The following is a 226256-nucleotide window of genomic DNA, read 5'->3' on the forward strand; positions in this document are numbered from 1 at the left end:
ACACCGCCCGCGACGGCAGCCCCAAGCTGGTGCAGGAGTGCACCCTGCCGCTGACCGGCAAGGCCTGCGTCGACCGCGTCATCACCGACCTCGCCGTCATCGACATCACCCCCGCCGGCTTCACCCTCCGCGAGACCGCCCCGGGCGTGACCCCCGACGAGGTCGCCGCCGCGACCGGCGCCCCGCTCACCGTCGCCGACGACGTCCACGAGATGCAGCTCCCGGTCGGGGTGTGACCGGGGGCGCGAGCGACCGTCGCGGCTCCGCGCCGACCGATGCCGGCGAGGGGGTCCGGTGACCTTCTCGGTCGTCGCGCGCGACCCGCGGACCGGCGACCTGGGCATCGCCGTCTCCTCGTGCATCCTCGCCGTCGGCCGGGCGGTGCCCACCGCCCGGCCGGGCGTGGGCGTGGTGGCGGTCCAGGCGCGCAGCCGGCGCGGGCTCGGTCCGGCGCTGCTGCACGGCCTCGAGGACGGCGCGGCCCCGGCCGACCTGGTCAAGCGGGCCGCGCACTCGGCCGAGGACGCCGACCGGCAGATCGCCGTCCTGGACGCCGTCGGGCGGGTCGCCGCCGACACCGGGCGCGGGTCCTTCCCGGTCAGCGGGCACCTGGTGGGCGACGGGATGAGCGTCCAGGGCAACATGCTCGCCTCCCCGGAGGTGCTGCCGGCGATGGCCCAGGCGTTCACCGCGGCCCGCGGTGACCTGCCCGACCGCCTGCTCGCGGCCCTGACGGCCGGGCAGGACGCCGGTGGGGACGTCCGCGGCCGGCAGTCCGCGGCGCTGCTGGTGGTCAGCGGCTCCCCCGCCACCGACGAGGACGACGGCGTGCGGATGGACCTGCGGGTCGACGACTCCGGTGACCCGGTGGCCCAGCTGCGGATGCTGCGCAACCTGCAGCGGGCCTACGACGAGCGGGACTACGAGCACCTGGCGCTGTTCGCCCCCGAGGGCGCCCGGGACCTCTACGCGGCGCTGGCCGCCTCGCAGCGCGGCGACCGGGCCGGCGCCCGTGCCGCACTGGAGGCGATGCGGTCCCGGCCCGGCTGGTCGGCCTGGCTGGCCGCGATGGCGGGCGACTCCCGGCTGTCGGGGGTCTCCCGCCTGCTCGGGTGAGTGCCCTCCCGATGCGCACGCGTCACGGGCGGGTCAGCCAGTCCACCGCCTCCTGCACCACCTCCGGCGGCACGACGTGGCCGCCGGAGAACTCGCGGTAGGTGACGTCGATCCCGGCGTCCCGCAGTCCGGGCACCAGGCGACGGCTGGTCCGCGCGATCGGCAGGACGTCGTCCCGGTCGCCGTGCGAGACGAAGACCTCCGGCCGCCCGTCACGCGGGCCCACGGGGACGAAACCGGGCGAGAACGCGACCACCCGCGCGAGCAGACCGCCGTTGGCCAGGCCCAGGCCCAACGCGTACGAGGCGCCGTCCGAGAACCCCGCGACGGCCACCCGCCGGGGGTCCACCGGCAGCACGGCGAACACCCGCGCCAGGGCCTGGTCGAGCAGCTCGGCGTCGGGGCCGTAGCCGCCGGTGACCGCGTCCCAGGTCGGCCCCCGGGACGCCGGGGCCAGCAGCAGCAGCCCGCGCTCGTCGGCCGGCTGCTGGAGCAGCGCCAGCCCACCCGCGGCGTCGCCACCGGCGCCGTGCAGGGTGACCACGAGGGGCACCGGCCGGTCGAGGGCCACGCCGGGCGGGACGTGCAGCAGCGGCTCGCGATCCACGCCCAGCCCGAGCGGCCCGGTGCCCGCGGCCACGTCCCTCGGCGGCAGCGGGAACCCGCTCCCCGGTCGTGCCGAGAGCACCGCCGCGGCGCCCCGCCCGGCGGACGACGGCCCGGCCGGGAGCGGGACGCCGCAACCGGCCAGCAGGCCCGCCGCGGTGAGCCGGCCGCCGGCCACGAGCACGCGTCGACGGGTCCACACCGCGGCGTCCCGGCGTTGCGCTACTTCAGCAGGCTCCGGGCAATGACCATGCGCTGGATCTGGTTGGTGCCCTCGTAGATCTGGGTGATCTTCGCGTCGCGCATCATCCGCTCGACGGGGAAGTCCTGGGTGTAGCCGGCGCCGCCGAACAGCTGGACGGCGTCGGTGGTCACCCGCATCGCGACGTCGGAGGCGAACGCCTTGGCCGCGGCGCACAGCCGGCCGAGGTCCGGGCCGCCGGTCTCGCCGCGGGCGGCGGCGACGTAGACCAGGTGGCGGGCGGCCTCGATCTGCATGGCCATGTCGGCGAGCATGAATTGCACGCCCTGGAAGTCCGAGACGGCCCGACCGAACTGGCGGCGCTCGCGGGTGTACGCCACCGCCGCGTCCAGCGCGCCCTGGGCGATGCCGACGGCCTGGGCGCCAATGGTCGGGCGGGTGAAGTCCAGCGTCCGCAGCGCGGTCTTGAAGCCGGTGCCGGGCTCGCCGATGACCCGGTCGGCCGGGATGGTGCAGTCGGTGAAGTACAGCTCGCAGGTCGGCGAGCCCTTGATGCCCATCTTCCGTTCCTTGGGCCCGACGGCGAAGCCCGGGTCGTCGGCGTGCACGACGAACGCGGAGATGCCGTTGGCACCCTTGTCCGGGTCGGTGACGGCCATGACCGTGTACCAGCTGGAGACGCCGGAGTTGGTGATCCAGGCCTTGGTGCCGTTGAGCACCCAGGAGTCGCCCTCGCGCCGGGCGCGGGTCTTCATCGCGGCGGCGTCGGAGCCGGCCTCGCGCTCCGACAGCCCGTAGCTGATCATCGCCTCACCGGCGGCGATGGAGGGCAGCACGGCCTGCTTGAGCTCCTCCGACGCCGACAGGATGATCGGCATCGAGCCGAGCTTGTTGACCGCCGGGATCAGCGAGGCCGACGCGTCGACGCGGGCGACCTCCTCGATGACGATGCAGGTCGCGATCGGGTCCGCGCCCTCGCCGCCGTACTCCTCGGGGATGTGCGTGGCGTGGAAGCCCGCTGCGGTCAGCGCCTTCTGCGCCTCGATGGGGTAACGGGACTCGGCGTCCACCTCGGCGGCGAACGGGGCGATCTCCCGCTCGGCGATGTCCCGGACCGCGGCCCGGATCGCGTCGTGCTCCTCGGTCAGCGCGTACAGCCCGCCGGCGTTGTTACCCACGGGTAGATGGTAGGACGGCCGACCTCGGATGACGATGCACACGCCCCCGTCAGGAGGAGGCGAGCCGCTCCTGCAGCGCGGCGTCCCGGGCGACCACCGAATCGGCCAGCTCGACCTGGAAGCGCTCCACGGCGGCCCGCAGCTCCGGGTCGCCGGCGGCCAGGATGCGGACGGCCAGCAGCCCGGCGTTGCGGCCGCCCCCGATCGACACCGTCGCCACCGGCACCCCGGCCGGCATCTGCACGATCGACAGCAGGCTGTCCAGGCCGTCCAGGCGGTCCAGCGGCCGCGGGACGCCGATCACAGGCAGCGGCGTCGCCGCGGCGACCATCCCCGGGAGGTGGGCCGCTCCCCCGGCACCGGCGATGACGACCCGCAGTCCGCGCCCGGCGGCGGACTCGGCGTAGTCCAGCATCCGGCGGGGGGTGCGGTGGGCGGAGACGACGTGCACCTCGTACGGGACGCCGAACTCGGCGAGCGCCTCCGCGGCGGGCTCCATCATCGGCCAGTCGGAGTCGCTGCCCATGACGATGCCGACGATCGGGTCCACGGGTCTCCTAGTGGTCGGTCTCGAACGCGAACGCCGGGTCGATCTCGCCGTCGGCCAGGTAGCGGGCGGCGGCCACCGCGCGGGCCCGCACCTGGTCGAGGTCGTCGCCCAGCGCCGTCACGTGGCCGAGCTTGCGACCGGGGCGCTGCCCCTTGCCGTACCAGTGCAGCTTCACGTCGGGCCAGTGCGCCATGAGGTGGTGCACGCGCTCGTCGATCGCGGGGCCGGACCACCCCTCCGCCGCAGCCCTCCCGCCGAGCACGTTGGCCATCACCACGACCGGCGCGGTCATCGCCGTCGCACCCAGCGGGTAGTCCAGGACGGCGCGCAGGTGCTGCTCGAACTGGCTGGTGCGGGAACCCTCGATCGTCCAGTGCCCGGAGTTGTGCGGCCGCATGGCGAGCTCGTTGACCAGGACGCCGTCGGCGGTCTGGAACAGCTCGACGGCCATCACCCCGACGACGCCCACCCGCTCGGCGACGCGGACGGCGAGCTCCTGGGCGGCGGTCGCGATGGCCTCGTCCAGTCCCGGGGCGGGCGCGAGCACCTCGGTGTTGATGCCGTCGCGCTGCACGGTCTCGACGACCGGCCAGACGGCGACCTGCCCGAACGGGGACCGGGCGACCAGGGCGGCCAGCTCGCGCACCAGCGGCACCCGCTCCTCGGCCAGGAGCACGCCGTGCCGCTCGACCAGGTCGGTGGCCGCGGCGGCGTCGTCCACCACGAAGACGCCCTTGCCGTCGTAACCGCCGCGCGGCGTCTTGAGCACCACGGGCCAGCCGTGCCGGTCGGCGAACGCGGTGACGTCGGCGACGGAGGTGACCTCCGCCCACGCCGGCTGGGGTTCCCCCGCCTCGGCCAGGGCCCGCCGCAGGACCAGCTTGTCCTGGGCGTGGACCAGCGCGCCCGGACCGGGGGCGACCCGGTGGCCGGCCGCCTCGAGGGCGTGCAGGTGCTCGGTGGGGACGTGCTCGTGGTCGAAGGTGACCACGGTGGCGCCCTCGGCGACGGCCATCAGCGCGTCGAGGTCGCGGTGGTCGCCGAGGCGGACGTCGGCCGCGACCAGCGGCGCGGACTCGTCCGGCCCGGTCGAGAGCACCCGCAGCGACTGGCCGAGGGCGATCGCGGCCTGGTGCGTCATGCGGGCCAGCTGCCCGCCACCGATCATCGCCACCACCGGCAGTCCGGTGCGCGGGTCGAGACCCGCAGCGGGCTGCGGGGGTGCGGGGGTGCCGCGGGCGGGGGCGGGGGCCGGGTGCGCGCTCATGCCAGCACGAGGTTAGCGGGGCTGCTGCGGCGGGCTCCCGGCGCCGTCCAGCAGGGCCTTCCGGATGAGCAGGCCGGCCTCGTCGGCCACGCGCTGTGTCGGGTGCACGCCGTCCAGGCTGGCCCCGGGCACATAGGCGCCGTCCTGCCGGGCGTCGGCCCACGGGTCGACGAACTGCCAGCCCTGCTCGTCGGCCAGGACCTGCAGCTGCCGGTTGAGTTCGGTCGCGGACTCCGGGAGGTCGTCGTGCGGCGGAACGGCGGACAGCAGCACCGCGCCGATGCCGACCACGTCGGCGACGGCGAGCAGGTCCTCCCGCGTCCGCTCCCACGGCCGGCCCAGCACGAGATCGTTGGTGCCGCCCATGAGGACCAGGACGTCGGCGTCCATGGGGGTGGCGGCGGCGCGCATGTCAGCCGTCGTGGCGCCGCCGGTCGCCCAGCCGCCGCGGAACTCCAGTTGTGGCCCCACGGCGGCCCGGATCCAGGAGAGCTCGCCGTCGACCTCCGGGCCGCGGATCGGCTCGCCGCCCGCCGTGAGCGAGTCGCCCACCGCCACCATGCTGCGGACGCCGGCCTGCACGACCGCGGGACCGCCCGCAGCCGCCGCCGAGACCCCGGCCCGGGTCGCCTCGTCGCCGGTGATGGCCGGACCTCCGCACCCGGAGAGGACGGTGAGCGCCATCACGAAGACCGGGAGAGAAGCGGTCCGGCGCGAGTGGGGCACCGCCTCAGTCTCCCAGTGCTGCGGGACCCCGGCGACCGGGCCGCACTCGTACACTCGCGCCCGTGCCCGCCGCCGAGCCCCTCCGCGGCCGGTTCGCCAGCAGGTGGCGGTTGCTGCTCCGGGAGCTCAGCGCCTTCGGGGTCGTCGGTGCCGTGTGTTTCCTCATCGACGTGGGCCTGTTCCAGCTGCTCTACAGCGTCGGCGTCGACCCGGTGAGCGCCAAGCTCGGCGCCACCCTGGTGTCCCTCACCGCCGCGTTTCTGGGCCACCGCTTCTGGTCGTTCGGCCACCGAGCGCGGACAGGGCTGGGTCGGGAGTACCTCCGCTTCGGGCTCGTCAACGCCCTCACGCTCGGGCTGGGGCTGGCCGTCATCGCCGTCGTCCGCTACCCGCTCGGCCAGGAGAGCAGTCTGGTCCTGCAGGCGGCCAACATCTGCTCGATCGCGGCGGGCACGGTGATCAGGTTCACGGTCTACCGCCGTTGGGTGTTCCCCGCTGCCGGCCCGGCGACGGCCGTGGCGACCCCCGACGCGACCCGTCCCCTCCCCCAGCCCGCCGCGGACTGAACCGGCCCCTCAGCACACAGCCGGCGCGGGTCCTGGGTGGACCCGGGCCGGCCGGTGCAGAGAACCGCGAGCGAGGCGCTCGCGGCGCGGTCAGACCTCGATGGACCGGGGCAGCATCCGCCGCATGCCCTTGCGCATGGGCTCCTCGACGAAGCGGAACAGCGCCCAGCCGGCCACGACCGACAGCGTGAGCGCCGCTACGAGCAGCCCGCGCCGGCCGAGCGAGGTGACGTCGTCGGCCCAGTCACTCCGCCCGATGACGAAGAGCATCAGGTCCAGGAAGAACCAGTGGACGAGGTAGAAGGCGAAGGAGACCTTGCCGCCCCAGACCAGCACCCGGCTCGACAGCAGCGTCGAGACACCACCGGCACTGAGGGCCAGCGAACCGATCAGCAGCGCGAACAACGGGATCACGACGACGGACTCCGTCGACCCCCAGAGGGAGTGCCCGTTGTGGCCCCACTCCTGCCCGAAGCGCGGCCGCCACACGGGGTCGAACTTCTGCAGCAGGTAGATGACGGCGACGATCGCGACCACGAGGACCGACGGGCGGAGCAGCAGGGGCACCTGCCGACCGCTCCGGGCCACGCGCTGGACGACGAGGGCGACCAGCGCCCCGGCGAAGAACTCCGACAGCACCCGGAGCGCCACGATGCCCGGGATCATCTGGTCGCCGTTCCAGGCGAGGTCCGCGCCGTCCTCCAGGGACAGGCCGACGAGCACCATCGGCAGGAGCGCGGCACCGGCCAGCAGGACCAGCGCGCGGGTGCGCAGCGTCGACTGCGCCTTGGCGAGGAACAGCACCAGGACGCCGAACACGAGGTAGGCCATCCACTCCGCGCTGATCGACCAGTCGATCGGGTTCCAGTCGTGGTGCTCACTGCCCCACGACTGGATGAGGAGCACGTGCATGAGCAGCCGGCGCACGTCGAGGGAGGCGGCGTAGGCACCGTCGCCGGTGACCCAGGTCTGGGCGATCCGGTAGGCGCCGTAGACGAACAGCATGGCCACGGTCACCGGCCACACGCGCGACAGCCGCAGCCAGAGGAAGCCGAGCACCTTGCGCGGCTGCCACCCGGTGGCCATCCGGTCCAGGTGGGTGAAGGTCAGGATGAAGCCGCTGAGGATGAAGAACAGGTCCACGCCCAGGTGGCCGACGTTGAACAGCGGGGTCAGCGGCCAGCTCTGCGGGAAGCTCTCCAGCAGGTACGGGCGGAAGTGGAAGCACGCCACCCACAGCGCCGCGAACGCCCGGATGCCGGTCAGCTGCGGGATCACCCGCGGCAGGCCCCGGGACGGCGACGGCGCCTCGGTCTCGCCCTCGGCGACGTCCTGACGGGGCCGCGCGGAGGGGACCGGCGGGAGGAGGCTGGGGCCGGGCGCGCGGCCGTCGATGAGCACCATGAACGTCACTTCCGTCGAGTGTGAGCTGCCCTGCCGTCCCAGACGGCGGCCCGGGCCCCGGATACTCGGCGGCCCTTGCAGTGCGTGCGGCCAACGCTACAGCGAGATACGGCTGGGTCGACCCGAACGGCGAAGTTCACAGCGCTGGAGCACCACCGGTCACAGCGCCCCCGCAGACCTCGATCACCGGGGGGAGGTGACTCCGGCCGACCGTGGGCGGACGCCGGCCGGTCGGGCCCCGAACCGACGCTGGACAGCCCAGTCGCCGTCGGTTCAGGGACGACGGGGTAGCGGCGGACGCCCGAGCCGGTCAGGCCGCCCCGGACGCCTCCGCCACCCGGGCTCCGCGTGCGGACAGCCGGCGGTCCAGCCAGCGCACGATCGCGACGGCCAGCAGGAAGTTCCCCACCACGTACACCGGCAGGTAGTACATGAAGTAGTAGGCCGGAGCAGAGGCGAACACGATGCCGGCGTGCACGAGGAGGGCCAGCGACAGCAGTCCCCAGGTCCAGCGCCGGCGGAGCAGCCCGGCTACGGTCATCGCCACCAGCCCCACCAGGGTCGGGATGGTCGTCCAGACCCACGGCCGCAGGCCCGTCCCGGTCCCGTCGGGGTGCATGACCAGCAGGGCTCGCATCGTGCTGTGCCGCACCTGGTCGTCCAGCGGCTGTGAACCGATGTTCTCCCGCTCGAAGGTCGTGAGCATCTCGTTGCCGGGGGCGTCGGCGAAGAGCAGACCCGTCGGCACGTAGGGCCGGGCCGGGTCGAGGTCGTTGGTCGCGACGAAGGTCCTCCACCGGGCCTCGAGGAAGTCCTCGGGGTTGTGCAGCACCAGGCTCACCGCGCCGCGGTAGAACTCGTCGAGGTGGTCGGCGTAGTCCGACCGCAGCGCTCCCGGCGCCCAGTAGCCGGGGATGTCCGAGTGGTCGGAGTACTGCCGCAGGTGGTCGACGTCCATGACCGTGTCGATCAGGGCCAAGTCGGCCGCGACGTCCCCACCGGTGAGGTCCTCGTCGGCCACCATCACCGACAGCGGGTTGTACAGCGCGGTGAGCTGGTACTCCGGCCGGGACGTGCTCTGGGTGAGCACGAACCCGCAGGCCACGACAGTCAGACCGGCCAGGGCGGCCACGACGGCCCGGCCGTTCTTCCGCCACACCTCCCGCAGCAGGCCCAGCCGCGCGGCGACGACGGGCAGGAGGGCCAGGTAGAAGATGCCCTCCGTGCGCCAGAACGCCATGAGGGTGACCAGGACGCTGTAGCCGACGAACTCCCGGTAGCGGTCCCCGCGCAGGTCCGGTGCCAGCACCAGGAGCAGGAGCTTCCCCAGGGCGAGCAGCGCGACCAGGCTGTAGGCCGTCATCCGCAGCGGGTGGTAGACCTCGAACAGGACCGGCAGGAACAGGAACGGCACGACGACCAGCCAGGCCAGCCGCCGGTCCGCGAGGAGGGTCCGGACGCCCGAGGCCAGGTAGCCCACGACGGCCGCGGCGAGCAGCCCCTGCACCAGCACGATGCCCACACCGGTCGGCACGAGGTACAGGCACAAGGTGTGGAACACGACCGTGAGGTAGTGCTGCCAGTGGTAGGGCGCATAGGTCTGCGCCGCGTGCAGCACGTGGAACTCGTCGAACGTCCAGTGCCCGGGGTAGACCAGCGCCGCGAGGGCGGCCAGGACGACGAGGTACGCCCCGCCCATCACCAGTCCGGCGCGTGTCCGGTCGTCGCCCTCCCGGAGCCGGGCGAGGAGGTCCACCAGCAGCGCGACGAGGGCGAACAGGGCCACCGCGAAGAGGGCCTTGAGTGCCCAGGACGGGACGGCGGTGGCGTCGTCGACCGCGTCGAGCTCGAAGGCGACGGACTCGGTGAACGGCAGGACCACCAGGCACCAGGCCACGGTGATGCCCGCGCTCACCAGCCACTTGTTCGCGATGACCCTCTGCATGTCTCCCCCTCCAGGCGCGTTCCCCACAGCCCACCGGCCGGCACGCGGGTGCGTGCCGGCCGGTGGGCAGGGTGTCCGGTCGAACGGTCCTGCGCCTGTCAGTTCCTCGTGACGGTGCAGCTGCCGCTGCCGGTGGTCGGACAGGTGATCGTCCCGTGCTGGAACGGGGTCCGGCTGCCCTCGGCCACGGTAGTTGCCTCGCCGGTCGGGAAACCGAGCTCGCCCCGGGGCCCCCCGAGCCCGCGGTAGGCCTCGTCGGCCGCCGAGAGGACGGCGAAGGAGCCGACCGTGCTGATGTAGATGCCGCCCTTCTGGAACGCCTGCGACCAACCGCCGGGGAGGGTGCGCTCGAAGCCCGTCGGGAAACCGAGGGGCCCCGCCGCCCCGCCCGTCTGGCGGTACTTCGCGTCGATGCCGTTGACCGTCGGGTAGGCGCCCTCGGCGCTGAGGAACAGCGAGCCGCTCTGGAACTGCTGGGACCAGCCGCCGGCCACCGCCACCTCCGGGCCCGCCGGGAAGCCGAGGACGCCGGCAGGACCGCCGAGCTCCAGGTAGGCGGCGTGGATCGCGTTGATCGTCGGCCAGGAGCCCGCCGCGCTCACGTAGAGCACGCCGTGCTCGAACTGCTGCGACCAGCCGCCCGCGACGCTGCGCTCCAGGCCGACGGGGAAGCCGAGGGCGCTGCGGGGGCCGCCGAGCTGCTGGTACCGCGCGTTGATCGCGTTGTACGTCGGGAAGGTGCCCGCGGCGCTGAGGAACAGCGAGCCCCGCTCGAAGGCCTGGCCCCAGCCGCCGGGGTAGGACCGCTCGCCGCCGGCCGGGAAACCCAGCGCGCTGGACGGGCCGCCCAACCGCTGGTACTCGGCGTCGATGGCGTTGACCGTGGCGTAGGAGCCGGCCGCGCTGACGTAGACGGAGCCGACGCCGAACTGCTGGGTCCACCCGCCGGTGATGCCCCGCTCGGCTCCCTTCGGGAAGCCGAGCACGTTCGGGCCCCCCAGCCGCTGGTAGACGGCGTTGATCGCGTTGTAGGTGACGAAGGAGCCCTCGGCGGTGACGTACACCGACCCACGCTCGAAGTTCTGCCCCCAGCCGCCGGAGAAGGTCATCTCCGGGCTCGTCGGGTAGCCCAGCGGACCGCCGGAGCCGCCGAGCTGCTGGTACGCGGTGTTGATGCCGTTGACCGTCGCGAACGAGCCGGCCGCGCTGACGTAGACGGTCCCGCGCTCGAAGTTCTGCGCCCAGCCGCCCGCCAGGGCCATCTCCGGACCCACCGGGAAGCCGAGCACGCCGTCCCGGCCACCGAGCTGCTGGTACTTGGCGTTGATGCCGTTGACCGTCGCGAAGGAGCCGGCCGCGCTGACGTAGACGGTCCCGCGCTCGAACTGCTGCGACCAGCCGCCGTTGATCGCCCGCTCCGGGCCGACCGGGAACCCGAGGACGCCGTCGCGCGCGCCGTTCTCCCAGTACTCGGCGTTGATCCCGTTGACCGTCGCGAAGGTGCCGGCCCCGCTGGCCCAGACCGACCCGCGCTGGAAGTGCTGCACCCAGCCGCCGTTGATCGTCAGCTCGTTGCCCACCGGGGCGCCGAGGACGCCGGGCCCGTCGTTGGACCAGTACCAGTCGCGGATCGACCCGGTCACGAGGAACTGGGTGGAGCCGAACCAGTCGCTGAAGTAGCTGAAGAAGTTGCGGTTGCCGTACGAGGAGCAGCTGTTGCCCGTGCCGTAGCCGGCCGCCAGCGCCGCGGCGTTCGGCTGGTACGGCGTGTAGTTGTAGAGGTTCGCCGTCGCCTGGTTCGCGATGTAGACCTGCGCCGAGCCGCAGGCGGCGTTCGGGTGCCAGTACACGGTGTTGTTCATGCCGGCCTTGTAGCCGTAGTTGCGCGGCAGGGTGGCGTAGCGCCGGAACTGCCAGGCGGCCATGTAGACCTGGTTGAAGAACCCGTAGTACTGGGCGTCACAGGGCGCGGTGTCCGGGCAGCCGTAGCCCATCGCGATCCGGTACTTGCTGGCCGTCGGGCTGGTCGCGGTGACCAGGCCCTGCTCCTTCTGCAGGGTGACCAGCAGGACCTGCGGGTTGATGCCGCAGACCTGGGCGACCTTCCAGATGATGTCGGCCGCGCGCTCGTTCTCCGCGCCCGGGTACGTGGCGCAGTTGGTGCCGGACCGCGTGTAGGTCGACGTCCGGTAGTTCTTCATGCACAGGTCCCCGGCCGTGCAGCTGTTGCCCTTCTGGACCAGGAACGCCTGGATCTGCTCCGGGGACATCGTCGAGGAGTTGAAGTACACCGCGTCGGAGATGATGTTGCCGGCCCGGAAGGTGCTGAGGTCGGCGGCCTGGGCCGGGCCGGTGGAGGTCTGCACCACGAGAGTCGAGGCCGTGGCCAGGACGCAGGCCACGGCCCCCAGCAGCCGGGCCGCCCGCTTCCCCCGCATCAGGGCACCACGACCTCGACGTCGCGGGACAGCGTGGTGCCACGAGCCGAGGTGTAGGTCACCTGACCGCTCCAGGAGCCCGGCGTCATCTCCGGCAGCGTGAGCTCACCGCAGCTGGTGGTCCGGGCGTCGGCCACGGCCTCGACCGTGGCGGTCCGCTCGGTCGACCCGTCGGAGAGGCTCAGGCCGCACTCCCCGCCGTTCTCGAGGACGCCGGCGACGTACGCGCCGACCAGCACCGCACCCGTGGGGACGTCGAACCCGCTGTAGGTGACGACCAGGTCGGCCTCCGTGGGGCGCGCGGTGTCGAGGGCCGGCGACTGGGCGGCGGGCGCGTCGGCCGGCTCGTCCTCCTCGTCGGCGGCGCCGGTGGGGGTGGCCGCCCCGGGTGTCGATCCGCCCGTGGGTCCGGCCGCGCCCGCCTCGGCGGGGATGGTCGGCAGGGCGGCCGTCGTCTCGACTCCGCCGTCCTGCCAGCTGCGGGTGAGGACGAAGGCTGCGGCGCCGACGGCCACCAGGACCGCCAGGCCGAGCAGTACGCGGCGGGACCGCTGCTTCATCTGTTGACCTCGACTCGTGGACGGGCTGAGCGCCGACGCGCCGGGATGCGCACCGATGACGTCTGTGGCAGCCGTGCCACAGACGGAGAGGTGACGCTCAGTGAGTGCAGGCTAGCCAAGCGCACTTACTAGACAGTGTCGACACGCGGTGTGACGGGTCCGTCACTTTCGCCGGTCAGCTCGCCAGGCGCGACCCGTGCCGTCCCGCGATGACCTCCAGGCGGGTGGGGATGCGGGTGCGCAACTCCTCGAGGTGGCTGATGACGCCGACCGTCCGGCCGCCGCGGCGCAGCTCGTCGAGCACGTTCATCACCGCGTCCAGCGCCTGCGCGTCGAGCGTGCCGAAGCCCTCGTCGACGAACAGGGTGTCCATCTGCACGCCCCCGGCCTCGGCGGTGACGACGTCGGCCAGCCCGAGCGCCAGCGCGAGGGAGGCCATGAAGCTCTCGCCGCCGGACAGGGTCTTGGTCGGCCGGCGGGTGCCGGTGTACTCGTCGAACACGTCCAGGCCCAGGCCGCCGCGGGCGCCGTGCCGGCCCTGTGCGTCGCTGTGCAGGAACGTGTAGCGGGCACCCGACATGTCCTGCAGCCGCCGGCTGGCCACCTCGGCCACCTGCTCCAGGCGGGCGGCGAGCACGAAGGACTGCAACCGCATGCGCAGCGTGTTCGCGCCGCGGCCGGTGACGAGGTCGGCCAGGCCGGTGACCTGTTCGGCCCATGCCCGCCGCTCGGCGAGCTCGACCTCCGCGGCGACCACCTCGCCGGCCAGTGCGTCGAGGGCATTAGAGCAGCGGCGGGCCTGGTCGAGGGCGGCGACCGCCTCCTCCCGCCGGGCGGTGAGGCTCGCACACCGCTGCTCGAGGGCGGCGAGGTCGGGCCGCGCCGGCAGGTCGGTGAGCTCGGGGTCGGCCAGGGTGGCGACGACGACCGAGCGGGCCTCGTCGTGCTCCCGGATCCGCTGCTCCAGGGCGGCGAGCCGGTCGGTCTCCAACAGGGCGGCCGCGGCGTCGAGGAGGTCGTCGAACCCCGCCGTCGCGGCGCGGTCGGCCGCGGTGCGCCGGGCGGCCGCGGCGGCGGTACGGGCGCGGAGCTCCTCGGCCTCGGCGGCGACGACCGCCTCGCAGCGCTCCGCCGCCGTGGTGAGCCGGCGGACCCGGGCAGGCAGGTCGGCATCCGTGCCCCGGGCGGCGTCCAGCCGCTCGGTCAGCTCCCGCAGGGCGTCCTCGCGGGCCGTCCGCTCCACGGTGCGGCGCTGCAGCTCCTCGCGGTCGGCCGCGAGCGCGGCCGCTGCTGCCTCCCGGCCCGCCTCGGCCTCCACCAGCCCCCGCCGGGCGTCGTCGGCGGCCGCGGCGGACGCGGCGACCGCGTCGAGCTCGGCGCGCGCCTCGGCCGCCCGGGCGGCCAGCTGCGGTACCGGGAGCTCCCCGGCCCGCGCGCGGAGCACCGCCAGCTCGCGGTCCCGTTCGTCGACGACCCGCCGGGCGGCGGCGGCTCGTGCCTCCGCGGCGTCGGCTGCGGCCCGGGCCCGCTCCTCGTCGTCGGCGGAGACGCCCCGGCCGGTCGGCAGAGCCGGCCGCGGGTGCTCGGTGGCGCCGCACACCGGGCAGTCGGCGCCCGGCACGAGCCCGGCCGCCAGCTCCGCCGCCATCCCGTCGAGGCGGGCGGTCCGCAGCTCCACGAGGTCCTCGCGGGCCTCCAGCCAGGAGCTCCGCGCGGCCTCGGCCGCGGCTCGGGCGGTCTCGAGGTCGGCGGCGACGCGCTCGGCGGCGGTCGCGGCGGCCAGCGCCGTCCGGGCGGCCTCCTCCGCCGCGGTCAGCCCGGGCAGCCGGGCGGCCGCCGCTCCCGCCTCGTCCAGCCGCCCCTGGGCGTCGGCGACCCGGCCGGGCCAGGCCTGCGCGGCACGGGCGCCGTCAGCGCAGCGGACGGTGAGCGCCTCGACGTCCCGCGCGAGCCGGGCCAGCTCGCGGACGAGCCCCCGCGCCCGCTCGGCCTCCGGGGCCAGCGCCCGGGCCGCGGCGGCGTCGTCGCGCAGTTCCCGGGCGAGCAGGAGGTCGGCCTCCCGCCCGTCGGCCACCGCCGTCCAGGCGGCCCGCGCCGAGGTCAGCGCCGCGGCGGCGGCCTCGGCCTCCAGCGCGGAGCGGCCGGCCGCCTCCAGGACGTCGCGCAGCGCCTCGGCGCGGCGCCCGGCGCCGGCACGGGCCCGCAGGGGCGTGAGCTGCTCCTCCCGCTCCGTCAGCCGGGCCAGCTCCTCGCGGGCGCGGTCGCGGCGGTCGTGCCGCCCGGCCAGGGCACGGGCCGCGGCGAGCTCGGCGTCCAGCCGGGAGCCGGCGTCGGCGGCCTCCTCGGCCGCGGCCGCGGCCCGGGTCAGGTCGCCGGCGGCGCGGGCGCGGACGGCGGTCACCCAGGAGCCGACCGACGTCCCCGGGTGGGCGCCGACCAGCTCGGGGGCCAGGTCCTCGGGCACCTCGACGTCGGCGATCTGGGCGACCCGGTGCAGCAGCGTGCTGATCCGGTGCCGGTCGGCGCGCAGCGTCTCCTCGGCGCTGCGCCGCTCGGTGGCCAGCCACTCCTCGGCGCGGGCGAACCGGCCGACGTCGAAGAGGGTGCGCAGCAGCCGCGCGCGGTCCTCGGGCTCGGCGCGCAGGAACCGGGCGAAGTCGCCCTGCGGCAGCAGCACCACCTGGCAGAACTGCTCGGCCGACAGCCCCAGCCGCACCCGCAAGTACTCCGAGCCCTCGTCGATCCGGGTGCTGACCGGCTGCCAACCGGCGCCGTCCCACCGCTGGACGAGGAGCCTGGCCTGCTCGGTCGTCTCCCCGGCGCCGCGCTTCTTCGGGCGGGTCTGCTCGGGGCGGCGCAGCACGAGCAGCCGTTCCCCGGCGAGGGTGAGCTCGAGGGAGACCTCGGTGCGGGTGGCGGCGTCGGCGTGGTCGCTGCGCAGCCGTTTCTCCTCGCCGCGGGCACCGGGCACGGTGCCGTAGAGGGCGAAGACCACCGCGTCGAGCAGGGTCGTCTTGCCGGCGCCGGTGGGCCCCCACAACAGGAACAGCCCGTCGCGGGCGACGTCGTCGACGTCGACGGTCTCGGTGCCGGCGAAGGGGCCGAAGGCGGACAGGGTGAGCGAGTGCAGCCTCACCGGGCCGCCTCCTCGCGGGCCTCGGCGCCCAGGGCCCGGGCCAGGAGCTCACGCTCGGCGGCCGTGGCCCCCACGCCGCCGCGGACGTGGGAGACGAACTCACCGGCCACGTCGAGGTCGGGCCGGCCGCGCAGCCGCTCCTGGTAGCTGCGGCCGTCTCCCCCGGTACCGCCGCCGGCCCACTCCAGGTGCACGCAGTGCGGGAAGCGGGTGCGCAGCCGGCGCATCGGGTCGGCCGGGCGGACGGCGTCGGTCAGCCGTGCGGAGAGGAAGTGCTCCTCGACGTCGGCGTGCGCCGGGTCGTCGAGCAGCTCGGCGAGGGTGCCGGTGAGGACGGTCAGCGGGCGCGGCGTGGGCAGGGGCAGCGTCCGCACCCCGGCGAGACCGGTGGCGTCGAGGTCTACCAGCCAGGCCTGCTTCTGCTGGCCGGCCTCACCGAAGGAGTAGGCCAGGGGCGAGCCGCTGTACCGCAGCCGCGGGGTGAGCGTCTGCGGCCGGTGCAGGTGCCCGAGGGCCACGTAGTCGACGCCGTCGAAGACCGCGCCGGGCACCAGGTCGACACCACCGACGCAGATGTCGCGCTCGCTGTCGCTGGCCACCCCGCCCCCGACGAAGGCGTGGGCCAGCACGACCGACCGCGTACCGGGGCGGAGGAAGAGGTCGGCGCGCACGCGGTCCATCGCCTCGGTCAGCACCGCCTCGTGGGTGCGCGCCAGGCTGTTCTCCCGCCCACCCCCGAGCTCGTGCCGCGCGATCTCCGGCTCCAGGTACGGCAGCCCGTAGACGGCGACCTCACCGTGCTCGTCGCGCAGCAGCACCGGCTCGTCGAGCCCGGCGGTCGAGGCGCGCACGTGCAGGCCCGCGACCGACAGCAGCCCGGAGAAGGTGCCCAGCCGGCGTGCGGAGTCGTGGTTGCCCGGGGTCAGGACGACGGTGGCGCCGGCGCGCAGCAGGCGGCCGACGACCCGGTCGAGCACCGCGGTCGCGTCGGCCGAGGGCACCGCGCGGTCGTAGACGTCACCGGCGACGACCACCGCGTGGACCGACTCGGCGACGACGACGTCGGCCAGGCCGGAGAGCACCGTCTCCTGCTCGCGGAGGAGGTCGGCGCCGTGCAGGGAGCGGCCGATGTGCCAGTCGGAGGTGTGCAGCAGCCGCATGGGCGCAGAAAGTAGGTCGCGGTACCGACAGAACCGCCCAGGCGCGCCGTGACGGAACCGTCACACCGCGCCGCGGCCGGTCAGAACCGGGCCGTCGGGTACGGGCTCTCCCAGCCGTTCACGTAGGCCGCCGACTCCTGCACCCGGCGGTCGGCGTCCTCCTCGATCATGTGGTTGAGCAGTTGCTGCACCCCGTCGCTGTCGGGGATCTGCCGCAGCACCGTGGCACCGCCGTCGCCGACCGTCTCGATGGTCAGCGTGCCGGAGCCGATCAGCCGCTCCCACAACGTCTGCCGGTAGGAGACGTCGGCGATGCGGGACAGCCCGATGTCGCGGCCCCGGCGTGCGAGGACACCCTCGCGGAAGAGCAGCCGGTGGGTCGTGATCACGTAGTGGGTGGTCCGCCACCGCAGCAGCGGCACCAGCACGGACCACGTCAGCAGGACCAGCGCGATGCCCGCGACCACCATCCGCACCACGCCCTGCCGGCTCCCCTCGGGGACGAGCGCGGCGCCGAAGGAGGCCGTGCCCACCACGAGCAGGAACGCCACGACCGGCCAGGAGATCGTCAGCCAGTGCGGGTGCAGGTGCCGGACGACCTCTTCGTCGTCGGCCAGCAGCTTGTCCGGGTAGGGCACCCGAGCAGGATGACGCAGCGGAGTCGGAGCGTCACAGTTCTCCGGCGTGTGTCCGCACGTGTCGCACGTCACCGCTGGCCAGCTCCAGTCGCCCACCCGTCGTCCGGACGACGAGCCGGCCGTCCCAGTCCACCGCCTCGGCCACGCCGTCCACGGTGGAGCCGTCGGGCAGGGTGACCACGACCGGCGTCCCGACCGTGGCGCACCACGCCAGGTAGTCGCGGGCCAGGCCCGTGCCGACCGGGTCCCCCAGGGCCTGCACCCAGGACAGGTAGCGGCGCTCGAACCCCCGCAGGAACCGCAGCAGCACCTCCCCCCGGTCGACCGGCGCCCCGGCGGCCAGGGCGAGGGAGGTGCCGCCTTCGGGCAGCTCGTCGGCGCGGGTGGAGACGTTGAGCCCCACCCCGACGACCACCGCGCCGGACGCCACCTCGGCCAGGATGCCGGCGAGCTTGGCGCCGTCGGCGGCGAGCAGGTCGTTGGGCCACTTCAGCGACGCCCGGACGCCGGGCACGTCGGCGACGGCCTCGGCGAGCGCGACGCCGGTCAGCAGCGGCAGCCAGCCCCGCCGCGCGGCGGGGACGTCGGGGCGCAGGAGGAGGGAGACGGTGAGGCCCGCGCGGGGCGGTGAGGCCCAGGTGCGGTCCAGGCGCCCGCGGCCGGTGGCCTGGTACTCGGCGACCAGCACGGTGCCCTCGGGGGCCTCCTGCGCTGCGGCGGCCGCGAGGACGGCGTTGGTGGAGCCCACCTCCTCCACGACCTCCAGCGAGCGCCACAGGGCGCTGCCGGCGGTGAGCGCGGACGCCACCCGGTCCGCGTCGAGGGGCGGCCGGTCCGGGTCGACCGAGCGGGACGGCGTCGGTTCGGGCACTCCCCTACGCTACGGAACTCGTGAGCGAGCATCGCAGCGAGCGACCGAGCCGGCGTCGGAGCGGATCGCGGTGAGCGCGGCCGAACTGGAGAGCGCCGGCGAGCACGTGTCCGGCGACGTCGACATCCACACGACCGCGGGCAAGATCGCGGACTTCGAGCGGCGCGTGCAGGAGGCCACGCACGCGGGCTCGGCGCGCGCGGTGGACAAGCAGCACGCCGCCGGGAAGATGACCGCGCGGGAGCGGATCGAGGCGCTGCTGGACCCGGGCTCGTTCACCGAGCTCGACGAGTTCGCCCGCCACCGGTCCACCAACTTCGGCATGGAGGCCAGGCGGCCCTTCGGCGACGGCGTGGTCACCGGCCACGGCACGGTCGACGGCCGGCCGGTGTGCGTGTTCTCCCAGGACGTCACCGTCTTCGGCGGCAGCCTCGGGGAGGTCTACGGCGAGAAGATCACCAAGGTGCTCGACCTGGCCATGCGCAACGGCTGCCCGGTCATCGGCATCAACGAGGGCGGCGGCGCGCGGATCCAGGAGGGCGTGGTCTCCCTCGGTCTCTACGGCGAGATCTTCCGGCGCAACGTGCACGCCTCGGGCGTCATCCCGCAGATCTCCCTGGTGATGGGCGCCGCGGCCGGCGGGCACGTCTACTCCCCCGCGCTGACCGACTTCATCGTGATGGTCGACGAGACCAGTCAGATGTTCATCACCGGCCCCGACGTGGTGAAGACCGTCACCGGCGAGGACGTCACCCTCGAGGAGCTCGGCGGCGCCCGCACGCACAACACCAAGTCCGGCGTCGCGCACTACCTGGCCGAGGACGAGAACGACGCGCTGGACTACGTCAAGGCGCTGCTGTCCTACCTGCCGAGCAACAACCTCGACCCGCTGCCGGTGGTGGAGCTGCCGCCGGTCGACGTCACCGTCCCCGACGGCGTCACCGACGACGACCTCGAGCTCGACACGTTCGTCCCGGACTCGCCGAACACGCCCTACGACATGCACACCGTCATCGAGCACGTCCTCGACGACGGGGAGTTCCTCGAGGTGCAGGCGCTGTTCGCGCCCAACATCGTCACCGGCTTCGGCCGGGTCGAGGGCCGGCCGGTGGGCGTGGTGGCCAACCAGCCCACCCAGTTCGCCGGCACGCTCGACATCGACGCCAGCGAGAAGGCCGCCCGGTTCGTGCGCACCTGCGACGCGTTCAACATCCCGGTGCTGACCTTCGTCGACGTCCCCGGCTTCCTCCCCGGTACCTCGCAGGAGTGGGAGGGGATCATCCGGCGTGGCGCGAAGCTCATCTACGCCTACGCCGAGGCCACCGTCCCCAAGATCACGGTGATCACCCGCAAGGCCTACGGCGGCGCCTACGACGTCATGGGCTCCAAGCACCTGGGCGCGGACCTCAACCTGGCCTGGCCGACGGCCCAGATCGCCGTCATGGGCGCCCAGGGTGCGGTCGGCATCCTCTACCGCAAGGAGCTGGCCGAGGCCGAGGACCCCGAGACCCGCCGCGCCGAGCTCATCACCGAGTACGAGGACGCGCTGCTGAGCCCGTACATCGCGGCCGACCGTGGGTACGTGGACATGGTGATCCGGCCGTCGCACACCCGCGTGCAGGTCACCCGCGCGCTGCGCCTGCTGGCCAACAAGCGCCAGACCCTCCCGCCCAAGAAGCACGGGAACATCCCGCTGTGACACCGTCGTCCTCCGGCCCCCACTCCTCCGACCGGACTCCGCTCCTGCGGGTGGTGAGGGGCCGGCCCACCGGCGAGGAGCTGGCCGCGCTCACCGTCGTGGTGGCGGCCCTGGCCCAGCCGCGCGACCGGCGCAGGCCGGCACCGGTCGGGGCGTGGGCGGCGGCCGGCGATGCCCACCGCACCGCGCTGCGCCCCGGTCCCGGCGGCTGGCGGGCATCGGGCAGGTTCGCGTGAGCGCGTGTGGGCGGGCCCGCGCCCGGGCAGCAGCGCGGCGGGGGCAGCGGACGAGCCTCACAGAGGAGCACGCATGAGTGTCGACCGTCGGTTGGTGCTGGCATCGGCGTCCCCCGCACGGCTGGCGCTGCTGCGCCAGGCCGGCCTGAGCCCGGAGGTCGTCGTCAGCGACGTCGACGAGACCACCGTGCGGGCGCCGCGGGTGGGCGAGCAGGTGGCCCTGCTGGCCGCGGCCAAGGCCACGGCCGTGGCCAGGCAGGAGAGCGACGCCCTGGTCATCGGGGCCGACTCGCTGCTGGAGTTCCGCGGTCGGCCCATGGGCAAGCCCAGCGACGTCCAGGAGGCCCGCGACCGCTGGCAGCGGATGAGCGGGAAGAGCGGCGTCCTGCACACCGGCCAGGCGCTGTTCGACGTCCAGGACGGTCAGGTGGTCGGCCGCGACGTCGCCGTCGTCTCGACGGTGGTGCACTTCGCCGACCCGACCCCGCAGGAGATCGAGGCCTACCTGGCCACCGGCGAGCCCCTCGCCGTGGCCGGCGCCTTCACCCTCGACGGGCTCGGTGCGCCGTTCGTCCGCCGGGTGGACGGCGACCCCGCCGCCGTCGTCGGGCTCTCGCTGGCCACGCTGCGCACGCAGCTGGCCAAGCGCGGGCTGGCGATCACCGACCTCTGGCGCCGCTGAACCCCGTTCGCGCAGCCAGCCCCACAGAGTCCGAACCCGAGGAGAACAACGGTGCAGAAGGTCCTGATCGCCAACCGCGGTGAGATCGCGGTGCGCGTCGCCCGCGCCTGCAAGGACGCCGGGCTGACCAGCGTCGCCGTCTACGCCGAACCCGACCGCGACGCCCTGCACGTGCGGGTCGCCGACGAGGCGTTCGCCCTCGGGGGGACGACGCCCGGCGACTCCTACCTGGTGATCGACAAGATCCTCGACGCCGCGAAGCAGTCCGGCGCCGACGCGATCCACCCCGGGTACGGCTTCCTGTCGGAGAACGCCGACTTCGCCCAGGCGGTGATCGACGCCGGGCTGACCTGGATCGGCCCCTCCCCCGAGGCGATCGTCGCGCTCGGCGACAAGGTGCAGGCCCGGCACATCGCGATGAAGGCCGGCGCCCCGCTGGTGCCCGGCACCAAGGACCCGGTGGGTGGCGCCGACGAGGTGGTCGCCTTCGCCGAGGAGCACGGGCTGCCGGTCGCGATCAAGGCGGCGTTCGGCGGCGGTGGGCGCGGGCTGAAGGTCGCCCGCACCATCGAGGAGATCCCGCACCTGTTCGACTCCGCCGTGCGCGAGGCGGTGTCGGCCTTCGGCCGCGGTGAGTGCTTCGTGGAGCGGTTCCTGGACAAGCCGCGGCACGTCGAGGCGCAGGTGCTGGCCGACACGCACGGCACCGTCGTCGTGGTCGGCACCCGCGACTGCTCGCTGCAGCGGCGCAACCAGAAGCTGGTGGAGGAGGCGCCCGCGCCGTTCCTCACCGACGAGCAGCGCGAGCGCATCCACTCCTCGGCCAAGGCGATCTGCGCGGAGGCCGGCTACCACGGGGCCGGCACCGTCGAGTACCTGGTCGGCGCCGACGGCTCGATCTCCTTCCTCGAGGTCAACACCCGGCTGCAGGTCGAGCACCCGGTCAGCGAGGAGACCAGCGGCATCGACCTGGTCCGCCAGCAGTTCCGGATCGCCGAGGGGCTGCCGCTGGAGTTCACCGAGGACCCCACCCCGCGCGGTCACAGCATCGAGTTCCGCATCAATGCCGAGGACGCCGGGCGCAACTTCATGCCCGCCCCCGGCCCGGTGCAGCGCCTGGAGATCCCCCAGGGCCCCGGCGTGCGCTGGGACTCGGGGGTCGAGACCGGCGGCGAGGTGGCCGGCGCGTTCGACTCGATGCTGGCCAAGCTGATCGTGACCGGCGCGACCCGCACCGAGGCGCTGCAGCGGGCCCGCCGCGCGCTGGACGAGCTGGTCGTCGAGGGCATGCCGACGGTGATCCCGTTCCACCGCGCCGTCGTCCGCGACCAGGCGTTCACCAGCGAGCCGTTCACGGTGCACACCCGCTGGATCGAGACCGAGTGGGACAACCAGGTCCAGCCGTACTCGGCCGCACCGGCCGGGCAGGAGGAGGCCGAGCCGCGCCAGACCGTCGTCGTCGAGGTCGGCGGGCGGCGGCTGGAGGTGTCCCTGCCCGCGGGCCTGGCCGCCGGCGGCGGTGCGCCCGCCGCGGGCGGGGGCGCCAAGCCCCGCCGCCGCGGGCACGGCCACGGCGGGTCGGCGGCGTCCGGTGACTCACTGACCAGCCCGATGCAGGGCACGATCGTCAAGGTCGCGGTCGAGGAGGGTGCCACCGTGGCCGCCGGCGACCTGGTCGTCGTCCTCGAGGCGATGAAGATGGAGCAGCCGATCGCCGCCCACAAGGCCGGCGTGGTCAAGGACCTCGCGGCCGAGGTGGGCGCCTCGGTGACCAGCGGAGCGGTCATCTGCACCATCGCCGACGCCGAGTAGCGCCGGGGACGACGGAGGGCCTGCCACACGTGCGTGGCAGGCCCTCCGTCCTCCCGGGCTCCGGTCAGGGACTGGTGAGCGTGCCGCCCTGGAAGCCCTGGGAGCACCCGCGCGCCGTGCACCGGGGCTCGGTCATCGGGTAGCCGAGCGGCCCGCGCTCCCAGCCCTGGGTCGCCCAGCGGTCCCGGATGCCGCCGGACACCACGCGGGCACCCGTGGCGCTGCTGTAGAACACCGATCCGCCCTGGAAGTGCTGGAAGCAGCCGCCGGCGGCCAACCCGCAGGTCGTGTCGGTGACCGGGTAGCCCAGCCCGCCCCACTCCCAGCCCTGCGCGGCCCACTTGTCGCCGATGGCGCCGAGCGTCGCGTGCGCGCCGGTGGCCGCCGACCAGTAGACGGAGCCGTACTGGAAGAGCTGCAGGCAGCCGCCGTCCCTGGCACCGCAGGTGGCGTCCGACACCGGGTAGCCGAGGATCCCGCGCTCCCAGCCGACCGCCGCCCACCGGTCCCGGATCACTCCGTTGACGATCCGTACGCCGCCGGTCGGGCTGGCGAACACCGAGCCGCCCTCGAAGTGCTGGAAGCAGCCCCCACCGGCCAGCCCGCACGTGGTGTCGGTGACGGGGTAGCCGAGCCCGCCCCACTCCCAGCCCTGCCGGGCCCACAGTTGCCATATCCCGCCGATGACCGCGTGCGCGCCGGTGCGGGCCGACCAGTACACGACCCCGTACTGGAAGGGCTGGAAGCAGCCGCCGTCCCGGGTGCCGCACGTCTGACCGGCCACCGGGTAGCCGACGAACCCGCGTTCCCAGCCGGTCGCCGCCCACCGGTCGCGGATGGCCCCGTCGATGACGTGGGCGCCGGTCTGCAGCGTGTAGAAGACCGATCCGCCCTGGAAGTGCTGGAAGCAGCCGCCCGAGGCCAGCCCGCAGGTGGTGTCGGTGACCGGGTAGCCCAGCTTCCCCCACTCCCAGCCCTGGCCGGCCCAGAGCTCCCAGATGGCCTTGCGGACGATGTGGGCGCCGGTGGCCGGTGAGTAGTAGATGACGCCGAACTCGTAGGTGCGGAAGCAGCCGCCGTCCCGGGCGCCGCACTTCTCTGGCGCGGTGGGGGCACCGAGCGGGCCACGGCTGCCCCCGGAGGTGGCGTACGCGGTGTTGATCGGGGTCCCGGGGGTGATCCGCACGGTCGCGGAGGCGGGCGAGGCGCTCTCGACGCGGACCACGTGGTTGGCGACGGTCAGGGTCACCGGCCGGCCGACCGGGAGCGCCTCCTGCAGATCGGCCTCCCAGCCCGCGCGGGCCGAGGGGGTCCCGTCGAGGAGGACCGTGCCGTCCACCGCCCGTGCCTCCTGGCGGCGGACCAGGACGCCCTGGTCGAGGGTGGGCCGCCGGGTCGTGGTGCCGAGCCAGGCATCGCGGCCGGCGGCCGATCGGTACTCCAGCCAGTGAACGGCGCCGTCGGGGCCGGTGAGCCGCACGGCACGTGTCCCCGTGGGTGAGGAGATCGGCGCGAGGGTGACCACGACCTCCGGCCCGGGCCACGAGACCGTCGTCTGCTCCTCCGCGGGGACCAGCCCGATCGTCCCGGCCTGCGCCGCGCTCAGTGAGCCGAGCTGCTCCCAGGACACGCCCATGACGTCGTACCAGTCGTAGTAGGGCACCGTCGCGCAGATCCCGACGTCCACTGCGCCGTCGCACTGCAGCAGGTTGGCGTGGCCGAGGCCGAAGTTGTGGCCGAATTCGTGCGCGAGCACGGAGACGTCCCTCGAGCGGACGTACATCATGCCGCCGCTGCTCGGTGACCGGCCGATCTGCGCGAGCCCGTACGCGCAGGTTGGTGAGTCGTTGCCCGTGGGCGGGAGGTAGAGCGCGAGGTGCTTACCGGGGCCGGCCTGGAAGCCGACCTCCCGGGCGACGTCCGCCCAGAGCGCGGTGGGGTCGCCGCACCCGAGGGTCGTCTTCGTCCAGGGGTGGGTCTGGGTGACGCCGATCCGGATGGTGCCGCCGCTCTGCTCCTCCCAGAACGCCGACACCGACTCGTTGACGGCGGTTGCGATCTGCTCCGGCGTCGTCCCGTCCGGCACGGTGCCGGGTACCTGGACCGGCACGACGGTCACCTGGTTGGTGTAGGGCTGCGTGGCCGCTGCGGTCGGCGGCGGGGCCGGCTCCTCGACGACCTCGGCCGCCAGGACCTCCCGCGCGGGCTCCAGCCCCTCGGCGGCCTGGGCGTCCTCGACCTCGTCGCCGACGGTCACCTCGACGGTCGCCCCGAGCGCGACGTCAGCCACCTGCTCGGTGGGCACGCGGACGGTCTCGCCGTCGTCGGTCTCGACCCAGCTGACGACGGCGTCCTCCGCGTGCGCGACGGCGTCCTCGTGGTCCTCGTGCTCGGTCACGGCCTGGACCAGCTCGCCGACGATGCGGTGGCCGGCCGGTTCCTCCGCGGCCGCGGGGACGGCGCTGACGACGACGGGGAGGACGGCGATCGATGCGGCGCCCAGGACGAGCAGGCGCACGGCGGGACGGCGGGAAGGGGGCACGGGGCGCACTCCAAGCAGGTGGGGGCTGCTCCCTCCATCGGCGTACCGACGGCGGAACTGGACGACCGAGGGGATCAGCGGTGGGCGCGGGCCCTCCGGACCCCTGCCCAGGCCCCGGCGGCGGTGGCCGCGAGGCCGAGGCCGGCCAGCAGCGGCGTGGCCCACCCGGGCACCGACGAGGTGTAGGTGGCCGTCTGCAGGGCCGCGACGGTGCGACGGGGACCCTCGTCGGCCGGTGCGTGGGCGGCGTCCGGGCCGGTGGCCGGGGCGGCGGCCGGGACGGCGTCCGGTCCGGCTCCGGGGGCGGTGTCCGGTCCGGCTCCGGGGGCGGTTGCCGGCGCCCGGACCGGCGGTGCCGGTGCGGCGGTGCGGCCGTCGGCGGGCGCGGCGGCGAGCACCGCGGGGGTGTCGGGCGGCGCCGGGGCCGGCGTCGCGGGGACCGCGCGGGCGGTCGTGGTGACCGTGACCGTCGCGGCACCGGCGGTCAGGCCGGTGACGGTGACGGTGACGTCCCCGTCGGAGAGGGACACCGGCACGCCGGCCGGCAGGGCGGCCTGCAGGTCGCCGGTCCACGACCCGGCGGCCGTGGGCGTGCCGTCGAGCAGCAGCGAGGTGTCGGGCATCGCGCCGGTGCGGTGCAGCAGCACCCCGGTCTGCAGCCGGAAGCGGTTCTCCGCGGTCTCGAGCCAGGCGTCCCGGCCCGTGGCCGCCCGGTACTCCAGCCAGTAGGTCGCGCCCTCCGGGTCGGCGATCCGGACGGCCCGGGTGCCGGTGCGGCCGGCGAGCGGGGCGAGGGTGACCGTCGTCGTCGCGCCGTCCGCGGGCAGGGCCACGTGGGCCGAGCCGGGCAGCACGCCGAGGGCCGCCGCCTGTGGGGCGTTGAGGGCACCCAGGCGGCTCCAGGAGGCGCCCATGACGTCGTAGTAGTCGCGGTAGGGGGCCGTTCGGCAGCTGCCGCCCTCGACGGCGCCGTCGCACTGGTGCCCCGAGGAGTGGCCCAGGCCGAAGTTGTGCCCGAGCTCGTGGGCGATGACCGAGGGCAGGAGGTCGCGGACGTAGACCCGGCCCCCGGCTCCCGGACCCGCGCCGACCTCGCCCATCGCGTAGGCGCAGTGGGTGCCGGCCGAGTCGGCCAGGTACAGCAGCAGGTGCCGCCCCGGACCGTCCTGGAAACCGACCGCGGCGGCGACCTGGTTCCACAGCACCGTCGGCGAGGAGCAGTCGACGGTCGCCTGGATCCACCCGGGGGCGGCCGCGGTGACGCCCAGGCGGATGCCGCCGCCGGTCTGCTCGGACCAGAAGGCGGCGACCTCGTCGTCGACGACGTCCACCAGCTGCTCCACCGAGGTGGCGTCCGCGTGCCCGCCGGGCGGCAGCACCCGCACCACGGTGACCTCGTTGGTGAGCGACCCGGTCCGCGCGCCGTCGGCCGCGGGGGTGGGCTGCAGGAGGGCGGCGTCCAGCAGGTCGCGGGCGGGCTCGACGCCGTCCTGCGCGGTGCCGGTCAGCTGCCCGCCGACGGTGACCTCGACGGTCGCGCCCACGGGGAGCCCCTCGGCGGCCTCGGTGGGGATCCGCACGGCCTCGCCGTCGGCCCCCTCGACCCAGGTCAGCGGTGCGTGGTCGGCGTCGTGTCCGGCGGGGGCGTGCTCGGCCGGTCCGGCCTCGGCCCAGGTCTGCACCAGCTCGCCGACGACGGTCTGCGCCGGGCCGGCGGCCGGCTCGTCGGCCCGCGCGGCCGCGGGCGGCAGCGCCAGCGAGACGACGACCGCGGTCGCCACGCCGGCCAGCGCCCGGAGCGGGCGGCGGCGGGGGGCGGGGGGCCTCCGGGCGGGGTGCATCCCCCCAGCCATCGGCGGTCGCTGCCCCTGTCGGCACCGGATCGGGGGAATCCAGTCGAACGCCCCGTCACATCAGGCACGCCCGCCGCGGGTCCCCCTGCGGCCCCACCGGCCCCGTCCCGGTGGCCCCACGGGCCTCCGCCGTCCCGGCCGGTCGGGTGCGTTACGCCAGCGCGTCGGCGCCCATCAGCCGGCGGCCCGCCTCGGTGATCGACCCCGACAGCGACGGGTAGATCGCGAAGGTGTGCGCGAGGTCGGTGACCGTCAGGCCCTTGGTGACGGCGAGGGCGATCGGCAGGATCAGCTCCGAGGCCCCGGGCGCCACCACCACACCGCCGACGACGACGCCGGTGGCCTGGCGGGCGAAGAGCTTGACGAAGCCGTCGCGCAGGTCGGCCATCTTGGCGCGCGCGTTGGTCGCCAGCGGCAGCCGGACGACGTCGATGTCGGCGCCCTCGGGCAGCGTCTTCTCCTGCACCCCGACGGTGGCGATCTCCGGGTGGGTGAAGACGTTGGCCGCGACCGTCTTGAGCCGGATGGGCGTGACCGCCTCGCCGAGGGCGTGCCACATGGCGATCCGGCCCTGCATCGCCGCGACCGAGGCCAGCTGGAACACCCCGGTGACGTCACCTGCGGCGTAGATGCCCGCCACGTTGGTGCGCGAGACGCGGTCGACGACGACGTGCCCGGAGGAGGCCAGCTCCACCCCGCACTCCTCCAGCTTCAGCCCGGCGGTGTTCGGCACGGTGCCCACGGTCATCAGCGCGTGCGAGCCCTCGACGGTGCGCCCGTCGGTCAGCTCGACCGAGACCCCCTTCTCGGTGCGCCGCACGCCGGCGGCCCGGCCACGCTCCAGCCGGCCGCCGCGGGACTGGAAGACCTCCTCGAGCACCTCGGCGGCATCGGAGTCCTCCCCCGGCAGCACCCGGTCGCGGGAGGAGACCAGCGTGACCGGGACGCCGGCCTCCAGGTAGCCGGAGGCGAACTCCGCCCCGGTGACACCGGAGCCGACGACGACCAGGTGCTCGGGCATCTCCTGCAGGTCGTAGACGTCGCGCCAGTCGAGGATCCGCTCGTGGTCGGGCTCGGCACCCGGCAGCACGCGGGGGTCGGCGCCGGTGGCGATCAGGACGACGTCCGCCTCGAGGGTGTCGGTGGCGGTCCCCTCGGCGTCCACGAGCTCGACCCTGTGCTCGGCCAGACCGCGGACCTCGTCGGCCATCCGCGCCTGACCGGCGACGACGCGCACGCCCTCGCCCTCCAGGCGCGCCTTGATGTCGGCCGACTGGGCGACGGCCAGCCCCTTGACCCGCTGGTTCACCGCGGGGAGGTGGATGCCGACGGCGCCGAGTTCGGCGCCCTGCACGCCGAGGGCGAGGGAGTCGCGGACGTTGGTCATCGCGCCGGCGGAGGCGATGAAGGTCTTCGAGGGCACGCAGTCGGTGAGCACGCTGGCCCCGCCGACGCCGTCCCGCTCGATGACGGTGACCTCGGCACCGAGGGATGCGGCGACCAGCGCGGCCTCGTAGCCGGCGGGGCCGCCGCCGATGATCACGATGCGGGTCATGGGGGTCCTTGTCGGTGCGGTGCGGACACGTGCGGAGGCCCATTCTCCCCGCCGCGGGGACAGCGTCGTCCATCCCCGGGGGTCGAGCGCGCCACACCGGCCGTAGGCTCGCGGTCGATGGGCCTCTACGCCGCCTACGGGTCGAACATGGACCCTGCACAGATGCTGCGGCGCTGTCCTTCCTCACCGCACACCGGCACCGGCTGGATCCGTGGGTGGCGGCTGACCTTCGGCGGGGAGGACCTCGGCTGGGAGGGGGCGCTGGCCACCCTCGTCCCCGACGACACCACGCCCGGTGAGTCGCTCTCCCCGGGCGTCTTCGTCGCCCTCTACGACCTCACGGACGCCGACGAGCGGGCGCTGGACGCGTGGGAGGGCGCCGACCTGGGCCTCTACCGCAAGCTGCACCTGCGGGTGAACACGCTGACCGGCGACCAGGTCGCCTACGTCTACGTGCTGGACGCCTTCGAGGGCGGGCTGCCCTCGGCGCGGTACCTCGGCGCCCTGGCCGATGCCGCCGAGGCCGCCGGCGCCCCGGACGACTACCTGTCCGAGCTCCGCTCCCGGGAGTGCCGCTCCACCGGTCTCTAGCCGGCCGCGAGGTCGGTGACGGGGTTGCCGACGCCGGCCTCCCGCCAGTCCTCGCCGGGGCCGTCCTGCGACCAGCCCCGGCCGGGGTGCAGCAGCTCGACCCTCCCGGATCCGTCGTCCAGCCGGTAGGCCGCGCGCCGCTCCCACCGTCGGCCGGGACGGTCCTCCTCACCCGCCACCCGCACGTCGATGCCCGCCGTCATCACCCCGGACGGCGCACCGGCGGACAGCCGCACCGCGTCCCCGCCGAGCGGCGGCGCCGTTCCGGGTGCGGTGACCGTCCAGGACACGTCGTACGTGCGGCCCCGAGCCGAGTCGCGGTCGAGGGTCCGCGACCAGACCGACCGGCCGTCGGACAGGTAGGCGACGACCACCTCGCGGTCGGTCGGGTTCTCCAACCGCAGCCGCACCGTCACCGCCGACCCGGTGCTGACGCGCAGTCGTTCCATGCCCAGGCGACCGCCCGTCGTCCTCCCGGACGGCAGGTCCTCGGAGAGCCGGTACAACGCACGATCGGGATGGCGGTCCACGAGGCCGAACACCTCCGGCCCCCGGTCCTCGGCGTAGAGGACCGGCTGCTGCAGGGAGGGGACGTTCTCGAGGAACGGGGTGGTGCTGAGGAAGCCGAGGTCCCCGCGTCGAGGCAGGAACAGGATCGCGTCTGCGAGGTCGTGGCCGGCCACGAAGCGCTCGACCGCCCGGAAGTCGTCGCGCACCGCGGTGTTGGCCGCCACCTTGTCCGGTACGGCGGTGACGGTCAGGACCACCATGGCCGCGACCACCGACGCCGCGAGCGGACGGGCCCGAGCGGAGGCCCGGCGCCACAGGAGGACCAGCCCGGCGGCGCCGAAGACGCACAGCGGCACGACGACGGGCAGGTGGTAGAAGGGCCCGAAGGCCTCCACCCCGTCCCACAGGCGGCTCATCGCGTAGGGCCCCCAGAACGGCAGGTAGCCCAGGGGGACGGTGAGGGCCAGTGCGGCCACCGCCCACCGCGCCCGCCCCGCGGTGCGCGCGAGCCCCACGACGGCCAGGACGAGGAGGAGGACGCCGCCGGCGGTCCAGCTGGGGAGCCAGCGCACGTTGGTGAGGAGACCGGCCCACGCGTCGCCGGGCGAGAAGGGGATCGTGGACTCCGGGAAGACGCCCCGCGAGCCGAAACCGAACCCGTCCTGGGGCCCGGTCGCGGTGTACGGCAGCCGGAACGGGTGCCCCATCACCGCGACGTTGTAGACGAGGGACCCGACCACCAGCGGGACGGCACCGGCGGCCAGGCGAGCCGCGCAGCCCACCCACGACCAACCGCCGCGGTCACCGGCCCGCCGGGCAGTCCACGCCCCGGCCAGGACGACGAGCACGAAGGGCAGCGAGAACAGCACGGCGTCGAAGGGGCGGGCGAACGCCGCCACCCCGAGGACCGCCCCGGCGGCGACCACCCGGACCGACGACCGGCGGCTGACCCCACGGAGCCACAGAACGGCGAACGCCAGGCCGAGCAGGAGCTGGAAGAGGTACGGCAGGTACGTCCCGCTCAGGACGAGGAAGACCGGCGACGCGGTCAGGAGCGCGCCGGCCACGAGGCCCGCGGCACGGTCCCGCAGGACGTCGCCGGCGAGCACGGCCGTCAGCACCGCCGTGCCGGCGGCGGTCGACCCGAGGCCCGTGCGCGGCGACCCGGTGAGGAGGTCGGCGGCGGCCAGCACCGCGGGCCAGGGCGGGGTGTACTTCAGCACCACCCGGTCGCCGTGCACGGCCGAGGCCCACGGCCGGAGGAGGTCGTGGTCGGCCGGGAGCGTGACGGAGACCCGCTCGAGCAACCGGGCCATGGCCACGTAGACGGAGTCGTCCCGGTTCGCCGAGTACAGCGGGAACAGCCACCAGGACGTCGCCACCGAGGCCCCGAAGGCGGTCACCGCGAGGAGGACCAGCGCGCAGCGCCAGCGCCGGTCGCCCAGGGGTCAGCCCTCCGGAGCGGCCAGGAACGTCTCCAGCAGCTGCCGGGCGGCCAGCGCCGGGGTGACCTCCCCCGCGAGCACCGCCTCCTCCAGCTCCGGCGCGGCCGAGCGGACACCGGGGTGGGCGCGCAGCCGGTGGTCCAGCCCGTCGCGCACCAGCTGCCACGTCCAGCGCACCTGCTGGCTGCGGCGCCGCTCGTCGAACTCCCCCGACGCCCGCATCCGGTCCTGGTGCTCGACCAGCTTCGCCCACACCACGTCCAGGCCCTCGCCGGTGAGCCCGGCGCAGGTCAGCACCGGCACGTCCCAGCCGCCGGGCACGTGGCCGCGCAGCATCCGGATGGCGCCGGCCAGCTCCCGCGCCGCCTTCCGCGCGTCGGCGGCGGCCGGCCCGTCGGCCTTGTTGACGGCGATGACGTCGGCGATCTCGAGGATGCCCCGTTTGATGCCCTGCAGCTGGTCGCCGGTGCGGGCGAGGGTGAGGAACAGGAAGGAGTCGACCATCTCCGCGACCGCGACCTCCGACTGGCCGACGCCCACCGTCTCCACGAGGACGACGTCGTAGCCGGCGGCCTCCACGACCACCATGGACTCCCGCGTCGCCTGGGCGACTCCGCCGAGCGTGCCCGAGGTCGGCGACGGGCGGATGAAGGCGGCCGGGTCGACGGCCAGCCGCGCCATCCGGGTCTTGTCGCCGAGGATCGAGCCCCCCGACCGGGCGGACGACGGGTCGACGGCGAGCACCGCGACCCTGGAGCCGGCCGCGGTGAGGGCCACGCCGAGTGAGTCGATGAAGGTGGACTTGCCGACGCCGGGGACCCCGCTGATCCCGACCCGCCGGGCCGCCCCCGCGTGCGGCAGCAGCTCCACGAGCAGCTCCTGCGCGCGCTCACGGTGGTCGGCCCGCCGGGACTCCACCAGGGTGATCGCGCGCGCCATCACCCGCCGGTCCCCGGCCAGCACGCCCCCGACCAGCGCCGGGACGTCGATCGGGCGGCTCCGGGGGGCGGAGACGGCCGTCCCTGCCCCCCGGGGCCCGCCTGGCTCCTCCATCAGTGCCCGAGTCGGTCCGACAGCGTCCGCAGCAGCTCCTGCGCGGCGTCCGCGATCACCGTGCCGGGCGGGAAGACCGCCGCCGCACCCATCTCGCGCAGCGTGGGCACGTCGTCGGGCGGGATGACGCCGCCCACGACGATCAGCACGTCGTCGGCCCCGAGCTCGGCCAGCGCGTCCCGCAGCGCCGGCACCAGCGTGAGGTGCCCGGCGGCCAGCGAGGACACCCCGACCACGTGCACGTCGGCCTCGACCGCCTGGCGGGCGACCTCCTCCGGCGTCTGGAACAGCGGGCCGACGTCGACGTCGAACCCGAGGTCGGCGAAGGCGGTGGCGATGACCTTCTGCCCGCGGTCGTGGCCGTCCTGGCCCATCTTGGCGACCAGGATGCGGGGACGGCGGCCCTCCGCCTCGGCGAACTGCTCGGCCAGCCGGCGGGTCTCCTCCACGGGACCCGATGCTCCCGCCTCGTCGCGGTACACGCCCGAGATGGTCCGCACCTGGCCCGCGTGCCGCCCGTAGACCTCCTCCAGCGCGTCGGAGATCTCCCCGACGGTGGCCTTGGCCCGCGCCGCGTCGACGGCCAGCTTGAGCAGGTTCGAGTCCAGCTCGCTCCCCCGCCGTCCCTCGGCCGCGGCCCGCGCGGCGTCGGTGAGCCGGCGCAGCGCGTCGGTCACCGCCCCGGCGTCGCGGGAGGCGCGCAGCTCCTCCAGCTTGGCCTTCTGCTGGGCGAGCACGTCGGCGTTGTCGACCCGCAGCACCTCGATCGCCTCGTCGGCCTCGACCCGGTACTTGTTGACGCCGATGACCGGCTGCCGGCCGGAGTCGATGCGCGCCTGGGTGCGGGCGGCGGCCTCCTCGATGCGCAGCTTCGGGATGCCGTCGTCGATCGCCTGCGCCATCCCGCCGTGCTCGGCGACCTCCTGGATGTGCGCCCACGCGCGGCGGGCGAGGTCGTAGGTCAGGCGCTCCACGTACGCCGAGCCGCCCCAGGGGTCGATGACCCGCGTGGTGCCCGACTCCTGCTGCAGCAGCAGCTGGGTGTTGCGGGCGATGCGGGCGGAGAAGTCCGTCGGCAGCGCGAGCGCCTCGTCCAGGGCGTTGGTGTGCAGCGACTGGGTGTGTCCCTGGGTGGCGGCCATGGCCTCCAGGCAGGTGCGGACGACGTTGTTGTAGACGTCCTGCGCGGTCAGCGACCACCCCGAGGTCTGGGAGTGGGTGCGCAGCGACATCGACTTCGCGTTCTGCGCGCCCGCCTCCTTGACCAGCCGGGCCCACAGCAGCCGCCCGGCCCGCAGCTTGGCGACCTCCATGAAGAAGTTCATGCCGATCGCCCAGAAGAAGCTCAGCCGGGGCGCGAACGCGTCGACGTCCAGCCCGGCGCCCTTGCCCGCCTCGAGGTACTCGACGCCGTCGGCCAGGGTGTAGGCCAGCTCCAGGTCGGCCGTCGCCCCGGCCTCCTGGATGTGGTAGCCCGAGATGGAGATCGAGTTGAACCGCGGCATCTCCTGCGAGGTGAACGCGAAGATGTCGCTGATGATCTGCATCGAGGGCTTGGGCGGGTAGATGTAGGTGTTGCGGACCATGAACTCCTTGAGGATGTCGTTCTGGATGGTCCCGGTCAGCTGACCGTGGGACACCCCCTGCTCCTCGGCGGCGACGATGTAGAGCGCCAGCACGGGCAGCACCGCGCCGTTCATCGTCATCGAGACGCTCATGCGGTCCAGCGGGATGCCGTCGAACAGCTGCCGCATGTCCAGGATCGAGTCGACCGCCACCCCCGCCATGCCGACGTCGCCGACCACCCGCGGGTGGTCGGAGTCGTAGCCGCGGTGGGTGGGCAGGTCGAACGCGATCGACAGCCCCTTCTGGCCGGCGGCGAGGTTGCGCCGGTAGAAGGCGTTGGACTCCGCCGCGGTGGAGAAGCCCGCGTACTGCCGGACCGTCCACGGCTGGGTCGTGTACATGGTCGGGTAGGGGCCGCGCAGGTACGGCGGCAGGCCCGGGAAGGTGGCGAGGAAGTCCAGCCCCTCCAGGTCGGCCGGGCCGTACAACGGCGGGACGGCGATGCCCTCGGGGGTCTCCCAGGCCGCCTCCCCCACGCTGCGGCCGGTCGCCTCCTCGAACCGCTTGGCCCACTCGTCGACCGAGACGCCGGCCGCCGGACGGCCCAGCTCGACGCCGCTGAAGTCGGGGATGCCGCTCATGCCTGCTCTCCTTCCCCGGGAGGGGCGGACATGGCCATCTCCGCCCCTGGGACGCCGAGGTGCTCGTGGACTCGCTGCAGCACGTCGAGCGCGTCGCACCCGGCGTACACGTACCCGTCGACGCCGTCCACATCCAGCGACGGCTTGCCGGCCAGCCACACCTGCGTGGCACCGGCGGCGCGCAGGTCCGCGGCGAGCGCGGCCGCGGACTCCGCGTAGTCGCGGTCGGTACCGCAGATGCAGGCCACCGTCGTCCCGGCGTCGGCGAGGCCGGAGGCCCCGTCGCCGGACGGCGTCGCCAGGCCGCCGGCCTGGAACAGGTTGGCGGCGAAGGTGGCCCGGGCGGTGTGCCGGGCGATCGGGCCGATGGTGGCCAGGTACACCTGCGGACGGGTGGCCGCGGCATCGGCGCGGTCGCGCAGCGCCTCGAACTCCTGCGCGGCGCGCACCCGCGGCAGGCCACCGGCCGGCAGCACCTCGGCGGCCGGCTGCCGCTCCGGGAGCCGCTCGGTCAGGTTGGGGAACTCGCTGACCCCGGTGATCGCGTCCTGGCGGTGGGCCAGGCGCTGCGCCCGCGCGTCCCAGGCCGCGGCGAGCCGGTCGCGCACCAGGCCCGACCCCAGCGCGGCCGGCAGCCCGCCGGCCCGCTCGATCTCGGTGAACCACTCCCAGGCGGCGCGGGCCAGTGACTCGGTGAGCGACTCGACGTACCAGGAGCCTCCGGCCGGGTCGAGCACGCGGGCGAGGTGGCCCTCCTCGACCAGCAGGCTCTGGGTGTTGCGCGCGATCCGGCGGGAGAAGGCGTCCGGGAGGCCGAGCGCGGCGTCGAAGGGCTGCACCGTCACGACGTCGGCCCCGCCCACGCCCGCGGCGAAGCAGGCGACGGTGGTCCGCAGCATGTTCACCCACGGATCGCGCCGGGTCGTCATCACCGAGGAGGTGACGGCGTGCTGGCGCTGGCCGCGGACGTCGGCGGAGGCACCGCTCACCTCGCCGACGCGGTCCCACAGCCGCCGGGCGGCGCGCAGCCCGGCGATGGTCGTGAACTGGTCGGCGCTCGCGGCGAACCGGAACTCCAGGTGACCGAAGGCCTCGTCGACGCCCAGGCCACCCTCGGTCAGCGCCCGCAGGTAGGCGACCCCGGCGGCCAGCGCGCAGCCCAGCTCCTCCACCGCCGAGGCCCCGGCGTCGGCGTAGACGGTGCCGTCGACGACGACCGTCCGCAGACCCGGGTGGGCGGCCGCGCGGCGGGCCAGTGCGGCCAGGCCGGAGAGGTCCTGCTCCTGCCCGGAGGCGGCCTGGAGCCCGAGCGGGTCCAGCCCCAGTGAGCCGCCGGGGGCGAGGTCCGTGCGGCCCTCGACCAGGGCGAGGAACGCCTCGGCGGCCGGCTCGCCGCCCTGCACGGTCACCGGGGCGAGGTCCAGGAGGACGTCGGCGAGCACGTCGCCGAGCGCGTCGACGGGGATGGCGCCCTCGCCCAGCACCAGCCACAGCGAGGTGACGCCGTTCTCGAGGTCGGCGGCGATCGCCTCCCTGGTCACCGCGACGTCCGGGTGCGCGTGCCGCTGCCGGACGTCCCAGCCGCCGGGCACGTCCCCACCGGGCGCACCCGCGCGGGCGCCGCGGACGAACGGCGGGAGGCCGGGGGCGCCGACGGCCGAGGGCAGGTCCCCGGCGTCCTCGGCGGTGAAGAGCGGGCCGACGGTCACCCCGGTGGCGACGGTGCGGCGCAGCGCGTCCTCGACCGGGTCGGGCAGCTCCTCCCGGCCGGCCTTGCGCAGCACGCCGGCGACCAGGTCGCGCCACTGCTCCCGGGTGGCCGCGGGGAACTCCCCGGCGAGCCGCAGGTCCTCGGGGACCTCGTGCTCGGCCGGCACCTCGGCATCGCCGGCGTGGGCCGGCTGCGGATCGGCGGAACGCATCGTCGGGCTCCCCTCAGTCGATCTGCGGAGTATCTACCGCCGCTCGCCGGGACGAGCGCGTCCGGGGTGCGGGGACGGACCTGTCGGCGCCGCACCGGCATCGGCGGCCAGCGCGTGCAGGGCGGTCCGCGCCAGCAGCCGCACCCCCACCCCGATCGCCCGCTCGTCGACGTCGAACGTGCCGCGGTGCAGGTCCAGCGGGGCGCCGCCCCCGTGGGTGCCCAGCCGGGCCAGCGCGATGGGCAGCACGTCGGCGAACCACCCGAAGTCCTCCCCGCCCATGCTCTGCGGGGACAGCCGCAGGCCGTCGTTGCCCACGGTCTCCAGGGCCGCCGAGCGCAGCAGCGCCACCGCGCGCGGGTCGTTGACCACGGGCGGGACGCCGCGGATGTAGTCGACCTCGCAGTCCGCGCCGGTGGTCGCCGCCACCCGCTCGACCAGCGAGCGCAGGAGGGTCTCGGCGTTCTGCCACTGGTCGCGGTCGAGCACGCGCACGGTGCCGCGCAGGTGCCCGCGCTGCGGGATGGCGTTGGCCGCGACGCCGGCGTTGACCGCACCCCACACCAGCGACATGCCCGCCCGCGGGTCGACCTGGCGGGACAGCAGGGCGGGCAGGTCGGTGATCAGCCGGCCCAGGGCGTCGACGAGGTCGACGGTCAGCTGCGGCCGGGCGGTGTGGCCGCCGGGGCCGGTGAGGGTGACGTCCATGCGGTCGCAGGCGGCGGTGATGGCGCCGGTCCGCAACCCGACCGTGCCGGCCGGCAGCGACGGGTCGCAGTGCAGCGCGAACGCCCGCGAGGCGCCCTCGAGCACGCCGGCGGCGACCACCTCGGTGGCGCCGCCGGGGACGGACTCCTCGGCCGGCTGGAAGACGCAGCGGACGGTGCCCGGCAGGTGGTCGAGGCTCGCCAGCGCCAGCGCGGCGCCGAGGACGACGGTGGTGTGCACGTCGTGCCCGCACGCGTGGCAGGTGCCCTCGCGGGTGGAGGCGTAGGGGACGTCCTTGAGGTCGGGCAGCGGCAGGGCGTCGATGTCGGCCCGCAGCACGACCGTCGGCCCGGACCCGCCCTCCCCCTCGCCGACCTCGACGACCAGGCCGGTCCCCGAGGGCAGCCGCCGGGGGTCCAGGCCGGCGTTGCGCAGCCGCTGCTCGATGAACGACGTCGTCTCGAACTCGGCGAAGGCCAGCTCCGGGTGGGCGTGCAGGTGCCGGCGGACGGCGACCAGCTGCTGCTGCCGATCGGCGGCCCACTCGTCGACCGCCGTCCCCAGCTTCTCCGGGAACTCCGTCACGCCGGGCGTCCCCCGGCGGACGCGGCGGGGTCGGGAGCGGGTACACCGGCCGGCAGTCCGTCGCGGAGCTCGGTGAGCAGGCTGTCGACCACCGCGCACAGGTCGCCGTCGTGGGCGGCGGCGACCGCGCGCTGGCGCTGGTAGGAGGCGCCGACGGCGAGGACGCGCTCGACGTCGGCCAGCTCCGCCTCGCAGCCGAGCCGGCGGGCGGTGGGCGCGAGGTCCTCGACCAGGTCGGTGATCGCCTGGCGCACCGGGCGCACCGTGCCCTTCTCGTCGACCACGATGTCGGCGTCGAGGCCGTACCGGGCCGCCCGCCACTTGTTCTCCCGCAGCACCCAGCTGGCCGGGACCGGCAGCGTGTAGCCGCGGTCGAGCTCGCGGTCGAACTGCTCGACCAGGCACTGGGAGAGCGCGGCGATCGCCCCGACCTCGTCGAGGGTCGGCAGCCCGTCGCAGATGCGCAGCTCGACGGTGCCGAAGTCGGGGTGCGGGCGGATGTCCCACCACACCTCGCGCACGCTCTCGATGGCGTGGGTGGAGATCAGGGTCTCCATGTACTCCTCGAAGCGGTCCCAGCCCGACAGCTGGTAGGGCAGCCCGGCCGTCGGCATCCCCTCGAAGACCTTGGACCGCGCCGACGCCAGCCCCGTGTCCGCGCCGACCCAGTACGGGGAGGACGCCGAGAGCGCCAGGAAGTGCGGCACGTACTGGGTGAGGGCGTTGACGATCGGGATCGCCTTCTCCGGCGCCCGGACGCCGACGTGCACGTGCACCCCGAAGATCTGCAGCCGCCGCGCCAGCCACTGCATCTTCTCGACCAGCTGGAGGTAGCGCTCCTTGGGCGAGATCTGCTGGGTCTGCCAGTCGGTGATCGGGTGGGTGCCGGCGCACATGAGGCCCAGGTCGCGGCGGGCGGCAACGGCCCGCACCTCGGCCAGGGTGCCGGCGAGGTCGGCCTTCGCCTCGCCGACGGTGGTGCAGATGCCGGTGATGATCTCGATCGTCGACTGCAGCAGCTCGTGCTTGGCCTTGGGGTGCTCGTCGGCGCCCTCGGGCCGCATCTCCCGGAGGATCTCCACCGCGCCGGCGGTCAGCTGCCGGGTCTGGAGGTCGATCAGCTGCAACTCCCACTCCACGCCCAGGCTGGCGCGTTCGGAGGAGTGGAAGGGGATCCGCACGCTGCGGAGTCTAGGGATGATCACGCTCTTCGGCTGATCGGTGTGAACGCGACCGGTGAGCGGGCGCTGGGCTAGCGTCGGTCCGTGAGTTCCCCTCCGCCCGACGACCCCTCCGCCCTGGCCGCCCGAGCGGCCGACGACCTCGCCTCCGTCCTCGGCGGCGGTCACGACGTCGCCGTCGTCATGGGGTCCGGCTGGGCCCCGGCCGCGGACGCGTTCGGCGCCGCCGAGGCCGGTGTGGCGATCGGCGACCTGCCCGGGTTCGCCGCGCCGACAGCGGTCGGCCACGGCGGGGAGGTCCGCTCGGTGCGGGTCGGCGAGCGGCGGGTGCTGCTCTTCCTCGGCCGCACCCACCTCTACGAGGGCCGCGGCGTCGAGCCGGTGGTCCACGGCGTCCGGACGGCGGCCGCAGCCGGCGTGCGCACCGTCGTCCTCACCAACGCCGCCGGCGGGCTGGCCCCGGACCACCGGGTGGGCCAGGCGGTGCTGATCAGCGACCACCTCAACCTGACCGCCCGCTCGCCGCTGGTGGGGGCGACCTTCGTCGACCTCACCGACCTCTACTCCCCGCGGCTGCGGTCGCTGGCCCGCGAGCTCGACCCGTCCCTGACCGAGGGCGTCTACGCCGCGCTGCCCGGGCCGCACTACGAGACGCCGGCCGAGATCCGGATGTTGCGGACCCTCGGCGCCGACCTGGTCGGCATGTCCACCGCGCTCGAGGCGATCGCCGCCCGCGCCGCCGGCCTGGAGGTCCTGGGCCTGTCGATGGTCACCAACGCCGCGGCCGGGATCACCGGCGAGAAACTGGACCACGAGGAGGTGCTCGCGGCGGGCAGGGCGGCGGCCGGGCGGCTCGGCGAGCTCCTGGTGCAGTTCGTGGGGCGGCTGCCATGAGCGTGGTGCTCGTGACCGGGGCCGCCGGGCGGATCGGCACGGTGCTGCGCGGCGGGCTGCCCGAACGCGGCTGGGCGGTCCGCTCCCTCGACGTCGTCCCGCTCCCCGACGCCCGGCCCGGCGAGGAGCAGGTGGTCGCCGACGTCACCGACCTCGCCGCGGTGGAGGATGCCGTCGCCGGCGCCTCCGCGGTCGTGCACCTGGCCGGCATCTCCGGGGAGTCGACCTGGCCGGCCGTCTCGCACGCCAACATCGAGGGCACGTACTGCGTGCTCGAGGCGGCGCGGCGAGCCGGGGTCCCCCGCGTCGTGCTGGCCAGCAGCAACCACGCGACCGGCTACACCCCGCGTCCCGACGGCGGCCTGCTGCGCGAGGTCGACGCCCCGCCGCGGCCGGACACCTACTACGGCGTCTCCAAGGTGGCGATGGAGGCGCTGGGCTCCCTCTACGTGGACCGGTACGGGCTGGACGTCGTCTGCCTGCGGATCGGCAGCGCCTTCCCCGAGCCGACGACGGTGCGGCAGCTGTCGACGTGGCTGTCCCCCGGCGACCAGGTGGCCCTCGTCGACGCCGCGCTGCGGGCGCCCGCCCCCGGCTTCGCCGTCGTCTGGGGCGTCTCGGCCAACACCCGCAACTGGTGGGACCTCACCGCCGCCCGGGCACTGGGCTACGAGCCGTCCGACGACGCCGAGGTGTTCGCGTCGGCGCTGCTCGAGGCCTACGGCGAACCCGACCCCGCCGACCCGGTGCACGCGCGGGTGGGCGGCGAGTACACGACGGCGCGGTTCGACGCCGAGCACTTCGAGCCGCCGCTGCCCCGCGGCGACATCGCGCCGGGCAGCGGAGCCGATCGATGACCGGACTCGCGAGCTCTCCCCGGGACGCAGCAGCCCTCCGAGCGACACCGGTGAGCGCCGGCGAGGAGGCGCCGTGAGCCTCCTCGACGTGGCCCGCGACTGGGCCGACGCCGATCCGCACCCCGGCGACCGGGCGGAGATCGAGTCCCTCATCGAGGCGGAGAACACCGCCGAGCTCGAGCGCCGCTTCGCCGGGCCGCTGACCTTCGGCACCGCGGGGCTGCGGGGGCCGCTGCGCGCCGGGCCGGCCGGCATGAACGCCGCCGTCGTCACCCGGGCCGCGGCCGGGCTGGCCCGCTACCTGGCCGACGCCGGGCACGCCGGGGCCGGGGTGGTGATCGGGTTCGACGCCCGCCGGCGCTCCGACGAGTTCGCCCAGGTGTCGGCGGCGGTGTTCTCGGCGGCGGGGTTCGACGTCCAGGTGCTGCCGCGGCCGCTGCCCACCCCCGTGCTCGCCTTCGCCGTCCGGCACCTGGGCTGCGCGGCCGGCGTGATGGTCACCGCCAGCCACAACCCGCCCGACGACAACGGCTACAAGGTCTACCTGGACGACGGCGCCCAGCTGGTACCCCCGGCCGACCGGCTCATCGAGGCGACGATCTCCGCGGTCGGGCCGGCGCGGGAGGTGCCCCGCTCCGACGACTGGGTGACCCTCGGGGACGACGTCCAGGCCGACTACGCCGCCGCCGTCGTGGCCGCCCTGGAGCCCGACCGCGTGCCGGCCGCGGACCGCGCCGCACTGACCGTCGCCTACACCGCGATGCACGGGGTGGGGTCGGACACCACGCGGGCGGTGTTCGCCGCCGCCGGCTTGGCGCCCCCGGTGAGCGTCGGCGAGCAGGACTCCCCCGACCCCGCGTTCCCGACGGTCAGGTTCCCGAACCCGGAGGAGCCGGGCGCGGTCGACCTGCTCCAGGCCCTGGCCGCCCGTGTCGACGCCGACGTCGCCATCGCCGAGGACCCCGATGCCGACCGCTGCTCGGTGGTCTGCGGCGGCCGTCAGCTGACCGGCGACGAGGTGGGCGCGCTGCTGGCCGACTGGCTGCTGCGCCGCGGGGTGCGGGGCACGTACGCGGCCTCGCTGGTGAGCGGTTCCCTGATGTCGGCGCTCGCGGCGGCCCACGGGGTGCGGTTCGCCGAGACGCCGACCGGGTTCAAGTGGATCATCCGCGCCGGCACCGACGACGTCCCGCTCGTCTTCGGCTACGAGGAGGCGCTGGGGTACGCCGTCGCGCCGCAGGTCGTCAAGGACAAGGACGGCATCTCCGCCGCACTCGCGGTCGCGCTGCTCGCCGCCGAGCTCAAGGCCTCGGGCCGCACGCTGCTGGACCGGCTCGACGAACTGGCCGGCGAGCACGGGCTGTTCGTCACGGGGCAACTGTCGGTGCGCGTGGAGGACCTCTCCCGGATCGACGCGATGATGGCGCGGCTGCGCTCCTCCCCGCCCACCCGCCTGCTGGGCCGGGAGGTGGCGTTCGCCGACCTGGCGCACGGGGAGCCGCCGGTGGACGCCGTCCGGCTGCTCGGTGACGGCGTGCGGGTGATCGTGCGCCCCAGCGGCACCGAGCCGAAGCTCAAGGCCTACCTGGAGACGGTGGTGCCCGTGCACGACGACGCGGGCCTGATCGCGGCCCGCGGCCGGGGCGCCGACGAGCTCGACGAGCTACGCGCCGAGATGGCCGCCGCGCTGGGGGTGTAGCGGATGGACGTCCGCGCGCTGGTGTTCGACGTGTTCGGGACGGTCGTCGACTGGCGCGGCGGGGTGGCGCGGGAGGTCCACCGGCTCGTCGGCCCGTCCGTGGACGCCGCCGCGGTCGCCGACGACTGGCGGGACCGGTACGTCCCCTCGATGGAGCGGGTGCGCTCGGGCGAGCTGCCCTGGACGCCGCTGGACGCCCTGCACCGCTCCTCGCTGGACGACGTCCTCGCCGACGCCGGGCTGCCCGACGTCCCGGCCGCGGTGCGCGACGAGCTGGTGCTCGCCTGGCACCGGCTGGATTCGTGGCCGGACGTCGTCCCGGGGCTCACCCGGCTGGCGCGGTCGCACGTCCTCGCGCCGCTGTCGAACGGCAACGTCGCGCTGGTCGTCGACATGGCCAAGAGGGCCGGGCTGCCGTGGGACTGCGTGCTGGGCGCGGAGATCGTGCGGCACTACAAGCCCGACCCCGAGGTGTACGACGCCGCGCCGCGGCTGCTGGCGCTGCCGCCGTCCTCGGTGCTGATGGTGGCCGCGCACGTCGAGGACCTGGTCGCGGCCCGCGCCCGGGGCCTGCGGACGGCGTACGTGCACCGGCCCGACGAGTTCGGCGGCCGGCAGGTGCCGCCGGAGACGGATCCGGACGCCGACCTGTCGCTGCACTCGTTCGAGGAGCTGGCCGACCGGCTGGGCGCCTAGGTTCCCGGCGGCCGCGGGCGGCTCGACCGGCCGGCGTGCCCGGGCCGGCTCAGCGGACGGGCGCCAGCAGGGCGTCCAGGTCGACCTCGCCGGCCAGCAACCCGTTGGCGTCGCCGAGCTCGGTGAACAGCTCGAAGGTCTCCTCGCTGACGTCGGTGTTCCACTCGGGCAGGGTCACCTCCGCAGCGAGCTCGGGTGAGATGTCGAGGTAGGTCGGCAGGATCGCCCGCACGGCGTCCGGGTTCTCCTGCGCATAGGTGAGCGACTGCTCGATCGCCCGGGTGAACCGCTCGACCAGGTCGGCGTTCTCGCCCGCGAACCGGGCGCTGGTGAAGTAGCTCGACACCTCCACCTGGACGTCGGTGAAGTCGTTGAGCGGGGTGGTGAGCACCCGGATCCCCTGCGGCTCGCCCAGGCTGATGAACGGCTCCACCTGCCAGGCGGCGTCGACGTCGCCGGCCTGCAGGGACGCGGCCATGTTCGGGAACGGCAGCTCCACGAAGGTGATCGAGTCCGGGTCACCGCCGTCGGCCTCGACCGACGCCTTGACGACCGTGTCGCCGATGGCGTTGACCGTGTTGGTGGCGACCCGCCGGCCGGCGAGGTCGGCGGGCCGGGTGATCGACTCGTCCGCGGTGACGATCGTGTAGGCGTCCTGCTCGGGGTCGCCGGTGCTGTCGACGCCGCTGGCGATCACCTGCAGGGGCAGACCGCTGGAGGCGGCGACCACCAGCGAGAGGTTGTTGCCGAACCCGATGTCGATGCTGCCGCTGGCCACACCCGGGACGATCGCCGCGCCGCCCTGGCCCGCGCTCAGGTCGAGCTCGATGCCCTCGTCCTCGAAGAAGCCCTGCTCCATGCCGACGTAGACCGGCGCGACGTCGATGATGGGGATGGTGCCCAGGGCGATCGTCTCGGTGCCCTGGCTCCCGCCACCGCCCTGCTCCCCGGATCCCCCACCGTCGTCGCCGGAGTCGCCGCCGCACCCGAGCAGGAACAGCGGCAGGGTGAGGGCTGCGGCCGCCCATCCCCTGGGCCGGGTCGTCGGTCGGGCACCGTGGCGGATCACCCGTCGATCGTGACACGCGCCACCGGGGGGCCGCGCGCTCCGCCGCCGTTCCTCCCGCCCTGCCGGTCCTGCAGGACCGGCAAGGCGCGAGATGCACCGGCAATGCGATCGGGTGGTTGTCCACAGGGCTGCGTGCCCGGGGCGGCCGCGCTCCGTAGTGTCCCGGCGGTTGGTGGATCGACTCGGGGGTGGACGACGTGGCACGGCGCACGACGCTGCGACTGGTGGCCGGCCTGACCGTGGGTGCGGCCCTGCTGGGCGGGTGCGCGCAGGCGCAGCAGGCCAGCGAGAACCTGCCGAGCGCGGCTCCGGAGGCCGAGCCGTCGGACGCGGAGCTCCCACCCCTGGGTCCGGCGGACCTGCCGATGCCCGACGAGGCCCGCACCCAGGACGCCGCCGGTGCCGAGGCGTTCGTGCGGTACTACATCGACCTCATCAACCGGACGTCCACCGTCATGGACGCCGCCCCGCTCCGAGAGTTCAGCAACGGCTGCGCAGAGTGCAACCGCATTGCCACGGAGACCGAACAAGACGCGCAGGCTGGATATCGGTACCAGGGCGGAAAGATCACCATCACGTGGATTAAGTCCCCGCCTCCAGGTTCGGAGGCAGAGATCGGCTTTGTGGCGGATCAAGAAGCTCTGAGCGTGCTGGACACCAGTGGCGCCCCGGTGCAAGGACTGACGTTCCCCGCGTATGACCAGCTGTCTTCAGGGGCGTCCGCCCGCTGGCATCAACCCAGCCAGACGTGGATCTTGACTGGCCTGACACTCGGATGACTCGTCACAAGAGTTCGTATGCGGCGACAGCAATCGCGACAGCGGCCTTAGTGTTTGCGTTGACTACCCCGGCCTCTGCCCAGGAGTGTCGCCGTGGCTGCGGCACTGCCCAAGTCGGCACTGCGCCAGGTGCGCTTACCGCATCACTTGCGGCGAATGTGCCCGGCTCTGGCTGGACCGCCAGTCATGGGGCTTCAGTGGCACACCCATACACCTACCGGCTGACGCCTCCGTGCGAGTACGACACTGCCGCTGGGGACACATGTCGCGCTGAGGATGACCGGCTCTGTCCCGCACCGCCGGAGCGGGTCGCCCAGTTCCTGGTCATTGAACAGCGAAGACTTGTTCTTCCTGACGGCACGACGGTCGACGGATTCCCAGTGGCACCCGGCACTACTCCGGGCACGCCTATCGGGGAGTGGCAAACGATCACCCGCACCTGCGTGGACATCACCGAGCTCAACCCGCCGCCGTCCCCCGGCGAGGTGTTCCGCTACTTCCAGACCCTGCCCCTGCCGCAGCTGCCGACCCAGCAGCAGCCGCCCGGCAACGGCCTGGTGGGCCTGCCGGTCGTCTTCTACACCGACGGCCCGACGACGCAGACCTTCACCGTCGACATCCGCGGGTTCGACGTCGACATCGTCGCGACGGCCAGCGGCTTCACCTGGCACACCGGCGACGGCACCGAGCTCACCAGCGCCGACCCCGGCGCGCCCTACCCGCACCACACGGTCAGCCACGAGTACCGCAGCGGCACCTACACCGCGTCGCTGACCACCACCTGGAGCGGCACCTTCAGCGTCGACGGCGGGGCCGGCGCCGACGTCCCCGGTACGACGACCACCGAGGGCCCGCCGGTCACCTTCGCCGTCCTGCAGGCCAACGCCGTCCTCACCAACCCCTTCGACTGAGCCGGACCGGCCCGCCCGAGGAGCCTCAGTGCTCGACCGGCTCCCGGCAGCCCGAGGCGAGCGCCCGCTCGGCCGCCGCGAGCACCGCGACCACGTCCCGGCCGAAGCCGACGTCGCAGGGGTGCGTGCCGCCCGTCATCGCAGCCGCGCCCAGCTCGTCGACCGCGACCGACAGCGCCTCGACGGGGTGCTCGGTGTCGGGCAGCAGGACGACGCGGCCGGCGTCCCCGTGCACGTAGAACTCGATGCCCGTCGACATCGGCGCGACGGTGTGCGACAGGGTCACCGTCGACGACACCCCGGCCGAGTGCTGCACCACCAGGTGCACGGTGTCACCCGACCCGCCGCCGGCCTGCACCGTCGTCACCGGCCCGAGCGCCGGCAGGAGCAGTGACAGCGCGTGCGGGCCGATGTCCCACAGCGCCCCGTGCTGGCGGCGCCAGGGCGAGTCGAAGGGACTGCCGGCCAGCGCGCTGAGCCAGGTGCCGGCACCGCCGGCGAGCATCGTGCGCCCGGCCTGGGCCAGCCACGTGGCGGTGCCGGTCTGGAAGCGGAAGGTGAAGAAGACGACCGACGCGACGCCGGCCGCCCGCACCGCGGAGACCACCCGGTCGGCCTCGGCCAGAGACAGGCCGATGGGCTTCTCCAGCAGGAGGTGCTTGCCGGCGGCTGCGGCTCGTTCCACCAGCCCGACCTGCACGGACGGCGGGACGGCGATCGCCACCGCGTCCACCTCTGCCAGCAGGGCGTCGAGGTCGGCGTAGCCCGGGACGTCGAACTCCGCCCCCACCGCCTCGGCCTTGGCCAGGTCGCGACCCCAGACGCCCGCGAGCGACGCCGTCGGGTGCTCCGCGAGCGCGGCGGCGTGCACGGTCTGTGCCCAGTGCCCGGTGCCGAGCACCCCGAAGCGCACGGTCACACCGCCCCGAACTGGCGGTCCCCGGCGTCGCCCAGCCCCGGCACGATGTAGGCCTTGTCGTTGAGCCCCTCGTCGACCGAGGCGGTGAAGACCCGCAGCGGCAGCCCGCTCTCCTCCAGCCGCGTGATCCCCTGGGGCGCGGCGAGCGCGCACAGCACGGTGATCGAGGTGGCGCCGCGGGCGGTCAACAGCCCGCAGCAGTGCACCAGCGACCCGCCGGTGGCGAGCATCGGGTCGAGGACGAACACGTCGCGGTCGACCAGCGACGCGGGCAGGGACGCCATGTACGCCTCCGGCTGGAAGGTCTCCTCGTTGCGGGCCAGGCCGACGAAGCCCATCTGCGACTCCGGCAGCATCCCGTGCGCGGTGTCGGCCATGCCGAGCCCGGCCCGGAGGACCGGCACGATCAGCGGCGGGGCCGCCAGCCGGTAGCCGGTGGTCGTGGTGACCGGGGTGGTGATCGGGTCCTCGGCCACGGCGAGGTCGCGGGTGGCCTCGTAGACCAGCATCTGGGTGAGCTCGCGCAGCGCCGCGCGGAACGCCGCGTTGTCGGTCCGTTCGTCCCGCATGCGGGTCAGGCGGGCACGGGCGAGCGGGTGGTCGACGACGGTGAGCTGCACGGGCGCCACCGTATCGGCCGGGCCGGGACGCGCTCAGGGGAGAATGCCCCCATGACCCACGTGCTCGACCCCGACGCCCTGACGGCGGAGACCCCGCCGCGGCGCGAGCCCCTGGCGCCGTTCCGCGACGTGATCCGCTCGGACGCCGCCTTCCGGGCCTTCCTGCACGGCCTCCCGGGCGTCGACCAGGTCGGCGCCGAGTCGCGTGTCGCGGTGCTCGGCACCCGGTCGATCAAGACCACCGCCAAGGCCTGGGCGATCGACACCGCCATCTCGATGGTCGACCTCACCACCCTGGAGGGCGCCGACACCCCGGGCAAGGTGCGCTCCCTCGCCGCCAAGGCGCGCCGTCCCGACCCGGGCGACCCGTCGTGCCCGCAGGTGGCCGCGGTCTGCGTCTACGGCGACCTCGCCGGCGTCGCCACCGAGGCGCTGGCCGGCTCCGGCATCCACACCGCCGCCGTCGCCACCGCCTTCCCCAGCGGCCGGGCGAGCCTCGCGGTGAAACTCGCCGACGTCCGGGACGCCGTGGCGGGCGGCGCGGACGAGATCGACATGGTCATCGACCGCGGCGCCTTCCTCGCCGGCCGGTACCTCGACGTCTACGACGAGATCGTCGCGGTCAAGGAGGCCTGCGGCGAGGCCCACCTCAAGGTCATCCTCGAGACCGGCGAGCTGGTCACCCTCGACGCCGTCCGCCGCGCCTCGTGGCTGGCGATGCTCGCCGGTGGCGACTTCATCAAGACCTCCACCGGCAAGGTCTCCCCCGCCGCGACCCTGCCGGTCTGCCTGGTGATGCTGGAGGCGGTCCGCGACTTCCGCGCCGCCACCGGACGCCAGATCGGCGTCAAGCCCGCCGGCGGCATCCGCACCACCAAGGACGCCGTCCGGCACCTGGTCCTCGTCAACGAGGTCGCCGGGCCCGACTGGCTCTCCCCCGACTGGTTTCGCTTCGGCGCCTCCAGCCTGCTCAACGACCTGCTCCTGCAGCGGCAGAAGCTGCGCACCGGCCACTACTCCGGCCCCGACCACGTGAGCGTCGACTGATGACCAGCCCCTTCCAGTACGCCCCCGCCCCGGAGTCGCGGTCGATCGTCGACATCGCGCCGTCCTACGGCCTGTTCGTCGACGGCGAGTTCGTCGAGGGCAGCGGCGAGTCCTTCAAGACGGTGAACCCGGCCACCGAGGAGGTCCTCTCCGAGGTCGCCGCCGGCACCGCGGAGGACGTCGACCGCGCGGTGAGGGCCGCCCGGCGGGCGTCCACCCGCGTGTGGGGCCCGATGCGCCCGGTCGACCGCGGCAAGTACCTGTTCCGCATCGCCCGCCTCCTGCAGGAGCGGGCGCGGGAGTTCGCCGTCCTGGAGTCGCTGGACAACGGCAAGCCGATCCGGGAGTCCCGCGACGTCGACGTCCCCCTGGCCGCGGCGCACTTCTTCTACCACGCGGGCTGGGCCGACAAGCTCGACTGGGCGGGCCTGGGGCCGGGCCCGCGGCCACTGGGCGTGGCCGGTCAGGTCATCCCGTGGAACTTCCCGCTGCTGATGCTGGCGTGGAAGGTCGCCCCCGCGCTGGCCACCGGCAACACCGTCGTCCTCAAGCCCGCCGAGACCACCCCGCTGACCGCGCTGCTGTTCGCCGAGGTCTGCCGGCAGGCCGACCTGCCGCCCGGCGTGGTCAACATCGTCACCGGCGCCGGCGACACCGGCCGGGCCGTGGTGGAGCACGACGACGTCGACAAGGTGGCGTTCACCGGCTCCACCGAGGTGGGCCGGTCCATCGCCCGTGCCGTCGCCGGCACCCGCAAGAAGCTGACGCTGGAGCTCGGCGGCAAGGCGGCGAACATCGTGTTCGACGACGCCCCGGTCGACCAGGCCGTCGAGGGCATCGTGCAGGGGATCTTCTCCAACCAGGGGCACGTCTGCTGCGCCGGCTCCCGGCTGCTGGTGCAGGAGAACGTCCACGACGAGGTCATCGCCTCGCTGCAGCGGCGGATCGGCACGCTGCGCCTCGGCGACCCGCTGGACAAGAACACCGACATCGGGGCGATCAACTCCGCGGAGCAGCTGGGCCGCATCCGCGAGCTCTCCGACATCGGCGAGGCCGAGGGCGCGCGGCGCTGGCAGCCGGCCTGCGAGCTGCCCGCCCGGGGCTTCTGGTTCCCGCCGACGGTGTTCACCGACGTCTCCCCCGCGCACCGCATCGCCCGCGACGAGGTGTTCGGGCCGGTCCTGTCGGTGCTCACCTTCCGGACGCCGGACGAGGCGGTCGCCAAGGCCAACAACACCACCTACGGCCTGTCGGCGGGCATCTGGACGGAGAAGGGCTCCCGGATCCTGGAGATCGCCGACCGGCTGCGCGCCGGCGTGGTCTGGGCCAACACGTTCAACAAGTTCGACCCGACGTCGCCCTTCGGCGGCTACAAGCAGTCCGGGTACGGCCGCGAAGGTGGCCGGCACGGGCTGGCCGCGTACCTGAGAGGTGCTGACCAGTGATCGGCAGCGAGCGACTCGCCGTCCGCAAGACCTACAAGCTCTACGTCAACGGCGCGTTCCCGCGCTCGGAGTCCGGCCGCACCTACGAGGTCACCGACGCCAAGGGGCACTTCCTCGCCAACGCCGCCCTGGCGTCGCGCAAGGACGCCCGGGACGCCGTGGTGGCGGCCCGCGCCGCGTTCGGCAGGTGGTCCGGCGCGACCGCGTACAACCGCGGCCAGGTGCTCTACCGCGTGGCCGAGGTGATGGAGGGCCGGCACGTCCAGTTCTGCGACGAGGTCGCCGCGGGTGAGGGCCTGTCCGGCTCCAAGGCCCGCGCCGCCGTCGACGCCGCGATCGACCGCTGGGTCTGGTACGCGGGCTGGACCGACAAGCTCGGCGCCGTCCTGGGCGGGGCCAACCCGGTCGCCGGTCCGTACTTCGACTTCTCGCTGCCCGAGCCCACCGGCGTGGTCGCCGTCCTCGCGCCGCAGCGCTCCTCGCTGCTCGGCCTGGTCAGCGTGCTCGCCCCCGTGCTGGCCGGCGGCAACACCGCCGTCGTGGTGACGTCGAGGGACCGGCCGCTGCCCGCGGTCACCCTCGGCGAGGTGCTCGCGACCAGCGACGTCCCGCCCGGCGTGGTCAACCTGCTGACCGGGGACGCCGAGGAGATCGGACCCTGGCTGGCCGAGCACGACGACGTCGACGCGATCGACCTGACCGGCGCCCCCGCCGGCCGCGCGATGGAGCTGGAGCGGCTCGCGGCGGGCAGCATCAAGCGGGTGGTCCGGCCCCCGGCGGAGGAGCCGGACTGGACCGCCGACCCCGGCTTGTCGCGGCTGACGCCGTTCCTGGAGACGAAGACGGTGTGGCACCCGATGGGCCTCTGACGGAGGACCCCGTCCCCCTCACCCCACGCGGGCCCGCGGCGGGCCCCTGGACGGGGCCGGTCGGGAGGCGGCCGCTCCAGCACCTCACCGACCCGGAGGTGCGCTTCCAGGCGGACCGGGCAGGATGTGGCCCGTGGCAAGGCCGAGCATCGTCCCCATCGCCCTCACCGTCGACGACCGCACCGGCTACACCCTGTGGGCCCCGCCGTGGGAGGAGGACGGCGAGGAGTGGCAGGCCTTCCTCGGCACCTCCGAGGGTGACCGCGCGAGCGTCCACCTCTTCCCGACCCCGGCGGCCCTGGCCGCGTTCTGCCGCACCCGCACCGACCACGACCTGGCCGACCACCCGGTGTGGCCGGTCGTCGTCGGGCTCGGCGCCGCGGACCTCACCCCCGACGACGACCACCGCTACGACCTCGACGGCGTCTACGACATCGCCGCGGAGGCCGCCGACCGCTGGGCGGTCGAGGAGCTGGCCGCCACCATCGACATCGTCAGCCGGCTGGCCGAGTGCCTGGACCTCGACGACGAGGAGGACGGCGACCTCGACGACGAGCTGACCGACGAGGACGACGACCGCGACGTCGACGCCGACGTCGACCTGGACCGCCGGCCGTCCGCCGACGTCGAACGGGGCGGGGAGTTCGGCGCCCTGGCCGAGTTGGTGGCCCGCCCCGAGATCGGCTCCCTGGGCCTGGGCGTGGACGCCTTCGTCGGCCGCGCCGGTGAGGACGCCTGGCTGGGCGTCGGCAGCGCGCTCGACGACCTCTGGGAGGACGTCCTGGAGGAGCTCTCGGCCCACCTGGACTGGACCGGCGGCGGCACCGTCGACCTCGCCGACTACCCGTCGGCCGCCGAGGCGGACGACGAGGACGACCTGGCCGACACCGTGCAGACCACCCCCGCCGCGGGCGCCACGGCGGCCGCCGTCACCCCCGTGAGCACCATCGCCCGGCCGGGCCGGCTCGACGTGCCCGCCGCGGAGGTCGCCCGGGCGGCGGAGTTCTGGGAGGGCGTGGGCATCCTGCCGGTGGAGCTCGTCGTCCCGGAGGGTGCCGGGCTGACGCTGCGCTGCTACGTCGACGACCGGGCCCGCTTCCTGGGTCGCGACGGCGAGGTCTACCTGTTCTCCTCGCCCGACGACCTCGCCCGCTTCTGCGCCGGAGAGGAGGACCACGACCTCACCGAGATCGCCTCCTGGCCCGAGGTCGCCGGCACCGACGTCCCGCCGCTGCCCTCCGAGCAGGACCGCTACGACCTCACCGAACTGTCCGAGGTCATGGCGGAGGTCGCCGACGGGGCCGCCGGCCTGGTCCCCCACCGCGCCCTCACCCAGCCGGTCGAGGGCGTGCGGGACGTCGCCGAGTACGCCGGTCTGACCCGGGTCGAGGCGCTGCTGCAGCCGACCGAGCCGCTGGGCCGGGCCGTCGACCGCGCCGACCGGGAGCCCGACGCCGCGCTGCGCGCCGAGGACGCCGCGGTGCTGCGGTCGGCCTGGGAGGAGGTCGTCACCGAGGTGAGCGGGGCCCTGGTCTTCCGGGACTGAGGCAGGGCGCGGGGGCGGTCACCCCGTCCCGCCGTGTCGGTCACGGGCCGAGCGGACGACCACACGCAACGGCAGCGGCCGGCCCCGGGACCCCGGGACCGGCCGCTGCCGTCGGACCCTCCTGCGGCAGCAGGAGGGTCCGCTCAGTTGGAGAAGTCCGCCGACCGGCCGGGACGGCCACCCTGGCCGCGGTAGCCGCTGGGCCGGCGGTCGCCGTAGGAGCGCTCGCCGTCCCGGCGCGGACGCTCGGAACGCTCGCCCACCGGACGGTCGCCGTGGGGACGACGGGGCCGGTCGCCGTCGCGACGCGGACGGTCACCCTCGCGGCGCGGACGCCGCGGACCGGAGCCCGCGGAGCGGCGGGACTCGCGCACCGGACGCTCGACCGGCTCGACGTGCACGCCACTGGCGACGAGCTCGGCGATCGGGGCGTCACCCGGACGGATCCGGTCCACCATCGGGTCCACCTTGGCCGAGCGGAACCGGCGCTTGGCCTGGCCCACCTGGTCGGGCAGCAGCAGGGAGACGACGACACCGGCGGCACCCGCGCGGGCGGTCCGGCCCGAACGGTGCAGGTAGGTCTTGGCGTCCGCCGGCGGGTCGTAGTGCAGGACCAGCGAGACGTCGTCGACGTGGATGCCGCGGGCGGCGACGTCGGTGGCGACGAGCACCGGGCTGCGGGCGTCGGTGAACGCCTCCAGCGCGCGCTTGCGCGCCGACTGCGGGAGCCCGCCGTGGATGGCCTGGGCCTTGATGCCGGCGGCCTGCAGGTTCTCGGTCAGCCGGTCCACGCCGAGCTGGGTCCGCGCGAAGACGATCGTGCGGCCCGGGCGCCCGGCCAGCTCGGTGGCCACCTGCAGCTTGTCGCGGAAGGCGAGGCTGAACGCGAGGTGCTCGGCCGGCGGGGCGTCGTCCCCGGCCCGCTTGACCTCGTGCCGGGCCGGGTCCTTCAGGTACCGGCGGACGAGGGCGTCGACCTCGCCGTCCAGCGTGGCCGAGAACAGCAGCCGCTGGGCGTCGGGGGCGGTCTGGTCGAGCAGCTCCTGCACGACCGGGAGGAAGCCCAGGTCGGCCATGAAGTCGGCCTCGTCCAGGACGGTGACGACGACCTCGTCGAGGGTCGCCTCGCCCTGGCTGATCAGGTCCTGCAGCCGGCCGGGGGTGGCGATGACGACGTCGACGCCGCGGCGCAGCTGCTGGATCTGGCGGTACATGGGGGCACCGCCGTAGACGGTGGTGACGTGCACGCCGATGGACTGGCCGAGCGGCGCCAGGTTGTCGGACACCTGCTGGGCGAGCTCGCGGGTCGGGACGAGCACCAGGCCGCGCGGGGCACGCCGGCCGGTCTTGACCTCGGCACCGATGCGGGCCAGCAGCGGGAGGCCGAAGGCCAGCGTCTTGCCCGAGCCCGTGGCGGCCTTGCCGAGCACGTCACGGCCGGCCAGGGCGTCGGGCAGGGCCGAGGTCTGGATGGCGAAGGGGTGGCGGATGCCGCGCCGCTCGAGGGCGGTCACCAGCTGCTGGGGCAGGCCCAGCTGCCCGAAGGTGGGGCCGGCGGGGGCCTCGACCTCGGGGGTGTGCTGAGGGGTGGTCTGGACGTCGACAGCGTCGAACGTGGTCATACGGGTGTGGGACTCCGATGCTTCTCGGGCGCGTCCCGTGGTCATGCGTGAACGCCGTCGACCGGCGTCCTCACTGGCGATCGCTCACGTCAGCTGTGACGCCCGGATCTGCACGGATGCGCTCTTACCCGGACGGACCGTCCGGAGGATGACCGGCGAGTGCCGGTGTACCCAAAGTAGCAGCGCAGCCCGCGGCGTGATTCCCCAGCGCGGGGTGGCCCGCGCCACCCTCATCCGCGCAGGAGCGCGTACCCGGGCCGCACGACGTCGGTCAGCAGCCGCTTCCGCTCCGCCTCGTCGGCGAACGCCGCCCCCAGCGCCCGCTCGGCGACCACCTGCACGTCGTCCCAGCCCCAGCCGAAGGTGGTCACCACGTCGGTGAGCTCGCTGGACGCCGAGACCCCGCTCATCAGCCGGTTGTCGGTGTTGAGCGTGACCGCGAAGCCCAGCCGGTGCAGCCGGTCCACCGGGTGCTCGGCCAGCGAGGGGTAGGCGCCGGTCTGCACGTTGGACGACGGCGCGACCTCGAGGGTGACCTGCTCGTCCCGGACCCGCTGCGCCACCGGGCCCAGGCAGCCGTCGGCGCCCACCTCGTCGGCGATGCGGACGCCGTGACCCAGCCGCTCCGCGCAGGCCCCGTCGAGGGCCGCCACGATGCTGTCGATCCCCGCCGCCTCGCCGGCGTGGACGGTGCGGTGCGCGCCGGCCCGGTGGAGCAGCGCGATCGCCGAGGGGTGCCGGTCGGGCGGGAAGCCGCTCTCCGGGCCGGCCAGGTCGAAACCGACCACCCCGGCGTCCCGGTGACGGACGACGAGCCCGGCCACCTCGTCCCAGCGGTCGTTCTGCCGCATGGCGCACAGCAGGGTGCCCACGGTGATCGGGGTGCCGGCCGCCGCGGCCTCCGCGGCGCCCTGGGCGTAGCCGTCGAGCATCGCCTCGACCGCGGTGTCCATCGGCATGGCGGTCAGCAGCTCCGGTGCCATGCGCACCTCCGCGTAGACCACGCCGTCGGCGGCGAGGTCGAGGGCGCACTCGCGCGCCACCCGCCGCACCGCCTCCGGCCGCTGCATCACCGCGACGGTGTGCGCGAACGTCTGCAGGTAGCGCTCCAGCGAGCCGGAGTCGGCCGCCGCCTGGAACCAGCGGCCCAGCTCGCCGGCGTCGTCCGTGGGCAGGCCGCGGTAGCCGCACTCGTCGGCGAGCTCGAGCACCGTCTGCGGCCGCAGCCCGCCGTCCAGGTGGTCGTGCAGGAGGACCTTCGGGGCCCGGCGGAGGGACGCGGCGTCGAGGGGTGCGGACACCGGGTCATTGTCGTCCGCTCCGTGCGCCGACTTGAGCCGGGGACGGACACCCGGCCGAGGCGGCTCGGCCATCCAGGGGAACGGCCCCCGGCCGCGGTGTCGCCCGGTGGGACGACGAGGTCAGCGGTCCTGCCAGCGGAAGGTCTTCACGCACAGGGCGAGGCCGACGACGCACCAGAGCCCGAGCACGAGTGCGACCCGGCCGAGCTCCCAGGTGCCGGCCGGCTCCTGCGCGGCGAGCGCGTCGGGGAGGAACACCGACCGCAGGCCCTGGGCCATCCACTTGAGCGGGAAGACGGCGGCGACGGTCTGCAGCCAGGTCGGGACCTCGCTGAACTGGAAGAACACCCCCGAGATGAACTGCAGCACCAGCGCGACGGGCGTGACGGTGGCCGAGGCGGACCGGCCGTTGCGGGCGAGGCTGGACACCGCGATGCCCAGCAGCGTGCACGCGGCCGAGCCGAGCCCGGCGACCCAGGCGAAGGTCACCCAGTCCGCGCCGGAGGGGAGGTCGACGTCGTAGAAGACCGCGCCGATGGCCAGCAGGATGACCACGATCGCCACGGTGACGACGAGGACCTGCACCACCTTGCCGACGAAGAAGGCGCTCTTGGGCATCGGCGTCCCGGCCAGGCCCTTCAGCGTCCCGTCCGAGCGCTCGGTGGCGATGCTGATGGCCATGTTCTGCAGGCTGGCGCCGAGGATGCCCGCGGCGATGACCCCGGCCATGAAGTACTGGGTGAAGGAGACACCGCTGCCCAGGTCGTAGTCGAGCACCGCCCCGAAGACCAGCAGCAGGATCACGGGGAACATCAGCGTGAAGACGACCGACTCGCGCTGACGGAAGAACTCCTTGAGCTCCACCCCCGCGCGGGTGCGGCACACGCTGCCCACCGAGGGCAGCGGACGCTCCGTGGTCGCCGTCACGCCGGCTCTCCGATCATCCGCAGGTACACGTCCTCCAGGGTGGGGCGGGCGACGGCGAGGTCGGGCACCTCCCCCGGGAACCGGGCGGCCAGGTCACGCACGAACGCGGTGGGGACGGCGGTCTCGGCGGTGCGCCGCACGCCGTCCTCGGTCCAGGTGACCACCGCCGGCGCCTGGCCCCGCCCGCCGAGCTCGGCGGGCACGGCCACCTCGACCAGCCGGCCGCGGGCGATGACGCCGACCCGGTCGGCCAGCTCCTCGGCCTCGTCCAGGTAGTGCGTCGTCAGCAGCATCGTCGTCCCCAGGTCGCGCAACGACCGGATCAGCGACCAGAACTGGCGGCGGGCCTCCGGGTCGAAGCCCGTCGTGGGCTCGTCGAGGAACAGCAGCCGGGGACGGCCGACGATGCCGAGCGCGACGTCCAGCCGGCGCCGCTGCCCGCCGGAGAGGCTGCGGCCGCGGGAGCCGGCCTTCTCGGTGAGCCCCACGAGCTCGAGCACCTCGGCCGGGTCGCGCGGGTCCGCGTAGTAGGACGCCTGGGCCCGCAGCAGCTCCAGGCAGGTCAGCTGGCTGTCGCCGGCGCCGGACTGCAGCACGATGCCGATGTCGGCCTTCCAGCGCCGCCCGCCGGTCGCCGGGTCCACGCCCAGTACCCGGACGTCGCCGCCGTCCCGCTGCCGGTAGCCCTCGAGGATCTCCACCGTGGTGGTCTTCCCGGCGCCGTTCGGGCCGAGCAGCGCGAAGATCTCCCCCCGGCGGATGTCGAGGTCCAGGCCGGCGACGGCGGTGCTCCCGCCGTAGCGCTTGACCAGGCCGCGCACCGAGATGGCGGCGTCCGGGTCCAGAGGCGTCGCGGGGTGTACCGCACCGGGCGCGGTCGCGGCGGGCGTTCGTGTCACGAGGGGTCAGTGTCCTCTCCGCGCCTGTGGGTCCGCGCCCACCCCTCCCGTGCAGGTCCCGCGGACCTGCACGGGAGGAGGTCAGGAGGCGGTGATGCGGTCCAGCACCAGGGGCAGCGGGACGTCGTCGGTGTCGACGCCGACCGCGCCGTCGAGGGCCTCCAACGCCCGCTCGATGCGCGCCGGGTCGTCGGTGTGCAACTCCAGCAGCGGCTGGCCCGCGGTGACCTGCTCCCCCACCCCGGCGGTCCAGGTGACCCCGGCCGCGGCCGACACCGGGTCCTCCTTGCGCGCCCGGCCCGCGCCCAGCCGCCACGCGGCCACGCCGAGCGCGTAGGCGTCGAGCCGGGTGAGCGTGCCGGTCGCCGGGGCGGTCACCACGTGCTTCTCGGCCGGCTGCGGGAGCGGCGCGTCGGGGTCGCCGCCCTGCGCGGCGACCATCCGGCGCCACACGTCCATGGCCCGGCCGTCGCGCAGCGCGTCCGCCGGGTCGACGTCGGCCCGGCCGGCGCCGGCCAGCATCTCCCGGGCCAGGGCGAGGGTGAGCTCGACGACGTCGGTCGGCCCGCCGCCGGCGAGCACCTCCACCGACTCCGCCACCTCGACGGCGTTGCCCGCGGCGCGGCCCAGCGGCCGGTCCATCGCCGTCACCAGCGCCACCGTGCGCACCCCGGCGGCCTCCCCCAGCCCGACCATCGTGCGGGCCAGTTCCCGGGAGGCGTCGGGGTCCTTCATGAACGCCCCCGAGCCGGTCTTGACGTCGAGCACCAGCGCGTCGGCGCCCTCGGCGATCTTCTTGCTCATGATCGAGCTGGCGATCAGCGGGACCGACTCGACCGTCCCGGTGACGTCGCGCAGCGCGTAGAGCTTCTTGTCCGCCGGGGCGAGGTCGTTGCCGGCCGCGCAGATGACCGCGCCCACCTCGCGCAGCTGCGCCAGGTACGCCTCCTCGTGCACGTCGGCCCGCCAGCCGGGGATCGCCTCGAGCTTGTCCAGCGTGCCGCCGGTGTGGCCCAGCCCCCGCCCCGACAGCTGGGGCACCGCCACCCCGCACGCGGCGACCAGCGGCGCCAGCGGCAGCGTGGTCTTGTCGCCGACGCCGCCGGTGGAGTGCTTGTCGGCGGTCGGCCGGCCCAGCGGCGAGAGGTCCTTGCGCTCCCCCGAGTCGATCATCGCCCGGGTCCAGACGGCGAGCTCGTCGGTGCTCATCCCGCGGAAGAACACCGCCATGAGCAGCGCGCTCATCTGCTCGTCGGGCACCATGCCGGCGGTGTAGGCGTCGACCACCCAGCGGATCTGGTCCGCGGTCAGCTCGACGCCGTCCCGCTTGGCCCTGATGACGTCGATCGCGTCGAAGGCGGCCATCAGCCCTGCCCCCGTTCCGCCGCGGCGACCGCCCCGTCGGGCCGCGTGGCGGCGGCTGCCAGGTCCTCCGGGCCGAAGGCGTCGGGCAGCACCTCGCGCATCGGCACGATGCCGAGCGAGACGGTCTCGATGAGCATGTCGGCCCCGCCGTGCTCCCACAGCAGCTGCCGGCAGCGCCCGCAGGGCATGAGCGGCCGGCCGTCACCGCCGACGCAGGCGACCGCGACCAGCCGGCCGCCGCCGGTGCGCGCGAGGTCGCTGACCATGCCGCACTCGGCACACAGGCCCAGCCCGTACGAGGCGTTCTCGACGTTGCAGCCGGTGACCACGCGCCCGTCGTCGACCAGCCCCGCGACCCCCACCGGGAACCGCGAGTAGGGGGCGTAGGCGTGGGTCATGGCCTCCCGGGCGGCGGCACGCAGCGCGTCCCAGTCCGGCTCCCTCACTAGTGCTCCCCTCGTCGGTACACGAGCCCGTCGGCCTTGGGCATCCGGAGTCGCTGGGACGCCAGCGACAGGACCAGCAGCGTGGTCAGGTGCGGCGTGAACGACACCAGGCCGGGGGCGAGCTGGTCGATGGTCAGGAACCCGGTCAGGGCCCCGGCGGCGACGACGGCGGCCAGCACCGCCCGCACCGCGTGCCGGTGCACCGCCTGCCAGACGGCGACGGCGGCCAGCAGGACCGCGACCAGCAGGAACAGCGCCACCACGGCCGACCGGCTGCGCAGCTGGAGCGCGTCGGCGAAGCCGAACAGGCCCGCGCCGGCCGCCAGCCCGCCGGGACGCCAGTTGCCGAAGATCAGCGCGGCCAGTCCGATGAACCCGCGGCCGTTGGTCTGCCCCTCGCGGTAGATGCCGGCGATGAAGACCAGGAACACCCCACCCATGCCGGCCAGCGCGCCGGAGATCACCACGGCGACGTACTTCAGCCGGTAGACGGGGACACCGAGGGAGTCCGCGGCCGCCGGGTTCTCACCGCAGGCGCGCAGCCGCAGCCCGAAGGCCGTCCGCCACAGCAGCAGGTAGGAGGCCGGCACCAGCAGCACCGCCAGCACGGTGAGCAGGCCCACCCCGCTGGTCAGCCCGCGCAGGATGCCGGCGAGGTCGCTGACGAGGAACCAGCCCTGCCGCTCGAGGTCACCGAGCAGGTCCGGGCCCGAGGACAGCACCGGCACCGAGAACTCCGGCTGGTTGCCGGAGACGGCCGGCGACTGCGTGACGCCGCCCCCGGCGGGGTTGTCGGTGTAGTAGAGCTCGGAGAGGAAACGCACGACACCGGCGGCGAGGATGTTGATCGCCACACCGGAGACGACGTGGTCGACGCCGAAGGTCACCGTGGCGACGGCGTGCAGCAGGCCACCCAGCGCGCCGAACAGCAGCCCGCCGAGCAGCGCGGCCCCCCAGCCCCACTGGTAGCCGGCGAAGCCCGCGCCCCAGGTACCCAGGGTCATCATCCCGTCGAGGCCGATGTTGACCACGCCGGCCCGCTCGGAGAACAGGCCGCCGAGGGCGGCCAGCCCGATGGGCACGGCCAGCAGCAGCGCCGCCGAGAGCGTGGACGACGACGTGAGCGCCTGCTCGCCGCTGATCACGCGGACGGCGGAGAGGAGCACGAGCGCGCCGACCACCAGCCAGGTGACCCGGCGGGCGCGGCTGCCCCCGAGGAAGAGCTCACCGACCGGGCCGCGAGCCGGCCGGGTCTCCTGTGAGGTCACGACAGTGCTCATTCGGGGGTCCCCTCGGAGACGTGGAGCGCCAGCGGAGCGTCATCGCGGGGTGCGTTCATGCCCCGGTCCCCTGCCGCTCGTCGGTCTGCCGGCCGGCGCCGGCGGTCGGGCTGACGCCCGCGCCCGTCCCCGCACCCCCGACGTCCGTGGTCTGCCCCGGGCCGCTGCTGCCGTCGCCGGCCACCGGCGCGGGAGCCGCCTGCGCCGAGCCGCGCTCCGCGGCACGCAGCGCGATCCGCCGCGCGACCTCGTTGGAGATCACCACGGCGAGCACGATGGTCCCCTGGATGATCGTGACCACCGAGGACGGGAAGTCCGCGATCTGCAGCGGCACGAGCGCGCGGTCGAGGAAGGCGAACAGCAACGCCGCGAACGCGATGCCCACCGGGTTGTTGCGGCCGAGCAGCGCCACGGCGATGCCGAGGAAGCCCAGACCGGCGGTGAAGTCGGTGGTGTAGCTGTGCGTCGTGCCCAGCAGGTCGGGCAGGCCGATCAGCCCGGCCACCGCCCCGGACAGCAGCATCGTCTTGACCACCATCGCCCGGGCGTCCACGCCGCTGGCCCGCGCCGCCGACGGCGAGAGCCCGGTGGCCCGCAGGTCGAAGCCGAACCGGGTGCGGTTGAGCAGCACCGCGATCGCGACGCCCACGACCAGCGCCACGACGAGGAAGCCGTACAGCTGCCGCGGCGGGTTGGCCAGGCCGAGCAGGTCGAAGACCCCGTTGAGGCCGGGCATCCAGCCGGACTCGGGGATCTCCGCGGTGCTGATGATCGACGCCCCCTCGGGGCTGCCCCGGAACGGGCCGGTGAGCAGGAACGACGCGATGCCCAGGGCGATGAAGTTGAGCATGATCGAGCTGATGACCTCGCTGACGCCGCGGGTCACCTTCAGGACGGCGACGATGCCCGCCCAGATGGCGGCCACCGCCATCGCGACGACCACGATCAGCAGCACGTGCAGCGGGCCGGGCAGGGTCACGGCGGCGCCGATGGCGGCGGCCATGATCGTGGCCAGCCGGTACTGGCCCTCGACGCCGATGTTGAACAGCCCCATGCGGAACGCGATGGCGACGGCCAGGCCGGCCAGGAACAGCGGCACGGCCCGGTTGAGCACCACCACGATCGCGGTGACCTGCTGGGTCGGGGTGTCACCGAAGTCCAGCATCACCTCGAACACCCGGAACGGGTTCACCTGCAGGGCGGCCATGACCAGCCCGGAGATGACGATCGCGACGACGACGGCCAGGACCGGGGCCAGGACGGCCGGGCCCAGGCGGCGCAGCCCCCTCATTCCGGGGCCCCCGCGGGGACGTGGCGCGCCGCCGGAGCGTTCCCGTGGTCGGTCCTCATGCCGCACCCGCCGTCGCCCGGCCGCCGGTCATGTGCCCGCCCAGCTCCTCCGGCGTGACGGTGGCCGGGTCGAGGGTGGCCACCAGCCGGCCGCGGAGCATGACGTGCAGCGTGTCCGACAGGCCGATCAGCTCGTCGAGGTCGGCGGAGACCAGCAGGATGCCCATGCCGGCGGTGCGGGCGTCCTTGAGCAGCCCCCAGATGACGGCCTGGGCGCCGACGTCCACACCGCGGGTGGGGTGGGCGGCCAGCAGCAGCCGCGGCCGGGCACTCATCTCCCGCCCGACGATCAGCTTCTGCTGGTTGCCGCCGGACAGGGCGACGGCCGGGGTGTCCGGGCCGGGCGCGCGGACGTCGTACTCGCGCATGATCCGCTCGGTGTCCGCGCGGGCGCCCTTGCGGTCGATGAACGGCCCCTTCACCGCCGGCGGGCGGGTCTGGTGGCCGAGGATCCGGTTCTCCCACAGCGAGGCGTCCAGCAGCATGCCCTGGCGGTGCCGGTCCTCGGGGATGAAGCCGAGCCCGGCCTCGCGGCGCGCGCGGGTGCTCCAGGCGCTGATGTCCTCGCCGCCGAGCAGCACGGTGCCGGCGGAGAGGTCGCGGAGGCCCATGACGGCGTCGATGAGCTCGGCCTGGCCGTTGCCCTCGACGCCGGCGATGCCGACGACCTCGCCCTCGCGCACGGTGAGGTCGACGGCGTCGACCAGCGGGCGGCCGGCGAGACCGGCCACGGTGACACCGCGCAGCTCCAGCACGGGGGTCTCCCGGACGGTGGAGGTGCGGGTCTCCGGTGAGGGGAGCTCGGCGCCGACCATCATCTCGGCCAGTTCCCGGCTGGACGTCGTCCTCGGGTCCGCGGTGCCGACGGTGGTGCCGCGCCGGATCACGGTGATCGAGTCGGCGACCCTGCGGACCTCGTCCAGCTTGTGCGAGATGAAGATGACCGTGAGGCCCTCGCGCTTGAGCTCGGCCAGGTTGCCGAACAGCTCGTCGACCTCCTGCGGCACGAGGACGGCGGTCGGCTCGTCGAGGATCAGCGTGCGGGCGTCGCGGTAGAGCACCTTCGCGATCTCGACCCGCTGCCGGTCACCGACGCCGAGGTCCTCGACGAGCGCGTCCGGACGCAGCCCCAGGTTGTAGCGGTCGGAGATCTCCTGGATCCGGCGGCGGGCCTCCGCGTGGTCCAGCCGGCCGCCGCGGGTGGGCTCGCTGCCCAGGACGACGTTCTCGAGCACCGTGAAGTTGTCGGCGAGCATGAAGTGCTGGTGGACCATGCCGATGCCGGCGGCGATGGCGTCCGAGGGGCTGCGGAAGTGCACCTCGCGGCCGTCGATGGAGATGGAGCCCTCGTCCGGGCGGTGCTCGCCGTAGAGGGTCTTCATCAGCGTGGACTTGCCGGCGCCGTTCTCGCCCACGATCGCGTGCACCTCGCCGCGGCGGACCCGCAGCTCGATGTCCCTGTTGGCCACGACGCCCGGGAAGCGCTTGGTGATGCCGCGCAGCTCGACGGCCAGCGGCGCACCACCGCCGTCCGCACCACGGCCCGGGGGCTCCCCCGACGGCACGCCCGCTGTGGCCCCGTCTTCTGGCGGCATCGTGCGCCCTCTCCCTCGCTGCGCGCCCTGCGGGTGTGCCGGGCACGTCCACTCTGCTGCATCGGTGGCGCGGGATCGACCGCCCGTCACCGCTCCCTCGCCGGGTTCACCGGCCGCCGCATGATCGCGCACCGGGGCACGGGACCGGGCGGGCAGGGTCGTCGCTCACGACAGCGGGCCCGGGGGCGTGTGCTCCCCCGGACCCGCGGTCGGTCGTGCGTGTTCAGCCGATCGGCGTCACGGGGTCGTGGGGACCGTGATCTCGCCGTCGATGATCTGCTGGCGGTAGCCGTCGATGTCGCTCTGGATGTCGTCGATGAAGCCACCGCTGGTGGACAGCGCCACGCCGTCGGACTCGAGGTCGTAGACCTCGTTCTCACCGCCGGTGACGTTGCCGTCGACGAACTCGCCGATGAACGTCTGGACGGCGACGTCGACGCGCTTGAGCATCGAGGTCATGACCACCGACTGCAGCGCCGGGTCGACCGTCTGGTACTGGTCGGAGTCGACGCCGATGGCCCGGCCACCGGAGGCGGCAGCGGCCTGGAAGACGCCGATGCCCGAGCCGCCGGCCGCGTGGTAGACGATGTCGGCGCCGGCGTCGTACATGCCCTGGGCGACGATCTGGCCGCGGGCCGGGTCGTTGAAGCCGGAGAAGTCACCGGCCGGCGAGATGTACTGCCGGTCGATGATGACCTGCGGGTTCGCCGCCTGGGCGCCGGCCACGTAGCCGGCCTCGAACTTCTGGATCAGCGGGGTCTCCACGCCGCCGACGAAGCCGATGTGGCCGGTCTCGCTCTTCAGCGCGGCGGCGACGCCGGCGAGGAACGAGCCCTGCTCCTCGGCGAACAGCAGACCGGTGAGGTTCTCGGGGCTGCCGGCGTCCTCGACCGCGCCGTCCACCTGGGCGAAGGTGACGTCCGGGTACTGCTGGGCCACCTCGCCGATCACGTCGCTGTAGGCGAAGCCGACGGCGATGATCGGGTTGAAGCCCTGGTCGGCCAGCTGGGTCAGCAGGTCGGCGCGGTTGGAGGCATCGGCGTTCGGCGACAGCTCGGTGGCCTCGCCACCGTGCTCCTCGATCGCGGCCTCGACGCCGGCCACGGCCGAGTCGTTGAACGAGCGGTCGCCGCGGCCGCCGGTGTCGAAGGCCAGACCGATCCGCAGCTCGCCGCTCTCGCCGCCGCCCCCGCCGCCGCCGGCGGCGCTGCCGCCGCCCTCCTCGTCGCTGGCGCAGGCCGCCAGGGCCATGCTGCCGGCCAGCAGCAACGCCGCGGCCTTCATCCTCCGCGCTCGGCGCACGGCGATCTCCTCTCTGGGGGGACGGGTCCGACGGGAACCGGGCCCGCCCCGGTGGCATCCGGGACCGCGCGCCGCGGACCGGCACCGCCGGGCCGCCGAACGCGCGACCAGCGCACGCTAACCGCGGGCGGCGGCACCGCCGCCACCTCCGCCGGAGACCGAGACGCGATCGTTGCGAAGGCCCTCGGGGGCAGTGGCGTGGGCCACCGGGACGGGCCGGGGCGAGCCCGGGCGGCGGCGCGGCTAGCGTCCCCGTCATGGGACGACGGCGGGTGCGGGCGGGACTCGCCGGGGTCCTCACCGCCGGGATGCTGCTGGCCGGGGCCGTGCCGGCGCTCGCCGAGGAACCCCGCCCGACCGCCGACCTGTCGGCACCCACCCCCACCGCGCCGATGCCGGGGGGCCCGCCCCAGGGCAGCGGCCCGGGCGGTGTCACCGTCGGCGGGGAGGGGCTGCACACCCGCGGCACCGTCGTCGCCGACGGCGCTCCCCCGCTGCCCGACGGGCTGGCCGCGTCGGGGTGGCTGGTGGCCGACGCCGGCAGCGGCGTGGTCCTGGCCGCCCGCGACCCGCACGGCCGCTACCACCCGGCGAGCACCCTCAAGACGCTGACCCTGCTCACCCTCGTGCCGCTGCTCGACCCCGCCGTGGTCGTCGAGGGCACCGTGGACGACGAGAACATGGAGGGCAGCCGGGTCGGGATGGTCGCCGGTGGGCGCTACCCGGTCTCGCTGCTGTTCGAGGCGCTGGTGCTGCAGTCGGGCAACGACGCGGCCAACGCGCTGGCCCGGGCCGCGGGCGGGCTCGACGTCACCGTGCGGGCGATGAACGAGACCGCCGCGGCGATCGGCGCCTTCGACACCGTCGCCGGCTCGCCGTCCGGGCTGGACGTCGCCGGGCAGAGCTCCTCGCCCTACGACCTGGCGCTCGTGTTCCGCCGGCTGGTCGCCGACCCGCGCACCGCCGCGATCCTGCGGACGCCGATCGCCCAGATGCCCCCGGTCGAGGGGCGGTCCGCGGGCTACCAGATCCAGAACGAGAACCCGCTGCTGGCCACCTACCCGGGCAACCTCGGCGGGAAGACCGGGTTCACCGACGCCGCCCGGCACACCTACGTCACCGCGGCCGAGCGCGACGGCCGCCGCCTGGTCGTCAGCGTCATGGGCACCGAGAACGTGCCGCTGCGCGCCGCCGACCAGGCCGCCCTGCTGCTGGACTGGGGGTTCACCGTCCCCGCCGGGACGCCGGGCGTCGGCGTCCTGGTGGACTCCGCCGCCGACGTCCCGCCCCCGACGACCACCGCTCCGCGGACGACGCCCCCTGCGGCCGGGCCGCCGCTGCCCGCGCCGGGGGCCGTCGGCGGGCCGGCCGGGGAGTCGTCACTGCTGGGCCTGGGGCTGGGCGCGGCGGCGGCCGCCGTCGTCGTCGCGACGCTGGTCGGCCGCCGGCGCGCGGTCCGGCGGGTTCCCGGCGAGGTCGTCAGCGGTCGGCCGGCGGCACCACCGGCTCCGGGCGGTCCGGAACCGCCGGGGCGAGCGCCTGGACCCGGGGCAGGGTCGCCGTCCACGCGGCCGTGAAGAACGCGAACCGGCAGACGATGTTGAGCCACACCAGGATCCCGACCGCCCCGCCGAAGGCGGAGGCGGTCACGCTGCCGGAGATCAGCGAGAGGTAGAGGCTGCCCAGCAGTTTCATCACCTCGATCCCCGCGGCGCCGAACAGCGCGCCGGGCAGCAGCCGGCGCACCGGGTGCGACGTCGAGGGCACGACCTTGAGCAGCCACAGGAAGACCACGACGTCGGTGGCGATCGCGAGCACGAGACCGAGCACGGCGGTGAGGACCGACAGCCCCGGGGCGTCCTGGAGACCCAGCAGGCCCAGCAACCACCCGGTGGCCTGGGTGACCACGCCGGTGAAGCCGAGGCTGAGCAACCCGGCCGCCCCGAGGGCGGCCAGCGCGAGCAGGTCCTGCACGTTGTCGCGGAGGAACTCCGGCTCGTCGGCCCGCCCCTTCCAGATGCGCTCCATGCCGACGCGCAGCTTGTCCATGGCGCGCAGCCCGGCGTAGACGAAGCCGGCCAGCCCGATGACGCCGACGACACCGGCCGAGCCCACCGCTCCCCGCAGCTCCCCGACGATCTGCCGGCCGGTCGGGCCCGGGAAGGCGTCACGGATGGCGGCGTAGAGCTCCTGCTGGAGCAGCTCGTCGCCGGCGAGCACCAACCCGATGACCGACGCCACCAGGAGCAGCACCGGGACCAGCCCGAGGAAGACGAAGTAGGTGACGCCGGCCGCCATGAGGTCGCCCTGGGTGCGCTGGTAGCGGCCACCCGCCCGGGCCAGGTGGTCCAACCACGGCAGCCGGCGGCGCAGGTCGGTGACGAGCGCGTCGTACCCGTCGGTCAGCCGGGTGAGCCACGACCAGCGGCTCCCGGTGTCCGGCGGGTCGGTGCCCGCGGGCGCGGACCGCTCGGCCCGGGTGGCGCTCATCGGGCCCAGTCTGCGGCCTGGCCCCGCGGTGGGCGACCCCGGTCCTCCACCACCGTTCCCGCGGCCCCGTCCACGTCCTCGCCCGGCCCTGGTGACGTACCGGGACGGCCCCTGCCGGGTCCCGGCGCGCGCAGGCGAGCGGCGGGGCGGGGGGCCTCCTTCAGCGCGGCGGACCGGTGAGGGGGTACTCCCGGGCGATGACCCAGGTGCCGTCGGGAGCCTGCTCGAACTCGGTGAAGTGGCGGACCCGGAACTGCGCCGAGAGGTCGGCCAGGCCGCAGTAGGCGAGGTCGAGCATGTCGGCCGGGACGTCGTGGGCCACGGTCACGTGCGGGTGGTACGGGTAGGACAGCGACCGGGCCAGCGGGCCGCAGCGGACGTCGTTGGCGATGAGCTCGCAGTTGCCGATGCCCCGGGCCACGGCCACGAAGACCACCTGCGAGACCGGCGCGAAGGTGCCCGTGCCCGACAGGTGCATGTCGAAGGGCGCGTGGCTGGCCGCCACCGCCGCCAGGTGCGCGCTGATCGCCGGACGGTCGGCGGCGACGACCTCGGTGGGCGGCAGCAGGGTGACGTGCGGCGGGACCAGGCTGGCCTGCGGGTCGCCGACCTTGGTCCGCCAGTCGACGAACAGCTGCGACCACGGCTCCGGGATCGGGACGACGACCCCGAGGACGGCCGTCTCCGGCGTCACGCTGCGGCTGCGCGGGACGAACGTGTCGTCGTTCATGCGCGCGCTCCCGACGGCGGGAGGAAGCCGACCCGGTCGTAGACGGCGGCGACGGTGCCCGAGGCGACCTCCCGGGCGCGGGCCGCACCGGCGGCCAGCACCCGCTCGAGCTCGGCCTGGTCGTCGAGCAGCTCCTGGGTGCGCGCGCGGACCGGCGTCACGAAGTCGACGACGACCTCGGCGAGCTCCTTCTTCAGGTCGCCGTAGCCGCGACCGGCGAACCGCTCCTCCAGCTGGGCGACGGTCTCCCCCGACAGCGCGCTGTGGATGGTCAGCAGGTTGGTGACGCCCGGCTTGCCGACCGGGTCGGCGACGATCTCCCGGCCGGTGTCGGTGACCGCCGAGCGGATCTTCTTCGCCGTCACCTTGGGGTCGTCGAGCAGGAAGATGCACCCCGCGGGCGGGAGGCTCTTGCTCATCTTCTTGTCCGGGGACTGCAGGTCCATCACCCGCGCCGCGCCCTCGGGGATGAACCCCTCCGGGACCGGGAAGGTGTCGCCGAAGCGGCCGTTGAACCGGATCGCGAGGTCACGGGTCAGCTCGAGGTGCTGACGCTGGTCGTCCCCGACGGGGACCTGCTGCGCCTGGTAGACGAGGATGTCGGCGGCCATGAGCACCGGGTAGGTGAACAGGCCGACGGTCGTGCCCGCCGCCCCCTCGCGCTGGCTCTTGTCCTTGAACTGGGTCATCCGGCTGGCCTCCCCGAAGCCGGTGAGGCACTCCAGGACCCACGACAGCTGCAGGTGCTCGGGCACGTGGCTCTGCACGAACAGCGCGCTGCGCGCGGGGTCGACGCCCAGTGCCAGCAGCTGCGCGGCCGAGACGAGGGTGTTGCGCCGCAGCTCCGCCGGGTCCTGCGCGACGGTGATCGCGTGCAGGTCGACGACGCAGTAGAAGGCCTCCGTCGTCTCCTGCAGCGCCACCCACTGGCGCAGCGCACCCAGGTGGTTACCGAGGTGGAAGGAACCCGCCGTCGGCTGGATGCCGGAGAGCACACGGGGAAGAGGCACGTCGGTCATCAAACCAGCCGCCGGGGGGACGCCGCTCCGCGCGTCCCGAACGTGCTCGTCACCGTCGGCGGGTCACGCGACGGGCGTCGCGGAGCGCACCTGGTCGAGCGCGGCGAGGAAGAGGTCGTCCTCCTCCGGGGTGCCCACGGTGACCCGGATGCCCTCGCCCGCGAACGGGCGGGTGATGACCGCGCGCGCCTCCAGCGCGGCGGCCAGCCCGGCGGTCTCCTCCCCCACCGGCAGCCAGACGAAGTTGGCCTGGCTGTCGGAGACGTCGAGCCCACGCTCGCGCAGGGCGGCGGTGAGGCGTTCCCGCTCGGCGGTGACGGCCGCACAGCGCCGGCGCACCTCGTCCTCGCTGGCCAGTGCGGCGACGGCGGCCGCCTGGGCGAGGGAGGAGACGCTGAAGGGCACGTGGGTCCTGCGCACCGCATCGGCCACCGCGGGGTCCTCGGCCAGGAGGTAGCCGACCCGCAGGCCGGCCAGACCCCACGCCTTGGAGAAGGTGCGCAGCACGGCGACGTTGGGCCGCCCGCGCATCAGCTCGACGCCGTCGGGGACGTCGGGGTCGGTGACGAACTCCCGGTAGGCCTCGTCGAGGACGACGAGCGTGTCGGCCGGGACGGCGTCCAGGAACCGCTCGAGCGCAGCGCCGCGCACCGCCGTCCCGGTGGGGTTGTTCGGGTTGCAGACGAAGACCACCCGGGTGGTCTCGTCGACGGCCGCGGCGAGGGCCTCGAGGTCGTGGGTGTCGGCCGGCCCGCCGGGACGGCCGGGCACCAGCGGCACCTGGATCGACCGGGCACCGGCGACCTGGGCCAGCAGCGGGTACATCTCGAACGAGCGCCAGGCGAAGGCGATGCCGGTGCCGGGGTCGTTGAACGCCTGGGCCAGCTGTTGGCAGAGCGTCACCGCGCCGCAGCCGGCGACCACCTGCATGGGGTCGACGTCGTAGCGCTCGGCGAGCGCCCGGGTGAGGACGACGGCGCCGTTGTCCGGGTAGCGGTTGCTCTCCGCGGCGGTCGTGGCCAGCGCCTCGACGACGGCCGGCAGCGGCGGGAAGGCGACCTCGTTGCTGGCCAGCTTGACCGCCTGCGCGACCCCGATCTCGCGGGCGAGGTCGGCCGGGTTGCGCCCCGGTCTGTAGGCGGGCAACTGCTGCACCGCCGGGCGTGCGCTGACCACTGGTTCCGCCTCCTGACCGCGCCGCCCGAGAACCGTCTCTAGGGTGGGCGCATGCGCGTTCTCGTCGCCGGTGGGGCCGGCTACATCGGCAGCGTAGTCACGGCCGCCCTCCTGGAGGGCGGCCACGAGGTCACCGTGCTCGACGACCTCTCCACCGGCCACGCCGACGCGGTACCCGAGGGTGCGGCCTTCGTGCAGGCCTCGCTGCACGACTCGGCGCCCGTGCTGGCCGACGTCCGGCCCGAGGCGGTGCTGCACTTCGCGGCCAAGAGCCTCGTCGGGGAGTCCCAGGTCAGGCCGGAGACCTACTGGGACACCAACGTCGCCGGGTCGCTGGCGCTGCTGGAGGCCATGCGCGCGGTCGACTGCCGGCGGATCGTCTTCTCCTCCACCGCGGCGACCTACGGAGAGCCGGAGCAGGTGCCGATCCGCGAGGACGCCCCCACCCGCCCGACCAACACCTACGGGGCCACGAAGCTCGCCGTCGACGCGATGCTCACCTCGTACGCCACCGCCCACGACTTCGCGGCGGTCAGCCTGCGGTACTTCAACGTCGCGGGCGCCGCCTACGGCTTGGGCGAGCGGCACACGACCGAGACGCACCTCATCCCGATCGCGCTGCAGGTCGTCGCGGGCGCCCGCGAGGCGATGACCGTCTACGGCGAGGACTACCCGACGCCGGACGGCACCTGCATCCGCGACTACATCCACGTCTCCGACCTCGCCGACGCGCACCTGCTCGCGCTGACCGCCCCGGCGCCGGGCGAGCACCGCATCTACAACCTCGGCAACGGCACCGGCTTCTCCGTGCAGCAGGTCGTCGACGCCGTCCGGGAGGTCACCGGGCACCCGGTGCCGGTCGTCGTCGGGGAGCGCCGGGCCGGCGACCCCGCGCAGCTGGTGGCCTCCAGCGACCGCATCCGCGCGGACCTCGGCTGGACGCCGAAGCACACCGACCTGGCCGGCATCGTCCGCGACGCCTGGGAGACCACCCGCGCCCGCGGCTGAGAGACGCCCCCGCCCGCGGGCCCGTCCCGGCGGCCCCGTCCGGAGGTTGGCCACGGCCCCGTCCAGGCACCGCCCGGAGCCGGTGGAGGGCGGGGCGGGGTCCCTTCTCAGCCGGCCGCGGGACTGCCCTCCTGGACCTCCTCGCGGGCCGGTTCGGCGTCGGGGACCGGGCTGACCGACAGCCGCGCGATGCGTCGTCCGTCCAGTTCGAGCACCGTGAGGGTGCGGCCCTCGACCGACACGGCGTCCCCCACGTCGGGGAGCCGGCCGAGTTCGGCCAGCACGTAGCCCGCGACCGTCTCGTACGGGCCCTCGGGCAGCTGCACGCCGGTGGCCTCGCGGAAGTCGTCCAGGTTCAGCAGGCCGTCGACCTCCTGCGGCCCCCCGGGCACCTCCCCGCCGTCGTCGCCGACGTCCTCGTCGTACTCGTCGTAGATCTCCCCGATGACCTCCTCGATGAGGTCCTCGAGGGTGACGATCCCGTCGGTGCCGCCGTACTCGTCGACGACGATGGCCAGGTGGTGGTTCTCCCGCCGCATCTCCGACAGCGCGGTGAGGACGCCGGCGGTGCCCGGCAGCCGCTTCACCTCGCGGACGAGGTCGCCCACGGTCGCCGCCCGGCCGGCGGGGTGGGCGGGGAGGAACAGGTCGCGCACGTGCACGAAGCCGACCACGTCGTCCTCGTCCCGGCCGACGACGGGGTAGCGCGAGTGGCTTGAGTCGTGCACCTGCTTGGCGGCCCGGCTGGCGGTCATCGACGCCTCGAGGAAGTCGACCTCGGTGCGCGGCGTCATGACCTCGCGCACCTCCCGGTCGCCGGCGCGGAACACCTCCCCGATCAGCCGCCGTTCGTCGGTGCTCAGTGACTCGTGGGCGGCGACGAGGTCGCGCAGCTCCTCCTGGCTGATCGCCTCCCCGCTGGCCTTCGGGTCGCCGCCGAGCAGGCGGACCAGCAGGTTGGTGGAGACCGACAGGAACCAGATGATCGGCCGGAACAGTGCGGCGATGCCGTTGAGCGGTGCGGCGACGACCAGCGAGAAGCCCTCGGCGCGCTGGAGGGCCAGTCGCTTGGGGGTCAGCTCGCCCACCACCAGGGACAGGTAGCTGATCGCGATGGTGACCAGGACCAGCGCCAGCGTCCCCGCCAGGCCCTCCCCCATGCCGAAGCCCTCGAGCTGGTCGGCGAGCGGCGCGGACAGGGTGCTGGCACCGAAGGCCGCGGAGAAGAAGCCGGCCAGTGTGACGCCGACCTGCACGGCGGCGAGGAAGCGGTTGGGGTCGCTGAGCAGGCGGGCGACCGCGCGACCGCGGCGGCCCCGCTCGGACATGGCGCGGACCTGGGACTCGCGCAGGCTCACCAGCGCGATCTCCGCGCCCGCGAAGGCACCGCCGACGAGCACGAAGACGACCACCATGACGATGTTGAGCCAGACGTCGCTCACCGGCGGCGCGCTCCTCGGTCGGGACGGACGGGACGGGTCCATGCTGCCCGCCTTCACCCGACACGCCCACAGCAGGCCACCGCCGAGGGGTTGAGTCGAAATCGATGTGACGTTGCGCACAGCATGGTGCCGATCACGCACCGCATCCGGCTACTCTCCCCAAAGTAACGATCCGTGATCTAGCAACTCGTGAGGGTTACCTCGTGCACCACATGCCGGCGGGTCCCCCGCCCTCCTCGCGGATCGCCGCAGCGCTCGGCCGCTGGGTCTCCGTCCTGTTCCGCGCCTCCGGCCTGCGTCGCGTCCTGCCGGTCTTCGCGGTGGTCCTCGCCGTCGCGGGCATCGCCTTCGCCGTCCCGGTGGTGTCGAACGTCGTGACGAGCTCCTCGGAGCAGGCGGCGCCGGCGTCGACCGCCGCCGCGGGCCGGGTCTCCTCCGGTGCCGGTCGCTCGGGCGGGGCGTCGTCCGCCCCGTCGGCGGCGCAGAGCGGCACCGTCCAGATGGGCGTGGACGGCGCCCCCGCCGCGCCGGCCCCGGCCGAGACCCCCGCCGTGCCGGAGACGCCCGCCGCCGAGCAGCCGGAACCGCAGCAGGAGGCCGTGCCGGCCGCGCCGGCCGACGAGCCCGCGCCGGCGTCGCCCTCCACCCCGGCCACGAAGCCGGCCCCGGAGAAGGCCCCGGACCGGCCGGCAGCCGCTGCCGAGGCCCCTGCCCCCGCGCCGGCGCCCGCCCCGCGCGCGGCGCCCGCCCCCGCCCCGCGGGCGGCGGCCGCCCCGGCCGCCCCCGGCGTCGAGGGTCAGGTGCTGACGCTGGTGAACGAGGCCCGCGCCGCCGCGGGCTGCAGGCCGCTGGTCGCCGACAGCGCTCTGGCCGCCGTCGCCCGGGCCCACAGCGCCGACATGCGCGACCGCGACTACTTCTCGCACGACACCCCGGAAGGCCTCTCCCCCTTCGACCGCGCCAGGAAGGCGGGGGTGGGCTACGCGCGGGCGGAGAACATCGCCTACGGCCAGGCCGACGCCGCCGAGGTGATGGACGACTGGATGACCAGTTCCGGCCACCGGGCCAACATCCTCGACTGCGAGCTGACCAAGCTGGGTGTGGGCGTCGCCGAGGGGCCGGGCGGCCCCTGGTGGACCCAGCTCTTCGGCGCCTGACGCCGCCCGGTCCGGACGACTCCGGGGTGGTTGCGGCCACTGGTCACCATCAGGGCGCGACAGCTCCGGAGTCGCGAGCCGCGAGGAGCGCACGGACGCCGGCGGTGAGCGCCTCGGGGTCCCGCAGGGCCACTGCCGTCACGTGCACGACCGTCCACCCGGCGGCGGCGAGCGCGTCCAGCCGGCGCCGGTCCCGGGTCGGCTGCGAGCGATCGGCGTGCCACCCGCCGTCGTACTCCACCGCCACGCGCTGGTCGGGGTAGGCCGGGTCCACCCGGGCGGCGAACGCACCCTCGGCGTCGCGCGCCGTGTCCCGGGAACGGCCGGCAGCGGCTCGACCCGGCGGCGCCGGCGACGCGGGCCTCCCACCCGGAACGCGCAGCGGCCCCCTCGCCGCGAGGCGAGGGGGCCGCTGTCGGGAGTGCGCCTACGTCAGGCGGCCATGGCCTTCTGCAGGTTGGCGTCGATGGCCGCCAGGAAGTCCTGGGTGGTCAGCCACGGCTGGTCCCGGCTGATCAGCAGCGCGAGGTCCTTGGTCATCTGGCCGCCCTCGACGGTGTCGATGCAGACCTTCTCCAGGGTCTCGGCGAACCGGGTCACCTCGGGGGTGTTGTCCAGCTTGCCGCGGTGGGCCAGGCCCCGGGTCCAGGCGAAGATCGAGGCGATCGGGTTGGTGGACGTCGCCTCACCGCGCTGGTGCTGCCGGTAGTGCCGGGTGACCGTGCCGTGCGCGGCCTCCGCCTCGACGGTGCGGCCGTCGGGGCTCATCAGCACCGAGGTCATCAGGCCCAGCGAGCCGAAGCCCTGCGCCACGGTGTCGGACTGCACGTCACCGTCGTAGTTCTTGCACGCCCAGACGTAGCCGCCCTCCCACTTGAGCGAGGCGGCGACCATGTCGTCGATCAGCCGGTGCTCGTAGGTGATGCCCGCGGACTCGAACTGGTCCTTGAACTCGGTCTCGAAGACCTCCTGGAACAGGTCCTTGAACCGGCCGTCGTAGGCCTTGAGGATCGTGTTCTTGGTCGAGAGGTAGACCGGGTAGCCGCGCTGCAGGCCGTAGTTCATCGAGGCCCGGGCGAAGTCGCGGATCGACTCGTCGAGGTTGTACATCGCCATCGCGACGCCGCCACCCGGCGACTGGAACACCTCGTGCTCGATCGGCGCGGAGCCGTCCTTGGGCTGGAAGGTGATCGTCAGCGTCCCCTCGCCCGGGAACTTGAAGTCGGTGGCGCGGTACTGGTCACCGAAGGCGTGACGGCCGACGACGATCGGCTTGGTCCAGCCCGGCACCAGCCGCGGGACGTTCTGCATGATGATCGGCTCGCGGAAGATGACGCCGCCGAGGATGTTGCGGATCGTCCCGTTGGGCGACCGGTACATCCGCTTGAGGCCGAACTCCTCGACCCGCGCCTCGTCCGGGGTGATCGTCGCGCACTTGACGCCGACGCCGTGCTGCTTGATGGCGTTGGCGGCGTCGACGGTGATCTGGTCGTCGGTCTCGTCGCGCTTCTCGATCCCGAGGTCGTAGTACTCGAGGTCGACGTCGAGGTACGGGAGGATCAGCTGGTCCTTGATGAACTGCCAGATGATCCGGGTCATCTCGTCGCCGTCGAGCTCGACGATCTTCCCCTCGACCTTGATCTTGCTCACGTTGGAGTTCCCTCTCTACAGCTCTGACCGGACGGTCAGAGGTCGGCTACGTCAGCCTGCTTGGCGCGCACGGCCTCGGCCGCCTCGCGCAGCCCGGCCAGCTCGCTCTCGGTCAGGTCGCCCTCGACCACCCGCCGGACGCCCTCGCGCCCGATCTCGGCCTCCACCCCCAGGTACACCCCGGAGATGCCGTACTCGCCGTCCACCCAGGCGCACACCGGCATGACCGCGCCGGAGTCCTCCATGACCGCCCGGGCCATGCGGGCCGCGGCGGCCGAGGGCGCGTAGTACGCCGAGCCGGTCTTCAGCAGCGCGACGACCTCGGCGCCGCCGTTGCGGGTCCGGTCGACGAGGTGCTCGATGCGGTCGGCAGCCAGCACGTCGGCCAGCGGCTTGCCGTCGACGGTGCACCGCGAGGGCACCGGCACCATCGTGTCGCCGTGCGAGCCGAGGGTCAGGGTGCGCACCGAGCCCACCGGGACGCCGAGCTCCTCGGCGACGTTGTTGGTGAACCGCGCGGTGTCGAGCATGCCGGCCTGGCCCATGACCCGGTTCTTCGGGAACCCGGTGGCCAGCTGGGCCAGCGCGGTCATCTCGTCCAGCGGGTTCGAGACCACGATGACCACGGCGTCCGGCGAGGTCTGCGCGATGTTCTCGGCGACCTGGCGGACGATCTTGGCGTTGGTCTCGATGAGGTCCATCCGGCTCATGCCGGGCTTGCGGGGCAGACCCGCGGTGATCACGACGACGTCGGAGCCCTCGGTGCCCTCGTACGACCCGCCACCGACACCGACGACCCTCGTCTCGAAGCCCTCGATCGGGCGGGACTGGTTCATGTCGAGGGCCAGGCCCTCGGGCTTGCCCTCGACGATGTCGGTGAGCACGACGGTCTCGAAGATGTCGTACTCCGCGAGGCGGAGGGCGGTGGTCGAGCCGTAGAAGCCGGCACCGACGACGGTGACCTTGCCGTTCCTGGGCTGCTCTGCCATGGCGGCCAACCTATCGCTGGGCGGGCCGTTGCGCCCGGTCGGGGGCCCACGGCCCGGTCCCGGACACCGCTCCGGGCTCGCGCGACGGGGGGAGTAGTCCCTCCTCACTCACCCGGGATCGCCAGGGCGAAGGCGGTGAGCGTGACCCCCACCCCCGCCAGCAGGACGACGTCCACCGGCCGGCTGCGGACGGCGAGGAACCCCACCCGCCGGACCGGCAGCAGCAGCCGCAGCAGCCCGCCACCGACCAGCGCGACCCCGACGACGACGAGCCCGCGGCGCCAGTGCTCCAAGGCCACCATCACCAACCCGACCGCGACCACGACCAGCACCAGCAGCAGGGGGAGCTGCCGCAGCAGACCGGCCAGGAACGGCCGGCGGGTGTAGAGCGGCGGGCGGGACATCAGGCGGTCAGGACGTCCGCCGCCGCGGCCTGCTCGGCGGCCAGGACGACGTTCTGCAGCAGCATCGCGCGGGTCATCGGGCCGACGCCGCCGGGGTTGGGCGCCACGAAGCCCGCCACCTCCACGACGTCCTGGGCGACGTCCCCGGCGATCTTCCCGTCGACCCGGCTGACGCCGACGTCGAGGACGGCGGCGCCCGGCTTGACCACGTCGCGGGTGACCAGGCCCGGGACACCGGCCGCGGCGACGACGACGTCGGCGGTGCGCAGGTGCGCGGCCAGGTCGCGGGTCCCGGTGTGGCAGAGGGTGACCGTGGCGTTCTCGCTGCGGCGGGTGAGCAGCAGGCCCAGTGGCCGACCGACGGTGATGCCGCGGCCGACGACGACCACCTCGGCGCCGGCGATCGGCACGTCGTACCGGCGCAGCAGCTCGACGATGCCGACCGGCGTGCACGGCAGCGGACCGGGGACGTTGAGCACCAGCCGGCCGAGGTTGACCGGGTGCAGGCCGTCGGCGTCCTTGGCCGGGTCCATCCGCTCGAGGACGACGCTCTCCTCGATGCCCTTGGGCAGCGGCAGCTGGACGATGTAGCCGGTGCAGGCGGGGTCGGCGTTGAGCTCGTCGACGACCTCCAGGACGTCGGTGAGCGTGGCGGTGGCCGGCAGTTCCCGCTGGATGCTGGCGATGCCCACCTGGGCGCAGTCGGAGTGCTTGGCGTTGACGTACCAGCGGCTGCCCGGGTCGTCGCCGACCAGGAGCGTGCCCAGGCCCGGCCGGTGACCGGCCGCTGTGAGGGCGGCGACCCGTCCGGTCAGCTCCGATCGGATCGCTGCTGCGGTGGCCTTGCCGTCCAGGATCGTCGCGGGCACGCCCACAGTCTGCCCGAGAGCCCTCCGCGGGACGCCACGCCGCCCTAGGCTCGCAGGCAGCGGGCGCCTCCCCCGCCTGCCGACCCGCGAGGAGAGCAGATGACCGAGCGCGACCACTCCCCGGCCGGCACGCAGGGCGGCGCCGACGACTGGCGGGCGCAGACGACGCCGGGGATCCAGCCGGTGGGCGGCGCGCGCACCGACACCGGCCACGGCGGCTACACCGGCCACGGTGGCTACGGCGCTCAGGCGGGGGCCCGGCCACCCCTGGCGCAACCTCCCGGCCCGCCCCCCACCTCGACCGCGCCGCAGTACTCCACCAAGCCGGTCCCGGTCCGCCGTCCCGACGGCCTGGCCGGGCTGCTGCTCGTGCTGGCCGGCGTCGCGGCGGGGGTCAGCCTGCTGCTGCGCTGGCTGACCGACAGCGACCGGACCGGGCTGGACCTGGTCCGGCGCGGCGTGGAGGGCCTGGGCCGGGACGTCGCCGACGTGTTCGACGACGGCATGTGGCAGCCGGTGGCCGTCGTCGGCGCGGGCGCAGTGCTGCTCGTGCTCGGCCTGCTGGTGCTGCTGCCGGCCCGTTCCCACCGCTTCCTCGGCGTGCTGGCGCTCCTGGCGGGCCTGGTCGCGTTCGCCGGGGTGCTCGTCCCGCTGGCCGACGCCGGGTGGGACGCGGCGACCTTCGACACCGGCTTCTGGTTCGCCCTCGCCGTGCCGGCCCTGGGCATCCTCGGCGCGGTCAAGGCGATGCTCACCGGACCGAGGAGGTGACTCCGCTCAGTCCGCGACCAGCGCGCCGTGCGCGCGGGCGAACTGCACCGTCTGCGTGAGGTCCAGGCGGACCCCGGTCAGCTCGAACGCCAGCCAGTCGACCTGGTCGGTCGAGGCCCCGCGCAGGTCCGCGCCCCGCAGCTGCACCGACTGCAGCCGGGCACGGTCGAGGTCGGCGCCGGTGAGGTCGCACTCGCGCAGGTCGGCGCCGGTCAGGTCGGCCTCACGGAACCGGTGACCGGACAGGTCCAGGCCGGAGAGGTCCGCGCCGCGCAGGTTCGTCCAGCTCCAGTCGCTCTCGGTCGACGTCATGGGCCGCAGCTGCGCCCCGGGGAAGTGCGAGCCGGTGAGCTTGCAGCCCTCCCAGGTGACGTCGAACAGCCGCGACCGGTCGAACCGGCAGGAGAGGAACGCCGAGCCGAGGTGCCGGGAGCCGCCCATGCGGACGCCGGTCAGCACACAGGACTCGAACACGCACCGCCGGGTGACCAGTTCCTCCAGCCCGGCGTCGTCGAACCGGCACCGCGTGAAGGTCACCCCGTCGAGTTCGGCGCCCCACCAGTCCACGCGGGCGAAGTCCTGGCCCTCGACCTGGGCACCGGCCCCGGGCGGGCGGACGTGCGGCCGCGAGCCCGTGCCGGCAGCTGCCGCGACCCTGCGTGCGGCGGGGGGCACGGGCTCGCGCAGCGGGTCGCCGCGGCCGGGCGGGCGGCGGGGGGCGAGGGGGCCGGTCATCAGTGCGCGAAGTGGCGGGTCCCGGTGAGGTACAGCGGCACGCCCGCGGCCGCCGCCGCGGCGATGACCTCCTCGTCCCGCACCGAGCCGCCCGGCTGCACGACCGCCCGCACACCGGCGTCCAGCAGCACCTGCAGGCCGTCGGCGAAGGGGAAGAACGCGTCGGAGGCGGCGACCGCACCGGCGGCACGGTCCCCGGCGCGCGAGACCGCGAGGCGGGCGGCGTCCACCCGGTTGACCTGGCCCATGCCGACCCCGACGGTGGCCTTCTCGTGCGCGAGCAGGATCGCGTTGCTGCGGACCGCACGGACACTGCGCCAGGCGAAGACCAGGTCGTCGAGGCCGGCGGCGTCCAGCGGCTGACCGGTGGCCAGCGTCCAGGTGGTGGGGTCGTCGCCGGGGGCGTCCACCCGGTCGACCACCTGCAGCAGCAGCCCGCCGCTGACCGGCCGCAGCTCGGCGGCCGGCCGGTCGGCGTCGGGGAGCCGCAGCAGCCGGATGTTCTTCTTGGCGGTGAGGACCTCCACCGCGTCGTCGGTGAACGACGGGGCGACCACGACCTCGGTGAAGACCCCGGCGACCTGCTCGGCCATCGCGAGGTCCACCTCGCGGTTGGCCGCGATCACGCCGCCGAAGGCCGACACCGGGTCGCAGGCGTGCGCCTTGCGGTGTGCGGCGGCGATGTCCGGTCCGACGGCGATGCCGCACGGGTTGGCGTGCTTGATGATCGCCACGCAGGGGTCGGTGTGGTCGTGCGCGGCCCGCCAGGCGGCGTCGGTGTCGACGTAGTTGTTGTACGACATCTGCTTGCCGTGCAGCTGCTCGGCGTGCGCGAGCCCCCGCTCGTGGCTGCGGTACAGCGCCGCCCGCTGGTGCGGGTTCTCGCCGTAGCGGAGGACGTCGGCACGCTCCCAGCTGCCCCCGACCCACGCGGGGAACCCGGAGTCGTCGTCCGGGGCCAGGACGTTGCCCATCCACGAGGCCACGGCGATGTCGTAGGAGGCGGTGTGCCGGAAGGCCGCCGCCGCCAGCCGCTGCCGCTCCTCCAGGGTGAACCCGCCGGCGGACACGGCCTCGAGGACGTCCCCGTACCGGGCGGGGTCGACGACGACGGCGACCGACGGGTGGTTCTTGGCCGCGGCCCGCACCATCGCCGGGCCGCCGATGTCGATCTGCTCGACGCACTCGTCGGGCGTCGCGCCGGAGGCCACCGTCTCGGTGAACGGGTAGAGGTTGACCACCACGAGGTCGAACGGCGCGACACCGAGTTCCTCGAGCTGCTGCACGTGCTCGGGCTTGCGGCGGTCGGCCAGGATGCCGGCGTGCACGGCCGGGTGCAGCGTCTTCACCCGCCCGTCGAGGCACTCCGGGAAGCCGGTGACCTGCTCCACCGGGGTGACGGGCACCCCGGCGTCGGCGATGCGGCGCGCGGTGGCACCGGTGCTGACCAGCTCGACACCGGCGCCGGCCAGCCCCCGGGCCAGCTCCTCGATGCCGGTCTTGTCGTAGACGCCCAGCAGCGCGCGACGGATGGGGGTGCGGTCGCTCATCGGGACTCCTCCTCGCCGGTGACCAGTCGCGCCACCGTGTCCACCAGGAGCTCGCGCTCCACGGTCTTGATCCGTTCGTGCAGCCCGGCCTCGTCGTCCCCCGGGAGGACGGGCACCTCGCGCTGGGCGAGCACCGGGCCGGTGTCGACGCCGGCGTCGACGAGGTGCACCGTGCTGCCGGTGACGTCGACCCCGGCGGCCAGCGCGTCGCGGACCGCGTGCGCGCCCGGGAAGGCGGGCAGCAGCGCGGGGTGGGTGTTGACCAGCCGCCCGCCGAAGGCGCCCAGCACCGCGGGACCGACGATCTTCATGAACCCCGCGGAGACGACCAGGTCGGGGCGGTGCTCGGCGATCGCGGCGGCCAGTGCGACGTCCCACGCGGCCCGGTCGGCGTGGTCGCGCAGCCGGCAGGTGAAGGTGGCGATGCCCCGACGCCGGGCGTGCTCGAGCCCCTCGGCGTCGCGGTCGCTGCCCACGGCCACCACCGTCGCGGGGTAGCCGGGGTCGTCGGTGGCCTCCAGCAGCGCCGCGCACAGCGACCCGGTACCGGACAGGAGGACCACGACCCGCGCCCGCGCGGACGGTACGTGTGCGGGCACGCCAGCGACCCTATAAGGCGCCGGACGGACCCCGTCCCCCCACCACTCGCAGGCCCGCGGTGGGGCCCCGGGACCGGGCCGGTCAGCCCAGCGCCCGCCAGCGGCTGACGGCGGCACCGACGGCCGCGGCGATCCCGGCCTGCGCGGCGACGGCGAGTCCGGTGGCCACCGCGGGGGCGCCCACCTGCGCCAGCGCGCCGTCGCCGAGGGAACCGCCGCCGACCTGCGCCAGCACCCCGCACGCGATCCCGAGGGTGGCGCCGGCGAGCACGCCCCACAGCCCGGCGACGACCGAGCCGCCCTGGGCGCCGTGGTCGCCGAACCGGCGGCCCAGGGTGATCCCGGTGACGAGCCCGGCCAGCGCCGGCAGCACCTGGGACACGAACGCCACCAGCGGCACCGCCTGCGTGTCGGGCAGCGCGGCCAGCAGCGGCAGCGCCGGCACCGCCCCGAGCGTGACGCCGTGTACCGAGACCAGCGTGCCGCTGCCCACGGCGAACCCCGGGCCGGCGGCCAGCCCGATCGCAGCGGCCGCCGCGTTGGGCAGCAGGAGGACACCGAGGGCGAGCAGGCCGACCGCACCGGCACCGGCGCCGCCGAGGGAGCCCGACAGCGCGGCGTAGCCGCGCGCGTCCGCGGCGAGCGCCACCGCCACCACGGCGAGCCCGGACGCGACCGCGGTGAGGAACCCGGCCAGCACCGCCCGCAGCAGCGGCCGCACCGGAGGCGGCAGCCGGTCCAGTACGCCGTCGAGGACGCCGGACTCGCGCGCCGTCCCCCACCCACCCGCGAGGACGGCGAGAACCGCGACGCCGACGGTGCTGCGGAGCAGGTCGACCCGGGCCCCCGCGTCGTCGACCGCGAGGCCCAGGAGGACGGCGACGACGGTGTGCGTCGCGGTGAGGCCGCCCAGGACGACGGCCGTTCCGCGCACCCCGTGGACGTCGCAGGAGCGGACCACCCCGCGGCCGGCGCTGGACAGGCCCCACGCGACGGCCAGGGTGAGCAGCAACGGCGCGAGCACGAGCGGACCGGAGCCGAGGGTGAGACCACCGCCCTGGGCGAGGAGCCACAACTGGCCGGCCAGCCGGGCGGAGCCACCGACCGGCAGCCCGCCGGCCGGGTCCAGCGTCTGGACCACGACCACGGCCAGCCCCAGTCCGAGCAGGCCCAGGAAGGAGACCGCCGCGGCGGCCACGGCGGCGAGCACGGCGGGGTGCCCCGGCCGGCCGGCACCCGGCTCCCGCTGCCCGGGCGAAGTCAGACGTGCGAGCAGGGAGACCACTCCCCCACTCTCGCAAGGCCGGGGCGCGATCGCCGCTGCACGCGCCCAACGGCTCCCACAAAGGCGCCGAGGGGCGGCGACCCGCAGGTCGCCGCCCCTCGCCGGGGTGGGGTGCGTCCCGGTCAGTCGTCGCCGGGCGTCGGCCCGGGCTCGCTGCCGGAGGCGGTGGCACCACCGGGCGCAGCGGGTCCCGCGCCCTGCTCGGGCCGCACGGGCGGCGGGGGCGGCGTCCCCGTCTCCTGGGGCTGGCCGTACGACGGCTGCCCGTACGACAGCTGCCCGTACGACTGCTGCCCGTACGACTGCTGCCCGTACGGCTGCTGCCCGTACGGCTGCTGCGGCGCCTGGTACCCGTACGGCGCCTGCTGGCCCGGCGCACCCTGCTGGGCGCCGAACCGCGGTGCCTGCTGGTCGGCCCACTGCGTGGCGTCGGTCGGGCCACCGGGCGTCGACGGCCGGTTCCGCAGCTCCGGCAGCAGCCGGAGGACGGCGGACACCAGGACCGCGGCGGCGGTGAGGAACCCCAGCAGCGCCCAGGTGCTGAACGCGAAGCCCTCGCTGAAGGAGTCCAGCCAGCCCAGCAGGGCGAACAGGAAACCCAGCGCCGCCAGCCCGACCGTGATGGCCGAGCGCGGGAACCCCAGCCGGAGGTCGACGAAGGCGGGCAGCACCGCCCACACCGTGGCCAGCAGGAAGAGGAGGACCGCCGTCGTCACCTGCCCGGAGTCCCAGCCCCTGAAGCTGATGCTGGACCCGAAGAAGACGTCGTCGATCCGGTACCAGGGGAGGAACGCCAGCAGGAGGAACAGCAGCGTGCCACCGGCGACGACGTAGTCGGCCAGACCCAGTCGCTTGAGGTCGAAGCCCACCGACGCGCCGGACCCGGCCGGCCGCGCGTACGGGGTCTGCCCGTACGGCGACTGCTGGCCGTAGCCGTACGGCTGGCCGTAGCCCGGCTGCCCGTAGGCCGGCTGATGCCCGTAGGCGGGCTGGCCGTACCCGCCCTGCTGCCCGTACGGCTGCTGCCCGCCGTGACCGGGCTGCTGCGGGTAGGGCAGCTGGCCGTACGGCTGCTGCCCGTAACCCGGCTGCTGGCCGTAACCCGGCGGCTGGCCGTGGCCCGGCTGCTGGCCGTAGCCGGGCGGCTGCCCGTACCCCGGCTGCCCGTACCCCGGCTGCGGGCCGTACCCCGGCTGCGGGCCGTAGCCCGACTGCGGGCCGTACCCCGGCTGCGGGCCGTAGCCCGACTGCGGGCCGTAGCCCGGCTGCTGCCCGGCGGGCGGCGGCTGCTGGCCGTGGGGCGCCTGCCCGTGCCCCGACTGCTGACCGCCGTGCCCGGCCTGCTGCCCCGGCTCGGAGCCGGACCCCGGCTCCCCGTGCCCGCCAGGAGGCGGAGGCGGCTGACTGGTCATCGCGGGGCGCTCCTCGGTAGTGGCTTGATCACTCAGCGCATCGTCAGTGGGCGGGTCCGCCACCGGCAACCGTGGCGCGTCGGGCCTCACCCACCGGGACGCTACCGAGACCGCGGAACGCCGCTGCCCGGCGACCTCGCGTGAGGTCGCCGGGCAGCGGTGGTGTGGACCGAGCGTCGGTCGCCCGCGTCGGGGCCTCAGGCGCCGACGATCTCCCGCATGAGGCGGGCGGTCTCCGACGGGGTCTTGCCCACGCGCACGCCGGCGGCCTCGAGGGCCTCCTGCTTCGCCTGCGCGGTGCCGGCCGAGCCGGACACGATCGCGCCGGCGTGACCCATCGTCTTGCCCTCGGGAGCGGTGAAACCGGCGACGTAGCCGACGACCGGCTTGGTCACGTTGGCCTTGATGAAGTCCGCGGCCCGCTCCTCGGCGTCGCCACCGATCTCACCGATCATGACGATGGCCTCGGTCTCCGGGTCCTCCTGGAAGGCCTGCAGGCAGTCGATGTGCGTGGTGCCGATGACCGGGTCGCCACCGATGCCGACGGCGGTGGAGAAACCGATGTCACGGAGCTCGTACATCATCTGGTAGGTCAGCGTCCCCGACTTGCTGACCAGCCCGATCTTGCCCTGCTTGGTGATGTTGGCCGGGATGATGCCTGCGTTCGACCGGCCGGGGCTGATCAGGCCGGGGCAGTTCGGGCCGATGATGCGGGTGGAGCCGCCCTGGGCGTGGGCCCAGACGTGGGTCGAGTCGTGCACGGGGATGCCCTCGGTGATGACGACCGCGAGCCCGATCTGCGCGTCGACGGCCTCGATGACGGCGTTCTTGGCGCCGGCCGGCGGCACGAAGATGACGCTGACGTCGGCGCCGGTCTCCTTCATCGCCTCGGCGACGGAGCCGAACACGGGGACGCCGGTGCCGTCGAAGTCGACGCTCTGGCCGGCCTTCTTCGGGTTCACGCCCCCGACGATCGCCGTCCCCGAGGCCAGCATGCGCTGGGTGTGCTTGCGCCCCTCGGAGCCGGTCATGCCCTGGACGATGACCTTGCTGTTCTCGTTGAGGAAGATCGACATCTGAAGTGGTGTCCTGTCTGACGGTGATGGAACGGCCCCGTTCCAGGGGCCCGCCCCGAGCCTGCGAGGGGTGGGGAGGAAGGGGTCTTCCTCAGGCGGCGGCGAGCTCGGCGGCCCGGCGCGCGGCGCCGTCCATCGTGTCCACGAGGGTCACCAGCGGGTGGTTGGCCTCTGCGAGGATCCGCCGGCCCTCCTCGACGTTGTTGCCGTCGAGACGGACGACCAGCGGCTTGGTCGCCTCGTCGCCGAGGAGCTGCAGTGCGTGCACGATGCCGTTGGCGACGGCGTCACAGGCGGTGATACCGCCGAAGACGTTGACGAACACGCTCTTCACCGCGGGGTCGGACAGGATGATGTGCAGCCCGTTGGCCATGACCTCCGCGGAGGCGCCACCACCGATGTCGAGGAAGTTGGCGGGCTTCACGCCGCCGAACTCCTCGCCGGCGTAGGCGACGACGTCGAGGGTGCTCATGACCAGGCCGGCGCCGTTGCCGATGATGCCGACCTCGCCCTCGAGCTTGACGTAGTTGAGGTCCTTCTCCTTGGCCGCGGCCTCCAGCGGGTCGGCCGAGGCGGCGTCCTCGAGCGCGGCGTGCTCGGCGTGCCGGAAGGAGGCGTTGTCGTCGAGGGTGACCTTGGCGTCGAGCGCGAGCACGGTGCCGTCGGGCGCCTTGGCCAGCGGGTTGACCTCGACGAGGGTGGCGTCCTCCTTGGAGAACACGTCCCACAGCTGGACGGCGATCGCGATGACCTGGTCGCGCACCTCGGCGGGGAAGCCGGCGGCGTCGACGATCTCGGCGGCCTTGGCGGTGTCGACGCCGACGGGGGCGTCCACGGGGATGCGCGCCAGGGCCTCCGGACGCTCGACGGCGAGCTGCTCGATCTCCATGCCGCCCTCGACGCTGGCCATCGCCAGGAAGGTGCGGTTGGCGCGGTCGAGCAGGTAGGAGAAGTAGTACTCCTCGGCGATGTCGCTGGCCTGGGCGACCATCACGCGGTGGGTGATGTGGCCCTTGATGTCCAGGCCGAGGATGTCCTGGGCGCGCGCCCGGGCGGTCTCGGCGTCGTCGGCGAGCTTGACGCCGCCGGCCTTGCCGCGGCCGCCGGTCTTGACCTGCGCCTTGACGACGACGGTGGTCCCGATCTCTCGGGCGATCGCCTCCGCCTGCTCCGGTGTCTCGGCGACACCTCCGGGCAGCACGGGCACGCCGTGAGAGGCCAACAGGTCACGGGCCTGGTACTCGAAGAGATCCACGAACAGGCACCGTAACCCCCGCGGAATGCCGCCGTCGCCCCCACGTCGGAGCGCGTGGCCCGTCTCACAGGGGCCCCGGCGGGCGGGCGGGAACCCCCCGTGGCGGATCCCTGCGCGACCGCGCTGGTCAGCTCCGTGCACGCGGCTCGGCCAGCACGTCCCGGGCCGGCCGGCGTCCCCACCCGCCGGGGTGGGAGGCAGGGACGACCCGGGCAACCCCACCCGGTCCCCCCGCACCGGACGCCGCGCGGTCAGTCTCCGCGTGGAGCGGACCGGCGCAGCCGCCAGGCGAGGAGGGTGAGGACGCCGTACCCGACCCCGGCGACGAGCAGCCCCGCACCGGGCAGCGTCCACTCCAGTTCGTCGGAGACCGCGGCGTCCCGCAGCCCGGCCAGCCCGAGGGTGAGCACGACGGCGGCGATGGCCAGCAGCCCACCGACGGCGGCCAGGCGCGGCCGTAGCGAGGGCGCGAGCACCGAGCAGAGGACGACGGCACCGGCGAGCAGGAGTCCGCCGAGCAGCGCCAGCCCGGCTCGTTCGAGCAGCCCCTGCGGGCCGTCCTGCCCGACCACGGTCTGCAGCCCCGTCGTGGGGTCGGTGACCAGGCGGTCGGGGACGTCGGCCGCCGGCAGCACCAGGCAGAGCACCGTCCCCACCCCCAGCAGCACGGCGAGACCGGCCAGCCCGGGGCGGGCGGGGTCGAGCGACCCGCCGTCCTCCATGACCGTGCGCCCCCACGAGGCGGCGGCCAGCACGCCGGCGAGGACGGTGAGCGCGAGGGAGACGACGCCGAGGACCCAGCCGGCGCCGATCTCGACCGAGCTGGTCAGCACACGCTGGCCGGCGATCACCTCCACGCCGGGGCGCACGGTGGACGCGTCGGCCCGGTACAGCTCGATGAGCAGCAGGCCGACCGCGAGGGCCCCGGCGACGCCGGCGTAGCCCAGCCCGAACCGGGGCAGCCGCCGGGCCGCCAGGCCGGCTCCCACGACCGCCGAGGTGAGCGGGGTGACGAGGCCGAGCAGCACGCTGCCGGGGCCACCGGCCTGGGTGACCTCCCGCCCTCCTACGACCAGGTAGGTGGGGACGAGTGCGGCCACGCCGGCGAGGCCGGCCAGGACGAGCAGCGCACCGGACAGTCGCGCGGCCGGCGGGGTGGTGCCGACGACGAGCCCGTCGGCCTGGACGGGTGGCGGACCGGGCCGGTCCGACGGACGGCGCGGTCCCGTGCGCCGGGCCGTCGCGGCACGGCGGGCAGGATCGCTGCCCCGGCGGGCGTCCCGGTCGCGGGCGGAACCGCTCCCCCGCCCGGGGTCCCGGTCGCGGGTGGAGGCATCGCGGGCGGCCACCGTTCCCCCTTCGTCGAGTCGGTCACGAACCGGCGTCGATCCGCCGTCGCGCGTTGCGCTTGTGTGACGAACGGCACACCGCAGCTTTACCGTCCGGTGAACCGGGCATGACCGAGGTCGGCTGCGCCACCGGCGAACGTCGAGCCCGGGCTCCACCGGTGGTCACGAACGGGGAGGGACCGACAGATGCGCCCACTCGGCGACCCGGAGTCCGGACCAGACTCGCACACCGTGGGCGGCGCCTCGCGGACGCCGCGGATCCCGCTGCGCAGCCTCGTCACCCGCGCGGCCGTGACCGGCGGGATCACCGAACTCGCCCTCGTCGGCGCACACGTCCTCATGTACCCGCTGGGCACGCGGAGCGAGCCGCTGCGGCTCGACCCACGGTGTCGCCCCGGCGAGCAACCCCCCGGCGTCCGGGCGCTGTTCGCCGCCGACCCGCTGGCCGCGCGCATCCCGGTCGTCCTCGTCCACGGACTCGTCGACAACCACTCGATCTTCGCGGTGATGCGCCGCAGCCTGCGCCGCCGCGGCTTCGCCCACGTCTGCTCGTGGAACTACAGCCCGCTGCTGACCGACCTCGCCCGCGGCGCCCGGGCGCTCGGCGACCACCTCGAACGCGTCTGCGAGCAGACCGGCCACGAGCGCGTGCACGTCGTCGGACACAGCCTCGGCGGCCTCATCGCCCGGTACCACGTGCAGCGCCAGGACGGCGACCGGCGGGTGGAGTCCCTGGTGACCCTGGGGACGCCGCACCAGGGCTCGGTGCTGGCCCACCTGGTACCGACCCCGCTGGTACGCCAGCTGCGTCCCGGCTCACCGGTGCTGCGGGAGCTGGCCGAGCCGGCCCCCGGCGTCCGCACGCCCGTCACCGCGATCTACAGCGACCTCGACCAGGTGGTGCTGCCGACCACCGCCGGCCGGTGCGAGCACCCCGACCTGTTGGTCCGCAACGTGCTCGTCCGCGGGGTGGGCCACATGTCGCTGCCGTTCCACCGGGGCGTGGTCGACGAGGTCGCGGCCACCCTCGCCGGGGTGCGCCGCCCCGAGGTGCCCGCCCCCACCGCGCCGGCCGCCGTCGCCTGACGACCACCACACCGGTCCCGGTCGCCGTCACCTGACGGCCGTCACCCCACCGGTCCCCGTCAGCTGACGGCCGTTCCACAACCGACCCCCGTCAGCTGTCGGCCGTCACCCCGCCCGTCGCCGACCGGCGGCCGTCCGCGCCGCCACCCCTGCGCCGGGCCCCGACCGACGGCGCCCCACCGGTCACCCACCTCCCGACGGCCTCGTCCGTCACGTCCGCCCCAGGGGTTGCAGACAAGGCGACACGGGGTGTCGCTGACCGTCGGTGACCTGACGGATCGTTACCGTCCGATCACGGCGCCGGTACCCACCGGCGGCGCCCCGCCCGGGACGCCCCAGCCGTCGTCGCTCCCCCGGCGGACTGCCCCCGCGGCACCGATCGGGAGGGTCGCTGCCCCTAGGAGGTGCTCCGTGTCTCGTCAGCCCGCGCTGCTCGAGCGACCGGGGACCGACCACGAGCCGGCCGCTCCCGTCATCCCCGCACCCCGGAGCGCCGTCGACCCCGTGCCGACCGCGGCCGCCGCGCCCGCGGTGCCGGCAGCCCTGTCCGGGTCCTCCGAGGACGCCGAGCCGGCCCGACGCCGCTGCCTGCCCCGCCCGCCCGGCAAGCGCGGCCCCCTGTGGCTGGCCGCCCTCGTCGTGGGCGCCGTCGTCGCGGCCCTGCCCTCCACCATGGGCGACCAGGCCACCGACGTGGCGGTCAGCGCGGCTGAGTACGGCCTCGGCGTCGCCTCCGACGTCGGCCTCACCGGTGACATGGAGGACGCCGGGGTGCGCCGCGGCATCACCGAGGCCGAAGCCCGGGCCCGCCTCGGTGAGCTCGCCGCCTCCCGCGCCGCCCGCACGCCGCGCACGGTGCTGCCGACCCAGGGCCGGCTCACCACCTGCTTCTGCCAGCGCTGGGGCACCATGCACTACGGCATCGACCTGGCCGCGCCCCTGGGGACGCCGATCCTGGCCGCCACCGACGGCGTGGTCATCCGCGCCGGCCGCGCCTCCGGGTACGGCAACGCGGTCTACGTCCAGGACGCCGACGGCAACGTCCACGTCTACGGCCACATGCGCTACTACTCGGTGTCGGCCGGCGACCTCGTGCACGCCGGCGACCAGATCGCCAAGGTGGGCAACGAGGGTCAGTCCACCGGGCCGCACCTGCACTACCAGATCCACCGCGGCGGCATGAGCGGCCGCCCGATCGACCCGCAGGACTTCCTCGCCGAGCGCGACGTCCACATCTGACCGGTCGACGACCGTCCCGCGTCGGCGGCGGACGGCACACGGCCGGCCGCGGTCCTGTCCGGCGACCGCGGGGTCAGAGCTTGACGAGCGGGGCGTAGCGCAGGACCAGGCGCTTGGTGCCACCCGATCCGAAGTCCACGGTCGCCTGCGCCTTGTCGCCGGCGCCGGTGACCTCGACGACGGTGCCGAGACCGAACGCGTCGTGGCTGACCCGGTCCCCCACCTCCACGGAGATGACCGCGCGGTTGCCCGCACCGCCCCGCAGCCCGCCGGTGGACAGCCCGCTGGCGGCGACCCGCGTCTGCGCGGAGCGGTACCCGGTGCTCGGCGCGGGTGCCGGCTCCTTCCCCGCCCACTGCACGGTGTCGGCCGGCAGCTCGTCGAGGAACCGGGACGGCGGGTTGTACGCCGGCTGCCCCCAGCTGGTGCGCACCGTCGCCCGGGAGATGAACAGCCGCTGCTGCGCCCGCGTGATGCCGACGTAGGCCAGCCGGCGCTCCTCCTCCAGCTCGCGCGGGTCGCCGAGGGCCCGCAGGTGCGGGAAGACGCCGTCCTCCATGCCGGTGAGGAAGACGACGGGGAACTCCAGCCCCTTGGCCGTGTGCAGCGTCATCATCGTCACCACGCCGGCCTCGTCCCCGGCGACGGGGATCTGGTCGGCGTCGGCCACCAGCGACACCTGCTCGAGGAAGTCGGTGACCGAGCCGCCCGGGTTGGCCGCCTCGAACTCCGCGGCCACGGAGATCAACTCGTTGAGGTTGTCGACGCGGCCCTCGTCCTGCGGGTCGGTGCTGGCCTGCAGCTCGGCGAGGTAGCCGGTGCGGTCGAGGATGCTCTCCAGCAGCGCGGCCGGACCGGAGCCGGTCTCGACGAGGTGCTCGAACTCCTCGAGCAGCGCGACGAACTCCTGGATCGCCTTCAGCGACCGCGGCGCGAGGGTGTTGACCTCCGAGCACCGGCGCAGCGCGTTGGCGAACGCGATGCGCTCCCGGTCGGCGAAGCTCTCGATGCAGGACTCGGCCTTCTCGCCGATCCCCCGCTTGGGCACGTTGATGACCCGGCGCAGGCTGACGACGTCGGCCGGGTTGGCCACCACCTTGAGGTAGGCCAGCGCGTCGCGGACCTCCTTGCGCTCGTAGAAGCGCACCCCGCCGACGACCTTGTAGGGCATGCCGACGCGGATGAACACCTCCTCGAACACGCGGGAGGCGTTGTTGGTCCGGTAGAAGACCGCGATGTCCTTGGGCCTGGCCTTGCGCTCGTCGACCAGCGCGTCGATCTGCTCGGCGACCCAGGCGGCCTCGTCGTGCTCGTTCTCGGCGACGTAGCCCTCGATCAGCTCGCCGTCCCCGGCGTCGGTCCACAGGTTCTTCGGACGCCGGCCGGTGTTCTTGGCGATGACCTGGTTGGCCGCCCTAAGGATGCGCTGCGTGGAGCGGTAGTTCTGCTCCAGCAGGATCGTCGTCGCCTGCGGGTAGTCGCGCTCGAACTCGTCGATGTTGCGGATCGTGGCGCCGCGGAAGGCGTAGATCGACTGGTCGGCGTCACCCACGACGCACAGCTCGGCCGGCGGGACGGCACCACCCTCGGGGCCCACCAGCTCGCGCACCAGCACGTACTGCGCGTGGTTGGTGTCCTGGTACTCGTCGACGAGCACGTGGCGGAACCGACGGCGGTAGTGCTCGGCGACGTCCGGGAAGGCCTGCAGCAGGTTGACCGTCGTCATGATCAGGTCGTCGAAGTCCATGGCGTGGGCCTCGCGCAGCCGCCGCTGGTAGAGCTTGTAGGCCTCGGCGAGCACCTTCTCCGGCGCCGTCCCCGGGACGTAGCTCTCCTCGTCGACGAGCTCGTTCTTCAGGTTCGACACCTGGGCGGCGAGACTGCGGCCCGGGTAGCGCTTGGCGTCGAGGTCGAGGTCGCGGGCGACCATCGTCATCAGCCGGACGGAGTCGCCCTGGTCGTAGATGGTGAACGACGACTTCATGCCGAGCTTGCCGGCCTCGGCGCGGAGGATGCGCACGCACATCGAGTGGAAGGTCGACACCCACATCGCCCGGGCACGCGGGCCGACGAGCGCGGCCACGCGCTCCTTCATCTCGCCGGCGGCCTTGTTGGTGAACGTGATCGCCAGGACCTCGCCCGGCTGCACCCCTCGGGCGCCGAGCAGGTAGGCGACCCGGTGGGTGAGCACGCGGGTCTTGCCCGAGCCGGCACCGGCGACGATCAGCAGCGGCCCGCCCTCGTGGACGACGGCCTGACGCTGCGGGCCGTTGAGCCCGGCGAGCATGCGGTCCAGCTCCCGGCCCAGGGAGCCGGAGGCGGAGCGCTGGAGGGCGGCGGTACCGGGGAGGGCCTGCTGGACGCTGCTCATGACGACACCACTGTAGTTCGGACCGGCGACGGCCCCACCCGCGCGGAACAGCCGTCACAGCGGCCCCCGACCGGGCGACGCGCTGGCGGCCAGGGACACCGTTGTGGCAGACTCCCCGCCGTGCTCACCGCGCTCAGCTTTTACTACGGCCACCGGGATCCGGTGTCCGTCACCGCTGGCTGAGCACACGCCGCAACAGACGCCCCGGGCCCGAGGAGCCCGGGGCGTTTCTCGTTCCAGGGGTCCGACGGCCTCCCGCCCGCCCCGGAGGAACCCATGACCGCCACGCTCCCCACCGCCGCCGCTGACGCCGACGTGCGCATCGCCGAGCTGCGCGAGGAGATCGACTCCTGCGACGCGGAGATCATCGCGCTGGTGCAGCGCCGGCTGGCCGTCTCCCAGCAGATCGGGGAGCTGCGCCGCGCCGCGGGCGGCACCCGCCTGTCGCTGTCCCGCGAGCAGCAGGTGCTCGCCCGCTTCCAGGAGGCCCTCGGCCGCGACGGTGCGGCCCTCGGGATGATGCTGCTGCGCCAGGGCCGCGGCCGGCTCTGAGCCCCTCTCCCGGCACGCGACGACCCCGCGGAGCTCCGCGGGCCTCGGCCTAGGCTCCGGCGGGTGACCGCCGCGCAGCCCCGCCGTCCCGCCGAGCACGTCGAGCGCGCCCTGTGCGTTCTCGCGCACCCCGACGACGTCGACTTCGGCAGCTCCGGCACCGTCGCGACGTGGACGGCCGCCGGCACCGAGGTCACCTACCTGATCGTCACCGACGGCGACGCCGGCGGGTTCGACGACACCCCTCGGGACCGGATGGGGCCCCTGCGGCGGGCCGAGCAGGAGGCCGCCGCCGCGGCCTGCGGGGTGAAGGACGTGCGGTTCCTCGGCTACCCCGACGGGCGGCTGGAGCTGACCCTCGACCTGCGCCGCGACATCAGCCGGGTGATCCGGCAGGTCCGGCCGCAGCGGGTGCTGACCAGCTCCCCGGAGCGGGTCTGGGAACGCATCGGCGCCAGCCACCCCGACCACATGACCGTGGGCGAGTCGACGCTGCGGGCGGTCTACCCCGACGCCCGCAACCCCTTCGCCTTCCCCGAGCTGCTCGCCGAGGAGGGGCTGGAGGCGTGGACGGTCGAGGAGGTGTGGCTGACCACCAGCCCGCGCGCCGACCACGTCGTCGACGTCACCGACGTGGTGGAGCTCAAGTTCGCCGCGCTGAAGAGCCACGTCAGCCAGGTCGGGCACCTCGACGACCTCGAGGAGTTCGTGACCAGCTGGATGCGCGAGAACGGCCGCCGCCTCGGCCTGCCCGAGGGCCGGCTGGGCGAGTCCTTCCACGTGGTGTACACCGCGTGATCCCTCGGCGTACCGGCCGACACCGCGGCGAGATGCCGTCCCGGCCGGCGCTGAGCGCCACCGTCGTGGAGACCTCCGGGTCCACTCGGGCACGACAGCCTCACAGCAGGCGGTTGGTCGCCGCCCAGCGGGTGAGCTCGTTGCGGTTGGACAGCTGGAGCTTGCGCAGCACGTTGGACGCGTGGGACTCCACGGTCTTCACCGAGATGAACAGCCGCGAGCCGATCTCGCGGTAGGTGTAGCCGCGGGCCAGCAGCTGCATGACCTCTCGCTCACGGGCGCTGAGCAGGTCCAGCCCCGGGTCGGTGGCAGGGTCCTCGGACGGGGCGGGGGCGGACGCCGACGTCGCGGCGAACGCGTCGAGCACGAACCCGGCCAGCCGCGGGCTGAACACGACGTCCCCGTCGGCGACCCGGGTGACCGCGTCGAGCAGGTCGGGGCCGGAGATGGTCTTGGTGACGTAACCGCGGGCGCCGGCCCGGATGACGGCGATGACGTCCTCGGCGGCGTCGGAGACCGACAACGCCAGCCAGCGCACCGCCGGCAGCTCGGCCCGCAGCGCCTCGAGCACCGCGTGCCCGCCGCCCCCGGGCAGGTGCACGTCGAGCAGCACGACGTCGGGCACCGTGGCCCGGATGCCCTCGACCGCGCCGGCCACGTCGGCGGCCTCACCGACGACCGTCACCGCGTCGCCCAGCTCCGTCCGCACGCCCGACCGCACCATCGCGTGGTCGTCGACGAGGAAGACGCGGGGCCCCTGCTCGCTCACGCGGCCTCCCTCGGCAGGTACATCTCGACCTCGGTCCCCTCTCCCGGCGCGGAACGCACCGTCGCCGTCCCGCCCACGCGGGCCAGCCGCCCGGTGACGGAGTCCTTCAGCCCACGCCGGTCGGCCGGCACGGCACCGGGGTCGAAGCCCGAGCCGCGGTCGCGGACGAACACCTCCACCCGCTGCGGCGTCACCTCGGTGTACAGGTCCGCCGACGTGGCACCGGAGTGCTTGGCGGCGTTGACCAGGGCCTCCTTGGTGGCCGCACCCAACGCGGCGAGCGCGTCGTCGACCGGGGCGTCCCCGACCACGACCGACTCCACGGTCAGCGCGTGGTCGGCCTCCACCTCGGCCACCATTCCCTCGACGAGCGCCGCCCACGTGCCCCCGGCGGCCTTCTCCGGCTCGTACAGCCAGGTGCGCAGCTCGCGCTCCTGGCTGCGGGCCAGCCGGGCCACCGCCTTGGGGTCCTCGGCATGGCGCTGGATCAGGGCGAGGGTCTGCAGCACCGAGTCGTGCAGGTGGGCGGCGACGGCGGCCCGCTCCTCCGAGCGCACCCGCGCGGTGCGCTCCGCCTCGCGGGAGGCCAGCAGCCGCCGCCACAGGGGAGCCGTGGCCAGGGCGATGCCGACCAGGATGACCAGCGTCGCGGCGAAGCCGTTGCGGGCGTTGGCCAGCTGGCCGGTCGTGGCCAGCAGCAGCACCACCCCGACGACGCCGAGCGCGATTCCGCCGGCCAGCACCCACGGGACGCCGGGCCGGGCCAGGGTGCGGTCGGTGTCCAGCTGCCGCCAGATGACCGCGAGCCCCGCGCCGACCAGCAGCAGCGGGACGACGAGGTCGCTGCTGCCCCAGGTGGCCAGGTTGGTGACCAGGATCAACGCCCCGAACCCGAGCAGCGTGAGCCCGAGCGCCTGCCGGCGGCTGGGCTCCAGGTCGGGGTCGCGGGCCTCCGGCGCCACGTCCCCGACCGGCATGAAGAACCACAGCAGCGCGTAGGCGATGACGCCGATGCCCGTGACGGCGAGGACGACGAAGCCGATGCGCACGACGAGCGGGTCCAGCCTCAGGTGGACCGCCGTCCCCGCCGCGACCCCGGCCAGCAGCCGGCCCGACCGCGGGCGTGCCAGCGGCGGGCGCTGCGGCACGAGGGCAGTCGTCGTCACGCTGTCGATCGTCGCACCGCAGGTCGCCGCGTCACACCGGTGATCACCCTGGAGTGCCGGACCAGGGTGGATTGGGGGCGATCCCTGATGTCCCGGGGAGGCGGTGCGCCGCACCCTCGTGGCATGACATCGGCACCACCTCCTCCCCCCGCACCCCCCACTCCCCCGCCGTCCGGACTGCCGATGGCGGAGTACCCGCCGCCCCCGCCGGGGCCGCCCGTCCGGCCGCCGCTGCGGCGCAGCCGGACCGACAGGGTCATCGGCGGCGTCTCGGGTGGCCTGGCCGAGTACTCCGGCATCGACACGCTGCTGTGGCGGGTCGGCTTCGTCGCCCTCGCCATCGCCGGCCCGGGCATCCCGGTCTACCTGCTGCTGTGGCTGTTCATGTCGGCCGGTCCGCGCGACGGCGCCGCCGAGGCACGGGTCAGGGCGCCGGCCGGTCCACGGTCGCCGGTTCCGGGGGTGACCCTGGCCGCGCTGCTCATCGTCGTCGGCACGCTGGTGCTCGTCAGCCGGTTCACCGACTGGTCGATCGACCCGCGGTTCGTCCTCGGGCCGGCCCTCCTCGTGGTGGGTGTGGGCCTGGTCGCGGCGGCCTTCGCCAGCGGACGGCGCGCCAAGGGCGGCCTGATCGCGCTCGGCGCACTGCTCTCACTGGCGCTGGCGGTCGTGTCGGCTGAGCCGTGGCGGAACGTCCACGGCGGCATCGGCGACGACTTCTACCACCCGATGACCGCCGCGGCGGTCGAGCCGGTCTACCGCGGCGGCGTCGGGGACGTGACCCTCGACCTCTCCGACCTCGACCTGAGCGACCTCGACGGCCCGATCGCCACCCGGCTCGACGCCGGGGTGGGCGACGTGGAGATCCTGGTGCCCCGCTCGGCCGACATCCGGGTGGAGGCCAGCAGCGGCGTCGGCACCATCGACGTCTTCGGTAGCAGCTCCGACGGCGGGTTCTACCCGGGCACCGGCGCCGCGGACTGGACCGGCGACGACGACCCCGAGATCGTCCTGGAGATCAACGCCGGCATCGGCGACGTGGAGGTGGACCGTGCCTGACTACAGCGAGTTCCCGACGACCCCCACCGCATGGCAGGAGCACGCGTTCGGTGACATCACCCCGCTGCCCGTCGAGGACCCGCCCCCGCCGCCGGCCCGCCGGGGGATCGACCTCACCGCACTGGTGCCCGGCCTGGTGTTCGTCGTCCTGGCGATCTCCCTCATGGCCGGCGCGGTCTTCCCCTTCGACCTGTTCGACGACGGCGGGCTGCTCTGGCTGGTGCTGATCGGCGCCGGAGTCGCCCTGCTGGTCAGCGAGGTGCGCAAGGCCCGCCGCAGGCGACGCTGACGCCACCGGAGGGGAGACCGGGCGGAGGGCCCGGGGAGCGGACGGCTCCCCGGGCCCTCCGCCGTCGTCAGCCGCCCACGCGCGCGCAGAACTCCAGTGCCCGCTCCCACAGCGCCTCCGCGGCCGCCGCGTCGTACTCGGCGGGCAGGCCGGGGTCGGTGAACAGGTGCCCGGCGACCGGGTGCTCGACGACCTCGACGGGGCTGCCGCTGCGCCGCACGTCGGCGAGGAAGCCGTCCAGCCACTCCTGGGCGCGGAACGGGTCCCGCTCGCCGAGGTGCAGCTGGACCGGCACCCCGGCCGGCCACGCCGGCACTCCGAGCACGGCCAGCGGCAGCGCCCCGGAGAACAGCAGGACACCGGCGCAGCGCCCCTGCGTGGCCACGTACTCGGCCATCCCCGCCCCGTTGGAGAACCCCGCGGCGAGGAAGCCGTCGGGCAGCTCGCGGACGGCGTCCACCGCGGCCTGCACGAGCGCCGGGAAGCCGATCTCCTCGACGTAGGCGCCGGCGTCGTCGTAGTCGTCGAAGGCCCGGCCGTCGTACTGGTCGACGACGAGCACGTCGTGGCCGGCGGCCCGCAGGCGGGCGGCGGCGTCGGTGATCCCGGGGCGGACGCCGAGGGCGGAGTGGAAGAGCGCGATCGAGGCCATGCCGCCAGCCTGGCGCGCCCACGGTGACACCGTCCTGTCACCGACTCCTGCCACGATCCGCCCCGTGAACCGCACCGACCGCCTGCACGCGCTGACCGAGGAACTGCGTCGCGCCGGGCCCCGTGGCCGGACGGCGGACCGGCTGGCCCGCTGGCTCGAGGTCTCGCCCCGGACGGTCAAGCGGGACGTCGCCGCGCTGCAGCAGACCGGCGTGCCCGTCCACGCCACGGCCGGACCCGGTGGCGGCTACGTCCTCGACGCCGCGGCGACCCTCCCGCCGGTCAACCTCACCCCGGCGCAGGCGGTCGCCGTGGCCGTGGCGCTGGCCGGGGCCGCGGACGCGCCGTTCGCGGTCGACGGCCGGGCGGCGCTGGCCAAGGTGCTGGACGCGCTCGGGCCGGCCGCGCGGGGCGAGGCCGAGCGCCTGGGCGCCCGGGTGTGGCTGGGCGGGACCGGCACGCGTCCCCCCGGCCCGGTGGCCGTGGTGGAGGAGGCCCTGGTGCGCCGCCGGGTCGTGGCGATCGGCTACCGCGACCGCGGCGGGACGGCGTCCCGCCGGCGGGTCGAGCCGCACCTGGTCGCCCGCACCGCCGGCTCCTGGTACCTGGCTGCCTGGTGCCGGGAGCGGGACGCGCCGCGCTGGTTCCGCTGGGACCGGATCGAGGCCGCCGACCTCACCACCGACCCCGTCGCCGACCGGGACCCCGCGGTGTTCGGCACCCCGCCGCCCGACGCGGCCACCGTGCGCTGGTGAGGTGCTGGAGACGACCCGTCGCAGGGGCCGGCGCCGAGCAGGCGACGTGCTGGAAGGGCCCCGTCGCGGAGCCCCGCGGCCGAGCCGGGGGCCTCCCGCTAGCGGGGGACGGCGAGGGCGTGGGGGCGGCGGGGCCTTCCCCTACTCCCACTCGATGGTGCCCGGCGGCTTGCTCGTGACGTCGAGGACGACGCGGTTGACCTCGGACACCTCGTTGGTGATCCGGGTGGAGATGCGGGCCAGCACGTCGTAGGGCAGCCGGGTCCAGTCGGCGGTCATCGCGTCCTCGCTGGACACCGGCCGCAGCACGACCGGGTGGCCGTAGGTACGGCCGTCGCCCTGGACCCCGACCGAGCGGACGTCGGCCAGCAGCACCACCGGGCACTGCCAGATCTCCCGGTCGAGGCCGGCCGCGGTCAACTCGGCGCGGGCGATCGCGTCGGCCTTCCGCAGCACGTCGAGCCGCTCCCGGGTCACCTCGCCGACGATCCGGATGCCCAGGCCCGGGCCGGGGAACGGCTGCCGCCAGACGAGCGACTCGGGCAGGCCGAGCTGCAGGCCGACCTCCCGGACCTCGTCCTTGAACAGCGTGCGCAGCGGCTCCACCAGGGTGAAGGTGAGGTCCTCGGGCAGACCGCCGACGTTGTGGTGGCTCTTGATGTTCGCCGTTCCGGTGCCGCCGCCGGACTCGACGACGTCGGGGTAGAGCGTCCCCTGCACGAGGAAGTCGACGGTCTCGCCGTGCTCCTTGGCGTCGGCGACCACGTCGGTGGCGGCCTGCTCGAAGACGCGGATGAACTCGCGGCCGATGATCTTCCGCTTCTGCTCCGGGTCGCTCACGCCGGCGAGCGCGTCGAGGAACTGGTCGCGGGCGTCGACCACCCGCAGGTCGGCGCCGGTGACGGCGACGAAGTCCCGCTCGATCTGCTCGGTCTCGCCCTCACGCATGAGCCCGTGGTCGACGTAGACGCAGGTGAGCCGGTCACCGATGGCCCGCTGCACGAGCGCGGCGGCGACCGCGGAGTCGACCCCGCCGGACAGCGCGCACAGCGCCCGCCGGTCGCCGACCCGGGCGCGGATCCGCTCGACCTGCTCCTCGACGACGTTGGCCATCGTCCAGGTCGGCTCCAGCCCGGCGATGTCGAACAGGAAGTGCTCGAGCACCGTCTGCCCGTGCGCGGTGTGCCGCACCTCGGGGTGGAACTGGACGCCGGCCAGCTTGCGGTCGACGTCCTCGAAGGCGGCGACCGGGGCGCCGGTGGAGGTGGCCGTGACGGTGAACCCGGGCGGGGCCTGGCTGACGGCGTCCCCGTGGCTCATCCAGACTGACTGCTCGACCGGCAGCGTGCCGAACAGCCGGCCCTGCGTGGTGACCGTCAGCGGGGTGCCGCCGTACTCGCGGTCGCCGGTGCGCGCGACGGTCCCGCCGAGGCTCTGCGCCATCGCCTGGAAGCCGTAGCAGATGCCGAACGCCGGCACGCCGGCCTCGAAGAGGGTCGGGTCGATCTGCGGGGCCTCCGGCGCGTACACGCTCGACGGCCCGCCGGAGAGCACGATCGCGGCCGGCTTGCGGGCGACGATCTCCTCGGCCGGGACGTCGGAGGGGACGATCTCGGAGTAGACGCCGGCCTCGCGGATCCGCCGCGCGATCAGCTGCGCGTACTGGGCGCCGAAGTCGACGACCAGCACCGTCGGGAAGTCCATCACCGGTCCTGCGGGGCGGGCTGGTGGCCGCCGATGACCAGGTCGACCCGCTGGAACTCCTTGAGGTCGCGGTAGCCGGTCTTGGCCATGGTGCGCCGCAGCGCCCCGAACAGGTTGGTGCGCCCGTCGGCGGTCTGCGCGGCGCCGAGCAGCACGTCCTGCAGCGAGCCGGCGGGCGGGATCGGCGCCGACACGCCGCCGCGGGGCAGCCGCGGGTGCGCCGCGACCGAGTCCCACCAGATGCCGCCGCCGGGCGCCTCGGCCGCCGCGCGCAGCGGCTCGCCGACCTGGACGGCATCGGCACCGCAGGCCAGGGCGCGGGCGATCGCGCCGCTGGTCTCGATCCGGCCGTTGGCGATCACGTGCACGTACCGGCCGCCGGTCTCGTCGAGGTAGTCGCGGCGGGCCGCGGCAGCGTCGACGATCGCGCTGGCCAGCGGCACCCGGACGCCCATGACCGCGTCACCGGTGGAGAAGCTGTCGGCGCCCACGCCCACGATCACCCCGGCCGCGCCGGTGCGCATGAGGTGCAGCGCGGTCTGGTAGTTCGCCGCACCACCCACGATCACCGGGACGTCGAGGTCGGCGATGAACTCCTTGAGGTTCAGCGCACCGCCCTGCGTGGTGACGTGCTCGGCGGAGACGATCGTGCCCTGGATGACCAGCAGGTCCACCCCGGCCGCGAGCACCGCGGGCGCCAGCTGCTGGGTGTGCTGCGGGGAGACCCGGACCGCGGTGGTCACCCCGGCGTCGCGCATCTCCTTGATCCGCGCGGTGATCAGGTCGGGCTTCACCGGCTCGCCGTAGACGTCCTGCAGCACCGACACCGGCGGGGCACCCTCGACCGCGGCGTCGCGGATGCGGCGGTAGACCGGGGTCGGGTCGTCGTAGCGGGTCCACAGGCCCTCGGCGTTGAGCACGCCCAGGCCACCGGCCTGCCCGACGGCGATCGCCGTCGCCGGGCTGACGACGGCGTCCGACGGGCTGGTCACCAGCGGGATGTCGAAGCGGAAGGCGTCGATCTGCCATGCGGTCGAGACGTCGTCGACGTCCCGGGTGCGCCGGGAGGGCACGATCGAGACCTCGTCGAGGTCGTAGCCGCGGCGGGCGAAGCGGTTCAGCCCGATCTCGACGGTGTCACGCGAGGGCATTCCGGTCACCGACCCCGGTAGTTGGGTGCTTCGACGGTCATCTGGATGTCGTGGGGGTGGCTCTCGACCAGCCCCGCAGAGGTGATGCGGGTCAGCTGGCCGCGGTCCTGCAGCTCCTCCACCGTCTCGGCGCCCGCGTAGCCCATGGAGGCGCGCAGCCCACCGACGAGCTGGTGGGCCACGCCGGCCAGCGGACCGCGGTAGGGCACCTGGCCCTCGATGCCCTCGGGGACGAGCTTGTCGTCGGAGAGGACGTCGTCGGCGAAGTACCGGTCGCGGCTGAAGGACTGGTTGCCGCGCTTCTGCATCGCCCCCAGCGACCCCATGCCGCGGTAGGTCTTGTACTGCTTGCCGTTGACGAACACCAGCTCGCCCGGCGCCTCCTCGACGCCGGCGAACAGGCCGCCGATCATGACCGTCGACGCGCCCGCCACCAGGGCCTTGGCGATGTCGCCGGAGTACTGCAGCCCGCCGTCGGCGATGACCGGGACACCGGCCGGCCGGGCGGCCAGGGACGCCTCGTAGATGGCGGTGACCTGCGGGACGCCGACGCCGGCGACCACCCGCGTGGTGCAGATGGAGCCGGGCCCGACGCCGACCTTGACCGCGTCCACCCCGGCGTCGACCAGCGCCTGCGCGCCGGCGCGGGTGGCGACGTTGCCGCCCACCACCTGGATGCCGTGGCCGACGGTCGCGAAGTCCTTCTTGACGCGGGCGACCATGTCCAGCACCGCGCGCTGGTGCCCGTGCGCGGTGTCGACGACGAGCACGTCGACCCCGGCGTCGACCAGCAGGCCGGCGCGCTTGTAGGCGTCCTCACCGACACCCAGCGCCGCGCCCACCATCAGGCGGCCGTCGACGTCCTTGGTGGCGTTCGGGAACTGGTCGCGCTTGACGAAGTCCTTGACGGTGATCAACCCGCGCAGCCGGCCGGCGTCGTCCACCAGCGGCAGCTTCTCGATCTTGTTCTTGCGCAGCAGGGCCAGCGCGGTGTCGGGGTCGACGCCGACCGGGGCGGTCACCAGCGGCATCGGCGTCATCACGTCGCGGACCAGCACCGACTGGTCGGTCTCGAACCGCATGTCGCGGTTGGTCACGATGCCCACGAGGACGCCGTCGGCGTCGACCACGGGGGCGCCGGAGATGCGGTAGCGGGCCGACAGCGCGTCGACCTCGGCCAGGGTGTTCTCCGGCGAGCAGGTGACCGGGTTGGTGACCATGCCGGCCTCGGAGCGCTTGACCAGGTCGACCTGGCCGGCCTGCTCCTCGGCGGCGAGGTTGCGGTGCAGGACGCCGATGCCGCCGACGCGGGCCATGGCGATCGCCATGCGGGCCTCGGTGACGGTGTCCATCGCGCTGGAGACCAGCGGCACGGCCAGCCGGATCCCGCGCGTGAGCCGGCTGCTGGTGTCCACCTCGGCCGGGACGACGTCGGACGCACCGGGGATCAGCAGGACGTCGTCGTAGGTCAGCCCGAGCGGCGCGAACTTCGCCGGCAGCTCGGGAACGAACTCGTCGGGCTGCATCGAAGCCGCCACCCCTCCGGATCGGCCGGCGCCCTGGTGGGCGCGCGGGAGCCTCCTCCCGATCGTAGGCGGCGACACTCCGCGCTCGATGTGATGCCCGTCAGGCCACTACCGTGGGAGGGGTGAGTACGTGGGACGACGCATCCGGGCCCGACTTCGGGCCCGCCGACCAGCCAGGTCCGCCGCCGCTGACCATGGAGGAGCGGGCCGGCGTCCTGGACGACCTCGCCGAACTGGAGGTGTTCCGCACCCTCCTGGAGCCCACCGGCATCAAGGGCATCGTCGTGGACTGCCCCGACTGTGAGGAAGAGCACCACGTCGACTGGGCGCTCATGCAGGCCAACCTCCGCCAGCTGCTCGAGGAGGGGCAGACCGGCCGCCACGAGCCGCCGTTCGACCCGGATCCCGACGACTACGTGAGCTGGGACTACGCCAGCGGGTACGCCGACGGCATCGCGGCGATGGCCGAGCGCGAGGAGCCCGGCGGCACCGGCCGCGCCGGCAAGCACGCCCGCGACGACTGAACACGAACGGCGGAGGCCGGCTCACCCCGGGTGAGCCGGCCTCCGTCGTCGGTCCGCGTCCCCTGGCCGGGTACCGCGCCGGGTGGCGGGGTCGGCCGGTGGGCCGACGACGTCACTGCATCATGCCGCGGCGGAAGCCGGTGGCCACCGCCTCGGCGCGGTCCTTCGCGCCCAGCTTGCGGAACAGCCGGCGGGCGTGGGTCTTGATGGTGTCCTCGGAGAGGTAGAGCTCGCGGCCGATCTGGGCGTTGCTCTTGCCCTGGCTCATGCCGGTGAGCACCTGCATCTCCCGCATCGACAGGCTGACCGCGGCCGGCTCGCGCACCGTGGAGCGCACCGTGGTCGGGGCGGCCCCGGCCAGCGGGGTGGCCCCGGCCCAGGCGGGGGCGCCGGTGGCGGCCCCGACCGAGGCGAGCGGGACCGGCTGGTGGGGGCCGGCCGGCGCCGGGCCCCGGCCGTCGACCCGCAGGCCGACCCGGGACAGGCCCAGGCCCATCTCCAGCGCGGTGGCGTCCCAGCGCAGGTAACCGCGCGCACCGACGGCGACCGCGGCCCGCACGCTCTCGGCGTCGTCCGGCGCGCCCAGCACGAGGACGGGCAGCCGGGGGTGCGCACGCAGCGCCTGGGTGGCGACGGTGAGCCCCGAGTCCAGCGCCCGCTGGGTGCCGACCAGCAGCACGTCGGGCAGCCGGGTGGCCAGCCGGGACATGAGGGCCGCGGCGTCACCGACGACCTCCACCCGGCCCACGAACGGCAGCGCCACCAGCCGGCCCGCGATGTCGTCGCGGACCCGCCGACGCTCGTCGTAGACCCACACGGTCGTCGTCCCGTGGCCCGGGCCGCGCATCCTGTCGTCGATCACGCCTGCTCCTCGCTCTCCCGGCCGCACGGTGCCGGCCGGGTCCCACCGCCCGGATCCCCCGGCCGGGTGTCGCTCGGGCGGGAGACCCACCCGGGGCTCCCGCCGTCGCTGCCGGTCGGACCGGCTCCGCGGGGTGTCCCACGCCGGAGTTCGGCACGACCTGCAGTCACCTTGATCGAGGGCAGGGGGTGGCGACAGCGCCTCTCACCCAGCGGGGGGAGACGACAGCCGCGAAAATGCAGGGTCACGGTGTGTTTGACCCGCAGAGGCCTCGGGCACCGGGCCCCTTGCAGCCGGACCGCCTTCTCCGGCTCGCACCGAGCCGAGGAGGACTTCATGGCCGACATCCGCCGACTCCCGACCCCCGTTGCCGAGGTCTGGGACTGGCAGCTGCACGGAGCCTGCCGTGGCGAGAGCACGGCCCTGTTCTTCCACCCCGACGGTGAGCGCGGCCCCGCCCGGGCCCGGCGCCAGGCGGCCGCCAAGGCCGTCTGCGCCCGCTGCCCCGTCATCGACGCGTGCCTGAAGCACGCGCTGTCGGTCCGCGAGCCGTACGGCGTGTGGGGCGGCATGAGCGAGGAGGAGCGGGCCCGGCTCATCGCCGCGGAGCCCGCCGCCGTCGCCGCGGGGGTCTGACCGAGGGCCCCGGCCCGGGGCTCCTCCTCGCGCGCCCGGGGCGGGACCCGGGGAAGGCCACCCCGCAGACACGACAGAGGGCCGGTCCAGCACGCTGCTGGACCGGCCCTCTGTCGTGTGCGGCACCGGGAGGGCGACGTCCTCCCCCCACCGTCCCGGCTCCTGGCCCGCGACCGGTCGTGGGCCAGGAGCCGGTGCGATCAGGTCACCTGATCACCGGGGCGGGTCGGCTCAGTGGCTGTGGCCGTGGCCGTGCGAGTGGCCGTGCGTGTGGTGCCCGGCACCGGCGTGGTCGTGCTCCTCCTCGGGAGCCTCGACGACGGCGGAGTCGGTGGTCAGCACCATCGCGGCGATCGAGACGGCGTTGCTCAGCGCGGCCTTGGTCACCTTGACCGGGTCGATGACGCCCTGGGCGGCCAGGTCGCCGTACTCGCCGGTCGCGGCGTTGAACCCCGTGCCCTTGCCGGCCTCACGCACCTTGGCGACGACGACCCGGCCCTCGAACCCGGCGTTCTCGGCGATCCGCACCAGCGGGGCGTCGAGGGCGGCACGGACGGCGCGGGCGCCGGTCAGCTCGTCGCCGGACAGGCCGAGGGAGTCGATCGCGGCGGCCGCGTGCACCAGCGCCGAGCCCCCACCGGGGACGACGCCCTCCTCCACCGCGGCGCGGGTGGCGGCGATGGCGTCCTCGATGCGGTGCTTCTTCTCCTTCATCTCGACCTCGGTGGCCGCACCCACGCGGATCACACCGATGCCACCGGCGAGCTTGGCCAGCCGCTCCTGCAGCTTCTCGCGGTCCCAGTCGGAGTCGGTCGCCTCGATCTCGCGCCGGATCTGGGCCACGCGGTCGCTGATGGCCTGCGACGTGCCGCCGCCGTCCACGATCGTGGTGTTGTCCTTGTCGACGGTGACCCGGCGGGCGGTGCCGAGCACCTCCAGACCGACCTGGTCGAGCTTGAGGCCGACGTCCTCGCTGACGACCTGACCACCGGTGACGACGGCGAGGTCGGTCATGAACGCCTTGCGCCGGTCGCCGAAGTACGGCGACTTCACCGCGACGACCTTGATCGTCTTCCGGATCGAGTTGACGACGAGGGTGGACAGCGCCTCGCCCTCGACGTCCTCGGCGACGATGAGCAGCGGCCGGGCGCCGGTGGACAGGACCTTCTCCAGCAGCGGGAGCAGGTCGGCCAGGGCGCTGATCTTGCCGCTGACCAGCAGGACCAGGGCGTCGTCGAGGACGGCCTCCATCGCCTCCTGGTCGGTGACGAAGTAGGGCGAGAGGTAGCCCTTGTCGAACTGGACGCCCTCGGTCACGTCGAGGTCGGTGGAGAGGGTGTTGCTCTCCTCGACGGTGATGACGCCGTCCTTGCCGACCTTCTCCATGGCCTCGCCGATGAGCCGGCCGACCTCGGCGTCCTGCGCGGAGATCGTGGCGACACCGGCGATGGAGGCCTGGTCGGAGACCGGGATGGCCACCTCGTCGAGGGCCTTCGAGACGACGTCGGTGGCGGCGCGCATGCCCGCGCCGAGGGCCATCGGGCCCGCGCCGGCGGCGACGTTGCGCATGCCCTCGTGGACCAGCGCCTGGGCCAGCACGGTGGCGGTGGTGGTGCCGTCACCGGCGACGTCGTTGGTCTTGGTGGCGACGTTCTTGGCCAGCTGGGCGCCGAGGTTCTCGTACGGGTCCTCGAGCTCCACCTCACGGGCGATGGTCACGCCGTCGTTGGTGATGGTGGGCGCACCGAACTTCTTGTCGAGGACGACGTTGCGGCCGCGCGGGCCGAGGGTCACCTTGACGGTGTCGGCGAGCTTGTCGACACCGCGCTCGAGCGCGCGGCGGGCTTCCTCGTTGAACTTGATGATCTTGGCCATGGGGCCCTTCCGATCAGGGGTGCGGGGTCAGACGACGACCGCCCCGGGACCCGGTGTTCGGGTCGCCGGGGCGGTCGGGCGGCCTCCTGCCCCCGCCGCGAGCGGTGGGGGCAGGAGGTCCTTCTAGAGCCAGCGCTGCGGAGAGGTCACTTCTCCACGACGGCGAGCAGGTCGCGGGCGGAGAGCACCAGGTACTCCTCGCCGGCGTACTTGACCTCGGTGCCGCCGTACTTGGAGTAGATGACCACGTCGCCGACCTTGACGTCGAGCGGCACGCGGTTGCCGTTGTCGTCGACGCGGCCGGGGCCCACGGCGACGACGGTGCCCTCCTGGGGCTTCTCCTTGGCGGTGTCCGGGATGACCAGGCCGGAGGCGGTGGTGGTCTCGGCCTCGTTGGCCTGGACCACGACACGGTCCTCCAGCGGCTTGATGGTGACCTTGGTAGCGGTCGTCACGTCGGCGACGCCCCCTTCGGTGTCGGACGGCTGGTGGGTCGGTGCTGATGCTGTGGCACGGGGGCCGGGCCTGCCGTCGCGGGGGTCAGGCGCCTGCCCGTGTCGGTTTGGCACTCTACCCATGAGAGTGCCAGCCCCTCAAGCGGGTCCCCGGGCCGGGCGACCGACCCGTGCGTCACGCTTGTCGTCGTGCCCGGCGAACCCCCTCCCGACGCGCTCGCGCAGCTCAGGTGGCTGCGCACGCCCGAGGGTGCGGCGGCGACCGGCCGGGCGGCACAGCTGCAGGCCGAGGGCGCCGACCTGCTCACCGGCCTGGGGCGGCTGCGCGCGGACGTCGGCGCGGACCACGCCGGCCCCGCCTGGGAGCTGGCGCGGCTGCGGGCGCGGGCCCGACCGGTGTTCGGTGCCGACGCCGACGTCCTGTTCCTCACCGCCGGGACGCTCGAGCAGGCCGGCCGGCCCGCGCTGGCCGCCCGGCGGGCGGAGCGGCTGCTGGACGGGCAGGCGCCCACGGCCGCCGACCTGGGCTGCGCGTCCGGGACCGACACCGTGGCCCTCGCCCGGGCGGGCGCCTCCGTGGTCGCCGTCGACCGCGACCCGCTGGCACGGGAGCTGACCGCGGCCAACGCCGCCGCCCTCGGGGTCGCCGACCGGGTCACGGTCGTCGACGCCGACGTCGTCGACCTGGTGGCCGCGGCCGGGGACGGCGGGGTGGCCGGGTGCGCCGCCGCCGTCCTCGACCCCGCCCGCCGGGCCGGCGGACGGCGGCAGCTGGACCCCGACCGGTGGTCGCCGCCCTGGTCGACGGTGACCGCCCTGCTCGACGCGGTGCCGCGGGCGGTGGTCAAGGTCGCGCCCGGGCTGGACCACGACCGGGTGCCGGCCGGTGTCGAGGCGGAGTGGGTGTCGGCCGGCGGCTCGATCGTCGAGGCGCTGCTGTGGGGCCGAGGTGTCTCCTCGGTCCGGCGGCGGGCGGCCCTGGTGCGCGACGACGGCGTGCTGGAGCTGACCGCGGACGCCGACCCGGGCCCGGCGCCGGTGGGCCCGGTGCGCGGCTGGCTGCACGAGCCCGACCCGGCGGTGATCCGGTCGGGGCTGGTGTCGCTGGTCGCCGCCGACCTGCGGGCCACGCTGGTCGACCCGACGATCGCCTACCTGTCGTCGGACTCCCCCGCCGGCTCCCCCTGGGTCGCCTCCTACCGGGTGCAGGAGGTGCTGCCGTTCAACCTCAAGAAGCTCAGGGCGCTGCTGCGGGCCCGCGGCGTGGGGCGGGTCGTGGTGAAGAAGCGGGGGTCCCCGATCGAACCGGAGCAGCTGGCCCGGCAGCTGCGCGGTCCGGGCGCGGGCTCGGCGGTCGTCGTCGTCACGCGCGTGGCCGGCCGGCCGACCGCACTCGTGTGCGACGTCCGCTGAGGGGCGGAGGTGGCCATCCCTCCCCCCGGCGGACCTCAGCGGGTGACGACGTCGATCGGCAGGGAGCTGTCCGCGCCGACGTCCGGGGCGGAGGGCGCCACACCGGCCTCGACCAGCCGCGAGCCCAGCGCCGCCACCATCGCCCCGTTGTCGGTGCACAGCTTCGGGCTCGGCACCCGCAGCACGATCCCGGCCGCGGCACACCGTTCCTCGGCCAGCGCGCGCAACCGCGAGTTGGCCGCCACCCCGCCGCCGAGCACCAAGTGGTCGACGCCGGCGTCCCGGCAGGCGCGCACGGCCTTCCTCGTCAGGACGTCGGCGACCGCCTCCTGGAACGACGCCGCGACGTCGGCGACCGGCACCGGCTCGCCTGCGCGCTGCCGGGCCTCGACCCACCGGGCGACGGCGGTCTTCAGGCCGGAGAACGAGAAGTCGTAGGGCGCGTCGCGGGGACCGGTGAGCCCGCGGGGGAAGTCGATGGCGGCCGGGTCGCCCTCGCGCGCCGCCCGGTCGATCGGCGGGCCGCCCGGGAAGGGCAGGCCGAGCACGCGGGCCACCTTGTCGAAGGCCTCCCCCGCCGCGTCGTCGATGGTGCGGCCCAGCGACTGCACCTCACGGGCGAGGTCGGGCACCAGCAGCAGCGAGCTGTGCCCGCCGGAGACCAGCAGCGCCATCGACGGCTCGGCCAGCCGGCCGTGCTGCAGCTCGTCGACGGCGACGTGCGCGGCCAGGTGGTTGACGCCGTACAGCGGCTTGCCCAGCGCCAGCGCGTAGGCCTTGGCCGCGGCCAGCCCGACCAGCAGCGCGCCGGTGAGCCCGGGGCCGGCGGTCACCGCGACGGCGTCGACGTCGGCGGCCCGCACCCCCGCCTCGGCGAGCGCGCGGTGCACGGTGGGCACCATCGCCTCCAGGTGCGCCCGCGAGGCGATCTCGGGCACGACCCCGCCGAAGCGCTCGTGCTCGGCCATCGAGGTCGCGAGGGCGTCCGACAGCAGCGTCCGCCCCCGGACCAGGCCGACGCCGGTCTCGTCGCACGAGGTCTCGAACCCGAGGACCAGCGCTTCCCCGCCCACCCGGTCAGCCACGCGTCTTCTCCCGCTTCATCACGACGGCGTCCGTGCCGCTCGGTTGGTAGTAGCCACGCCGCCGGCCGATCTCGGTGAACCCCCGCCGCCGGTAGAGGCCCTGTGCGAGCTCGTTGTCGGCCCGCACCTCGAGCAGCACCACCGGGCTGCGCCGGTCGGCCTCGGCCAGCAGCGCGTCCAGCAGCTGCGCCCCGATGCCCTCGCCCTGCCGGTCGCCGGCCACCCCGATGGTGGCCACGTGGGCCTCGTCGTCGTAGGCGATCAACCCGGCGTAGCCGACGACGCGCTCGCCGTCCTCGGCCACCAGGTAGTACCGGGTGTCGCTGCGCGAGAGCTCGTCGCGGTACATCGCCGCCGTCCAGGTGTCGGGCGCGAACAGCTCCTCCTCCAGCTCCAGGACGGCGCCGAGGTCGGCCAGCCGCATGGGCCGCAGCCGGGCGCTCACGTCGTGGTCACCGGCTTGTAGGAGGCCGGGGGGACGGCGTCCGGACGGCGCAGGTACAACGGCACCAGGGGCGCGACGGACGACGGGTCGGTCAGCTGTGGGGCCGCGGCCCGCAGCAGCCCCGCCGTCGTCACGTCCGCCGGGGTGACCGGCACACCGAGGCGCTCGGCGAACCGGGCGTCTCCGACCACGTGCTCCCGGACGCCCAGTTCCTCGGGCCGCACCACGCCGGGCCCGTCGGTGCGCGCGCCGTCGGCGGCGTAGGTGGCCCAGTAGACCTCCTTGCGCCGTGCGTCGGTCACCACGGTGCGAGCTCCGGCGCCCACCGCGTCGAGTGAGCAGACGCCTACGGCGGGGACCCCCCGCGCGTCGGCGAGCGCGGCGGCGGTGACGACGCCGACCCGCAGGCCGGTGAACGGCCCGGGGCCCAGGCCGGTCACCACCGCGTCGAGGTCGGCGACCGTGCGACCGGCCTCGGCGAGCACCTCGGTGACCGCCACGGTGAGCAGCTCGGCGTGCCGGTTGCCCGAGGGCACCGCGCGCTCGGCCAGCACCTCCGTGGCGCCGTCCGGGGACCACCGGGCGAGGCCGGCGACCAGCGTCGGCGTGGCGGTGTCGAGGGCGAGGACCAGCACGAGCGATCAGCCTAGGTGAGCCCCGGCCGCCACCTCGTGGACGATCTCCAGGCCGTCCTCCTCGTCGACCTGCTGCCCCACGGCGACGAACCCGGAGCCGAGGACGAGGGCGCAAGAGGCGACGTTGCCCGGCGCCACCGAGGCCCGCACGGTGGTGACGCGTGGGTCCGCGGCCGCCCGGGCCAGCAGGGCCGCCAGCGCGGCCCGCGCGTACCCCTGCCGGCGGTGGTCGGGATCGATCGCGTAACCCACCTCGACCGTGCCCGAGGCGTCCGGCGGCCCGTGGAAGCCGGCGCGGCCGACGGCCAGCCGCCGGTCGGGGTCCCAGACCACCCGGGTGACCCAGTCGGCGCTGGGCGGGTCGGCGAGCACCTGCGCGGCCCGCATCTGCCACACCCGGCGGCACTCGGGTCCGACCAGGTAGGGGCTCAGCGGCACCGGCGCGGTCGCCTCCACCGCCGGGAGGTCGCCGTCGGCGAGGGCGCGCAGCGTGGCCGGGCCCAGTCGGACCAGCTCCACCCGCACGCTCACGGCGCGCCGTCGAGCCGCTGCTCCCAGCCGGGGCCGTGCGGCACCAGCAGCGCGGTCCGGACGTCGTCGTCGCGCCGGTCCAGCCGCACCTCGAGGTGCTCGTCGGCCAGCCGCTCGACCAGTCCCTGTCCCCACTCGACCACTGTCACCGACTCGTCCGTGGAGGCATCGAGGTCCAGGTCGTCGACGTCGGCGACGCTGCCGAGCCGGTAGGCGTCGACGTGCACCAGCGGCAGCCGCCCGCCGCGGTGCACCCGGGCGATGACGAACGTCGGCGAGGTGACCGGCTCCCGCACCCCCAGCGCCGCCCCGATGCCCTGGGTCAGCGCGGTCTTGCCCGCCCCGAGCGGACCGACGAGCACCACCAGGTCACCGGCCCGCGCCAGGCCGGCCAGCGCCGCGCCGAGCGCCCGGGTGTCCTCGGGGGTGGGCAGCACGTGCTCGCGCTTCACGACAGGCTCCCGGCGACCGCGGTCAGGTCGGCGAGCAACCCGGCCCGCGGTGCCCCGTTGGGCCCGAACCGGATCGCCGCCGACGGGTGGTAGGTGGCCCAGACGGCGCGTCCCTCGACGTCGTGCGCCCGCCCGCGCACCTCGGCCAGCACCGTGCGGGGGCCGAGGAACCACTTGGCCGACGACAGCCCCAGCGCCACGACCACGGGCGGGTCGAGCAGCTCCAGCTGACGGCGCAGCCAGCCGCTGCAGCGGGCCACCTCCGGCGCCTTCGGCGTCCGGTTGCCCGGTGGCCGGCACTTCACCACGTTGAGGACGGCGGCCTGCGCGCGGTCCAGCCCGGCCTCGGCGAGCAGCTGGTCCAGCAGCGCCCCCGACCGTCCGACGAACGGCCGCCCGGTGGCGTCCTCCTGCGCCCCCGGCGCCTCGCCGACCAGGGCCAGCCGGGGGCGTCCGCCGGCCGGGACGTCGCCGACCACGACGTGCTGGCGGGTGGCGGCCAGCTCCGGGCAGGCGACGCAGGGCCGGGCCGCGGCGGCCAGGGCGTCCCAGTCCGGAGCCGCGGCGGCCGTCCGGGCCACCTCCTCGGCCGCGGCGTCGAACCGGGGCGGGCGTGGCCGGCTCATCGGCCCGACACGGCGGGGATCTCGGCCGCCACCCGACGCAGCAGGGCCGACAGGGCCCCGGTGACCACCTCGGGCTGCTCCAGCAGCACCATGTGCCCGGCGTCCGGGACCACGACGTACTCCACGCCCGGCGCGTCCGCCCCGCCGAGGAGCTCGACGATCGCGTCGCTGTGCGCGCTCGGGATCAGCGTGTCCTTGCTGCCGGTCAGCACGAGCGTCGGGACGGCCAGCAGCGGCTCGAGCGAGGCGGTCTCGTCCAGGCCCGCCAACGCGGGGTAGAACTCCGCGATCACCTCGACCGGTGTGCCGGCGATCATGGAGTCGACGTAGCGGCCCAGGGCCGGGTCGACGTCACGCGAACCGAACGACAGCGACCAGGTCACGTGGGAGATCAGGTCGGCGGCCAGCCTGCGGGTGCGCTCGGCGAGAGCCGGACGGCGGCGCATGGTGAACGCCGCCACCGGGAGGACGGCCGCCCGCACCCGGGTGAGGAACTCCGGCAGGCCGAAGTCGAGGTCGGCGAGGTTGCCCGACGAGGTGCTGAGCAGTGCGGCGGCCACGACGCGGTCGCCGAACAGCTCCGGCCGCAGCGCCGCCAGCGCCATGACGGTCATGCCGCCCATCGAGTGACCGACGAGCACCACCGGGCCGCGCGGCACCCGGGTGTCGAGCACCCGCGCCAGGTCGCGGCCGAGCTGCTCCATCGTGGAGTGCTCGGCCGGGCCACGCCCCGAGGCCCCGTGGCCCCGCTGGTCGTAGAAGACCAGCCGCGCCGTGGGGCGGGAGCCGTTGGCCGTGGCCAGCTCGGCGGCCAGCGCCCGACGCTGGAACGCCCAGGACGCCATCGACAGCGTGTAGCCGTGCACGAAGACCACGGTCAGGGGCGCGTCGGTCGGCCCGACCTCCTCGACGTGCAGCGGCACGCCGTCGTCGGCCGGCACCACCGCAGTGCGGTCGGCCGGGCGGGAGGCGGCGCCCAGCGGGTCGTCCCCGCGCAGTTCGGCGTCCGTGCGGCCCGGGGGCAGTCCGGCCGCCGACCCCAGCCGCTCGGCCCCGACCCGGCGCGCCGCGGCCCGGCTGACCGCGACCCCGACGGCGGTGCCCGCCGCCGCCAGGCCGAGCACCGCGCCCACGATGCCGGCGCGGGGGGTGGGGAGCCCGTTCGGCAGGTGGACCCTCGCCGGCTGCTTCTCGGCCGGCGCCCTCCTCGCCGGGAGCCTCCTGACGGGGTGTCTCGTGGCCGGGTGCTTCTTCGCCGTCGCCATCAGAGCGCGCCCGCCGAGCCCACGTGGCGGCGCACGAACCGGCCGCCGATCCGGGCCACCAGCTCGTAGTGGATGGTGTCGACCGCGTCGGCCCACTGCTGCGCGGTCGGCTCGCCGTCCGTCCCCGGGCCCCAGAGGACGACGGGGTCGCCGGGGGCCACCGGGTCGTCACCGACGTCCAGCACGAACTGGTCCATGCACACCCGCCCGGCGATGGTGCGCTGCCGCCCGGCGACCTGCACCGGCGCCCGGTTGCCACCGGCGCGCGGCACCCCGTCGGCGTAGCCCACCGGCACCACGGCCAGCGTGGTCTCGTCCCGGGGCGAGTACGTGTGCCCGTAGGAGACGCCGACCCCGGCGGGCACGCGCTTGGTCAGCACCACCCGCGCCTGCACGGTCATCGCCGGGCGCAGCCCGTGGACGGCGGGGTCGCCACCGAGCGGGTCCAGCCCGTAGAGGGCGATCCCGGGGCGGACCATGTCGAACCAGGTGTCCGGCAGCGCCACCGTCGCCGCGGAGTTGGCCAGGTGCCGGCGGGCGCCGCCCAGGCCGGCGTCGCGGGCCACGGCCACCGCCTGCTCGAAGACCCCCACCTGCAGCCCGATCGTCGGGTGGGTCGGGGCGTCGGCGTAGGCGAGGTGACTCCACAGGCCCACGACCTCGACGTCGCCGTCGGCCTGCGCGCGGGCGGCGGCGGCCACCAGGTCGGGCCACTGCTCCGGCGTCGCCCCGCCACGGGAGAGCCCGGTGTCGATCTTCAGGTGCAGGCGCGCGGTGCGGCCGGTGGCCCGGGCGGCGGCCACGACCTCCGCCAGTCCCCAGACGGCGTTGACCGACACCTCGACGTCGGCGGCGAGCGCCGCCGCGAAGTCCTCCCCGGGACCGTTCAGCCAGGCCAGCACCGGCGCGGTGACCCCGGCCGCGCGCAGCGCCAGCGCCTCCTCCACCACCGCCACGCCCAGCGCGTCGGCGCCACCGGCGAGCGCCGCCCGGGCGGCGGGGACCATGCCGTGCCCGTAGCCGTCGGCCTTGACCACCGCCATCAGCGGCCGGCCGACCCGCTCGCGCAGCACCGCGGTGTTGGCGGCGATCGCGTCCAGGTCGACGACGACCTCCGCTCGGGCTCCGTTCGTCACGTCTCCTCCTCGCTGGTGCTCGTCGGAGACGTGCCGGTCCCTGCTGTGCCTCCGCGTGACCTCGCGTGCTGGGTCACGGTCCCGAGTCTCCCAGGCCGGCCCCGGGCGACCGGTGCAGGCGGGCCAGCGTCGCGGGCAGCCGGCGGACCAGGTCCCCGGCGACCAGCGGGCCCTCCTCGGCGGCCACCTGGCCCACCCGCCCGTGCACGTGCGCCGCGACCGCCGCCGCCTCGACCGCGGGCAGGCCGGTCGCCAGCAGCGCCCCGCCGATGCCGGAGAGCACGTCGCCGGTGCCGGCCGTGGCCAGCCACGGGGTGCCGGTGCCGTTGACGAAGGCGGTGCCGTCGGGCGCCGCGACGACGGTGGCCTCGCCCTTGAGCAGCACGACGGCGCCCAGGTCGGCGGCCAGCCGGCGGACCGCGCCGATCCGGTCCGGCCCGACCGGGGCGCCGAACCGGGCGAACTCCCGGTCGTGCGGGGTGAGCACGGTCGGCGCCCGCCGGTCGCGCACCAGCCGCGGGTCGGCGGCCGCCATCGTCAGGGCGTCGGCGTCCACCAGCACCGGCAGCTCGGTCGCCAGCACCTCGGCCAGGACGCTGCGGGCGTCGTCGTCGGTGCCCATGCCCGGCCCGACCACCCACGCCTGCACCCGGCCGGCGTCGGCGGGCCGACCGGAGGTCACGATCGCCTCGGGCCAGGCGGCCCGCACGCCGTCGGCCGCCGTCCCGGCGTACCGGACCAGCCCCGGCCGGGTGCGCAGGGCCGCCCCGGTGCACAGGACACCGGCGCCGGGGTAGGTCGAGGAGCCGGCGACGATGCCCACCACGCCCTGGGAGTACTTGTCGTCCTCCGCCGCCGGCGGCCGGATGCGGGCGGCGGCGTCGGCGTCGGTCAGCTGCCGCGCCGTCGGCACGGGCAGCGAGCCGGCCAGACCGATGTCGACCAGGTGCACGACGCCGGCGTGGCGGCGGCCCTCCCCCACCACCAGCCCGGCCTTGACCGCGCCGAAGGTGACGGTGTGCTGAGCCGGGACGGCGGCTCCCGGGACGGCCCCGGTGCTCGCGTCCACCCCGCTGGGGACGTCGACGGCCACCACGAGGCCCGGCCCGGCGACCGCCCGCTCGACCAGGGTGGCCGCCACCGGGCGCAGCCCACCGGTCCCCCCGGTGCCGACGATCCCGTCGAGCACCAGCTCGGCCCGCTCCAGCCCGGTGCTCCCCTCGGGCCCGGTGACCCGGCCACCTGCGGCCCGCAGCGCCACCAGGCCGGCCGGGTGCGCGCGTTCGGCGTCGAGGAGGACGGCGGTCACCCGCGCGCCGCGTCGGGCCAGGGCGGCCCCGGCGAACAGCGCGTCCCCACCGTTGTTGCCGGCGCCCACCAGCGCGGTCACCCGGGCACCGTGCGCCCGGCCGAGCAGCCGCAGGCAGACGGTGGCCAGGCCGGTCGCGGCCCGCTGCATCAGCACGCCCTCGCGGGTGGCGGCCAGCAGCGGCGCCTCGGCCGCACGCACCTCGTCGGCGGTGTACAGCCCGATCACGGGACCACCTTCCCGGCGCCCGTCGGCCTCGCGCCCGGGCCCGGCACCCTGCTCGCCGGCCCGGTCACGACGCGCCGTCCTCCGAGCGGGGGAAGCCCTCGGCGACGACGACGGCCGACGCGATGCCGCCGTCGTGGCTCAGCGACAGGTGCCACGAGCTCACGCCCAGCTGCGCGGCCCGGCCCGCCACGGTGCCGCGGACGGCCAGGTGCGGCCGGCCGTGCTCGCCGACGGTGACCTCGGCGTCGTGCCAGCGCAGGTCCCCGGGAGCGCCGAGGGCCTTGGCCAGGGCCTCCTTGGCGGCGAACCGGGCGGCCAGCGACTCACCGGTCCGTGGCGCGCCCGACGGGGTGCTCTGCTCGGCCGCGGTGAACAGCCGGTTGCGCAGGCCCGGTGTGCGGGTCAGCGACTCCGCGAAGCGGTCCACGGGCACGACGTCGATCCCGACCCCGATGATCACCGGGTCAGTCTGCCCGGTGACGCGGTGGAACCGCGCGGCTGCAGGGACCCGCGGCGCGCGCAGCGTGTCGCGGGGAACAGCCGGGTCCCTCTACTCGACGGTGACGCTCTTGGCCAGGTTGCGCGGCTGGTCGACGTCGTAGCCGCGGGTGTCGGCGATCTCGCAGGCCAGCACCTGCAGCGGCACCGTGGTCACGATCGGTGCCATCAGCGTCGGCGTCCGGGGCACGCGGATGATGTGGTCGGCGTAGGGGACGACGTCCTCGTCGCCCTCCTCCGCGATCACGATCGTGCGGGCACCGCGGGCGCGGACCTCCTGGATGTTGGAGACCACCTTGCCGTGGACCGACTCCCGGGCCCGCGGCGACGGGACGACGACGACCACCGGGGTGCCCTCGTCGATCAGTGCGATCGGGCCGTGCTTGAGCTCACCCGCCGCGAACCCCTCGGCGTGGATGTAGGCCAGCTCCTTGAGCTTGAGCGCACCCTCCAACGCCACCGGGAAGGCCACGTGCCGGCCGAGGAAGAGGATCGTGTCGGCGTCGGCCAGCGAACGGCCGAGCTCCCGGACCGGCTCCATCCGGCCGAGCACCTCGGTGACCGCCTCGGGCATCCGCCGCAGGTCGGCGACGATCGAGGCAACCTCGTCGGCGAACTTCACCCCGCGCACCTGGGCGAGGAAGAGGCCGACGAGGTAGCAGGCGACGATCTGCGCCAGGAAGCTCTTCGTCGAGGCGACCGCGATCTCCGGTCCCGCGTGCGTGTAGAGGACGGCGTCGGACTCCCGCGGGATCGTCGAGCCGTTGACGTTGCAGATGGCCAGCGTGCGGGCCTTCTGGTCCCGGGCGTGCCGCAGTGCCATCAGCGTGTCCATCGTCTCGCCGGACTGGCTGATGACGACGACGAGCGTGGAGCGGTCCAGGACCGGGTCGCGGTAGCGGAACTCGCTGGCGACCTCGACCTCCACCGGGATGCGGGTCCAGTGCTCGATGGCGTACTTGGCGATCAGCCCCGCGTGGTACGAGGTGCCGCACGAGACGACGAAGACCTTGTCGATCTCGCGCAGCTCCTGGTCGGAGAGGCGGACCTCGTCGAGCACCAGCCCACCGTTGTCGCCGAGCCGGCCCAGCAGGGTGTCGGCGACCGCCTGCGGCTGCTCGGCGATCTCCTTGAGCATGAACCAGTCGTGGCCGCCCTTCTCCGCGGCCTCGGCGTCCCAGTCGACGGTGTAGGCGGTCGGCTCGACGACGGTGCCGGCGAAGTCGGTGACGGTGAGGCCCCTCGTGCGGTCGATCTCCACGACCTGGTCCTGCCCGAGCTCGCGGGCCTCCCGGGTGTGGGAGATGAACGCGGCGACGTCGGAACCGAGGAAGTACTCGCCGTCGCCGACGCCCACCACGAGCGGGCTGTTCCGGCGGGAGGCGACGAGGGTGTCGGGCTCGTCGGCGTGCGAGGCCACCAGGGTGAAGGCGCCCTCCAGCCGGCGGCTCACCACACGCATCGCCTCGGCCAGCCGGCCCGGGCCCTCCGGGGTCTCCTGGTACTGCGCCGCGAGCAGGTGCGCGGCGACCTCGGTGTCGGTGTCGGAGGCGAACTCGACGCCGGCGGCCTCGCACTCGGCGCGCAGCGCGGCGAAGTTCTCGATGATCCCGTTGTGGATCACCGCCACCTTGCCGTCGGCCGACACGTGGGGGTGGGCGTTGCGGTCGGTCGGTCCGCCGTGCGTGGCCCACCGGGTGTGCCCGATGCCGATGGTCGCGGCGGGCAGCGCCTCGTCGACGAGCACCTTCTCCAGGTTGGCCAGCTTCCCGGCCTTCTTCGCCGTCGCCATGGCCCCGTCAGCGAGGACGGCGACCCCCGCCGAGTCGTAACCCCGGTACTCGAGACGGCGCAGACCCTCCAGGACGACGTCCAGGGCGTTCTGGGGGCCGACGTATCCCACGATGCCGCACATTGTCCCGAGAGTACCGGCGGAACCGGACCGATCCGTCCACTTCCGGCGCCCTGCACCCGTACCGGTGAGAGACGCTCGCCTCATTCCACGGCGACACGGGCCGGTGTCCGCGCCGGCCGCCTCCAGGGCACCGACCTGAGCTCGCGGGCGCCGGGGAGGAGGTGCCCTCCCTCAGTCGACGGAGGAGACGACCTCGGCCAGCCGCTCGGCGATCGCGTCGGCCTGCTCCTGGGTGGGTGCCTCCACCATGACGCGGACCAGCTGCTCGGTGCCCGAGGGGCGCAACAGCACCCGGCCGTGGTCACCGAGCTCGGCCTCGCAGGCGTTGACCGCGTCGGCGACCGCGTCGCTCTCCACGACCGCCAGCCGGTCCCGCACCGGGACGTTGACCAGGGTCTGCGGCAGCCGCTGCACGACCGATGCCAGCTCGGCCAGCGACGAGCCGGTGGCGGCCATGCGCGACAGCAGGGCCAGGCCGGTGAGCAGGCCGTCGCCGGTGGTGGCGTGGTCGAGGAAGACCAGGTGCCCGCTCTGCTCCCCGCCGAGGCTCAGCCGGCGGTCGCGCAGCGCCTCGAGGACGTAGCGGTCGCCGACGGCGGTGGTGTGCACCGCGATCCCGGCGGCGCGCATCGTGTGGTGGAAGCCCAGGTTGCTCATGACGGTCGCCACGACGGTGTCCCCGGCCAGCTCGCCGCGCTCCTTGAGAGCCAGCGCGCACACGGCGAGGATCGCGTCGCCGTCGACCACCTCACCCTGGGCGGTCACCGCGAGGCAGCGGTCGGCGTCGCCGTCGTGGGCGATGCCGAGGTCGGCGCCGTGGGCGCGGACCGCCTCGGTCAGCGGGCCGAGGTGGGTGGAGCCGATGCCGTCGTTGATGTTCCAGCCGTCGGGCTCGCCACCGATGACGTGGACGGTGGCGCCGGCGCGGCGGTAGACCTCGGGCGCGACGGTCGCCGCCGCGCCGTGCGCGCAGTCCACGACGAGCGTGAGGCCGGTCAGCGGCTGCGGCACGGTCGCGAGCAGGTGCTCGACGTAGGTGGCACCGGCGCCGGCGAGGTCACGGACGCGGCCGATCTCGGCCCCGGTGGGGCGGTGGCCGGTCGGGTCGCCGGCGGTGACGGCCTGCTCGATCGCCGCCTCGAGGGCGTCGGGCAGCTTGTGGCCGCCGCGGCTGAACAGCTTGATGCCGTTGTCCGGCATCGGGTTGTGACTGGCGGAGATCATCACGCCGAGGTCCGCGCCGGTGGAGGCGGTCAGGTGCGCGATCGCGGGGGTGGGCAGCACCCCGGCCCGCAGCACCTCCGCGCCGGCGCTCGCGAGGCCCGCCACGACGGCGGCCTCCAACATCTCCCCGCTGGCGCGGGGGTCGCGGCCGACGACCGCGACGGGACGCGAGGTCCCGTCGCGGTCGGCGAGCACGCCAGCGGCGGCACGTGCCACCGCGAGGGCCAACTCCGGCGTGAGGTCGGCGTTGGCCCGACCCCGGACGCCGTCGGTCCCGAACAGGCGACCCACGGACGTACCGGTCAGCGCTTCGAGTACTGGGGCGCCTTGCGGGCCTTCTTGAGCCCGTACTTCTTGCGCTCGGTGACGCGGGCGTCCCGAGTGAGGAAGCCGGCCTTCTTCAGGGCCGGGCGGTCGTCGGCCTCGACCTCGACCAGCGCACGGGCGATCGCCAGGCGCAGCGCGCCGGCCTGCCCGCTGACGCCGCCACCCCTGAGGATGCCGACGACGTCGTACTGCTCGGCCTTCTCGAGGATCACGAACGGCTCACGGATGAGCTGCTGGTGCACCTTGTTCGGGAAGTACTCCTCGATGGTGCGGCCGTTGAGGCGGAACTGGCCGGTGCCCGGCAGCAGCCGCACGCGGACCACGGCCTCCTTGCGCCGGCCGACGGTCTGCACCGGACGCCCCTCGGCGTCGGTCACGGTCAGTGCGCTGGTCACTGGGCCACCTGCTTGATCTCGTAGGTCTGGGGCTGCTGGGCGGCGTGCGGGTGCTCCGGCCCGGCGTACACCTTCAGCTTCTTGAGCATCTGACGGCCCAGGCTGTTGTGCGGCAGCATGCCCTTGATCGCGCGCTCGACGACGCGGTCGGGGTGCGTCCGCAGCTGGTCGCCGACCGGGGTCGCCTTCAGGCCGCCCGGGTAGCCGGAGTGGCGGTAGGCGACCTTCTGGTCACGCTTGGAACCGGTCAGCGCCACCTTGCCGGCGTTGACGATGACGACGAAGTCGCCGACGTCCACGTGCGGGGCGTACTGGGGCTTGTGCTTGCCGCGCAGCAGGATCGCGGTCTGGCTGGCGAGTCGACCGAGCACCACGTCAGTGGCGTCGATGACGTGCCAGGCCCGGCTGACCTCGCCGGGCTTGGGGGTGTACGTGCGCACGGCGCTCGTGTCCTCCGTCGTCGTCGGATCGGCTGGTGGGATCGCCTCACCGAACACGGGAGACGGTGCAGCACGCGCGGGCACCAGCCGGCTCCGCGCGCCAGCCGATCACGATACCAGCCGGGCGAGGACCGCCCTCCCGCCGCAGCGGGTCGGCCGCTCAGCCCACCTCGTGCAGCTTGCCGGTGGCGACGTCGTAGACGGTGCCCCGGACCTCGCGGGAGAGCAGGTAGGGGCTCTCGTGGATCAGCCGCATCGACTCCCGCACGTCCTCGTCGGCGTCGCGGAAGGCACGCACCGCCCAGGGTGGACGACGTCCGGTGGACTGCTCCACCAGGTCGGCGAAGGCGTTGTCGTCAGTGGCCTGCAGCCCGCACTCCGTGTGGTGCACGAGCAGGATCTCGCGGGTGCCCAGCACGTGCTGGGAGACGGTGAGCGAGCGGATGACGTCCTCGGTGATGACCCCGCCGGCGTTGCGGATGACGTGCGCGTCGCCGACCGCCAGACCGAGCATCTGGAACAGCGGCATCCGGGAGTCCATGCAGGCCACCACGGCGACGCGACGGGCCGGACGGACGTCCTTCGAGCCGGGGAACTGCGCCGCCCACTCGGCGTTGGCCGCCAGCATCCGGTCGATCTCGGACATCGCCCACCTCCGTCGTCCCCGTCCCGGGGCACAGACACTAACCGGGTCGCGGAGGGGCGGGGCACCTGCACCCGGCGTCGCCGGCACCGGTCGGGGTCACGGGGTGGGCGACGTCGTCGGCCACGGGACTCCCCTCGGGTGCGTCCGGCGTCGATCGGACAGGATGTGCCCCGTGCGCACGGTCGAGGAACACCAGGCGGTCGTCGCGGCGCTGCTGCCCCCCATGCCCGAGGAGGAGGTCCAGCTCGCCGCCGCGCACAACCGTGTGCTCGCCCGTGACCTGACCGCCCGCGTGGCACTGCCCGGCTTCGACAACTCCGCGATGGACGGCTACGCCGCGCGCTGGTCGGAGGTCTCCGCTCCTCCGGTGCAGCTGCCGGTGGCCGACGACATCCCGGCCGGCCGCACCGACGTCCGGCCCCTCGCCGCGGGCACCGTGCAGCGGATCATGACGGGGGCACCCCTGCCCGAGGGCGCGGACGTCGTCGTCCCGGTCGAGCTGACCGACGGTGGCACCGAGGTGGTGGAGATCCGGGAGGCCCCGGCGGCCGGCACCCATCTCCGGGCCGCCGGTGAGGACATCGCCGCCGGCGCCGTCGCGCTGACCGCCGGAACGCCGCTCGGCGCCGCTCAGCTGGGCCTGGCCGCCGCCGTCGGCGCGCGCACCCTGCCGGTGCGCCGGCGGCCCCGGGTGCTGGTGCTGTCCACCGGGAGCGAGCTGGTCGAGCCCGGCGCGCCGCTGCTGCCCGGCCAGATCTACGAGTCGAACTCGGCGCTGCTGGTCGCCGCGGTGGAGGACGCCGGCGGGACGGCGCGGCGGCTGCACTTCGTGCCCGACGACGTCGACCAGTTCCTGGCCACCGTGCGCGCCGAGCTGGCCGGCGCCGACCTGCTGGTCACCAGCGGCGGGGTGAGCGCGGGCGCCTACGAGGTGGTCAAGGACGCCTTCCGGGCACTGGGCACCGTGGAGTTCGTGAAGGTGGCCATGCAGCCCGGTGGCCCGCAGGGCGCCGGCACGGTGGACGGCGTCCCGGTGGTCACGCTGCCCGGCAACCCGGTCAGCTCGTTCGTCTCGTTCGAGGTGTTCGTGCGACCGGCGCTGCGGCGCGCCCTCGCCCACGCGGCCCCCGGCCGGCTGCGCGCACCGGCCACCCTCACCGCGCCGCTGCGCTCGCCGGCCGGTCGCCGCCAGTTCCTGCGCGGCCGGTACGACGCCGGTCGGGTCTCGCAGGTCGGCGGCCCCGGCTCGCACCTGGTCGCGCACCTGGCCCGCGCCAACTGCCTGGTCGTCGTCCCCGAGGACGTCACCGAACTGCCCGCCGGCGCCCAGGTGGACGTCGTGCTGATCGAAGGAGCGCTCCAGTGACCGGCGACCCCGCCAGCATCGACCCCACGACCGGCAACCCGACCCGGAGCGCGGCGGAGGCCACCCCGCTGCCCGGGGCGGCCCGGCTGACCCACGTCGACGCCGCCGGCGCCGCCCGCATGGTCGACGTCTCCGCCAAGCCGGTCACCGCCCGCGAGGCGACGGCGGCCGGCCGGGTCCTGGTCAGCCCCGAGGTGGTCGCCCTGCTGCGTGGCGAGGGCGTACCCAAGGGCGACGCCGTCGCCGTCGCGCGCATCGCCGGCATCGCCGGGGCCAAGCGGACCCCCGACCTCGTGCCGCTGTGCCACCCCATCGCCCTGCACGGCGTCACCGTCGACGTGACCGTCGCCGACGACGCCGTGGAGATCACCGCGACCGCCCGCACCGCCGACCGCACCGGCGTGGAGATGGAGGCGCTCACCTCCGTCGCCGTCGCCGGGCTCACCGTGGTGGACATGGTCAAGGCCGTCGACCCACGGGCGGAGATCACCGATGTCCGGCTGCTGGCCAAGTCCGGGGGCAAGAGCGGGGAGTGGCGCCGGTGACCGGGCTGCCGGAGGGCGCGCGGGCCGTCGTCGTCACCGCGTCCAACCGCGCGGCCGCCGGCGTCTACCCCGACCGCAGCGGGCAGGCGCTGGCCGAGGGACTGCGCGAGATCGGTTTCGTCGTGGACGGCCCGCACGTGCGTCCCGACGACGTCGCCGAGCTGGAGGTGGTGCTGCGCGACGCGGTGGCCTCCGGCGCGGACGTCGTCCTCACCACCGGTGGCACGGGGCTCTCCCCCACCGACGTCACCCCGGAGGCGACCCGCGCCGTCCTGGACCGGGAGGCCCCCGGCATCGCCGAGGCCGTGCGCCGGTACGGGGAGCCGTCGGTGCCCACCTCGGTGCTCTCCCGCGGGCTGGCCGGCACGGCCGGGCGGACCCTCATCGTCAACCTCCCCGGCTCCACCGGCGGCGTGCGGGACGGGCTCGCGGTGCTGGGACCACTGCTGCCCCACGTCGTCAGCCAGCTGCGCGGCGGCGACCACTGAGTGACCCTTCGTCCCACCGGACGACACCGCGGCCAGGTGCCGTCCCCCGCATCCCGGCCGGGCGCAGGGCGGACTACTCCGGCAGGACGAGCCGGTCGGGCCGGGTGTAGACGTTGCAGCCGTCGCCGCGGAGGAAGCCGACCAGGGTGATCCCGACGTCGGCGGCCAGCTCCACGGCCAGGGACGACGGCGCCGAGACCGCGGCCAGGAACGGGATGCCGGCCATCGCCGCCTTCTGCGTCAGCTCGAAGCTCGCCCGGCCGCTGACCATGAGCACGTGCCCGGCCAGCGGCAGCCGTCCCTCGCGCACCGCGTCCCCGACGACCTTGTCGACGGCGTTGTGCCGGCCGACGTCCTCGCGCAGGGCGACCAGCTCCCCGGCCGCGGTGAACAGGCCGGCCGCGTGCAGCCCCCCGGTCTTGTCGAACACCTGCTGGGCGGCCCGCAGCCGATCGGGCAGGACGAGGAGCGTCCCGAGGGCCAGCCGGGTGGCGTCGGCCGCGACGTCGTGCCGTGTCCTCGTGCGGATGGCGTCGATGCTGGCCTTGCCGCAGACCCCGCACGAGCTCGACGTGTAGAAGTTCCGGTCCAGGGCGGTGTCGGGCGGCTCCACGCCGGGCGCGAGATCGACGTCGACGACGTTGTAGGTGTTGCGCCCGTCGGCGTCCACCGAGTCGCAGTAGCGCAGGCCCAGGACGTCGTCGCTGCTCCCGATGACGCCCTCGGTCAGCAGGAAGCCGTGCACCAGGTCGAAGTCGTGCCCGGGCGTCCGCATCGTGACCGCCAGGGGCGTGCCCGAGAGCCGGATCTCCAGCGGCTCCTCGGCCGCCACGGTGTCCGGGCGGGTGGTGTGCGCCGAGCCGCGGATCCGCAGCACCGGCGTCCGGCTCGTCACTCGTCCCACGGAGGGCGACGGTACCCACGTGCTGCCCCTACGGTTCGCGGTGTGCCCGCGCTACCGCCGTACTCCGCCGTCGTCCTCGCCGGTGGCCGCGCGGCGCGGATGGGTGGGCAGCCCAAGCCACAGCTGGACGTCGGTGGCCGCTCGATGCTCGCCGCCGTGCTCGCCGCGGTCGCCGACGCCGATCCCCGCGTGGTGGTCGGGCCACCGCAGCCGGTGCCGCCGGGGGTCCTCGTCGTCCGGGAGGAGCCGCCCCGCGGCGGCCCGGTCGCGGCCATGCGCGCCGGGCTGGCCGTCGTGCCCACCGAGGTGGTCGCACTCCTCGCCGGGGACCTGCCGTTCCTGACCCCCGGGTTGATCCGGGCGATGCGGGAGCGGCTCACCGGCGACGGGGTCCTGGTGGTCGACGACACCGACCGCGACCAGTTGCTGCTCGGTGTCTGGCGCACCGAGGCCCTGCGTGCGGCGGTCGCCGACGTCTCCGGCCCCACCTCCGTGCGCAAGGTGCTCGCCCCGCTGGCGGTGCGCCGGCTGCACCCCCGGGTGCAGCCGGGCCAGCCGCCGCCGTGGACCGACTGCGACACCCCTGCCGACCTGACCCGGGCCCGGGCGGCCGCCGCCCAGCGGGCCCGGGTGCGGCGACGACCCCCGGGGTAGGCACCCGGCATGCGCATCGTCATCGCGGGGGCCCACGGTCAGGTGGCCCGCCGCCTCGGCCGCCTGCTCTCCGCCCGCGGCGACACCGTGGTCGGGATCGTCCGCAACGCCGACCACCGGGACGACCTGCGCCAGGACGGTGTCGAGCCGGTCGTGCTGGACCTCGAGCAGGCCGGCGTCGACGACGTGGCCGACGTGCTGGCGGAGGCGGATGCGGTCGTCTTCGCGGCCGGCGCCGGACCGGGCAGCGGCGCGGCCCGCAAGCACACCGTCGACAGGGGCGCCGCAGTGCTCCTGGCGGACGCCGCCGAGCGGGCCGGGGTCCGCCGCTACCTGCTGGTGTCGTCGATGGGTGTGGAGCAGGCCCGCACGGGCACGCCCCCCGGCGCGGACCCGGTCTTCGCCGCCTACCTGCAGGCGAAGCTGGCCGCGGAGGACGCCGTCCTCCCCCGCACGGCTCTCGGGACCGTGGTGCTGCGGCCGGGACGCCTGACCGACGACCCCGGCACCGGCCGCGTCACGCTGGCCCACGGGGTCGACCCCGGAGCGGTCCCCCGGGACGACGTGGCCGCCGTGCTGCTGGCCCTGCTGGACGCCCGCACCGAGGACGTGGTCGTCGAGCTGGTCAGCGGCGACACGCCCGTCGACGACGCGGTCGCCGCGCTCCCCTGACCGGCCTCCTGGCGCCCCGCGCAGGCTCGCGAGGGGGCCTGCCTGCAGGGGCCACCTCAGCCCCGGCGCGCGCGGGTGACCTGTGCGCGGGCCGCGAGCTCCGCGTCCGGCGGGTAGTCGACGGCAACGAGGGTGAGCCCGCCGGCCGGGGCCACGAGCACCTCACTGGCGCGCTCGGCCCGGGGCAGCAGCCCGGCCGGCCACTCGGGCGGACGGCGGCCCTCCCCGACGGCCAGCAGCGCGCCGACGAGACTGCGCACCATCGAGTGGCAGAAGGCGTCGGCCGAGGCCCGTACCAGCACCAGGTCGCCGTCGCGCTCCGCCGACAGCGCCACGAGGGTGCGGATGGTGGTCGCGCCCTCGCGCCGCCGGCAGTAGGCGGCGAAGTCGTGCTCGCCCAGCAGCAGCCCGGCAGCGAGGTGCATGGCGGGGACGTCCAGCCGCCGCGGCCAGCCGACGGTGTCTGCCCGGCGCAGCGGTGGCGGTCCGGAGTCGGCGTCGGTCAGCCGGTAGACGTAGTGGCGTCGCAGCGCCCCGAAGCGCGCGTCGAAGTCGCCCGACGCCTCCTCCACCGAGGTCACGGCGACGTCCGGCGGGAGGACGCCGCGCAGTCTGCGGACCAGGCGTCCCCGCTGCTCCTCCCAGGCCACACGGGGGACGTCGGCGTGCGCGACCTGTCCGGTGGCGTGCACCCCGGCGTCGGTGCGCCCCGCCACGGTCAACTCCACGGGGTGGCGCAGCACCGTCTGCAGCGCCGCCTCGAGCTCGCCCTGCACGGTCCGCTGGGCCGGCTGCCGGGCCCACCCGTGCAGGCCGGTGCCGTCGTACGCGATCCGGAAGCGGAGACGGACGAGCCCGCCACCGGGATCGGTGGCGGGCTCGTCGGTGTCGTGCGTGCGGGTCAGCGACCGCTCACTCGGGGTCGCGAGCGGCGTCGCCACCCTGGTACAGCGTGCCGGACGTCGCCGCGTCGCTCAGCTCCGCGGCCTCGACCTCGGCGGCGGCCGCGGCGGCCACCTCCGGCGACAGGGCGGGGTCGACGACGATCGCCGCGTTCTGCCGCTCCGGCTGGGGGTCCACCGCGCCGTCGTCCTGGCGCTCGCCGTCCGGGGTGAAGACGTCGGTGACGATCTCCTGCGCCTCGGGGTCGACGTCCCCTCCGGTCACGGCCGGGGAGGTGTCCCCGCCGGGGCCGGTGGTCTCGCCCACGGAGGTCGCGCCCTGGTCACCGCCGCCGGCGGGAACCCCGACGGCGCCGGCGTTGCCGCCCTCGCCCGGGTTCTCGCGGTCACTCACCGCGCGTCACCCGTGGTCTCGGCGTCACCCGGGGACTCGGCGTCCACGGCCACGGCCTCGTCGGAGGCGTCGTCGGCCGCGGCAGCCGCCGCGGGCGCCTCGTCCGGCGAGTCGGCGCTGTCGACGGAGTCCGCGCTGTCGGCCGACTCGAGGGCGTCGGCGGTGACCTCGCCGGAGGCAGCGGCAGCGCCGGCCCCGGCGGCGAAGCGGGTGCCCCGGGCGCGCTCGGCCTCACCGACGGCCTCCTGGCCGACGGTCAGGGCCTCGACGAGCTCGATGACGGCCATGGGGGCGTTGTCGCCCTTGCGCGGCCCGACCTTGGTGATGCGGGTGTAGCCACCGGGGCGGTTCTGGTAACGAGGCCCGATCTCCGCGAACAGGGTGTGGACGACGTCCTTGTCCCGGATGGTCGTCATGACCTGACGACGGGCGTGCAGGTCACCGCGCTTGGCGAAGGTGACCAGCTTCTCGGCCAGCGGGCGCAGCCGCTTGGCCTTGGTCTCGGTGGTGGTGATCCGCCCGTGCTCGAACAGCGACGTGGCCAGGTTGGCCAGCATCAGCCGCTCGTGCGAGGGGGACCCGCCGAGACGGGGGCCCTTGGTGGGGGTGGGCATGTCGGTCCTTCCTCAGGCGGCCGGGCGGTCGGTGCCGGGCTGCGTCATCCGTGGTGCTGTCGTCGCTTCAGTGTGGCTGCCCGGACAGCGGTGCCGGACGGCGGGTCGCCCCGCCGCCCGGCCCGGACAGCTGCGCAGCTCAGAGCTGCTCGGTCTCCTGGTAGGACCCGTCGCTGTACTCGACGTCCGAGTACTCACCGTGCTGCTGGTAGGCGTCGGTCTCGTAGCCCTCGTCGTAGCTCTCGACCGAGGTGGGGATGAACCCGGGGGGGCTGTCCTTGAGCGCGAGACCCATGGCCGCCAGCTTCATCTTGACCTCGTCGATCGACTTGGCCCCGAAGTTGCGGATGTCGAGCAGGTCGGCCTCGGAACGGGTGACGAGCTCACCGACGGTGTGCACGCCCTCGCGCTTGAGGCAGTTGTAGGACCGGACGGTGAGGTCCATGTCCTCGATCGGCATCGAGAAGTTCGCGATGTCGGCGGCCTCGGCCGGGCTGGGCCCGACCTCGATGCCCTCGGCGTCGATGTTCAGCTCGCGGAGCAGGCCGAACAGCTCGACCAGGGTGGAGCCGGCGCTGGCGATCGCGTCGCGCGGGGCGATCGACGGCTTGGTCTCGACGTCCACGACCAGGCGGTCGAAGTCGGTGCGCTGCTCGACGCGGGTCGCCTCGACCGCGTAGGTCACCTTGAGCACCGGCGAGTAGATGGAGTCGACCGGGATCCGGCCGATCTCCTGGCCGGGCTGCTTGTTCTGCGGCGCGGGCACGTAGCCACGGCCCCGCTCGACGACCAGCTCGATCTCGAGCCGGCCCTTGCCGTTCAGGGTGGCGATGTGCAGGTCGGGGTTGTGCACCTCGACGCCGGCCGGGGGCGCGATGTCGCCCGCGGTGACCTCACCGGGGCCCTGCTTGCGCAGGTACATGGTCACCGGCTCGTCGGAGTCGGAGCTGACGACCAGGCCCTTGAGGTTGAGGATGATCTCGGTGACGTCCTCCTTGACCCCGGGCACGGTGGTGAACTCGTGCAGGGTGCCCTCGATGCGGATGCTGGTGACAGCAGCGCCGGGGATCGAGGACAGGAGGGTGCGACGCAGGGAGTTGCCGAGGGTGTAGCCGAAGCCGGGCTCGAGCGGCTCGATGACGAACCGCGAGCGCTGCTCGGAGATGGTCTCCTCGGTCAGCGTCGGGCGCTGGGCGATGAGCATGGGTGTTCTCCTTCGGGTCCTCCGGCGCCCGCCATATGACGCCGTGAGGGGGGTGGTGCGGGCCCCGGCGGACATCGGTCCGCCCACCGGAGCCGACGCCCGGTGCGGAGGCGGACCTCCGCACCGGGCGGGACGAGCTCTTACTTGGAGTAGAGCTCGACGATCAGCTGCTCCTGGACCGGGGTGTCGATCACCTGGCGGGCCGGCACGCTGTGCACGAGCACGCGCAGCTGGCTGCTGATGACCTCCAGCCACGGCGGCACGGGGCGCTCGCCGGCGCGGGCCTGGGCGACCTCGAAGGGCAGCATCCGCCGCGACTTCTCGGCGACCTCGATGATGTCGTTGGAGCTCACCCGGTACGACGGGATGTCGACCTTGCGGCCGTTCACCCGGATGTGACCGTGGCGCACCAGCTGGCGGGCCATGTCGCGGGACTCGGCGAAGCCGGCCCGGTAGACCACGTTGTCCAGGCGCGACTCGAGGATCTGCAGCAGGACCTCACCGGTCTTGCCCGACTTCTTGTTCGCCTCTTCGTAGTAGCCGCGGAACTGCTTCTCCAGCACGCCGTAGATGCGGCGGGCCTTCTGCTTCTCGCGCAGCTGCAGCAGGTACTCGCTGTCCTTGCTGCGGCCCCGGCCGTGCTCGCCCGGCGGGTACGGCCGGATCTCGATCGGGCACTTCGGGGACTCGCACTTGCTGCCCTTGAGGAACAGCTTCATCTTCTCGCGCCGGCACATGCGGCAGTCGGCTCCGGTGTAACGGGCCACGTCTCTCTACCTTCGCTCTCGTCGGTGGCCGGTCAGACCCGGCGGCGCTTCTTGGGGCGGCAGCCGTTGTGCGGCTGCGGCGTCACGTCCTGGATCTGGCCCACCTCGAGACCGGTGGCCTGCAGGGACCGGATGGCGGTCTCCCGGCCGGAACCCGGGCCCTTGACGAAGACGTCGACCTTGCGCATGCCGTGCTCCTGCGCCTTGCGCGCGGCGTTCTCGGCGGCCATCTGCGCGGCGAACGGCGTGGACTTGCGCGAGCCCTTGAAGCCGACGTGGCCGGCGGAGGCCCAGCTGATCACGTTGCCGGTCGGGTCCGTGATGGACACGATCGTGTTGTTGAACGTGCTCTTGATGTGCGCGGCGCCGTGGGCGACGTTCTTCTTCTCCTTGCGGCGGACCTTCTTGGCACCGGCCGCGGTGCGAGCCCTGGGAGGCATGTCTCTCCGGTTTCCTTCAGTTCAGTGGCCAGATGCAGCACGCGGTGCGCCGTCGTTCCCGCCCTCACGGGTCGCCACGACGGCGCACACGGCGGCTTACTTCTTGCCGGCCTTCTTCTTGCCGGCGATGGTCTTGCGCGGGCCCTTGCTCGAGCGCGCGTTGGTGCGGGTGCGCTGACCGTGGACGGGCAGCCCACGACGGTGACGCAGCCCCTGGTAGCAGCCGATCTCCACCTTGCGGCGGATGTCGGCGGCCACCTCGCGGCGCAGGTCACCCTCGACGCGGAAGTGCTCGTCGATGTAGTCGCGCAGCTTCAGCAGGTCCTCGTCGGTGAGGTCCTTGGCGCGCAGGTCGGGGCTGACGCCCGTCGCGGCCAGGGTCTCCTTCGCGTGGGTCTTGCCGATGCCGTAGATGTAGGTGAGCGCGATCTCCATCCGCTTCTCGCGGGGGAGGTCGACGCCGGCCAGTCGTGCCATGTCCAGGTACTCCCTCAGCCCTGCCGCTGCTTGTGGCGGGCGTTGTCGCAGATGACCATGACCCGGCCATGCCGGCGGATCACCTTGCACTTGTCGCAGATCTTCTTCACCGACGGCTGGACCTTCACCGGTGCCGCCCCTCATTCCTGTCGATCGTGAGCCGCACGCACCGGCCCGACGGGACGGCGCGTGGCGGCGGTTACTTGTACCGGTAGACGATGCGACCGCGGGTCAGGTCGTAGGGCGAGAGCTCCACGACCACGCGGTCCTCGGGCAGGATGCGGATGTAGTGCTGACGCATCTTGCCGCTGATGTGGGCGAGCACCCGGTGCCCGTTCTGCAACTCGACCCGGAACATCGCGTTGGGCAGCGGCTCGACGACGCGACCCTCGACCTCGATGGCCCCGTCCTTCTTCGCCATGCCCTACACGGCCTCCCGTACTCGGTGGTGCTGGTGGTCCTCGCGCGCCCATGCCGGATCCCGGCGGTCACGCTCGGCTTGTTTGCAGAACAGGTGGTGCAGACGCTCTCGCGAGGGCGCCCTGGGTCGTGCGGCCACAGCACGACGACAGGACGGCGCGAACGCCAACGGACACTCTACCCCGCTTCGGCGCACCTCTCCAACCCGGTCCACGGGGGACGGTGGGTGGGGAAGAGCACTGTGGGCGGCGGGGAGGTACCCCGGTGGGCGCCTCCCCGGCCCCACGGAGGCGGGGCCGGACGCCTGTGGGCGCTCTCGTTCAGGTGCGGGGGGTGATCCCGAACGGGGCCAGCCCCGCGACGCCGCCGTCCTCGGCCGTGAGGACCCACGGACCCTCCGGGGTGATGGCGACGGTGTGCTCGAAGTGGGCCGCCCGCGACCCGTCCTTGGTGACCACGGTCCAGCCGTCCTCGAGCTCGACGGTGGCCGGGTCGCCCACGGTGACCATGGGCTCGATCGCCAGCGCCAGCCCGGGGACCAGCTTGGGTCCGCGGCCGGCACGGCCGTAGTTGAGCACGTGCGGGTCCTGGTGCATCTCGGTGCCGATGCCGTGCCCGCCGTAGTGGTCGACGATGCCGTACGGGTGCTGCTCGGCGGTGATCGCCTCTTCCACGGCGTGGCTGATGTCGGTGAGCCGGCCGCCGGCCACCGCCCGGGCCAACCCGGCCCACATGGACCGCTCGGTCACGGCGATGAGGGCGGCGTCCTCGGCCGAGGGCTCCCCCACCGTCACGGTGACCGCGGAGTCCCCGTGCCAGCCCTGCAGGATGGCCCCGCAGTCGATGGAGATGTTGTCGCCCAGGGCGAGCGCACGGTCCTTGTTCGGGATGCCGTGCACGATCTCGTCGTTGATGGACGCGCAGATGCTGCCGGTGAACCCGTGGTAGCCCAGGAACGACGGGATGGCGCCCGCGCTGCGGATGTGGTCCTCGGCGATCGCGTCCAGCTCGCCGGTCGTCACCCCGGGACGCACGGCGGCCTTCACGGCGGCGATGGCGCCGGCCACGACCAGCCCTGCCGCCCGCATCAGCTCGATCTCGTGCGGGGTCTTGATCTGGATCATCCGTCCACTCCACTTCGCCAGCAGCGGGAGCCGGCCGAGGAGTCCGGCGGCCGTCATCTGCGCCGCCGTCCCTCAGCCCGCGCTGGGCTGCCCGGTCGGGGCGTCCGGCTGCCCTCGGCCGTCGGCCTGCCCGAGCGCGCGCATGGCCCGCTCGGTGACCTCCTCGACCGCGCCGATGGCGTCGATGCGCGTGAGCAGCCCTTCCGACTCGTAGAACCCCGAGAGCGGCTCGGTCTGTTCCCGGTACACCTGCAGCCGGTGCCGCACGGTCTCGGGCTTGTCGTCGTCGCGCTGGACCCACTCCCCGTCGACCAGCATCCGGCGACCGGAGAGCCGGCGCACCAGCTCGTCCTCGTCCACGACGAGCTCCAGCACGCGGTCCAGCCCCTGGCCGAGGTCGTGCAGGGAGGAGCGCAACTGCTCGGCCTGCGGGATGGTGCGGGGGAAGCCGTCGAGCAGGAAACCACCCTTGGCGTCGGGCTCGGCCAGCCGGTCCTTGACCATGGCCACGGTCACCTCGTCGGGCACGAGGTCCCCGGCGTCCATGAAGACCTTGGCCTTGAGGCCGAGCTCGGTCCGGCCGCTGACGTTGGCCCGGAAGATGTCACCGGTCGAGATCGCCGGCACGCCGAGCCGGTCGGCGATGACCTGCGCCTGGGTGCCCTTGCCCGCGCCCGGAGGGCCGAGCAGCACGACGCGCACTACTTCAGGAACCCTTCGTAGTTGCGCTGGTTGAGCTGCGTCTCGATCTGCTTCACCGTCTCCAACCCCACTCCCACCATGATCAGCACCGCGGTCCCGCCGAACGGGAAGTTCTGGTTCTGTCCCTCCTGCGTGATGGAGAGGAACAGGTTGGGCAACACTGCCACCAGGCCCAGGTAGATGGACCCCGGCAGGGTGATCCGGGACAGCACGTACTGCAGGTACTCCGCGGTCGGCCGACCCGGGCGGATGCCGGGGATGAAGCCGCCGTAGCGCTTCATGTCCTCCGCTCGCTCCTCCGGGTTGAACGTGATCGACACGTAGAAGTACGTGAAGAACACGATCAGGCCGAAGTAGACGGCGATGTGGACGGGGCTGCTCTGGTCGATGACGTAGTTCTCGAAGAACCGCCGCACCGGACCGGTCTCGTCGCCCTGGAGCTGGGTGATCAGCTGCGGCAGGTAGAGCAGGGACGAGGCGAAGATGACGGGGATGACACCGGCCTGGTTGACCTTCAGCGGCAGGTAGGTCGACGTGCCGCCGTACATGCGGCGACCGACCATGCGCTTGGCGTACTGGACGGGGATGCGCCGCTGGGCCTGCTCCACGTAGACGACCGAGGTGATGATCACGACGGCCAGCAGGCACACCAGCGTGAAGACGAAGCCGCCTCGGGTCTGGAGGATCGAGCCGCCCTCGGAGGGGATGCGGGCTGCGATGGAGGTGAAGATCAGCACGGACATGCCGTTGCCGATCCCCTTCTCGGTCAGGAGCTCACCGAGCCACATGATGACGGCGGTGCCGGCGGTCATCGTGATGACCAGCACCACGGTCGTCCAGATGGAGTCCGACGGGATGATGTCCTGCGGGCAGTTCGGGAACAGCTGGCCGCTGCGGCCCAGGGCGATGACGCCGGTGCTCTGCAGGACCGCGAGGGCGATCGTGAGGTAGCGGGTGTACTGGGTCAGCTTCGCCTGACCCGACTGCCCTTCCTTCTTCAGCTGCTCGAACCGCGGGATGACCACGACCAGCAGCTGCACGATGATGCTCGCGGTGATGTACGGCATGATGCCGAGCGCGAAGATCGACAGCCGGAGCAGCGCCCCGCCGGAGAACAGGTTGACCAGCGAGTAGAGGTCCCGTTGGTCGGAGGCCTGCGCGGCCTCGAGGCAGCTGTTGATCGCCGCCACGGAGACCCCGGGCCCCGGGATCTGGGCGCCCAGCCGGTAGACGGCGATGATCGCCAGGGAGAACAGCAGCTTGCGCCGGAGGTCTGGCGTCCGGAACGCCGCGGCGAACGCCTGCAGCACGTGCCCTCCCCTACTCGGTCGGATGAGGTTAGCAACGGTGGGGATGGAACCAGCCCGGGCCCCGTCTACGCGGGTGCCACGCGCCGTCCCGTCCGGTCGACGGACCGGGCGCTCACGCGCCCCGGGCCGGGCAGCAGACGACCCCCGGGGGTCGTCTCGCGGAGAGACGCACCCCGGGGGTCATCGGCGGTCAGATGCGGGTGGTGCTGCCCCCGGCCGCGCTGATCTTCTCGGCGGCCGACGACGAGAACGCGTGCGCGTGCACGTGCACCTCGACGCCACCCAGGTCGCCGGTGCCCAGCACCTTCACCGGCTGGCCACGGCGCACGGCGCCGGCCTCGGCGAGGGTGTCGGGGTTGACCGAGCCGCCCTGGGGGAACAGCGCCGCGATCCGGTCGAGGTTGACGACCTGGAACACGACCTTGTTCCGGTTCTTGAAGCCCGTGAGCTTGGGCAGCCGCATGTGCAGCGGCGTCTGCCCGCCCTCGAACCGCGCGGACGTGGTGCCCCGCGCGCCGGTGCCCTTCGTGCCGCGACCGGCGGTCTTGCCCTTGGAGCCCTCACCGCGACCCACGCGGGTCTTGGCGGTGTGGGCGCCCGGGGCCGGACGCAGGTGGTGGACCTTGAGAGTCATGTGATGTCCCTACTCAGCCGCGGTTCAGCTGATCTCTTCGACGGTGACCAGGTGCGGCACCGTCGCGACCATCCCGCGGATCTCGGGACGGTCCTCCTGCACGACCGAGTCGTTGACCCGCTTGAGCCCCAGCGACCGCAGCGTCTGACGCTGGTTCGGCTTGGTCCCGATCGCGGACCTGACCTGGGTGACCTTGAGCTGCGCCATCTCAGACCCCCTGGCCCGCACGCGCACGCAGCATGGCCGCCGGGGCGACGTCCTCCAGGGGCAGACCGCGGCGGGCCGCGATTTCCTCGGGACGGACGAGGTCCTTCAGCGCCTGCATCGTGGCGTGCACGATGTTGATCGGGTTGGACGACCCGAGGCTCTTGGAGAGCACGTCGTGGATGCCGGCGCACTCCAGGACGGCGCGCACCGGACCACCGGCGATGACACCGGTACCGGGGCTGGCCGGCTTGAGCAGCACGACACCGGCGGCCGCCTCACCCTGCACCGGGTGCGGGATGGTGCTGGCGATCCGGGGCACCTTGTAGAAGTGCTTCTTGGCCTCCTCGACGCCCTTGGCGATCGCCGCGGGCACCTCCTTGGCCTTGCCGTAGCCGACGCCCACGGTGCCGTCGCCGTCGCCCACGATCACCAGGGCGGTGAAGCTGAAGCGCCGACCGCCCTTGACGACCTTGGACACGCGGTTGATGGCCACCACGCGCTCGATGAAGTTGCTCTTCTCGGCAGGCGCGCCGCCGGGCCCCCGCCCGCCGTCACGACGGTCGCGGCGGTCGTTACCGCCGCCGGCGCCGCCGCCGCGTCGCTGTGGTCCTGGCATCAGACGTCCCTCTCGATCTGCTCTGTGTCGATCTGCCGAGTCACCGGGGTGCTCGGCTTCCGGTCCCGCGAGTCCATCAGAAGTCCAGACCGCCCTCGCGGGCGCCGTCCGCCAGCGCCGCGATCCGGCCGTGGTAGCGGTTGCCGCCGCGGTCGAACACGACCGCCGCGATGCCGGCGGCCTTGGCACGCTCGGCGACCAGGGCGCCGACCTGGCGGGCCAGCGACGACTTGTCGCCCTCGGCGCCGCGCAGGCTCGGGTCCAGCGTCGAGGCGCTGACCAGGGTACGGCCGACGGTGTCGTCCACCACCTGGACGTGGATGTGCCGCGAGCTGCGGTGGACCACCAGGCGCGGGCGCTCCGGCGTGCCCGAGACCCGCTTGCGCAGCCGGTTGTGCCGGCGCAGGCGGGAGACCCGCCGTGCGGTGCTGATGTCGGTGCCGACGGGCTTGTGCACCCGAGCGGCAGCCTTCTCGGTCTGTGCCATCACTTACCCGTCTTCCCGACCTTGCGCTTGACGACCTCGCCCTGGTAGCGCACGCCCTTGCCCTTGTACGGGTCGGGGCGGCGCAGCTTGCGGATGTTGGCCGCGACCTGACCCACCTGCTGCTTGTCGATACCGGTCACCCGCAGGCGGGTCGGCGACTCGACGGTGAAGGTGATGCCCTCCGGGGCCTTGACCGGCACCGGGTGGCTGTAGCCGAGGGCGAACTCGAGGTCCGAGCCCCGGGCAGCGACGCGGTATCCGACGCCGACGATCTCGAGGGTCTTGGTGTACCCCTCGGTGACGCCGGTGATCATGTTGGCGATGAGGGTGCGCGACAGCCCGTGCAGGGCCCGGCTGGCCCGCTCGTCGTTGGGGCGCTGCACGCTCAGCGTGCCGTCCTCGCCGCGCTCGACGGTGATCGGCGCCGCGACGGTGTGGGTCAGCGAGCCCTTGGGGCCCTTCACGCTGACCGTCTGACCGTCGACGGCGACGTCCACGCCGCCGGGCACGGGAATCGGGAGTCGTCCGATCCGTGACATCTGCTCGCTCCCTTACCAGACGTAGGCGAGGACTTCCCCGCCCACGCCCTTCTTGTTCGCCTGCCGGTCGGTGAGCAGCCCGGTCGAGGTGGAGATGATGGCCACCCCGAGGCCGCCGAGCACCTTGGGCAGCGCGTTGGACTTGGCGTACACCCGCAGACCGGGCTTGGAGACGCGCCGGACGCCGGCGATGCTCCGCTCACGGTTGGGGCCGTACTTGAGGTCGACCACCAGCTCCTTGCGCGTGGTGCCGTCCTTCTCGACCTCGTTGACGGTCCAGCCGGCGATGTAGCCCTCCTGCTGGAGGATCTCGGCGATGTGCGTCTTCAGCTTCGACGACGGCATGGTCGTGGAGTCGTGGTACGCCTGGTTGGCGTTCCGGATCCGCGTGAGCATGTCCGCGATCGGGTCGGTCATCGTCATGGGGTGTGGTGCCTCTCTCGCCGCGGTTCCTCACGCGGTACGCGTGGGCCTCTCGGCGATCGGTGGTGCTCGGGGTGGTCCGTCCCGCCGGCGGAGGGCCGGCGGGACGGGGTGCTGGGTCTTACCAGCTGGACTTGCTCACGCCCGGGAGCTCGCCGGCGTGAGCCATCTCCCGCAGGCAGATCCGGCACAGGCCGAACTTGCGGAAGACCGAGTGCGGACGCCCGCACCGCTGGCAGCGGGTGTACCCGCGGACCGCGAACTTCGGCTTGCGGGCCGCCTTGTTGATCAGCGCCTTCTTGGCCATCTGGAGTGTCTCCTCGCCCCGGCTCAGCGGGTGGTGGTCACGACGGGCTGGCCGGCGAACGGGAAGCCCAGCAGGCGGAGGAGCTCGCGACCCTCCTCGTCGTTCGTGGCGGTGGTGACCAGCGTGATGTCCATGCCGCGGGGCCGGTCGATCTTGTCGACGTCGATCTCGCGGAACATCGACTGCTCGGTCAGGCCGAACGTGTAGTTGCCGTGACCGTCGAACTGCTTGGCGTTGAGCCCGCGGAAGTCACGGATGCGGGGCAGGGCCAGCGACAGCAGCCGGTCCAGGAACTCCCACATGCGGTCGCCACGCAGGGTGACCTTGGCGCCGATCGGCATGCCCTCACGCAGCTTGAACTGCGCGATGGACTTGCGGGCCCGGACGACGGCCGGCTTCTGACCGGTGATGGCGGTGAGGTCGCGGACCGCGCCGTCCATCAGCTTCGCGTCGCGGGTCGCCTCGCCGACGCCCATGTTGACGACGATCTTCGTCAGCCGCGGGATCTGCATGACGTTGTCGTAGCCGAACTCCGACTGCAGGGCCGGGGCGATCTGCTCGCGGTAGTGGGCGAGCATGCGGGGCAGCTCACGGGTGGGTGCGCTCATGGCCGTCAGAGGTCCTTACCGGTGCGCCGCGAGACCCGGATGCTGCGGCCTTCCTCGTCCTTGCGGTAGCCGACCCGGGTCGGCTTGTCCTCGGAGTCGATCACCATCACGTTGCTCACGTGGATGGGAGCCTCCTGCGTGACGATCCCGCCCGACTGGGCACCACGCTGGTTGGAGCTGATCCGGGTGTGCTTCTTGACCCGGCCCACGCCCTCGACGAGGACCTTCTGGAGCTTCGGGTAGGCAGCGATGACCCGGCCCTTGGCGCCCTTGTCCTTGCCGGACAGCACGACGACGGTGTCGCCCTTCTTCACCTTCATCGACGGCGTCTTGTCCGCCATGATCACAGCACCTCCGGGGCGAGCGAGATGATCCGCATGAAGCGCTTGTCGCGGAGCTCACGGCCGACCGGGCCGAAGATGCGCGTACCGCGCGGGTCGCCGCTGTCGCGGATGATGACCGCGGCGTTCTCGTCGAAGCGGATGTAGGAGCCGTCCGGACGACGACGCTCCTTCACCGTGCGGACGACGACGGCCTTGACGACGTCGCCGCGCTTGACCCCGGCGCCGGGCAGCGCGTCCTTGACGGTGGCGACGATGACGTCACCGATGCCCGCGTAGCGTCGCCCGGATCCGCCGAGCACACGGATGCAGAGGATCTCCTTTGCACCGGTGTTGTCGGCGACCCGCAGTCGCGACTCCTGCTGGATCACGTCCTACTCCCAAATCTCAGTGGTGACAGCCGGGCCGGAACGGTGAACCGGCTGTCCGGTACCCACGTGCGGACGCACCGGCAGCGTTCTGCCGCCGGTGCGTCCGAGCACGAGTACCGGGATGGGCGCGCACCCGTGGGGCGCGCCAGTCGTCCAGGGTACCTGCTCCTGGACCGGCCCCGGAGGGCCGCCTGGCACACGAGGACCTCGCGGTCCCCGGGGGTCCTACTTCGCCTTCTCGAGGACCTCGACCAGCCGCCACCGCTTGGTGGCCGACGTCGGCCGGGTCTCCATGATCTGCACCCGGTCGCCGATGCCGGCGACCTGCTGCTCGTCGTGCGCCTTCAGCTTGCTCGTGCGACGGATGACCTTGCCGTAGAGGCCGTGCTTCACACGGTCCTCGACCTCGACGACGATCGTCTTGTCCATCTTGTCGCTGACCACGAGGCCCTCGCGGACCTTGCGGTAGCCACGGCCGGCCAGGCCGGGGCCCGACGCGGTCTGCGCCTCCTGGGGCTCGCTCATGCCACACCCTCACTCGGGGCGACCGAGAGACCCAGCTCGCGCTCGCGCATGATCGTGTAGATCCGGGCGATGTCGCGGCGGACGGTCTGCAGTCGCCGGTTGTTGTCCAGCTGGCCGGTGGCCACCTGGAACCGCAGGTTGAACAGTTCTTCCTTCGACTCGCGCAGCCGCGAGGCGAGCTCGTCCGCGGAGAGCTCGCGCAGCTCGGGAGCGGTCAGACCGGCGGCCATCACACCTCTCCTTCACGAGTGATGAAGCGGCACTTCATCGGCAGCTTGTGGATCGCGCGACGCATGGCCTCACGGGCCACGGGCTCCGCGACACCGGACAGCTCGAACATGATGCGGCCCGGCTTGACGTTCGCGACCCACCACTCGGGCGAGCCCTTACCGGAACCCATGCGGGTCTCGGCCGGCTTCTTGGTGAGGGGACGGTCCGGGTAGATCGAGATCCAGACCTTCCCGCCACGACGGATGTGCCGCGTCATGGCGATACGAGCGGACTCGATCTGCCGGTTGGTCACGTACGCCGGCTCGAGGGCCTGGATGGCGTACTCACCGAAGTTGATCTCGGTCCCGCCCTTGGCACGACCCGAACGGCTCGGGTGGTGCTGCTTGCGGTGCTTGACGCGCCGTGGGATCAGCACGTGTCAGCCCTCCGTGGGGTTCTGCGCGGCCGTGGTCTCGGCCGCAGCGGTCGCCTCGGGACCAGCGGCCTCGGCGACGGTCTGCTCGGGAGCCACCTCGCCGGAGGTCGCGGCCACCGCGCTGTCGGTGGTGTCGACGGCCGGCCCGGTCGTGGACTCGGCCGCGGCGCGGCCGGCCTCGGTGCCCCCGGCGGTGGTGCCGGAGGACCCGGAACGGCGCTGCGGGCGCTGGGCCCGCTCACGGCGCTGCTGGCGGGCGGCGAGGGCCTCGAGGGCCTCGCGCTCGGCACGCGAGCCGCTGACGTCGCCCTTGTAGATCCACACCTTCACGCCGATGCGGCCGAAGGTGGTGCGGGCCTCGTAGATGCCGTAGTCGATGTTCGCGCGGAGCGTGTGCAGGGGCACGCGACCCTCGCGGTAGAACTCCGACCGGCTCATCTCGGTGCCGCCCAGGCGACCGGAGCACTGCACCCGGATGCCCTTGACCTGCGGGCTGCGCTGGGCCGACTGCATGGCCTTGCGCATGGCGCGCCGGAAGCTCACCCGGCTGGACAGCTGCTCGGCGACGCCCTGGGCGACCAGCTGCGCGTCCGACTCGGGGTTCTTCACCTCGAGGATGTTCAGCTGGACCTGCTTGCCGGTGAGCTTCTCCAGCTCGCCACGGATGCGGTCGGCCTCCGCGCCGCGACGGCCGATGACGATGCCCGGCCGGGCGGTGTGGATGTCGACGCGGACGCGGTCGCGGGTGCGCTCGATCTCGACCTTCGAGATCCCGGCCCGCTCCATCCCCTTGCTCATGAGCTTGCGGATGGCCACGTCTTCCTTGACGTAGTCCTTGTAGAGCTTGTCGGCGTACCACCGGGACTTGTAGTCGGTGGTGATGCCGAGCCGGAACCCGTGCGGGTTGACCTTCTGACCCACTAGCGGGTCCCTCCCCTCGTGTTGCTGTTCTGCTGCTGGGTGGCCGGACCGGACTGGCCGGTGCGGCGGCGGGCGGTGCGGGACTTGCCGGCGAGCTCCTCGCTGGCGGAGACCTCCGCGACCTCCACGGTGATGTGGGAGGTCCGCTTGTTGATGCGGAACGCACGGCCCTGCGCACGCGGACGGATCCGCTTGAGCGTCGGGCCCTCGTCCACGTACGCGGCGCTCACGACCAGGGCGGCCGGGTCCAGCCGCAGGTTGTGCTCGGCGTTCGCGACGGCGCTGGCCACCACCTTGAGCACCGGCTCGCTGGCGGCCTGCGGGGCGAACCGCAACAGCGCCAGGGCCTCGTCGGTCGGCAGGTAGCGGATGAGGTCCACCACCCGGCGTGCCTTCATGGGGGTGACGCGGACGAACCGGGCCGTGGCCCGGGCGACCGGCGTCTCCTGTCCCACCTGGGAAGTCATTGGATTCTCTCTCTACCTGGTCAGCCGCGCCGGGACCGGCGGTCGTCCTTGACGTGCCCACGGAAGGTGCGCGTGGGAGCGAACTCGCCGAGCTTGTGCCCGACCATGGCCTCGGTCACGAAGACCGGGACGTGCTTGCGGCCGTCGTGGACGGCGATCGTGTGCCCGAGCATGTCGGGGATGATCGTCGAGCGCCGCGACCAGGTGCGGATGACGGTCTTGGTGCCCTTCTCGTTCTGCGCGTCCACCTTCTTGAGCAGGTGGTCGTCGACGAACGGGCCCTTCTTCAGGCTGCGTGGCATGTCTGTCGGACTCCTCTACCCGCTCAGCGCTTCTTGTTGGTGCGCCGGCGGCGCACGATCAGGGCGTCACTGGCCTTGCGCTTGCGCGTCCGGCCCTCCGGCTTGCCCTTCGGGTTCACCGGGTGGCGACCACCGGAGGTCTTGCCCTCACCACCACCGTGCGGGTGGTCCACCGGGTTCATGGCGACACCGCGGACGGTCGGGCGCTTGCCCTTCCACCGCATGCGGCCGGCCTTGCCCCAGTTGATGTTCGACTGCTCGGCGTTGCCCACCTCGCCGACGGTCGCGCGGCAGCGGACGTCGACGTTGCGGATCTCGCCCGACGGCATGCGCAGCTGCGCGAGGCGACCCTCACGGGCGACCAGCTGGACGCTGGTCCCCGCCGAGCGGGCGATCTTCGCGCCGCCACCGGGACGGAGCTCGATGGCATGAACCACGGTGCCGACCGGGATGTTCCGCAGCGGCAGGTTGTTGCCGGGCTTGATGTCGGCCGACGGGCCGCACTCGACCGTGTCGCCCTGCTTCAGGCGGGCCGGCGCGATGATGTAGCGCTTCTCGCCGTCGGCGAAGTGGAGCAGCGCGATGCGCGAGGTGCGGTTCGGGTCGTACTCGATGTGGGCGACCTTGGCCGGCACACCGTCCTTGTCGGCCCGACGGAAGTCGATCACCCGGTAGGCACGCTTGTGCCCGCCGCCCTGGTGCCGCGCCGTGACCTTCCCGTGGACGTTGCGCCCGCCGCGACCGTGCAGCGGTCGGACCAGCGACTTCTCGGGATGGTCGCGGGTGACCTCGGCGAAGTCGGCGACGCTGGAGCCGCGGCGGCCCGGCGTCGTCGGCTTGTACTTGCGGATAGCCATTGCTGACTCAGTCCTCTATCTCTGGTCCGAACGGTCCGGGCGCTCAGGCGCCGGGACCACCGAAGATCTCGATGCGGTCGCCGGGGGCGAGGGACACGATGGCGCGCTTGGTGTCCTTGCGCTTGCCCATCCCGCCCTTGGCCCGCTTGCGCTTGCCCTGGCGGTTGATCGTGTTCACGCCGAGCACCTTCACCTTGAAGATCTGCTCGACCGCGATCTTGATCTGCGTCTTGTTGGCCTCGGGCAGGACGACGAACGTGTACTGGTTGTCGTCCAGCAGCCCGTAGCTCTTCTCCGAGATGACCGGGGACAGCAGGACGTCCCGGGGGTCGCGGACGCTCACGCCTTCTCCTCGGTGGTGTCGGTGTCGATGTCCAGGTCGGTGGTGCCCTGGGCCGGCTGGATCGACGGGATGGCGCCGGGGACGTCGGGAGTGGTCAGGTCGGGCTTCTCCACGCCACGACGCTTGCCCGACACCGGCCCGGCCACGAACTCGGCCAGTGCGGCCTCGGTGAAGACGACCTCGTCGGAGACCAGCACGTCGTAGGTGTTGAGCTGGCCGGCCTCGATCAGGTGCACCTGCGGCACGTTGCGCAGGCTCACCCAGTTGAGGACGTCGTCGTGGTCGAGCACGACGAGCACCCGCTTGGCGGAGGTGATCGCCTCGAGGGTGGCCAGGGCGGCCTTGGTCTTCGGGGCGTCCCCGTCGACGAAGGTGCTGACCACGTGGACGCGGTTCTCCCGGGCCCGGTCGGAGAGGGCGCCGCGGAGGGCGGCGGCCTTCATCTTCTTCGGGGTCCGCTGCGAGTAGTCACGCGGCTGCGGGCCGTGGACCGTGCCACCACCGGAGAACTGCGGTGCACGGATCGAGCCCTGACGGGCGCGGCCGGTGCCCTTCTGGCGGTAGGGCTTGATGCCACCGCCACTGACCATGCCGCGGGTCTTCGTCGCGTGCGTGCCCTGGCGCGCGGCGGCCAGCTGGGCCACCACGACCTGGTGCATCAGCGAGACGTTGGCCGACGCGTCGAAGAGCTCACCGGGCAGCGTCACGCTGCCGGAGGTCTCCCCCGCCGGGGTCCGGACGTCGACCTCGCGGTCGGTCCGGGTCTGGGTCGACTCGGTCACTGGTTGTCACTCCCCACGGGGCCGCCCTTGACGGCCGAGCGGACGAGCACGAGCCCGCCCTTCGGGCCCGGGATGGCGCCCTTGATCAGCACCAGCCCGCGCTCGGCGTCCACCTTGTGCACGTTGAGCGAGAGGGTCGTCGTCTTGACCGCGCCCATGCGGCCGGCCATGCGCAGGCCCTTGAAGACGCGGCCGGGGGTCGAGGCCCCGCCGATGGAGCCGGGCGACCGGTGCTTGCGCTGCGTGCCGTGCGCGGCGCCCAGGCCCTTGAACCCGTGCCGCTTCATGACACCCGCGGTGCCCTTGCCCTTGCTGGTGCCGATGACGTCGACCTTCGCGACGCCGTCGAGGACCTCGGCGGTCAGCTCCTGGCCGACCGTGTAGTTCGAGGCGTCCGCGGTGCGCAGTTCCACCAGGTGCCGGCGCGGCGTGACGCCCGCCTTGGCGAAGTGCCCACCCTCGGGCTTGTTCACCTTGCGCGGGTCGATCTCACCGAACCCGAGCTGGACGGCGGAGTAGCCGTCGACCTCGGGGGTGCGCACCTGGGTCACCACACACGGGCCCGCCTTGACGACGGTCACCGGCACGATGCGGTTGTTCTCGTCGAAGACCTGGGTCATGCCCAGCTTCTCGCCGAGGAGACCACGGAATGTGCTCGCCATGTCTGCTGACTGCCCTTACTGGATGTTGACGTCGACCGAGGCCGGCAGGTCGATGCGCATGAGCGCGTCGACCGTCTTCGGCGTCGGGTCGAGGATGTCGATGAGCCGCTTGTGCGTACGCATCTCGAAGTGCTCCCGCGAGTCCTTGTACTTGTGCGGGGACCGGATGACGCAGTACACGTTCTTCTCCGTCGGCAGCGGCACCGGGCCGACGACGCGCGCACCGGTCTTGGTCACCGTCTCGACGATGCGCCGCGCCGAGGCGTCGATCGCCTCGTGGTCGTAGGCCTTCAGCCGGATGCGGATCTTCTGTCCCGCCATCGCTGTCTTCTGCTCCTGCCGATCGGTGTCTGTTCTAGCTGGGAACGCCGGGTGGTCCAGACCGTGATCCGGTCTCGCCCCAGCGGGATGGGCGGTTCCCCGCCCAGGGACGGGCGGCGGCCGCAGTCGGCCGCCGCCCGTCGAGGGTGTTACTTGAGGATCTTGGTGACGCGACCCGCGCCGACCGTCCGGCCACCCTCGCGGATGGCGAACTTCAGGCCCTCCTCCATGGCGATCGGCTGGATCAGCTCGACCGTCATGTCGGTGTTGTCGCCCGGCATGACCATCTCGGTGCCGGCGGGCAGGGTCACCACACCCGTCACGTCCGTCGTCCGGAAGTAGAACTGGGGACGGTAGTTGTTGAAGAACGGGGTGTGACGACCACCCTCGTCCTTCGACAGGATGAAGACCGAGGCCTCGAAGTTGGTGTGCGGGGTGATCGAACCCGGCTTCACCACGACCTGGCCACGCTCGACGTCCTCGCGCTTGATGCCGCGCAGCAGCAGACCGACGTTGTCGCCGGCCTGGCCCTGGTCGAGCAGCTTGCGGAACATCTCGACGCCGGTGACGGTGGTCTTGGTCGAGGACGGGCGGATGCCGACGATCTCGACCTCCTCGTTGACCTTGACGATGCCGCGCTCCACGCGACCGGTCACGACGGTGCCGCGGCCGGTGATGGTGAAGACGTCCTCGACGGGCATGAGGAACGGCTTGTCGACGTCACGCTGCGGCTCGGGGATCGCGGAGTCGACCGCGTCCATGAGCTCCATGAGCCGGTTGCCCCACTCGGCGTCGCCCTCGAGGGCCTTGAGCGCGGAGACGCGGACCACGGGGACGTCGTCGCCCGGGAACTCGTACTCGCTGAGCAGCTCGCGGACCTCCAGCTCGACGAGCTCGAGGATCTCCTCGTCGTCGACCATGTCGGCCTTGTTGAGCGCCACGACGATGTAGGGGACGCCGACCTGGCGGGCCAGGAGGACGTGCTCCTTGGTCTGCGGCATCGGGCCGTCGGTGGCCGCGACCACCAGGATGGCGCCGTCCATCTGCGCCGCACCGGTGATCATGTTCTTGATGTAGTCGGCGTGACCGGGGCAGTCGACGTGCGCGTAGTGACGGTTCTCCGTCTGGTACTCGACGTGCGCGATCGAGATCGTGATGCCGCGGGCCTTCTCCTCGGGCGCCTTGTCGATCTGGTCGAAGGCCGACGCCTCGTTGAGGTCCGGGTACTTGTCGTGCAGCACCTTGGTGATCGCCGCGGTCAGCGTCGTCTTGCCGTGGTCGATGTGCCCGATGGTGCCGATGTTGACGTGCGGCTTGGTCCGCTCGAACTTGGCCTTGGCCACTGGGTTCCTCTCCTCGTGGTGTCGCAGTCGTGCGCGAACTCTGGGGTGGGCTTGCTGGGGGCCGGACGGGGCTACCCCGCCCGGCAGGTCACTCGCCGGTCGCCTTGGCGATGATCTCCTTGGCGACGTTCTGCGGGACCTCGGCGTACGAGTCGAACACCATGGTGTAGCTCGCCCGCCCCTGGGTGCGGCTGCGCAGGTCGCCCACGTAGCCGAACATCTCCGAGAGCGGGACCAGAGCCCGGACGACGCGGGCGCCGGAGCGCTCCTCCATCGCCTGGATGGTGCCGCGCCGGGAGTTCAGGTCGCCGATGACGTCGCCCATGTAGTCCTCGGGCGTGACGACCTCGACGGCCATGAGCGGCTCGAGCAGGGCCGGGCTGGCCTTGCGTGCGGCCTCCTTGAAGACCATCGAGCCGGCGATCTTGAAGGCCATCTCCGAGGAGTCGACCTCGTGGTACTGGCCGTCGACCAGGGTCGCCTTGACGCCGACCAGCGGGTAGCCGGCGAGGACCCCGTACTGCATGGCGTCCTGGATGCCCTGGTCCACCGACGGGATGTACTCCCGCGGGATGCGGCCACCGGTGACCGCGTTCTCGAACTCGTAGGTCGGCCCGTCGCCGCTGACCTCGAGCGGCTCCAGGGTGACCTGCACCTTCGCGAACTGGCCGGACCCACCGGTCTGCTTCTTGTGGGTGTAGTCGTACTTCTCGACCGTCTTGCGGATGGTCTCGCGGTAGGCGACCTGCGGCTTGCCGACGTTGGCCTCGACCTTGAACTCGCGGCGCATGCGGTCGACGAGGATCTCCAGGTGGAGCTCGCCCATGCCGGAGATGACCGTCTGGCCGGTCTCCTCGTCGAGGCGGACCTGGAAGGTCGGGTCCTCCTCGGCGAGCTTCTGGATGGCGGTGCCGAGCTTCTCCTGGTCGCTCTTGGTCTTCGGCTCGATCGCGACCGAGATGACCGGCGCCGGGAAGGTCATCGACTCGAGGATGACCGGCTTCTGCGGGTCGCTGAGCGTGTCGCCCGTGGTGGTCTGCTTGAGACCGACGACGGCGACGATCTGACCGGCACCCACGCCGTCGCGCTCCTCGCGCTTGTTGGCGTGCATCTGGTAGATCTTGCCGATCCGCTCCTTGCGGTCCTTGGTGCTGTTGAGCACCGGGGACCCGGAGTTGACCTTGCCCGAGTAGACCCGGATGTAGGTCAGCTTGCCGAGGTGCTGGTCGGTCTGGATCTTGAAGGCCAGCGCCGAGAACGGCTCGTCCTCGTCGGCGTGCCGGATGACCTCGGTCTCGCCGTCGAGCGCGGTGCCGACGATCGCCTCGATGTCCAGCGGGCTGGGCAGGTAGTCGGTGACCGCGTCGAGCAGGGGCTGGACGCCCTTGTTCTTGAAGGCGGTACCGGTGAGGACCGGGTTCACCTGCGCGGCGATCGTCGCCTTGCGGATGGCCGCCTTCAGCCGCTCGACGGTGATCTCCTCGCCACCGAGATAGGCCTCCATGAGCTCGTCGTCGGTCTCGGCGATGGTCTCGAGCAGCTTCTCGCGGTACTCGGCGGCCTGGTCGGCGAGCTCGGCCGGGATCTCCTCGACCGCGTAGTCCTCACCCATCTGCGTCTCGCCGCGCCAGGTGAGCGCACGCATCTGGACCAGGTCGACGACGCCGATGAAGTCGGCCTCGGCGCCGATCGGCAGCTGCAGCACCAGCGGGTTGGCGGCGAGACGCTCGACCATCATGTCGACACAGCGGAAGAAGTCGGCGCCGGTGCGGTCGAGCTTGTTGACGAAGCACATGCGCGGGACGCCGTACTTCTCGGCCTGCCGCCACACCTGCTCGGTCTGCGGCTCCACGCCGGCGACCCCGTCGTAGACGGCGACGGCACCGTCGAGCACCCGCAGCGACCGCTCCACCTCGACGGTGAAGTCGACGTGCCCGGGGGTGTCGATGATGTTGATGTCGTAGCCGTTCCAGGAGCACTTCGTCGCGGCGGACGTGATGGTGATGCCGCGCTCCTGCTCCTGCTCCATCCAGTCCATCGTGGCCGCGCCGTCGTGGACCTCACCGATCTTGTAGTTGATACCGGTGTAGAAGAGGATGCGCTCGGTCGTCGTGGTCTTGCCGGCGTCGATGTGCGCCATGATCCCGATGTTGCGGGTCTTGGCGAGCTGGGCCTTGGAGTCGGCCATCTGTCTCGTCTCCTCTTTGGTTCGGGTCCGCGTGCGGTGTCCAGGGGGTGGCCCGGACTACCCGCCGGCCGCGGGGGCTGGCGGAGCCAGCCGGGGTGGCACTTACCAGCGGTAGTGCGCGAAGGCCTTGTTCGACTCGGCCATCTTGTGCGTGTCCTCGCGGCGCTTCACCGCGGCACCGAGACCGTTGCTGGCGTCGAGGAGCTCGTTCATCAGGCGCTCGGTCATCGTCTTCTCGCGACGGGCCCGGCTGTACTGGATCAGCCAGCGCAGGCCGAGCGTCGTGCTCCGCGAGGCGCGGACCTCGACCGGGACCTGGTAGGTCGCACCACCGACGCGGCGGCTGCGGACCTCGAGGGCCGGCTTGACGTTGTCCAGCGCCCGCTTGAGCGTGACGACCGGGTCGGTGTCGGTCTTGGCACGGCAGCCCTCGAGGGCGCCGTAGACGATCGCCTCGGCGACCGAGCGCTTGCCGTCGACGAGAACCTTGTTCACCAGCTGGGTGACCAGCGGCGACTGGTACACCGGGTCGGCGACCAGCGGGCGGCGCGGTGCAGGGCCCTTGCGCGGCATGTCAGCTCTTCTCCTTCTTCGCGCCGTACCGGCTGCGAGCCTGCTTGCGGTTGCGGACACCCTGGGTGTCGAGCGAGCCGCGGATGATCTTGTAGCGCACGCCGGGGAGGTCCTTCACCCGGCCGCCGCGCACGAGCACCATCGAGTGCTCCTGCAGGTTGTGGCCGACGCCCGGGATGTAGGCGGTCACCTCGATGCCACTCGTGAGGCGCACGCGAGCGACCTTGCGCAGCGCCGAGTTCGGCTTCTTCGGCGTCGTCGTGTACACGCGGGTGCACACGCCACGACGCTGAGGGGAGCCCTTCAGCGCCGGGGTCTTGGTCTTCTCGACCTTGTCCTCGCGGCCCTTGCGGACCAGCTGGTTGATCGTGGGCATGGGTGGCCTGGATCTCCTACCTGCGCTGGGTCGTGCTGTGGACGGTGCTCTGCTGTGCCTGGGTGCCGGTCCTGCTGGGGTCGTACCCACTCCCGGCCGTGGACCACCACCGGTCCCCGCGGTCGGGCGTGTCGCCGTCCCCAGGACCGGCCGGCGAGTCGAACCGGATCGGTCGCCCCCCGCGACTCGGCGCCACCACCTACCGGCAGGCGCACCGCGAACGGGAGCAGGCCCAGGGCACCCTGGGCACGGCTGACCACGATACCCGCGTGCTCGAACCCGGTCAAAGCCGGGTCCGCCACATGTCGACAGGCGGTGGTCAGCCCACCCGCCAGGGCTCGGACGTCGGGGTCAACGTCACTTCCGGCCGGTGTGTTCCCGGGAGGGACGGACCCGACCGGGGGCCCGGCGGTGGCGCGACTGTACCGGCTCCAGCGGCGCCGCCGGGGTCCGCGCGGCGCGACACCCGCGGTGTCCTGCGACGACGGCCACCGACGCGCGGCTGTCGTACCCCGGCCCTACCGTCGGTCGCAGGACGCCCACCGAACGCCACCGGAGGATCCCGTGCACGTCGACCTCGCCCGCGAGCTCAAGGCCCACCTGTCGGCTCGCCTGGCCGAGGCGGGTCCGGTCACCGCCCTCGACGTCCGGGGCTGGGCGCGCCCGGCGCTCGGTCTGGCACCGATCGGCCGCGACCGGGCCCACCTGGCCATCCGGGTCGCCGCGAAGGACGACGCCGACCTGCTGCTCTCGGGGCTTGACGACACCGTGCTGGAGGAGGTGGACGTCCGCGTGATCGGGACGGTGCGGGCGCTGTCCTCGCCCACGCCGGGCGAGCTGCAACGGCGCACCCGACCCCTGCACCCCGGGCTCTCGGTGGCGCACCCGACCGTCTCCGCGGGGACGCTGGGCGGGTTCGTCCGGGTCGACGGCCGGCTCGCGCTGCTGTCGAACAACCACGTGCTTGCGGCCAGCGACGCGGCGGCCGTCGGCGACCCGGTGCTGCAGCCCGGGCCGGCCGACGGCGGCAGCGAGGCCGACCGCGTCGCGACCCTCGCCGCCTTCGTGCGGTTCCGGGGGGACGGACGGGCGAACCTGGCCGACGCCGCGGTGGCGACCCTCGACGCCGAGGTGCCCGCTGAGCCCGGCCGGCTGCCCGGAGGCGCGCTGGGCGGGGACCCGCTCGCGGTGGACGACGTCGACCCCGACGAACAGGTCGAGAAGGTGGGCCGGACGACGGGTCACACGATCGGCCGGGTCACCGCCGTGGAGGTCGACGGCGTGACGGTGCAGTACGACCGCGGGGCGCACGTCTTCGACGACCAGGTGGAGATCGAGGGGCTGACGGGGGCCTTCAGCGCCGGCGGCGACAGCGGGTCGGTCATCTGGCGCAGCTCGGACCGCGCGCCGATGGGGTTGCTCTTCGCGGGCAGCGAGACCGGTGGCCGCAACGGTGGCGGTGTCACCTTCGCCAATCCACTGAGCACGGTGCTGGAACTGCTCGACCTGCAGTGGGTCCCCGCCTAGACCGACGGCCCCCGCCCCTCGCAGTCCCGCGGCGGGACCCGCAGGACCGTCTCACCCGGTCCGCCGGGGCTGTCGCGTTCGGGAGATCAGGGGCACCATGGGGCGATGACCGACCGCGCCTCCGCCCGAGCTGCCAAGACGGCCCTCAGCGCGCGGTTGGCCACCGACCCGGGCGTGGTCGGCGTCGGGCTGGCCCGGCGCGACAGCGGGTACGTGGTGAAGGTCGACCTCGCCGACCCGGGCGCGGCCAGCCGGGTCCCGGGCGACGTCGACGGCGTCCGCGTCATCACCGAGGTCGTCGGGGTCGTCCGCGCCCTCTGAGCCGTCGGCTCCCGCCCGGCCTGCCGATACGGTCGGTGCCGGCGCCGACCGGGGTGCCGCCGACCTGAGGAGTGGACGTGCGCATCGGCATCCAGGCCAGCTACAGCGGTGGGTTCCACGAGACCGCCGCGGAGATCCGCGACCTCGAGTCCGCCGGCCTCGACCTCGCGATGGTGGCGGAGGTCTACACGTTCGACGCGGTGAGCCAGCTGGGGTACCTGGCCGCGGTGACCGAGCGGCTCGAGCTGATGAGCGGCATCTTCCCGATCTACAGCCGCACCCCGGCGCTGACCGCCATGACCGCGGCCGGGCTGGACTTCGTCTCCGGTGGCCGGTTCACCCTCGGACTGGGCGCGTCGGGGCCCCAGGTGATCGAGGGCTGGCACGGCGTCCCCTACGACGCCCCCCTGCAGCGCACCCGCGAGATCGTGGAGATCTGCCGGCAGGTGTGGCGCCGGGAGCGCCTGGCGCACGACGGACCGAAGTACACGATCCCGCTGCCACCCGAGCGAGGCACCGGCCTCGGCAAGCCGCTGAAGCTCATCAACACCCCCGTGCGGGAGCGGATCCCGGTGCTGCTGGCGGCACTGGGCCCCAAGAACGTCGAGCTGGCGGCCGAGATCGCCGAGGCCTGGGAGCCGATCTTCTTCGTCCCGGAGAAGGCGGCGTCGGTGTGGGGCGACTCGCTGGCAGCGGGCCGGGCCAGACGTGACGCCGCGCTGGGCGAGCTGCAGATCGTGACGGGCGTCCCCGTCGCCATCGGCGACGACGTCGAACCGATGCTCGAACTCGTCCGGCCGTCGCTGGCCCTCTACATCGGCGGCATGGGCGCGAGGGGCAAGAACTTCTACAACGACCTGGCCCGGCGCTACGGCTACGAGGAGGAGGCCCGCACCGTCCAGGACCTCTACCTCGACGGCAAGAAGGACGAGGCCGCGGCAGCGGTGCCCGAGGAGCTGGTCCGGGCCACCACGCTCATCGGGCCGGAGTCCTACGTGGCCGAGCGGATCGCCGCCTTCGGCGCGGCCGGCGTGACGACGCTGATGCTCCAGCCCCTCGACGACAGCCGGGAGGGCCGACTGAGGACGGTCGAGACGATGAAGCGCCTGGCCGGCTGAGCCGGCCGCCGGTGTTGCCGTGCGGGCGGTCATCCGCCGCCTCCGGCGCGTCTCCCCCTCGATGGGCGCAGCGGGACCGAGGCGAGGACGATCGCGCCGTGGGGGACGGTGCGGTGCTCGTCCTCGCGGGTGCCGGTGCCGCGCCGGGCCGTGAGGCGCGTGAGGGCGCATGAGCCGCCTCGTCGCGACCGCGAAGCTCCTCCGCGGCGGCGGGGTGCCGTGGTTACGCGCTGCCCGTGACGGTCTGGCCGCCGTCCGGCTCGCGGTGGCCGCGGCGGCCCTGTCCACCCGCGTGCTCGACTCCCTGCGGGACGGGCCGGTCGGCACCGCCTCTGTGCGCGCCCGGCTCGGCCTCGACGACGGTGGCCTGCTGGAGCCCTGGCTGCGGGTGCTGCAGGCGCACGGGCTCGTCCGCGCCTCGGCCGGCGGGTGGACACTGTCCCGGCGCGGACGACGGCTGCTGGACGACGACGTGCTGCGCGCCGCGTACGAGGGGTTCGCCGGCTTCCACACCGGGCTCTACCGGGAACTCCCGGGCCAGCTGCACGGGGGGCCGCCACGTCGCGACGTCGCGGAGCGGGGGGAGACGATCGCGCAGCTGACCCGGGCGATGGAGCCGGTCCTGCACGAGGCGCTGGTGGCCGCGGTGCGTGAGGTGCGTCCCGCGCGCGTGCTGGACGTCGGTTGCGGGGCGGGGCAGAACCTGGCCGCCGTGCTGGCCGCCGCGCCGGTGGCGGAGGGCACGGGGATCGAGGTCGACGACGCCGTCGCCGACCTCGCCGAGCGGCTGCTCGCGCAGCGGGGGCTGGCCGGGCGGGCCCGCGTGCTGCGCGGCGACGTCGCGGCCCTGGCGGCCGACGGCCGGGCCGGCGGCCCCTACGACCTCGCCCTCCTCGCCAATTTCGTCTACTACGTGCCACTCCGCGAGCGGGTCCCGCTGTTCCGGGCCGTGGCGGGCCTGCTGTCCGAGGGTGGCGCGCTGCTGGTCACGACCACCGCCGCCACGCCCGACCCGTTCAGCCGGCACTTCGACCTGCTGCTGCGCGCCCAGGGCGAGGGCATGGAGTTGCCCGAGGTGGAGCCGCTGCGCCGGCAGCTCGCCGATGCGGGGCTGCGGCCTTCCCCGGCCCGGCGGCTCGCGCCGGGACAGCCGCTGGTCGCGGTGGCGGCCCGGCGCTGACCGGCCGGGTCCTCGACGGCCCGCCCCGACCCGGCCCGCAACGGCTCGTCCCCCGCGGGCGCCATCGGGAGCGGGAGCGCTGCAGCGGGACATCGCCGCCGACGGCTGACGGCTCGGTGCGGCAGACGGGAGGGCCCCGCAGGCGATCGCCTGCGGGGCCCTCTCGTCACTGCCTACCGGGGACTAGCCCCGCCAGTCGTACTCCTCGAGGCGGACGGCCTCGCCGGTGCCCTGACCGAAGACGTCCGGGCTGTAGTACTGCCCGTCGTCGTAGCCGGCCATGGTGTAGACCGCGGCGCGGGCCTCCTCGGTCGGCTCGACCGTGATGTTCCGGTAGCGGCTGATGCCGGTACCGGCCGGGATCAGCTTCCCGATGATCACGTTCTCCTTGAGACCGAGCAAGCTGTCGCTCTTGCCCTGGATCGCGGCGTCGGTGAGCACCTTGGTCGTCTCCTGGAAGGAGGCGGCCGACAGCCACGACTCGGTCGCCAGCGACGCCTTGGTGATGCCCATGAGCACCGGGCGGGCCGAGGCCGGCTCGCCACCCTCGGCGACGACCCGGCGGTTCTCGGTCTCGAACAGCGTCCGCTCCACCAGCGCACCGGGCAGGAACTCCGTCGCGCCCGAGTCGATGATGGTCACCCGCTTCAGCATCTGGCGGATGATCACCTCGATGTGCTTGTCGTGGATCGACACACCCTGGCTGCGGTAGACCTCCTGGACCTCGCGGACCAGGTGCAGCTGCACCTCGCGGGGGCCCATGATCCGCAGCACCTCGTGCGGGTCGACCGCACCCTCGGTGAGCTGCTCGCCCACCTCGACGTGGCCGCCGTCCTCGACCCGCAGCCGCGACCGGCGCGACAGCTTGTCGTAGACGACCTCGTCGGAGCCGTCGTCCGGGGTGATCGTGAGCTTGCGGAACTGCTCGCCGTCCTCGATCCGGACGGTGCCGGCCAGCTCGGCGATCGGCGCCTTGCCCTTCGGGACGCGGGCCTCGAAGAGCTCGACCACGCGCGGCAGGCCGTGGGTGATGTCTTCACCCGCGACACCACCGGTGTGGAAGGTGCGCATCGTCAGCTGGGTGCCCGGCTCACCGATCGACTGGGCGGCGATGATGCCGACCGCCTCGCCGACGTCCACCAGCTTGCCGGTCGCGAGCGACCGGCCGTAGCAGGTGGCGCAGGTGCCGAGCAGGGACTCGCAGGTCAGGACGCAGCGGACCTTGACCTCGGCCACACCGGCGTCGATCAGCGTCTGGAGGAGCACGTCACCGAGGTCGGAGTTGGCCTCGGCGATGACGGTCCCGTCCTCGGCGACCACGTCGGCGGCCAGCGCACGGGCGTACACGCTGGTCTCGACGTGCGCGTCCCGGGTGAGCTTGCCGTCCACCACGGTGCCGATCGGCATGATCACGCCGCGCTCGGTGCCGCAGTCCTCCTCGCGGATGATGACGTCCTGGGAGACGTCGACCAGCCGGCGGGTGAGGTAACCGGAGTCGGCGGTCCGCAGCGCGGTGTCGGCCAGACCCTTGCGGGCACCGTGCGTGGAGATGAAGTACTCCAGCACGGACAGACCCTCCCGGAAGTTGGCCTTGATCGGCCGCGGGATGATCTCGCCCTTCGGGTTGGCGACCAGACCACGCATACCGGCGATCTGGCTGATCTGCATCATGTTGCCCCGGGCACCCGAGTTGACCATGACCCAGACCGGGTTGGTGGTCGGGAAGTTGTCCACCATCGCCTGGGAGACCTCGGCCCGCGCGCGGGTCCAGATCTCGATCAGCTCGCCACGACGCTCGGCGTCGGTGATGACACCGCGCTCGTACTGGCGCTCGATCTGCCGGGCCTCGGCCTCGTGCCGGTCGAGGATCTCCTGCTTGGCCGGCGGGGTGACCACGTCGTCGATGGCGATCGTGATCCCCGCACGGGTGGCCCAGTGGAACCCGGCCGACTTGAGGGCGTCCAGCGTCGCCGCGACCTGCACCTTGGGGTAGCGCTCGGCGAGGTCGTTGACGATCGCCCCGAGCTCCTTCTTCGGCACCTGGTAGTTGACGAAGCGGTAGTCCTCGGGCAGGGCCTCGTTGAACAGCACGCGGCCCAGGCTGGTGGACACGAGCGCCGGCTGACCGGGCTCCCAGCCCTCCGGGGCGACCCACGGGTCGTTCGGGCCGTTGTCGACGCCGAAGACCTCGTCCAGGCGGATGAGCACCCGCTCCTGCAGGCCCAGGGCGCCCTTGTCGTAGGCCATGACCGCCTCGGCGGTCGTGGAGTACGACTTGGGCAGCTCGCCCTCGGCCAGCTGCGCGGACCCGGTGAGGGTCGTCAGGTGGTACAGGCCGAGCACCATGTCCTGGGTCGGCGCGGTGATCGGGCGACCGTCGGCCGGGCTCAGGATGTTGTTGCTCGACAGCATCAGGATGCGGGCCTCGGCCTGCGCCTCGGCCGACAGCGGCAGGTGCACCGCCATCTGGTCACCGTCGAAGTCCGCGTTGAACGCGGTGCAGACCAGCGGGTGGATCTGGATGGCCTTGCCCTCGACCAGCTGCGGCTCGAAGGCCTGGATGCCCAGGCGGTGCAGCGTCGGTGCGCGGTTGAGCAGCACCGGGTGCTCGGTGATGACCTCCTCGAGCACGTCCCACACGACGGGGCGGGCGCGCTCGACCATGCGCTTGGCGGACTTGATGTTCTGCGCGTGGTTGAGGTCGACCAGCCGCTTCATGACGAAGGGCTTGAACAGCTCCAGCGCCATCTGCTTGGGCAGGCCGCACTGGTGCAGCTTCAGCTGCGGGCCGACGACGATGACCGAACGGCCGGAGTAGTCGACCCGCTTGCCCAGCAGGTTCTGGCGGAACCGCCCCTGCTTGCCCTTGAGCAGGTCGCTCAGCGACTTCAGCGGACGGTTGCCCGGGCCGGTGACCGGCCGGCCGCGACGGCCGTTGTCGAACAGCGCGTCCACGGATTCCTGGAGCATCCGCTTCTCGTTGTTGACGATGATCTCGGGCGCGCCGAGGTCGAGCAGTCGCTTGAGCCGGTTGTTCCGGTTGATCACCCGGCGGTACAGGTCGTTCATGTCGCTGGTGGCGAAGCGGCCACCGTCGAGCTGCACCATCGGGCGCAGGTCCGGCGGGATGACCGGGACGCAGTCCAGCACCATGCCCATGGGCGAGTTGCGGGTCTGCTGGAACGCCGCGACGACCTTCAGGCGCTTGAGGGCCCGCAGCTTGCGCTGGCCCTTGCCGCTGCGGATGGTCTCGCGCAGCGAGGCGGCCTCGGCGTCGAGGTCGAAGTCGGCGAGCAGCTTCTGCAGCGCCGCGGCACCCATGCCGCCCTCGAAGTACTCACCGAAGCGGTCACGCAGCTCGCGGTAGAGGCCCTCGTCGGCGATGAGCTGCTTGACCTCGAGCTTGCGGAAGGTGTCGAGCACCTCCTCGAGGCGGTCGATCTCCCGCTGGGCGCGGTCGCGCAGCTGGCGCATCTCGCGCTCGCCGCCCTCGCGGACCTTGCGCCGGACGTCGGACTTGGCGCCCTCGGCCTCGAGCTCGGCGAGATCGGCCTCCAGCTTCTGCTGGCGGGCCTCGACGTCGGCGTCGCGGCGGCCCTCGAGGTTGTGCTTCTCCGCGCTGATCTCGGCCTCGATGGTCGGCAGGTCGCGGTGGCGCGCCTCGTCGTCGACCGAGGTGATCAGGTAGGCGGCGAAGTAGATGATCTTCTCGAGGTCCTTGGGCGCCAGGTCGAGCAGGTAGCCCAGGCGCGAGGGGACGCCCTTGAAGAACCAGATGTGGGTGACCGGAGCGGCCAGCTCGATGTGGCCCATCCGCTCGCGGCGGACCTTGGCCCGGGTCACCTCGACGCCACAGCGCTCGCAGATGATGCCCTTGAACCGGACCCGCTTGTACTTACCGCAGTAGCACTCCCAGTCCCGGGTGGGACCGAAGATCTTCTCGCAGAAGAGACCGTCCTTCTCCGGACGCAGCGTCCGGTAGTTGATGGTCTCGGGCTTCTTCACCTCACCGTGCGACCACTGGCGGATGTCGTCGCCGGAGGCCAGACCGATGCGCAACTCATCGAAGAAGTTGACGTCGAGCACTGAGTGGACCCCTTTCCGGGGCTAGTTCTTCGCTTCTATGTCAGAGGTGTGTGGCCGGCCGGCCCCGCTGCGCGGGGCCGGCCGGCGGCGCGATCAGACGTCCTCGACGGAAGAGGGCTCGCGGCGGGAGAGGTCGATGCCCAGCTCCTCCGCGGCCCGGAACACCTCGTCGTCGGTGTCGCGCAGCTCGATCGCCTGCCCGTCGCCGGACAGCACCTCGACGTTGAGGCAGAGCGACTGCAGCTCCTTGAGCAACACCTTGAACGACTCGGGGATGCCCGGCTCGGGGATGTTCTCGCCCTTGACGATCGCCTCGTAGACCTTGACGCGGCCCAGGATGTCGTCGGACTTGATGGTGAGCAGCTCCTGCAGCGCGTAGGCCGCGCCGTAGGCCTGCATCGCCCAGCACTCCATCTCACCGAAGCGCTGACCACCGAACTGCGCCTTACCACCCAGCGGCTGCTGCGTGATCATCGAGTAGGGGCCGGTCGACCGGGCGTGGATCTTGTCGTCGACCAGGTGCAGCAGCTTCAGGATGTAGACGTAGCCCACCGAGATGGGCTCCGGGAACGGCTCGCCGGAGCGGCCGTCGAACAGCCGCGCCTTGCCGGTCGGGGCCACCATCCGCTGGCCGTCGCGGTTGGGGACGGTCGAGCTCAGCAGCCCGACGATCTCCTCCTCGCGCGCACCGTCGAACACCGGCGTCGCCGTCCGGGTGCCCGGCTGGGCCGAACGGGCCGCCTGCGGCAGGTTGGCCGCCCACTCCGGGGTGCCCTCGACCTGCCAGCCGGACTTGGCGACCCACCCGAGGTGGGTCTCCAGGACCTGGCCGACGTTCATCCGGCCGGGGACGCCGAGCGGGTTGAGGACGATGTCCACCGGGGTGCCGTCCTCGAGGAACGGCATGTCCTCCTGCGGGAGGATCTTGGCGATGACGCCCTTGTTGCCGTGGCGGCCGGCGAGCTTGTCACCGTCGGAGATCTTGCGCATCTGGGCGACGTAGACCCGGATCAGCTCGTTGACGCCGGCGGGCAGCTCGTCGCCGTCCTCGCGCGAGAACACGCGGACGCCGATGACCTTGCCGGACTCACCGTGCTTGACCTTGAGGCTGGTGTCGCGGACCTCACGGGCCTTCTCACCGAAGATCGCCCGCAGCAGCCGCTCCTCGGGGGTCAGCTCGGTCTCGCCCTTGGGCGTGACCTTGCCGACGAGGATGTCGCCGGGGACGACCTCGGCACCGATGCGGATGATGCCGCGCTCGTCGAGGTCGGCGAGGACCTCCTCGGAGACGTTCGGGATGTCCCGGGTGATCTCCTCGGCACCGAGCTTGGTGTCCCGGGCGTCGACCTCGAACTCCTCGATGTGGATCGAGGACAGGACGTCGTCCTGCACGAGGCGCTGCGACAGGATGATCGCGTCCTCGTAGTTGTGGCCCTCCCACGGCATGAAGGCGACGAGCAGGTTCTTGCCCAGCGCCATCTCACCCTGGTCGGTGCACGGCCCGTCGGCGATGACCTGGCCGACCTCCACCCGCTGCCCCTCGTCGACGACAGGGGTCTGGTTGATGGAGGTGCCCTGGTTCGAGCGGCGGAACTTCAGCAGCCGGTAGGTCTGCCGGGTGCCGTCGTCGGCCATGACGGTGACGTAGTCGGCCGTGGAGTCCTCGACGACACCGGCCTTCTCGGCCACCACGACGTCGCCGGCGTCGACGGCGGCACGCAGCTCCATGCCCGTGCCGACCAGCGGCGCCTCGCTGCGCAGCAGCGGGACGGCCTGACGCTGCATGTTCGCGCCCATGAGCGCGCGGTTGGCGTCGTCGTGCTCGAGGAACGGGATCATCGCCGTCGCGACCGAGGTCATCTGCCGCGGCGAGACGTCCATGTAGTCGACGTTCTCGGGGGCGAGGTCGGTGGTCTCGCCACCCTTGGTGCGGACCAGGACCCGCTCCTCGGCGAACCGGCCGCTGGCGTCCAGCGGCGAGTTGGCCTGGGCGACGACGAAGCGGTCCTCCTCGTCGGCGGTGAGGTAGTCGATCTGGTCGGTCACCACACCGCCCACGACCTTGCGGTACGGCGTCTCGATGAAGCCGAAGGCGTTGACCCGGCCGAACGAGGACAGCGAGCCGATCAGGCCGATGTTCGGGCCCTCCGGCGTCTCGATCGGGCACATCCGGCCGTAGTGGCTCGGGTGCACGTCGCGGACCTCCATGCCGGCCCGCTCACGCGACAGACCGCCCGGACCGAGCGCCGACAGGCGGCGCTTGTGGGTCAGGCCCGCGAGCGGGTTGGTCTGGTCCATGAACTGGGACAGCTGGCTGGTGCCGAAGAACTCCTTGATGGAGGCGACGACCGGCCGGATGTTGATCAGCGTCTGCGGCGTGATCGCCTCGACGTCCTGGGTCGTCATCCGCTCGCGGACGACGCGCTCCATGCGGGAGAGGCCGACCCGGATCTGGTTCTGGATCAGCTCGCCGACGGTGCGCAGGCGACGGTTGCCGAAGTGGTCGATGTCGTCGACGCCGTGGTCGGGCTCGCCGGCGTGCAGTCGCACGACGTACTCGATGGTGGCGACGATGTCGTCCTCGGTGAGCGTCAGCGTGCTCTGCGGGACCTCGACGCGGAGCTTCTTGTTGACCTTGTACCGGCCGACCTTGGCCAGGTCGTAGCGCTTCGGGTTGAAGAACAGGTTCTCCAGCAGCGCCTGCGCCGACTCACGCGTCGGCGGCTCGCCCGGCCGCAGCTTGCGGTAGATGTCGAGCAGCGCCTCGTCCTGCCCGGCGATGTGGTCCTTCTCCAGGGTGGCGAGGACGGTGGGCGACCACTGGAAGTGCTCGCGGATGCGGTCCTCGGTCCAGCCGAGGGCCTTGAGCAGGACGGTGACCGGCTGGCGGCGCTTGCGGTCGATGCGGACGCCGACGGTGTCGCGCTTGTCGACGTCGAACTCCAGCCACGCCCCGCGGCTGGGGATCACCTTGGCGCTGAAGACGTCTTTGTCCGACGTCTTGTCCAGGGTCTTGTCGAAGTAGACGCCCGGGCTGCGGACCAGCTGCGAGACGACGACGCGCTCGGTGCCGTTGATGACGAACGTGCCCTTGTTCGTCATGATCGGGAAGTCGCCCATGAAGACCGTCTGGCTCTTGATCTCGCCAGTGGTGTTGTTCATGAACTCGGCGGTGACGAACAGCGGCGCCGCGTAGGTCATGTCCTTGTCCTTGCACTCCTCGAGGGACGCCTTGACGTCCTCGAAGCGCGGGTTGGAGAAGGACAGGGACATCGAGCCGCTGAAGTCCTCGATCGGCGAGATCTCCTCGAGGATCTCGGCGAGGCCGCCGACGGCGTCGGCCTGCTCCTCGGGCGGCAGGGTGGCGCGCCACTCGGGGCTGCCGACCAGCCAGTCGAAGGACGCGGTCTGCAGGGCCAGCAGGTCCGGCACCGCGAGCGGCTCGGAGATCTTGGCGAAGGAGACGCGCAGGGGCGCGCCGGGGATCTTCTGCTGGTCGGCCTCGCCGGTGCGGGGGCCGGTCTGCGGGTTCTGCGGGGTGTGCTGGATGGAACCTGACTCGGTGGTGCTGGCGGAGATGCTGGTGGGGCGAGAGCCTGCCAAGATGCGTCCTTCCAAGGACCTCACGACGTGCGGGCGGGTGCTGGTTCGTCCTGGGTCGTCGTCGGTAATGGCGGGGCTGTCCGCCTGGGCTGCTGAACGGCCGGAGCAGAGGGTCGACGGGCGTCCGGAGAGGTTCCCCCGGGCACCCCAGGTGACCCGTCTCGGCGGGCAAGCAGTCAGGGGGCAGCGCAACAGGGAACCCTACCCCTACGCCGGCAGGCTGTCCACGTCGGGAGGCCGGTAGCGACCAGGCACACACCCGGGAAGGAACAGCCGTCCGGCGGGAACGGTCCTCGCCTCGACGACACGGCCATGATGCCAGGCCGGCGACGCCGGGGGGACCGCCACGCCGGGGACCGTGGCGGGGGATCGCCCGGCGGGGTCGCGGCCGCCGGCCCGGGGCCGGAGGCGCCGCCGGAACGCCGCAGGGGCCGCCCTCCGGTGGAGGACGGCCCCTGCGGGTCGTGCGAGGTGGTGCTCCCCCGGCTCAGGCCGGGGAGGGGGTCACTTGACGGTGACGGTGGCGCCGGCGCCCTCGAGGGCGGCCTTGGCCTTCTCGGCAGCGTCCTTGGCGACCTTCTCCAGGACCGGCTTCGGCGCGCCGTCGACCAGGTCCTTGGCCTCCTTGAGGCCGAGCGAGGTCAGGCCGCGCACCTCCTTGATGACCTGGATCTTCTTGTCGCCGGCGCTCTCGAGGATGACGTCGAACTCGTCCTGCTCCTCGACAGCGGGGGCGCCGCCGTCGCCACCACCGGCGGCCGGGGCGGCCGCGACGGCGACGGGAGCAGCAGCGGTGACCTCGAAGGTCTCCTCGAACTGCTTCACGAAGTCGGACAGCTCGAGCAGCGTCATCTCCTTGAACGCGTCGAGCAGCTCCGCGGTGGACAGCTTGGCCATGATCTCTCCTTCTGGGGTCAGTCGGTGCTGGCCGCGGCGTCCGCGGCGGCAGCGTCGGTGTCGGGGGTGTCAGCAGCAGCAGCGGTGTCCGCGGCGGGAGCGTCCTCGGCGGGCTTCTTCTCCTGCAGCGCGGCGGCCAGGCGGGCGACCTGGGACAGCGGAGCCTGGAACAGGCCCGCGGCCTTGCTGAGGTTGCCCATCATCGCGCCGGCCAGCTTGGCCAGGAGGACCTCGCGCGGCTCGACGTCGGCGAGGGCGGTGACCTCGGCGGCGTCGACCGTGCGGCCCTCGACCACGCCGCCCTTGACGACGAGCAGCGGGTTGGCGCGCGCGAAGTCACGGATGGCCTTGGCCGCGTTCACCGGGTCGCCCTCGATGAAGGCGATCGCGGTGGGGCCGTTGAGCAGCGGCGCGAGGTCGGAGAACCCGACCTCCTCCGCGGCCCGCTTCGTCAGGGTGTTCTTGACGACGGCGTAGCTGCTGCCCTCACCGAGGGATCGGCGCAGCTGGGTCAGCTGGGCCACGGTCAGCCCGCGGTACTCGGTGAGCACCGCCGCGCTGGACGACTGGAACCGCTCGGTGATCTCGTCGATCACCGCGGCCTTCGCCTGCGTGGGCATGGGCCTCCTCTCGTCTGTCGGGCGACCACCGGCCGGTGCACGACGGCGGGCGATCTCCGGCCCGGAGACGAGGAACGCCCCGGCGCAGGGCGCACGGGGCGAGGGCCGGGCGCGGGGCGCCCGGCGATCGAACCGTCCTCCTGCGCGGGTCGCCCGGGATCCGGGACCTTCGATCGCACGCGGACGTGCGACGACCAGCGGTCTTGGGGGGAACGGCTGCAACAGTACACGGCTCGCGGTGCGTCCGCCGCCGTGGGCAGTGGGCTCCGCACGGTGGTGGCGGCGACCGTCCGCTGATGAGGACCACCGTGCGGATCCCGCGGACGCACGCACCGCACGCAGACACCACGAGGGCCCCGCAGCGCGTGCGCTGCGGGGCCCTCGTGGTGTCTGCGACCTCAGGCGGTGGGCTCGTCCACCGTCAGGTTGCGGGTGCGGTTGGGGTCGACCGGGATGCCCGGGCCCATGGTCGTGGAGACGGTGACCTTCTTCAGGTACCGGCCCTTGGCGGCCGACGGCTTGGCCCGCAGGACCTCGTCGAGCGCCGCGGCGTAGTTCTCCACCAGCTTCGTCTCGTCGAAGGAGGTCTTGCCGATGACCAGGTGCAGGTTGGCCTGCTTGTCGACGCGGAAGTTGATCTTCCCGCCCTTGATGTCGTTGACGGCCTTGGTGACGTCGGGGGTCACGGTGCCGGTCTTCGGGTTCGGCATCAGGCCACGCGGGCCGAGGATGCGGGCGATCCGGCCGACCTTGGCCATCTGGTCGGGGGTCGCGATCGCCGCGTCGAAGTCCAGGAAACCGCCCTGGATGCGCTCGATCAGGTCGTCGGAGCCGACGACGTCGGCGCCGGCGGCCTCGGCCTCGGCGGCCTTGTCACCGGTCGCGAAGACGATGACGCGGGCGGTCTTGCCGGTCCCGTGCGGCAGGTTGACCGTGCCGCGGACCATCTGGTCGGCCTTGCGCGGGTCGACGCCCAGGCGCATCGCGACCTCGACGGTGGCGTCGTAGGCCGTCGGCGACGTCTCCTTGGCCAGGGCGGCCGCCTGCAGCGGGGAGTACAGGGTGTCGCGGTCGACCTTGGCGGCCGCCTCGCGGTACTTCTTGCCGTGCTTCGCCATGGTGTGTCCTCTCCCCCGGCGCGTGGCCGGGAGTCGTGTGGTGCGCGGGCCTGGCGCAGGCCCTCCCACAGTGGGAGACCTCGTCCCCCACCCCACGCGAGCTCGGGGCGGACCTCGGGACGAGGCCGGGCGTGCGGTGTACGTCCGCACGCCGGTTGCGTTACTGGACCGTGATGCCCATCGACCGGGCGGTGCCGGCGATGATCTTCTCGGCCTCGTCGAGGGAGTTGGCGTTGAGGTCGGCCATCTTCGTCTGGGCGATCTCGCGGACCTGGTCACGCGTCACGGTGGCGACCTTGGTCTTGTGCGGCTCCCCGGAGCCCTTCTCCACACCGGCCGCCTTGAGCAGCATGCGCGCCGCGGGCGGGGTCTTGGTGACGAAGGTGAACGAGCGGTCCTCGTAGACCGAGATCTCGACCGGGATCACGTTGCCGCGCTGCGACTCCGTGGCGGCGTTGTAGGCCTTGCAGAACTCCATGATGTTGACGCCGTGCTGGCCGAGCGCCGGACCCACGGGCGGGGCGGGGGTGGCCGCACCGGCGTTGATCTGGAGCTTGATGACCGCGGTCAACCGCTTCCTGGGGGGCATGACTTCCTTCTTCGTGACGGGATGGAACGGCCTCGTCGCCGGGCCCCGCCGCGAGCTTACGAGCGGTGGAGGGCGACTCGGTCCTTGTTCAGATCTTCTGGACCTGGTTGAACGAGAGCTCGACCGGCGTCTCCCGGCCGAAGATCGACACGAGCACCTGCAGCTTCTGCTGCTCGGCGTTGATCTCGTTGATCGTGGCGGGGAGCGTGGCGAACGGCCCGTCCATGACCGTCACCGACTCGCCGACCTCGAAGTCCACGACGGCCACCGGCGCGGCGGTGGTCGTGGTCGTCGTCTCGGTCGCCTTGGCGGCCGGCTGGGTGGTGGTCGGGGCGAGGATCTTGACGACCTCGTCGAGGGTGAGCGGCGAGGGCCGGGAGGTGGCGCCCACGAAGCCGGTCACCCCGGGGGTGTTGCGCACCGCGCCCCAGGACTCGTCGTTGAGCTCCATGCGCACCAGCAGGTACCCGGGGAACACCTTGCGGTTGACCTGGGTCCGCTTGCCGTTCTTGATCTCGGTGACCTCCTCGGTCGGCACCTCGATCTGGTAGATGAAGTCCTCCATGTCCAGCGACTGGATGCGGGACTCGAGGTTGGTCTTCACCTTGTTCTCGTAGCCGGCGTAGGAGTGCACGACGTACCAGTCGCCGGGGGCGATCCGCAGGGCCTTGCGCAGCGCCTCGACGGGGTCCTCGTCCTCCTCGGGCTCGGCGAGGTCGGAGTCCGCCGCCGGTGCGGTCAGGGGGTCGCTGACCAGGCTGTCGGCGTCGCCGTCCTCGATCCCGGGGGTCGCGTCGGCCACCCCGGTCAGGGCGTCCTGGTCAGCGGTGTCGGTGGAGCCCTCGGCGGCGCCGGGCTCCCCCACGCCGGTCTCGAGGTCCGCGCTGCCGCGGACGTCGAAGCGGGCGTCGTCCAGGTCGATGCCCTCGACGGCACTGTCGGTGTCGAAGGGCTCGCGGGGGTCGGTCACGGGGATCTCTTCCTCGTCGGCGTCGTGTGGGTGGGGCGGGTGGGCTCAGCCGAAGACGGCGAGCACGCCCTGGGCGAAGAGGAGGTCCAGGCCGGCCACCAGCGCCACGATGAAGGCCACGAAGACGATGACGACGGTCGTGTAGGTGATCAGCTCACGCCGACCCGGCCAGATGACCTTGCGCAGCTCGGCCACGACCTCGCGCAGGAACCGGCCCACGCTGCGCTTCTGCCGGATCTCCTCGGCACGCGCCCGCTCGGCCGCTGCCCGGGACCGCGTCCCGGGGCCCTCGGCGGGCCGGGAGGCGGTGCGCTCCCGGGCCGGACGCCGGGTGCGCGCGCTCGGCTCCTCGTCCTCGTCGTCGCCGGCGGTGATCCGACCACCGCGGCGGCGCGCCGGGGTGGCCACCACCTTGTCCTCGTCGGCCTGGGCCTCGGCGGCGAGGTCGTCCTCGGCGGCCTCGAGCTCGGCGGCGTCGTCGACGCCCGGTGCCTCGCGGTCGAGCTGCTCGTCGGTCAGCTCGGCGTCGGAGGCGGCGCGAGGGTCGTCCTCGCGTCCCGGCTTCTCGTCGCTCACTGGGCCTCGCTCGCCTCGTGGTGGTGGCCGCTGCTCTCGGGCCGTCGGGTGGGTGTCGTACTCGTGCTCGTCGCCGGCGCGGGGCCGGCGGCACGGGCAGGGGTGACAGGACTTGAACCTGCAGCCTGCGGTTTTGGAGACCGCTGCTCTGCCAATTGAGCTACACCCCTAGTGCCCTGAGCCGGGCCTGGGACCGCCTGCCCACCGCGGCCGGGCGCCGAGCCCCGCAGGGGGATCCGGGGCACGCCGGTGGCGGGGTCAACTGCCCCAGGACAGCCAGTGTACGGGACCGTCGGGACCGGTAGCCAACGTGCTCCGCACCGGGGCGTCGCGGGGCGACGGATCCGGCCCCGCCGGGCGGTCGGACCTGCACGGGGGAGCTGCGCGTGCACGACCTCCCCGCGTCCCTCGACGGCCACGTCGCGGCACCGGGCCGGGCGGTGGACGAGCCTCTCGGCGACGCGACCGGCTCCCCGACCGACGGGGTCGAGGCCGTGCTCGCCCACGCCGCCGCCGGCGACCGGCACGTCCGGCTCGGCGGCGGGGCCTGCGCGGTCCGGCGGCTCCTCCACCCGCCTGCGCGACGGGCTCCACCCGGCCGTCGTCCCGGTGCCGCCCGGGTGGGGTGAGCGGCCGTCCGGGACCTCGGTGACGCGCTCGGGGGCCGGTCCGGGGTAGTAGTCCGCGTCGTCCACGACGGTGGCGACGTCCGGCTGCGGCGGGACGCCGGCGCAGGGTCGCCGGGAACGGGGGCGACCGGGACCTCCGCCCTTTGACACGATGAACCGCATGGCCGCCCACCGCACCGCCGTCTCCCCCTCGGAGCCCGCTGCTCCCTCCACCGAGCTGCCGCCCGCCGAGCGGCGCATCTCCCGCCGCATCGCGGCGATCGCCGAGTCGGCGACGCTCGCGGTCGACGCCAAGGCGAAGGCCCTGAAGGCCGCCGGCAAGCCCGTGATCGGCTTCGGCGCGGGCGAGCCGGACTTCCCGACGCCGGACTACATCGTCGAGGCCGCCGTCGCCGCCTGCTCCCAGCCGGCGATGCACCGGTACACGCCCGCGGGCGGGCTGCCCGCGCTCAAGGAGGCCATCGTCGCCAAGACCGCGCGCGATTCCGGCCTGCAGGTGTCGGCGGCCAACGTGCTGGTGACCAACGGCGGCAAGCAGGCGGTGTACGAGGCCTTCGCCACGATGCTCGACCCGGGTGACGAGGTGCTGCTGCCGGCCCCGTACTGGACGACCTACCCGGAGGCCATCGCGCTGGCCGGCGGCGTGCCGGTGCCGGTGGTCGCCGACGAGGAGAGCGGTTACCTGGTCTCGGTGGCCCAGCTGGAGGCCGCCCGGACGCCGCGGACGAAGGTGCTGCTGTTCTGCTCGCCGTCCAACCCGACCGGTGCGGTGTACCCGCCGGAGGTCGTCGAGGAGATCGGCCGCTGGGCGCTGGACAACGGGATCTGGGTCCTCACCGACGAGATCTACGAGCACCTGACCTACGACGGCGCGACGGCGCCCTCGATGCCGGTGCTGGTGCCCGAGCTGGCCGACCGGTGCGTCGTCGTCAACGGCGTGGCCAAGACCTACGCGATGACCGGCTGGCGGGTCGGCTGGATCGTCGGTCCGGCCGACGTCGTCAAGGCCGCCACCAACCTGCAGTCGCACGCCACGTCCAACGTGGCCAACGTGTCCCAGGCCGCCGCCATCGCCGCGTTGTCCGGCGACCTCTCCGCGGTGGCGACGATGAAGGAGGCCTTCGACCGCCGCCGCCGGACCATCGTCTCGATGCTGCGCGAGATCCCGGGTGTCGCCTGCCCCGAGCCGCGGGGGGCCTTCTACGTCTACCCGTCGGTGAAGGCGCTGCTGGGGCGCGAGATCGCCGGGCGGACGGCGGACAACAGCGTCGAGCTGGCCGAGATCATCCTCGAGGAGGCGGAGGTCGCCGTCGTCCCGGGCGAGGCGTTCGGCACGCCCGGCTACCTGCGGATGTCCTACGCCCTCGGCGACGACGACCTCGTCGAGGGCGTCGGCCGGATGCAGCGGCTGCTGGGGCAGGCCGGCTGAGGCCGGCTCCTCAGCGGGGCAGGTCCTCGGGCTGCAGCGCCCCTGCGTCCAGGAGGACGTCGAGCGCCGCGGGCAGGTCGGCCAGCGCCCGGGCGACGTCGTCGGGGGTGGCGATCGTCCAGGCGTTGGCGTCGACGTAGCAGCGCACCGCGGCGTCGAAGGCCTCGGGGCCGGCGGCGTCCCGGGCCGCGAGCAGGGCGGCGCCGCCCTTGCCGTAGACCCGCTGGAAGTAGTCGGCAGCGCCCTCGAACTCGTCCATCGCCGCGCCGACGTCGCCGGGCACCGCCAGCTGCTGCTCCACGTCCCGGGGTGGGAAGGCCACCGACTCGGCGTAGCTGGCGAAGGCCTCGTCCAGCCAGGGGTCGCGGAACTGGGAGTCCCCGACCATCCCGTAGAACCACATGTGCGCGACCTCGTGCACGAGCACCGACTCGCTGGCCCCGGCGAGCAGGATCGAGCTGGGGTACTCGATGCCGCCGCCGTAGTCCGGCAGCAGCGGGACGGTCAGTGTGCGGTACGGGAAGGCGCCGAACCGTTCCTCGAGGTCGCCGATGGCCGTCACGGTCCAGTCGGCGAGCTCGGCGGCGGGCAGGGACGCGTCGGGCAGGACGCCGGCGGTGACCTCGACGCCGCTCGGGGTGGTCACCGAGGCGGTGGTGAACTCCCCCACCGCGACGCTCACGTCACGGGCGACCGGTTCGGTGGACGTCCAGGTGCGGCGGCCGTCGCGGACGGCGGAGGGCGCCTCCTGGTCGCCGGTCATGAGCACCGTGAGCTCCGCCGGCGCGGAGACGCGGACGCGGGTGTCGGCCACCGGGCTGGTGGCGGTCTCGCCGATGACGGACACGAACGGGTCCCGCACCCAGCCGACGCCGGGATCCCACGCGAGCAGCGGCGCGCCGCTGGCCCACCACGACACGCCCTCGGCCGTGCCGACCCGCTCGAAGCCGCCCCGCCCGAGCTCGAGCGTGAAGTCCAGCGCGACCTCGGTGGCCCGCCCCGCGGCGAGCTCCCGGTCGAGGCGGACGACGTACAGCCCGCCCGGCCCCCCGGCCTCCGCGTCCTCGTAGCCGCCGCCGGCCACGTCGTCCCCCCGCACGGCGTCCACCGCGAGGGCGTTGCCGGCCGCGGCGGCGCCCGGGTCGTTGGGCACCAGCCGGAAGACCAGCTCGCGGGTGGGCCGGTCAGCGGTGAAGACGACGGTCTCGGTGCCGGTGACGGTGCGCAGGTCGTCGGCCAGGCGGAAGTCGAGGGTCACCCGCGGGCGCCCGGGGTCGGGAGCGGCGCGTCGGGCGCAGGAGCCCTCGGGCGCGCCGCCCGGGTCGGCTCCCTGCGTGGCCTCGGCCGCCGCCCGGTCCTCGGCGGCGACGGTGTCGACGAAGGAGGTCCCGCAGGCGGGGAGGAGCACCAGCGCCGCGGCGGCCAGGACGGCGCGACGCGGGGTGGTCACGCCAGGCGCACGGTCGCGCGAGCCAGGGAGAGCACCTTCTCGCCGCCGCTGGTGACGGTGAGGTCGACGCGGGCGCGACCGTCCTCGCCGAGGGCGCCCACCCTGCCCCGCACGACGACCTCGGCCCCGGTGTCGTCGTCGGGGACGAGGACCGGGCGACCGAACCGCACGTGGTACTCGACGAGCGCGGCGGGGTCACCGGCCCAGGCGGTGACCGCGCGGGCCGCGAGGGCCATGGTGAGCATCCCGTGCGCGATGACCCCGGGCAGGCCGACCTCGGTGGCCACCCGCTCGTTCCAGTGGATCGGGTTGAAGTCCCCCGACGCCCCGGCATAGCGCACGAGATCGGCGCGGGTGACGCGGTAGGTCTGCTCGGGCAGCTCGGTGCCGACGGCGACGTCGGCGGCCCGCACGGTGGCGGTCATGCGGTCCCCCGGGCGACGAGCATCGACGTGGCCGAGCACACCGGCTCGCCGTCCTCGGTGGTGACGTCGACGCGCGTGGTGAGCAGGTCGTTGCCGGCGACGCTGCGTACGGCCTCGATGGTCGGGGTGGCGACCAGGCGGTCGCCGGCGCGGATGGCGCGGTGGTGGGTGAAGCGCTGCTCCCCGTGCACGACGCGGCTGTAGTCGAGGTCGACGTCCGGGTCCTCGACCACCACACCGGCGGCGGAGAGCGTCAGCACGATGGCGAAGGTGGGCGGCGCGACGACGTCGGGGTGCCCGGCGGCGCGGGCGGCGGCGGCATCGCGGTGCACCGGGCTGTCCTCGCCGATCGCGGCGGCGAACTCGGCGATCTTCTGGCGGCCGACCTCGTAGACGGCAGAGGGCGGGTAGCTGCGCCCGACCAGTGTCGGATCAAGCGCCATGCTCCCGCCCTCCTGCTGCGTGGCCCGCTGGGTCAGCGGGTCTCGCGGTGGACCGTGTGCTTGCGGTCCGTGGGGCAGTACTTCTTGATCTCCAGGCGGTCCGGGTCGTTCCGCCGGTTCTTGCGGGTGATGTAGTTGCGGTTCTTGCACTCCTGGCAGGCCAGGGTGATCTTCGGACGGATGTCGGTGGCTGCCATGGAGGCTCCTCGCCTTGTCGGGACGGGCCCGCGGGGCCCGGTGCGCGCGGGCGGGTGCCCACACGGTGCTGCAACATGCCGACGGACCCCGGGGTGCGGGGTCCGTCGAGAGTAGCGGTGACCGGATTTGAACCGGTGACACAGCGATTATGAGCCGCTTGCTCTGCCTGGCTGAGCTACACCGCCGGGAAGACCGTGCGGCCCGGTCTCGCGACAGGACCGGCTGGTCGGAGCCCCTTTACGGAATCGAACCGTAGACCTTCTCCTTACCATGGAGACGCTCTGCCGACTGAGCTAAAGGGGCGGTGGCCGGAGCCGTGGAGAACTGTACCTGACACCTCCTGGGGTTCGTCGCAGGGGGTCCACCGGAGCGTCAGGTGCGGACGAACAGCCGCCGGTGCGGCGTGCCCGGGATCGCCGACCGGACGCCGGTGCGGGCCAGCAGCCAGCTCTCCAGGCGGTCGTCGGCCAGCGGCCGGCTGACCAGGAAGCCCTGCAGCTTGTCGCAGCCCATCTCGGCCAGCAGGTTGCGGGTCAGCTCGTCCTCGACGCCCTCGGCGACCACGCGCAGGCCCAGGTTGTGCGCCAGCTCGATGATCGAGCGGGCGATGAACGACTCGCCCTGGCTGGTGGACATCCCCAGCACGAAGGACTTGTCGATCTTGACCTCGTCGATCGGCAGCTGGCGCAGTTGGGACAGCGACGAGTAGCCGGTGCCGAAGTCGTCCATCGACAGCCGCAGCCCCAGCGCGTGCAGGTCGGCCAGGACGGTGCTGCTGCGGACCGAGTCGTCGACGACGCTGCCCTCGGTGAGCTCGAGGGTGAGCAGCTCCCCCGGCACGCCGTGCCGCCGCAGCGAGCGCCGGACGCGGTCGACGAGGTCGGGCTCGCTCAGGCAGCGGGCGGAGAGGTTCACCGCGACCGACAGCGCGATGTCCTGGTCCAGCCACTTGCGGCAGCGCTCGAGGGCCAGGTCCAGGACGTGGTCGGTGAGCGGGCCGATGCGGCCGATCTGCTCGGCCAGGTGGATGAAGTCGTCGGGCGCGATGGCGCCGTAGCGCGGGTGCGCCCACCGGACCAGCGTCTCGACGGACACGATGTCCGAGGTCCGGGCGTCGATGATGGGCTGGAAGACGACGCTGATCTGGCCCTCGGCCATCGCCGACTCCAGCTCGGTGCCCAGCTGCAGCCGCCGCAGGCTCTGCTGGTCGAGCACCGGGTGGTAGCTGGCGACGCCGCTGGAGCCGGAGCCGGCCAGCAGGGCGACGTCGGCGCGCTGCATGAGGGTGCCGGCGTCCGTGCCGTGGACCGGGGCGGCGGCCACGCCGATGGAGAGGGTGACCTCCAGGTCCAGGCCGGCCACGCGCGCCCGGGTGGAGGTGGCCTCCCGCAGCCGCCGTGCGGCCCGCTCGGTCGCGGCCAGGGACAGGCCGGGCAGCAGGACGGCGAACTGCTCGCCCTCCATGCGGGCCACGAGCGCCTGCGGCGGCGCGTGCTCGCGCAGCAGGCCGGCGGTCACCAGCAGCAACTCGTCGCTGGCCGCGTGCCCGAGGGTGTCGGTGACCTCGGTGTAGTTGTCGAGCGCGGCGAGGATCAGCCCCACCCGCCCGGCGACCGGGTCGGCGGCGAGCGTCGCGTCGATCTCCACCGCCAGGCGCTGCCGGTTGGGCAGTCCGGTGAGCCGGTCGTGGTCGGCGTCGTACCGGATCTGGGTGAGCAGCTGCTGCTGCCGGATCGCGGCGTTGACGTGGGTGAGCATGGAGTCCAGCGCGGCGCGGTCGCCGTCGTCGAAGGAGACGACGTCGCTCTGCCGGTCGCAGATCTCCAGGTAGCCCGGCTCCCCCGCGGCGGTGGCCACCGGCGCGGCGATGAGGTCCTGCGCACCGCGGCGGGCCAGTGCGGCCGCCTCGTCCTCGGTGGCGCGGACCACGGACACCAGGACCGGGCCGTCGACCGAGCCGTCGGTGGCGCGCCTGCGGATCAGGTCGTCGGGGTCGCCGGGGCCGTCGTACCAGCCGCGCCCGTCCTCGGCGGCGACCACCAGGCGGGGCTCCTCGTCGAGGTAGGGCGGCAGCCACAGCGCCACACGGTCGGCGTTGAGGAGCTCCTTGACCGCCTCGACGATCCGCCGGGTGCCGTCCTCGTCGGAGCTCACCTGCTCCACGCGGCGGGCGAACTCGTAGACCCGCTCCAGGCTCTTGCGCTCCCGTGCCACGTCGGCGAACCGCCGGAACAGCACGACCACGGCGAGGACGACCGGGACGATGAGGGCCCAGGTCCAGGCGCTCACCTCGACCAGGAGCAGGGCGACCAGGCCGGTGGCGACGGCGAGGGGGCCCACCACGACGATGGGGACGAACAGGTCGGCCCACAGGGAGTGGCCGGCGAGGCCCGCCGTGGCCGCGATGGCGGCGGCGACCAGCACGGCGCCGGCGACGTCCGCGGCGAGCACGGCCACGAGCAGGCTCAGCCACGACAGCGGGTCGGCCGTGTCGTGCATCGGCATCAGGTCGAGCACGACCAGCGCCACCGCCGTCTCGGTGACGGCGTTGGCGACGTTGAAGACGGACTTGGCCAGGCTGTAGCGCTGCTTGGCGAGGACCAGGCTCAGGGCGAGGGTGCGGGCCACCGCCGCCCAGAGCCCGTCGACGGCGACCAGGGCGATGACCAGCGCGAGTTCGTTGACCGACCAGCCGAAGGTCTGCCTGCGGAACTCGATCTGCAGCGGGAAGGACTCGGTGACGAGGAAGGCCGCCGTCACGACGAGGAACAACCAGCCGGGGCCCCCGGAGGCGTGCGGCGCCACGACGGCGACCAGGCACACGACGGCGAGCCCCGCGGCCGGGGCGGCCAGGCCCCAGGGGTTCTGCACGCGCCGCCGCGGAGGCGTTGGTGCAGGGAGGGGCGATTCGGCCACTGTGACCCGGTTCCTCGTGGGGGGATGAGCGGGCCAGACGCTAACAGCGCCGACGCCCCTACGGGAGCGACCTCACCCGAGCGAGGTGGTGGCCGGGGACCCGGCCCCCCACCTCGCGACCTCTGGACCAGGTCAGCGGGTCAGCAGCCCCAGCGCGCCCCGCGACCCCAGCGGGCCTCGCGACCCCACCGAGCTCCCCGACCCCACCGTGCACCGCGCTGCGTGTTCATGACGCCTCCTCAGGCATGAAGAACTGCTCGTTGTTGCGGCAGTCACCCAGGCGCGGGGGCAGAGCGTCGTTCGGTACGGACCGCGCCCGAGACATTGCTGCCCGTCACCCGATCGGGACAAGCACGGAAGATCACGACGGTGTGACGAACCGTCATGCCGTCACAGAGAGTCACGCCATGTACCGCTTCGTAGCCCATCCGTGTGATCACCGGGACGGGTGATCCGCGTGGTGCGGACGGGTCCCGGCCCGGCGTGTCCAGCGTGGTCCACAGGCGGGGACGCCGCGCACCGGCGCACGGCCGACTGGGTCCACACCCGTCCACAACGGCGTCCACAGGCCGTCGACCTGCACCGGCGCCTCTACGCTCCCCGCGTGCGACACGACGACCCGGGTGCCGAGCGCGGCTCGACGCTGCCCCTGGTCCTGGTCTGCTGGCTCGTCGCCGCCCTCATGGCCCTCGGGGCGATCGCTGCCTCCGACGCGTTCCTCGAGCAGCAGGAGGTCCAGGCGGTGTGCGACGGCGCGGCGCTCGCCGCCGCGAACGCGACCGACGAGGCCGCCCTCTACGCCGTCGGCGTGGGCGAGACCCTGCCCCTGACCCGCACGGGCGCCGGCGCGGCGATCGCCGACCAGCTCGCCGACGGCGGCAGCCGGCTCGACCAGTGGGCCGCCGAGACCGACGGGCGCGAGGTCACCGTCACCTGCACCCGGTACGTGGAGATCGCCTTCGGCTGGCTGTTCCTCGGCGGGCAGCCGCTGGAGCGCACCGCCGTCGCCAGCGCCCGGGCGCCGACGGTGCCGTGAGCCCCGGAACGGCGAAGGGCCCCTGACCTCTGCGGAGGTCGGGGGCCCTTCTCGTACCTGTGGCGGGTGAAGGATTCGAACCTTCGTAGGCTAAGCCGACGGATTTACAGTCCGCTCCCATTGGCCACTCGGGCAACCCGCCGTGGTGGTACGGGGAGAGAGCGTACAAGACGCCGTCACCCGGTCCGTGCGGTGTCCCCCGGGACGCGGGGGCGGGGTGACGCACCGAGAGGAGCACAGATGGCCGACTCGTCCTTCGACGTGGTGAGCAAGGTCGACCGCCAGGAGGTCGACAACGCGCTCAACCAGGCGGCCAAGGAGCTCGCCCAGCGGTTCGACTTCCGTGGCACGAACGCCACGATCGCCTGGGCCGGCGAGGAGGGTGTGACCCTCAGCGCGGACACCGAGGAGCGGGTCTCCGCAGCGCTCGACGTCTTCAAGGAGAAGCTCGTCAAGCGCGGCATCTCGCTGAAGTCCCTGGACGCCGACGAGCCGCAGTCCTCGGGCAAGTCGTACAAGATCTCCGCCCGCATCAAGCAGGGCATCGAGTCGGACAAGGCCAAGCAGATCGCGAAGATCATCCGCGACGAGGGTCCGAAGGGCGTCCAGGCCCAGATCCAGGGCGACCAGCTGCGGGTCAGCGGCAAGAAGCGGGACGACCTGCAGGCGGTCCAGCAGTTGCTGCGCGGCAAGGACCTCGACGTCGCGCTGCAGTTCGACAACTACCGCTGAGGCACACCGCGCGGCGCCCGGGCACTCACACCGCACTGAGCGTGTGACGGGTCCCGACGCTGCTGGGCACGTGGGCGTCCGGGAGCGCGGCGGCGAGCGCGTGCTGCGCCCGCCAGCCGGAGCAGTGCCCCGGCACGAGCAGGTCGGGGCGGAGCTCGGTGAGGGCGCGCACCGTGGGCATGATGACGGGTTCGAACCACGGGCCGCTCAGGTGCAGACCGCCCATGAGCGCGTGCAGCCGGCCGACGCCGGTCAGCCGCATCGCGTGCCGGGCGGTGTTGACCGCGCCGCCGTGCCCGCACCCGGTGAGCACCAGGAGGCCCCGACCGCGCACGTGCACGACGATCGCCTGGTCGTCGAGCACGAGGGGGTCGTGCTGCCAGGCCACGCCGTCCCACGCCTGGTGCCCCGGCGGCATGCCGCGCTCGTAGTCGGTGGTCCGGTCGATCTCACCGGTGACGAGCAGGCACCCGTCGACCAGCAGCGAGGGCTCCCGCCGCTCCACGACCGCGAAGCCCTCGGCCTCGAGGGCCCGCCGGCTGAGGGTGGGCAACTCCTCCGCGTCGCCGCCCGCCAGGGCGATCCGCCTGCGGGTCCACACCCACGGATGCAGCGTCATGGGCAACCGGCGGCGGAGGCGTCCGGCCAGCCCGGCGAGCCCACCGGCGTGGTCGAAGTGACCATGGCTCAGGACGACGCCCTGCACCCCCGCGAGATCCACGCCCAGCCGGTCGGCGTTGACAGTCAGGCCGTCGGGCGAGATCCCCGTGTCGAACAGCAGCGTGCTGGTCGTCGGGCCCCGGCGGACCGTCACCAGAGCCGAGAAACCGTGCTCGGCACGCAGCCCCGCGATCGTCTCGCCGTCCTGGAACTGCGGTGCCGTCACCCGACCCGCTGACAGGGGCGGTCGGGTCACGCTCTCCCCGCCGGCCAGGAGTGCGTCGAAGGTGTTGTCGACCAGTGTCGTGACCTCGACCTCGTCCACGGGCTCCAGGTGGATCGGGTCGACCGCCACGCCCGTCGCGGGCCGGGGTGCGGCCGCACGCGCCGCCGCCACGCCGCCGTCCTCACACACGTCAGGACGGTAGCCCCGGATCGGTCAGCGCTGGCCGAGGTCGCGCGCGAGCTGCTCCAGCCGGGCGATCCGCTGCGGCATCGGCGGGTGGGTGGCGAACAGCGTGGCCAGCCCCTGCCCCCGGAAGGGGTTGGCGATCATCAGGTGGCTCTGCGTGACCAGCCGGTCCTCCTGCGGCAGCGGGCGGGCGGCCGCCCCGCGCTCGATCCGGCGCAGGGCCTCGGCCAGGGCGAGCGGGTCGCGCGACAACGCCGCCCCGGAGGCGTCGGCCTGGTACTCCCGGCTGCGGCTGACGGCCATCTGCACCAGCCCTGCGGCGAGCGGACCCAGGAACACCAGCAGCAGGCTGCCGAGTGCGTTGCCGCCCCCGCGGTCGTCCTCCGAGCGGCCGCCGAACAGCGACGCGAACATCGCCATGTGCGCGAGGTAGGTCACCACCGTCGCCATCGCACCGGCGACGGAGCTGATCAGGATGTCGCGGTTGTAGACGTGGGAGAGCTCGTGGGCGAGCACGGCCCGCAGCTGCCGGCGGTCGAGCAGCTCGAGGATCCCCTGGGTGACGCAGACGGCGGCGTTGCGCGGGTTGCGTCCGGTGGCGAAGGCGTTGGGCTGGTCGGTGGGGCTCACGTACAGGCGGGGCATCGGCTGGCGGGCCTCGGTGGCCAGCTCCCGGACGATCGCGTAGAGCGCCGGGGCCTGGGTCTCGGTCACCGGGAAGGCGCGCATCGCGCGGAGGGCCAGCTTGTCACTGTTGACGTAGGCGTACCCGTTCACCGCGAGCGCGACCACCAGCGCCACCAGCAACCCGCCGCGGCCGCCGATGAGCGCGCCGGCAGCCAGGATCAGCCCGCCCATGAGACCGAGGAGGACCGCGGTCTTCAGTCCGTTGCTCCAGCGCTGCACGCCCCGACCAACGGAGCACCGGTGGGCCTCGTTCCCCTGGTCGGAGCCGACCACTCACCCGGGCCGGGTGCTGCGACGGTGGTCACGGAATGACCTCGCGCGCGAGGAGGTTGCGACCTCTGTGCCGGCCCACCCGGCAGGTGCCACTGTGGCTCTCGTCACGGGCCCGCGATGACCCAGCCACGTAATCTCGGCCGGTGGAGGTACACCACTGATGACTGCGACCAACGCGCCCCTCACCGCCGCAGCGGGCAGCTCGGCACCCGGCGGCCTCGTCAAGAGCGTCGTCGAGCTCGACCGGGTCGTCATCCGCCTGGCCGGCGACTCGGGCGACGGCATGCAGCTGACCGGCAACCGCTTCACCAGCGAGACGGCGTCGTTCGGCAACGACCTGTCGACGCTGCCCAACTTCCCCGCCGAGATCCGCGCGCCGACGGGGACCCTGCCGGGCGTCAGTTCCTTCCAGCTGCACTTCGCCGACCACGACATCATGACGCCGGGCGACGCCCCCGACGTGCTGGTGGCGATGAACCCGGCTGCGCTCAAGGCCAACCTCTCCGACCTCCCCGGCGGCGGGCTGCTCATCGTCGACTCCGACGAGTTCACCCCGCGCAACCTGGCCAAGGTCGGGTACGCCACCAACCCGCTCGAGGACGGGTCCCTCGACGGGTGGCAGACCGTCAGCGTGCCGCTGACGAGCATGACCCTCGACGCGCTCGCCGACTCCGGCCTCGGCAAGAAGGAGGCCGAGCGGTCGAAGAACATGTTCACCCTCGGCCTGCTGAGCTGGATGTACCACCGGCCCACCGAGGGCACGGTCCGCTTCCTCGAGCGCCAGTTCCGCCGCAAGCCCGAGATCGCCGCGGCGAACATCGCCGCCTTCCGCGCCGGGTACAACTACGGGGAGACGACGGAGGCCTTCGCGGTCTCCTACGAGATCAAGCCCGCCCCGATGGCGCCGGGCCGCTACCGCAACATCTCGGGCAACCAGGCGCTGGCGCTGGGCATCGTGGCGGCGGGCCAGCGGTCGGGTCTGCCGGTCTTCCTCGGCGCCTACCCCATCACGCCGGCGTCGGACATCCTCCACGAGCTGTCCCGGCACAAGGCCTTCGGCGTCCGCACCTTCCAGGCCGAGGACGAGATCGCCGGCGTCGCCTCGGCGATCGGCGCCTCCTTCGGTGGCGCGCTCGGCGTCACGACGACGTCCGGCCCGGGCATCTCGCTGAAGTCCGAGGCCATCGGCCTCGCGGTGATGACCGAGCTGCCGCTGCTCGTCATCGACGTGCAGCGCGGCGGCCCGTCCACGGGTCTGCCGACCAAGACCGAGCAGTCCGACCTGCTCCAGGCCATGTTCGGCCGCAACGGCGAGGCCCCCCTGCCGGTCATCGCACCCCGCTCCCCCGGCGACTGCTTCGACGCGACGCTGGAGGCGGCGCGGATAGCGCTGACCTACCGCACCCCGGTGATGCTGCTGTCCGACGGCTACCTCGCCAACGGCGCGGAGCCGTGGCAGATCCCGGACGTCGAGTCACTGCCGGACCTGCAGGTGGACTTCGCGACCGAGCCCAACGGCTCCGACGGCGAGTTCCTGCCCTACCTCCGCGACCCGGAGACCCTCGCCCGCCCGTGGGCGATCCCGGGTACGGCCGGCATGCAGCACCGCATCGGCGGGCTGGAGAAGGCGGACAAGACCGGCAACATCTCCTACGACCCGGCCAACCACGACCTCATGACGCGGCTGCGCCAGGCCAAGGTCGACGGCATCGCCGCGAGCCTGCCGCCCACCGAGGTCGAGGACCCGGACGGCGACGCCACCGTGGCCGTCATCGGCTGGGGGTCCACCTACGGCCCGATCGGTGCCGCCTGCCGCCGGATCCGGCGCTCGGGGCGGTCGGTGGCGCAGATCCACCTGCGCCACATCAACCCGATGCCGGCCGACCTCGGCGACATCCTGGGCCGCTACGACCACGTCGTCTGCCCGGAGATGAACCTCGGGCAGCTGGCCCTCCTGCTGCGCGCCAAGTACCTGATCGACGTCCACTCCCACACCCAGGTGCGCGGGCTGCCCTTCCGGGCCGCCGAGCTCGCCGCGGTCATCCAGGACGTGATCGACTCCACCAGCGGCGCCCCGCTCGCCGCCGACCGCACCGGAGGGGCGGAATGACCACCATCGACCTCGGCATGCCGGCCGAGGGCCCCATCGCCGACGCCATCGCCGCGTCGGTCGCCACCCAGGGCGAGAAGCAGACCGCCCTGAAGGCGAAGGACATGAAGACCGACCAGGAGGTGCGCTGGTGCCCCGGGTGCGGTGACTACGTCATCCTCAACGCGGTCCAGAGCTTCCTGCCCAGCCTCGGCATCGCCCGCGAGGACATGGTCATCGTCTCGGGCATCGGGTGCTCCTCGCGCTTCCCGTACTACATGAACACCTACGGGATGCACTCGATCCACGGCCGCGCGCCGGCGATCGCGACCGGGCTGGCTGCCTCGCGGCCCGACCTGTCGGTCTGGGTCGTGACCGGGGACGGCGACGCGCTGTCGATCGGCGGCAACCACCTGATCCACACGCTGCGCCGCAACGTGAACCTGACGATCCTGCTGTTCAACAACCGGATCTACGGGCTCACCAAGGGCCAGTACTCGCCCACCAGCGAGGTCGGCAAGGTCACCAAGTCCACCCCCATGGGCTCGCTGGACCACCCGTTCAACCCGGTGTCGCTGGCGCTCGGCGCGGACGCCACGTTCGTGGGCCGGGCGATGGACTCCGACCGCAAGGGCCTCACCGAGGTGCTGCGGCAGGCCGCCGAGCACAAGGGCACGTCGCTGGTGGAGATCTACCAGAACTGCAACATCTTCAACGACGGCGCCTTCGACCTGCTCAAGGACCCGACCACCGGCACGCAGTGGGCCATCCCGCTGGAGCACGGCAAGCCGCTGGTGTTCGGTCCGGACGGCGCCTCCTGCGTGGTCCGCGACGAGTTCGGCGGGCTGCGCATCGCCGAGACCAACCAGGTCGACCCGGCCGACATCGTGGTCCACGACGTCACCCGCCAGGACCCGTCCTACGCCTTCGCCCTGTCGCGGCTGTCCGGTCAGGACCTCCGCTACACCCCCATGGGCGTCTTCCGGGCGGTGCAGAAGCCGACCTACGACCGGATGATGGCCGACCAGCTCGAGCAGGCCCGGACGCAGTCCCCGGCCGACCTCGACGCGATCCTGGCCGGCGGCGACACCTGGACCGTCCCCGCCTGAGCCAGGGTCCCGCGCCCCCACCGCTCGCACGCCCGCGGTGGACCGGGCGAGGGGCCGGACGCCCAGCGAGGGGCGTCCGGGAGCCAGTGCTCCCGGACGCCCCTCGCTGCGTTCCGGCGGTCAGTGCCGGGGACCTCCGCTGGGATCAGTGGTGGCCGTTGTCCTTGTCCTTGCCGTTGCCGTTGTCGTCGTCGTCGTCGTCGTCGTCCTCGACGTCGACGTCGTAGTCGGTCTCGCTGTCGACCTCGTCGTCGTCCTCGTACAGGACCACCCGGACCTTGGCGTCCTCGTCGGCGTCGAGCTCGTCGCCGTAGTCCTTCTTCACGAGGACCGAGTCCTCCTGCTCGTCGCCGTTCTCCGTGCAGTCGTCGATGTCTTCCTTGTCCTTCGACTCGTACCGCGTGCCGTCCTGACGCACGACGGCCTTCGCCGAGAGGTCGTCGGTGTCGTCGTCACACTCGTAGGTGAAGTAGACCCGCGCCTCGTCGTCGTTCTCGATCTCGACGCGGTCGATGTCGACGATCCAGACGTCGTCGTGCCCGTTGTGGTGGCCGTCATGGCCACCGCCTGCCAAGGCGGGCGAGATGCCGGTGAAGACGAGGGCTGTGGCGGCAGGTACGACCAGCAGCAGGCGTGAGCGTCGGTTCATTGGGAGATCCCTCCACATCGGCCGCGTCACGGCGGCCGCTTTCCTGGACGCCGGGCACCCTTCCGAGACCGGCAGTTCCGCCACAAGACCGGAACGGAAGACTCGCCCGAGGGCGGGGACGGGTCAGGGGCGAGGCGTGACACGTAGTAGCTGGTCGGCGGCGTCCCCGTTGTCGGTGGTGACGTAGAGCGCACCGTCGCCGCCCTGCTGCACCGTGCGGATCCGGCCGTACCGCCCCTCCAACTCGGGCAGCCGGAACTGCTCGAGGAGCGCGCCGTCGTCGGCCACGCGCAGCGCCAGCACCCCACGGTCCTTGAGGACGCCGACCAGGAGCAGCCCCTCGTATGCCTGCCACTGGTCGCCCTCGAGGAAGGTGATCCCGCACGTGGCGATGGTGGGGTCCCCCGATGCCCAGGTGGCCGGGAGGACGTCGGGCAGGGACGGGTCGGTCATCGGCACCCGCTCGTCGTAGCCGGGCCCGGGCCGGTAGCCGCCGTTCCCGCCGGGCCGCAGGAGGGTCACCTCGTCGTCCCGGGCGGTGCCCTGCTCGGCGGCGTAGACCTGGCCGGAGCCGGGGCGCACGGCCAGCCCCTGCACGTTGCGGTGGCCGTAGCTCCACACGGCGGCGGCGGCACCGGCACGATCGCCGAACGGGTTGCCGGCCGCCGGTGCCCCGGTGGCCGCGTCGATCCGGAGCACCTTGCCCGCGAGGGTCCCGAGGTCCTGCGGGTTCTCCGCCACCGTGGTGTCGCCGGTGCCGACCAGCATCGCGCCGGTCGGGTCGAAGCGCAGCCGGCAGCCCCCGTGCCGGCCGGACCGCTCGTTGACCGGGATGCCGCCCAGCAGCGGGTCCGCGACCCGGGTGGCGGAGCGCCACGCCGCGTCGACGGTCCAGGCGACCACGGCGATCGAGCGGCCGCCGCCGGACTCCCGGCCCTGACAGGTGTAGAACCGGCGGTTCTGCTCGAAGGCGGGGTCGAGCACCAGCCCCATCAGGCCGGTCTCCCCCGTCGCGAACAGGTCGTCGAAGTCGGCCACGACGTCCTGCACGGTGCCGTCGGGCAGGACGGCGGTGAGGCCGCCGCCGCGCTCGTCCACGAGCAGGGTGCCGTCGGGCGCCTGGGCGACGTCCCAGGGGTGGTCGAGGCCGTCGGCGAGCACCGTGACGTCGAGTGCGGGGGCCACGGCCGGCGGCACGCTCGTCGCCGTCGGCGGTGGGCCCCCGGTGCCCGGCGACGGGGTCCGCGTGATCGTGGGAGGAGCGGCCGCCCCGCTGCTGCAGCCGCCGGCCAGTGCCACGGCGACGACCAGACAGGTCAGGCGGGCGCGCACCCGCCCAGCATGCCCCGGCCGCTCAGCTGGTGCGCGTGACGACGTACTCGCACAGCGCCGACAGCGCCTCCCGGACCGGCCCCTCGGGGACCGCCGAGAGCTGGGCGCGCGCCCGGTCGGCGTAGTCGCGCAGCACCTCGGTGGCACGGTCGAGGGACGCCGACGAGCGCAGCAGGGCCAGCGCCTCGGCGTGCTCGGCGTCGTCGGGGAGCGGGCGGGAGACCAGCTCACGCAGCCGCCGCTCGGCGGGGTCGTCGCCGGCGAGGGCGAACAGCGCCGGCAGCGTGACGATGCCCTCGCGCAGATCGGTGCCGGGCGACTTCCCCGAGGTGCCGTCCTCGCTGAGGATGTCGAGCAGGTCGTCGGAGAGCTGGAAGGCCACCCCGACCTGCTCCGCGAAGTCGGTCAGCGCCGCGACGAGCTCGTCCCCGGCCCCGGCGAACGAGGCGCCGAAGCGGGCCGACGTCGCCACGAGGGACCCGGTCTTGTCCGCCAGGACCTGCAGGTGGTGGGCGACCGGGTCGGTGCCGGGCCGCGGGCCGACGGTCTCCAGGATCTGTCCGGTCACCAGCCGCTCGAACGTGCGGGCCTGGATGCGCACCGCCTCCGGGCCGAGGTCGGCGAGCAGGTCGGAGGCGCGGGCGAAGAGGAAGTCGCCGGTGAGGATGGCGATGCTGTTGGACCACCGGCTGTTGGCGCTCGGCGCCCCGCGCCGGAGGGCGGCCTCGTCCATGACGTCGTCGTGGTAGAGCGTGGCCAGGTGCGTCAGCTCGCAGACCACGGCGGCTTCGGTCACCCCGGGCGCCCGCGGGTCCCCCAGCTCGGCGGCGAGCAGGGCCAGCAGGGGCCGGAACCGCTTGCCGCCGGCGGCGACCAGGTGCCCGGCGGCCTGCGAGACGAAGTCGTGGTCGCTGTCCACGGCCCGCAGCAGCGCCGCCTCCACCCGCGCCAGACCGTCGGCGAGGCGGACGCCGAGCTCCCCCTCGGGCAGCCACGGGCCGATCGTCGAGGCGGGGGTCGAGATCCGCTGCCAGGTCTCGGCGGGGGTGTCCCCGTCGAGGGCGGCGCTGGCTCCGGTCATCAACCGACGAATCTAGCCGCCTGCTCGGCGAGGTCCAGCACCGCCCCGGGGACGACGCCCAGCACGACGGTGGCGGTGACGGTCACCGCGAGCACGATCGTGGTGGGCAGCCCCGGCACGCCCACCGTGGGCCCGTCGGCGGCCGGCTCGCTGAAGTACATGAGCACCAGCACCCGCAGGTAGAAGAACGCCGCCACGGCGCTGGCCAGCAGCGCGACGACGACCAGCGGCCACGCGCCGTCGTCGATCGCGGCCCGGAAGACGGCGAACTTGCCGGTGAAGCCGCTGGTGAGCGGGATCCCGGCGAGGGCGAGCAGGAACAGGCCCATCACCGCCGCGGTCAGGGGTGAGCGCCGCGCCAGCCCGGCCCACTTCGACAGGTGGGTGGCCTCTCCGTCGCCCTCCCGGACCAGCGTGACCACCGCGAAGGCGCCGAGGGTGGTGAGCCCGTAGGCGAGCAGGTAGAACATCGTGCCGCCCAGCCCGGTGCCCTGGCCGTCGGCGCCGCCGCCGTAGCCGATGACACCGGTGAGCAGGAAGCCCGCGTGCGCGATCGAGGAGTAGGCGAGCATGCGCTTGAGGTCGGTCTGGGTCAGGCCGAGGACCGCGCCGACCACCATGGAGACGATCGCGATCCCGTAGACCAGCGGCCGCCAGGTCCACTCAGCGGTGCCGAAGGCGACGTAGAGCAGCCGCAGGATGGCGCCGAACGCCGCGACCTTGGTGCAGGCGGCCATGAAGGCGGTGACCGGCGTCGGAGCGCCCTGGTAGACGTCCGGCGTCCAGGCATGGAAGGGGGCGACACTCGCCTTGAACAGGAGGCCGACGACCAGCAGCGCCAGCCCGAGGACCAGCAGCACGTCGGTGCCGCCGGCGGTGGACGCGGCGCGGATGTCGGCCAGCCCGATGCTGCCGGTCGCGCCGTACACCAGCGCCAGGCCGTAGAGGAAGAACGCGGAGGCGAAGGAGCCGAGGAGGAAGTACTTGACCGCCGCCTCCTGCGACAGCAGCCGCCGGCGGCGGGCCAGGCCGCTGATGAGGTACAGCGGCAGGCTGAGCACCTCGAGCGCGACGAACATGATGAGCAGGTCGTTGGCCGCGACGAAGAGCATCATGCCGCCGATGGCGAAGGTCGCCAGCGGGTAGACCTCGGTCTGCACCCGGTGCGCGGTGAGCAGTTCCCGGTCGCGCGGGCTGCCGGCCGGCACCGCCGCGGCGGCGACGAACGCCGACCGGGCCGGATCCAGGGACCGCTCGGCGAACAGCAGGATCGACAGCGCCCCCAGCCCGGCGATGGTGGCCTGCAGGAAGACCGCCGCGCCGTCGACGGCGAGCGCGCCGGCGGCGGTGACCTGCCGCTCGCCGGCGAGGAGGACGCTGGTGACCAGGCCGCCGACCGTGCCGATCAGTGCCACGGTGACCTGGACCGGGTGCCGGCTCTCCCGGGGGCCGAAGGCCTCGACGAGGACGCCGATGCAGGCGGCGCCGAAGACGAAGAGAAACGGCGCCAGGGCGCCCAGGGAGAGGCTCGGCGCCGTGATCGCGTCCGCCGCGCTGAGCATCAGTCGGTCCCCTCGGCGTCAGTGGCCGGCTGCACGCCGGCGGGGTCGGCGCCGACGTCGCCCATCGTGGCGGCGACGGCGGGTTCGATGAGGTCGACGAGCGGCTGCGGGTAGACGCCGAGGGTGATCACCAGCGCGACCATCGGCGCGGCGACGGCCATCTCCCGCCGCGACAGGTCGCGCACCCGCAGCCGCGCGGTCGCCGGCGCGGTCAGCGTCGCCGTGGCCGTCGCCGTGGCACCGCCGGTCCCCGCGGGCGCCGTCGTCCCCTCGTCGGGTTCCAGGAGCACGCCCCGCGGCGGGCCGTGCATGGTGCGCTGGTACATCAGCAGGACGTAGAGCGCGGCGAGGATGATGCCGACCGTCGCGAGCACGGTGAACACCGGCCGGGTCGGGAACGAGCCGACGAGCACGAGGAACTCGCTGACGAAGCTGTTGGTGCCCGGCAGCGCCAGCGAGGCCAGGCCCGCGACGAGGAAGACCCCCGCCAGCAGCGGTGCCCTGGTGGCCAGCCCGCCGTAGTCGCCGATCTGCCGGGAGCCGCCGCGGGCGATGAGCATGCCGACGACGAGGAACAGCAGGCCGGTCGCGATGCCGTGGTTGACCATGTAGAGCACCGCACCGGTGGCCGCCTCGGTGGTGAACGCGAAGATGCCCAGCGCGATGAAGCCGAAGTGCGCGATCGAGGTGTAGGACACCAGGCGCTTCATGTCCGTCTGGCCCATCGCCAGCAGGGCGGCGTAGAGGATGCCGGCCACGGCGAGCACCAGCACGAACGGCGCGAGGTCGCGGGAGGCGTCGGGGAACAGCGGCAGGCAGTAGCGGATGAAGCCGAAGGTGCCGACCTTGTCCAGGACACCGACCAGCAGCACCGCCCCGCCGATCGGCGCCTCGGCGCCGGAGTCGGGCAGCCACGTGTGGAACGGCACCAGCGGCGCCTTGATCGCGAAGGCGACGAAGAACCCGAGGAACAGCAGCTTCTGCACGCCCGGGTCGATCTCGAGCTGCCGCAGTGCGTCGAAGGCGAAGGTGCCCTCCCCCAGCTCGCTGCTGCTCACCACGTACAGCCCGATGACCGCGGCGAGCATGACCAGGCCGCCGACCAGGCTGTAGAGGAAGAACTTGACCGCCGCGTACTGCCGTCGCGGCCCGCCGAAGCTGCCGATCAGGAAGTACATCGGGACGAGCATCGCCTCGAAGAAGACGTAGAAGAGGAAGACGTCGGTGGCGGCGAAGACGCCGACCATCATCGCCTCGAGCAACAGCAACCAGGCGAAGAACGTGCTCATCGACCGGTTGGCCGTCGGGGTGTCCCGCCACGAGGCGACGACCACGACCGGCACCAGGACGCCGATGAGCAGCAGCATCACCAGCGCGATCCCGTCGACCCCGAGCGCGAAGTCGACGCCGAAGTCGGGGATCCACGGGACCGAGGTGGTCAGCTGGAACCGGTCGCCGGCGGGGTCGAAGGCGATCGTCGCCAGGACGGCGAGCAGGAGCACCAGCGCGCTCACACCGAGGGCGACCTGCTTGGCCAGGAGGTCACGGCTCCTGGGGAGGGCGGCCACCACGGCCGCCCCCACCGCCGGGACGACGATCATCGCCAGCAGCCACGGGAAGTCGCTCACGAGGTCGCCTCTCGGTCCAGGGGGGATGCGCTCCGGCTCTCCGGTCGACCCGGCGGGGCCGGCCGGACGACAGCGCCGCTCATCCGGCCGTCACCGCCAGCAGCGCCCCGGCCACGACGACGGCGCCGCCCAGCATGGAGAGGGCGTAGGAGCGGACGAAGCCGGTCTGGGCGCGGCCCAGCCGGGACGACGAGCCGCCCAGCGTGGCCGCGAGCCCGTTCACCGCGCCGTCCACCCCGCGGTTGTCGACGAACACCAGCGCGCGGGTCAGCCACTGACCGGGTCGCATGAACAGCGACTCGTTGACCGTGTCCGCGTAGAGCGCGCGGCGGGCGGCGCGGACGACCGGGGAGACCCGGGCCGGCGCGGTCAGCGGCACCTCCCGGCGGCCGACGAACAGCCAGGCCGCGCCGGCGCCGAGCACCATCACCAGGGTCACCAGCACGCTGACCAGCAACGGGGCGACCACGTGCTCGGCCGCCTCCGGCTCGCCGAACACCGGCGCCATCCACTCCTCGAGCGGGAAGGCGACCACCAGCAGGAAGCCGGCGAGCACCGAGCCGACGGCGAGCACGACCATCGGCACGGTCATCACCGACGGGGACTCGTGCGGGTCGACGCCGTCCTCCCACCTCGGGCGGCCGAAGAAGGTCATGAGCATCAGCCGGGTCATGTAGAAGGCGGTCAGCCCGGCGGCGAGGATCGCGACCGCGCCGAGGACGTAACCCCAGCCGTCCCCGCGGTCGAACGCGGCCTCGATGATCGCGTCCTTGCTGTAGAAGCCGGACAGGAACGGGAAGCCGATCAGCGCCAGGTAGCCCAGCCCGAAGGTGACGAACGTGGTCTTCATCCTCGGCGCCAGCCCACCGAAGCGGCGCATGTCCACCGAGTCGTTCATCGCGTGCATGACCGAACCGGCACCGAGGAAGAGCCCGGCCTTGAAGAAGCCGTGGGTGAGCAGGTGCGCCAAGGCCGCCACGTAGCCGGCCGGGCCCAGCCCGACGGCGAGGAACATGTAGCCGATCTGGCTGACCGTCGAGTAGGCCAGCACCTTCTTGATGTCGTCCTGGGCGCAGCCGGCGATCGCGCCGATCATCAGGGTGATCGCGCCGACGGCCAGGACGACGGCGCGCGCGGTGGGCGTCTCGTCGTAGATGGGGGCACTGCGGGCGATGAGGTAGACGCCGGCGGTGACCATGGTCGCGGCGTGGATGAGCGCGGAGACCGGGGTCGGGCCCTCCATGGCGTCGGGCAGCCACGCCTGCAGCGGGAACTGGCCGGACTTGCCGCAGGCACCGAGGAGCAGCAGCAGGCCGATCACGGTCACGGTGCCGCCGGCGAGCACCCCGACCGAGTTGAAGACGCCCTCGTAGGTGACGGTGCCCAGCTGGGTGAACATCACGAAGATGGCCAGGGCCAGCCCGACGTCGCCGACCCGGTTCATGATGAACGCCTTCTTGGCGGCGGTGGCCGCCGACGGGCGCTCGTGCCAGAAGGCGATGAGCAGGTAGGAGGCCAGGCCCACGCCCTCCCAGCCGACGTAGAGGGCCACGAAGTTGTCGCCGAGGACGAGCAGCAGCATCGCGGCGACGAACAGGTTGAGGTAGGCGAAGAACCGGCGGCGCCGCGGGTCGTGCGCCATGTAGCCGATCGAGTAGACGTGGATGAGCGCGCCCACGCCGGTGATCAGCAGGACGAACACCGCCGACAGCGGGTCGTACAGCAGCCCCGCCTGCACGTCGAGCGAGCCGGTGGCGACGAAGGTGAACAGGTCGACGCCGACCTGCCGGCCGTCGAGGGCGGTGGTGCAGAGCAGGCCGAGCACGAACGCGGCGACCACCGTGCCCGTGCCGAGCAGGTGACCCCAGCGGTCGGTGCGGCGGCCACCGAGCAGCAGCACGGCGGCGCCGGCCAGCGGCAGCGCGATCAACAGCCAGGACGCGGCGAGCAGCCCGTCGGCGGGCACGGTGTCCATCCCGGGTCCCCGTTCTCAGTACTTGAGCAGGTTGGCGTCGTCGACCGACGCCGACCGGCGGGTCCGGTAGATCGACATGATGATCGCGAGGCCGACGACGACCTCCGCGGCGGCGACGACCATGACGAAGAACGCCATGATCTGGCCGTCGACGGTGCCGCTGGCCCGGGCGAAGGTGACCAGCGTCAGGTTCACCGAGTTGAGCATCAGCTCGATGCACATGAAGACGACGATCGCGTTGCGCCGCACCAGGACGCCGACGGCGCCGATGGTGAACAGGATGGCCGCGAGCACGAGGTAGTGCGTGAGACTCATCGGTCACGGCCCCCCGGGATGTCGCTGGGCGCCGGGTCGAGGGTGCCCAGCGCCGCGTCCGGGGTGCCGAGCTCGGCGCGGCCGGTGGGACGCGGCATCTGGTCGACCTCCTGGGGGTCGATCCCGGTGGCGAAGCTGTCCTCGGCGAGCCCGCCGTCGGGCAGCAGGGCCGGCGTGGCCACCGAGTTGGCCCGGGCGAACACCCCGGGGCCGGGCAGGGTCTGCGGCCGGTCGGTGAGGAACCGGGCCCGGGAGAGCTCCTTCTGGGTGCGCCGCGTGCCGGGCTCCCGCTCGATGTGGGCCAGCACCATCGCGCCCACGGCGGCGGTGATCAGCAGCGCGCTGGTCACCTCGAACGCCAGCAGGTAACGGGTGAACAGCAGCTCGGCGATCGCCTCGATGTTGCTGGTCTCCCCGCCCTGCACCGCGGCCAGGCCGGTGAGCGGCAGCTCCTGGGTGGCCCGGGCGATGCCCGCGCCGACCAGACCGGCGAACCCGATGCCGAGACAGATCGCGGCCACCCGCTGCCCGCGGAGGGTCTCGACCACGGAGTCGGAGGAGTCCCGGCCGACCAGCATGAGCACGAACAGGAAGAGGATCATGATCGCGCCGGTGTAGACGATGATCTGCACCGCGCCCAGGAACGGCGCCTCCTGGACGACGTAGAAGACGCCCAGCGCCAGCATCGTGTTCACCAGCCACAGCGCCGAGTGGACGGCGTTGCGGGAGAGCACCATGCCCAGCGCGCCGGCCAGGGCGATCGGTCCCAGCACCCAGAAGACGACGGCCTCGCCGGTACCGATCACCACGTCGGCGTTCACGCGTGGCCCCCCGGGACGGGCTGGTCCTCACGCGCCCCCGCGGAGTGGTCCACCGGCGGCGTGACCCCGTCCGCCGCCCGCACGTAGTAGTCCTTCTCGTCGCCCAGGCGCATGGGGTGCGGCGGGGCCTCCATGCCGGGCAGCAGCGGGGCCATCAGCTGCTCCTTGGTGTAGATCAGGTCGCGGCGGTTGTCGTCGGCGAGCTCGAAGTCGTTGCTCATGGTCAGCGAGCGGGTCGGGCAGGCCTCGATGCACAGGCCGCAGAAGATGCAGCGCAGGTAGTTGATCTGGTAGATCCGCCCGTAGCGCTCACCGGGCGAGTAACGCTCGTCCTCGGTGTTGTCGCCGCCCTCCACGTAGATCGCGTCGGCCGGGCAGGCCCAGGCGCACAGCTCGCACCCGACGCACTTCTCCAGCCCGTCCGGGTGCCGGTTGAGCACGTGCCGGCCGTGGTAGCGCGGCTTGGTCACCTTGGGGACCTCGGGGTACTCCTCGGTGGTCACCTTCCGGAAGATCTGCGCGAAGGTGACCCCGAAGCCCTGGCCGGGGCCGGGCAGCCAGCTGTTCCGCTTCACCGGGCCGGCGTCGCGGTCGCGGCGGGCGAGCTCGCCGCGGGAGGCCTGCGCCAGCCCCTTCTCCTCACCCTCGGCGGGCGGGTTCCGGTCAGACATCGTCGTCCTCCTGGCTGGGAGCGGCACCCCGCCGTCCGGTGCCGACCACACCGCCGGCGGGGACGGTCTCCCGGTCGCGCAGCCGCGGCGACGGCGGCACCGTGAGGTCCATGGGCGGGATCGGGAAGCCGCCCTCGGCGCGGCTCGGGCCGGTGGGCTGCGCGGGTCGGCGGCGGGGGCCGACCGGGGGGAGCACCTCGGGCTCGGCGTCGGTCGGGTGGATCGAGCCGGCCGCGGCCTTGGTGGCGGCGATCCGGGTGGCCCGGTTGCTCGCCCGGCTGGCCACGAGCAGCACGGCGAGCACGAGCAGGGCCAGCGGGACGCCCACGAACAGCGCGACCTGCCCGGTGGAGAGGTCCGCCTCGCGGGCGATGGTGCGCATGGTGGCGACGGCGAGGATCCAGACCAGCGCCGTGGGCACCAGCACCTTCCAGCCGAAGCGCATGAACTGGTCGTAGCGCAGCCGGGGCAGCGTGCCGCGCAGCCAGATGAAGACGAACAGCGCGACGACGACCTTGAGGAAGAACCACAGCAGCGGCCACCAGCCGGAGTTGGCGCCGCCCCAGACGGAGATCGGCCACGGGGCCCGCCAGCCGCCGAGGAACAGCGTCGCGGCCAGGGCCGAGACGGTGACCATGTTGATGTACTCGGCGAGGAAGAACAGCGCGAACTTCAGCGACGAGTACTCGGTGTGGAAGCCACCGACCAGCTCGCTCTCGGCCTCAGGCAGGTCGAACGGCGCCCGGTTGGTCTCACCGACCACCGCGATGGCGTAGATGACGAAGGAGACCGGCAGCAGGATCGCGTACCAGCTGGGTCCGGTGAACTCCAGGCCGAAGAACGACACCGGGTTGCCGTCGGCCTGGGCCGCGACGATCTCCGAGGTCGACATCGTGCCCGCGTAGAGGAACACCGCGACGATCGACAGCCCCATCGCGATCTCGTAGCTGACCATCTGCGCGGCGCTGCGCAGGCTGCCCAGCAGCGGGTACGTCGAACCCGACGCCCAGCCGGCCAGCACGATGCCGTAGACGCCCATCGCCGAGCAGGCGAGCACCACCAGGACGCCGATGGGGGCGTCGGTGAGCTGCAGCGGGGTGCGCTCGCCGAAGATGCTGACGGTCGGGCCCAGCGGGATGACCGAGAAGGCCAGGAACGCGGGGATGGTGGCGATCACCGGGGCCAGGAAGTAGACCGGCTTGTCCGCGAGCGCCGGCATGATGTCTTCCTTGAACGCCAGCTTCAACCCGTCGGCGAGGCTCTGCAGGTAGCCGCGGGGGCCGACCCGGTTGGGGCCGATCCGCTGCTGCATGCGGGCGACGACCTTGCGCTCGAAGACGATGGCGAACAGCGTCAGGAGCACCAGGACGGCGAAGACGCCGACGATCTTGATGAGGACGATCCACCAGACGTCGGTGCCGAAGTCCTCCAGCGTGGGCTGGTCGGGGGCGACCAGGACGTCGATCATGCGGTGCCTCCGGCGACGAGACGGACGACGCCACCGGGCGCGGTGCCCAGCGCGGTGCGGACCTCACTGCCCGGCGAGCGCATCGGCAGCCAGACCACCTGGTCGGGCATCTCGGTGACCAGCACCGGCAGGGTGATCTCCCCCATCGCGCCGCACACGGTGACCCGGTCGCCGTCGGCCAGGCCCAGCCGCCGGGCGACGTCCTTGCCGAGGCGGGCGACCGGCGGGCGGGCGGTGCCGGCCAGCTCGGGCTCGTCCCGCTGCAGGGTGCCGACGTCGAGCAGCTGACGCCAGGAGGCGAGCACCGCCTCGTCCTCGGCCAGCGGCGGGTCGGCCGGCGGGGCGACGTCCAGGCCGACGACGTCGGGACGCTCGGCGACGGCGCCCAGGGCGGCGAGCTCGGCGCGGGCCACCTCGGGGGCGGGCAGCCGCAGGTCGACGTCCATCGCGTCGGCCAGCCCCTGCAGGACCCGGCCGTCGGGCAGCTGACCGGTGCCGTGCAGGGTGGCGTCGAAGGGACGCAGCCGCCCCTCCCAGTCCAGGTAGCCGCCGGCCTTCTCCGGTGCCGCGGCCACCGGCAGGACGACGTCGGCGTGCTCGGTGACCGCACTGGGGAACATCTCGAGGCTCACCACGAACTGCGCGTCGGCCAGCGCGGCCGCCGCCAGCCGCGGATCGGGCAGGTCGGCGATGTCGACGCCGCCGACCAGCAGGCCGGCGAGGTGCCCGTGGGTGACCGCCGCGAGGATGCCGGTCGTGTCGCGGCCGGGCGTGGCCGGCAGCTCGTCGACGCCCCAGGCGGCGGCGACCTGCGCGCGGGCCCCGGCGTCGGAGACCGGGCGGCCTCCGGGCAGCAGGGTCGGCAGCGCGCCGGCCTCCACCGCGCCGCGCTCCCCCGCCCGGCGCGGCACCCAGGCCACGCGGACGCCGGTGGCCCGCACGAGCGCGGCCAGCGCGGAGAAGGCGCCCGGTACCTCGGCCAGCCGCTCGCCGGCGAGCACCACCGCCCCCGGCTGCCGCAGCGCCTCGACCGCCGGGCCGCCCCACGTGCCCTCGGCGAGCGCGGCCAGCGAGCGGGCCTCGGTGCCCGGCAGCGTGGTGAGCACCGTGGCCTGCAGCTTCTCGGCGGAGCGGGTGGCGAACGGCGCGAGGTCGAAGACCGGCAGCTCCCGGGTGCGCACGGCCCGGCGCAGCCGCAGGAACAGGATCGGGGACTCCTCCTCCGGTTCGAACCCGGCCAGCAGCACCGCGGAGGCATCGGTGAGGTCGGCGTAGGTGACCGCGCCGTTGAACGGGCCGGTGCCCGCGACGTGCGCGGCGAGGAAGGCCAGCTCCTCGGCGGAGTGCGCGCGGGCGCGGGCGTCGACGTCGTTGGTGCCGAGCGCGACGCGGGCGAACTTGGCGTAGGCGTAGGCGTCCTCGACCGTCAGCCGGCCGCCGGGCAGGACACCGACGCCGCCGGCCTCCCGCGCGGCGCGCAGCCCCTCGGCCGCCGCGGCCCACGCCTCGGGCCAGGACGCGGGCTGCAGCACGCCGTCCCGCCGGACCAGCGGCGTGGTCAGCCGGTCGTTGGCGGTGGCGTAGCGGAAGGCCCAGCGGCCCTTGTCGCAGTTCCACTCCTCGTTGACGGCGGGGTCCTCCCCGGCCAGCCGGCGCAGCACCCGGCCGCGGCGGTAGTCGGTGCGCTGGGCGCAGCCGGACGCGCAGTGCTCGCACACGCTGGGCTCGGTGCGCAGGTCGAACGGGCGGGAGCGGAACCGGTACTGGGCGCTGGTGAGCGCGCCGACCGGGCAGATCTGGGTGGTGTTGCCGGAGAAGTAGGAGGTGAACGGCTCGTCCTCGTAGATCGCCACCTGCTCCAGCGCCCCGCGCTCGAACAACTCGATGAACGGGTCGCCGGCGACCTGCTGGGAGAAGCGGGTGCACCGCGCGCAGAGCACGCAGCGCTCGCGGTCGAGCAGGACCTCGCTGCTGATGGGCAGCGGCTTGGGGTAGGTCCGCTTGACGTCGACGAACCGGCTCTCGGTGCGGCCGTTGGTCATCGCCTGGTTCTGCAGGGGGCACTCGCCGCCCTTGTCGCAGACCGGGCAGTCCAGCGGGTGGTTGATCAGCAGCAGTTCCATCGTGCCCTGCTGCGCCTTGTCGGCGACCGGGCTGGTCAGCTGCGTCTTCACCACCATCCCCTCGGTGACCGGCATGGTGCAGGAGGCCACCGGCTTGCGCTGGCCCTCCACCTCCACCAGGCACTGCCGGCAGGCACCGACCGGCTCCAGCAGCGGGTGGTCGCAGAACCGCGGGATCTGGACGCCGATCATCTCGGCGGCCCGGATGATCAGCGTCCCCTTGGGGACGGCGACGTCGAAGCCGTCGATGACGCAGTGGACGGCGTCCGGCGGGGTGTGCGGGCCGGGCACCGCGGGGACGGCGGCCGGCGCTGGCTGGGGGGTCGTCACTGGTCCTCCTCGCTGGCGCTCGTCGGCCCAGCTCCGTGTCGTGCCGTGCCCGTGCGTGACCTCGCGAGCTCGGTCACGAGGCCACTCCGACGGGCTCGAGCCGGAGGCTGCGGCCGAGGCGGGCCTGTTCCTCCGGGGGCAGCAGGGCGACGTAGTCGTCCCGGAAGTACTTCAGCGAGCTGGCGATGCAGCTGGTGGCGCCGTCACCGAGGGCGCAGAACGAGCGGCCCAGGATGTTGTCGCAGGTGTCGGTCAGCAGGTCCAGGTCGGCCGCCGTGCCCCGGCCGTGCACCAGCCGGTCGAGGATCTGGACCAGCCAGTAGGTGCCCTCCCGGCACGGGGTGCACTTGCCGCAGCTCTCGTGCGCGTAGAACTCGGTGAACCGCAGCGTGGCCTCGACGATCGAGTCGGTCTCGTCGAAGACCATGAGCGCGGTGGTGCCGAGCATCGAGCCGGCGGCGGCGACGGAGTCGAAGTCCAGCGGCACGTCGAGGTGCTCCGGGGTGAAGTACGGCGTGGACGAGCCACCGGGGGTCCAGAACTTCAGCTGGTGCCCGGGGCGGATGCCGCCGGCCATCTCCAGCAGCTCGCGCATCGTCGTGCCCATGGGCGCCTCGTACTGGCCGGGACGGACGACCCGGCCCGACAGCGAGTAGATCTTCGGGCCCGGGGACTTCTCCGGACCGAACTCCTTGAACCAGTCCGAGCCGCCGCGGACGACGAACGGCACGCTGGCCAGCGTCTCGACGTTGTTGATCACCGTGGGGGCGCCGTAGAGCCCGGCGACCGCGGGGAACGGCGGCTTGAGCCGCGGCTGGCCCCGGTAGCCCTCCAGGGAGTCCAGCAGCGCGGTCTCCTCGCCGCAGATGTAGGCGCCGGCCCCGGCGTGCACGATCAGCTCGAGGTCGTAGCCCGAGCCGAGGATGTCGGTGCCGAGGTAGCCGGCGGCGTAGGCCTCCTGGACGGCGCTGACCAGCCGCCGGTGGGCGTGCACCGCCTCGCCCCGCACGTAGATGACCGCCAGCTCCGAGCGGATCGCGTACGCCGCGATGACCACGCCCTCGATGAGCGAGTGCGGGTCGGCCATCATCAGCGGGAGGTCCTTGCAGGTGCCGGGCTCCCCCTCGTCGGCGTTGACCACGAGGTACTTGGGCAGTGCGGCCGGGCCGGTCGGCGTCTCCCCCGGCTTGGGCTGGGGGATGAAGCTCCACTTCATGCCGGTCGGGAAGCCGGCGCCGCCGCGGCCGCGCAGCCCGGAGTCCTTGACCAGGGCGACCAGTTCGTCGGGGGTCATGCCCAGCGCGGTGCGCAGCGCGGTGTAGCCGTCCAGCCGCTCGTAGGTGGACAGCCGCCAGGACTGCGGCTGCGCCCAGCGCGAGGTGAGCACGGGTGCGAGAGGCACGGGTCAGGCCTCCTTGCTGTCGGTGGGAGTGGTGCCCGTGGCCGGTTCGGTGGCCGGCGGGTTCTCGGTGCCGGCCCGCTGCCTGCCCCGCGGCTGCCCGTACTCGGCGCCCTCGTCCGGATGTGCCTGGGCCGCGCCCGCCTTCTCGGCCGGGGTGTCGGCGGCGGCGACGCGGGCGTCGGCCGCCTCCTGTCCCGGGGTCTGCCCGCTGCGGCCGGTGGGCCGCACGGTCTCCCTCGGTTCGCCCGTGTCGGCCGGCGGCTGCTGGGGGCCGGGCAACGGCGGGGCGGACTCGCCGCGCTCGGCGGCCAGCCGCAGTCCGGCCAGCGTCGGCCCGATCGCACCCTCGGCGTCGACGGCGGCGCGGTGGGCGCCGGCACTGCCGTACTGGTCGAACCCGGCCAGCTGGCGGGAGACGCCGCGGAAGTCGGTGAGCGGGGCACCGCGGGTGGGGTGCGGCTTCTCGCCGCGCCGCAGCGCCGCGACCAGGGCACGGGCGCTGTCGACGTCCTGCTGGTCGTAGAACTCGTAGTCGACGGTGACCACCGGCGCGTAGTCACAGGCGGCCAGGCACTCGGCGTGCTCGAGCGTGACCGACCCGTCGGCGGCGGTCTCGTCGTGGTGGACGCCGAGGTCGGCCGACAGCGCGTCGAAGATGCGCTGGCCGCCCAGCACGCTGCACAGGGTGTTGGTGCAGACGCTGACCAGGTGCCGGCCGGTGGGACGGCGCTTGTACATCGTGTAGAAGGTCGCGACGGCGCCGACCTCGGCCTTGGTGAGACCGAGCTCCTCCGCGCACAGCGCCACGCCCTCGGGCGACACGTAGCCCTGGTAGCTCTGCACCAGGTGCAGCATCGGCAGCAGCGCCGACCGCGGCTTCGGATAGCGGGCGATGATCTCCCGCGCCTCGAGCCGGGTCTGCTCGGTCAGTGGCGGCAGGTCGGCGGGCACGGGCTCGACGGGACTGGAGTCCAGCCCCGTGACCGCCGTCCCCTCGGCCGAACCGGGCAGGGCGCTCATCGATCCACACCCCCCATGACCGGGTCCAGGGAGGCGATGGCCGCGATGACGTCGGCGATCATGCCGCCCTCGCTCATCGCCGCCGTCGCCTGCAGGTTCACGAAGCTGGGGTCGCGCACGTGGACCCGCCACGGCCGGGTGCCGCCGTCGCTGACCACGTGGTAGCCGAGCTCGCCGCGCGGGGACTCGATCGGCACGTAGACCTGCCCGGCCGGCACCCGGAAGCCCTCGGTGACCAGCTTGAAGTGGTGGATCAGGGCCTCCATCGACTGGCCCATGATGTGCTTGACGTGGTCGAGGGAGTTGCCCATGCCGTCGGGACCGAGGGCGAGCTGCGCGGGCCAGGCGATCTTCTTGTCCTGCACCATGACCGGCCCCGGCTCGAGCCGGTCGAGCGCCTGCTCGACGAGCTTCAGCGACTCGTTGATCTCCGCCATCCGGACCAGGTAGCGGCCCCAGGCGTCGCACGTGTCGGCGGTCGGCACCTCGAAGTCGTAGGTCTCGTAGCCCAGGTACGGCTCGACCTTGCGGAGGTCCCACGGCAGGCCGGCGGCGCGCAGCACCGGGCCGGTGACGCCGAGCGCCACGCAGCCGGTGACGTCGAGGTAGCCGGCGTCCTTGAGCCGGGCCTGCCAGATGGGCTGGCCGGTGAGCAACTTGTGGAAGTCGGCCACGCGGGCCGGCATGACCTCCAGGAACTCGCGGATGTGCTCGACCGCGCCGTCCGGGAGGTCCTGCGCCAGGCCGCCGGGGCGGATGTAGGCGTGGTTCATCCGCAGTCCGGTGATCTCCTCGAGCAGGTCCAGGACCAGCTCCCGCTCCCGGAAGCCGTTGGTCATGCCGGTGAGCGCGCCCATCTCCATGCCGAAGGTGGCCAGTGCGACCAGGTGCGAGGCGATCCGGTTGAGCTCCATGACCAGCACGCGGACCGTCTGCGCCCGCTGCGGCACCTCGATGCCCAGCAGCTTCTCGACCGCCATCGAGTAGCCGGCCTCGTTGAACAGCGGGGACAGGTAGTCCATCCGTGTCACGAAGGTCGTCCCCTGGACCCAGTTGCGGTACTCGGTGTTCTTCTCGATGCCCGTGTGCAGGTAGCCGATGACCACCCGCGCCTTGGTGACCGTCTCCCCCTCGAGGTCGAGCACCAGGCGGAGGACGCCGTGGGTCGACGGGTGCTGTGGGCCCATGTTGACGACGAGCCGCTCCTCGCCGTACGCCTCGGTGCCGAGGGTCTGGTCCCAGTCGCCGCCGGTGACGGTGTAGACGCGGCCCTCGGTGGTCTCCCGGGAGCCGGCGTAGGGGTCGTACGTGGTGCTCATCGACAGGCCCTCCGGGTGTTCGTGGCGACGCCGGCACCGCCGGACTGCAGGCCCCTGCTCATCGGTAGGCCCTCCGCGTGTCGGGCGGGGGGATCGTCGCGTCGTGGTACTCCACCGGGACCCCGCCGAGCGGGTAGTCCTTGCGCTGCGGGTGGCCGTCCCAGTCGTCGGGCATGAGGATCCGGGTCAGCGCGGGGTGGCCGTCGAAGACGACGCCGAACATGTCCCAGGTCTCCCGCTCGTGCCAGTCCGCGGTGGGGTAGATCCGCGCGACCGAGGGGACGTGCGGGTCCTCGGCGGTCACCGCGACCTCCAGCCGGATGCGCCGCCGGTAGGTCATCGAGGTCAGGTGGTAGACGACGTGCAGCCGCGGCCGGCCGGGCGTCGTCGCCGGGCCGCCGCTGTCGAGGTAGTCGACGCCGGAGACGCTGCTGCACAGCTCGAAGCGCAGGGCCTCGTCGTCCCGCAGGGCCTGCACGAGGGTCAGCAGGTGCTCGCGGGCGACGAAGTAGGTGATCTCCCCGCGGTCGACCAGCACCCGCTGCACCGCGGCGTCGTACGTGGCTGGGCCGACCGCCTCGATCAGGGCGTCGGTGACCTCGTCGAAGTAGCCGCCGTAGGGCCGGTCGGTGGAGTGCAGCGCGACCGCGCCGCCGGGCTCGACGCGCACCAGCCCGCCGAAGCCGGAGGTGTCGCCGCTGCCGGAGACGCCGAACGCGCCCTTCCGGAAGCCGCCGCTCGGGGCCGTGCTCTCCTCGCGGCCGGCCTCACCGCTGCCCGGGCGGGCCGGCACGCCGCCGTCGTTGCTCATCGGCTGCTCCGGACGTACGGCTCGGGCAGCAGGACGGCGTTCCCGCCGCGCTGCTCGATCGCGAACTGGCCGGTGCGCCGCTCCGCGGCGGCCCGCTCGTAGGCCTCCCGCGCCGCCTTGTCCACCCGCACCGAGGAGGGCATCTCCACGAGCAGGTCCTCCGCCCGGCCCTCCGCCCGCGCGCGCTCCAGCTCGCGGGCCCGCTTCGGGCCGAGCGGCTCGTTCATGATCTTGTGGTGCAGCTTGAGGATCGCGTCGGTGAGCATCTCCGGCCGCGGCGGGCACCCGGGCAGGTACATGTCCACCGGCACGATGTGGTCGACGCCCTGGACGATCGCGTAGTTGTTGAACATCCCGCCGGAACTGGCGCACACGCCCATGGCCAGCACCCAGCGCGGCTCGGGCATCTGGTCGTAGATCTGGCGGAGGACCGGCGCCATCTTCTGGCTCACCCGGCCGGCCACGATCATCAGGTCGGCCTGCCGCGGCGAGGCGCGGAAGACCTCCATGCCGAAGCGGGCCAGGTCGTAGCGACCGGCGCCGGTGGCCATCATCTCGATCGCGCAGCAGGCCAGCCCGAACGTCGCCGGCCACAGCGAGGACTTGCGGGTCCAGTTGACCAGCTTCTCGACCGTGGTCAGCAGGACGCCGCTGGGCAGTTTCTCCTCGAGTCCCATGGGTGCGCTCCTGTCAGTCCCAGTCGAGCCCACCGCGACGCCAGACGTAGGCGTACGCGATGAAGACGGTGCCGATGAACACGACCATCTCGATCAGCCCGAAGACGCCGAGCGCGTCGTTGGCCACGGCCCACGGGTAGAGGAAGACGATCTCGATGTCGAAGACGATGAACAGCATCGCGACGAGGTAGTACTTGACCGGGAACCGGCCGCCGGTCAGGGGCTGGTCGACCGGCTCGATGCCGCACTCGTACGCGGTGAGCTTGGCTCGGCTGTAACGGCGCGGCCCGACGAAGGGGGCGACCGTGACCGAGAACAGCGCGAACGCCGCGGCCAGCGCGAACAGCCCGACGATCGGGACGTAGGTCGAGAGCATCAGTGGCACCCTACGGTGATGGAGATCACGCTTCCGGCATGAGGTGATCGTGGACAGGGCGTGTCGACGCGGCGACGCGGTGTGCGGATGGTCATCGATCAGACCGCCGGGGCCAGTCGGGTGAGGACGGCGACGACGCGGTCGAAGCGGTCGCCGTCCCGGCCGTCGGAGAGGTTGCCCATCAGCCGCAGCGCGGCGTCGACCATCGCCGGCCGCTTGAGGCCGTGGGCGGTGGCGAAGCGCACCAGCCCCGGCCGGTCGAGCAGCGCGAGGAACGCCATGCCGAGCCGGTGGTGGCGGCCGTACTCCTCCCGCAGCCGGGCGGGGTACCGGCGCAGCGCGTCCTCGCGGGCCGGCCCCTCCGGGCGGGCGAGCCCGTCGACGGCGGCCTCGGCCGCCATCGCACCGGTCTCCAGCGCATAGCTGATGCCCTCGCCGTTGAACGGGTTGACGGTGCCGGCGGCGTCGCCGGCCAGCAGCAGGCCGCGCGTGTAGGCCGGCCGCCGGTGCAGCGCCATGGGCAGCCCGGCGCCGCGCAGCGGGGTGACCGCGCACTCCTCCCCGAGCCCCCACTCCGGCGGCAGGGTGGCCAGCCACCGGCGCAGCACCGCCCGCGGCTCGGCCCCCGTGCCGCGACGGCGGTCCAGCAGCCCGAAGCCCACGTTGCTCGTGCCGTCACCCATGCCGAACACCCAGCCGTAGCCGGGCATCGAGTCGGCGCTCGGCCCGGAGGGGGACAGGTCGAAGGAGATGTCGAGGTAGTCGTCGTCGCTGCGCGGCGAGCGGACGTACCGGCGGACCGCGACACCCAGCGGCCGGTCCTCGCGACGGACGAGCCCCAGGGCCTTGCCCAGCCGCCCGGAGAGCCCCTCGGCGGAGACGACCAGCGGTGCCCGCCAGGTCACCGGCTCCCGGCCCGGGCCCTGCTCGGCGTGCACACCCGCGACGCGGCCGGCGTCGTCGAGCAGCGGCGCGGTGACGGTGACCCCCTGGACCACCCGCGCACCGGCGGCCTCCGCGTGCGCGGCCAGCCGGGCGTCGAGGTCACGCCGGTCACGCACCAGGCTGTGGGCGGGCCAGCGGTCCAGCGCCGGCCAGTCGACCTCGACCACCTGACCGCCGCCGGTGACGCGCAACCCCTTGTGCCGGACCCAGCCGGCGGTGTCCACGCCCATGTCGGCCAGCGCCCTCACCCCACGCGGGGTGAGCCCGTCGCCGCAGACCTTCTCCCGGGGGAAGCGGGACTTCTCGAGGACGACGACGTCGCGGCCGGCGCGGGCCAGGTGCCACGCCGCCGCGGACCCCGCCGGACCGGCGCCGACCACGACCACGTCGGCCCGCCGGTCGCCGTCGTCCACCTCGACCCCTCTCCTGGAGCGCCCGACTTTGTGAATTGCTTCACAAAGTCCGTCGGTCCCACTGTAAGCCTCGGTGTGACCTTGCTGACAAGTAGCCCTTCCGGGAGACGTACGTCACGGTTCCGCCACGACCCCCACCACGAGCGCGGCACCGCCGGTGCGGGGGGAACCCGGGTGGACGAGGTCGGCGGCCTCGCGGGGCGGGCGACCCGGGGCCCGGGACCGGCGGTCTGGTCGGCGCGGAGCTCAGGTGCGGGGCTTGTGACCGCGGTGCAGCGCGACGATGCCCCCGGTGAGGTCGCGCCAGGCGACGTCGGCCCACCCGGCGGCCTGCAGCCGCGCGGCCAGCGCCGGCTGGTCGGGCCAGGCCCGGATGGACTCCGCGAGGTAGACGTAGGCGTCGGGGTTGCTGCTCACCGTGCGGGCGATCCGCGGCAGCGCGCGCATCAGGTACTCGGTGTAGACGGTGCGCAACGGCGCCCAGGTGGGGCTGGAGAACTCGCAGACCACCAGGGTGCCGCCCGGTCGGGTCACCCGGGAGAACTCGCGCAGCGCCGCGTCGGGATCGGCCACGTTGCGCAGACCGAAGGAGATCACCACGCCGTCGACGCTCTCGTCGGCCAGCGGCAGGGCCATCGCGTCGCCGGCGACCTTGGGCACCGGGCGGGACGCCCCGGCCCGCAGCATGCCCTGCGAGAAGTCGCAGGCGATCGCGGTCACCCCGCCGGCGGCCAGCTCGACGGTGGAGACCGCCGTCCCCGCGGCGACGTCCAGCACCGTGTGGCCGGGGCGGGCGCCGAGGGCCTCGCGGGTCGCCCGCCGCCAGGAGGCGTCCAGCCCGCCGGAGAGGACCGTGTTGGTGACGTCGTAGCGCCGCGCGACCCGGTCGAACATCGCCGCGACCTCGGCCGGCCGCTTGTCCAGGCCGGCCCGCAGCCCGGCGGTGTGTGCGTCCTCTCGCCGGTCCCCCACGGCGGCTGACGTTACAAGGCCGTCTCCGACGGCAAGGCCAGCGCGCCACATACGCTGGGTCCGTGACAGCGGCTGCCGTGACCTCCCGGGACGCCGCCACCCCTCTCGTCACGACGACGCCGCTGGCCGACGTCCCGGCCCTGCTGGACCTCCTCCCCCCCACCGCCGCGCTGTCCTGGGTGCGCCGCGGCGAGGGGCTGGTCGGCTGGGGCGAGGCCGCGCGGCTGGAGGTCTCCGGCCCCACCGCCCTCGCCGAGGCCGCCGCCTGGTGGGCCGAGCTCGGCGCCGGTCTCGACGTCGACGACCCGATCGACGTCCCGGGCTCGGGGCCCGTGGCCTTCGCCAGCATCGCCTTCGACCCCGCCGCCGGGACGTCGGTGTTCGTCGTGCCCGAGGTCGTCGTCGGCCGGCGGGACGGCGTCGCGTGGGTGACCACCGCCGGTGGGGCGGACCCCGCCGACGTGCTGGCGTCGGCGCCGGCGGCCGTACCCGCGCCGCTGGGCCGGCTCCGCTACGCCGACGGTGCGCTGGACCCGGCGTCGTGGTGCGCGACGGTCGAGGCGGCCGTCGCCCGCATCGCCGGCGGCGACCTCGAGAAGGTCGTCCTCGCCCGCGACCTGCTGGTCACCGCCGACGCCCCGCTCGACCCCCGCTCCCTGCTGGCCCGGCTGGCGGCGCGGTTCCCCGACTGCTGGACCTTCGCCGTCGACGGTCTGCTCGGGGCGACGCCGGAGCTGCTGCTGCGCCGCACCGGCCGCACGCTGTCCTCCCGCGTCCTGGCCGGCACCGCCCCGCGCGGCGCCGGCGCGGACGACGACCGCCTGGCCGCGGCGCTGCTCGGCTCGGCCAAGGACCGCACCGAGCACGCCCTCGCCGTCGACTCGCTGGTCCGGGCGCTCGAGCCCTACTGCGCCACGCTGACCGCGCCGGAGGAGCCGGAGCTGCTGACCCTGGCCAACGTCCGGCACCTGGCCACCGACGTCATCGGCACCCAGGCACCCCGTGGGGCACGCGGGCGGGCCGGGCTGCTGGAGCTGGTCGGCGCGGTGCACCCCACCGCCGCGGTCTGCGGGACCCCCACCCCGGCGGCCGCGGGCCTGATCGGCGAGCTCGAGGGGATGGACCGCGGGCGCTACGCCGGCCCGGTGGGCTGGCTCGACGCCCGCGGCGACGGCGAGTTCGGCCTGGCGCTGCGGTGCGCCCAGCTCTGCGACGACGACCCGGCGACGGCACGGCTGTACGCCGGCTGCGGGATCGTCGCCGGCTCGGACCCGGCCACCGAGCTCGCCGAGACCCAGGCCAAGTTCGCGGCGTTCCAGGCGGCGCTGGAGGGCTAGCGCAGCAGCCGCTCCACGGCCTCGGCGCCCAGGCCGACGCGCTCGTAGTGCTCGCGGGCCAGCTCGAGGTAGTCGTAGGCGTCGAAGGTGCCGTTGGGCTGGCCGTCCTCGTCGAGCCAGATGAGCGGGCCGGTCACGTTGAAGTGGACCCGCATCGGCTCGTCGGACTCGTGGGCGACCAGCGTGTGGGCCTCCCCCGGCGTCTCGTAGACGAAGGTGCCCTTGGTGGCGACCCAGTCGTGCTCCAGGTAGCTCCACCTCCCCGAGAGCGTGTACCCGAAGACCTGGTGCGGGTGGTAGTGCCGGTTCACCAGCCCGGCCTGCCTGGCCCACAGGACGTCGGCCCACCGGTTCTGGGTCAGCGAGATCCACAGCGGCCGTGAGCCGACGGTGTCCGACAGCGGGATGAAGTACCGCTCGTCGTCGTCGAGGGTGTCGGGCAGGAAGATCTCGGGGGCGGCGTCCTTGCGGAAGACGTTCTCGATCGGCTTGATGTCGCGCCAGAACTCACGGCCGGTCTCGGGCTCGGGGCTCACCATCGCAGGCTCCTTCTGCACGGTGCGAGGACGGTGTCAGCCTGCTCCGTCGGCCTCCCCGCGGCCACACGGGCGGCCCGGCAGCCGGGTTCTCGACTGCCGGGCCTGGGCGTGCGGGGCTGCCGGCCGTCCCGCACGCCGTGCAACCCCCGTTCCCGGACGACCGCCCGACCAACCAGGATCCGGAACGGATTCGTCTCCGGGGTTCCGCGCCCGCTCCGGTCCAGCGCCCCGGACGGCCGCCCCGCCCTCGGCACGCCCGGCGCGGTCCCCGTCGACCGTGCCGGGCCCACCGCCGTCAGTGGCCGCCCAGCGCCCCGGTCGCGGCGGTGCGCAGCTGCCGGGCGAGTTCGGCCTCGGCCCGCTGCGCGGTGCGGACGACGACCACCCGCGGCCCACCGGCAGCCACGGCGGCGGCGAGGTCGGCGGGGCGGTCCACCCGGACGGCGGCCCAGCCCAGCGCCTCGGCCACGGCGACCAGGTCGCGCCCGTGCGGGGTCCCGAACACCCGCCGGTAGCCGGCCTCGTACCGCGGCTGCCCCGGCTCCAGCTGGGCGAAGATGCCGCCGCCGTCGTTGTCGGGCACGACCAGGGTGAGGTCCGGCCGCGGTTCCCCGTCGCCGCCGAGCAGGCCCTGCAGGTCGTGCAGGAACGTGAGGTCGCCGAGGAGCGCGACGGCGGGCCCCCCACCGGCCCGCTGGTGCACCAGCGCCGCGCCGACGGCCGTGGAGACCGTGCCGTCGATGCCGGCGACCCCGCGGTTGGCCAGCACCGTCAGCCCGGCCCGGGGGACGGCGAGCCGGTCGACGTCGCGCACCGGGGTGGAGGAGCCCAGCACCAGCAGCGCGCCGTCGGGCACGCCGGCGACGAGGTCACGGGCCAGCCGGGCGGCGGTCAGCCCCTCGGCGGCGTCCAGCAGCCGGTCGACCGCCGTCCCCACCTGCGCGGCGGCGCTGCCCCACGCCCTCCGCCACGCGCCGTCGCCCGGGGCGCCGCCGGCCGGCAGCACGCCCACGGCGGCGGTCGACCGGCCGGCGTCGGCCCAGCGCGGGGCGGCGGCGACCGTCTCGACCCGGACGGCGGGGTCGGCCAGCAGCGCCGCCACCGGCCGCGACAGCGTGGGCCGGCCGACGACGAGCACCCGCTCCGGTCGGTGCGCGGCCAGCCAGCCGGGCGCGCCCAGCAGCAGCGGCCCGCCGCGCAGCGACGCCCCCCACGCGCCGCCGGAGGGCTCGGCGACCACCGGCCACCCCTGGGCGGTCGCCAGGGCGGCGGCGGCCCGGCCCAGCGCCGGTGGCGCGTCGCCCACCACGACGAGCGTGCGCGCGGGCCCGGTCTCCCCGGCCGGGGTCGGGGACGGTGCCGTCCCGGTCGTCCAGGGCGCGCCGTCCGGGCGGCCGGCCCAGGGTCCGGTCAGCTCGCCGGAGGCCGGGTCGTCGGGCAGCAGCGGCTCGCGGAACGGCAGGTTGAGGTGCACCGGGCCCGGATCCCCGGAGAGCACGCCGCGGGCCACCAGCAGGGCCTTGGCCACCAGCGAACGCCAGTACCGGTTCTGGGCCGCCTCCCGCCCCGCCTCGGGGACGCCGACGTCGACCGCGGTCCGCACCGCCCCGCCGTACAGGCCGGGCTGGACGATCGTCTGGTTGGCGCCGGTGTCCCGCAGCTCGGGCGGCCGGTCGGCGGTCAGGGCGAGCAGCGGGATCCCGGCGGCGTCGGCCTCGAGGACCGCGGCGTGCAGGTGGGCCGTCGCCGTCCCTGACGTGGTGAGCACCGGCACCGGCCGGCCCGACGCCCTGGCCAGGCCCAGGGCGAGGAAGGCGGCCGTCCGCTCGTCGATGCGCACGTGCAGGGTCAGGCGGCCGGCCCGCTCGGCGTCGAACAGCGCCAGCGCGAGCGGCGCGGACCGGGAGCCCGGGGCGAGCACCGCGTCGGTGACCCCGCCGCGGACGAGTTCGTCGACGAGCACCCGGGCACAGGCGGTGGACGGGTTCACGCGGCGACCACCGCGGCCAGCCGGGCGCCCCACCGCGCCTGGGTGAGCGGGTCGGCCACCGCGTCGGCGAGCCGGTCCGGTTCCGGGCGCACCACGGGCAGGACGCCGTCGACCGGGAGCAGCGGCGTGCTGGTCACGTCGCCGGTGAACAGCGCGACGGTGGCCAGCCCGCAGGCGAAGGGCAGCTCGGGCAGGGTGGCGGCCAACGCCACCCCGGCGGCGATGCCGACCGACGACTCCAGGGCCGAGGAGACGACGCAGGGGAGCCCGTGCGCCTCGGCGACCTCCAGCGCGGCCCGGACGCCGCCGAGCGGCTGCACCTTGAGGACGACGACGTCGCAGACCTCGCGGAGGTCCACCCGACGCGGGTCGGCGGAACGGCGCACGACCTCGTCGGCGGCGACCCGCACGTCGATGCGCCGGCGCAGCGCGGCCAGCTCCTCCAGCGTGGCGCAGGGCTGCTCGACGTACTCCAGGCCGACACGGTCCAGTTCGCGGATGCGGGCCACGGCGGTGTCGACGTCCCACGCGGCGTTGGCGTCGACGCGGACCGCCCCCGCCGGGCCCAGGGCATCGCGTACCGCCTCCACCCGCGCCAGGTCGTCGGCCGGCGTCTGCCCGGGCTCGGCCACCTTCACCTTCGCGGTCCGGCAGCCCGACGCGGTGACGATCGCGTGTGCCCGCTCGGCGCCGACCGCGGGCACGGTCACGTTGACCGGGACGGCGTCCCGCCGTGGCGCCGGCCAGCCGTCGACCGCGGCCTCCACGGCGGCAGCCCACCAGCGCCGGCTCTCGGTGACGTCGTAGTCCCAGAACGGGGAGAACTCGCCCCAGCCGGCCGGGCCGCGCACCAGCACGCCGTCGCGGACGTCGATGCCGCGGAAGCGGGTGCGCATCGGGACCGACCAGACCCGCACCTCGCCGAGCTGCGACGAGCGGAGGTCGATCACCCGACCAGCCTAGGAGGACCCCGTCCTCCCGGTCCCCGCAGGCTCGGGGCACTGCCCCCGACGGGGCCGCCCGGTGCCTCGCCCGCTCGCGGCGGGTCCCCGCGGAGGGCCGCAGTAGCCTCAGGACCCGTGGCCCGGCACCTGACCCTCGTGCCCGCGCCGGCCGACCCCCTGGCACTCCTCGCCCCCCTGCGCGCCGCCCTGGACGGCACGGCTCCGCTGGCCGTGCTGCCGGCCGGGCCGCCCGCGGCGGTCGAGGCGGCCGGGCGGCTGCTGCGCCCGCAGGAACCGCTGGAGGACGGCGCGGACCTCGTCGTCGTCACCTCGGGGTCGACCGGCGGCGGCCGCGGTGTGCTGCTGCCGGCCGCGGCGGTGCGCGCCTCGGGCACGGCGACACTGCGCCGCCTCGGCGGTCCGGGCGCCTGGCTGCTGGCCCTGCCGGTGTCGGCGGTCGCCGGCCTGCAGGTGCTCTGCCGCTCGGTGCTGGCCGGCCCGGAGCCGACCGTGCTCGCGCCCGGCGAGCCGCTGGCCGCCGCGGTGGCCCGGATGCCGGAACAACGCCGCTACACCGCGATGGTGCCCACCCAGCTGCGCCGGTACCTCGACGCCGAGCCCGGTGCGCTGCGCGCCTTCGCCGCGGTCCTCGTCGGCGGCGCGGCCACCGACCCCGCCCTGCTGGCCCGGGCCCGGGACGAGGGCGTCGCCGTGGTGACCACCTACGGCATGACCGAGACCGCCGGCGGCTGCGTGTACGACGGGCGGCCGCTGGACGGCGTGCGGGTGCGCGTGGTGGACGGCGGCATCGAGCTGGCCGGGCCGGTTCTCGCGCTCGGCTACCGGCTGGACCCCGAGGGCACGGCGGCCGCGTTCGCCGACGGCTGGTTCCGCACCCGGGACGCCGGCACGCTGGACGCGGCCGGCCGGCTCACCGTGCACGGCCGGCTGGACGACGTCGTCGTCTCCGGCGGGGTGAACGTCGCCCCGGCCGCGGTCGAGGCCGCCCTGCGCGAGCACCCCTCCGTCGCCGACGCGGTGGTCTTCGGCCGCCCCGACGAGGAGTGGGGGCAGCGCGTGGTCGCCGCCGTCGTCCCGGCGTCCGGAGCCGAGCCGGACCTCGCCGTGCTGCGGCCGTGGGTGGCCGAGCGGCTCGGCGGTCCCGCCGCACCGCGGGAGCTGCACCGCATCGGCGCCGTGCCGACCCTGCACACCGGCAAGCCCGACCGCCGTGGTCTGGCCGCCTCGATCGACCCCGGGAGCGCACGCTGATGGCCACCCCCGCCCAGTGGCTGGCCGGCGCCCGGCCCCGCACCCTGCCCGCCGCCGTCGCGCCGGTGTTCGTGGGCACCGGCGCGGCCGCGGCGCTCGACGGCTTCCGGCCCGCCCCGGCGCTGCTGGCGCTGGTGGTGGCGCTGGCGCTGCAGGTGGCGGTCAACTACGCCAACGACTACTCCGACGGCACCCGCGGCACCGACACCGTGCGCGTGGGGCCGATGCGGCTGGTCGGCTCCGGCGCGGCCACCCCGCGGCAGGTGCTCCTCGCCGCGGTGCTGTCCTTCGCCGTCGCCGGGGTGGCCGGCGTGGCGCTGGCGGCGCTGTCGAGCTGGTGGCTGGTCGCGGTGGGCGCGGTGTGCATCGTCGCCGCCTGGACCTACACCGGTGGCCCGGTCCCCTACGGCTACCGCGCCCTGGGCGAGGTCTTCGTCTTCGTCTTCTTCGGCCCGGTCGCCGTCGTCGGGACGACGTTCGCGCAGACCCGCTCGGTGGAGGCGCTGGCCGTCGCGGCATCGGTGCCGGTCGGCCTGCTGATCGTCGCGCTGCTCGTCGTCAACAACCTGCGCGACATCGAGGGCGACGCCGCCGTCGGCAAGCGCACGCTCGCGGTGCTGATGGGCGAGCGCGGCACCCGCACCGCGTTCGCGGCGCTGCCGGTCGTGGCCTTCGCCGTCGTGGCGGCGATCGGCGTCGTCCGGCCGGAGGCGCTGCTCGGCCTGCTCGCCGTCCCGCTGGCGGTGCCGCCGGTGCGCACCGTGCTCACCGGCGGGCGGGGGCCGGCGCTCATCGGAGCGCTCGGGGGCACCGGCCGGCTCACGCTGGTCACCGGCGTCCTGCTCGGCGCGGGGCTCGCCCTCAGCGGCTGAGCGGCCGGGGCAGCACCGCGGCCGTCAGGTCTCGTCGCCGGCGAGGCGGGCGCCGATGTCCCGCTTGGCCTGCTGCCGGGCCACGCTGCGGGCGGCCAGCCCCTCGGTCAGCCGCTCCCGGGACGGGCGCAGCAGCAGGTACGAGACCGGCATCGACAGCAGCAGGCCGAACAGCAGCCCGGGGAAGCCCTCCAGGCCCAGCCACCACAACAGCAGGACCAGCGCGGCGGCGATGGCGAACCGGCCGACGGTGTAGATGACGAGCCAGGGCGCGATCCTCGGCGGCGCCGCCGGACCTCCCGTCGGCGCCCCGGGCACCGTCGGCTCAGCGTTCTCGGCCATGGCGGCCCTCCCACTTGGTACTCAGGACGACGGTCGTCCGGGTGCGTGCGACGCCCCGGATCCTGTTCAACGCGCTGATGGTGGCCTCCAGTGCCGGGATGTCGGTCACGCGGACCTTGAGCACGTAGCCCTCCGCCCCGGCGACCCGCCAGCAGTCCTCCACCTCCGGCATGGCCCGCAGCGCCTCCTCGATGCCGGTGTCGTCGACCGCGTCGCTCTCGATCACGCTGATCAGCGCGGTGACGTCGAGGCCCACCGCCGCCGGGTCGACGACCGCCCGGTAGCCGAGGATCACCCCGGCCGCCTCCAGCTTGCCGACGCGCTCGTGGACGGCGGGTGCGGACAGCCCCACCTGGCGGGCGAGCTCGGCGTAGCTGGCCCGCCCGTTGGCGCCGAGCAGCTCGACCAGCTGCCGGTCGACGGCGTCGATGGCGCTCTCCCCTCGTACGGCGCTCCGGTGCCGCGGTCGAGTATCGCCGCGGACGTACTGTGGGGTGCAGTCGGGCTCGACTCGGTGGAGGGGGAGATCGCCATGGCGTTCCTGGTGGTGCTGGTTCTGGTGGTCGCCGTGGTGGTGCTCGTCATGCGCGCGTCCGCTGCGGGCGGGCCCGGCGGACGCGGCGTGCGGCCCCAGGTGCGGCCACGGCCGCGGCCGACGCGCAGCGGCCCGCCGCTGGCGCCCGACGACGACCCCGAGTTCCTGCGGGAGCTCGAGCGCCGCACGCGGCGCGACGACGGCTCCCCGGCCTAGCTCCTCGAGCCGATTCCGGCTCTCCCCGGCGTCGCCCTCCTCCAGGGCACCGCCGCGGGCGCACGGGGGATGCGGAGGACGGGGTCCTCCCTCAGGCGGCGCGGAAGAAGCGCCGCCAGCCCCGCGGGCGTGCCCTGCGCCCGGGCCCGTCGACCGCGACCGCCCCTCGCGGTTCGGCGGACATGCCGCCGGGCCAGCCCAGCCCCTCGTGCGTCGTCGAGTCGCCCGGCCAGCCCAGGCCGCTCTCGGGGGAGTCGGCGCGCAGGTCGCCGTGCCGGCCGGCCGGCAGCCCCGCCGGTCGCCGCGCCAGTGCCGCGGCGACGACGGGGTCGACGGCGGCGTCCTCGGCGGCCGAGTGCCTACCCACGGCGGGCCGCCCGGTTCAGCGTCATGCGCGCATGGAAGCACGCCGCGGTGGGCCTCGTCACGCTGCCGGGCACCGGAGCGGTGGACGTGTCCCCCGGACGGAGGTGTCCGCCGGTGCTCAGCTGACCCCGGCGTAGCTGTGCAGGCCGGTGGAGACCATGTTCACGTACAGCAGGTTGAAGATCATCACGACCAGGCCGACCACGTTGACCCAGGCCGCCGGGCGGCCGCGCCAGCCGGCCGTGGTCCGGGCGTGCAGGTAGCCGGCGTAGACCACCCAGGCGATGAACGCCCAGGTCTCCTTGGGGTCCCAGCCCCAGAACCGGCCCCACGCGCTCTCGGCCCAGATGGCCCCGGCGATGACCGCGAAGGTCCAGATGGGGAAGCCGAAGACGGCGGTGCGGTGCGCGACCCGGTCCAGCGTGGCCGCGCCGGGGAGCTTGGCGAGCACCGACGTCCCGCCGTCGTCCCCGCGGGCGTCGTGCCGGACGCGCAGGAGGTACAGGGCGCTGGCGATCCCGCTGACGAAGAAGACCCCGAACCCGATGATCGCGGTGCTGACGTGGACGGCGAGCCAGCTCGAGCGCAGGGCGGCGACCAGCGGTCCGGCCTCCGCGTACAGGAAGAGGCCGATCGCGACGAGGCTCAGCACGACCGGGGCGAGCACGAACGCCCCCATGGCGCGGATGCCGGGCATCCGCACGGCGAGCACGAGGAACGCGACCACCCCCACCAGGACGACGGCGGTGGCGAACTCGTACATGTTGCCCCAGGGCAGCCGGTCGGTGGCCAGCCCGCGGGTGACCAGCACACCGGCGTGCGCCACGGCGCCGAGCGCGCTGACGGCGAGCCCGACCTGGGCCCACCGCGGGCTGCGCGGCGCGGCGCCCTGCGGCCGCGGGACCGGCCCCCCGCCGGCGCCGACGCCGGCACCGACCAGCTCACGGGCGGCCGGTCGGCGGCCGAAGGCCAGCTGCGCGGAGAACGCGACGACGGCCACCGAGTAGATCGCGACGGCGATGGAGAACAGGGTGTCCGACAGGTCGGCCAGCGACTGGTCAACGGTCACTCGGGGGAGCCTCCGGTTCCGGTGGGGCCCCGACGGACGACGGGGCGGGGGGCTGGGGGGACCGCTGCTCGAGCGCCGTCCGCAACCGGTCGGTGAGCTCGGCGAACCGCGTGGCGCTCTCGCCGCCGCCCCGGGTCAGCGAGCCGACCGTGAGGACGGTACCGCCGCCACCGGGGGTGGGGCCGGCGCGGGCGAAGACGCGCTCGCGGCGGAGCAGCAGCAGCGCGAGCAGGCCGAGCAGCAGGCTGATGGCGGCCGCCAGCACCCACACCTGCCCGGGGTCGTGGGAGAACTGCAGGGCGGCGAACTGGGCGTAGCCGTCGAAGGTGACGGCCGTGCCGTCGTCCAGGGTCAGCGTCTCGCCGACGGCGAGGTTGGCGCGGCCGGCCTCGGTGAGCCGGCCGCGCTCGATCTGGCTCTGGTCCAGCGAGTACACCGACTGCGGCAGCCCGGAGTCCAGGCCCAGGTACCCGCGGTAGGCGATGATCGCGACCTGCGGGCTCAGCGGCCGCGGGTCGATCGAGGTCAGGATGCCGCCCTGCAGCACCCCGGTCGGGGCGAAGAACCCCTCGAGGGCGAGCTGGTCGTCGGTGCCGGCACCCAGGTCGGGCAGCTTCAGCGCGCCCTGGCTGGACATCGTCGCCTGGTCCGCGGGGAGGAACGGCGCCGAGACGCCCTCGAAGACCTGCCCGCCGGGGAGGGTGACGGTGAACCGCGGGCTGTAGCCGTGGCCGGTCACGTAGACCCGGTCGCCGTCCATGCGCAGCGGGTCGTTGACGCCGATCGTCGCCGGCCGGCCCTCCTCGCCCGGCGCCCCGTAGGTGATGTCGGCGGTGTACGAGGACGCCGTGAGGTCCTCCTCGTACTCGGCGCGGAAGTCCTCGAGGTCCACGCACAGCGGCGTGAGGTCGGCGCCCTCCACCAGCGGACCGGCCGAGTAGGTGTCGTACTGCTGGAAGGAGTTGCAGAACCCCTGGCCCTCGGTGACCAGGATGCTGCCCTCGTACCCCCAGAGCTTGCCGCCGGCCAGGCCGAGCAGCAGGGCGACCAGGGAGAGGTGGAACAGTATGTTCCCGGACTCCTTCCAGAAGCCCTTCTCCGCGGACAGCTCGGGGCCCGCCCCGGTCTCGCGCCGGACGACGCGGAAGCGCTGCACCCGCAGCTCCTCCTCGACCACGTCGAGGGCGGCGGGCCCGGCCAGCGGGGTGGCGAGCTCCGCGGAGTCGGGCAGTCGCAGCAGCCGGCGCGGCGCCGGGGGCGGGGCCGCGCGCAGCGCCCGGACGTGCTCGACCAGCCGCGGGACCACGCAGCTGATCAGCGAGACGAAAAGCAGCAGGTAGACCGCGGCGAACCACGGCGAGCTGAAGACGTCGAACAGGTACAGCCGGTCCAGCCACGGCGCGAGCGCGGGGTGGTCGGCGAAGTACTGGGTGACGTTGTTCTGGCTGAGCGAGCGCTGGGGCAGCAGCGAGCCGGGGATCGCGGCCAGGGCCAGCAGGAGCAGCAGGATGATCGCCGTCCGCATGGCGGTGAGCCGGCGCCACCAGCGCAGCCACAGGTCCAGCGCACGCCGGCCCGCGGCCGGCCGGGCGGGCGGCTGCGGCGCGGCGGCCGGCCGCGGCGGGGCGGTCGTCGTCACAGCGAGGTCTCCGCGAAGCCGGTGGCGGCCAGCCAGGAACGCAGCCAGCCCATCATCTCCGTCCACGCGCCGGTGACCAGCAGCACGCCGACGACGACCAGCAGCGCGCCGCCGACCCGGGTGACGGTGCGCGCGTGCCGGCGCAGGAACGAGGTCGCGCCCAGCGCCCAGCGGGCGCCGAGGGCGACCAGCACGAACGGCACGCCGAGGCCGAGGCAGTAGGCGACGCCGAGGAGGGCACCGCGGCCGGCGGTCGCCTCGACGTAGGCGAGGGAGTTGACCGCGGCCAGGGTGGGGCCGAGGCACGGCGTCCAGCCGAGGCCGAAGACGATGCCGAGCAGCGGCGCCCCGGCCAGCCCGGCGACCGGGCGGGCCGACAGGCGTGCGGTGCGCTGCAGGACCGGCAGCCAGCCCAGGAAGGCCAGGCCCATGACGATGGTGACGACGCCGAAGACCCGGGTGAGCACGTCGGCGTGCTGCAGCAGCAGCCGGCCGAGCCCACCGAACGCCGCACCGAACGCGACGAAGACCGCGGTGAAGCCGAGCACGAACAGCAGCGCGCCGAGCACCATGCGGCCCCGGGGAGAGCGCTCGTCGGCGTCCGTGCGGACCGCCGTGGCGGTGCTCCCGCCGCGGCTCGCGGCGGGAGCGGGCGCCGTCGTCCGCGAGCCGGCCCCGGCCAGGCCGGTGACGTACGAGAGGTAGCCGGGCACCAGGGGCAGGACGCACGGCGAGGCGAAGCTGACCAGCCCCACCAGCGCCGCGACGGCGGCGGCGACGAGCAGCGGACCGTCGGTGACCAGGCCGCTGAAGGTCTCCCCCATCAGCCCTCCTCCGCCAGCAGCAGGTCGAGCACCGCGCGCAGGTCGGCCTGGGCGACCTCACCGGTGTAGACGGCGGCCACCCGGCCGTCGCGGTCGAGCACGATGGTGGAGGGGATGGCGTTGGCCGGGTAGTCCCGGAACGCCAGCGCCACCTCACCGCGGGGGTCGTACAGCGACGGGAACTCGATGCCCTCGCTGTCGACGAACGCCTGCGCGAACTGCTCGCTGGTCTCCTTGACGTTCAGCCCGAGGAAGGCGATCCCCTGGTCACGGACGTCGGCGTAGACCTCCTGGAACTGCGGCGTCTCCACCCGGCAGGGCGGGCACCACGAGCCCCAGAAGTTGAGGACGGCGATGTCCCCGGCCAGCTCGGTCGAGGCGAACTCGCCCCCGCCGAGGAGCGTGCCGGAGAAGTCGGGGGCGGCGGCCCGCTCGTCCTCGGGGATGACCTCCCCGGCCGGGGTGCCGGCGACGAAGCGGAACTGGCCGCCGTTGTTGACGTCGACGGCGGAGGAGCCGGTGGAGCAGCCCGCGAGGACGGCCGCGCCCAGCAGGACGCCGAGGAGCCGCTCGGTACCGCGGCGACGCGGGGTGCGTCCCCGGAGGGAGAGCCTCATGCCCCGGGCACCGCGTCGGGGTCGGTGGCACCGGCGGGCTCGGCGTAGGTCAGCCCCACGAACCGGTCCCCCTCGTAGGTCAGCGAGGTGACGCTGGCCAGCCCGCACTGCCGGCGGCGGGGGTCGTGCACGTAGCGGCGTCCCTCCAGGTGCAGCCGCAGCGTCCAGATCGGCAACTGGTGGCTGACGCACACCGCCGCGGACCCGCGGGCGGCGTCGCGCGCGGCCTCCACCGCGGCGACCATGCGGGCGGCGATCTCGACGTACGGCTCGCCCCACGAGGGCCGGAACGGGTTGCGCAGCTTCCACCAGTGCTGGGGCTGGCGCAGCGCCCCGTCCCCGACGCCGACCCGCAGCCCCTCGAAGGCGTTGCCCGCCTCGACCAGCCGGTCGTCGACGGTCACCGGCAGGTCGAGGGCCGAGGCGATCGGCGCGGCGGTCTGCCGGGCGCGCTCCAGCGGGCTGGACACCAGGTGGGTGACCGGCCGGCGCGCGGCCAACCACTCGGCGGCGGCCAGCGCCATGGCCTCACCGGTCTCCGACAGCCGGTACCCGGGCAGCCGGCCGTAGAGGATCTTCTCGGGGTTGTGGACCTCACCGTGCCGCAGCACGTGGACGACGGTCGTCTCGGCCATCAGGTGCTCACCCCGGCCGGGTCCTCGGCGGCCGGCGCCGCGGCGGGCTCGACCGCGGCGGCGGCGCGGGCGGCCGCCGGCAGCGCCTGGAGCACCCGCTCGACGGCCTCGTCGTCCAGGGCCGCGTTGACGAACCACGCCTCGAAGGCCGACGGCGGCAGGTAGACCCCGCGGGCCAGCATCGCGTGGAAGAAGGCGGTGTAGCGGGCGGCGTCCTGCGAGCGGGCGTCGTCGTAGTCGCGGACCTGCCGTCCGTCGGGCACGAAGAACACCGAGAACATCGAGCCGGCCTGCTGCACCCGGTGCGGCACGCCGGCGGAGAACAGTGCGGCGCTGGCCGCCCCGCGCAGGACCCCGGCCACCTCGTCGCAGCGGGCGTAGACCGCGTCGGTGCAGTGGCGCAGGGTGGCCAGGCCGGCGGCGACGGCCACCGGGTTCCCCGACAGCGTGCCCGCCTGGTAGACCGGCCCGGCGGGAGCGAGGTGCTGCATGAGGTCGGCGCGACCGCCGAACGCCGCGGCCGGCAGCCCGCCGCCCATGACCTTGCCGAAGGTGAACAGGTCGGCGTCGACCGGGTCCAGGCCGTACCAGCCCGACCGGGAGACCCGGAAACCGGTCATGACCTCGTCGACGACCAGCAGCGCGCCGTGCGCGGCGGTGATCCGGCGCAGTTCGGCGTTGAAGCCGTCCAGCGGCGGGACCACGCCCATGTTGCCGACCGCGGCCTCGGTGATGACGGCGGCGATCCGGTCGCCGCGCTCGGCGAACACCGCCTCGACCGCGGCCACGTCGTTGTAGGGGACGACGACGGTGTCGGCGGCCGCACCCGTGGTGACACCAGGGGTGTCCGGCAGGCCGAGGGTGGCCACGCCCGAGCCGGCCGAGGCCAGCAGCGCGTCGACGTGGCCGTGGTAGCAGCCGGCGAACTTGACCACCAGCGGGCGGCCGGTGACGCCGCGGGCCAGCCGGACCGCCGAGAGCACCGCCTCGGTGCCGGAGTTGACCAGCCGGACCTGCTCGACCGGCGCCACGCGGGAGATGATCTCCTCGGCCAGCGCCAGCTCGCCCTCCGTGGGGGCGCCGAAGGACAGGCCGCGGCGGGCGGCGGCGGTGACGGCCTCCACGACCGCCGGGTGGGCGTGACCGAGGAGCAGCGGGCCCCAGGACGCGACGAGGTCGACGTAGCGCCGCCCGTCGGCGTCGGTCAGGTAGGCCCCGGAGCCCTGCGCCATGAACCGCGGGGTGCCGCCGACGGCGCGGAAGGCGCGCACGGGGCTGTTCACCCCGCCGGGGGTGACCCGCTGCCCGCGGGCGAACAGGCCGGCCGACGTGGGGGCCTCGTAGTCGTACGGCGTGGAGTCCAGCGAGGTCACGAGCCCAGTGTCCCCTTCGTCCCTGTGTGGCCCCCCGGGGCCCGGTCGGTGATCCCGCGCACTCCGTCGAGCAGCGCGGAGGTGAGCGCGGCCGGGTCGCGGGTGGGCACCAGCACGGTGCGCCCGTCGGTGAGCCGCAGCGGCAGCCCGGCCCGCCCGCGCGGGAGCGACCAGCCACCGCCGAGCACCGGGGCGCCGGCGTCCACCCCCGCGGTCCCGGCGCGGACCGCGCGCAGGTGGGTGCCGTCGACGTCGGCCAGCAGGACGCGTTCGCGGCCGACGGTCAGCGCCGGCTCGTCGCCCTGGGCATCCACCCGGACGCCCCAGGCGCGGCGGGCCGAGAGCACCCCGGCCGCCACGGTCCCGAGGACGGCGAGCGCCGCCGGCACCGCCACCAGCGGCGGTACGTCGGCCCCGGGCACGAGCCGGGCCACGACGGCGAGGAGCCCGAGGACCCCGGCGGCCAGCCAGAACGGCCGCCAGGAGCCCCCGGGCTCGACGAAGTCGTCCCCCGCCCGCCCCATCAGCGCAGCCAGCGGGCCGCTTCCACCGCCCAGTAGGTCAGGACGGTGCCGGCGCCGGCCCGGCGGATCGCGGTGAGCGTCTCCAGGACGGCCCGCTGCCGGTCCACCCAGCCGTTGGCCGCGGCCGCCTCGACCATCGCGTACTCGCCGCTGACCTGGTAGGCGCTGACCGGGACGTCGACGGAGTCGGCGACCCGGGCGACGATGTCCAGGTAGGGCAGGGCCGGCTTGACCATGACGGCGTCGGCGCCCTCGGCGAGGTCCTGCGCGACCTCGCGCAGCGCCTCGTCGACGTTCGGCGGGTCCATCTGGTAGGTCGAGCGGTCGCCGAACTGCGGCGCGCCCTCGGCCGCCTCGCGGAAGGGCCCGTAGAAGCCCGAGGCGTACTTGGCGGCGTAGGCGAGGATCGGCACCTCGGAGAACGCGGCGCTGTCCAGACCGGCGCGGATGGCGGCCACCTGCCCGTCCATCATCCCGCTGGGAGCGACCAGGTGGGCGCCGGCCTGCGCCTGTGCGATGGCCACCGCCGCGTAGCGGTCCAGGGTCGGGTCGTTGTCGACCACGCCGGCCGGGGTCACGACCCCGCAGTGCCCGTGGTCGGTGTACTCGCACAGGCAGAGGTCGGCCATGAGGACCAGCTCGTCACCGAGGTCGGCGCGCAGCTGCTGCAGCGCGACGTTGACGATCCCGTCGGCGGCGTCGGCCTGCGAGCCCACCGGGTCCTTCTCCGCGGGGATGCCGAAGAGCATCAGCCCGGAGATGCCGGCCTCGGCCGCCTCGTGCGCGGCCTTGCGCAGCGAGTCCAGGGTGTGCTGGACGACGCCGGGCATCGACCTGATCGGCACCGGCTCGGGAATGTCCTGCTTGACGAAGACGGGCAGCACGAAGTCCGCCGGGGACAACCGCGTCTGCGCGGTCAGCCGCCGCAGCGCGGGCGTCGACCGCAGCCGACGCCCGCGCGCGAACCCGGGGTGGGCACCGCCGGTCACCGCGAGTCCCCGTCCTCCGCCTCGCGGAGGGACTCGGCGTACTCGGCGAGCGCGTCGACCAGCGGCGCCACGGCGGCGGTCTCCGGCTGGACGTCGACCCGCAGGCCGAACTCCTGCGCGGTCGCGGCCGTCTGCGGGCCGATCACCGCGACGACGGTCTTGGGGTGCGGCTTGCCGGCGATGCCGACCAGGTTGCGCACCGTGCTCGACGAGGTGAAGCACACCGCGTCGAAGCCGCCGCCCTTGATCGCCTCGCGCACCGCGGCGGGCGGCGGGGCGGCCCGGACGGTCCGGTAGGCGGTGACGTCGTCGATCTCCCAGCCGCGCTCCTTGAGACCCGCGGCGAGGGTCTCGGTCGCGATGTCGGCCCGGGGCAGCAGCACTCGGTCGATCGGGTCGAGGACGTCGTCGTACTCCGGGAAGTCGGCCAGCAGGCCCTCGCTGGACTGCGGCCCGGTGGGCAGCAGCTCCGGCACGATGCCGAAGGCGCGGACGGCCTCGGCGGTCTGCTCGCCGACGCAGGCGACCTTGACCCCGGCGAACGCGCGGGCGTCGAGGCCGAGCTCGGCGAACTTCTCCCGCACGGCCTTCACCGCGTTCACCGAGGTGAACACGATCCAGCCGTAGCGGCCGGTGACCAGGCCCTTGATGGCGCGGTCCATCTGGGCGGGGCTGCGGGGCGGCTCGACGGCGATGGTCGGCACCTCGACCGGGACCGCGCCGTAGGCCCGCAGGCGGTCGCTCATCTCGCCGGCCTGGTCCTTGGTGCGCGGCACCAGGACCCGCCAGCCGAACAGCGGCCGGCTCTCCCACCAGGAGAGCTTGGCCCGCTTGTCGACCGCGGAGCCGACGGTGGCCACGACCGGGCCGGTGACGGCGTCCAGGCCGGCGGTCTTCTCGGCGACCGCGGCGAGCTTGGCCACGACGCTCTTCTGGCCGGTGCCCGAGCCGCCGGTGGTGACCACGACGGCGGTGGAGCCGGACAGCCCGCCCTCGACCAGCCGCGCGGCCGCGTCGGGCAGCTCCTCGGCGTTGCCCGACAGCACCAGCGGCGCGTCCAGGCTCTTGGCCGCGGCGGCCAGCGCCGCCAGGTCGGCCTCGCCGCCGCGGAGGTCGGCGGTCAGGGTGGTGCCGCCGAGGGCGACACCGGCGAACGCCGGCACCGCGGTGGCCGGGGCGACGCCGGGCACGACGTCGAAGCCCACGGAGGTGCGGCCCACGGCGAGCACCTCCTTGACCACGGCGTCGTCGGTGAAGGGGTCACCGGCCACCAGGCGGACGACGGTGCCGCCGCCCTTGGCCGCGGCCACGGCCGCCTTGGCGACCTCGGCCGGCTCGCCGACCGCGGGGGTCGGCTCCAGGTCGGGGCGCTGTTCGCGGACGGCGTCGGTGAGCGCCGCCGGGACGGCGGTGTCGACGAGGACGGTGTCGGCCTCGGCCAGCGCCGCGGTCGCCCGGGCGGTGAGCATCCCGGGGTCGCCCGGTCCGGCGCCGACGAAGACGACCTTGCCGGCCGTCCCGTTCTGCTTGCGGAAGCGCGTCATCGCGTGCTCCTGTTCCTGGCCCGTGAGGGCTGGTGTGCGGGGGTCTGGGGAGCCGGGGCGGGCTGCCCGGCGGGGGTGGCGCTCATCGGGAGGCCGCCATGAGGTCGGCGGCGCCCCGGTCGATCAGGTCCGCGGCGAGCTCGCGCCCGAGCCGCTCGGCCTCGGCCGGCGGCCCGGTCAGCGAGCCGCGGACGCCGTCGCTGCCGTCGAGCGCGGTGACCGAGGCCCGCAGGAACAGCTCGGGGCCGTCCTCGCCCTCGGCCAGCTCGGCGTAGGCGGCGACCGGCGCGCTGCAGCCGGCCTCGAGCGCGGCCAGGGTGGTGCGCTCGGCGACCACGCAGGCCCGGGTGGCGGCGTCGTCCAGGGCCGCGAGCAGCTCCCGGGTACGGACGTCGTCGGCCCGGCACTCCACGGCCAGCGCGCCCTGCGCCGGGGCGGGCAGGACCTGCAGCGGGTCGAGGGTCTCGGTGACGGCGTCGAGCCGGCCCAGGCGGGTCAGCCCGGCACGGGCCAGGACGACGGCGTCCAGGTCGCCGTCCTGCCCCGCCCGCCCGGCCACGCGGGCCATCCGGGTGTCCACGTTGCCGCGGATCGGCACGACCTCCAGGCCGAGGCCGAGGGCGCGCAGTTGCGCGACCCGGCGCGGGGCGCCGGTGCCGACCCTGGACCCCGGCGGGAGCTCGCCGAGCGTGAGCCCGTCGCGGGCGACCAGCGCGTCGCGGGGGTCCTCCCGCGACGGGACGGCGGCCACGACCAGCCCGGGGTCGGGGGTCGTCGGGAGGTCCTTGAAACTGTGGACGGCGATGTCGACGGCGCCCTCGAGCAGCGCCTGGCGGATCGCCGCCACGAACACGCCCGTGCCGCCGAGCTGCGCGATCGCCGCCGAGGAACGGTCCCCCTCGGTGCTGATGTGCACCAGCTCCACGGGGACGCCGCTGGTCGCGGTGATCGCGTCGGCGACGGCCTGGGACTGGGTGGTCGCCAGCCGGCTGGCGCGGGTGCCCAGCCGCAACGGGGTCGTCGCCGTCGTCCCCGTGCTCTGCGGGGACCGCGCGAGGTCGGTCACGACTTCCCCCCGGCGCCGAGCTCGTCGGGGTCGACGGTGACCGCCTCGGCCAGGTTGGTCCGGTCCGGCGCGACCTCGGCGTCGATGCCGAGCCCGAACAGGGCCCGCAGCGCGTCGGCGTAGTCCACGCCGCCGGGGGCGCTGGCCAGCTCCTTGACCCGCACCGTCGGCTCGTGCAGCAGCTTGTCGACGACCCGGCGCACCGTGCGGGCCACCTCGTGGCGGGCCCGGGCGTCGAGGTCGGGCAGCCGGGCCGACAGCCGCAGCAGCTCGGCGTCCACGACCCCGGCGGCCTGGCTGCGCAGCGCCGACACCGTGGGCGCGACCGCGGCGGCCTGCCGCTCGGCGCGCAGCAGCGCGGTCTCGGCCTCGATCAGGGCGTGCGCGGCGGCGACGTCGTCGGCCGCGACCGGGCCGGCGGCGTGCCCGCCGCCGGCCGTCCGCTCGCCCTGGAGCAGGGCCAGGTCGACGACGTGCACGCCGGGCAGTGCCGCCACACCGGGGTCGACGTCGCGCGGCAGGGCGAGGTCGATGACGACCAGTGGCCGGCCGACGCGGCCGGCCATGGCCGTGGCGACGACGTCGGTGCCGACGACCAGCCCGCGTGCGCCGGTGCAGGTGACCAGCACGTCGGCGGCGGCGAGCTCCTCGGGAAGCGCGGACAGGTCGGCGGCGCGCCCCTCGACGGCGGCGGCCAGCCGCTGGGCGTGCTCGGGGGTGCGGCTGCTGACGGTGACCGTCGCCCCGCGGCGGGCCAGCGTGGTCGCGGCCAGCGCGCCCATCGAGCCGGCACCGACGACGAGCACGGGGCGGCCGGCCAGGTCGCCGATCCGCTCCTCGGCGCGGTCGAGGGAGACCGACACCAGCGAGGCGCCGGCCCGGTCGATGCCGGTCTCGGAGTGCACCCGCTTGCCGACCCGCAGCGCCCGCTGGGCCACCGGGTGCAGCGCCCGGCCCACGGTGCCCTGCTCGCGGGCGAGGGCGTAGGCGTTGCGGAGCTGGCCGAGCACCTGCGTCTCGCCGACCACCATCGAGTCCAGCCCGGCGGCCACCGTGAACAGGTGGGTGACGGCCTGCTCCTCGTAGTGCACCGTCACGTACGGCGAGAGCTCCTCGACCGTCGCGCCGGCCTGGCGGGCGAGGACCCGGCTGACCTCGGCGACGCCACCGTGGAAGCGGTCCACCTCGGCGAAGACCTCGACCCGGTTGCAGGTGGCCAGCACGATCGCCTCGCTGACGTGGTCGTTGCCGACCAGCTCGTGCAGCGCCTTGACCGTGTCCTCGGCGCCCATCGCGAACTGCTCGAGCAGCGCGACGGGTGCGTTCTGGTGGCTGACGCCCACCGCCAGCAGACTCATGCCAGCACCTCCACGGGCGCGGCCCCCCGCTGCTGGCCGAGGAAGGCGAGGACCTGCAGCTCCACGGAGAGGTCGACCTGACGGACGTCGACCCCCGCGGGCGCGGAGAGTGCCACCGGTGCGAAGTTCAAGATGCTCCTCACCCCGGCCGCGGTCAGCCGGTCGCAGACCGACTGGGCGACCTCGGCCGGTGTCGCGATGACCCCGATCGTGGCGGCCGCGCCGGCCACCACCTCGTCGAGTTCCTCCATGGGGCGGACCGGCTGCCCGCCGACCGCCACGCCCACCCGGGCCGGGTCGGCGTCGAACAGCCCGACGAAGCGGAAGCCGCGGCTGCCGAACCCGGCGTAGTCGGCCAGGGCCGCGCCGAGGTTGCCGATCCCGACGAGCACACAGGCGCGGGAACGCTCCACGCCGAGCACCCGGGCGATGCGGTCGCGCAGCGTGGCCACCTCGTAGCCCACGCCGCGCACCCCGCAGGGGCCCAGGTGGGAGAGGTCCTTGCGCAGCCCCGCCGGGTTGACGCCGGCCGCGGAGGCCAGCTCTCCCGAGGAGACGTTGCTGCGACCGCCGTCCGCGAGCCCGGTGAGGACCCGCAGGTACACGGCGAGGCGAGCGACGGTGGCCTCCGGGATCCGGGGCCGTGGTTGCGACACGGGCCTACTCCACAGCAGTCGTGCCCGTACGTCCGGCGGGTACCGGATGCGGTCGAACGACATCGGGGACGCGGGCGGATTGCCGCCCGGCGACAGCCACGGTAACCGCTTGTGAACGCAGGAACAAAGTCGCCGGGGGCCGGAGAGGCCGCAACCCAGCGCGTACGCGTCCCGCTGTGGTGGAGACCATACCAAGGGCCCCCTCGCCCCCCGCCACTCGCAGGCTCACGGCGGGCCCGCGAGGGGGCCGGTCAGGACAGTCCGAGGTCCCGGCGCAGCCGCGGCACGTCGACGGTGAAGTAGGAGTGCTCGCGGCCGTCGAGCAGCACCACGGGCACCCGGTCGCCGTACTCGGCCTGCAGGTCCGGGTCGGCGTCCACGTCGACCGCCACCGTGGCCAGGCCGGCCTCCGCGGCGATCTGCTCGAGGGTGGTGGCCGCGTTCTCGCACAGGTGGCAGCCCTGACGGGTGATCAGCTGCAACCGGACCGCCTCAGTCATCGCCGGCCCCCGCGGGCTGCTGTCCGCTCAACCCGAGCTCCCGCAGCCGCGCCCGGCTCACCTTGCCGGTCAGCGAGTGCGGCAGCGCGGCCAGCACCTGCACCGAGGTGGGCACCTTGTACCGCGCGAGGGACGCCGCGGCGTGGTCGCGGAGCTCCTCGAACGTCACCTGGTGACCGGGGCGCAGCGCCACCACCGCGCGCACGGCCGCCCCGGTCCGCGGGTCGGGGACCCCGATGACGGCGCTCTCGGCGACCGCCGGGTGGCTGTCGAGCACTCGTTCCACCTCCGCCGGGTAGACGTTGAAGCCGCTCACCAGGACCAGGTCGCTGCGCCGGTCGACCAGGTGCAGGTCGCCGTCCGCGTCCGCGTAGGCGAGGTCACCGGTGGCCAGCCAGCCGCCGGCGTCCGGACCGTCCGCGCCGTCGGGCCAGTACCCGGAGAAGAGGTTGGGTCCCCGCACCCAGATCTCCCCGGGACCGTCCTCGGTGAGGTCGCCGCCGTCGCCGCCGGTCTCGTGGAGGGCGGTGTCGCGCAGGCGGACCTCGACGCCGGGCAGCGGGCCACCGATGCAGGCCGGCTTGGCCCGGCCGGTGGCCAGGGTGCTGGCCACCACCGGGCCGGCCTCGGTCAGCCCGTACCCCTCCCAGACGGTCACCGCGGCCCGCTCCCGCATCGCCGTCCAGACCTCCGGGGGCAGCGGCGCGGCCCCGCTGGAGGCCATCCGGACGGCGGCGAAGGCGCGGCGCAGGTCGGCGTCGGAGCCCGCGGCGTCGGCCGCGGCCAGCCACGCCTGGTACATCGGCGGGGCGCCCGGCACGGCCGTGACCTCCTCCCGCGCCATCAGCGCCAGCGTCGCCGCCGGGTCGAACGCCTCCACCAGCACGGTGCAGGCACCGGTCGCCGCGACCAGCCCGAACCCGGCGTTGAGCCCGTAGACGTGGAACAGCGGCAGGACCAGCAGGACCCGGTCGTCGGGGCGGACCGGCGCCGGCTGCACCGCCAGGCACTGCTGCTGGTTGGCCCGCAGCGCGGCCGACGTCAGCATGGCGCCGCGCGGGCGGCCGGTGGTGCCGCTGGTGTAGGCCAGGAAGGCCAGTGCAGCGGGGTCGTCGTCCACCGTGGGTGGTGCCGCCTCCGCGGACGGCGGGCCGGCCACCACGGGGACCCCCGCCGGCGACGCGCGCTCCTCCGCCGCGACCAGCAGCGCGGCGCCGGAGTCGGTGAGCAGGTACTCCAGCTCGGCGTCGGTGTACGCGGTGTTCACCGGGACGACGGCCAGCCCGGCACGCAGGGCGCCGAGGGCGGCCCGCAGCCAGTCGGCGCCGTTGGGCAGCTGCACCGCGACCCGCTCCCCCGGCGACAGTCCCCCGGCCGCGTACCCGGCGGCCGCGCTGTCCACCTGCGCGTCGAGCTCCGCCCAGGTGAGCCGCTCGGCCCCGGCGACCACCGCCGGCGCCCCCGGCCGCTCCCGGGCCGCCGTCCGCACGAGCGAGGACAGCGACGTACCGACGTCGGTCATGCGCATCTCCTCCGGTGGAGCGGCCATGGCCACCCGCGGGAAGGGCCACGACACGACGAGTGATCGGGGTGGCGTGGACGGGCTGCAGTGATGTTGTCACCATGGGCGCTGCCCCGCAGCACCGCGCGCCTTCCCCACCGGGGTCGGCGCGCCCCCTGGGAGCCGGAGGGCTCGACGGGCCGACGAGGAGACGAACGCCCGCATGCCCCAGCCGCGCCAGGTGGACGAGTGGCCGTCCGCCGCCCCGCGGCGACCCACCCCGCACCCGCGGCGCGTCGCCGGTGCCGGGCCGCCCACCGAGGACGCCGTCCGGGACGAGCCGGACGCCGCCGTGGAGCCCGCCGCCCTCGACCCGGTGGCCCCGCCGCCGGCGGTCGACGTCTGGGAGCTGGTGCGACGGGCCCAGCAGGGGGACGCCGAGGCGTTCGGGGAGCTCTACGACCACTACGTGACGGTGGTCTTCCGGTACCTGTACCACCGGGTCGGCGACCGTGCGCTGGTCGAGGACCTCACCAGCGAGACGTTCGTGCGGGCGCTGCGGCGGATCGACTCGCTGACCTACCAGGGGCGTGACGTCGGCGCCTGGCTGGTCACCATCGCCCGCAACCTCCTCCGCGACCACCTGAAGAGCAGCCGCTTCCGGCTCGAGCTGACCACCGCGGACATGCGCGACGCCGACCGCGCCACCGACGGCCCGGAGGACGCCGTCGTGCAGCGGCTGACCAACGAGCAACTGCTGACCTGCGTGCGACAGCTGGGCGCCGAGCAGCAGGAGTGCATCTCACTGCGCTTCCTGCAGGGCCTGTCGGTGGCGGAGACCGCGGCGGTCATGGGGAAGAAGGACGGCGCGATCAAGGCGCTGCAGCACCGCGCGGTGCGCCGCCTGGCCGGCCTGCTGCCGGAGGGACTGCGATGAACGCCACCCCGGTCCCCCGCCGGTACCCCGTGACGGCGCGCCCGCCGATGTCGTTGCCGGGGTGGGTGCCCGCCGGCCGGCGGTGCACCCGATCGTCGGGAGGTCAGAGGTGAGCACGGACGACGGCGCCGCGCCCGTGGCCTCCCACCCTGCCGCCGTGCGGGACCGGGAGGACGCCGTCGTCGTCCGCCTGCAGGCGCTGGCCGCCGACCTCGACGACGCGCCCGACCCCGCGTTCCGTGCGGCCACCCGGGACCGGCTGGTGGCGATGGCAGCCGTGCGCCCGCCGCAGCCGGCGCCGTCCCGGCTGCGGCGGCTGGTGGCGACCCGGGCCGACGACGCCCTCGGACGTCCGTGGCGCACCCGCCTCACCACCGGGCTGGCCGGAGCGGCGCTGACCGTGACCACCCTCGCGGCCCT

Annotated in this window: 222 protein-coding genes and 4 tRNA genes (1 of these 226 running past the window's edge); 52 read left to right on the forward strand and 174 right to left on the reverse strand. The window is 74.0% G+C overall.

All coding sequences use genetic code 11. The features are described from left to right. Both ACI78V_RS00005 and ACI78V_RS00010 read left to right on the forward strand, forming a co-directional pair. Window positions 1-236, forward strand: a 236-nt coding sequence (locus ACI78V_RS00005; protein ID WP_456847732.1) for a CoA-transferase, incomplete at its 5' end; no start/stop codon positions are given. A 58-nt stretch (window positions 237-294) separates the two neighbouring features. Then, on the forward strand, window positions 295-1116 hold the full coding sequence (locus tag ACI78V_RS00010; RefSeq protein ID WP_456847733.1) for a DUF1028 domain-containing protein: 822 nt from the start codon (window positions 295-297) through the stop codon (window positions 1114-1116). Window positions 1117-1138: 22 nt separating this feature from the next. Here ACI78V_RS00010 and ACI78V_RS00015 read toward each other — a convergent pair whose 3' ends face one another. Genes ACI78V_RS00015 through ACI78V_RS00035 form a run of 5 tightly spaced genes read right to left on the reverse strand, consistent with a single transcriptional unit; the run spans window position 1139 to window position 5645 of the window. Continuing rightward, window positions 1139-1924: a phospholipase gene (locus ACI78V_RS00015; protein WP_456847734.1), complete on the reverse strand. Its 786-nt coding sequence runs from the start codon at window positions 1922-1924 to the stop codon at window positions 1139-1141. Between the two features lie 20 nt (window positions 1925-1944). Then, window positions 1945-3102, reverse strand: coding sequence for an acyl-CoA dehydrogenase family protein (locus ACI78V_RS00020; RefSeq protein WP_456847735.1), 1158 nt, complete (start codon window positions 3100-3102; stop codon window positions 1945-1947). 49 nt (window positions 3103-3151) lie between these two features. Beyond that, on the reverse strand, window positions 3152-3652 hold the full coding sequence (gene purE, locus ACI78V_RS00025; RefSeq protein WP_456847736.1) for a 5-(carboxyamino)imidazole ribonucleotide mutase: 501 nt from the start codon (window positions 3650-3652) through the stop codon (window positions 3152-3154). 7 nt (window positions 3653-3659) lie between these two features. Beyond that, window positions 3660-4919 carry a 5-(carboxyamino)imidazole ribonucleotide synthase gene (locus tag ACI78V_RS00030; RefSeq protein ID WP_456847737.1) on the reverse strand — a complete coding sequence of 420 codons (1260 nt, stop codon included), beginning with the start codon at window positions 4917-4919 and terminating at the stop codon, window positions 3660-3662. Between the two features lie 12 nt (window positions 4920-4931). Next, on the reverse strand, window positions 4932-5645 hold the full coding sequence (locus tag ACI78V_RS00035; protein ID WP_456847738.1) for an SGNH/GDSL hydrolase family protein: 714 nt from the start codon (window positions 5643-5645) through the stop codon (window positions 4932-4934). A 62-nt stretch (window positions 5646-5707) separates the two neighbouring features. Between ACI78V_RS00035 and ACI78V_RS00040 the strand changes: the two genes are divergently transcribed. Continuing rightward, complete coding sequence (locus ACI78V_RS00040) at window positions 5708-6211, forward strand: GtrA family protein (RefSeq protein ID WP_456847739.1); 504 nt, start codon at window positions 5708-5710, stop codon at window positions 6209-6211. A gap of 90 nt (window positions 6212-6301) precedes the next feature. Here the strand turns inward: ACI78V_RS00040 and ACI78V_RS00045 are convergent, their stop codons facing one another. The 8 genes from ACI78V_RS00045 to ACI78V_RS00080 form a co-directional block, all read right to left on the reverse strand. Continuing rightward, window positions 6302-7615, reverse strand: coding sequence for an acyltransferase family protein (locus ACI78V_RS00045; RefSeq protein ID WP_456848189.1), 1314 nt, complete (start codon window positions 7613-7615; stop codon window positions 6302-6304). A gap of 310 nt (window positions 7616-7925) precedes the next feature. Beyond that, window positions 7926-9560 carry a hypothetical protein gene (locus ACI78V_RS00050; protein ID WP_456847740.1) on the reverse strand — a complete coding sequence of 545 codons (1635 nt, stop codon included), beginning with the start codon at window positions 9558-9560 and terminating at the stop codon, window positions 7926-7928. A 98-nt stretch (window positions 9561-9658) separates the two neighbouring features. Next, on the reverse strand, window positions 9659-11998 hold the full coding sequence (locus ACI78V_RS00055) for an LGFP repeat-containing protein (protein ID WP_456847741.1): 2340 nt from the start codon (window positions 11996-11998) through the stop codon (window positions 9659-9661). Next, window positions 11998-12558, reverse strand: coding sequence for a hypothetical protein (locus ACI78V_RS00060; RefSeq protein WP_456847742.1), 561 nt, complete (start codon window positions 12556-12558; stop codon window positions 11998-12000). The genes ACI78V_RS00055 and ACI78V_RS00060 overlap by 1 nt, the downstream gene beginning before the upstream one ends. Window positions 12559-12733: 175 nt before the next feature. Then, window positions 12734-15694, reverse strand: a complete 2961-nt coding sequence (locus tag ACI78V_RS00065; protein ID WP_456847743.1) for an AAA family ATPase — start codon at window positions 15692-15694, stop codon at window positions 12734-12736. After that, window positions 15691-16854 (reverse strand): exonuclease SbcCD subunit D, encoded by a 1164-nt coding sequence (locus ACI78V_RS00070; protein WP_456847744.1) that lies wholly within the window; start codon window positions 16852-16854, stop codon window positions 15691-15693. Before ACI78V_RS00070 ends, ACI78V_RS00065 begins: the two co-directional genes overlap by 4 nt. 80 nt (window positions 16855-16934) lie before the next feature. Continuing rightward, a complete protein-coding gene (locus ACI78V_RS00075) occupies window positions 16935-17492 on the reverse strand; it encodes a PH domain-containing protein (RefSeq protein ID WP_456847745.1) in 558 nt (185 codons plus the stop codon). 31 nt (window positions 17493-17523) lie between these two features. After that, window positions 17524-18363, reverse strand: a complete 840-nt coding sequence (locus ACI78V_RS00080; protein WP_456847746.1) for a biotin--[acetyl-CoA-carboxylase] ligase — start codon at window positions 18361-18363, stop codon at window positions 17524-17526. Between the two features lie 70 nt (window positions 18364-18433). Here ACI78V_RS00080 and ACI78V_RS00085 point away from each other — a divergent pair, with 70 nt between their 5' ends. From ACI78V_RS00085 to ACI78V_RS00100, 4 genes are all read left to right on the forward strand, one after another. Then, the gene (locus tag ACI78V_RS00085) at window positions 18434-20062 is read left to right on the forward strand and encodes an acyl-CoA carboxylase subunit beta (protein ID WP_456847747.1); all 1629 of its coding nucleotides are present in this window, start codon (window positions 18434-18436) and stop codon (window positions 20060-20062) included. After that, a complete protein-coding gene (locus ACI78V_RS00090) occupies window positions 20059-20298 on the forward strand; it encodes an acyl-CoA carboxylase subunit epsilon (protein ID WP_456847748.1) in 240 nt (79 codons plus the stop codon). The genes ACI78V_RS00085 and ACI78V_RS00090 overlap by 4 nt, the downstream gene beginning before the upstream one ends. Window positions 20299-20371: 73 nt before the next feature. Further along, window positions 20372-20980, forward strand: a complete 609-nt coding sequence (locus ACI78V_RS00095; protein ID WP_456847749.1) for a Maf family protein — start codon at window positions 20372-20374, stop codon at window positions 20978-20980. A gap of 51 nt (window positions 20981-21031) precedes the next feature. Further along, complete coding sequence (locus tag ACI78V_RS00100; RefSeq protein WP_456847750.1) at window positions 21032-22792, forward strand: acetyl/propionyl/methylcrotonyl-CoA carboxylase subunit alpha; 1761 nt, start codon at window positions 21032-21034, stop codon at window positions 22790-22792. 64 nt (window positions 22793-22856) lie between these two features. On the opposite strand, the gene ACI78V_RS00105 is transcribed toward ACI78V_RS00100, so the two are convergent. The 3 genes from ACI78V_RS00105 to ACI78V_RS00115 form a co-directional block, all read right to left on the reverse strand. Continuing rightward, entirely contained in the window at window positions 22857-25310 is a 2454-nt protein-coding gene (locus ACI78V_RS00105; RefSeq protein ID WP_456847751.1) for a hypothetical protein, read from the reverse strand. A 98-nt stretch (window positions 25311-25408) separates the two neighbouring features. Then, complete coding sequence (locus ACI78V_RS00110; protein WP_456847752.1) at window positions 25409-27115, reverse strand: reprolysin-like metallopeptidase; 1707 nt, start codon at window positions 27113-27115, stop codon at window positions 25409-25411. Window positions 27116-27338: 223 nt separating this feature from the next. Then, a complete protein-coding gene (locus tag ACI78V_RS00115; RefSeq protein ID WP_456847753.1) occupies window positions 27339-28742 on the reverse strand; it encodes an NAD(P)H-quinone dehydrogenase in 1404 nt (467 codons plus the stop codon). 117 nt (window positions 28743-28859) lie between these two features. On the opposite strand from ACI78V_RS00115, the gene ACI78V_RS00120 reads away from it, so the two are divergent. Further along, the gene (locus ACI78V_RS00120) at window positions 28860-29333 is read left to right on the forward strand and encodes a gamma-glutamylcyclotransferase family protein (RefSeq protein WP_456847754.1); all 474 of its coding nucleotides are present in this window, start codon (window positions 28860-28862) and stop codon (window positions 29331-29333) included. Here the strand turns inward: ACI78V_RS00120 and ACI78V_RS00125 are convergent. The 6 genes from ACI78V_RS00125 to ACI78V_RS00150 are packed head-to-tail and all read right to left on the reverse strand — an operon-like array spanning window position 29330 to window position 38944. Next, on the reverse strand, window positions 29330-31246 hold the full coding sequence (locus ACI78V_RS00125) for a hypothetical protein (RefSeq protein ID WP_456847755.1): 1917 nt from the start codon (window positions 31244-31246) through the stop codon (window positions 29330-29332). The genes ACI78V_RS00120 and ACI78V_RS00125 overlap by 4 nt on opposite strands. 45 nt (window positions 31247-31291) lie before the next feature. Beyond that, the gene (meaB, locus tag ACI78V_RS00130; RefSeq protein WP_456847756.1) at window positions 31292-32341 is read right to left on the reverse strand and encodes a methylmalonyl Co-A mutase-associated GTPase MeaB; all 1050 of its coding nucleotides are present in this window, start codon (window positions 32339-32341) and stop codon (window positions 31292-31294) included. Next, window positions 32341-34548: a methylmalonyl-CoA mutase gene (gene scpA / locus ACI78V_RS00135; protein WP_456847757.1), complete on the reverse strand. Its 2208-nt coding sequence runs from the start codon at window positions 34546-34548 to the stop codon at window positions 32341-32343. The genes meaB and scpA overlap by 1 nt, the downstream gene beginning before the upstream one ends. Then, window positions 34545-36470 (reverse strand): methylmalonyl-CoA mutase subunit beta, encoded by a 1926-nt coding sequence (locus ACI78V_RS00140; RefSeq protein ID WP_456847758.1) that lies wholly within the window; start codon window positions 36468-36470, stop codon window positions 34545-34547. Before ACI78V_RS00140 ends, scpA begins: the two co-directional genes overlap by 4 nt. A 33-nt stretch (window positions 36471-36503) precedes the next feature. Beyond that, a complete protein-coding gene (locus ACI78V_RS00145) occupies window positions 36504-37763 on the reverse strand; it encodes an amidohydrolase (protein ID WP_456847759.1) in 1260 nt (419 codons plus the stop codon). Further along, window positions 37760-38944 carry a glutamate--cysteine ligase gene (locus tag ACI78V_RS00150; protein WP_456847760.1) on the reverse strand — a complete coding sequence of 395 codons (1185 nt, stop codon included), beginning with the start codon at window positions 38942-38944 and terminating at the stop codon, window positions 37760-37762. The genes ACI78V_RS00145 and ACI78V_RS00150 overlap by 4 nt, the downstream gene beginning before the upstream one ends. Before the next feature lie 84 nt (window positions 38945-39028). Here ACI78V_RS00150 and ACI78V_RS00155 point away from each other — a divergent pair, with 84 nt between their 5' ends. The 4 genes from ACI78V_RS00155 to ACI78V_RS00170 all read left to right on the forward strand — a co-directional run bounded on the left by ACI78V_RS00155 (window position 39029) and on the right by ACI78V_RS00170 (window position 43090). Then, window positions 39029-39838: a purine-nucleoside phosphorylase gene (locus ACI78V_RS00155; protein WP_456847761.1), complete on the forward strand. Its 810-nt coding sequence runs from the start codon at window positions 39029-39031 to the stop codon at window positions 39836-39838. Continuing rightward, window positions 39835-40695: an NAD-dependent epimerase/dehydratase family protein gene (locus tag ACI78V_RS00160; RefSeq protein ID WP_456847762.1), complete on the forward strand. Its 861-nt coding sequence runs from the start codon at window positions 39835-39837 to the stop codon at window positions 40693-40695. Before ACI78V_RS00155 ends, ACI78V_RS00160 begins: the two co-directional genes overlap by 4 nt. 73 nt (window positions 40696-40768) lie before the next feature. Beyond that, entirely contained in the window at window positions 40769-42394 is a 1626-nt protein-coding gene (locus tag ACI78V_RS00165; protein WP_456847763.1) for a phospho-sugar mutase, read from the forward strand. A gap of 3 nt (window positions 42395-42397) precedes the next feature. Continuing rightward, the gene (locus ACI78V_RS00170; protein ID WP_456847764.1) at window positions 42398-43090 is read left to right on the forward strand and encodes a haloacid dehalogenase type II; all 693 of its coding nucleotides are present in this window, start codon (window positions 42398-42400) and stop codon (window positions 43088-43090) included. A 49-nt stretch (window positions 43091-43139) separates the two neighbouring features. Here the strand turns inward: ACI78V_RS00170 and ACI78V_RS00175 are convergent, their stop codons facing one another. Continuing rightward, window positions 43140-44159 (reverse strand): ABC transporter substrate-binding protein, encoded by a 1020-nt coding sequence (locus ACI78V_RS00175; RefSeq protein WP_456847765.1) that lies wholly within the window; start codon window positions 44157-44159, stop codon window positions 43140-43142. A gap of 188 nt (window positions 44160-44347) precedes the next feature. Here ACI78V_RS00175 and ACI78V_RS00180 point away from each other — a divergent pair, with 188 nt between their 5' ends. Together ACI78V_RS00180 and ACI78V_RS00185 are read left to right on the forward strand one after the other, a co-directional pair. After that, window positions 44348-44938 (forward strand): DUF6318 family protein, encoded by a 591-nt coding sequence (locus tag ACI78V_RS00180; RefSeq protein ID WP_456847766.1) that lies wholly within the window; start codon window positions 44348-44350, stop codon window positions 44936-44938. A 443-nt stretch (window positions 44939-45381) separates the two neighbouring features. Continuing rightward, complete coding sequence (locus ACI78V_RS00185) at window positions 45382-45849, forward strand: hypothetical protein (RefSeq protein WP_456847767.1); 468 nt, start codon at window positions 45382-45384, stop codon at window positions 45847-45849. Window positions 45850-45874: 25 nt separating this feature from the next. On the opposite strand, the gene ACI78V_RS00190 is transcribed toward ACI78V_RS00185, so the two are convergent. Continuing rightward, the gene (locus ACI78V_RS00190) at window positions 45875-46768 is read right to left on the reverse strand and encodes a Gfo/Idh/MocA family protein (RefSeq protein ID WP_456847768.1); all 894 of its coding nucleotides are present in this window, start codon (window positions 46766-46768) and stop codon (window positions 45875-45877) included. Further along, the gene (upp, locus tag ACI78V_RS00195) at window positions 46765-47388 is read right to left on the reverse strand and encodes a uracil phosphoribosyltransferase (RefSeq protein WP_456847769.1); all 624 of its coding nucleotides are present in this window, start codon (window positions 47386-47388) and stop codon (window positions 46765-46767) included. Before upp ends, ACI78V_RS00190 begins: the two co-directional genes overlap by 4 nt. A 51-nt stretch (window positions 47389-47439) precedes the next feature. Here upp and deoC point away from each other — a divergent pair, with 51 nt between their 5' ends. The 4 genes from deoC (at window position 47440) to ACI78V_RS00215 (ending at window position 52295) form a co-directional block, all read left to right on the forward strand. Beyond that, window positions 47440-48435, forward strand: a complete 996-nt coding sequence (gene deoC / locus ACI78V_RS00200) for a deoxyribose-phosphate aldolase (protein WP_456847770.1) — start codon at window positions 47440-47442, stop codon at window positions 48433-48435. Next, window positions 48435-49880: an aldehyde dehydrogenase family protein gene (locus ACI78V_RS00205; RefSeq protein ID WP_456847771.1), complete on the forward strand. Its 1446-nt coding sequence runs from the start codon at window positions 48435-48437 to the stop codon at window positions 49878-49880. Before deoC ends, ACI78V_RS00205 begins: the two co-directional genes overlap by 1 nt. After that, window positions 49877-50749: an aldehyde dehydrogenase family protein gene (locus ACI78V_RS00210; protein WP_456847772.1), complete on the forward strand. Its 873-nt coding sequence runs from the start codon at window positions 49877-49879 to the stop codon at window positions 50747-50749. Before ACI78V_RS00205 ends, ACI78V_RS00210 begins: the two co-directional genes overlap by 4 nt. Window positions 50750-50873: 124 nt before the next feature. Further along, window positions 50874-52295 (forward strand): hypothetical protein, encoded by a 1422-nt coding sequence (locus tag ACI78V_RS00215; protein ID WP_456847773.1) that lies wholly within the window; start codon window positions 50874-50876, stop codon window positions 52293-52295. Window positions 52296-52438: 143 nt separating this feature from the next. Here the strand turns inward: ACI78V_RS00215 and ACI78V_RS00220 are convergent, their stop codons facing one another. The 10 genes from ACI78V_RS00220 to ACI78V_RS00265 all read right to left on the reverse strand — a co-directional run bounded on the left by ACI78V_RS00220 (window position 52439) and on the right by ACI78V_RS00265 (window position 64382). Next, window positions 52439-53917: a DEAD/DEAH box helicase gene (locus ACI78V_RS00220; protein WP_456847774.1), complete on the reverse strand. Its 1479-nt coding sequence runs from the start codon at window positions 53915-53917 to the stop codon at window positions 52439-52441. A gap of 230 nt (window positions 53918-54147) precedes the next feature. Further along, complete coding sequence (locus ACI78V_RS00225; RefSeq protein WP_456847775.1) at window positions 54148-55218, reverse strand: adenosine deaminase; 1071 nt, start codon at window positions 55216-55218, stop codon at window positions 54148-54150. A 120-nt stretch (window positions 55219-55338) separates the two neighbouring features. After that, window positions 55339-56145, reverse strand: a complete 807-nt coding sequence (locus tag ACI78V_RS00230) for an ABC transporter permease (RefSeq protein WP_456847776.1) — start codon at window positions 56143-56145, stop codon at window positions 55339-55341. After that, window positions 56142-57044 (reverse strand): ABC transporter ATP-binding protein, encoded by a 903-nt coding sequence (locus tag ACI78V_RS00235; protein WP_456847777.1) that lies wholly within the window; start codon window positions 57042-57044, stop codon window positions 56142-56144. Before ACI78V_RS00235 ends, ACI78V_RS00230 begins: the two co-directional genes overlap by 4 nt. 81 nt (window positions 57045-57125) lie before the next feature. Next, on the reverse strand, window positions 57126-58409 hold the full coding sequence (locus ACI78V_RS00240) for a thymidine phosphorylase (RefSeq protein WP_456847778.1): 1284 nt from the start codon (window positions 58407-58409) through the stop codon (window positions 57126-57128). Next, a complete protein-coding gene (locus tag ACI78V_RS00245) occupies window positions 58409-58855 on the reverse strand; it encodes a cytidine deaminase (RefSeq protein WP_456847779.1) in 447 nt (148 codons plus the stop codon). The genes ACI78V_RS00240 and ACI78V_RS00245 overlap by 1 nt, the downstream gene beginning before the upstream one ends. Then, window positions 58855-60123, reverse strand: a complete 1269-nt coding sequence (locus ACI78V_RS00250; RefSeq protein ID WP_456847780.1) for an ABC transporter permease — start codon at window positions 60121-60123, stop codon at window positions 58855-58857. Before ACI78V_RS00250 ends, ACI78V_RS00245 begins: the two co-directional genes overlap by 1 nt. A gap of 67 nt (window positions 60124-60190) precedes the next feature. Next, window positions 60191-61426 carry an ABC transporter permease gene (locus ACI78V_RS00255; protein WP_456847781.1) on the reverse strand — a complete coding sequence of 412 codons (1236 nt, stop codon included), beginning with the start codon at window positions 61424-61426 and terminating at the stop codon, window positions 60191-60193. A gap of 55 nt (window positions 61427-61481) precedes the next feature. Further along, window positions 61482-63080: an ABC transporter ATP-binding protein gene (locus ACI78V_RS00260; RefSeq protein ID WP_456847782.1), complete on the reverse strand. Its 1599-nt coding sequence runs from the start codon at window positions 63078-63080 to the stop codon at window positions 61482-61484. Between the two features lie 237 nt (window positions 63081-63317). Further along, complete coding sequence (locus tag ACI78V_RS00265; protein ID WP_456847783.1) at window positions 63318-64382, reverse strand: BMP family lipoprotein; 1065 nt, start codon at window positions 64380-64382, stop codon at window positions 63318-63320. 257 nt (window positions 64383-64639) lie between these two features. On the opposite strand from ACI78V_RS00265, the gene ACI78V_RS00270 reads away from it, so the two are divergent. Continuing rightward, on the forward strand, window positions 64640-65959 hold the full coding sequence (locus ACI78V_RS00270; RefSeq protein WP_456847784.1) for a D-alanyl-D-alanine carboxypeptidase family protein: 1320 nt from the start codon (window positions 64640-64642) through the stop codon (window positions 65957-65959). On the opposite strand, the gene ACI78V_RS00275 is transcribed toward ACI78V_RS00270, so the two are convergent. The 4 genes from ACI78V_RS00275 to hisC all read right to left on the reverse strand — a co-directional run bounded on the left by ACI78V_RS00275 (window position 65862) and on the right by hisC (window position 69797). Then, the gene (locus ACI78V_RS00275; RefSeq protein WP_456847785.1) at window positions 65862-66872 is read right to left on the reverse strand and encodes a YihY/virulence factor BrkB family protein; all 1011 of its coding nucleotides are present in this window, start codon (window positions 66870-66872) and stop codon (window positions 65862-65864) included. The two genes, ACI78V_RS00270 and ACI78V_RS00275, sit on opposite strands and share 98 nt — an antisense overlap. 160 nt (window positions 66873-67032) lie before the next feature. Further along, window positions 67033-67602 carry a 2'-5' RNA ligase family protein gene (locus tag ACI78V_RS00280; protein ID WP_456847786.1) on the reverse strand — a complete coding sequence of 190 codons (570 nt, stop codon included), beginning with the start codon at window positions 67600-67602 and terminating at the stop codon, window positions 67033-67035. Next, the gene (gene trpS, locus ACI78V_RS00285; protein WP_456847787.1) at window positions 67599-68621 is read right to left on the reverse strand and encodes a tryptophan--tRNA ligase; all 1023 of its coding nucleotides are present in this window, start codon (window positions 68619-68621) and stop codon (window positions 67599-67601) included. The genes ACI78V_RS00280 and trpS overlap by 4 nt, the downstream gene beginning before the upstream one ends. Before the next feature lie 63 nt (window positions 68622-68684). Next, a complete protein-coding gene (gene hisC, locus ACI78V_RS00290; protein WP_456847788.1) occupies window positions 68685-69797 on the reverse strand; it encodes a histidinol-phosphate transaminase in 1113 nt (370 codons plus the stop codon). A 51-nt stretch (window positions 69798-69848) separates the two neighbouring features. Between hisC and galE the strand changes: the two genes are divergently transcribed. Next, a complete protein-coding gene (gene galE, locus ACI78V_RS00295; RefSeq protein ID WP_456847789.1) occupies window positions 69849-70805 on the forward strand; it encodes a UDP-glucose 4-epimerase GalE in 957 nt (318 codons plus the stop codon). Window positions 70806-70912: 107 nt separating this feature from the next. On the opposite strand, the gene ACI78V_RS00300 is transcribed toward galE, so the two are convergent. Then, complete coding sequence (locus ACI78V_RS00300; RefSeq protein WP_456847790.1) at window positions 70913-72247, reverse strand: hemolysin family protein; 1335 nt, start codon at window positions 72245-72247, stop codon at window positions 70913-70915. Between the two features lie 212 nt (window positions 72248-72459). On the opposite strand from ACI78V_RS00300, the gene ACI78V_RS00305 reads away from it, so the two are divergent. Further along, on the forward strand, window positions 72460-73404 hold the full coding sequence (locus tag ACI78V_RS00305; protein ID WP_456847791.1) for a CAP domain-containing protein: 945 nt from the start codon (window positions 72460-72462) through the stop codon (window positions 73402-73404). Between the two features lie 49 nt (window positions 73405-73453). Here ACI78V_RS00305 and ACI78V_RS00310 read toward each other — a convergent pair whose 3' ends face one another. From ACI78V_RS00310 to ACI78V_RS00330, 5 genes are all read right to left on the reverse strand, one after another. Beyond that, window positions 73454-73678 (reverse strand): DUF559 domain-containing protein, encoded by a 225-nt coding sequence (locus ACI78V_RS00310; RefSeq protein ID WP_456847792.1) that lies wholly within the window; start codon window positions 73676-73678, stop codon window positions 73454-73456. Between the two features lie 158 nt (window positions 73679-73836). Then, window positions 73837-75054 (reverse strand): NADP-dependent isocitrate dehydrogenase, encoded by a 1218-nt coding sequence (locus ACI78V_RS00315; RefSeq protein WP_456847793.1) that lies wholly within the window; start codon window positions 75052-75054, stop codon window positions 73837-73839. Between the two features lie 35 nt (window positions 75055-75089). Next, the gene (gene mdh / locus ACI78V_RS00320) at window positions 75090-76043 is read right to left on the reverse strand and encodes a malate dehydrogenase (RefSeq protein ID WP_456847795.1); all 954 of its coding nucleotides are present in this window, start codon (window positions 76041-76043) and stop codon (window positions 75090-75092) included. A 104-nt stretch (window positions 76044-76147) separates the two neighbouring features. After that, window positions 76148-76447: a DUF3017 domain-containing protein gene (locus tag ACI78V_RS00325; protein WP_456847797.1), complete on the reverse strand. Its 300-nt coding sequence runs from the start codon at window positions 76445-76447 to the stop codon at window positions 76148-76150. Continuing rightward, window positions 76447-77316, reverse strand: coding sequence for a bifunctional methylenetetrahydrofolate dehydrogenase/methenyltetrahydrofolate cyclohydrolase (locus ACI78V_RS00330; protein WP_456847799.1), 870 nt, complete (start codon window positions 77314-77316; stop codon window positions 76447-76449). Before ACI78V_RS00330 ends, ACI78V_RS00325 begins: the two co-directional genes overlap by 1 nt. 99 nt (window positions 77317-77415) lie before the next feature. On the opposite strand from ACI78V_RS00330, the gene ACI78V_RS00335 reads away from it, so the two are divergent. Then, window positions 77416-78087, forward strand: coding sequence for a hypothetical protein (locus tag ACI78V_RS00335; RefSeq protein ID WP_456847801.1), 672 nt, complete (start codon window positions 77416-77418; stop codon window positions 78085-78087). A gap of 6 nt (window positions 78088-78093) precedes the next feature. Here ACI78V_RS00335 and ACI78V_RS00340 read toward each other — a convergent pair whose 3' ends face one another. From ACI78V_RS00340 to ACI78V_RS00375, 8 genes are all read right to left on the reverse strand, one after another. Next, window positions 78094-78822, reverse strand: coding sequence for a pentapeptide repeat-containing protein (locus ACI78V_RS00340; RefSeq protein WP_456847802.1), 729 nt, complete (start codon window positions 78820-78822; stop codon window positions 78094-78096). Beyond that, entirely contained in the window at window positions 78822-80372 is a 1551-nt protein-coding gene (purH, locus tag ACI78V_RS00345; RefSeq protein ID WP_456847804.1) for a bifunctional phosphoribosylaminoimidazolecarboxamide formyltransferase/IMP cyclohydrolase, read from the reverse strand. Before purH ends, ACI78V_RS00340 begins: the two co-directional genes overlap by 1 nt. Further along, a complete protein-coding gene (gene purN / locus ACI78V_RS00350) occupies window positions 80369-80971 on the reverse strand; it encodes a phosphoribosylglycinamide formyltransferase (RefSeq protein WP_456847806.1) in 603 nt (200 codons plus the stop codon). Before purN ends, purH begins: the two co-directional genes overlap by 4 nt. 82 nt (window positions 80972-81053) lie before the next feature. Continuing rightward, window positions 81054-82256, reverse strand: a complete 1203-nt coding sequence (locus ACI78V_RS00355; protein ID WP_456847808.1) for a cell division protein PerM — start codon at window positions 82254-82256, stop codon at window positions 81054-81056. A gap of 122 nt (window positions 82257-82378) precedes the next feature. Further along, window positions 82379-83668 carry a hypothetical protein gene (locus tag ACI78V_RS00360; RefSeq protein WP_456847810.1) on the reverse strand — a complete coding sequence of 430 codons (1290 nt, stop codon included), beginning with the start codon at window positions 83666-83668 and terminating at the stop codon, window positions 82379-82381. A 197-nt stretch (window positions 83669-83865) separates the two neighbouring features. Continuing rightward, window positions 83866-84744, reverse strand: coding sequence for a succinate--CoA ligase subunit alpha (gene sucD / locus ACI78V_RS00365; RefSeq protein WP_456847812.1), 879 nt, complete (start codon window positions 84742-84744; stop codon window positions 83866-83868). A gap of 91 nt (window positions 84745-84835) precedes the next feature. Continuing rightward, on the reverse strand, window positions 84836-85999 hold the full coding sequence (gene sucC / locus ACI78V_RS00370) for an ADP-forming succinate--CoA ligase subunit beta (protein WP_456847814.1): 1164 nt from the start codon (window positions 85997-85999) through the stop codon (window positions 84836-84838). 251 nt (window positions 86000-86250) lie between these two features. Beyond that, a complete protein-coding gene (locus ACI78V_RS00375; protein ID WP_456847816.1) occupies window positions 86251-87348 on the reverse strand; it encodes a hypothetical protein in 1098 nt (365 codons plus the stop codon). A 231-nt stretch (window positions 87349-87579) separates the two neighbouring features. On the opposite strand from ACI78V_RS00375, the gene ACI78V_RS00380 reads away from it, so the two are divergent. Next, window positions 87580-88434 (forward strand): esterase/lipase family protein, encoded by an 855-nt coding sequence (locus tag ACI78V_RS00380; RefSeq protein WP_456847818.1) that lies wholly within the window; start codon window positions 87580-87582, stop codon window positions 88432-88434. 411 nt (window positions 88435-88845) lie between these two features. After that, a complete protein-coding gene (locus ACI78V_RS00385; RefSeq protein WP_456847820.1) occupies window positions 88846-89673 on the forward strand; it encodes a M23 family metallopeptidase in 828 nt (275 codons plus the stop codon). Window positions 89674-89746: 73 nt separating this feature from the next. Here the strand turns inward: ACI78V_RS00385 and pcrA are convergent, their stop codons facing one another. Further along, window positions 89747-92044, reverse strand: coding sequence for a DNA helicase PcrA (pcrA, locus tag ACI78V_RS00390; RefSeq protein ID WP_456847822.1), 2298 nt, complete (start codon window positions 92042-92044; stop codon window positions 89747-89749). Between the two features lie 276 nt (window positions 92045-92320). On the opposite strand from pcrA, the gene ACI78V_RS00395 reads away from it, so the two are divergent. Together ACI78V_RS00395 and ACI78V_RS00400 are read left to right on the forward strand one after the other, a co-directional pair. Beyond that, complete coding sequence (locus tag ACI78V_RS00395; RefSeq protein ID WP_456847824.1) at window positions 92321-92596, forward strand: chorismate mutase; 276 nt, start codon at window positions 92321-92323, stop codon at window positions 92594-92596. 63 nt (window positions 92597-92659) lie between these two features. Further along, window positions 92660-93394, forward strand: coding sequence for a PIG-L deacetylase family protein (locus ACI78V_RS00400; RefSeq protein ID WP_456847826.1), 735 nt, complete (start codon window positions 92660-92662; stop codon window positions 93392-93394). Window positions 93395-93494: 100 nt separating this feature from the next. On the opposite strand, the gene ACI78V_RS00405 is transcribed toward ACI78V_RS00400, so the two are convergent. Both ACI78V_RS00405 and ACI78V_RS00410 read right to left on the reverse strand, forming a co-directional pair. Then, on the reverse strand, window positions 93495-94163 hold the full coding sequence (locus ACI78V_RS00405; protein WP_456847828.1) for a response regulator: 669 nt from the start codon (window positions 94161-94163) through the stop codon (window positions 93495-93497). Continuing rightward, window positions 94160-95329, reverse strand: coding sequence for an ATP-binding protein (locus tag ACI78V_RS00410; RefSeq protein WP_456847830.1), 1170 nt, complete (start codon window positions 95327-95329; stop codon window positions 94160-94162). Before ACI78V_RS00410 ends, ACI78V_RS00405 begins: the two co-directional genes overlap by 4 nt. Window positions 95330-95512: 183 nt before the next feature. On the opposite strand from ACI78V_RS00410, the gene ACI78V_RS00415 reads away from it, so the two are divergent. Continuing rightward, a complete protein-coding gene (locus ACI78V_RS00415) occupies window positions 95513-96388 on the forward strand; it encodes a PspC domain-containing protein (RefSeq protein WP_456847832.1) in 876 nt (291 codons plus the stop codon). Next, the gene (locus ACI78V_RS00420; protein WP_456847834.1) at window positions 96381-96677 is read left to right on the forward strand and encodes a hypothetical protein; all 297 of its coding nucleotides are present in this window, start codon (window positions 96381-96383) and stop codon (window positions 96675-96677) included. Before ACI78V_RS00415 ends, ACI78V_RS00420 begins: the two co-directional genes overlap by 8 nt. 67 nt (window positions 96678-96744) lie before the next feature. On the opposite strand, the gene ACI78V_RS00425 is transcribed toward ACI78V_RS00420, so the two are convergent. After that, window positions 96745-97329 carry a dienelactone hydrolase family protein gene (locus tag ACI78V_RS00425; protein ID WP_456847836.1) on the reverse strand — a complete coding sequence of 195 codons (585 nt, stop codon included), beginning with the start codon at window positions 97327-97329 and terminating at the stop codon, window positions 96745-96747. A 64-nt stretch (window positions 97330-97393) separates the two neighbouring features. Here ACI78V_RS00425 and ACI78V_RS00430 point away from each other — a divergent pair, with 64 nt between their 5' ends. Then, window positions 97394-98083, forward strand: coding sequence for a helix-turn-helix transcriptional regulator (locus tag ACI78V_RS00430; protein ID WP_456847838.1), 690 nt, complete (start codon window positions 97394-97396; stop codon window positions 98081-98083). A 141-nt stretch (window positions 98084-98224) separates the two neighbouring features. Here the strand turns inward: ACI78V_RS00430 and guaA are convergent, their stop codons facing one another. The 3 genes from guaA to guaB are packed head-to-tail and all read right to left on the reverse strand — an operon-like array spanning window position 98225 to window position 102464. After that, on the reverse strand, window positions 98225-99787 hold the full coding sequence (gene guaA, locus ACI78V_RS00435) for a glutamine-hydrolyzing GMP synthase (protein WP_456847840.1): 1563 nt from the start codon (window positions 99785-99787) through the stop codon (window positions 98225-98227). Continuing rightward, entirely contained in the window at window positions 99787-100938 is a 1152-nt protein-coding gene (locus ACI78V_RS00440; protein ID WP_456847842.1) for a GuaB3 family IMP dehydrogenase-related protein, read from the reverse strand. The genes guaA and ACI78V_RS00440 overlap by 1 nt, the downstream gene beginning before the upstream one ends. 5 nt (window positions 100939-100943) lie before the next feature. Next, window positions 100944-102464: an IMP dehydrogenase gene (gene guaB, locus ACI78V_RS00445; protein ID WP_456847844.1), complete on the reverse strand. Its 1521-nt coding sequence runs from the start codon at window positions 102462-102464 to the stop codon at window positions 100944-100946. Between the two features lie 122 nt (window positions 102465-102586). Between guaB and ACI78V_RS00450 the strand changes: the two genes are divergently transcribed. Then, complete coding sequence (locus ACI78V_RS00450) at window positions 102587-102988, forward strand: DUF5319 family protein (RefSeq protein WP_456847846.1); 402 nt, start codon at window positions 102587-102589, stop codon at window positions 102986-102988. Window positions 102989-103100: 112 nt separating this feature from the next. On the opposite strand, the gene ACI78V_RS00455 is transcribed toward ACI78V_RS00450, so the two are convergent. Further along, window positions 103101-103850, reverse strand: coding sequence for a LuxR C-terminal-related transcriptional regulator (locus tag ACI78V_RS00455; protein WP_456847848.1), 750 nt, complete (start codon window positions 103848-103850; stop codon window positions 103101-103103). 336 nt (window positions 103851-104186) lie between these two features. On the opposite strand from ACI78V_RS00455, the gene ACI78V_RS00460 reads away from it, so the two are divergent. Beyond that, entirely contained in the window at window positions 104187-104486 is a 300-nt protein-coding gene (locus ACI78V_RS00460; RefSeq protein ID WP_456847850.1) for a WhiB family transcriptional regulator, read from the forward strand. 231 nt (window positions 104487-104717) lie between these two features. Here ACI78V_RS00460 and groL read toward each other — a convergent pair whose 3' ends face one another. Then, window positions 104718-106361, reverse strand: coding sequence for a chaperonin GroEL (groL, locus tag ACI78V_RS00465; RefSeq protein ID WP_456847852.1), 1644 nt, complete (start codon window positions 106359-106361; stop codon window positions 104718-104720). A gap of 146 nt (window positions 106362-106507) precedes the next feature. Beyond that, window positions 106508-106816 (reverse strand): co-chaperone GroES, encoded by a 309-nt coding sequence (groES, locus tag ACI78V_RS00470; protein ID WP_097205740.1) that lies wholly within the window; start codon window positions 106814-106816, stop codon window positions 106508-106510. Window positions 106817-107005: 189 nt separating this feature from the next. Here groES and ACI78V_RS00475 point away from each other — a divergent pair, with 189 nt between their 5' ends. Next, window positions 107006-108229 (forward strand): THUMP-like domain-containing protein, encoded by a 1224-nt coding sequence (locus ACI78V_RS00475; protein WP_456847854.1) that lies wholly within the window; start codon window positions 107006-107008, stop codon window positions 108227-108229. 35 nt (window positions 108230-108264) lie between these two features. On the opposite strand, the gene tsaD is transcribed toward ACI78V_RS00475, so the two are convergent. From tsaD to ACI78V_RS00550, 15 genes are all read right to left on the reverse strand, one after another. Continuing rightward, window positions 108265-109314 (reverse strand): tRNA (adenosine(37)-N6)-threonylcarbamoyltransferase complex transferase subunit TsaD, encoded by a 1050-nt coding sequence (gene tsaD, locus ACI78V_RS00480; RefSeq protein ID WP_456847856.1) that lies wholly within the window; start codon window positions 109312-109314, stop codon window positions 108265-108267. Then, window positions 109307-109759, reverse strand: a complete 453-nt coding sequence (rimI, locus tag ACI78V_RS00485) for a ribosomal protein S18-alanine N-acetyltransferase (RefSeq protein WP_456847858.1) — start codon at window positions 109757-109759, stop codon at window positions 109307-109309. Before rimI ends, tsaD begins: the two co-directional genes overlap by 8 nt. After that, the gene (gene tsaB, locus ACI78V_RS00490) at window positions 109756-110394 is read right to left on the reverse strand and encodes a tRNA (adenosine(37)-N6)-threonylcarbamoyltransferase complex dimerization subunit type 1 TsaB (protein ID WP_456847860.1); all 639 of its coding nucleotides are present in this window, start codon (window positions 110392-110394) and stop codon (window positions 109756-109758) included. The genes rimI and tsaB overlap by 4 nt, the downstream gene beginning before the upstream one ends. A gap of 6 nt (window positions 110395-110400) precedes the next feature. Further along, complete coding sequence (locus ACI78V_RS00495) at window positions 110401-110925, reverse strand: GNAT family N-acetyltransferase (protein ID WP_456847862.1); 525 nt, start codon at window positions 110923-110925, stop codon at window positions 110401-110403. Continuing rightward, entirely contained in the window at window positions 110922-111377 is a 456-nt protein-coding gene (gene tsaE / locus ACI78V_RS00500) for a tRNA (adenosine(37)-N6)-threonylcarbamoyltransferase complex ATPase subunit type 1 TsaE (protein WP_456847864.1), read from the reverse strand. The genes ACI78V_RS00495 and tsaE overlap by 4 nt, the downstream gene beginning before the upstream one ends. Then, on the reverse strand, window positions 111374-112003 hold the full coding sequence (locus ACI78V_RS00505) for a uracil-DNA glycosylase (RefSeq protein ID WP_456847866.1): 630 nt from the start codon (window positions 112001-112003) through the stop codon (window positions 111374-111376). The genes tsaE and ACI78V_RS00505 overlap by 4 nt, the downstream gene beginning before the upstream one ends. Further along, on the reverse strand, window positions 112000-113127 hold the full coding sequence (locus tag ACI78V_RS00510; RefSeq protein WP_456847868.1) for an alpha/beta fold hydrolase: 1128 nt from the start codon (window positions 113125-113127) through the stop codon (window positions 112000-112002). Before ACI78V_RS00510 ends, ACI78V_RS00505 begins: the two co-directional genes overlap by 4 nt. 140 nt (window positions 113128-113267) lie before the next feature. After that, the gene (alr, locus tag ACI78V_RS00515) at window positions 113268-114404 is read right to left on the reverse strand and encodes an alanine racemase (RefSeq protein ID WP_456847870.1); all 1137 of its coding nucleotides are present in this window, start codon (window positions 114402-114404) and stop codon (window positions 113268-113270) included. A gap of 73 nt (window positions 114405-114477) precedes the next feature. After that, window positions 114478-115941, reverse strand: coding sequence for an NAD(P)H-hydrate dehydratase (locus ACI78V_RS00520; RefSeq protein WP_456847872.1), 1464 nt, complete (start codon window positions 115939-115941; stop codon window positions 114478-114480). Window positions 115942-116005: 64 nt separating this feature from the next. Further along, window positions 116006-116401 carry a holo-ACP synthase gene (locus tag ACI78V_RS00525; protein WP_456847874.1) on the reverse strand — a complete coding sequence of 132 codons (396 nt, stop codon included), beginning with the start codon at window positions 116399-116401 and terminating at the stop codon, window positions 116006-116008. A gap of 90 nt (window positions 116402-116491) precedes the next feature. Further along, a complete protein-coding gene (glmS, locus tag ACI78V_RS00530) occupies window positions 116492-118354 on the reverse strand; it encodes a glutamine--fructose-6-phosphate transaminase (isomerizing) (RefSeq protein WP_456847876.1) in 1863 nt (620 codons plus the stop codon). Between the two features lie 171 nt (window positions 118355-118525). Then, window positions 118526-119869: a phosphoglucosamine mutase gene (glmM, locus tag ACI78V_RS00535; RefSeq protein WP_456847878.1), complete on the reverse strand. Its 1344-nt coding sequence runs from the start codon at window positions 119867-119869 to the stop codon at window positions 118526-118528. 11 nt (window positions 119870-119880) lie between these two features. Then, complete coding sequence (gene rpsI, locus ACI78V_RS00540; protein WP_456847880.1) at window positions 119881-120300, reverse strand: 30S ribosomal protein S9; 420 nt, start codon at window positions 120298-120300, stop codon at window positions 119881-119883. Further along, complete coding sequence (gene rplM / locus ACI78V_RS00545; protein ID WP_456847881.1) at window positions 120297-120740, reverse strand: 50S ribosomal protein L13; 444 nt, start codon at window positions 120738-120740, stop codon at window positions 120297-120299. The genes rpsI and rplM overlap by 4 nt, the downstream gene beginning before the upstream one ends. Before the next feature lie 160 nt (window positions 120741-120900). Beyond that, window positions 120901-121386, reverse strand: coding sequence for a beta-class carbonic anhydrase (locus ACI78V_RS00550; protein WP_456847883.1), 486 nt, complete (start codon window positions 121384-121386; stop codon window positions 120901-120903). 163 nt (window positions 121387-121549) lie between these two features. Between ACI78V_RS00550 and moeA the strand changes: the two genes are divergently transcribed. From moeA to ACI78V_RS00565, 3 genes are read left to right on the forward strand one after another with little or no spacing between them, the layout of a single operon-like run. Further along, window positions 121550-122752: a molybdopterin molybdotransferase MoeA gene (gene moeA / locus ACI78V_RS00555; RefSeq protein ID WP_456847885.1), complete on the forward strand. Its 1203-nt coding sequence runs from the start codon at window positions 121550-121552 to the stop codon at window positions 122750-122752. Further along, window positions 122749-123297 carry a cyclic pyranopterin monophosphate synthase MoaC gene (moaC, locus tag ACI78V_RS00560; RefSeq protein WP_456847887.1) on the forward strand — a complete coding sequence of 183 codons (549 nt, stop codon included), beginning with the start codon at window positions 122749-122751 and terminating at the stop codon, window positions 123295-123297. Before moeA ends, moaC begins: the two co-directional genes overlap by 4 nt. Next, entirely contained in the window at window positions 123294-123785 is a 492-nt protein-coding gene (locus ACI78V_RS00565) for a MogA/MoaB family molybdenum cofactor biosynthesis protein (RefSeq protein WP_456847889.1), read from the forward strand. The genes moaC and ACI78V_RS00565 overlap by 4 nt, the downstream gene beginning before the upstream one ends. Window positions 123786-123858: 73 nt before the next feature. Here the strand turns inward: ACI78V_RS00565 and fdhD are convergent, their stop codons facing one another. After that, complete coding sequence (fdhD, locus tag ACI78V_RS00570) at window positions 123859-124689, reverse strand: formate dehydrogenase accessory sulfurtransferase FdhD (protein WP_456847891.1); 831 nt, start codon at window positions 124687-124689, stop codon at window positions 123859-123861. A gap of 42 nt (window positions 124690-124731) precedes the next feature. On the opposite strand from fdhD, the gene mobA reads away from it, so the two are divergent. Continuing rightward, window positions 124732-125343, forward strand: a complete 612-nt coding sequence (mobA, locus tag ACI78V_RS00575) for a molybdenum cofactor guanylyltransferase (protein WP_456847893.1) — start codon at window positions 124732-124734, stop codon at window positions 125341-125343. A 9-nt stretch (window positions 125344-125352) separates the two neighbouring features. Further along, window positions 125353-126015: an NAD(P)H-binding protein gene (locus ACI78V_RS00580; protein ID WP_456847895.1), complete on the forward strand. Its 663-nt coding sequence runs from the start codon at window positions 125353-125355 to the stop codon at window positions 126013-126015. A gap of 56 nt (window positions 126016-126071) precedes the next feature. On the opposite strand, the gene truA is transcribed toward ACI78V_RS00580, so the two are convergent. From truA to rpsL, 37 genes are all read right to left on the reverse strand, one after another. Next, entirely contained in the window at window positions 126072-126956 is an 885-nt protein-coding gene (gene truA / locus ACI78V_RS00585; RefSeq protein ID WP_456847897.1) for a tRNA pseudouridine(38-40) synthase TruA, read from the reverse strand. Then, window positions 126928-127311 carry a hypothetical protein gene (locus ACI78V_RS00590; RefSeq protein ID WP_456847899.1) on the reverse strand — a complete coding sequence of 128 codons (384 nt, stop codon included), beginning with the start codon at window positions 127309-127311 and terminating at the stop codon, window positions 126928-126930. Before ACI78V_RS00590 ends, truA begins: the two co-directional genes overlap by 29 nt. Continuing rightward, window positions 127308-127925: a 50S ribosomal protein L17 gene (rplQ, locus tag ACI78V_RS00595; protein WP_456847901.1), complete on the reverse strand. Its 618-nt coding sequence runs from the start codon at window positions 127923-127925 to the stop codon at window positions 127308-127310. Before rplQ ends, ACI78V_RS00590 begins: the two co-directional genes overlap by 4 nt. Window positions 127926-128064: 139 nt before the next feature. Then, window positions 128065-129129 (reverse strand): DNA-directed RNA polymerase subunit alpha, encoded by a 1065-nt coding sequence (locus tag ACI78V_RS00600; protein ID WP_456847903.1) that lies wholly within the window; start codon window positions 129127-129129, stop codon window positions 128065-128067. 140 nt (window positions 129130-129269) lie between these two features. Further along, complete coding sequence (gene rpsD / locus ACI78V_RS00605) at window positions 129270-129896, reverse strand: 30S ribosomal protein S4 (RefSeq protein WP_091156677.1); 627 nt, start codon at window positions 129894-129896, stop codon at window positions 129270-129272. Window positions 129897-129928: 32 nt separating this feature from the next. Next, window positions 129929-130336 (reverse strand): 30S ribosomal protein S11, encoded by a 408-nt coding sequence (gene rpsK, locus ACI78V_RS00610; protein ID WP_091380976.1) that lies wholly within the window; start codon window positions 130334-130336, stop codon window positions 129929-129931. A gap of 96 nt (window positions 130337-130432) precedes the next feature. Next, complete coding sequence (gene rpsM, locus ACI78V_RS00615; RefSeq protein ID WP_091380978.1) at window positions 130433-130813, reverse strand: 30S ribosomal protein S13; 381 nt, start codon at window positions 130811-130813, stop codon at window positions 130433-130435. A gap of 14 nt (window positions 130814-130827) precedes the next feature. Then, on the reverse strand, window positions 130828-130941 hold the full coding sequence (rpmJ, locus tag ACI78V_RS00620) for a 50S ribosomal protein L36 (protein WP_012950458.1): 114 nt from the start codon (window positions 130939-130941) through the stop codon (window positions 130828-130830). 71 nt (window positions 130942-131012) lie between these two features. Then, window positions 131013-131234 (reverse strand): translation initiation factor IF-1, encoded by a 222-nt coding sequence (gene infA / locus ACI78V_RS00625; protein ID WP_012950459.1) that lies wholly within the window; start codon window positions 131232-131234, stop codon window positions 131013-131015. Between the two features lie 319 nt (window positions 131235-131553). Next, entirely contained in the window at window positions 131554-132414 is an 861-nt protein-coding gene (map, locus tag ACI78V_RS00630; RefSeq protein ID WP_456847905.1) for a type I methionyl aminopeptidase, read from the reverse strand. A 15-nt stretch (window positions 132415-132429) separates the two neighbouring features. After that, window positions 132430-133059, reverse strand: a complete 630-nt coding sequence (locus ACI78V_RS00635) for an adenylate kinase (RefSeq protein WP_456847907.1) — start codon at window positions 133057-133059, stop codon at window positions 132430-132432. After that, complete coding sequence (gene secY / locus ACI78V_RS00640) at window positions 133059-134369, reverse strand: preprotein translocase subunit SecY (protein ID WP_456847909.1); 1311 nt, start codon at window positions 134367-134369, stop codon at window positions 133059-133061. The genes ACI78V_RS00635 and secY overlap by 1 nt, the downstream gene beginning before the upstream one ends. 190 nt (window positions 134370-134559) lie before the next feature. After that, window positions 134560-135003 carry a 50S ribosomal protein L15 gene (gene rplO, locus ACI78V_RS00645; protein WP_456847911.1) on the reverse strand — a complete coding sequence of 148 codons (444 nt, stop codon included), beginning with the start codon at window positions 135001-135003 and terminating at the stop codon, window positions 134560-134562. A 24-nt stretch (window positions 135004-135027) separates the two neighbouring features. Further along, window positions 135028-135210, reverse strand: a complete 183-nt coding sequence (rpmD, locus tag ACI78V_RS00650; RefSeq protein ID WP_456847913.1) for a 50S ribosomal protein L30 — start codon at window positions 135208-135210, stop codon at window positions 135028-135030. Between the two features lies 1 nt (window position 135211). Then, window positions 135212-135826, reverse strand: coding sequence for a 30S ribosomal protein S5 (rpsE, locus tag ACI78V_RS00655; protein WP_072919083.1), 615 nt, complete (start codon window positions 135824-135826; stop codon window positions 135212-135214). A 76-nt stretch (window positions 135827-135902) separates the two neighbouring features. Further along, window positions 135903-136313 (reverse strand): 50S ribosomal protein L18, encoded by a 411-nt coding sequence (gene rplR, locus ACI78V_RS00660; RefSeq protein WP_456847915.1) that lies wholly within the window; start codon window positions 136311-136313, stop codon window positions 135903-135905. After that, on the reverse strand, window positions 136313-136852 hold the full coding sequence (rplF, locus tag ACI78V_RS00665; RefSeq protein WP_456847917.1) for a 50S ribosomal protein L6: 540 nt from the start codon (window positions 136850-136852) through the stop codon (window positions 136313-136315). Before rplF ends, rplR begins: the two co-directional genes overlap by 1 nt. Before the next feature lie 12 nt (window positions 136853-136864). After that, on the reverse strand, window positions 136865-137269 hold the full coding sequence (rpsH, locus tag ACI78V_RS00670; protein ID WP_448617472.1) for a 30S ribosomal protein S8: 405 nt from the start codon (window positions 137267-137269) through the stop codon (window positions 136865-136867). 127 nt (window positions 137270-137396) lie between these two features. Beyond that, a complete protein-coding gene (locus ACI78V_RS00675) occupies window positions 137397-137582 on the reverse strand; it encodes a type Z 30S ribosomal protein S14 (RefSeq protein ID WP_012950469.1) in 186 nt (61 codons plus the stop codon). Window positions 137583-137605: 23 nt separating this feature from the next. Next, window positions 137606-138190 (reverse strand): 50S ribosomal protein L5, encoded by a 585-nt coding sequence (rplE, locus tag ACI78V_RS00680; RefSeq protein ID WP_456847919.1) that lies wholly within the window; start codon window positions 138188-138190, stop codon window positions 137606-137608. 5 nt (window positions 138191-138195) lie between these two features. Beyond that, window positions 138196-138531, reverse strand: a complete 336-nt coding sequence (rplX, locus tag ACI78V_RS00685; RefSeq protein ID WP_425432554.1) for a 50S ribosomal protein L24 — start codon at window positions 138529-138531, stop codon at window positions 138196-138198. A 2-nt stretch (window positions 138532-138533) separates the two neighbouring features. Beyond that, window positions 138534-138902 carry a 50S ribosomal protein L14 gene (gene rplN / locus ACI78V_RS00690; protein ID WP_012950472.1) on the reverse strand — a complete coding sequence of 123 codons (369 nt, stop codon included), beginning with the start codon at window positions 138900-138902 and terminating at the stop codon, window positions 138534-138536. Between the two features lie 225 nt (window positions 138903-139127). Then, window positions 139128-139427, reverse strand: a complete 300-nt coding sequence (gene rpsQ / locus ACI78V_RS00695) for a 30S ribosomal protein S17 (RefSeq protein WP_456847921.1) — start codon at window positions 139425-139427, stop codon at window positions 139128-139130. Then, entirely contained in the window at window positions 139424-139657 is a 234-nt protein-coding gene (gene rpmC, locus ACI78V_RS00700) for a 50S ribosomal protein L29 (protein ID WP_014377985.1), read from the reverse strand. The genes rpsQ and rpmC overlap by 4 nt, the downstream gene beginning before the upstream one ends. Next, complete coding sequence (gene rplP, locus ACI78V_RS00705) at window positions 139657-140073, reverse strand: 50S ribosomal protein L16 (RefSeq protein ID WP_012950475.1); 417 nt, start codon at window positions 140071-140073, stop codon at window positions 139657-139659. Before rplP ends, rpmC begins: the two co-directional genes overlap by 1 nt. Window positions 140074-140076: 3 nt before the next feature. After that, window positions 140077-140994, reverse strand: a complete 918-nt coding sequence (gene rpsC, locus ACI78V_RS00710; RefSeq protein ID WP_456847923.1) for a 30S ribosomal protein S3 — start codon at window positions 140992-140994, stop codon at window positions 140077-140079. Next, window positions 140994-141461 carry a 50S ribosomal protein L22 gene (gene rplV, locus ACI78V_RS00715; protein WP_456847924.1) on the reverse strand — a complete coding sequence of 156 codons (468 nt, stop codon included), beginning with the start codon at window positions 141459-141461 and terminating at the stop codon, window positions 140994-140996. Before rplV ends, rpsC begins: the two co-directional genes overlap by 1 nt. A 20-nt stretch (window positions 141462-141481) precedes the next feature. After that, a complete protein-coding gene (gene rpsS / locus ACI78V_RS00720) occupies window positions 141482-141763 on the reverse strand; it encodes a 30S ribosomal protein S19 (protein ID WP_089402109.1) in 282 nt (93 codons plus the stop codon). A 23-nt stretch (window positions 141764-141786) separates the two neighbouring features. Then, a complete protein-coding gene (gene rplB, locus ACI78V_RS00725) occupies window positions 141787-142620 on the reverse strand; it encodes a 50S ribosomal protein L2 (protein ID WP_091213410.1) in 834 nt (277 codons plus the stop codon). A gap of 43 nt (window positions 142621-142663) precedes the next feature. Further along, window positions 142664-142963, reverse strand: coding sequence for a 50S ribosomal protein L23 (gene rplW, locus ACI78V_RS00730; protein ID WP_456847927.1), 300 nt, complete (start codon window positions 142961-142963; stop codon window positions 142664-142666). Then, a complete protein-coding gene (gene rplD / locus ACI78V_RS00735; RefSeq protein ID WP_456847928.1) occupies window positions 142960-143745 on the reverse strand; it encodes a 50S ribosomal protein L4 in 786 nt (261 codons plus the stop codon). Before rplD ends, rplW begins: the two co-directional genes overlap by 4 nt. After that, a complete protein-coding gene (rplC, locus tag ACI78V_RS00740; protein ID WP_456847930.1) occupies window positions 143742-144407 on the reverse strand; it encodes a 50S ribosomal protein L3 in 666 nt (221 codons plus the stop codon). Before rplC ends, rplD begins: the two co-directional genes overlap by 4 nt. A gap of 15 nt (window positions 144408-144422) precedes the next feature. Then, window positions 144423-144728: a 30S ribosomal protein S10 gene (rpsJ, locus tag ACI78V_RS00745; RefSeq protein WP_012950483.1), complete on the reverse strand. Its 306-nt coding sequence runs from the start codon at window positions 144726-144728 to the stop codon at window positions 144423-144425. 149 nt (window positions 144729-144877) lie between these two features. After that, a complete protein-coding gene (tuf, locus tag ACI78V_RS00750) occupies window positions 144878-146071 on the reverse strand; it encodes an elongation factor Tu (RefSeq protein WP_456847932.1) in 1194 nt (397 codons plus the stop codon). A gap of 88 nt (window positions 146072-146159) precedes the next feature. Further along, complete coding sequence (fusA, locus tag ACI78V_RS00755) at window positions 146160-148259, reverse strand: elongation factor G (protein ID WP_456847934.1); 2100 nt, start codon at window positions 148257-148259, stop codon at window positions 146160-146162. Between the two features lie 102 nt (window positions 148260-148361). Next, entirely contained in the window at window positions 148362-148832 is a 471-nt protein-coding gene (rpsG, locus tag ACI78V_RS00760) for a 30S ribosomal protein S7 (RefSeq protein WP_091213426.1), read from the reverse strand. Window position 148833: 1 nt separating this feature from the next. Beyond that, on the reverse strand, window positions 148834-149208 hold the full coding sequence (rpsL, locus tag ACI78V_RS00765) for a 30S ribosomal protein S12 (RefSeq protein WP_012950487.1): 375 nt from the start codon (window positions 149206-149208) through the stop codon (window positions 148834-148836). A gap of 564 nt (window positions 149209-149772) precedes the next feature. Here rpsL and ACI78V_RS00770 point away from each other — a divergent pair. The 4 genes from ACI78V_RS00770 to ACI78V_RS00785 all read left to right on the forward strand — a co-directional run bounded on the left by ACI78V_RS00770 (window position 149773) and on the right by ACI78V_RS00785 (window position 153354). Then, a complete protein-coding gene (locus ACI78V_RS00770; protein WP_456847936.1) occupies window positions 149773-150735 on the forward strand; it encodes a hypothetical protein in 963 nt (320 codons plus the stop codon). 105 nt (window positions 150736-150840) lie between these two features. After that, window positions 150841-151056: a hypothetical protein gene (locus ACI78V_RS00775; RefSeq protein ID WP_456847938.1), complete on the forward strand. Its 216-nt coding sequence runs from the start codon at window positions 150841-150843 to the stop codon at window positions 151054-151056. A gap of 77 nt (window positions 151057-151133) precedes the next feature. Continuing rightward, window positions 151134-152174, forward strand: coding sequence for an LLM class F420-dependent oxidoreductase (locus ACI78V_RS00780; RefSeq protein ID WP_456847940.1), 1041 nt, complete (start codon window positions 151134-151136; stop codon window positions 152172-152174). Between the two features lie 169 nt (window positions 152175-152343). Further along, the gene (locus tag ACI78V_RS00785) at window positions 152344-153354 is read left to right on the forward strand and encodes a methyltransferase domain-containing protein (protein WP_456847942.1); all 1011 of its coding nucleotides are present in this window, start codon (window positions 152344-152346) and stop codon (window positions 153352-153354) included. Between the two features lie 183 nt (window positions 153355-153537). On the opposite strand, the gene ACI78V_RS00790 is transcribed toward ACI78V_RS00785, so the two are convergent. From ACI78V_RS00790 to ACI78V_RS00830, 9 genes are all read right to left on the reverse strand, one after another. Continuing rightward, window positions 153538-157440, reverse strand: coding sequence for a DNA-directed RNA polymerase subunit beta' (locus ACI78V_RS00790; RefSeq protein ID WP_456847944.1), 3903 nt, complete (start codon window positions 157438-157440; stop codon window positions 153538-153540). A 93-nt stretch (window positions 157441-157533) separates the two neighbouring features. Then, window positions 157534-161043, reverse strand: a complete 3510-nt coding sequence (rpoB, locus tag ACI78V_RS00795; protein ID WP_456847946.1) for a DNA-directed RNA polymerase subunit beta — start codon at window positions 161041-161043, stop codon at window positions 157534-157536. Window positions 161044-161547: 504 nt separating this feature from the next. Continuing rightward, the gene (rplL, locus tag ACI78V_RS00800) at window positions 161548-161940 is read right to left on the reverse strand and encodes a 50S ribosomal protein L7/L12 (RefSeq protein ID WP_456847948.1); all 393 of its coding nucleotides are present in this window, start codon (window positions 161938-161940) and stop codon (window positions 161548-161550) included. A gap of 17 nt (window positions 161941-161957) precedes the next feature. Beyond that, the gene (gene rplJ, locus ACI78V_RS00805) at window positions 161958-162560 is read right to left on the reverse strand and encodes a 50S ribosomal protein L10 (RefSeq protein WP_456847950.1); all 603 of its coding nucleotides are present in this window, start codon (window positions 162558-162560) and stop codon (window positions 161958-161960) included. Window positions 162561-162958: 398 nt separating this feature from the next. After that, complete coding sequence (rplA, locus tag ACI78V_RS00810) at window positions 162959-163678, reverse strand: 50S ribosomal protein L1 (protein WP_456847952.1); 720 nt, start codon at window positions 163676-163678, stop codon at window positions 162959-162961. 160 nt (window positions 163679-163838) lie between these two features. Next, window positions 163839-164267: a 50S ribosomal protein L11 gene (gene rplK, locus ACI78V_RS00815; RefSeq protein WP_012950499.1), complete on the reverse strand. Its 429-nt coding sequence runs from the start codon at window positions 164265-164267 to the stop codon at window positions 163839-163841. An 88-nt stretch (window positions 164268-164355) separates the two neighbouring features. Next, window positions 164356-165237, reverse strand: a complete 882-nt coding sequence (gene nusG / locus ACI78V_RS00820; protein ID WP_456847954.1) for a transcription termination/antitermination protein NusG — start codon at window positions 165235-165237, stop codon at window positions 164356-164358. A gap of 45 nt (window positions 165238-165282) precedes the next feature. Further along, window positions 165283-165813, reverse strand: a complete 531-nt coding sequence (gene secE, locus ACI78V_RS00825; RefSeq protein ID WP_456847956.1) for a preprotein translocase subunit SecE — start codon at window positions 165811-165813, stop codon at window positions 165283-165285. A 97-nt stretch (window positions 165814-165910) separates the two neighbouring features. After that, window positions 165911-165983: transfer RNA gene (locus ACI78V_RS00830), tRNA-Trp, on the reverse strand. A gap of 619 nt (window positions 165984-166602) precedes the next feature. Between ACI78V_RS00830 and ACI78V_RS00835 the strand changes: the two genes are divergently transcribed. Then, entirely contained in the window at window positions 166603-167871 is a 1269-nt protein-coding gene (locus tag ACI78V_RS00835; protein ID WP_456847958.1) for a pyridoxal phosphate-dependent aminotransferase, read from the forward strand. Window positions 167872-167881: 10 nt separating this feature from the next. On the opposite strand, the gene ACI78V_RS00840 is transcribed toward ACI78V_RS00835, so the two are convergent. The 7 genes from ACI78V_RS00840 to ACI78V_RS00870 all read right to left on the reverse strand — a co-directional run bounded on the left by ACI78V_RS00840 (window position 167882) and on the right by ACI78V_RS00870 (window position 173258). After that, window positions 167882-169321 (reverse strand): M1 family aminopeptidase, encoded by a 1440-nt coding sequence (locus ACI78V_RS00840; RefSeq protein ID WP_456847960.1) that lies wholly within the window; start codon window positions 169319-169321, stop codon window positions 167882-167884. After that, a complete protein-coding gene (locus ACI78V_RS00845) occupies window positions 169318-169746 on the reverse strand; it encodes a MaoC family dehydratase (RefSeq protein WP_456847962.1) in 429 nt (142 codons plus the stop codon). Before ACI78V_RS00845 ends, ACI78V_RS00840 begins: the two co-directional genes overlap by 4 nt. Further along, on the reverse strand, window positions 169743-170189 hold the full coding sequence (locus ACI78V_RS00850) for an FAS1-like dehydratase domain-containing protein (RefSeq protein WP_456847964.1): 447 nt from the start codon (window positions 170187-170189) through the stop codon (window positions 169743-169745). Before ACI78V_RS00850 ends, ACI78V_RS00845 begins: the two co-directional genes overlap by 4 nt. 32 nt (window positions 170190-170221) lie before the next feature. Next, window positions 170222-170386 (reverse strand): 50S ribosomal protein L33, encoded by a 165-nt coding sequence (rpmG, locus tag ACI78V_RS00855; RefSeq protein ID WP_456847966.1) that lies wholly within the window; start codon window positions 170384-170386, stop codon window positions 170222-170224. A 112-nt stretch (window positions 170387-170498) separates the two neighbouring features. Continuing rightward, a tRNA-Met gene (locus ACI78V_RS00860) sits at window positions 170499-170572 on the reverse strand. Between the two features lie 45 nt (window positions 170573-170617). Next, a tRNA-Thr gene (locus ACI78V_RS00865) sits at window positions 170618-170690 on the reverse strand. Between the two features lie 69 nt (window positions 170691-170759). Next, window positions 170760-173258, reverse strand: coding sequence for a putative bifunctional diguanylate cyclase/phosphodiesterase (locus tag ACI78V_RS00870; protein ID WP_456847968.1), 2499 nt, complete (start codon window positions 173256-173258; stop codon window positions 170760-170762). 649 nt (window positions 173259-173907) lie between these two features. Here ACI78V_RS00870 and ACI78V_RS00875 point away from each other — a divergent pair. After that, window positions 173908-174339 carry a pilus assembly protein TadG-related protein gene (locus ACI78V_RS00875; RefSeq protein ID WP_456847970.1) on the forward strand — a complete coding sequence of 144 codons (432 nt, stop codon included), beginning with the start codon at window positions 173908-173910 and terminating at the stop codon, window positions 174337-174339. Between the two features lie 60 nt (window positions 174340-174399). Here ACI78V_RS00875 and ACI78V_RS00880 read toward each other — a convergent pair. Beyond that, window positions 174400-174481: transfer RNA gene (locus tag ACI78V_RS00880), tRNA-Tyr, on the reverse strand. A 98-nt stretch (window positions 174482-174579) separates the two neighbouring features. Between ACI78V_RS00880 and ACI78V_RS00885 the strand changes: the two genes are divergently transcribed. After that, on the forward strand, window positions 174580-175071 hold the full coding sequence (locus ACI78V_RS00885; protein ID WP_456847972.1) for a YajQ family cyclic di-GMP-binding protein: 492 nt from the start codon (window positions 174580-174582) through the stop codon (window positions 175069-175071). Between the two features lie 25 nt (window positions 175072-175096). Here the strand turns inward: ACI78V_RS00885 and ACI78V_RS00890 are convergent, their stop codons facing one another. Continuing rightward, entirely contained in the window at window positions 175097-176146 is a 1050-nt protein-coding gene (locus ACI78V_RS00890) for an MBL fold metallo-hydrolase (protein WP_456847974.1), read from the reverse strand. A gap of 24 nt (window positions 176147-176170) precedes the next feature. Next, window positions 176171-177049: a zinc metalloprotease HtpX gene (gene htpX, locus ACI78V_RS00895; protein WP_456847976.1), complete on the reverse strand. Its 879-nt coding sequence runs from the start codon at window positions 177047-177049 to the stop codon at window positions 176171-176173. A 214-nt stretch (window positions 177050-177263) separates the two neighbouring features. On the opposite strand from htpX, the gene ACI78V_RS00900 reads away from it, so the two are divergent. Further along, on the forward strand, window positions 177264-179213 hold the full coding sequence (locus ACI78V_RS00900) for a 2-oxoacid:acceptor oxidoreductase subunit alpha (RefSeq protein ID WP_456847978.1): 1950 nt from the start codon (window positions 177264-177266) through the stop codon (window positions 179211-179213). Beyond that, on the forward strand, window positions 179210-180301 hold the full coding sequence (locus ACI78V_RS00905; protein ID WP_456847980.1) for a 2-oxoacid:ferredoxin oxidoreductase subunit beta: 1092 nt from the start codon (window positions 179210-179212) through the stop codon (window positions 180299-180301). Before ACI78V_RS00900 ends, ACI78V_RS00905 begins: the two co-directional genes overlap by 4 nt. Before the next feature lie 145 nt (window positions 180302-180446). On the opposite strand, the gene ACI78V_RS00910 is transcribed toward ACI78V_RS00905, so the two are convergent. From ACI78V_RS00910 to ACI78V_RS01000, 19 genes are all read right to left on the reverse strand, one after another. Then, window positions 180447-180950, reverse strand: a complete 504-nt coding sequence (locus ACI78V_RS00910; RefSeq protein WP_456847982.1) for a hypothetical protein — start codon at window positions 180948-180950, stop codon at window positions 180447-180449. Window positions 180951-181073: 123 nt separating this feature from the next. After that, entirely contained in the window at window positions 181074-182282 is a 1209-nt protein-coding gene (locus ACI78V_RS00915; RefSeq protein ID WP_456847984.1) for a PQQ-dependent sugar dehydrogenase, read from the reverse strand. A gap of 22 nt (window positions 182283-182304) precedes the next feature. After that, window positions 182305-183363 (reverse strand): polyprenyl synthetase family protein, encoded by a 1059-nt coding sequence (locus tag ACI78V_RS00920; protein ID WP_456847986.1) that lies wholly within the window; start codon window positions 183361-183363, stop codon window positions 182305-182307. Beyond that, complete coding sequence (gene nuoN / locus ACI78V_RS00925) at window positions 183363-184925, reverse strand: NADH-quinone oxidoreductase subunit NuoN (RefSeq protein WP_456847988.1); 1563 nt, start codon at window positions 184923-184925, stop codon at window positions 183363-183365. Before nuoN ends, ACI78V_RS00920 begins: the two co-directional genes overlap by 1 nt. After that, entirely contained in the window at window positions 184925-186553 is a 1629-nt protein-coding gene (locus tag ACI78V_RS00930) for an NADH-quinone oxidoreductase subunit M (RefSeq protein ID WP_456847989.1), read from the reverse strand. The genes nuoN and ACI78V_RS00930 overlap by 1 nt, the downstream gene beginning before the upstream one ends. 79 nt (window positions 186554-186632) lie before the next feature. Continuing rightward, window positions 186633-188528, reverse strand: coding sequence for an NADH-quinone oxidoreductase subunit L (gene nuoL, locus ACI78V_RS00935; RefSeq protein WP_456847991.1), 1896 nt, complete (start codon window positions 188526-188528; stop codon window positions 186633-186635). Between the two features lie 15 nt (window positions 188529-188543). Next, window positions 188544-188843: an NADH-quinone oxidoreductase subunit NuoK gene (nuoK, locus tag ACI78V_RS00940; RefSeq protein WP_456847993.1), complete on the reverse strand. Its 300-nt coding sequence runs from the start codon at window positions 188841-188843 to the stop codon at window positions 188544-188546. Next, window positions 188840-189664: an NADH-quinone oxidoreductase subunit J gene (locus ACI78V_RS00945; RefSeq protein ID WP_456847995.1), complete on the reverse strand. Its 825-nt coding sequence runs from the start codon at window positions 189662-189664 to the stop codon at window positions 188840-188842. The genes nuoK and ACI78V_RS00945 overlap by 4 nt, the downstream gene beginning before the upstream one ends. Continuing rightward, the gene (gene nuoI, locus ACI78V_RS00950; RefSeq protein WP_456847997.1) at window positions 189661-190335 is read right to left on the reverse strand and encodes an NADH-quinone oxidoreductase subunit NuoI; all 675 of its coding nucleotides are present in this window, start codon (window positions 190333-190335) and stop codon (window positions 189661-189663) included. The genes ACI78V_RS00945 and nuoI overlap by 4 nt, the downstream gene beginning before the upstream one ends. Next, window positions 190328-191803: an NADH-quinone oxidoreductase subunit NuoH gene (gene nuoH, locus ACI78V_RS00955; RefSeq protein ID WP_456848000.1), complete on the reverse strand. Its 1476-nt coding sequence runs from the start codon at window positions 191801-191803 to the stop codon at window positions 190328-190330. The genes nuoI and nuoH overlap by 8 nt, the downstream gene beginning before the upstream one ends. Further along, a complete protein-coding gene (locus ACI78V_RS00960; RefSeq protein ID WP_456848002.1) occupies window positions 191800-194256 on the reverse strand; it encodes an NADH-quinone oxidoreductase subunit G in 2457 nt (818 codons plus the stop codon). The genes nuoH and ACI78V_RS00960 overlap by 4 nt, the downstream gene beginning before the upstream one ends. Window positions 194257-194329: 73 nt before the next feature. Next, window positions 194330-195658, reverse strand: a complete 1329-nt coding sequence (gene nuoF / locus ACI78V_RS00965; protein WP_456848004.1) for an NADH-quinone oxidoreductase subunit NuoF — start codon at window positions 195656-195658, stop codon at window positions 194330-194332. Window positions 195659-195661: 3 nt separating this feature from the next. Continuing rightward, a complete protein-coding gene (gene nuoE, locus ACI78V_RS00970) occupies window positions 195662-196678 on the reverse strand; it encodes an NADH-quinone oxidoreductase subunit NuoE (RefSeq protein ID WP_456848006.1) in 1017 nt (338 codons plus the stop codon). Further along, complete coding sequence (locus tag ACI78V_RS00975; RefSeq protein ID WP_456848008.1) at window positions 196675-197997, reverse strand: NADH-quinone oxidoreductase subunit D; 1323 nt, start codon at window positions 197995-197997, stop codon at window positions 196675-196677. Before ACI78V_RS00975 ends, nuoE begins: the two co-directional genes overlap by 4 nt. A 58-nt stretch (window positions 197998-198055) precedes the next feature. Continuing rightward, on the reverse strand, window positions 198056-198808 hold the full coding sequence (locus ACI78V_RS00980) for an NADH-quinone oxidoreductase subunit C (protein WP_456848010.1): 753 nt from the start codon (window positions 198806-198808) through the stop codon (window positions 198056-198058). Continuing rightward, complete coding sequence (locus ACI78V_RS00985) at window positions 198805-199485, reverse strand: NuoB/complex I 20 kDa subunit family protein (protein WP_456848012.1); 681 nt, start codon at window positions 199483-199485, stop codon at window positions 198805-198807. Before ACI78V_RS00985 ends, ACI78V_RS00980 begins: the two co-directional genes overlap by 4 nt. Window positions 199486-199498: 13 nt before the next feature. Then, complete coding sequence (locus tag ACI78V_RS00990; protein ID WP_456848014.1) at window positions 199499-199861, reverse strand: NADH-quinone oxidoreductase subunit A; 363 nt, start codon at window positions 199859-199861, stop codon at window positions 199499-199501. A 98-nt stretch (window positions 199862-199959) separates the two neighbouring features. Continuing rightward, window positions 199960-201219, reverse strand: coding sequence for a geranylgeranyl reductase family protein (locus ACI78V_RS00995; protein ID WP_456848016.1), 1260 nt, complete (start codon window positions 201217-201219; stop codon window positions 199960-199962). Between the two features lie 246 nt (window positions 201220-201465). Next, window positions 201466-202191, reverse strand: a complete 726-nt coding sequence (locus ACI78V_RS01000; protein WP_456848018.1) for a demethylmenaquinone methyltransferase — start codon at window positions 202189-202191, stop codon at window positions 201466-201468. Between the two features lie 62 nt (window positions 202192-202253). On the opposite strand from ACI78V_RS01000, the gene ACI78V_RS01005 reads away from it, so the two are divergent. Continuing rightward, window positions 202254-203528 carry an isochorismate synthase gene (locus ACI78V_RS01005; protein WP_456848020.1) on the forward strand — a complete coding sequence of 425 codons (1275 nt, stop codon included), beginning with the start codon at window positions 202254-202256 and terminating at the stop codon, window positions 203526-203528. Here ACI78V_RS01005 and ACI78V_RS01010 read toward each other — a convergent pair. From ACI78V_RS01010 to ACI78V_RS01020, 3 genes are all read right to left on the reverse strand, one after another. After that, window positions 203525-204067 (reverse strand): 2,4'-dihydroxyacetophenone dioxygenase family protein, encoded by a 543-nt coding sequence (locus ACI78V_RS01010; protein WP_456848022.1) that lies wholly within the window; start codon window positions 204065-204067, stop codon window positions 203525-203527. The two genes, ACI78V_RS01005 and ACI78V_RS01010, sit on opposite strands and share 4 nt — an antisense overlap. Before the next feature lie 295 nt (window positions 204068-204362). After that, complete coding sequence (gene menD, locus ACI78V_RS01015; protein WP_456848024.1) at window positions 204363-206057, reverse strand: 2-succinyl-5-enolpyruvyl-6-hydroxy-3-cyclohexene-1-carboxylic-acid synthase; 1695 nt, start codon at window positions 206055-206057, stop codon at window positions 204363-204365. After that, on the reverse strand, window positions 206054-207007 hold the full coding sequence (locus tag ACI78V_RS01020) for an o-succinylbenzoate synthase (protein WP_456848026.1): 954 nt from the start codon (window positions 207005-207007) through the stop codon (window positions 206054-206056). The genes menD and ACI78V_RS01020 overlap by 4 nt, the downstream gene beginning before the upstream one ends. A gap of 129 nt (window positions 207008-207136) precedes the next feature. On the opposite strand from ACI78V_RS01020, the gene menE reads away from it, so the two are divergent. Together menE and ACI78V_RS01030 are read left to right on the forward strand one after the other, a co-directional pair. Then, window positions 207137-208273, forward strand: coding sequence for an o-succinylbenzoate--CoA ligase (menE, locus tag ACI78V_RS01025; RefSeq protein ID WP_456848028.1), 1137 nt, complete (start codon window positions 207137-207139; stop codon window positions 208271-208273). Then, the gene (locus ACI78V_RS01030) at window positions 208273-209145 is read left to right on the forward strand and encodes a 1,4-dihydroxy-2-naphthoate polyprenyltransferase (RefSeq protein ID WP_456848030.1); all 873 of its coding nucleotides are present in this window, start codon (window positions 208273-208275) and stop codon (window positions 209143-209145) included. The genes menE and ACI78V_RS01030 overlap by 1 nt, the downstream gene beginning before the upstream one ends. Window positions 209146-209169: 24 nt before the next feature. Here ACI78V_RS01030 and ACI78V_RS01035 read toward each other — a convergent pair whose 3' ends face one another. Both ACI78V_RS01035 and ACI78V_RS01040 read right to left on the reverse strand, forming a co-directional pair. Then, window positions 209170-209487, reverse strand: coding sequence for a DUF4229 domain-containing protein (locus ACI78V_RS01035; RefSeq protein WP_456848032.1), 318 nt, complete (start codon window positions 209485-209487; stop codon window positions 209170-209172). Next, complete coding sequence (locus ACI78V_RS01040; RefSeq protein WP_456848190.1) at window positions 209471-209917, reverse strand: Lrp/AsnC family transcriptional regulator; 447 nt, start codon at window positions 209915-209917, stop codon at window positions 209471-209473. The genes ACI78V_RS01035 and ACI78V_RS01040 overlap by 17 nt, the downstream gene beginning before the upstream one ends. 102 nt (window positions 209918-210019) lie before the next feature. On the opposite strand from ACI78V_RS01040, the gene ACI78V_RS01045 reads away from it, so the two are divergent. Continuing rightward, window positions 210020-210238, forward strand: a complete 219-nt coding sequence (locus ACI78V_RS01045; RefSeq protein WP_456848192.1) for a hypothetical protein — start codon at window positions 210020-210022, stop codon at window positions 210236-210238. A gap of 91 nt (window positions 210239-210329) precedes the next feature. Here ACI78V_RS01045 and ACI78V_RS01050 read toward each other — a convergent pair whose 3' ends face one another. The 15 genes from ACI78V_RS01050 to ACI78V_RS01120 form a co-directional block, all read right to left on the reverse strand. Next, on the reverse strand, window positions 210330-210605 hold the full coding sequence (locus ACI78V_RS01050; RefSeq protein WP_456848034.1) for a hypothetical protein: 276 nt from the start codon (window positions 210603-210605) through the stop codon (window positions 210330-210332). A 117-nt stretch (window positions 210606-210722) separates the two neighbouring features. Beyond that, a complete protein-coding gene (gene ccsB / locus ACI78V_RS01055; RefSeq protein ID WP_456848036.1) occupies window positions 210723-211673 on the reverse strand; it encodes a c-type cytochrome biogenesis protein CcsB in 951 nt (316 codons plus the stop codon). Further along, window positions 211663-213312 (reverse strand): cytochrome c biogenesis protein ResB, encoded by a 1650-nt coding sequence (gene resB / locus ACI78V_RS01060; protein WP_456848038.1) that lies wholly within the window; start codon window positions 213310-213312, stop codon window positions 211663-211665. Before resB ends, ccsB begins: the two co-directional genes overlap by 11 nt. Next, window positions 213309-214136: a cytochrome c biogenesis CcdA family protein gene (locus ACI78V_RS01065; protein WP_456848040.1), complete on the reverse strand. Its 828-nt coding sequence runs from the start codon at window positions 214134-214136 to the stop codon at window positions 213309-213311. Before ACI78V_RS01065 ends, resB begins: the two co-directional genes overlap by 4 nt. After that, window positions 214136-214753 (reverse strand): TlpA family protein disulfide reductase, encoded by a 618-nt coding sequence (locus tag ACI78V_RS01070; RefSeq protein ID WP_456848042.1) that lies wholly within the window; start codon window positions 214751-214753, stop codon window positions 214136-214138. Before ACI78V_RS01070 ends, ACI78V_RS01065 begins: the two co-directional genes overlap by 1 nt. Next, window positions 214750-215388: a histidine phosphatase family protein gene (locus ACI78V_RS01075; protein WP_456848044.1), complete on the reverse strand. Its 639-nt coding sequence runs from the start codon at window positions 215386-215388 to the stop codon at window positions 214750-214752. Before ACI78V_RS01075 ends, ACI78V_RS01070 begins: the two co-directional genes overlap by 4 nt. Beyond that, a complete protein-coding gene (gene hemL, locus ACI78V_RS01080; protein ID WP_456848046.1) occupies window positions 215388-216761 on the reverse strand; it encodes a glutamate-1-semialdehyde 2,1-aminomutase in 1374 nt (457 codons plus the stop codon). The genes ACI78V_RS01075 and hemL overlap by 1 nt, the downstream gene beginning before the upstream one ends. Next, a complete protein-coding gene (locus tag ACI78V_RS01085) occupies window positions 216758-217285 on the reverse strand; it encodes a hypothetical protein (protein ID WP_456848048.1) in 528 nt (175 codons plus the stop codon). Before ACI78V_RS01085 ends, hemL begins: the two co-directional genes overlap by 4 nt. Beyond that, entirely contained in the window at window positions 217285-218274 is a 990-nt protein-coding gene (hemB, locus tag ACI78V_RS01090) for a porphobilinogen synthase (protein ID WP_456848050.1), read from the reverse strand. Before hemB ends, ACI78V_RS01085 begins: the two co-directional genes overlap by 1 nt. Continuing rightward, a complete protein-coding gene (locus ACI78V_RS01095; RefSeq protein WP_456848052.1) occupies window positions 218271-219818 on the reverse strand; it encodes a uroporphyrinogen-III synthase in 1548 nt (515 codons plus the stop codon). Before ACI78V_RS01095 ends, hemB begins: the two co-directional genes overlap by 4 nt. An 82-nt stretch (window positions 219819-219900) precedes the next feature. Then, window positions 219901-220884 (reverse strand): hydroxymethylbilane synthase, encoded by a 984-nt coding sequence (gene hemC / locus ACI78V_RS01100; RefSeq protein WP_456848054.1) that lies wholly within the window; start codon window positions 220882-220884, stop codon window positions 219901-219903. Next, window positions 220881-222242, reverse strand: a complete 1362-nt coding sequence (locus ACI78V_RS01105; protein WP_456848056.1) for a glutamyl-tRNA reductase — start codon at window positions 222240-222242, stop codon at window positions 220881-220883. The genes hemC and ACI78V_RS01105 overlap by 4 nt, the downstream gene beginning before the upstream one ends. After that, on the reverse strand, window positions 222239-222898 hold the full coding sequence (locus ACI78V_RS01110; RefSeq protein ID WP_456848058.1) for a redox-sensing transcriptional repressor Rex: 660 nt from the start codon (window positions 222896-222898) through the stop codon (window positions 222239-222241). Before ACI78V_RS01110 ends, ACI78V_RS01105 begins: the two co-directional genes overlap by 4 nt. 251 nt (window positions 222899-223149) lie before the next feature. Then, the gene (locus ACI78V_RS01115) at window positions 223150-223398 is read right to left on the reverse strand and encodes a glutaredoxin family protein (RefSeq protein WP_456848060.1); all 249 of its coding nucleotides are present in this window, start codon (window positions 223396-223398) and stop codon (window positions 223150-223152) included. Further along, on the reverse strand, window positions 223391-224920 hold the full coding sequence (locus ACI78V_RS01120) for an AMP-binding protein (RefSeq protein ID WP_456848062.1): 1530 nt from the start codon (window positions 224918-224920) through the stop codon (window positions 223391-223393). Before ACI78V_RS01120 ends, ACI78V_RS01115 begins: the two co-directional genes overlap by 8 nt. A 202-nt stretch (window positions 224921-225122) precedes the next feature. On the opposite strand from ACI78V_RS01120, the gene ACI78V_RS01125 reads away from it, so the two are divergent. Beyond that, complete coding sequence (locus ACI78V_RS01125) at window positions 225123-225836, forward strand: sigma-70 family RNA polymerase sigma factor (protein ID WP_456848064.1); 714 nt, start codon at window positions 225123-225125, stop codon at window positions 225834-225836. A 109-nt stretch (window positions 225837-225945) separates the two neighbouring features. Continuing rightward, window positions 225946-226256 carry the start of a DUF5667 domain-containing protein gene (locus ACI78V_RS01130; protein ID WP_456848066.1) on the forward strand. The gene runs 850 nt beyond the window's last position, so 311 of the gene's 1161 nt are visible here — the first part of the coding sequence; it begins with the start codon at window positions 225946-225948; the stop codon falls past the right edge of the window.

The organism is Geodermatophilus sp. SYSU D00742, assembly GCF_054049935.1.

Bases quoted from the DNA above. Each gene is read 5' to 3' on its own strand.
- ACI78V_RS00340 (WP_456847802.1), bottom strand. From the start codon at position 78,822: ATGACCGGCCCCCTCGCCCCCCGCCGCCCGCCCGGCCGCGGCGACCCG.
- ACI78V_RS00305 (WP_456847791.1), top strand. From the start codon at position 72,460: ATGCCGGCGGGTCCCCCGCCCTCCTCGCGGATCGCCGCAGCGCTCGGC.
- ACI78V_RS00140 (WP_456847758.1), bottom strand. From the start codon at position 36,470: ATGCGTTCCGCCGATCCGCAGCCGGCCCACGCCGGCGATGCCGAGGTG.
- rplX (WP_425432554.1), bottom strand. From the start codon at position 138,531: ATGGCGGACAAGACGCCGTCGATGAAGGTGAAGAAGGGCGACACCGTC.
- pcrA (WP_456847822.1), bottom strand. From the start codon at position 92,044: ATGAGCAGCGTCCAGCAGGCCCTCCCCGGTACCGCCGCCCTCCAGCGC.
- ACI78V_RS00550 (WP_456847883.1), bottom strand. From the start codon at position 121,386: ATGTCCGAGATCGACCGGATGCTGGCGGCCAACGCCGAGTGGGCGGCG.
- ACI78V_RS00120 (WP_456847754.1), top strand. From the start codon at position 28,860: ATGGGCCTCTACGCCGCCTACGGGTCGAACATGGACCCTGCACAGATG.
- ACI78V_RS00055 (WP_456847741.1), bottom strand. From the start codon at position 11,998: ATGCGGGGGAAGCGGGCGGCCCGGCTGCTGGGGGCCGTGGCCTGCGTC.
- rpsJ (WP_012950483.1), bottom strand. From the start codon at position 144,728: ATGGCGGGACAGAAGATCCGCATCCGGCTGAAGGCCTACGACCACGAG.
- ACI78V_RS00260 (WP_456847782.1), bottom strand. From the start codon at position 63,080: ATGCCGCCAGAAGACGGGGCCACAGCGGGCGTGCCGTCGGGGGAGCCC.
- ACI78V_RS00775 (WP_456847938.1), top strand. From the start codon at position 150,841: ATGACCGACCGCGCCTCCGCCCGAGCTGCCAAGACGGCCCTCAGCGCG.
- ACI78V_RS00505 (WP_456847866.1), bottom strand. From the start codon at position 112,003: ATGAGCCGGCCACGCCCGCCCCGGTTCGACGCCGCGGCCGAGGAGGTG.
- ACI78V_RS00415 (WP_456847832.1), top strand. From the start codon at position 95,513: ATGGCGGAGTACCCGCCGCCCCCGCCGGGGCCGCCCGTCCGGCCGCCG.
- ACI78V_RS00920 (WP_456847986.1), bottom strand. From the start codon at position 183,363: ATGACCGGAGCCAGCGCCGCCCTCGACGGGGACACCCCCGCCGAGACC.
- rpmC (WP_014377985.1), bottom strand. From the start codon at position 139,657: ATGGCCGCCGGTCTGACCGCTCCCGAGCTGCGCGAGCTCTCCGCGGAC.
- rpsM (WP_091380978.1), bottom strand. From the start codon at position 130,813: ATGGCACGACTGGCCGGCGTCGACCTCCCCCGCGAGAAGCGGATGGAG.
- ACI78V_RS01045 (WP_456848192.1), top strand. From the start codon at position 210,020: ATGGCGTTCCTGGTGGTGCTGGTTCTGGTGGTCGCCGTGGTGGTGCTC.
- ACI78V_RS01105 (WP_456848056.1), bottom strand. From the start codon at position 222,242: ATGAGTCTGCTGGCGGTGGGCGTCAGCCACCAGAACGCACCCGTCGCG.
- rplR (WP_456847915.1), bottom strand. From the start codon at position 136,313: ATGGCACAGACCGAGAAGGCTGCCGCTCGGGTGCACAAGCCCGTCGGC.
- ACI78V_RS00115 (WP_456847753.1), bottom strand. From the start codon at position 28,742: ATGACCCGCATCGTGATCATCGGCGGCGGCCCCGCCGGCTACGAGGCC.
- rplQ (WP_456847901.1), bottom strand. From the start codon at position 127,925: ATGCCCACCCCCACCAAGGGCCCCCGTCTCGGCGGGTCCCCCTCGCAC.
- rplE (WP_456847919.1), bottom strand. From the start codon at position 138,190: ATGAGCGCACCCACCCGTGAGCTGCCCCGCATGCTCGCCCACTACCGC.
- guaB (WP_456847844.1), bottom strand. From the start codon at position 102,464: ATGCAGCCCGACGAGTTCGTTCCCGAGCTGCCGGCGAAGTTCGCGCCG.
- ACI78V_RS00070 (WP_456847744.1), bottom strand. From the start codon at position 16,854: ATGCGGCTGCTGCACACCTCCGACTGGCACATCGGCCGCTCCCTGCAC.
- ACI78V_RS01070 (WP_456848042.1), bottom strand. From the start codon at position 214,753: ATGAGGCTCTCCCTCCGGGGACGCACCCCGCGTCGCCGCGGTACCGAG.
- rplV (WP_456847924.1), bottom strand. From the start codon at position 141,461: ATGACTTCCCAGGTGGGACAGGAGACGCCGGTCGCCCGGGCCACGGCC.
- ACI78V_RS00030 (WP_456847737.1), bottom strand. From the start codon at position 4,919: ATGAGCGCGCACCCGGCCCCCGCCCCCGCCCGCGGCACCCCCGCACCC.
- rplJ (WP_456847950.1), bottom strand. From the start codon at position 162,560: ATGCCCACGCAGGCGAAGGCCGCGGTGATCGACGAGATCACCGAGCGG.
- ACI78V_RS00280 (WP_456847786.1), bottom strand. From the start codon at position 67,602: ATGAACGACGACACGTTCGTCCCGCGCAGCCGCAGCGTGACGCCGGAG.
- guaA (WP_456847840.1), bottom strand. From the start codon at position 99,787: ATGGACTTCCCGACGGTGCTGGTCGTCGACTTCGGCGCCCAGTACGCG.
- nuoN (WP_456847988.1), bottom strand. From the start codon at position 184,925: ATGCTCAGCGCGGCGGACGCGATCACGGCGCCGAGCCTCTCCCTGGGC.
- nuoL (WP_456847991.1), bottom strand. From the start codon at position 188,528: ATGGACACCGTGCCCGCCGACGGGCTGCTCGCCGCGTCCTGGCTGTTG.
- ACI78V_RS00975 (WP_456848008.1), bottom strand. From the start codon at position 197,997: ATGAGCACCACGTACGACCCCTACGCCGGCTCCCGGGAGACCACCGAG.
- ACI78V_RS00220 (WP_456847774.1), bottom strand. From the start codon at position 53,917: ATGACCACGTTCGACGCTGTCGACGTCCAGACCACCCCTCAGCACACC.
- ACI78V_RS00205 (WP_456847771.1), top strand. From the start codon at position 48,435: ATGACCAGCCCCTTCCAGTACGCCCCCGCCCCGGAGTCGCGGTCGATC.
- ACI78V_RS00360 (WP_456847810.1), bottom strand. From the start codon at position 83,668: ATGACCAGTCAGCCGCCTCCGCCTCCTGGCGGGCACGGGGAGCCGGGG.
- ACI78V_RS00095 (WP_456847749.1), top strand. From the start codon at position 20,372: ATGAGTGTCGACCGTCGGTTGGTGCTGGCATCGGCGTCCCCCGCACGG.
- rpsH (WP_448617472.1), bottom strand. From the start codon at position 137,269: ATGACCGACCCGATCGCGGACATGCTCACGCGGATCCGGAACGCCAAC.
- rpsS (WP_089402109.1), bottom strand. From the start codon at position 141,763: ATGCCACGCAGCCTGAAGAAGGGCCCGTTCGTCGACGACCACCTGCTC.
- ACI78V_RS01075 (WP_456848044.1), bottom strand. From the start codon at position 215,388: ATGGCCGAGACGACCGTCGTCCACGTGCTGCGGCACGGTGAGGTCCAC.
- ACI78V_RS00905 (WP_456847980.1), top strand. From the start codon at position 179,210: ATGACCACCATCGACCTCGGCATGCCGGCCGAGGGCCCCATCGCCGAC.
- nuoH (WP_456848000.1), bottom strand. From the start codon at position 191,803: ATGATCGACGTCCTGGTCGCCCCCGACCAGCCCACGCTGGAGGACTTC.
- ACI78V_RS00675 (WP_012950469.1), bottom strand. From the start codon at position 137,582: ATGGCCAAGAAGGCGCTGATCAACAAGGCGGCCCGCAAGCCGAAGTTC.
- deoC (WP_456847770.1), top strand. From the start codon at position 47,440: ATGACCCACGTGCTCGACCCCGACGCCCTGACGGCGGAGACCCCGCCG.
- ACI78V_RS00835 (WP_456847958.1), top strand. From the start codon at position 166,603: ATGGCCGCCCACCGCACCGCCGTCTCCCCCTCGGAGCCCGCTGCTCCC.
- ACI78V_RS01120 (WP_456848062.1), bottom strand. From the start codon at position 224,920: ATGACCGACGTCGGTACGTCGCTGTCCTCGCTCGTGCGGACGGCGGCC.
- ACI78V_RS00425 (WP_456847836.1), bottom strand. From the start codon at position 97,329: ATGGCCTCGATCGCGCTCTTCCACTCCGCCCTCGGCGTCCGCCCCGGG.
- purH (WP_456847804.1), bottom strand. From the start codon at position 80,372: ATGAGCGACCGCACCCCCATCCGTCGCGCGCTGCTGGGCGTCTACGAC.
- moeA (WP_456847885.1), top strand. From the start codon at position 121,550: ATGTGCCCCGTGCGCACGGTCGAGGAACACCAGGCGGTCGTCGCGGCG.
- ACI78V_RS00215 (WP_456847773.1), top strand. From the start codon at position 50,874: ATGTGGCCCGTGGCAAGGCCGAGCATCGTCCCCATCGCCCTCACCGTC.
- scpA (WP_456847757.1), bottom strand. From the start codon at position 34,548: ATGAGCGGCATCCCCGACTTCAGCGGCGTCGAGCTGGGCCGTCCGGCG.
- ACI78V_RS01115 (WP_456848060.1), bottom strand. From the start codon at position 223,398: ATGACTGAGGCGGTCCGGTTGCAGCTGATCACCCGTCAGGGCTGCCAC.
- ACI78V_RS00060 (WP_456847742.1), bottom strand. From the start codon at position 12,558: ATGAAGCAGCGGTCCCGCCGCGTACTGCTCGGCCTGGCGGTCCTGGTG.
- ACI78V_RS00275 (WP_456847785.1), bottom strand. From the start codon at position 66,872: ATGAGCGCCACCCGGGCCGAGCGGTCCGCGCCCGCGGGCACCGACCCG.
- ACI78V_RS00240 (WP_456847778.1), bottom strand. From the start codon at position 58,409: ATGGCCGCCTTCGACGCGATCGACGTCATCAGGGCCAAGCGGGACGGC.
- rplO (WP_456847911.1), bottom strand. From the start codon at position 135,003: ATGACTCTCAAGGTCCACCACCTGCGTCCGGCCCCGGGCGCCCACACC.
- fusA (WP_456847934.1), bottom strand. From the start codon at position 148,259: ATGGCCGACTCCAAGGCCCAGCTCGCCAAGACCCGCAACATCGGGATC.
- mdh (WP_456847795.1), bottom strand. From the start codon at position 76,043: ATGGCAGAGCAGCCCAGGAACGGCAAGGTCACCGTCGTCGGTGCCGGC.
- meaB (WP_456847756.1), bottom strand. From the start codon at position 32,341: ATGGAGGAGCCAGGCGGGCCCCGGGGGGCAGGGACGGCCGTCTCCGCC.
- ACI78V_RS01035 (WP_456848032.1), bottom strand. From the start codon at position 209,487: ATGGCCGAGAACGCTGAGCCGACGGTGCCCGGGGCGCCGACGGGAGGT.
- rplC (WP_456847930.1), bottom strand. From the start codon at position 144,407: ATGGCGAGCACATTCCGTGGTCTCCTCGGCGAGAAGCTGGGCATGACC.
- rpsE (WP_072919083.1), bottom strand. From the start codon at position 135,826: ATGCCAGGACCACAGCGACGCGGCGGCGGCGCCGGCGGCGGTAACGAC.
- rpsG (WP_091213426.1), bottom strand. From the start codon at position 148,832: ATGCCGCGCAAGGGCCCTGCACCGCGCCGCCCGCTGGTCGCCGACCCG.
- rplL (WP_456847948.1), bottom strand. From the start codon at position 161,940: ATGGCCAAGCTGTCCACCGCGGAGCTGCTCGACGCGTTCAAGGAGATG.
- nuoE (WP_456848006.1), bottom strand. From the start codon at position 196,678: ATGAGCGCCCTGCCCGGTTCGGCCGAGGGGACGGCGGTCACGGGGCTG.
- ACI78V_RS00325 (WP_456847797.1), bottom strand. From the start codon at position 76,447: ATGTCCCGCCCGCCGCTCTACACCCGCCGGCCGTTCCTGGCCGGTCTG.
- rpsQ (WP_456847921.1), bottom strand. From the start codon at position 139,427: ATGAGCGAGCCCCAGGAGGCGCAGACCGCGTCGGGCCCCGGCCTGGCC.
- rpmG (WP_456847966.1), bottom strand. From the start codon at position 170,386: ATGGCAGCCACCGACATCCGTCCGAAGATCACCCTGGCCTGCCAGGAG.
- map (WP_456847905.1), bottom strand. From the start codon at position 132,414: ATGACGGCCGCCGGACTCCTCGGCCGGCTCCCGCTGCTGGCGAAGTGG.
- ACI78V_RS00885 (WP_456847972.1), top strand. From the start codon at position 174,580: ATGGCCGACTCGTCCTTCGACGTGGTGAGCAAGGTCGACCGCCAGGAG.
- rplK (WP_012950499.1), bottom strand. From the start codon at position 164,267: ATGCCCCCCAGGAAGCGGTTGACCGCGGTCATCAAGCTCCAGATCAAC.
- ACI78V_RS00170 (WP_456847764.1), top strand. From the start codon at position 42,398: ATGGACGTCCGCGCGCTGGTGTTCGACGTGTTCGGGACGGTCGTCGAC.
- rpmD (WP_456847913.1), bottom strand. From the start codon at position 135,210: ATGGCGCAGCTCAAGGTCACCCAGGTCAGGTCCGCGATCGGGACCAAG.
- sucD (WP_456847812.1), bottom strand. From the start codon at position 84,744: ATGTCGATCTTCCTCAACGAGAACAGCAAGGTCATCGTCCAGGGCATG.
- ACI78V_RS00900 (WP_456847978.1), top strand. From the start codon at position 177,264: ATGACTGCGACCAACGCGCCCCTCACCGCCGCAGCGGGCAGCTCGGCA.
- ACI78V_RS00045 (WP_456848189.1), bottom strand. From the start codon at position 7,615: ATGGTGCTCATCGACGGCCGCGCGCCCGGCCCCAGCCTCCTCCCGCCG.
- rpsK (WP_091380976.1), bottom strand. From the start codon at position 130,336: ATGCCTCCCAGGGCTCGCACCGCGGCCGGTGCCAAGAAGGTCCGCCGC.
- rplA (WP_456847952.1), bottom strand. From the start codon at position 163,678: ATGGCGAAGCACGGCAAGAAGTACCGCGAGGCGGCCGCCAAGGTCGAC.
- ACI78V_RS00460 (WP_456847850.1), top strand. From the start codon at position 104,187: ATGGCCGACATCCGCCGACTCCCGACCCCCGTTGCCGAGGTCTGGGAC.
- ACI78V_RS00580 (WP_456847895.1), top strand. From the start codon at position 125,353: ATGCGCATCGTCATCGCGGGGGCCCACGGTCAGGTGGCCCGCCGCCTC.
- ACI78V_RS00050 (WP_456847740.1), bottom strand. From the start codon at position 9,560: ATGCAGAGGGTCATCGCGAACAAGTGGCTGGTGAGCGCGGGCATCACC.
- galE (WP_456847789.1), top strand. From the start codon at position 69,849: ATGCGCGTTCTCGTCGCCGGTGGGGCCGGCTACATCGGCAGCGTAGTC.
- ACI78V_RS00990 (WP_456848014.1), bottom strand. From the start codon at position 199,861: ATGCTCTCGACCTACGTCCCGATCGTCGGGCTGTTCGCGCTGGCCGCG.
- ACI78V_RS01095 (WP_456848052.1), bottom strand. From the start codon at position 219,818: ATGACGCGCTTCCGCAAGCAGAACGGGACGGCCGGCAAGGTCGTCTTC.
- ACI78V_RS00600 (WP_456847903.1), bottom strand. From the start codon at position 129,129: ATGCTCATCGCCCAGCGCCCGACGCTGACCGAGGAGACCATCTCCGAG.
- ACI78V_RS01085 (WP_456848048.1), bottom strand. From the start codon at position 217,285: ATGGGGCGGGCGGGGGACGACTTCGTCGAGCCCGGGGGCTCCTGGCGG.
- ACI78V_RS01030 (WP_456848030.1), top strand. From the start codon at position 208,273: ATGGCCACCCCCGCCCAGTGGCTGGCCGGCGCCCGGCCCCGCACCCTG.
- ACI78V_RS00395 (WP_456847824.1), top strand. From the start codon at position 92,321: ATGACCGCCACGCTCCCCACCGCCGCCGCTGACGCCGACGTGCGCATC.
- ACI78V_RS00440 (WP_456847842.1), bottom strand. From the start codon at position 100,938: ATGCCCTCGCGTGACACCGTCGAGATCGGGCTGAACCGCTTCGCCCGC.
- ACI78V_RS00255 (WP_456847781.1), bottom strand. From the start codon at position 61,426: ATGAGGGGGCTGCGCCGCCTGGGCCCGGCCGTCCTGGCCCCGGTCCTG.
- ACI78V_RS00850 (WP_456847964.1), bottom strand. From the start codon at position 170,189: ATGGCGCTTGATCCGACACTGGTCGGGCGCAGCTACCCGCCCTCTGCC.
- ACI78V_RS01010 (WP_456848022.1), bottom strand. From the start codon at position 204,067: ATGGTGAGCCCCGAGCCCGAGACCGGCCGTGAGTTCTGGCGCGACATC.
- ACI78V_RS00845 (WP_456847962.1), bottom strand. From the start codon at position 169,746: ATGACCGCCACCGTGCGGGCCGCCGACGTCGCCGTCGGCACCGAGCTG.
- rplF (WP_456847917.1), bottom strand. From the start codon at position 136,852: ATGTCACGGATCGGACGACTCCCGATTCCCGTGCCCGGCGGCGTGGAC.
- rpsL (WP_012950487.1), bottom strand. From the start codon at position 149,208: ATGCCCACGATCAACCAGCTGGTCCGCAAGGGCCGCGAGGACAAGGTC.
- ACI78V_RS01125 (WP_456848064.1), top strand. From the start codon at position 225,123: ATGCCCCAGCCGCGCCAGGTGGACGAGTGGCCGTCCGCCGCCCCGCGG.
- trpS (WP_456847787.1), bottom strand. From the start codon at position 68,621: ATGACCGACGTGCCTCTTCCCCGTGTGCTCTCCGGCATCCAGCCGACG.
- ACI78V_RS00335 (WP_456847801.1), top strand. From the start codon at position 77,416: ATGACCGAGCGCGACCACTCCCCGGCCGGCACGCAGGGCGGCGCCGAC.
- ACI78V_RS00270 (WP_456847784.1), top strand. From the start codon at position 64,640: ATGGGACGACGGCGGGTGCGGGCGGGACTCGCCGGGGTCCTCACCGCC.
- ACI78V_RS00910 (WP_456847982.1), bottom strand. From the start codon at position 180,950: ATGAACCGACGCTCACGCCTGCTGCTGGTCGTACCTGCCGCCACAGCC.
- ACI78V_RS00160 (WP_456847762.1), top strand. From the start codon at position 39,835: ATGAGCGTGGTGCTCGTGACCGGGGCCGCCGGGCGGATCGGCACGGTG.
- ACI78V_RS00980 (WP_456848010.1), bottom strand. From the start codon at position 198,808: ATGAGCAACGACGGCGGCGTGCCGGCCCGCCCGGGCAGCGGTGAGGCC.
- ACI78V_RS01065 (WP_456848040.1), bottom strand. From the start codon at position 214,136: ATGGGGGAGACCTTCAGCGGCCTGGTCACCGACGGTCCGCTGCTCGTC.
- groL (WP_456847852.1), bottom strand. From the start codon at position 106,361: ATGGCCAAGATCATCAAGTTCAACGAGGAAGCCCGCCGCGCGCTCGAG.
- infA (WP_012950459.1), bottom strand. From the start codon at position 131,234: ATGGCGAAGAAGGACGGGGCCATCGAGGTCGAGGGTCGCGTCGTCGAG.
- nuoI (WP_456847997.1), bottom strand. From the start codon at position 190,335: ATGTCTGACCGGAACCCGCCCGCCGAGGGTGAGGAGAAGGGGCTGGCG.
- ACI78V_RS00985 (WP_456848012.1), bottom strand. From the start codon at position 199,485: ATGGGACTCGAGGAGAAACTGCCCAGCGGCGTCCTGCTGACCACGGTC.
- glmS (WP_456847876.1), bottom strand. From the start codon at position 118,354: ATGTGCGGCATCGTGGGATACGTCGGCCCCCAGAACGCCCTGGACGTC.
- ACI78V_RS00785 (WP_456847942.1), top strand. From the start codon at position 152,344: ATGAGCCGCCTCGTCGCGACCGCGAAGCTCCTCCGCGGCGGCGGGGTG.
- nuoK (WP_456847993.1), bottom strand. From the start codon at position 188,843: ATGAGTCTCACGCACTACCTCGTGCTCGCGGCCATCCTGTTCACCATC.
- rplB (WP_091213410.1), bottom strand. From the start codon at position 142,620: ATGGCTATCCGCAAGTACAAGCCGACGACGCCGGGCCGCCGCGGCTCC.